Source organism: Salinicola halophyticus (genome assembly GCF_003206695.1).
In the GTDB taxonomy this organism is placed as follows: domain Bacteria; phylum Pseudomonadota; class Gammaproteobacteria; order Pseudomonadales; family Halomonadaceae; genus Salinicola; species Salinicola halophyticus.
Genome location: NZ_PZJN01000009.1, coordinates 113,075 through 343,760 on the forward strand (window position 1 = coordinate 113,075; position 230,686 = coordinate 343,760).

General features: G+C 62.5%; 203 protein-coding genes (2 of these 203 cut by a window edge). 89 read left to right on the forward strand and 114 right to left on the reverse strand.

Annotated elements, in window-relative coordinates; translation table 11 throughout:
- Nucleotides 1-125: the 3' end of an inositol monophosphatase family protein gene (locus DOM58_RS14475; protein WP_110693438.1), read on the forward strand. 715 nt of this gene lie to the left of the window's left edge; the window shows 125 of its 840 coding nt (coding positions 716-840); its start codon lies beyond the left edge, outside the window; its stop codon occupies nt 123-125.
- A gap of 137 nt (nt 126-262) precedes the next feature.
- On the opposite strand, the gene DOM58_RS14480 is transcribed toward DOM58_RS14475, so the two are convergent.
- The gene (locus tag DOM58_RS14480) at nt 263-1,351 is read right to left on the reverse strand and encodes an SDR family oxidoreductase (protein WP_110693439.1); all 1,089 of its coding nucleotides are present in this window, start codon (nt 1,349-1,351) and stop codon (nt 263-265) included.
- Nucleotides 1,352-1,537: 186 nt separating this feature from the next.
- Here DOM58_RS14480 and DOM58_RS14485 point away from each other — a divergent pair, with 186 nt between their 5' ends.
- From DOM58_RS14485 to DOM58_RS14525, 9 genes are all read left to right on the forward strand, one after another.
- On the forward strand, nt 1,538-2,461 hold the full coding sequence (locus DOM58_RS14485; RefSeq protein ID WP_110693697.1) for a LysR family transcriptional regulator: 924 nt from the start codon (nt 1,538-1,540) through the stop codon (nt 2,459-2,461).
- A 121-nt stretch (nt 2,462-2,582) separates the two neighbouring features.
- A complete protein-coding gene (locus DOM58_RS14490; protein ID WP_110693440.1) occupies nt 2,583-3,929 on the forward strand; it encodes a type II toxin-antitoxin system HipA family toxin in 1,347 nt (448 codons plus the stop codon).
- Nucleotides 3,926-4,234: an XRE family transcriptional regulator gene (locus tag DOM58_RS14495; protein WP_031385032.1), complete on the forward strand. Its 309-nt coding sequence runs from the start codon at nt 3,926-3,928 to the stop codon at nt 4,232-4,234. The genes DOM58_RS14490 and DOM58_RS14495 overlap by 4 nt, the downstream gene beginning before the upstream one ends.
- A 61-nt stretch (nt 4,235-4,295) precedes the next feature.
- On the forward strand, nt 4,296-4,742 hold the full coding sequence (locus DOM58_RS14500) for a MarR family winged helix-turn-helix transcriptional regulator (RefSeq protein ID WP_110693698.1): 447 nt from the start codon (nt 4,296-4,298) through the stop codon (nt 4,740-4,742).
- A gap of 105 nt (nt 4,743-4,847) precedes the next feature.
- Nucleotides 4,848-5,276 (forward strand): organic hydroperoxide resistance protein, encoded by a 429-nt coding sequence (locus tag DOM58_RS14505; RefSeq protein WP_110693441.1) that lies wholly within the window; start codon nt 4,848-4,850, stop codon nt 5,274-5,276.
- Between the two features lie 236 nt (nt 5,277-5,512).
- Nucleotides 5,513-6,904 (forward strand): C4-dicarboxylate transporter DcuC, encoded by a 1,392-nt coding sequence (gene dcuC, locus DOM58_RS14510; RefSeq protein WP_075561584.1) that lies wholly within the window; start codon nt 5,513-5,515, stop codon nt 6,902-6,904.
- A 76-nt stretch (nt 6,905-6,980) separates the two neighbouring features.
- The gene (locus DOM58_RS14515; RefSeq protein ID WP_110693442.1) at nt 6,981-8,363 is read left to right on the forward strand and encodes a lyase family protein; all 1,383 of its coding nucleotides are present in this window, start codon (nt 6,981-6,983) and stop codon (nt 8,361-8,363) included.
- The gene (locus DOM58_RS14520) at nt 8,354-9,334 is read left to right on the forward strand and encodes an alpha/beta hydrolase family protein (RefSeq protein WP_223162191.1); all 981 of its coding nucleotides are present in this window, start codon (nt 8,354-8,356) and stop codon (nt 9,332-9,334) included. Before DOM58_RS14515 ends, DOM58_RS14520 begins: the two co-directional genes overlap by 10 nt.
- Before the next feature lie 319 nt (nt 9,335-9,653).
- A complete protein-coding gene (locus tag DOM58_RS14525; RefSeq protein WP_223162192.1) occupies nt 9,654-10,865 on the forward strand; it encodes an OprD family porin in 1,212 nt (403 codons plus the stop codon).
- A gap of 22 nt (nt 10,866-10,887) precedes the next feature.
- On the opposite strand, the gene DOM58_RS14530 is transcribed toward DOM58_RS14525, so the two are convergent.
- On the reverse strand, nt 10,888-11,835 hold the full coding sequence (locus DOM58_RS14530; protein ID WP_110693445.1) for a LysR family transcriptional regulator: 948 nt from the start codon (nt 11,833-11,835) through the stop codon (nt 10,888-10,890).
- A gap of 118 nt (nt 11,836-11,953) precedes the next feature.
- Nucleotides 11,954-12,376: an RcnB family protein gene (locus tag DOM58_RS14535; RefSeq protein ID WP_110693446.1), complete on the reverse strand. Its 423-nt coding sequence runs from the start codon at nt 12,374-12,376 to the stop codon at nt 11,954-11,956.
- A 229-nt stretch (nt 12,377-12,605) separates the two neighbouring features.
- On the opposite strand from DOM58_RS14535, the gene DOM58_RS14540 reads away from it, so the two are divergent.
- From DOM58_RS14540 to DOM58_RS14550, 3 genes are all read left to right on the forward strand, one after another.
- Nucleotides 12,606-13,835 carry an MFS transporter gene (locus DOM58_RS14540; RefSeq protein WP_110693447.1) on the forward strand — a complete coding sequence of 410 codons (1,230 nt, stop codon included), beginning with the start codon at nt 12,606-12,608 and terminating at the stop codon, nt 13,833-13,835.
- Nucleotides 13,836-13,840: 5 nt separating this feature from the next.
- Nucleotides 13,841-14,395, forward strand: a complete 555-nt coding sequence (locus tag DOM58_RS14545) for a DUF924 family protein (protein ID WP_110693448.1) — start codon at nt 13,841-13,843, stop codon at nt 14,393-14,395.
- A 722-nt stretch (nt 14,396-15,117) separates the two neighbouring features.
- Nucleotides 15,118-15,372, forward strand: a complete 255-nt coding sequence (locus tag DOM58_RS14550) for a hypothetical protein (protein WP_110693449.1) — start codon at nt 15,118-15,120, stop codon at nt 15,370-15,372.
- A 238-nt stretch (nt 15,373-15,610) separates the two neighbouring features.
- Here the strand turns inward: DOM58_RS14550 and DOM58_RS14555 are convergent, their stop codons facing one another.
- A complete protein-coding gene (locus tag DOM58_RS14555; protein ID WP_110693450.1) occupies nt 15,611-16,213 on the reverse strand; it encodes a LysE family translocator in 603 nt (200 codons plus the stop codon).
- Nucleotides 16,210-16,986 (reverse strand): alanyl-tRNA editing protein, encoded by a 777-nt coding sequence (locus tag DOM58_RS14560; RefSeq protein WP_110693451.1) that lies wholly within the window; start codon nt 16,984-16,986, stop codon nt 16,210-16,212. Before DOM58_RS14560 ends, DOM58_RS14555 begins: the two co-directional genes overlap by 4 nt.
- 145 nt (nt 16,987-17,131) lie before the next feature.
- Here DOM58_RS14560 and DOM58_RS14565 point away from each other — a divergent pair, with 145 nt between their 5' ends.
- Entirely contained in the window at nt 17,132-18,529 is a 1,398-nt protein-coding gene (locus DOM58_RS14565) for an aminotransferase-like domain-containing protein (protein ID WP_110693452.1), read from the forward strand.
- 1 nt (nt 18,530) lies between these two features.
- On the opposite strand, the gene DOM58_RS14570 is transcribed toward DOM58_RS14565, so the two are convergent.
- Nucleotides 18,531-19,520 (reverse strand): D-2-hydroxyacid dehydrogenase, encoded by a 990-nt coding sequence (locus DOM58_RS14570; RefSeq protein ID WP_157957558.1) that lies wholly within the window; start codon nt 19,518-19,520, stop codon nt 18,531-18,533.
- A gap of 172 nt (nt 19,521-19,692) precedes the next feature.
- Here DOM58_RS14570 and DOM58_RS14575 point away from each other — a divergent pair, with 172 nt between their 5' ends.
- From DOM58_RS14575 to DOM58_RS14585, 3 genes are all read left to right on the forward strand, one after another.
- Nucleotides 19,693-20,262: a histidine phosphatase family protein gene (locus DOM58_RS14575; protein ID WP_110693454.1), complete on the forward strand. Its 570-nt coding sequence runs from the start codon at nt 19,693-19,695 to the stop codon at nt 20,260-20,262.
- A 210-nt stretch (nt 20,263-20,472) separates the two neighbouring features.
- Nucleotides 20,473-21,549, forward strand: coding sequence for an ABC transporter substrate-binding protein (locus tag DOM58_RS14580; RefSeq protein ID WP_188113823.1), 1,077 nt, complete (start codon nt 20,473-20,475; stop codon nt 21,547-21,549).
- Nucleotides 21,550-21,623: 74 nt separating this feature from the next.
- Nucleotides 21,624-23,729 carry a TonB-dependent siderophore receptor gene (locus DOM58_RS14585; protein ID WP_110693456.1) on the forward strand — a complete coding sequence of 702 codons (2,106 nt, stop codon included), beginning with the start codon at nt 21,624-21,626 and terminating at the stop codon, nt 23,727-23,729.
- 28 nt (nt 23,730-23,757) lie between these two features.
- Here the strand turns inward: DOM58_RS14585 and pyrC are convergent, their stop codons facing one another.
- Nucleotides 23,758-24,807, reverse strand: coding sequence for a dihydroorotase (gene pyrC / locus DOM58_RS14590; RefSeq protein WP_110693457.1), 1,050 nt, complete (start codon nt 24,805-24,807; stop codon nt 23,758-23,760).
- An 82-nt stretch (nt 24,808-24,889) separates the two neighbouring features.
- Nucleotides 24,890-26,092 carry an MFS transporter gene (locus tag DOM58_RS14595; protein WP_110693458.1) on the reverse strand — a complete coding sequence of 401 codons (1,203 nt, stop codon included), beginning with the start codon at nt 26,090-26,092 and terminating at the stop codon, nt 24,890-24,892.
- A gap of 253 nt (nt 26,093-26,345) precedes the next feature.
- Here DOM58_RS14595 and gmk point away from each other — a divergent pair, with 253 nt between their 5' ends.
- From gmk to DOM58_RS14615, 4 genes are all read left to right on the forward strand, one after another.
- Nucleotides 26,346-27,020 carry a guanylate kinase gene (gene gmk / locus DOM58_RS14600; RefSeq protein WP_110693459.1) on the forward strand — a complete coding sequence of 225 codons (675 nt, stop codon included), beginning with the start codon at nt 26,346-26,348 and terminating at the stop codon, nt 27,018-27,020.
- Nucleotides 27,021-27,231: 211 nt separating this feature from the next.
- On the forward strand, nt 27,232-27,489 hold the full coding sequence (gene rpoZ, locus DOM58_RS14605; RefSeq protein WP_075561565.1) for a DNA-directed RNA polymerase subunit omega: 258 nt from the start codon (nt 27,232-27,234) through the stop codon (nt 27,487-27,489).
- 132 nt (nt 27,490-27,621) lie between these two features.
- A complete protein-coding gene (locus DOM58_RS14610; RefSeq protein WP_075561564.1) occupies nt 27,622-29,778 on the forward strand; it encodes a RelA/SpoT family protein in 2,157 nt (718 codons plus the stop codon).
- A gap of 117 nt (nt 29,779-29,895) precedes the next feature.
- The gene (locus DOM58_RS14615) at nt 29,896-30,285 is read left to right on the forward strand and encodes a RidA family protein (RefSeq protein WP_110693460.1); all 390 of its coding nucleotides are present in this window, start codon (nt 29,896-29,898) and stop codon (nt 30,283-30,285) included.
- Between the two features lie 87 nt (nt 30,286-30,372).
- Here DOM58_RS14615 and DOM58_RS14620 read toward each other — a convergent pair whose 3' ends face one another.
- Complete coding sequence (locus DOM58_RS14620) at nt 30,373-31,344, reverse strand: AraC family transcriptional regulator (RefSeq protein WP_110693461.1); 972 nt, start codon at nt 31,342-31,344, stop codon at nt 30,373-30,375.
- Nucleotides 31,345-31,737: 393 nt separating this feature from the next.
- Here DOM58_RS14620 and DOM58_RS14625 point away from each other — a divergent pair, with 393 nt between their 5' ends.
- The 3 genes from DOM58_RS14625 (at nt 31,738) to thpR (ending at nt 36,821) form a co-directional block, all read left to right on the forward strand.
- The gene (locus DOM58_RS14625; RefSeq protein WP_110693462.1) at nt 31,738-32,922 is read left to right on the forward strand and encodes an efflux RND transporter periplasmic adaptor subunit; all 1,185 of its coding nucleotides are present in this window, start codon (nt 31,738-31,740) and stop codon (nt 32,920-32,922) included.
- A gap of 103 nt (nt 32,923-33,025) precedes the next feature.
- Complete coding sequence (locus tag DOM58_RS14630; RefSeq protein WP_110693463.1) at nt 33,026-36,208, forward strand: efflux RND transporter permease subunit; 3,183 nt, start codon at nt 33,026-33,028, stop codon at nt 36,206-36,208.
- A gap of 88 nt (nt 36,209-36,296) precedes the next feature.
- Nucleotides 36,297-36,821, forward strand: a complete 525-nt coding sequence (gene thpR / locus DOM58_RS14635) for an RNA 2',3'-cyclic phosphodiesterase (RefSeq protein WP_157957559.1) — start codon at nt 36,297-36,299, stop codon at nt 36,819-36,821.
- Between the two features lie 269 nt (nt 36,822-37,090).
- Here the strand turns inward: thpR and DOM58_RS14640 are convergent, their stop codons facing one another.
- Genes DOM58_RS14640 through DOM58_RS14660 form a run of 5 tightly spaced genes read right to left on the reverse strand, consistent with a single transcriptional unit; the run spans nt 37,091 to nt 41,770 of the window.
- A complete protein-coding gene (locus DOM58_RS14640) occupies nt 37,091-38,599 on the reverse strand; it encodes a tripartite tricarboxylate transporter permease (RefSeq protein WP_223162193.1) in 1,509 nt (502 codons plus the stop codon).
- 21 nt (nt 38,600-38,620) lie between these two features.
- The gene (locus DOM58_RS14645) at nt 38,621-39,037 is read right to left on the reverse strand and encodes a tripartite tricarboxylate transporter TctB family protein (RefSeq protein WP_157957560.1); all 417 of its coding nucleotides are present in this window, start codon (nt 39,035-39,037) and stop codon (nt 38,621-38,623) included.
- 27 nt (nt 39,038-39,064) lie between these two features.
- Complete coding sequence (locus tag DOM58_RS14650; protein WP_110693466.1) at nt 39,065-40,033, reverse strand: Bug family tripartite tricarboxylate transporter substrate binding protein; 969 nt, start codon at nt 40,031-40,033, stop codon at nt 39,065-39,067.
- Between the two features lie 51 nt (nt 40,034-40,084).
- Nucleotides 40,085-40,762, reverse strand: a complete 678-nt coding sequence (locus tag DOM58_RS14655; RefSeq protein WP_110693467.1) for an RraA family protein — start codon at nt 40,760-40,762, stop codon at nt 40,085-40,087.
- A gap of 9 nt (nt 40,763-40,771) precedes the next feature.
- Nucleotides 40,772-41,770: an NAD(P)-dependent oxidoreductase gene (locus DOM58_RS14660; protein ID WP_110693468.1), complete on the reverse strand. Its 999-nt coding sequence runs from the start codon at nt 41,768-41,770 to the stop codon at nt 40,772-40,774.
- A 141-nt stretch (nt 41,771-41,911) separates the two neighbouring features.
- Between DOM58_RS14660 and DOM58_RS14665 the strand changes: the two genes are divergently transcribed.
- Complete coding sequence (locus DOM58_RS14665; RefSeq protein WP_110693469.1) at nt 41,912-42,577, forward strand: GntR family transcriptional regulator; 666 nt, start codon at nt 41,912-41,914, stop codon at nt 42,575-42,577.
- 94 nt (nt 42,578-42,671) lie between these two features.
- Here the strand turns inward: DOM58_RS14665 and DOM58_RS14670 are convergent, their stop codons facing one another.
- The 15 genes from DOM58_RS14670 to DOM58_RS14740 form a co-directional block, all read right to left on the reverse strand.
- Nucleotides 42,672-43,343, reverse strand: a complete 672-nt coding sequence (locus DOM58_RS14670) for a DapH/DapD/GlmU-related protein (protein ID WP_110693470.1) — start codon at nt 43,341-43,343, stop codon at nt 42,672-42,674.
- A gap of 10 nt (nt 43,344-43,353) precedes the next feature.
- Complete coding sequence (gene phnP, locus DOM58_RS14675; RefSeq protein WP_110693471.1) at nt 43,354-44,157, reverse strand: phosphonate metabolism protein PhnP; 804 nt, start codon at nt 44,155-44,157, stop codon at nt 43,354-43,356.
- Entirely contained in the window at nt 44,154-44,705 is a 552-nt protein-coding gene (phnN, locus tag DOM58_RS14680) for a ribose 1,5-bisphosphokinase (protein WP_110693472.1), read from the reverse strand. Before phnN ends, phnP begins: the two co-directional genes overlap by 4 nt.
- 25 nt (nt 44,706-44,730) lie before the next feature.
- Nucleotides 44,731-45,879 carry an alpha-D-ribose 1-methylphosphonate 5-triphosphate diphosphatase gene (locus tag DOM58_RS14685; RefSeq protein WP_110693473.1) on the reverse strand — a complete coding sequence of 383 codons (1,149 nt, stop codon included), beginning with the start codon at nt 45,877-45,879 and terminating at the stop codon, nt 44,731-44,733.
- Nucleotides 45,876-46,628, reverse strand: a complete 753-nt coding sequence (gene phnL, locus DOM58_RS14690) for a phosphonate C-P lyase system protein PhnL (RefSeq protein WP_245392286.1) — start codon at nt 46,626-46,628, stop codon at nt 45,876-45,878. Before phnL ends, DOM58_RS14685 begins: the two co-directional genes overlap by 4 nt.
- A 13-nt stretch (nt 46,629-46,641) precedes the next feature.
- Nucleotides 46,642-47,457, reverse strand: coding sequence for a phosphonate C-P lyase system protein PhnK (gene phnK, locus DOM58_RS14695; RefSeq protein WP_075561556.1), 816 nt, complete (start codon nt 47,455-47,457; stop codon nt 46,642-46,644).
- Nucleotides 47,454-48,287 carry an alpha-D-ribose 1-methylphosphonate 5-phosphate C-P-lyase PhnJ gene (locus tag DOM58_RS14700; protein WP_110693474.1) on the reverse strand — a complete coding sequence of 278 codons (834 nt, stop codon included), beginning with the start codon at nt 48,285-48,287 and terminating at the stop codon, nt 47,454-47,456. Before DOM58_RS14700 ends, phnK begins: the two co-directional genes overlap by 4 nt.
- Nucleotide 48,288: 1 nt before the next feature.
- On the reverse strand, nt 48,289-49,413 hold the full coding sequence (locus tag DOM58_RS14705; RefSeq protein ID WP_110693475.1) for a carbon-phosphorus lyase complex subunit: 1,125 nt from the start codon (nt 49,411-49,413) through the stop codon (nt 48,289-48,291).
- On the reverse strand, nt 49,413-50,126 hold the full coding sequence (phnH, locus tag DOM58_RS14710) for a phosphonate C-P lyase system protein PhnH (RefSeq protein WP_245392287.1): 714 nt from the start codon (nt 50,124-50,126) through the stop codon (nt 49,413-49,415). Before phnH ends, DOM58_RS14705 begins: the two co-directional genes overlap by 1 nt.
- A gap of 2 nt (nt 50,127-50,128) precedes the next feature.
- Nucleotides 50,129-50,581, reverse strand: coding sequence for a phosphonate C-P lyase system protein PhnG (phnG, locus tag DOM58_RS14715; protein WP_110693476.1), 453 nt, complete (start codon nt 50,579-50,581; stop codon nt 50,129-50,131).
- Nucleotides 50,578-51,333: a phosphonate metabolism transcriptional regulator PhnF gene (gene phnF, locus DOM58_RS14720; protein WP_075561552.1), complete on the reverse strand. Its 756-nt coding sequence runs from the start codon at nt 51,331-51,333 to the stop codon at nt 50,578-50,580. Before phnF ends, phnG begins: the two co-directional genes overlap by 4 nt.
- 34 nt (nt 51,334-51,367) lie before the next feature.
- On the reverse strand, nt 51,368-52,159 hold the full coding sequence (gene phnE, locus DOM58_RS14725) for a phosphonate ABC transporter, permease protein PhnE (protein WP_110693478.1): 792 nt from the start codon (nt 52,157-52,159) through the stop codon (nt 51,368-51,370).
- Between the two features lie 100 nt (nt 52,160-52,259).
- Nucleotides 52,260-53,306, reverse strand: a complete 1,047-nt coding sequence (phnD, locus tag DOM58_RS14730) for a phosphonate ABC transporter substrate-binding protein (RefSeq protein WP_110693479.1) — start codon at nt 53,304-53,306, stop codon at nt 52,260-52,262.
- Between the two features lie 61 nt (nt 53,307-53,367).
- A complete protein-coding gene (gene phnC, locus DOM58_RS14735) occupies nt 53,368-54,192 on the reverse strand; it encodes a phosphonate ABC transporter ATP-binding protein (protein ID WP_110693480.1) in 825 nt (274 codons plus the stop codon).
- Nucleotides 54,193-54,450: 258 nt separating this feature from the next.
- Complete coding sequence (locus DOM58_RS14740) at nt 54,451-55,374, reverse strand: SDR family oxidoreductase (protein ID WP_110693481.1); 924 nt, start codon at nt 55,372-55,374, stop codon at nt 54,451-54,453.
- Nucleotides 55,375-55,547: 173 nt separating this feature from the next.
- Here DOM58_RS14740 and DOM58_RS14745 point away from each other — a divergent pair, with 173 nt between their 5' ends.
- Complete coding sequence (locus DOM58_RS14745; protein WP_110693482.1) at nt 55,548-56,468, forward strand: hydrogen peroxide-inducible genes activator; 921 nt, start codon at nt 55,548-55,550, stop codon at nt 56,466-56,468.
- Entirely contained in the window at nt 56,465-58,543 is a 2,079-nt protein-coding gene (recG, locus tag DOM58_RS14750; protein ID WP_110693483.1) for an ATP-dependent DNA helicase RecG, read from the forward strand. The genes DOM58_RS14745 and recG overlap by 4 nt, the downstream gene beginning before the upstream one ends.
- Nucleotides 58,544-58,561: 18 nt before the next feature.
- Here the strand turns inward: recG and yccS are convergent, their stop codons facing one another.
- Complete coding sequence (gene yccS, locus DOM58_RS14755) at nt 58,562-60,766, reverse strand: YccS family putative transporter (RefSeq protein ID WP_245392288.1); 2,205 nt, start codon at nt 60,764-60,766, stop codon at nt 58,562-58,564.
- A gap of 307 nt (nt 60,767-61,073) precedes the next feature.
- Between yccS and DOM58_RS14760 the strand changes: the two genes are divergently transcribed.
- Together DOM58_RS14760 and DOM58_RS14765 are read left to right on the forward strand one after the other, a co-directional pair.
- On the forward strand, nt 61,074-62,126 hold the full coding sequence (locus tag DOM58_RS14760) for an Lnb N-terminal periplasmic domain-containing protein (protein ID WP_245392289.1): 1,053 nt from the start codon (nt 61,074-61,076) through the stop codon (nt 62,124-62,126).
- A gap of 43 nt (nt 62,127-62,169) precedes the next feature.
- The gene (locus DOM58_RS14765) at nt 62,170-63,054 is read left to right on the forward strand and encodes an oxygenase MpaB family protein (RefSeq protein WP_110693485.1); all 885 of its coding nucleotides are present in this window, start codon (nt 62,170-62,172) and stop codon (nt 63,052-63,054) included.
- Between the two features lie 81 nt (nt 63,055-63,135).
- Here DOM58_RS14765 and DOM58_RS14770 read toward each other — a convergent pair whose 3' ends face one another.
- Nucleotides 63,136-64,032 carry a LysR family transcriptional regulator gene (locus DOM58_RS14770; RefSeq protein ID WP_110693486.1) on the reverse strand — a complete coding sequence of 299 codons (897 nt, stop codon included), beginning with the start codon at nt 64,030-64,032 and terminating at the stop codon, nt 63,136-63,138.
- A 115-nt stretch (nt 64,033-64,147) separates the two neighbouring features.
- On the opposite strand from DOM58_RS14770, the gene trpB reads away from it, so the two are divergent.
- The 4 genes from trpB (at nt 64,148) to DOM58_RS14790 (ending at nt 67,821) form a co-directional block, all read left to right on the forward strand.
- On the forward strand, nt 64,148-65,398 hold the full coding sequence (gene trpB / locus DOM58_RS14775) for a tryptophan synthase subunit beta (RefSeq protein ID WP_223162194.1): 1,251 nt from the start codon (nt 64,148-64,150) through the stop codon (nt 65,396-65,398).
- On the forward strand, nt 65,395-66,243 hold the full coding sequence (trpA, locus tag DOM58_RS14780; RefSeq protein ID WP_110693487.1) for a tryptophan synthase subunit alpha: 849 nt from the start codon (nt 65,395-65,397) through the stop codon (nt 66,241-66,243). The genes trpB and trpA overlap by 4 nt, the downstream gene beginning before the upstream one ends.
- A 154-nt stretch (nt 66,244-66,397) precedes the next feature.
- Nucleotides 66,398-67,105: a pirin family protein gene (locus DOM58_RS14785; RefSeq protein WP_110693488.1), complete on the forward strand. Its 708-nt coding sequence runs from the start codon at nt 66,398-66,400 to the stop codon at nt 67,103-67,105.
- A gap of 131 nt (nt 67,106-67,236) precedes the next feature.
- Nucleotides 67,237-67,821, forward strand: coding sequence for a YceI family protein (locus tag DOM58_RS14790; RefSeq protein ID WP_110693489.1), 585 nt, complete (start codon nt 67,237-67,239; stop codon nt 67,819-67,821).
- 268 nt (nt 67,822-68,089) lie between these two features.
- Here DOM58_RS14790 and DOM58_RS14795 read toward each other — a convergent pair whose 3' ends face one another.
- The 3 genes from DOM58_RS14795 to DOM58_RS14805 all read right to left on the reverse strand — a co-directional run bounded on the left by DOM58_RS14795 (nt 68,090) and on the right by DOM58_RS14805 (nt 70,218).
- A complete protein-coding gene (locus DOM58_RS14795; RefSeq protein ID WP_110693490.1) occupies nt 68,090-68,446 on the reverse strand; it encodes a hypothetical protein in 357 nt (118 codons plus the stop codon).
- Nucleotides 68,447-68,563: 117 nt separating this feature from the next.
- Nucleotides 68,564-68,839: an HU family DNA-binding protein gene (locus DOM58_RS14800; protein WP_071230476.1), complete on the reverse strand. Its 276-nt coding sequence runs from the start codon at nt 68,837-68,839 to the stop codon at nt 68,564-68,566.
- Between the two features lie 173 nt (nt 68,840-69,012).
- Entirely contained in the window at nt 69,013-70,218 is a 1,206-nt protein-coding gene (locus tag DOM58_RS14805) for an NAD(P)/FAD-dependent oxidoreductase (RefSeq protein WP_110693491.1), read from the reverse strand.
- A 129-nt stretch (nt 70,219-70,347) separates the two neighbouring features.
- Between DOM58_RS14805 and DOM58_RS14810 the strand changes: the two genes are divergently transcribed.
- Nucleotides 70,348-70,944, forward strand: coding sequence for a chorismate--pyruvate lyase family protein (locus DOM58_RS14810; RefSeq protein ID WP_245392290.1), 597 nt, complete (start codon nt 70,348-70,350; stop codon nt 70,942-70,944).
- Nucleotides 70,945-70,984: 40 nt separating this feature from the next.
- On the opposite strand, the gene DOM58_RS14815 is transcribed toward DOM58_RS14810, so the two are convergent.
- The 6 genes from DOM58_RS14815 to DOM58_RS14840 all read right to left on the reverse strand — a co-directional run bounded on the left by DOM58_RS14815 (nt 70,985) and on the right by DOM58_RS14840 (nt 78,722).
- Nucleotides 70,985-71,704: a glutamine amidotransferase-related protein gene (locus tag DOM58_RS14815; RefSeq protein WP_110693493.1), complete on the reverse strand. Its 720-nt coding sequence runs from the start codon at nt 71,702-71,704 to the stop codon at nt 70,985-70,987.
- Between the two features lie 47 nt (nt 71,705-71,751).
- Nucleotides 71,752-72,948: an iron-containing alcohol dehydrogenase gene (locus tag DOM58_RS14820; protein WP_110693494.1), complete on the reverse strand. Its 1,197-nt coding sequence runs from the start codon at nt 72,946-72,948 to the stop codon at nt 71,752-71,754.
- A 69-nt stretch (nt 72,949-73,017) separates the two neighbouring features.
- A complete protein-coding gene (locus tag DOM58_RS14825) occupies nt 73,018-74,403 on the reverse strand; it encodes an aldehyde dehydrogenase family protein (protein WP_110693495.1) in 1,386 nt (461 codons plus the stop codon).
- A gap of 191 nt (nt 74,404-74,594) precedes the next feature.
- On the reverse strand, nt 74,595-75,974 hold the full coding sequence (locus DOM58_RS14830) for a glutamine synthetase family protein (RefSeq protein WP_110693496.1): 1,380 nt from the start codon (nt 75,972-75,974) through the stop codon (nt 74,595-74,597).
- A 31-nt stretch (nt 75,975-76,005) separates the two neighbouring features.
- Nucleotides 76,006-77,529 carry an amino acid permease gene (locus DOM58_RS14835; RefSeq protein WP_110693497.1) on the reverse strand — a complete coding sequence of 508 codons (1,524 nt, stop codon included), beginning with the start codon at nt 77,527-77,529 and terminating at the stop codon, nt 76,006-76,008.
- A gap of 236 nt (nt 77,530-77,765) precedes the next feature.
- The gene (locus DOM58_RS14840) at nt 77,766-78,722 is read right to left on the reverse strand and encodes a LysR family transcriptional regulator (RefSeq protein WP_110693498.1); all 957 of its coding nucleotides are present in this window, start codon (nt 78,720-78,722) and stop codon (nt 77,766-77,768) included.
- Between the two features lie 121 nt (nt 78,723-78,843).
- On the opposite strand from DOM58_RS14840, the gene ubiA reads away from it, so the two are divergent.
- From ubiA to DOM58_RS14865, 5 genes are all read left to right on the forward strand, one after another.
- A complete protein-coding gene (gene ubiA, locus DOM58_RS14845) occupies nt 78,844-79,878 on the forward strand; it encodes a 4-hydroxybenzoate octaprenyltransferase (RefSeq protein ID WP_110693499.1) in 1,035 nt (344 codons plus the stop codon).
- A gap of 155 nt (nt 79,879-80,033) precedes the next feature.
- Nucleotides 80,034-80,723, forward strand: a complete 690-nt coding sequence (gene phoB, locus DOM58_RS14850; protein ID WP_110693500.1) for a phosphate regulon transcriptional regulator PhoB — start codon at nt 80,034-80,036, stop codon at nt 80,721-80,723.
- A gap of 8 nt (nt 80,724-80,731) precedes the next feature.
- The gene (phoR, locus tag DOM58_RS14855) at nt 80,732-82,084 is read left to right on the forward strand and encodes a phosphate regulon sensor histidine kinase PhoR (RefSeq protein ID WP_110693501.1); all 1,353 of its coding nucleotides are present in this window, start codon (nt 80,732-80,734) and stop codon (nt 82,082-82,084) included.
- A 178-nt stretch (nt 82,085-82,262) separates the two neighbouring features.
- Complete coding sequence (locus DOM58_RS14860) at nt 82,263-83,975, forward strand: methyl-accepting chemotaxis protein (RefSeq protein ID WP_245392291.1); 1,713 nt, start codon at nt 82,263-82,265, stop codon at nt 83,973-83,975.
- A 14-nt stretch (nt 83,976-83,989) separates the two neighbouring features.
- Entirely contained in the window at nt 83,990-84,976 is a 987-nt protein-coding gene (locus DOM58_RS14865) for a M23 family metallopeptidase (protein ID WP_245392292.1), read from the forward strand.
- A 63-nt stretch (nt 84,977-85,039) separates the two neighbouring features.
- On the opposite strand, the gene DOM58_RS14870 is transcribed toward DOM58_RS14865, so the two are convergent.
- The 10 genes from DOM58_RS14870 to hexR form a co-directional block, all read right to left on the reverse strand.
- Complete coding sequence (locus tag DOM58_RS14870; RefSeq protein WP_188113824.1) at nt 85,040-86,008, reverse strand: siderophore-interacting protein; 969 nt, start codon at nt 86,006-86,008, stop codon at nt 85,040-85,042.
- 305 nt (nt 86,009-86,313) lie between these two features.
- On the reverse strand, nt 86,314-86,925 hold the full coding sequence (locus DOM58_RS14875) for a superoxide dismutase (protein WP_110693503.1): 612 nt from the start codon (nt 86,923-86,925) through the stop codon (nt 86,314-86,316).
- Nucleotides 86,926-87,214: 289 nt separating this feature from the next.
- Nucleotides 87,215-87,943: a sulfate transporter CysZ gene (gene cysZ, locus DOM58_RS14880; protein WP_110693504.1), complete on the reverse strand. Its 729-nt coding sequence runs from the start codon at nt 87,941-87,943 to the stop codon at nt 87,215-87,217.
- A 110-nt stretch (nt 87,944-88,053) separates the two neighbouring features.
- Nucleotides 88,054-88,779 (reverse strand): phosphate signaling complex protein PhoU, encoded by a 726-nt coding sequence (phoU, locus tag DOM58_RS14885; protein WP_075561525.1) that lies wholly within the window; start codon nt 88,777-88,779, stop codon nt 88,054-88,056.
- A gap of 143 nt (nt 88,780-88,922) precedes the next feature.
- Nucleotides 88,923-91,160, reverse strand: coding sequence for a DNA helicase II (gene uvrD / locus DOM58_RS14890; protein WP_110693505.1), 2,238 nt, complete (start codon nt 91,158-91,160; stop codon nt 88,923-88,925).
- Nucleotides 91,161-91,240: 80 nt separating this feature from the next.
- Nucleotides 91,241-91,966: a ZapG family protein gene (locus tag DOM58_RS14895; RefSeq protein WP_110693506.1), complete on the reverse strand. Its 726-nt coding sequence runs from the start codon at nt 91,964-91,966 to the stop codon at nt 91,241-91,243.
- Nucleotides 91,967-92,280: 314 nt separating this feature from the next.
- A complete protein-coding gene (locus tag DOM58_RS14900; RefSeq protein ID WP_110693507.1) occupies nt 92,281-95,610 on the reverse strand; it encodes an error-prone DNA polymerase in 3,330 nt (1,109 codons plus the stop codon).
- Complete coding sequence (locus DOM58_RS14905) at nt 95,607-97,241, reverse strand: Y-family DNA polymerase (RefSeq protein WP_157957561.1); 1,635 nt, start codon at nt 97,239-97,241, stop codon at nt 95,607-95,609. Before DOM58_RS14905 ends, DOM58_RS14900 begins: the two co-directional genes overlap by 4 nt.
- On the reverse strand, nt 97,195-97,806 hold the full coding sequence (imuA, locus tag DOM58_RS14910; RefSeq protein WP_110693509.1) for a translesion DNA synthesis-associated protein ImuA: 612 nt from the start codon (nt 97,804-97,806) through the stop codon (nt 97,195-97,197). The genes DOM58_RS14905 and imuA overlap by 47 nt, the downstream gene beginning before the upstream one ends.
- A gap of 191 nt (nt 97,807-97,997) precedes the next feature.
- Nucleotides 97,998-98,855 (reverse strand): transcriptional regulator HexR, encoded by an 858-nt coding sequence (gene hexR, locus DOM58_RS14915; RefSeq protein WP_075561520.1) that lies wholly within the window; start codon nt 98,853-98,855, stop codon nt 97,998-98,000.
- Between the two features lie 216 nt (nt 98,856-99,071).
- Here hexR and DOM58_RS14920 point away from each other — a divergent pair, with 216 nt between their 5' ends.
- Nucleotides 99,072-99,260, forward strand: a complete 189-nt coding sequence (locus DOM58_RS14920; RefSeq protein WP_075561519.1) for a PA3496 family putative envelope integrity protein — start codon at nt 99,072-99,074, stop codon at nt 99,258-99,260.
- Nucleotides 99,261-99,477: 217 nt separating this feature from the next.
- Here the strand turns inward: DOM58_RS14920 and DOM58_RS14925 are convergent, their stop codons facing one another.
- From DOM58_RS14925 to DOM58_RS14945, 5 genes are all read right to left on the reverse strand, one after another.
- On the reverse strand, nt 99,478-100,824 hold the full coding sequence (locus DOM58_RS14925) for a sodium-dependent transporter (protein WP_110693510.1): 1,347 nt from the start codon (nt 100,822-100,824) through the stop codon (nt 99,478-99,480).
- Between the two features lie 420 nt (nt 100,825-101,244).
- Nucleotides 101,245-103,053, reverse strand: coding sequence for a protein kinase domain-containing protein (locus DOM58_RS14930; protein ID WP_110693511.1), 1,809 nt, complete (start codon nt 103,051-103,053; stop codon nt 101,245-101,247).
- Between the two features lie 17 nt (nt 103,054-103,070).
- Nucleotides 103,071-104,432, reverse strand: coding sequence for a 2-oxo acid dehydrogenase subunit E2 (locus DOM58_RS14935; RefSeq protein ID WP_110693512.1), 1,362 nt, complete (start codon nt 104,430-104,432; stop codon nt 103,071-103,073).
- Between the two features lie 9 nt (nt 104,433-104,441).
- Entirely contained in the window at nt 104,442-105,419 is a 978-nt protein-coding gene (locus DOM58_RS14940; protein WP_110693513.1) for an alpha-ketoacid dehydrogenase subunit beta, read from the reverse strand.
- Nucleotides 105,416-106,624, reverse strand: coding sequence for a thiamine pyrophosphate-dependent dehydrogenase E1 component subunit alpha (locus tag DOM58_RS14945; RefSeq protein ID WP_110693514.1), 1,209 nt, complete (start codon nt 106,622-106,624; stop codon nt 105,416-105,418). The genes DOM58_RS14940 and DOM58_RS14945 overlap by 4 nt, the downstream gene beginning before the upstream one ends.
- A gap of 439 nt (nt 106,625-107,063) precedes the next feature.
- Here DOM58_RS14945 and DOM58_RS14950 point away from each other — a divergent pair, with 439 nt between their 5' ends.
- The 6 genes from DOM58_RS14950 to DOM58_RS14975 are packed head-to-tail and all read left to right on the forward strand — an operon-like array spanning nt 107,064 to nt 114,085.
- Nucleotides 107,064-108,242 carry an acyl-CoA dehydrogenase family protein gene (locus DOM58_RS14950; protein ID WP_110693515.1) on the forward strand — a complete coding sequence of 393 codons (1,179 nt, stop codon included), beginning with the start codon at nt 107,064-107,066 and terminating at the stop codon, nt 108,240-108,242.
- Nucleotides 108,239-109,102: an enoyl-CoA hydratase gene (locus tag DOM58_RS14955; protein ID WP_110693516.1), complete on the forward strand. Its 864-nt coding sequence runs from the start codon at nt 108,239-108,241 to the stop codon at nt 109,100-109,102. Before DOM58_RS14950 ends, DOM58_RS14955 begins: the two co-directional genes overlap by 4 nt.
- Nucleotides 109,099-110,277, forward strand: a complete 1,179-nt coding sequence (locus tag DOM58_RS14960; protein ID WP_110693517.1) for an enoyl-CoA hydratase/isomerase family protein — start codon at nt 109,099-109,101, stop codon at nt 110,275-110,277. The genes DOM58_RS14955 and DOM58_RS14960 overlap by 4 nt, the downstream gene beginning before the upstream one ends.
- Complete coding sequence (locus DOM58_RS14965) at nt 110,264-111,052, forward strand: SDR family NAD(P)-dependent oxidoreductase (protein ID WP_110693518.1); 789 nt, start codon at nt 110,264-110,266, stop codon at nt 111,050-111,052. The genes DOM58_RS14960 and DOM58_RS14965 overlap by 14 nt, the downstream gene beginning before the upstream one ends.
- A 27-nt stretch (nt 111,053-111,079) precedes the next feature.
- Nucleotides 111,080-112,285, forward strand: coding sequence for an acetyl-CoA C-acyltransferase (locus DOM58_RS14970; protein WP_110693519.1), 1,206 nt, complete (start codon nt 111,080-111,082; stop codon nt 112,283-112,285).
- A 51-nt stretch (nt 112,286-112,336) separates the two neighbouring features.
- Nucleotides 112,337-114,085 (forward strand): AMP-binding protein, encoded by a 1,749-nt coding sequence (locus DOM58_RS14975; protein ID WP_110693520.1) that lies wholly within the window; start codon nt 112,337-112,339, stop codon nt 114,083-114,085.
- Here the strand turns inward: DOM58_RS14975 and DOM58_RS14980 are convergent, their stop codons facing one another.
- From DOM58_RS14980 to DOM58_RS14990, 3 genes are all read right to left on the reverse strand, one after another.
- Nucleotides 114,086-114,511 carry a hotdog fold thioesterase gene (locus tag DOM58_RS14980; protein WP_110693521.1) on the reverse strand — a complete coding sequence of 142 codons (426 nt, stop codon included), beginning with the start codon at nt 114,509-114,511 and terminating at the stop codon, nt 114,086-114,088. It lies immediately after the preceding gene.
- Nucleotides 114,512-114,589: 78 nt separating this feature from the next.
- Entirely contained in the window at nt 114,590-114,877 is a 288-nt protein-coding gene (locus tag DOM58_RS14985) for a type II toxin-antitoxin system RelE/ParE family toxin (protein ID WP_110693522.1), read from the reverse strand.
- The gene (locus DOM58_RS14990) at nt 114,874-115,332 is read right to left on the reverse strand and encodes a hypothetical protein (RefSeq protein ID WP_110693523.1); all 459 of its coding nucleotides are present in this window, start codon (nt 115,330-115,332) and stop codon (nt 114,874-114,876) included. Before DOM58_RS14990 ends, DOM58_RS14985 begins: the two co-directional genes overlap by 4 nt.
- A gap of 221 nt (nt 115,333-115,553) precedes the next feature.
- On the opposite strand from DOM58_RS14990, the gene DOM58_RS14995 reads away from it, so the two are divergent.
- The 5 genes from DOM58_RS14995 to DOM58_RS15015 all read left to right on the forward strand — a co-directional run bounded on the left by DOM58_RS14995 (nt 115,554) and on the right by DOM58_RS15015 (nt 122,382).
- On the forward strand, nt 115,554-116,723 hold the full coding sequence (locus tag DOM58_RS14995) for an isovaleryl-CoA dehydrogenase (RefSeq protein ID WP_110693524.1): 1,170 nt from the start codon (nt 115,554-115,556) through the stop codon (nt 116,721-116,723).
- A gap of 95 nt (nt 116,724-116,818) precedes the next feature.
- Complete coding sequence (locus tag DOM58_RS15000; RefSeq protein ID WP_110693525.1) at nt 116,819-118,426, forward strand: carboxyl transferase domain-containing protein; 1,608 nt, start codon at nt 116,819-116,821, stop codon at nt 118,424-118,426.
- Between the two features lie 77 nt (nt 118,427-118,503).
- On the forward strand, nt 118,504-119,367 hold the full coding sequence (locus DOM58_RS15005; protein ID WP_110693526.1) for an enoyl-CoA hydratase/isomerase family protein: 864 nt from the start codon (nt 118,504-118,506) through the stop codon (nt 119,365-119,367).
- The gene (locus DOM58_RS15010) at nt 119,364-121,466 is read left to right on the forward strand and encodes an acetyl/propionyl/methylcrotonyl-CoA carboxylase subunit alpha (protein WP_110693527.1); all 2,103 of its coding nucleotides are present in this window, start codon (nt 119,364-119,366) and stop codon (nt 121,464-121,466) included. The genes DOM58_RS15005 and DOM58_RS15010 overlap by 4 nt, the downstream gene beginning before the upstream one ends.
- A gap of 1 nt (nt 121,467) precedes the next feature.
- Nucleotides 121,468-122,382 carry a hydroxymethylglutaryl-CoA lyase gene (locus DOM58_RS15015; RefSeq protein WP_110693528.1) on the forward strand — a complete coding sequence of 305 codons (915 nt, stop codon included), beginning with the start codon at nt 121,468-121,470 and terminating at the stop codon, nt 122,380-122,382.
- A 46-nt stretch (nt 122,383-122,428) separates the two neighbouring features.
- Here the strand turns inward: DOM58_RS15015 and DOM58_RS15020 are convergent, their stop codons facing one another.
- The 9 genes from DOM58_RS15020 to DOM58_RS17530 all read right to left on the reverse strand — a co-directional run bounded on the left by DOM58_RS15020 (nt 122,429) and on the right by DOM58_RS17530 (nt 129,639).
- Nucleotides 122,429-122,743, reverse strand: coding sequence for a HigA family addiction module antitoxin (locus tag DOM58_RS15020; RefSeq protein WP_110693706.1), 315 nt, complete (start codon nt 122,741-122,743; stop codon nt 122,429-122,431).
- A 14-nt stretch (nt 122,744-122,757) separates the two neighbouring features.
- On the reverse strand, nt 122,758-123,039 hold the full coding sequence (locus tag DOM58_RS15025; protein WP_110693529.1) for a type II toxin-antitoxin system RelE/ParE family toxin: 282 nt from the start codon (nt 123,037-123,039) through the stop codon (nt 122,758-122,760).
- Between the two features lie 122 nt (nt 123,040-123,161).
- Nucleotides 123,162-123,449, reverse strand: a complete 288-nt coding sequence (locus DOM58_RS15030; RefSeq protein ID WP_110693530.1) for a helix-turn-helix domain-containing protein — start codon at nt 123,447-123,449, stop codon at nt 123,162-123,164.
- Nucleotides 123,450-123,530: 81 nt separating this feature from the next.
- Nucleotides 123,531-123,968: an NUDIX domain-containing protein gene (locus DOM58_RS15035; protein WP_280951148.1), complete on the reverse strand. Its 438-nt coding sequence runs from the start codon at nt 123,966-123,968 to the stop codon at nt 123,531-123,533.
- 580 nt (nt 123,969-124,548) lie between these two features.
- The gene (locus DOM58_RS17525; protein WP_157957562.1) at nt 124,549-125,271 is read right to left on the reverse strand and encodes a hypothetical protein; all 723 of its coding nucleotides are present in this window, start codon (nt 125,269-125,271) and stop codon (nt 124,549-124,551) included.
- Nucleotides 125,272-125,357: 86 nt separating this feature from the next.
- The gene (locus DOM58_RS15045) at nt 125,358-126,818 is read right to left on the reverse strand and encodes a hypothetical protein (protein ID WP_110693532.1); all 1,461 of its coding nucleotides are present in this window, start codon (nt 126,816-126,818) and stop codon (nt 125,358-125,360) included.
- A 126-nt stretch (nt 126,819-126,944) separates the two neighbouring features.
- Nucleotides 126,945-127,895: a hypothetical protein gene (locus tag DOM58_RS15050; RefSeq protein WP_223162195.1), complete on the reverse strand. Its 951-nt coding sequence runs from the start codon at nt 127,893-127,895 to the stop codon at nt 126,945-126,947.
- 123 nt (nt 127,896-128,018) lie between these two features.
- The gene (locus DOM58_RS15055) at nt 128,019-128,978 is read right to left on the reverse strand and encodes a hypothetical protein (protein WP_110693534.1); all 960 of its coding nucleotides are present in this window, start codon (nt 128,976-128,978) and stop codon (nt 128,019-128,021) included.
- Between the two features lie 37 nt (nt 128,979-129,015).
- Nucleotides 129,016-129,639, reverse strand: a complete 624-nt coding sequence (locus tag DOM58_RS17530; protein WP_157957563.1) for a hypothetical protein — start codon at nt 129,637-129,639, stop codon at nt 129,016-129,018.
- A 462-nt stretch (nt 129,640-130,101) separates the two neighbouring features.
- Between DOM58_RS17530 and DOM58_RS17765 the strand changes: the two genes are divergently transcribed.
- Nucleotides 130,102-130,743, forward strand: a complete 642-nt coding sequence (locus DOM58_RS17765) for a BrnA antitoxin family protein (protein WP_245392293.1) — start codon at nt 130,102-130,104, stop codon at nt 130,741-130,743.
- 27 nt (nt 130,744-130,770) lie between these two features.
- Here DOM58_RS17765 and DOM58_RS15070 read toward each other — a convergent pair whose 3' ends face one another.
- From DOM58_RS15070 to pdxY, 3 genes are all read right to left on the reverse strand, one after another.
- Entirely contained in the window at nt 130,771-131,172 is a 402-nt protein-coding gene (locus tag DOM58_RS15070) for a MerR family transcriptional regulator (RefSeq protein WP_110693535.1), read from the reverse strand.
- 182 nt (nt 131,173-131,354) lie between these two features.
- Nucleotides 131,355-132,260 (reverse strand): DUF72 domain-containing protein, encoded by a 906-nt coding sequence (locus tag DOM58_RS15075; RefSeq protein ID WP_110693536.1) that lies wholly within the window; start codon nt 132,258-132,260, stop codon nt 131,355-131,357.
- Nucleotides 132,241-133,113 carry a pyridoxal kinase PdxY gene (pdxY, locus tag DOM58_RS15080; protein ID WP_110693537.1) on the reverse strand — a complete coding sequence of 291 codons (873 nt, stop codon included), beginning with the start codon at nt 133,111-133,113 and terminating at the stop codon, nt 132,241-132,243. Before pdxY ends, DOM58_RS15075 begins: the two co-directional genes overlap by 20 nt.
- A 210-nt stretch (nt 133,114-133,323) precedes the next feature.
- On the opposite strand from pdxY, the gene mltA reads away from it, so the two are divergent.
- The 3 genes from mltA to DOM58_RS15095 all read left to right on the forward strand — a co-directional run bounded on the left by mltA (nt 133,324) and on the right by DOM58_RS15095 (nt 137,985).
- Nucleotides 133,324-134,451, forward strand: a complete 1,128-nt coding sequence (gene mltA, locus DOM58_RS15085; RefSeq protein WP_110693538.1) for a murein transglycosylase A — start codon at nt 133,324-133,326, stop codon at nt 134,449-134,451.
- A gap of 253 nt (nt 134,452-134,704) precedes the next feature.
- On the forward strand, nt 134,705-135,928 hold the full coding sequence (locus DOM58_RS15090; RefSeq protein WP_110693539.1) for an ATP-grasp domain-containing protein: 1,224 nt from the start codon (nt 134,705-134,707) through the stop codon (nt 135,926-135,928).
- Nucleotides 135,929-135,990: 62 nt separating this feature from the next.
- A complete protein-coding gene (locus DOM58_RS15095) occupies nt 135,991-137,985 on the forward strand; it encodes a hypothetical protein (RefSeq protein ID WP_110693540.1) in 1,995 nt (664 codons plus the stop codon).
- Nucleotides 137,986-138,142: 157 nt separating this feature from the next.
- On the opposite strand, the gene DOM58_RS15100 is transcribed toward DOM58_RS15095, so the two are convergent.
- Nucleotides 138,143-138,685 carry an HdeD family acid-resistance protein gene (locus DOM58_RS15100; protein ID WP_110693541.1) on the reverse strand — a complete coding sequence of 181 codons (543 nt, stop codon included), beginning with the start codon at nt 138,683-138,685 and terminating at the stop codon, nt 138,143-138,145.
- A 143-nt stretch (nt 138,686-138,828) separates the two neighbouring features.
- On the opposite strand from DOM58_RS15100, the gene DOM58_RS15105 reads away from it, so the two are divergent.
- From DOM58_RS15105 to DOM58_RS15120, 4 genes are all read left to right on the forward strand, one after another.
- On the forward strand, nt 138,829-139,773 hold the full coding sequence (locus tag DOM58_RS15105) for an oxidoreductase (RefSeq protein ID WP_110693542.1): 945 nt from the start codon (nt 138,829-138,831) through the stop codon (nt 139,771-139,773).
- 49 nt (nt 139,774-139,822) lie between these two features.
- Nucleotides 139,823-140,902: a CobW family GTP-binding protein gene (locus DOM58_RS15110; RefSeq protein WP_245392294.1), complete on the forward strand. Its 1,080-nt coding sequence runs from the start codon at nt 139,823-139,825 to the stop codon at nt 140,900-140,902.
- Nucleotides 140,903-141,092: 190 nt separating this feature from the next.
- Nucleotides 141,093-141,677 carry a TetR/AcrR family transcriptional regulator gene (locus DOM58_RS15115; protein WP_110693543.1) on the forward strand — a complete coding sequence of 195 codons (585 nt, stop codon included), beginning with the start codon at nt 141,093-141,095 and terminating at the stop codon, nt 141,675-141,677.
- Between the two features lie 202 nt (nt 141,678-141,879).
- The gene (locus DOM58_RS15120) at nt 141,880-142,410 is read left to right on the forward strand and encodes a nuclear transport factor 2 family protein (RefSeq protein WP_110693544.1); all 531 of its coding nucleotides are present in this window, start codon (nt 141,880-141,882) and stop codon (nt 142,408-142,410) included.
- A gap of 121 nt (nt 142,411-142,531) precedes the next feature.
- Here the strand turns inward: DOM58_RS15120 and glmS are convergent, their stop codons facing one another.
- From glmS to kdpA, 7 genes are all read right to left on the reverse strand, one after another.
- Nucleotides 142,532-144,433, reverse strand: a complete 1,902-nt coding sequence (gene glmS, locus DOM58_RS15125) for a glutamine--fructose-6-phosphate transaminase (isomerizing) (RefSeq protein ID WP_110693545.1) — start codon at nt 144,431-144,433, stop codon at nt 142,532-142,534.
- Between the two features lie 44 nt (nt 144,434-144,477).
- Entirely contained in the window at nt 144,478-145,254 is a 777-nt protein-coding gene (locus tag DOM58_RS15130; RefSeq protein WP_110693546.1) for a DeoR/GlpR family DNA-binding transcription regulator, read from the reverse strand.
- Nucleotides 145,255-145,404: 150 nt separating this feature from the next.
- On the reverse strand, nt 145,405-146,109 hold the full coding sequence (locus DOM58_RS15135; protein WP_110693547.1) for a response regulator: 705 nt from the start codon (nt 146,107-146,109) through the stop codon (nt 145,405-145,407).
- A complete protein-coding gene (locus DOM58_RS15140; protein ID WP_110693709.1) occupies nt 146,102-148,945 on the reverse strand; it encodes a sensor histidine kinase in 2,844 nt (947 codons plus the stop codon). The genes DOM58_RS15135 and DOM58_RS15140 overlap by 8 nt, the downstream gene beginning before the upstream one ends.
- Nucleotides 148,946-148,994: 49 nt before the next feature.
- Nucleotides 148,995-149,651, reverse strand: coding sequence for a potassium-transporting ATPase subunit KdpC (gene kdpC / locus DOM58_RS15145; RefSeq protein WP_110693548.1), 657 nt, complete (start codon nt 149,649-149,651; stop codon nt 148,995-148,997).
- Between the two features lie 18 nt (nt 149,652-149,669).
- Nucleotides 149,670-151,700 (reverse strand): potassium-transporting ATPase subunit KdpB, encoded by a 2,031-nt coding sequence (gene kdpB, locus DOM58_RS15150; RefSeq protein ID WP_223162196.1) that lies wholly within the window; start codon nt 151,698-151,700, stop codon nt 149,670-149,672.
- Nucleotides 151,701-151,767: 67 nt separating this feature from the next.
- Nucleotides 151,768-153,534 carry a potassium-transporting ATPase subunit KdpA gene (kdpA, locus tag DOM58_RS15155; protein WP_110693549.1) on the reverse strand — a complete coding sequence of 589 codons (1,767 nt, stop codon included), beginning with the start codon at nt 153,532-153,534 and terminating at the stop codon, nt 151,768-151,770.
- Between the two features lie 434 nt (nt 153,535-153,968).
- On the opposite strand from kdpA, the gene argE reads away from it, so the two are divergent.
- Nucleotides 153,969-155,117 carry an acetylornithine deacetylase gene (argE, locus tag DOM58_RS15165; protein ID WP_110693550.1) on the forward strand — a complete coding sequence of 383 codons (1,149 nt, stop codon included), beginning with the start codon at nt 153,969-153,971 and terminating at the stop codon, nt 155,115-155,117.
- An 11-nt stretch (nt 155,118-155,128) separates the two neighbouring features.
- On the forward strand, nt 155,129-156,214 hold the full coding sequence (locus DOM58_RS15170; protein WP_157957564.1) for a DUF1615 domain-containing protein: 1,086 nt from the start codon (nt 155,129-155,131) through the stop codon (nt 156,212-156,214).
- 315 nt (nt 156,215-156,529) lie between these two features.
- Here the strand turns inward: DOM58_RS15170 and glmU are convergent, their stop codons facing one another.
- The 18 genes from glmU to erpA all read right to left on the reverse strand — a co-directional run bounded on the left by glmU (nt 156,530) and on the right by erpA (nt 173,827).
- Nucleotides 156,530-157,918 carry a bifunctional UDP-N-acetylglucosamine diphosphorylase/glucosamine-1-phosphate N-acetyltransferase GlmU gene (gene glmU / locus DOM58_RS15175; RefSeq protein ID WP_110693552.1) on the reverse strand — a complete coding sequence of 463 codons (1,389 nt, stop codon included), beginning with the start codon at nt 157,916-157,918 and terminating at the stop codon, nt 156,530-156,532.
- 147 nt (nt 157,919-158,065) lie between these two features.
- On the reverse strand, nt 158,066-158,491 hold the full coding sequence (locus DOM58_RS15180) for a F0F1 ATP synthase subunit epsilon (protein ID WP_110693553.1): 426 nt from the start codon (nt 158,489-158,491) through the stop codon (nt 158,066-158,068).
- A 27-nt stretch (nt 158,492-158,518) separates the two neighbouring features.
- Nucleotides 158,519-159,898, reverse strand: coding sequence for a F0F1 ATP synthase subunit beta (gene atpD, locus DOM58_RS15185; RefSeq protein WP_075561474.1), 1,380 nt, complete (start codon nt 159,896-159,898; stop codon nt 158,519-158,521).
- Between the two features lie 117 nt (nt 159,899-160,015).
- Nucleotides 160,016-160,906, reverse strand: a complete 891-nt coding sequence (gene atpG, locus DOM58_RS15190) for a F0F1 ATP synthase subunit gamma (protein WP_075561473.1) — start codon at nt 160,904-160,906, stop codon at nt 160,016-160,018.
- Between the two features lie 81 nt (nt 160,907-160,987).
- Nucleotides 160,988-162,532: a F0F1 ATP synthase subunit alpha gene (atpA, locus tag DOM58_RS15195; RefSeq protein ID WP_075561472.1), complete on the reverse strand. Its 1,545-nt coding sequence runs from the start codon at nt 162,530-162,532 to the stop codon at nt 160,988-160,990.
- A gap of 16 nt (nt 162,533-162,548) precedes the next feature.
- Complete coding sequence (locus tag DOM58_RS15200; protein WP_075561471.1) at nt 162,549-163,091, reverse strand: F0F1 ATP synthase subunit delta; 543 nt, start codon at nt 163,089-163,091, stop codon at nt 162,549-162,551.
- An 11-nt stretch (nt 163,092-163,102) separates the two neighbouring features.
- Complete coding sequence (locus DOM58_RS15205; protein WP_075561470.1) at nt 163,103-163,573, reverse strand: F0F1 ATP synthase subunit B; 471 nt, start codon at nt 163,571-163,573, stop codon at nt 163,103-163,105.
- Nucleotides 163,574-163,644: 71 nt separating this feature from the next.
- Nucleotides 163,645-163,893: a F0F1 ATP synthase subunit C gene (gene atpE, locus DOM58_RS15210; RefSeq protein WP_011508579.1), complete on the reverse strand. Its 249-nt coding sequence runs from the start codon at nt 163,891-163,893 to the stop codon at nt 163,645-163,647.
- Nucleotides 163,894-163,979: 86 nt separating this feature from the next.
- A complete protein-coding gene (atpB, locus tag DOM58_RS15215; protein WP_075561469.1) occupies nt 163,980-164,846 on the reverse strand; it encodes a F0F1 ATP synthase subunit A in 867 nt (288 codons plus the stop codon).
- A 3-nt stretch (nt 164,847-164,849) separates the two neighbouring features.
- Entirely contained in the window at nt 164,850-165,260 is a 411-nt protein-coding gene (locus DOM58_RS15220; RefSeq protein WP_075561468.1) for a F0F1 ATP synthase subunit I, read from the reverse strand.
- A 244-nt stretch (nt 165,261-165,504) separates the two neighbouring features.
- Nucleotides 165,505-166,419, reverse strand: coding sequence for a ParB/RepB/Spo0J family partition protein (locus DOM58_RS15225; RefSeq protein WP_110693554.1), 915 nt, complete (start codon nt 166,417-166,419; stop codon nt 165,505-165,507).
- A 28-nt stretch (nt 166,420-166,447) separates the two neighbouring features.
- Nucleotides 166,448-167,215: a ParA family protein gene (locus tag DOM58_RS15230; protein WP_110693555.1), complete on the reverse strand. Its 768-nt coding sequence runs from the start codon at nt 167,213-167,215 to the stop codon at nt 166,448-166,450.
- Between the two features lie 114 nt (nt 167,216-167,329).
- Nucleotides 167,330-167,977 carry a 16S rRNA (guanine(527)-N(7))-methyltransferase RsmG gene (gene rsmG / locus DOM58_RS15235; RefSeq protein WP_110693556.1) on the reverse strand — a complete coding sequence of 216 codons (648 nt, stop codon included), beginning with the start codon at nt 167,975-167,977 and terminating at the stop codon, nt 167,330-167,332.
- A complete protein-coding gene (mnmG, locus tag DOM58_RS15240; RefSeq protein ID WP_110693557.1) occupies nt 167,974-169,869 on the reverse strand; it encodes a tRNA uridine-5-carboxymethylaminomethyl(34) synthesis enzyme MnmG in 1,896 nt (631 codons plus the stop codon). Before mnmG ends, rsmG begins: the two co-directional genes overlap by 4 nt.
- Before the next feature lie 975 nt (nt 169,870-170,844).
- Complete coding sequence (locus DOM58_RS15245; protein ID WP_110693558.1) at nt 170,845-171,636, reverse strand: amino acid ABC transporter ATP-binding protein; 792 nt, start codon at nt 171,634-171,636, stop codon at nt 170,845-170,847.
- Nucleotides 171,633-172,301 (reverse strand): amino acid ABC transporter permease, encoded by a 669-nt coding sequence (locus tag DOM58_RS15250; protein WP_075561462.1) that lies wholly within the window; start codon nt 172,299-172,301, stop codon nt 171,633-171,635. Before DOM58_RS15250 ends, DOM58_RS15245 begins: the two co-directional genes overlap by 4 nt.
- 148 nt (nt 172,302-172,449) lie before the next feature.
- Nucleotides 172,450-173,223 carry a transporter substrate-binding domain-containing protein gene (locus DOM58_RS15255; protein ID WP_075561461.1) on the reverse strand — a complete coding sequence of 258 codons (774 nt, stop codon included), beginning with the start codon at nt 173,221-173,223 and terminating at the stop codon, nt 172,450-172,452.
- A 250-nt stretch (nt 173,224-173,473) separates the two neighbouring features.
- Entirely contained in the window at nt 173,474-173,827 is a 354-nt protein-coding gene (gene erpA / locus DOM58_RS15260) for an iron-sulfur cluster insertion protein ErpA (protein WP_075561460.1), read from the reverse strand.
- Between the two features lie 238 nt (nt 173,828-174,065).
- Between erpA and DOM58_RS15265 the strand changes: the two genes are divergently transcribed.
- The 5 genes from DOM58_RS15265 (at nt 174,066) to DOM58_RS15285 (ending at nt 180,671) form a co-directional block, all read left to right on the forward strand.
- Nucleotides 174,066-175,880, forward strand: a complete 1,815-nt coding sequence (locus DOM58_RS15265) for a chloride channel protein (RefSeq protein WP_110693559.1) — start codon at nt 174,066-174,068, stop codon at nt 175,878-175,880.
- Nucleotides 175,881-176,156: 276 nt separating this feature from the next.
- Nucleotides 176,157-176,981, forward strand: a complete 825-nt coding sequence (thiD, locus tag DOM58_RS15270; protein ID WP_425353399.1) for a bifunctional hydroxymethylpyrimidine kinase/phosphomethylpyrimidine kinase — start codon at nt 176,157-176,159, stop codon at nt 176,979-176,981.
- A gap of 98 nt (nt 176,982-177,079) precedes the next feature.
- The gene (gene thiE / locus DOM58_RS15275; RefSeq protein ID WP_223162197.1) at nt 177,080-177,766 is read left to right on the forward strand and encodes a thiamine phosphate synthase; all 687 of its coding nucleotides are present in this window, start codon (nt 177,080-177,082) and stop codon (nt 177,764-177,766) included.
- Nucleotides 177,767-177,787: 21 nt separating this feature from the next.
- Complete coding sequence (hemL, locus tag DOM58_RS15280; RefSeq protein WP_110693561.1) at nt 177,788-179,077, forward strand: glutamate-1-semialdehyde 2,1-aminomutase; 1,290 nt, start codon at nt 177,788-177,790, stop codon at nt 179,075-179,077.
- 31 nt (nt 179,078-179,108) lie between these two features.
- A complete protein-coding gene (locus DOM58_RS15285; RefSeq protein ID WP_110693562.1) occupies nt 179,109-180,671 on the forward strand; it encodes a bifunctional aminoglycoside phosphotransferase/ATP-binding protein in 1,563 nt (520 codons plus the stop codon).
- 83 nt (nt 180,672-180,754) lie between these two features.
- On the opposite strand, the gene DOM58_RS15290 is transcribed toward DOM58_RS15285, so the two are convergent.
- Entirely contained in the window at nt 180,755-181,432 is a 678-nt protein-coding gene (locus tag DOM58_RS15290; protein WP_110693563.1) for a LuxR C-terminal-related transcriptional regulator, read from the reverse strand.
- Nucleotides 181,433-181,858: 426 nt separating this feature from the next.
- Between DOM58_RS15290 and rdgB the strand changes: the two genes are divergently transcribed.
- The 4 genes from rdgB (at nt 181,859) to DOM58_RS15310 (ending at nt 185,443) form a co-directional block, all read left to right on the forward strand.
- The gene (gene rdgB, locus DOM58_RS15295; RefSeq protein ID WP_110693564.1) at nt 181,859-182,473 is read left to right on the forward strand and encodes an RdgB/HAM1 family non-canonical purine NTP pyrophosphatase; all 615 of its coding nucleotides are present in this window, start codon (nt 181,859-181,861) and stop codon (nt 182,471-182,473) included.
- Complete coding sequence (gene hemW / locus DOM58_RS15300) at nt 182,470-183,645, forward strand: radical SAM family heme chaperone HemW (protein ID WP_110693565.1); 1,176 nt, start codon at nt 182,470-182,472, stop codon at nt 183,643-183,645. The genes rdgB and hemW overlap by 4 nt, the downstream gene beginning before the upstream one ends.
- A gap of 154 nt (nt 183,646-183,799) precedes the next feature.
- The gene (locus DOM58_RS17830; RefSeq protein ID WP_075561615.1) at nt 183,800-184,480 is read left to right on the forward strand and encodes a YiaD family glycine zipper/OmpA-like lipoprotein; all 681 of its coding nucleotides are present in this window, start codon (nt 183,800-183,802) and stop codon (nt 184,478-184,480) included.
- Between the two features lie 111 nt (nt 184,481-184,591).
- Nucleotides 184,592-185,443, forward strand: a complete 852-nt coding sequence (locus DOM58_RS15310) for a 23S rRNA (adenine(2030)-N(6))-methyltransferase RlmJ (protein ID WP_110693566.1) — start codon at nt 184,592-184,594, stop codon at nt 185,441-185,443.
- A 145-nt stretch (nt 185,444-185,588) separates the two neighbouring features.
- Here DOM58_RS15310 and ggpS read toward each other — a convergent pair whose 3' ends face one another.
- The 4 genes from ggpS to DOM58_RS15330 all read right to left on the reverse strand — a co-directional run bounded on the left by ggpS (nt 185,589) and on the right by DOM58_RS15330 (nt 190,867).
- Complete coding sequence (ggpS, locus tag DOM58_RS15315) at nt 185,589-187,868, reverse strand: glucosylglycerol-phosphate synthase (protein WP_110693567.1); 2,280 nt, start codon at nt 187,866-187,868, stop codon at nt 185,589-185,591.
- 88 nt (nt 187,869-187,956) lie between these two features.
- Nucleotides 187,957-189,252: an MFS transporter gene (locus DOM58_RS15320; protein WP_075561451.1), complete on the reverse strand. Its 1,296-nt coding sequence runs from the start codon at nt 189,250-189,252 to the stop codon at nt 187,957-187,959.
- 208 nt (nt 189,253-189,460) lie between these two features.
- Nucleotides 189,461-190,540, reverse strand: coding sequence for a lipoate-protein ligase LplAB (gene lplAB / locus DOM58_RS15325; RefSeq protein ID WP_110693568.1), 1,080 nt, complete (start codon nt 190,538-190,540; stop codon nt 189,461-189,463).
- A 111-nt stretch (nt 190,541-190,651) separates the two neighbouring features.
- Nucleotides 190,652-190,867, reverse strand: a complete 216-nt coding sequence (locus tag DOM58_RS15330) for a DUF1127 domain-containing protein (protein WP_110693569.1) — start codon at nt 190,865-190,867, stop codon at nt 190,652-190,654.
- Nucleotides 190,868-191,062: 195 nt separating this feature from the next.
- Here DOM58_RS15330 and DOM58_RS15335 point away from each other — a divergent pair, with 195 nt between their 5' ends.
- Entirely contained in the window at nt 191,063-192,481 is a 1,419-nt protein-coding gene (locus DOM58_RS15335) for an aminotransferase-like domain-containing protein (RefSeq protein WP_110693570.1), read from the forward strand.
- A gap of 102 nt (nt 192,482-192,583) precedes the next feature.
- On the opposite strand, the gene DOM58_RS15340 is transcribed toward DOM58_RS15335, so the two are convergent.
- Nucleotides 192,584-194,191: a hypothetical protein gene (locus DOM58_RS15340; protein WP_110693571.1), complete on the reverse strand. Its 1,608-nt coding sequence runs from the start codon at nt 194,189-194,191 to the stop codon at nt 192,584-192,586.
- Between the two features lie 249 nt (nt 194,192-194,440).
- Here DOM58_RS15340 and DOM58_RS15345 point away from each other — a divergent pair, with 249 nt between their 5' ends.
- Nucleotides 194,441-195,343 carry a glycosyltransferase family A protein gene (locus DOM58_RS15345; RefSeq protein WP_110693572.1) on the forward strand — a complete coding sequence of 301 codons (903 nt, stop codon included), beginning with the start codon at nt 194,441-194,443 and terminating at the stop codon, nt 195,341-195,343.
- A 63-nt stretch (nt 195,344-195,406) separates the two neighbouring features.
- Here DOM58_RS15345 and DOM58_RS15350 read toward each other — a convergent pair whose 3' ends face one another.
- Complete coding sequence (locus DOM58_RS15350) at nt 195,407-195,874, reverse strand: Lrp/AsnC family transcriptional regulator (RefSeq protein ID WP_110693573.1); 468 nt, start codon at nt 195,872-195,874, stop codon at nt 195,407-195,409.
- A gap of 113 nt (nt 195,875-195,987) precedes the next feature.
- Between DOM58_RS15350 and DOM58_RS15355 the strand changes: the two genes are divergently transcribed.
- On the forward strand, nt 195,988-196,200 hold the full coding sequence (locus DOM58_RS15355) for a DUF6356 family protein (protein WP_110693574.1): 213 nt from the start codon (nt 195,988-195,990) through the stop codon (nt 196,198-196,200).
- Nucleotides 196,201-196,206: 6 nt separating this feature from the next.
- Here DOM58_RS15355 and mnmE read toward each other — a convergent pair whose 3' ends face one another.
- The 4 genes from mnmE to rpmH all read right to left on the reverse strand — a co-directional run bounded on the left by mnmE (nt 196,207) and on the right by rpmH (nt 200,111).
- Nucleotides 196,207-197,598 (reverse strand): tRNA uridine-5-carboxymethylaminomethyl(34) synthesis GTPase MnmE, encoded by a 1,392-nt coding sequence (mnmE, locus tag DOM58_RS15360; RefSeq protein WP_110693575.1) that lies wholly within the window; start codon nt 197,596-197,598, stop codon nt 196,207-196,209.
- A gap of 180 nt (nt 197,599-197,778) precedes the next feature.
- Nucleotides 197,779-199,476 carry a membrane protein insertase YidC gene (gene yidC / locus DOM58_RS15365; protein WP_110693576.1) on the reverse strand — a complete coding sequence of 566 codons (1,698 nt, stop codon included), beginning with the start codon at nt 199,474-199,476 and terminating at the stop codon, nt 197,779-197,781.
- Between the two features lie 105 nt (nt 199,477-199,581).
- The gene (gene rnpA, locus DOM58_RS15370) at nt 199,582-199,965 is read right to left on the reverse strand and encodes a ribonuclease P protein component (RefSeq protein ID WP_075561442.1); all 384 of its coding nucleotides are present in this window, start codon (nt 199,963-199,965) and stop codon (nt 199,582-199,584) included.
- An 11-nt stretch (nt 199,966-199,976) separates the two neighbouring features.
- Nucleotides 199,977-200,111, reverse strand: a complete 135-nt coding sequence (gene rpmH, locus DOM58_RS15375; protein ID WP_011508608.1) for a 50S ribosomal protein L34 — start codon at nt 200,109-200,111, stop codon at nt 199,977-199,979.
- A gap of 617 nt (nt 200,112-200,728) precedes the next feature.
- On the opposite strand from rpmH, the gene dnaA reads away from it, so the two are divergent.
- The 8 genes from dnaA (at nt 200,729) to DOM58_RS15415 (ending at nt 212,003) form a co-directional block, all read left to right on the forward strand.
- On the forward strand, nt 200,729-202,204 hold the full coding sequence (gene dnaA / locus DOM58_RS15380) for a chromosomal replication initiator protein DnaA (RefSeq protein WP_075561441.1): 1,476 nt from the start codon (nt 200,729-200,731) through the stop codon (nt 202,202-202,204).
- 184 nt (nt 202,205-202,388) lie between these two features.
- Nucleotides 202,389-203,492, forward strand: a complete 1,104-nt coding sequence (gene dnaN, locus DOM58_RS15385) for a DNA polymerase III subunit beta (protein WP_075561440.1) — start codon at nt 202,389-202,391, stop codon at nt 203,490-203,492.
- 199 nt (nt 203,493-203,691) lie between these two features.
- On the forward strand, nt 203,692-204,777 hold the full coding sequence (gene recF / locus DOM58_RS15390; RefSeq protein WP_110693577.1) for a DNA replication/repair protein RecF: 1,086 nt from the start codon (nt 203,692-203,694) through the stop codon (nt 204,775-204,777).
- Between the two features lie 19 nt (nt 204,778-204,796).
- Nucleotides 204,797-207,211, forward strand: a complete 2,415-nt coding sequence (gene gyrB / locus DOM58_RS15395) for a DNA topoisomerase (ATP-hydrolyzing) subunit B (RefSeq protein ID WP_075561438.1) — start codon at nt 204,797-204,799, stop codon at nt 207,209-207,211.
- Between the two features lie 589 nt (nt 207,212-207,800).
- Complete coding sequence (locus tag DOM58_RS15400; protein ID WP_075561613.1) at nt 207,801-209,009, forward strand: ABC transporter substrate-binding protein; 1,209 nt, start codon at nt 207,801-207,803, stop codon at nt 209,007-209,009.
- A gap of 54 nt (nt 209,010-209,063) precedes the next feature.
- The gene (locus tag DOM58_RS15405) at nt 209,064-209,969 is read left to right on the forward strand and encodes a carbohydrate ABC transporter permease (protein WP_075561437.1); all 906 of its coding nucleotides are present in this window, start codon (nt 209,064-209,066) and stop codon (nt 209,967-209,969) included.
- Nucleotides 209,966-210,841 carry a carbohydrate ABC transporter permease gene (locus DOM58_RS15410; RefSeq protein WP_110693578.1) on the forward strand — a complete coding sequence of 292 codons (876 nt, stop codon included), beginning with the start codon at nt 209,966-209,968 and terminating at the stop codon, nt 210,839-210,841. The genes DOM58_RS15405 and DOM58_RS15410 overlap by 4 nt, the downstream gene beginning before the upstream one ends.
- A 7-nt stretch (nt 210,842-210,848) precedes the next feature.
- Nucleotides 210,849-212,003 carry an ABC transporter ATP-binding protein gene (locus DOM58_RS15415; protein WP_110693579.1) on the forward strand — a complete coding sequence of 385 codons (1,155 nt, stop codon included), beginning with the start codon at nt 210,849-210,851 and terminating at the stop codon, nt 212,001-212,003.
- An 18-nt stretch (nt 212,004-212,021) separates the two neighbouring features.
- Here DOM58_RS15415 and DOM58_RS15420 read toward each other — a convergent pair whose 3' ends face one another.
- On the reverse strand, nt 212,022-213,458 hold the full coding sequence (locus DOM58_RS15420; RefSeq protein WP_110693580.1) for an aminotransferase-like domain-containing protein: 1,437 nt from the start codon (nt 213,456-213,458) through the stop codon (nt 212,022-212,024).
- Between the two features lie 200 nt (nt 213,459-213,658).
- Between DOM58_RS15420 and DOM58_RS15425 the strand changes: the two genes are divergently transcribed.
- Nucleotides 213,659-215,080 carry an APC family permease gene (locus DOM58_RS15425; protein ID WP_110693581.1) on the forward strand — a complete coding sequence of 474 codons (1,422 nt, stop codon included), beginning with the start codon at nt 213,659-213,661 and terminating at the stop codon, nt 215,078-215,080.
- An 89-nt stretch (nt 215,081-215,169) separates the two neighbouring features.
- A complete protein-coding gene (gabT, locus tag DOM58_RS15430) occupies nt 215,170-216,447 on the forward strand; it encodes a 4-aminobutyrate--2-oxoglutarate transaminase (protein ID WP_110654271.1) in 1,278 nt (425 codons plus the stop codon).
- 112 nt (nt 216,448-216,559) lie between these two features.
- On the opposite strand, the gene DOM58_RS15435 is transcribed toward gabT, so the two are convergent.
- Entirely contained in the window at nt 216,560-217,033 is a 474-nt protein-coding gene (locus tag DOM58_RS15435) for a GNAT family N-acetyltransferase (RefSeq protein WP_110693582.1), read from the reverse strand.
- A 145-nt stretch (nt 217,034-217,178) separates the two neighbouring features.
- On the opposite strand from DOM58_RS15435, the gene DOM58_RS15440 reads away from it, so the two are divergent.
- On the forward strand, nt 217,179-218,150 hold the full coding sequence (locus tag DOM58_RS15440) for a threo-3-hydroxy-L-aspartate ammonia-lyase (RefSeq protein ID WP_110693583.1): 972 nt from the start codon (nt 217,179-217,181) through the stop codon (nt 218,148-218,150).
- A gap of 131 nt (nt 218,151-218,281) precedes the next feature.
- Here the strand turns inward: DOM58_RS15440 and exaC are convergent, their stop codons facing one another.
- Entirely contained in the window at nt 218,282-219,802 is a 1,521-nt protein-coding gene (exaC, locus tag DOM58_RS15445; RefSeq protein ID WP_110693584.1) for an acetaldehyde dehydrogenase ExaC, read from the reverse strand.
- Nucleotides 219,803-220,020: 218 nt separating this feature from the next.
- On the opposite strand from exaC, the gene DOM58_RS15450 reads away from it, so the two are divergent.
- A complete protein-coding gene (locus DOM58_RS15450) occupies nt 220,021-220,422 on the forward strand; it encodes a hypothetical protein (RefSeq protein WP_075561425.1) in 402 nt (133 codons plus the stop codon).
- Between the two features lie 278 nt (nt 220,423-220,700).
- Here the strand turns inward: DOM58_RS15450 and DOM58_RS15455 are convergent, their stop codons facing one another.
- The 4 genes from DOM58_RS15455 to glyQ all read right to left on the reverse strand — a co-directional run bounded on the left by DOM58_RS15455 (nt 220,701) and on the right by glyQ (nt 227,198).
- The gene (locus DOM58_RS15455; protein WP_110693585.1) at nt 220,701-222,767 is read right to left on the reverse strand and encodes an AsmA family protein; all 2,067 of its coding nucleotides are present in this window, start codon (nt 222,765-222,767) and stop codon (nt 220,701-220,703) included.
- Between the two features lie 228 nt (nt 222,768-222,995).
- Nucleotides 222,996-223,535 carry a D-glycero-beta-D-manno-heptose 1,7-bisphosphate 7-phosphatase gene (gmhB, locus tag DOM58_RS15460; protein WP_110693586.1) on the reverse strand — a complete coding sequence of 180 codons (540 nt, stop codon included), beginning with the start codon at nt 223,533-223,535 and terminating at the stop codon, nt 222,996-222,998.
- 631 nt (nt 223,536-224,166) lie between these two features.
- Nucleotides 224,167-226,233, reverse strand: coding sequence for a glycine--tRNA ligase subunit beta (gene glyS, locus DOM58_RS15465; RefSeq protein WP_110693587.1), 2,067 nt, complete (start codon nt 226,231-226,233; stop codon nt 224,167-224,169).
- A gap of 2 nt (nt 226,234-226,235) precedes the next feature.
- Nucleotides 226,236-227,198, reverse strand: coding sequence for a glycine--tRNA ligase subunit alpha (gene glyQ / locus DOM58_RS15470; protein ID WP_110654891.1), 963 nt, complete (start codon nt 227,196-227,198; stop codon nt 226,236-226,238).
- A gap of 181 nt (nt 227,199-227,379) precedes the next feature.
- Between glyQ and rfaD the strand changes: the two genes are divergently transcribed.
- The 4 genes in view from rfaD to DOM58_RS15490 are tightly spaced (at most 53 nt apart) and all read left to right on the forward strand, a layout consistent with a single transcriptional unit that may run on beyond the window.
- Nucleotides 227,380-228,363, forward strand: coding sequence for an ADP-glyceromanno-heptose 6-epimerase (rfaD, locus tag DOM58_RS15475; RefSeq protein ID WP_110693588.1), 984 nt, complete (start codon nt 227,380-227,382; stop codon nt 228,361-228,363).
- Nucleotides 228,356-229,381: a lipopolysaccharide heptosyltransferase II gene (gene waaF, locus DOM58_RS15480; RefSeq protein WP_110693589.1), complete on the forward strand. Its 1,026-nt coding sequence runs from the start codon at nt 228,356-228,358 to the stop codon at nt 229,379-229,381. Before rfaD ends, waaF begins: the two co-directional genes overlap by 8 nt.
- A 53-nt stretch (nt 229,382-229,434) precedes the next feature.
- Complete coding sequence (locus DOM58_RS15485; protein WP_157957565.1) at nt 229,435-230,328, forward strand: hypothetical protein; 894 nt, start codon at nt 229,435-229,437, stop codon at nt 230,326-230,328.
- Nucleotides 230,315-230,686, forward strand: partial view of a glycosyltransferase gene (locus DOM58_RS15490; protein WP_188113825.1) — the beginning only. 807 nt of this gene lie beyond the right edge of the window; 372 of the gene's 1,179 nt are visible here — the first part of the coding sequence; its start codon is at nt 230,315-230,317; its stop codon lies beyond the right edge, outside the window. Before DOM58_RS15485 ends, DOM58_RS15490 begins: the two co-directional genes overlap by 14 nt.

Sequence of the window (230,686 nt, forward strand, 5' to 3'; positions counted from 1 at the left end):
GCGGCTATTCGGCGCTGCTCGACGGCACGCCCTATCAGCCGACGATTCACCAGGGCACGGTGCTGGCCGCCAGCTCAAGAGCGCATTGGGAGCAGCTGCGCGAGAAGTTCAGCTTTCTGGTCTGAACGCGACCCGGGCGTTTTCAACACCCATGACGACGAAAACCGGCGCCGAGAAGGCGCCGGTTTGCTTGCTGTCATCGACACGAACCTGTCGTCGATAACGTCTAGCTGTCGATCAAAAAACGATCACCGAGACCGGATCAGGGGATGATCTTCTCGGCGCGCAGGCGATCAAACAGGTCGAAGAACGCCGCTCGCGTCTCGCGGAAGTGATCGAAGCCGAAGTCGCGGGACTTGGTGGTGTCGTTGACGCACTCCTGATCGCGACCGAGATCCGCATCGGTGTGCCACCAGGAGGCCAGCTTGCTGACATCCGGCTCGACCAGATCGTGCTTTTCGGCAATCTCGCGCCAGGTCGATTCGGCACCGGCCATCTGCGTTTCCAACGGCTGCATCGACTCCGGGTCGTCCGAGGCTTCGGGCCCCTGAACTTCGAGACCCTGAGCCTCTAAACCAAAGTACTCACCGATCTCGCGCCACATCCGGCGCCAGCGGAAGACATCTCCATTGACGGTGTTGAACGCCTGGTTGGCCGCCCCCGGTGATGTCGCCGCCCATTCCATCTGCCGCGCCAGCACCAGCGCATCGGTCATGTCGGTGAGCGCATTCCACTGCGTCTGCGAACCCGGGAACACGAACGGCTGGCCGGTCGCCTGGCAGATCGAGGCGTAGACGGCGATCGTCGTGCCCATGTTCATGGCGTTGCCGCGGGCGTAGCCGATCACGGTGTGCGGGCGGTGCACGTTCCAGGCGAAACCGTGACGCTCGGCGGCTTCGAACAGCACGTCTTCCAGCGCGTAGTAGAAGTTGTCGCCCGGCACGCGCGGCTCGGATTCGCGGAACGGCGTCTCGATGCGCCCGCTGCCATAAGCCTCGAACGAGCCCAGATATTGCTTGGTGCCGGTGACCAGTGAAGCGTGATCGAGCTTGTCGCTGTCGAGCGCGTCGAACAGATTGCGCATCATCTGGCTGTTGGCCTCGACGTTGGCCTTCTCGTTGTCGCGGCGAATCCAGGTGCAGTAGAAGACGTGAGTGATCGGCAGGCCGGCCAGCGCCTGTTCGGTGGCGGGCTGGTCCAGCAGATCGGCGGCGACGGGAATCACGCCGCTCTGCTCGGTGGCGCGACGAGAAAGGCCGTAGACGGTCCAGCCGCTGGCCACCAGGTAAGACGCCAGATTGCCGCCGGTGATGCCGGTGGCGCCGACGACGAGTGCAGTCCCTTTACGCATGATCGATGACCTCCTTTCGAGTCAGGGAGTCGAGTCAGGAAGATCCGGTATCTCGCCGGATCGATGAATGCAGTCTGGTAGCGGCTGATCGTTGCTACAATCGAAAGCGTCGCAAATCTTTATTGCGCCAGACGCAACCTCAGACATTTCAAAGCCATGGGTTTCAACGTCGTGAATCTCAATTCGCTGGATCTCAACGCCCTGCGCGTGTTCGAACGGGTCGCGGCGACCGGCAGTTTCACCGCGGCCGCGCATCACTTCCACCGTGCGGTGTCGTCGGTATCCCGCCAAATTCGCGGGCTGGAAGAGGCGGTCGGGCAACCGCTGCTGTATCGACATACCCGTGCGGTCACCCTGACCGAGGCGGGAGAGCGCTACTACGAGGAAGTGCGCGAGATTCTGGAGCGGCTCGATCTTGCCACCGAAGCGCTCACCTATCCCGACCCCGAGCCCAGCGGCGTGCTACGGATCAATGCGCCGGTCGCCTTCGGCCAGCGCCAGATCGTGCCGCTGCTGCATGCTTTCCAGCGTCGGCATGCCGGTATCACCGCCGAACTGCAGCTGAGCGATCATGTCGTCGACCCGGTACGCGAGGGTCACGACATCACCTTTCGCGTCGGCGATCTGGCCGACTCCTCGCTGGTGGCACGCCGTCTGGCGCCGATGAATTACGTGGTGGCCGCGGCACCGAGCTATCTGGCCGCGAACGGCGAGCCGCGGACGCCCGAGGCGCTGAGCGATCACAACTGCCTGCTCTATCAGGGTGAGATGGGCCGCCAGCGCTGGTATTTCCAGGCGCCGGACCAGAGCGGTTCGACCCCGTTCGAGGTCGCCGGCAACCTCTACAGCAACGATGCCGAGAGCCTGCTGCGCGCCGCGCTGCTGGGCCAGGGTCTGGTGCTGTTTCCGACCTGGCTGATCGGCGATGCGCTTTCGCGGGGCGATTTGGTCCCGCTGCTCGAAGCGTGGCGCGGAGAGGTCATGCCCGGGCGCCGCGATATTCACGTGCTGACCACCGAGCGCCGCCTACGAACGCGCAAGGTGCGGGCGTTTCTAGACTATTTGCGGGAATCGCTGGCGCCACAGCCGGCCTGGGATCGGTGGCGATGACATTGCCATTTTGAGCAATTTATTTCTCACTAATGACGAGAAAAGCATTTTATGAGCAAAAAATAGCTCACTCCAGTCGGACATGATAAATTTGAGCAATAATTTACCCAGTACACTCGATATGTCACTGACGATACAGTTGTTTCATCACGGCCAATGGCACGATGCCGCAGAACTTCAGATCGACGATCCGAAGGCGGGTCGACGCGGCACGATTGCGCTGGGCTACTCGACCGATTACGCCATCGACTGGATGGGCCGGGACGACGAGCACGCCTGCAGTCTGAACTTGCCGGTCGAGCTGATGCTGCTGTATCGCCGGAAGAACTGGTTCGCCATGCTCGACGACATCATGCCGTCGGGGGCCAGCCGGCGTTACTGGGTCAATCGACTGGGACTTCAGTCACTGCCCCCGCACGAACAGGACCACGCCTTGCTGGCCCAAGGCACGATAGCGCCCGTCGGCAATCTGCGAATCAAGCAGGCGCTGCCCCAACTGCCGACGGGTAGCCAGCTGAAACACCATCGATTCACGCTGGACGATGTCGTGGAACGCCATACCGACTTTCTGGAATATGCCCAGCAGGTGGGCGCCGCCGGCGGCGGTGCGACCGGCGCGGGCGGCGAAGCCCCCAAACTGCTGCTGCGTCGCAGCCCGCAGGATGAGATCTGGATCGATACCTGGCAGGACGATCCCCGCAATACCGATGCGCATTACCTGGTGAAATTCCCCCGTGGGCCACGCTCGGAGATGGATTGCGACATTCTGCGCGCGGAGTACCACTACTATCACGAGCTGCAGGCGCTGGGCGTCGATACCATCGCCATCCGCGGTATGGAACTCATCGAAGGGGGACGCTACCCCAGCCTCTGGCTGCCTCGATTCGATGTGGATTTCATCAAAGGAGAGCGCACGCTTTACGGTCTGGAGTCGCTCTATTCGCTGCTGGAGAAGCCTCCGGGCACTTTCCTCAATCATTTCGAAGCGATCGACACGCTGATTGCCAAGTGTCAGCAGCAATATCGCGTCAGGGAAATGGGCGAGTCCTTCGACGTTTCCCGTTTCGTCGTGGAGTGGGTCAAGCGGGATCTTCTCAACGTCACTTTCGGCAACTCGGACAATCATGGCCGCAATACCGCGATGATCAAGCGGCCCGATGGCCTGGGGCTGGCGCCGGTCTATGATTTCGCGCCCATGAAGGCGGACCCCGAAGGCATCATGCGCACCACGCAATGGGGCGCACCCTACGAAGAAGGCGGCCGTTTCGACTGGCAAGGGATCGCTCAACGGCTCGATCCGCTGGTTCCCGCCGACGACCTGCTCGCCGAGCTTCGCCAGCTGGGAAGACGATTGAAAGGCCTGAAGGCTCGCCTGCGGCAGCGAGGCGTTCCGAATTCGATTCTCGATCTGCCCGCGCTAGGGTTCGATTATCTCGACGAAAAACTCGATGCCTGGGGGCTGACATGAGCCGTCTTTCTCCTCAGGAACGCGAAGCGCTGCTGTTCGATCTGCTCGACCAGCTGTTCGAGGAAAAAATCACCACGGGAGCGCTGCTGAAACGACTGCGCCGGGAGGTTCTGGAGATGAACCAGACCCGCTATGCCGCACTGGCGTCGGTGAGCCGCCGGACGCTCTCGGCCATCGAGAACGACAGCGGGACCCAATCACTGGGTTCTCTCAATCGCGCCTTTCGCCCTTTCGGGCTCAGCGTGGGGTTGCTCCCGCGTGATCGGTCGACCCGCCAGCGTCTGTTGACGCGATCCTCCTCGTGATCACCTTCATAGCAAAACCTAATTGGCGATTGAATCGTGCGCGATATAAATTGCTCGCATGATGACACCCGATGACACCGACGACGCCTTGGCTCTCGAATCGCAGCTCTGTTTCGCGCTCTATTCGACACAGCTGGCGATGAACAAGCTCTACCGCGGCCTGCTGCGCGAGCTCGATCTGACCTATCCCCAGTACCTGACCATGCTGGTGCTGTGGCAGCGGGACCGGCAGACGGTATCGGAGATCGGCGAGCAGCTCTATCTGGATTCGGCCACGCTGACGCCGCTGTTGAAACGGCTGGAAGCGGCGGCGCTCATCACCCGGCAGCGCTCACGCCAGGATGAACGCCAGGTCGAGATCGCCTTGACCGAGAAGGGCCGTTCGCTGCGCGAGCAGGCCAAGGCGATCCCCCATGCCGCCGGCTGTGCGGGCCAGTGCACGCCCGAGGAAGCCGCCGAGCTGCGCGACGCGTTGCATGGGCTGCGTCAGCGACTCGACACTCAGTGAAGCGTTGGCGCGTTTAATAGAAGACTATTTTCAGCCAGCTTTTTACCCCAATAGATCGTACGCGATTTAATCGACCGCGATCTTTAACTCGCAAGGAGATTCACCATGTCACTCGATAAAGTCCTCTACCGCGCCGAAGCAACTGTCACTGGCGGCCGCGACGGCCGGGCCACCGCCGCCGACGGTGTCATCGATCTCAAACTGTCGACGCCCAAGGAGCTGGGGGGCGCCGGCGGCGACGGCACCAACCCCGAGCAGCTGTTCGCGGCCGGTTATTCCGCCTGCTTCATCGGCGCGCTGAAACTGGTCGCCTCGAAAGAGAAGGCCAAGCTACCCGACGATACCCGGATCCAGGGTGAAGTCGGCATCGGCCCCAAGGGCGAGGGTTTCGGCATCGAAGCGACGCTGACGGTGAAGCTGCCGGGCATGGATCGGGAACAAGCCGAAGCCCTGGTCGAGAAGGCCCATCAGGTCTGCCCCTACTCCAACGCCACTCGCGGCAACATCGATGTGACCCTGAACGTCGAAGTGTAGGCATCGCCCATCTTTGGCTGAAAATTGACGGCCCGGGTCATCGAAAGATGGCTCGGGCCGTTACATCTTTGGTCGCAACACGGGTCGAAATAAGACTTTCACCGGATATTTATCGATTTAATTTCAAAAAGTTATCGTGACATGCAAAAACGCGATGCGGGCATAGCGATAACGCAATAGCCTCGCGCCGCCGGCGCTGACTACCGTGTCGACTCCAACAATCAAGGGATTCGATCATGGTCGCGTTTCTCATAGCCATGGCGGTGACGGCGTTCGCCGGCACGCTGGTCATCAAGAAATACCAACCGCAGACCGTGCTGCTGCTCGCCGGGCTTGCGCTGTTCGTCGCCACCGCGCTGTTCTTCCCCGCGCAATCGGTGCTGTTCAAGGAGACCGAAACCAGCGGCTGGGCCGGTTTCGATATCTTCGAGTTCATCCATCAGATCATGTCCTACCGCCTGGCCGGGCTGGGGCTGATCATCATGGCCGCCGGTGGCTTCGCCAAGTACATGGACCATATCGGCGCCACCCAGGCGATGGTCAATATCGGCACCCGCCCGCTGGCGCGGATGCGCGCGCCCTATCTGGTCCTGGCGCTCGGCTATGCCGTGGGGCAGGTGTTGAACATCTTCATCCCCAGCGCAGCGGGGCTCGCCATGCTGCTGCTGGTTACGCTCTATCCCACACTGGTACGCCTGGGCGTCAGCAAGGCGTCCGCCGCGGCGATGATCGGCATGACCTCGGTGCTCGATCTGGGGCCGGCCTCCGGCACCGCCAACCTGGCCGCGCATACCGCCAACATGGACGTGGCGATCTACTTCGCCCAGTACCAGATCCCGGCGTCGCTGTTCATCGTGCCGGTCATCTGCGTGCTGACCTACTTCAGCGCCAAGTATTTCGATCGTCGCAGCGGCCACGTGGTCGATCCCGACCCGACCGCCCACGCCATTGCCGATGGCGAGACGGAGGCCCCGCGTGTCCCCGGCTTCTACGCGCTGCTGCCGATCCTGCCGCTGACGCTGATTCTGATCTTCAGCAAGCTGCTGATCCATCAGATCGAGATCGGCGTGGTGACGGCGATGATCATCGGCGCCGTGCTGGGCCTGTTCTGCGAGATGGTGCGCAAGCGCCGTGAGCTGCAGGCGGTATTCAAGGGCTTCATGACCTTCTTCCAGGGCATGGGCCAGATGTTCTCCTCGATCATCTCGCTGATCATCTGCGCCGAGTTCTTCGCCGCTGGCCTCACTGCGATCGGGGCCATCGACTTCATGATCGGCGCGGCTCAGGGCGCGGGATTCGGCCTGTTCGGGATGACCCTGGTCACCTGTCTGCTGGTCGCGGTGACCGCCATCCTCACCGGTTCCGGCAACGCGGCGTTCTTCTCTTTCGCCGGCCTGGCGCCCAATGTCGCGGCCGCCACGGCCGCCGGCCCGGTGGCCCTGCTGCTGCCGCTGCAGTTCACGGCCGGGATCGCGCGCTCGCTGTCGCCGGTTTCCGGGGTGATCATCGCGGTCAGTGAAGCCGCCGGCTGCTCACCCATCGATATCGTCAAGCGCACCGCGATCCCGCTGATCGGCGGCTTGATCGTGCTGTTCGTCTATACCGCGCTGTTCGTGGGCGTGAAATGAGCCGCGATCTTCCGCGAACCGATGGTCTGAACCTGCAACGTCGAACGACTCTGCACACCTTTGGCGAGAACCGACCATGAATATTGATCAGCTTCCCGATTCGACCGACCACCTCTTTTCTCGCGATGCCACCTGGCAGGCGTGGCTCGAGGTCGAAAGCGCGCTGGCGCTGACCCAGGCCGAACGGGGCATGATTCCCACTGCCGCCGCGGCGGAAATCGAGCGCTGCGCGACCCTCGATCAGCTCGATCGCGAGGCGCTGGCCACGGACATCGAACGCACTATGTCGCCGGTGATGTCGCTGGTGCGGGCGCTGGCCGAACGCTGCGATGGCGACGCCGGCGGCTACGTCCACCTCGGCGCCACGACGCAGAACATCATTCTCACCGGCAAGATGCTGCAGCTGAAGCGTTCGCATCGCTGGCTCAAGGCGCAGCTCGCCGCGCAGCTACAGTGTCTGGCGGATCTCGCCGAACGCGGCGCCGAATGGCCGTGCGTCTCGCGCACCAATCGTCGCCACGCCCTGCCGATCACCTTCGGCTACAAGGTCGCCGGCTGGATCGAGGAGCTGGAGCGTAACGTCGAGCGGCTGGAAGCGGTCGAAGCGCGCACCTTCGTGCTGACTTTCGGCGGCGCCAGCGGCGCCATGCACAGCTACGCCGACGAAGGCCAGCCGCTGGCGGAAGCGCTGGCTGTCCGGCTCGGTCTCGGCGTCTCCCGGGTTCACTCCCGCGCCGCCGTCGACGGTCTGGTCGAGTACATCACCACGCTGGGGCTCTACGCCGCCGGCTGCGAACGCCTGGGCCAAGAGCTCTACACGCTGATGGCCAACGAGTTCGAGGAGGTCAGCGAAAACCAGGGGGATGAAGTGGTCGGCAGCAGCACCATGCCGCACAAGTTCAACCCTAAGTTTGCCGTCAATCTACTTGCCGAGGCCGGCGAGCTCCGCAGCCTGGTGGCGCCGGCGCTGGAGACCGCGCGCCCCTCCCACGAGGGCGACGCGTCGTGCAATTTCCGCCTCTACAAGCTGCTGGATCAGGCCGGCACGCTCGCCTATCGGGTCGCTGCCACCCAACACACGCTGCTGAACCGGCTGGTTCCGCGCCCCGAGCGGATGCGCGAGATCCTGATGGCCAACGCCGCACCGCTGATGTCCGAACACATCATGCTCGAACTGAGCGAAGAGATCGGCCGCCAGCGTGCCCACGATCTCGTCCACGAGGCCATCGTCGCCAGTCGTGACGGCGATCTCTCCTTTGCCGAGGCGCTGTTCGAAAACGATACCGTGCGCCGCCACTACGGCGACCGGGCCGCGCTCGACCAGGCCCTCGCCCCCGAGCACTACACCGGACAGAGCCGCCAGATCGCCCTGGCGATGGCGGCCTCGGCCCGGCATCTCGCCACGCGTCTTGCACGCGCTTTCGAAGAAGAAAAAGAAGAGGAAGGATCATGCCAATAACATCAAGACGCTCTCTTCGCCTCATGCTGGCGCTAGGCGGCCTCGCTCTGTCGCCGCTGGCGCACTCGCAGACGTCTCAGGTATCAAATACTTCTCAGACCCTGGCCACGGGCAGTCATGAATCGACCTTCACGCTGCCGGACAGCCAGCGCCAGATCGAAGTCGCAAGCTACGTGCCCGAGGATGCCGATGCCCAGACACCGATCGTGTTCGTGCTGACCGGCCTCAAGCGCAACGCCGAGGATTATCGCGACGCCTGGATCGACGCCGCCGACGAGTACGGCTTTACCATCGTCGTGCCACGCTTTTCCAAGCAGGACTATCCCGGCGTCGCGGGCTACAACCTAGGCAATCTGGTCAGTGCCGACGGCCAATCCAACCCGCCCGAGGCATGGTCGTACAGCGTCATCGACGGCCTCTTCACCGATTTCGAGCAGGCCGGTCAGACCGAACGCCAGCGCTACTACCTGTTCGGTCACAGCGCGGGCTGCCAGTTCGTCCACCGCATGCTGACCTTCGTGCCGCAGTCGCGGGTCCAGGCGGCAATCTGCTCGGCGGCGGGCTGGTGGACGCTGCCCGATACCGACAACGAGTGGCCCTACGGGCTCAAGAACGCGCCGGTCGAGGTCGACCGCGATGCCCAGCGCCAGCTCGCCGGCCTGAATCTGCTAGTGACGGTCGGCGCCGAAGATACCGACCCCTGGCACAAGTATCTGCGCCGCAGCTACCAGGCGATGGCCCAGGGCAACAACCGGGTCGAACGTGCCTGGGTCTACTACAAGACCGCCGAGCAGAAGGCCAACCGCTACGGCTTCGACTTCCACTGGGCATTCCAGACCGTGCCCGACGTCGGCCACGACAACGCCGGCATCGCCCCCTTCGCCGCCAAGCAGTTCGCCGCCTTCGAACGCGATGGCACCTTCGACGTCGTCACGCCGGAGACACCGCCGGACAGCCAACCCCACCGCTAGCTCTCGACTTCGCAACGCCTTTTCGATCACCGCACCTCGTTCGCTCAGCGGGCGAGGCAGGGAACCTGCGCCCGCTCGATGGTCAAGTCGAGCCGCGGGCGGGCGCTCCACGCCAGCAGTTCCCGACAGCTCCCGGCAATACCCAGAAGCTCCCCACAACATGAAAAACGAACAGGAGTTCATCATGACCACGCCATGCCACCGCACCACGATCCGGCGATCCCGACTCGCACGCGCGCTCCCGGCCCTTTTGACGACAACGCTTCTATCGGCAACAACCCTTCTCTCGATAGCAACGCCTCTCGCGGGCACCTGCACTTTGGCATTGACTCTGGCGCTCTCCGCGCCAGCCCAGGCCGATTTCCTGGCGGACAGCACCGCGTCGCTGGAACTCAAGAACTACTTCATCACCCGCGACTATCTCGAGGGAGACACGGACGACAACAAGCGCGAGGAGTGGGCGCAGGGCTTCCTGTTCCGGGCCGACTCCGGCTTTACCGAAGGCCCGGTCGGGCTCGGCGTCGATACCATCAGCATGCTGGGGGTGAAACTCGATTCGAGCCCGTCCCGTTCCGGCACCGGTTTGCTCGAGATCGATGACGATGGCCGCGCCGAGGACAACTACACCAAGTTCGGCGCCACCGCCAAGATCCGTGCCGGCGACAGCGTGCTGCGCTACGGCTACCTCGAGCCTCGACTACCATCGCTGCGGCCCAATGCCAGCCGACTGTTCACGCAATCGTTTCGGGGAACGCAGATCACCTCGACCGACATCGACGGGCTGGAGCTGACCGCGGGCCAGCTCAACCGCACCCGCCAGCGCGACGAGACCGACTACGAGCCGATGGCGCTGACTCGCAAGAGCAGCGCCTATGGCAAGGCCACCAGTACCCGATTCCAGTTCGTCGGCGGGGAGTATCATCTCGGCAAGCGCGCCCGGCTCGGCTACCACTACGCGCAGTTGGAAGACATCTACCGCCAGCACTACGTGGGGCTGAGCGACGGCATCAATCTCGGTTCGGGTCGGCTGGGCGCCGATCTGCGCTACTTCGACGCCAGCGAACAGGGCGCCGCCGAGGCCGGTGAGGTGGACAACCGCGCCGTCAGCACGCGACTGCGCTATCGACTGGACGGGCATAGCTGGAGCGGCGGCTATCAGTCCCAGTTCGGTACCACCCCCTTCACTTATCTCAGCGGCACCAACGTCTATCTGTTTTCCCAGTACCAGATCAGCAATTTCACCGAGACCGACGAGCGGGTCTGGCACGTCCGTTACGACTACGAGTTTTCCCGGTTCGGGCTGCCGGGGCTGACCTTCATGATGCGCTATGCCATGGGCGATCAGGCCAGCGTCAACGGGTTCGATGGCGAGGCGCGGGAGTGGGAACGGGACGTCGACATCGAATACATCGTCCAGGGCGGCATGCTCGAAGGGTTATCGCTGCGCTGGCGCAATGCCGCCCGGCGCGCCAATTTCACCCGTGACGTCAACGAGAATCGCGTCCTGCTCGGCTACACCTTGAAACTGTAGACGAGAAACGCCTCGATCCGCCTCACGGCAGCAGGGTGACGCCGTCACGGAACGCGCGGTCTCCCTGGCCGCGCGCCTCCAGCGTCTCGCGTAATGCCTCGATGAAGCGCCGCGCAATGGGACGCTGACCCGCCGGCGGCAGAATGCAGGCGTAGGTCAGGTCGGTGGCGGGCGTGATCGGCCGCATCACCGTGCCGCCGCCCTCACCGCCAGAACCCATCGTGGCACCGCAGCAGGCCAGATCGAGCAGCCCCAGCCCGAATCCCGCTTCCACGAAGCGCGGCACCAGTTGCGTCGAGCCGACCTCCAGCGCGATGCGGGGCTTGCGCCCGATCCCCTCGAACAGCCGCTCCAGCCGCTGGCGCCAGATCTGTTGCGGCTTGAGGGTGACGAAAGGCGAGTCAGCCAGCGCCTCGACCGGTATCCGTTCGAGCGCCGCCAGCGGGTGCTTCGCCGGCATCAGCACCTGAGTCGTCGCCTGCAGCAAAGGCTCCACTGCCAGCTCGACGATGGCGTTCTCCACCGGCAGCGAGAGCAGGCCGATGTTGTAGCGTCGCGACCCGACCTGACGCTCGACGTCGAAGCGACTGCCGATATCGATCTTGCAACTGAGCTCGCGACAGCCCTCGCGCAGGCGGGCGATCGCCGCCGGCAGTAGCGTGGCGCCGATGGGCGCGGAGGTGATGATGCGCAGGCTCTCAACCGTCTGCTGGCGGATCTCGCCGGCGATGGTGGGAATCTCCTCGACGCCGTTGAGAATGTGCTCGGCCTCGCGGTAAAAGCGTTCGCCTTCCAAGGTCAGCAGCAATTTCTGGTGGGTACGCTCGAACAGCGTCAGCTTGAGTTCCGCTTCCAGCGTCGCGATCAGCCGGCTGGCGGCGGGCTGGCTCAGATTGGCCGCCTGCGCGGCCGCCGATAGCGAGCCGTGCAATACGGTCAGCCGGAAGAGTCTGAGAGCCTTGAGATTCATGTGGGTCACGTCGCCAGTGGAGCGAAGCGACGAGCCTACCAGAAGCCGGAGAAGAGACACTGCCGCTTTGGTGTAAGGCGCCGAAAGCGCGCTGACCCGCAAGACGGCAGCGCCGAAATCAGCGCCCCAGCACGATCGCCGCGATCACGCCGGTGGCGACGGCTGCCAGCACATAGTCGCCGTCGATCCGCATCCAGCGGTGGCCGTGGGGCGGTTGCGGCAGGTGACGCGAATGCCAGTCACGCACCCAGTAGCGATCGTCGCGGTAATAGCGGCTGGCAATATGACCTCCTTCACGCCAATCATGATGGTGATCGCGGTAGCGGCCGTGATCGTGCCGGCCGTGATCGTGATGATCGTCTCGACCATGGGGGCCGCCGTGATCATGGCCATGGGGCCCGTGGTCGCGGCCGCGATCATGGCCCGGGCCGGGCCCATTACCAGGACCGTGTCCGTTACCCTGTCCGGGATTGGCCTGGGCGAGGCCGCCGGTGCTCAGTGCGGCAATCATGACGCCAATCGTCAATGCACGATGTTTCATGGAAACCTCCTTACGTCGCCGTCTTCACGAAACGAACAGCGAGTGAGTCCGGGGAATGCACCCAGCTTGACTCGGCAATAAGAAAACAGCGTTCACGAATTGTGCAACTCGCGCCTGTCCCATGCCGATGGGCGGTGCCCGCCGGAAAAGTCGGCGCATGGACCGCAGCGGTTCCCACTTAGCGTGCTAAGATCGCAAGCACCTCTTCCTTCGCCCGGACTCGCCGCCCGTGTCAGCCATCCCCGCTCAAACCGCAGCACCCACGCCCTGGCCCACCATCGTGCTGCTGGCGATGACCGCGTTCTGCGCCGCCGCCACCCAGCGAATTCTCGACCCGATGCTGCCGCGCCTAGCCGAGGTCTATACCACCACGCTGAGCGCCGCGTCCTGGGCGATCACCGCCTTCGCCATCGTCTACGGTTGTCTGCAGCTGGTGCTGGGACCGAGCGGGGACCGCTACGGCAAGCTGCGAGTGATCTCGCTGTTTTCCCTGCTCGCCGCCGTGGCCAGCCTGCTGTGCGCGCTATCGGGCAGCCTGGCGACCTTGATCGCGGCGCGCATGCTGACCGGCGTGGGTTGTGCCGCGGTGATCCCGCTGGCGATGGCCTGGATCGGCGATAACGTCCCCTACGAGCAACGTCAGGCGGTGCTGGCGCGGTTTCTGATCGGGCAGATCGGCGGGCTGGCCTGCGGTCAAACCTTCGGCGGGCTGGCCGCGGAGCAGGATTGGTGGCAGTGGCCGTTTCTGGTCTATACCCTGCTGTTCGCCGCCGCCAGCGGCTTGCTGTGGTACCGCGCCGGCCGTCACGAACGGCCCCAGAAGCGGGAACGGGAATCGCTCGGCGTGAGCCTGCGTCACGTAATGCAGAAGCCGTGGCCGCAGGTGGTTTTGATTACCGTGTTCTTCGAGGGTGCGGCGGTCTTCTGCGGGTTCGCGTTCGTGGCGAGCCATCTGCACATCGCCGGCGGGCTGCCGTTGACAGAAGCCGGGCTGATCCTGGCGGTGTTCGCGCTGGGAGGGTTGAGCTTCGCGCTGCTGGCCCGACGGCTGGTGCCAAAGCTGGGCGAGAGCGGGCTGTGCCAATCGGGCTGTGTGCTGATCGCGATCGCGCTGGCCGCCATCTGCCTGAGGCCAACCCCCGGCGTCGCTATCGTCGGCTGCTATCTGTTCGGGCTGGGGTTCTACATGCTGCACAACACGCTGCAGACCACCGCCACCCAGATGGCGCCGGAGCGGCGTGGCGCGGCGGTGTCACTGTTCGCCACCGCCTTTTTCACCGGGCAGTCGCTGGGCACCGCCATCGGCGGCGGGATCATTGCGCTGTCCGGCACCGCACCGACGCTGGCGCTCGCCGCCGTCGGGGTGCTGCCGGTCGGCTTCGGCTTCGCCTGGCAGATCCGCCGTCGCGACCGCGCGCTGACCGACTATGCTGCCCCTGCCGACCCGACGATCAGGTGACTCCCGTGACCACTACCCTTGTTCACCCTCAACAGGTTCTCGATTTCTGGTTCGAGGAATTGACCCCCAAGGACTGGTTCCGCAAGGACACCGACCTCGACCGCACCATCGCCGAGCGCTTCGGCGACACCCTGGCCGCCGCCGCGCGTTGCGAATGCTGGCATTGGCGCGAGACGCCTTCCGGCCGACTGGCAGAGATCCTGGTGCTCGACCAGTTCTCGCGCAACGTTCATCGCGATACCCCGGAAGCTTTCGCCCAGGACCCGCTGGCGCTCGCTCTGGCGCAGGAAGCGATCGCCGCCGGCGATGACGCCATATTGCCCACGCAGCAGCGTATCTTCGTTTACATGCCGTTCATGCATAGCGAATCGCTCGTCATTCACGACCAGGCGGCGATGCTGTTCGACCAGCCTGGCATGGAAGAGCAGGTCCGTTTCGAGCGACGCCATCGCGAGATCATCGAGCGCTTCGGGCGCTATCCGCATCGCAACGCGATTCTGGGCCGAGCGTCGACATCAGACGAGACCGAGTTTCTGAGCCAGCCGCGGGCGTCGTTCTAGAGCGCGTAAAAGTTTTTAACTTTTCATTCAAGCTTTCCATCCCCCTCCCGCCAACCTCTGCTCAGGATAGATTCCTAACAGAGAGGCGCCCGAGGCAGTCAGCTGTGTCACGCTGTGATAAACGATATCTTCAACCCGCGCCATCTAGCTCTTGTGCGCGCCGCGTGGTGACGTTACTCACCAAGGTTAGCCTTCATCGGCTCGATTCAGACATTGTACATCTGATCGTTCAGTGGAGATGCAAGCTTTAGCTGACCTCTTAAGGCTTCAATGGAGTCCAATTTCGCCGCAGGGCGTTATGCTAGTCACTAGCGTATAGGCTACGCAACTACTCCCGATATCTGTAGCGCTTTATCTCTATGGGGCACTTCTGGTAAGGTGCGAACGTAATAAAACGTATACGTCAATTTACACTTAGATCAGATGACAACATCCCACTGCTTTCAGGCATTATCCTAAGATGAAAAAAATTCTACTTATGTTTACAGTCTCGCTTCTATTATCAGGAAATTCATATGGTTACGATATTGACCTCTACAGAAGCGCGAAAACATTAATTACGGCAGCTGGATATACTTGTGACAACGTCGACAAGGTTAATAAGTTTTTAATGGGAAGGGGGTACACTGTATATTGCAATAACTATACTTATAGCTACGAGATGGAAGACAAAGGTGGCAGATGGGTAATAACTCCGGATTAAACTCTCTTGGAGGAAGAAAATGAATCATAAAATTATCGTAGCTTGCTTCATGATTATACCCAACTTCTCTTATGGAGCTTCGCCAGAACAGGATGTCAGCAAAATTTTATCGGCTAATAGCAAAGACGAAAAATGTGAGCTCTTCTTTAAAAGCTACATAAACCATGCAAGCAAAGAAGATTATGATGGTGCAGACAAAATCATTGAATTAATAGATAAAAAGGATGGTGATTTAGTCGACTATTGCGATAAAAATCGTAGCAAATTCATCTAAACTACATAAGAAGAAGCATTGCTAAATAGTCACTGCTATAAGGCAGTGACTATTCAGTTGGATACATAAAGCAAGAAACCTTATCAACACCTACTTATCGTAGATATACAAGTCAATCAACCTAGCGTAGAAAAGCAGCTGGACCACGAGCAGCATCATCACGATTCCGGGGCAAAATTAACACCAAAGGAGACCGAGTTTCTGCGGTCGTTCTAGCTACGAAACCTCGCTGCGTGCCTCAACTCAGAATGAAGCCCACGCAGGCGGCGGTCGCCAGGCCCATTACGCCGTTGAAGATCCGCCAGGCCCGCGGTGTCTTCAACAGCCTGCCGATCGCCATGCCGAAGCCGGCCCAGCAGGAAATGCAGAAAAACCCGACGAACTCCATGAACAGCGACAGCACGGTCGCGTTCAGCAGCAGCGATCCTTCGTGCGGCATGAAGCCGGCGATCAGCGCAATGCCCATCACCCACGCCTTGGGATTGACGAACTGGAACACCGCCGCCTGCCAGGCGTTCAGCGGGCGCGCCCCTTCTTTAGCGGTCAGGTCCGGGGGCGGCGCGGTGGCGATCTTCCACGCCAGATAGAGCAGATAGACGGCGCCGACGATCCTGAGCGTCTGCTGCAGCACCGGGAAACGCTCGAACAGCACGCCCAGACCCAGCGCCACGGCCATGAACAGCGTGAAGCAGCCCGCCATGATGCCGAAGATATGCGGCAGGGTACGGCGATAGCCGTAGAGCGCACCGGAGGCGGTCAGCATCACATTGTTGGGGCCAGGCGTACCGCACATCGAGACCGAAAACAGCGCTACCGAGAACCACCAACCAAGCGACATCATTGGCCACCCCCGGCATTTCCGCCCGGATTGGGCATATCCGACGCCGCCCAGGTGAGCGTGAAGCGACGATTGCGCGCGCCACGATTCTTGATGCTGGCGACCTGCACGGCGCCGATCTCCGCGGTCGAGGCGACATGGGTGCCGCCGCAGGGCTGATAGTCGATGTCGCCGATACGCACCATGCGAATCTCGCCGGCGCCGCGCGGCGGTGCCACCGACATCGTCTTCACCAGCTCGGGATGCGCGTCGAGCTCCGCTTCGCTGATCCATTCGCTGGTCACCGGATAGTCGTCGGCAATCAGCCGGTTGAGGCGTTCGCTGAGCTCGTCCTTGTCGAAGCTGGCCTCGCCCAGATCAAAATCCAGCCGGCCGCGATCAGCACCGATACTGCCACCGGTAACGCCATGGGGCACGATCACGGAAAGCAGGTGCAACGCGGTGTGCATGCGCATGTGGGCGTGGCGTCGTTGCCAGTCGATCTGCTGGGTGACGCTCTGACCCGGCTCCAGTCCATGAGTCGGATCGAGCAGGTGATGCACCTCGCCATTGTCGCCCTTGCGCGTATCGAGAACCTTCAACGTACGGCCGTCGGCGGTGATGAAGACGCCCTGATCGCCCGGCTGTCCGCCGCCATGGGGATAGAACAGCGTGGCGTCGGTTACCACGACACCGTCATCCCCAATTGCCCCTGTCGTTGACCCTGTCGTTGACAACACGGTCGCCAGGCTTTCCCTAGCGTAGGGCAGTTCGCGGAACGTCAGGACGGTAGACATCGGACACCTCTTCAGAGAATCAATCTGTACCCGGGAATCGTTTCTCGGTAATCGTATGGGTACAATTTATTGACAAAACGACCAAATAGCCGAACAATTCGAGCATAACCGCCTTATTTCTTCGGTCAACTCGATTATTGTCACCATGACAATCTGGATCCCTCTACTCCCCGGACATGGCCCCCGCTATCGCGAGCTGGCCGACGCCATTGCCGCCGCCGCTGCCAGTGGCGAGCTGGCAACAGGTGCCAAGCTGCCTCCTCAGCGGCGGCTGGCGGATGCGCTTGGTGTCACCGTCGGCACGGTCACTCGCGCCTACGCGCTCGCCGAACAGCGCGGCGTGGTCAGTGCGCGCGTCGGCAGCGGAACGTATGTGCGCGACGCCGGTGCGCCCCACCAGGCCTTCGACCACGTCCGTCGCGTCGCGCCGGACAGCGGCATCGTCGATCTCAGCCTGTCGCTGCCGCCTCCCCACCCACGGCGCGAGGCATCGCTGGCCCGCGCGATGCACTCCATCCAGCAGGATCCGGCGTTATTGCGCGCGGCGATCGATTATCAACCGGAGGCCGGGCAGAGCTGGCAACGAACAGTCATTTCGGATTGGCTGGCGACACTGGGCCGCGCGGTGCCCGCCGAGGAGTTGTTGATCAACCAGGGCGGCATGCATGGCATCTTTCTGAGCCTGAGCGCCCTGCTGTCGCCCGGCGAACGCCTCGCCGCCGAACGCCTGACCTATCCCGGGCTGATCAGCGGTCTACAGCAGCTCTCGCTCAAGAGCGTGGCGGTCGCGCACGACGAGGAAGGCATCGATATCGATGCGCTGGCTCGTGCCTTCGAACAGCAGCCGTTCCGCGCGCTCTACGTCATGCCTGACTGCCACAACCCCACCACCGCGCGCCTCAGCGAGGATCGGCGGCGAGCGCTGGTCAGGCTGGCAAGGGAAAGACGGTTCTGGCTGATTGAGGACGACATCCATCCACAGCTCGATGAGGCACCGCTGACGCCGCTCTATCGGCTGGCGCCGGAGTGCACGGTCACGCTCTTTTCGGTCGCCAAGGTGCTGGGCGGGGGGCTGCGGGTTGGCGCCATGCGCGCGCCGCAAGCGTTGCACGGGCGGCTGATCGCCGCGCTGCGGGCTCAGAGCTGGATGCCACCGCCACTGATGGCCTCGCTCGTCTGTCGCTGGATCGAGAGCGGTGACGCCGCGACGCTGTTGCACTGGCAGCGCGAAGAGCTCGACTGGCGCTTCGATCGCGCCATGCAGATACTGGGAGAGTTTTCCCCCCGCGGCCGCCGCGGCGGGTTCTATCTGTGGCTGGCGCTGCCGGGGGAGCTACGCACCAGCCATGTGGTGGCTCAACTCCAGGCGCAGCAGGTCAACGTCAGCACGGCTGAAAGCTTCTGCCTGGGTAGTGTCAGCGCCCCCCAGGCGATTCGTGTCTGTATCAGTGCCGCCGACAGTCGCGAAGCGCTGGAGCGCGCGCTGCGGGTCATCGCCACGACGCTGGGCGACCCGGATCCGATGCTGTGGCAGACCGTGTAGATCAATAGCCCAAGCTCGTATCGACTCGATTCTCGAGCGGCCGGTCGTCAAGATAACGCTCGACGTTGGCGAAGAAGAAGCGCAGGCAGCGCGGCACGTAATCGGCGTCGTAGAGTCCGCTGTGCGGCGTGACGATCAGGTTGCGCGTGGTCCAGTAGGGCGAATCCGCCGGCAGCGGCTCCTCCGGGAACACGTCGAGCACCGCGCCGCGCAGTTGACCCGCTTCCAGCCGTTTCGCCAGCGCGGCCACATCCAGCACCGGGCCGCGACCGATATTGATCACCCCCGCGCGCGCCGGCATGGCCGCCAGTTCCGCCTCGCCGACCGCATGGCGCGTCTCCGGCGTCAACGGCAGCGTGATCAGCAGAAAATCGGCGCCCGCCAGCGCTTCCTCCAGCCGGCTTTGCGGCAGACTGACATCGGCGAGGGCGTGATCCCGGCCCGAACGGCTGACGCCGATCACTTTCAGATTCAGCCGCTTGGCCGCCTCGGCCGCGGCGCTGCCCAGCGCCCCCATGCCCAGGATCACTACCGTCTTGCCGTCGATGGGTTCGAGCGCGCTCTGCGCCCAGTGTTTCTCGCGCTGCTGGGTCACGAAATCCGGCAGTCGGTTGTTGAGCATCAACAGTGCCGTCATCGAGAACTCACGGGCCCGCACCTCGTGATTGCCCTTGGCGTTGGTCACCAGTACCTCGGCGGGCAGGCGGTCCAGGGGAATTCGATCGACCCCGGCACTGGTAATATGGATCCAGCGCAGTTTCGGTGCCCGTGCCGCCACGTCGGCGATATCCAGCTTGCCCACCAGAATCAGCACCTCGGCATCGGCCAGCGCCGCATTCAGCGCAGTCTCGTCGTGGCTGAAACTCAGCGCGATACGCGATCCCAGACCCTCGAACTCCGCCAGAATGCCGAGGACGCGCTCGTCGGCGAAGTCCTTCGATTGCCGAAAATCAGGGTCGGTGTAGATATGGATATCGAGAGCGGTGGACATGGGCATTCCTTATGCGGTTCACGTCTGTTCGGGCATTGTATGACAATCGGGCGGATCGCCGGATCATCACCAAGGGTTACCGCAAAATCCCGTAGCCGGCAAATCGTCACTCGCCGAATCGATTAGAATCGCATCACTGCGTTCACACCCGACTTGTTGCCAAGGACCCGCCATGCCTGCCCTGATCCGCCGCCCCTTTGTCTTCCTTCGCCACGGCCAGAGCACCCGCAATCTCGAGCGTCGCATCGGCGGTCAGCATGACGTGGCATTGACGCCGCAGGGCGAAGACGAAGCGAAGCGCGCAGGCGAGCTGCTGGGGGACATCGACTGGTCGCTGGCGGTGTCGAGCCCGCTGCAACGCGCCTACCGCACCGCCGAACTGGCGCTGGGCCGCGCGCCGGACCGGATCGTCGATGGGCTGATGGAACGCCACTGGGGAGACCTCGAAGGCCAGCCGATTCCCGCGACGATCCCTTACATGAGCACGCCGCCAGGTGGCGAATCCTGGGACGCGTTCGTCGAGCGCATCGCCGCCACGCTCAACGCGCTGCTCGAGGAAGCCGAAACGCCGCTGATCGTCGGCCATTCGGGGCTGGTCCGTGCCGTGCGTGGCCTGACCCACGGCAGTCCGGCCGGACCGCGCTCGGCCAATGCGATCCCGCTGTGGATTGCACCGGAAGGCACAGAAAGCTGGATCATTCGCCCCTTCGAGCCGGCTGACGGGTTATCGGCTTGGCGCTGACTGACCATTAGCATTGACCCCTGCCCCGATACAAATGATAATGATTCGCTTTAATCAACTAGAAGAAAAGCAATCATGGGGTTATTACTGGGCCGCCGAAACGCGTGGGACACACTCGGGCTCTGGCTCAGGGCTTGGCTCCGGCTCTGGCTAGGAATCTGGCTCGGTACCGGCTGGCTGACGAGCACGGCGCAGGCGACAGAGTATCCGGTGACAGTGACCGATCTCGCCGGGCGCGAGGTGACCCTTGCCGCCGCACCCGAGCGCCTCTTTCTCGATAATCCGCGCCACCTCTTTGCCCTGGCGGCACTGTTGCCCGATCCCGTATCACGCATGAGCGGCTGGCGCGGTTCGCTGGAGAGCTTCGACCCCGTGGCGCAGGCGCGCTTCGCAGCAGCCTTTCCCGAGCTGTCCGATCTGCCGACGCTGGGCAACAACGGCAATGCCATGCCCAGCGCCGAAGCACTGATCACCCTCGATCCGGATCTGATCGTCGCCGATGTCTCGCGCCATGCCGAGCTGCGCCAGACACCGCTGCTGGATCAGCTGGCGGCGCTGCAGATTCCGATCCTGTTCATCGACTTCCGCGAGCATCCTCTCGACGACACGCTGCCCTCGCTCGAGCTGCTGGGTCAGGCGCTGGATGCAGAACCGCGCGCCTCCGCCCTGATCACGCGACTGCAGTCGGCGACCGCCGCTGTCGACGACTGTCTCGATGCCGTCACCCGGCGGCCCAGCGTGCTGATCGATATCGCCCCGGGGCTCAAGGTCGACTGCTGCCGTAGCAACTTCGATTCGGGTCTCGCCGACCTGGTCGACCATGCCCGGGGCGACAACATCGCCGCTGGCATGAGCCCGGGCACCGAAAACGTGCTCAACCCCGAGACCATCCTCGCGCGCGATCCCGACGTGATCATCGCCACCGCCGCCCAGTGGGCCAAAAGCGGCTCGATTCGGGCCGGCTTCGGTGTCGCGGAAAGCGATACCCAGGGCGACATGGCCGATGTCGTGGCCCGCCGACCGGGTTGGTCGGCGCTATCGGCGGTCAACGACGGCGGCTTCCACGCGATCTGGCATGGCTACCACCAGGGGCCGTTCTCGGTGGTCGCCCTGCAGGCCATCGCCGGCTGGCTGCATCCGCAGCAGTGCGGCGCCCTCGATCCGGCAGCGACACGACGCGAACTCTATCGAGACTTCATGCCGATCACCGTCGACGGCACGTTCGAGACGACCTATCGCGCGGTTCCTTCATCACCACACTCATCGCCAAATTCATCGCCACATTGAACGCTCGCCTTCGTCGCGGGCCACGGCCAAAACGTCAGTCAGAAAACGACAATTCAAACCAGGGAACCCACGCCATGCCCCCACGCCGCCTCTCCAGCGCCGCCACCTTGGCGGTACTGCTGATAGCCGCCCGAGCCAGTTCCGCGGATGACGCTCTCATGCCGCTGGTGGTGACTGCCGCCGCCGTCCCATCCCAAGCGGAAGGCTATCAAGCGACGCGCTCAAACCTGGTCAATGGCCGCCCAACCGACTTCCTGAGCCAGGCGCGCACGGTCGACCAGATCAGCTCGCAGATGCTCAAGGATATCGGCGCCGATTCGCTGACCGATGCCATGGCCTACGTCAACGGCGTGACACAGGGCAACACCATGGGCGGCACCGAAGCCGGTTTCATCAAGCGCGGATTCGGCAGCAACAGCGACGGCTCGATCCTGCGCGACGGCATCCGCCAGCCGCGCAATACCTTCTCGACCTTCACCACCGAACGCATCGAAGTGCTCAAGGGCCCCAGCTCCTTCCGTTACGGCGTGCAGGAGCCCGGCGGGGTCATCAATCTCGTCAGCAAGAAGCCGCAATACGAGTGGCAGCGCACCATCAGCGGCAAGGGCACCTCTTTCGGCGGCGGCAATGCCAGCGTCGACGTCACCGGGCCGCTGGGCGACAGCGGTGCGGCGTTTCGCTTCATCGTCGGGCAGCAGGACGAGGACTACTGGCGCGACTTCGGCAGCAATCGCCAGACCGTGGTGGCGCCGTCGCTCAGTTGGGAAGACGACGACACCCGCCTGTGGTTCGCCTACGAGTACCGCGACTACGACCTGACCCTGGATCGGGGCACCGCCTTCGTCGATGGCAAGGCAGTCGACGTGCCACGCAAGCGGCGATTCGACGAAGACTGGTCCCGCGTAACGGGCCACGATCAGTCGTTCACGGCGCGCTGGGAGCAGGATCTTCACCCGGACTGGACCAGTCGGCTGACCTACGGCTGGAACCGGCGCCAGTACGACGATGGCCAGCCGCGAGTATTGAGCGTTGCCGAGGAAGGCACCGCCACCCGGCGCGCCGATGCCAATCACGGCTTCGACCGGCGCGTGATCTATACCGCCGCCGAGCTGCTCGGCGACGTAAACCTGGCCGGCATTCGCCACGAAATGACCGTCGGCATCGATCATGAGCGACGCCGCGACTATCTGGCCGACCGCTATCGCGGCGCTACCGACACGATCTCGATCTACGACCCCGACGACGGCGATCTAAACCTGGATGGCGCCACCTATCTCGACAGCACCAGCCATCGGCTCGACGAGATCGACACCACCGGCGCCTACGTCGACGACAATCTGCACTTAGGCGAACGCTGGATTCTCGGTCTGGGTGGGCGTTATCAGCATAGCGAACAGTATGGCGGCCAGGGCCGGCCGTTCGTGGTCGAAACCGACACCCAGGATGACGTCTTCCTGCCCCACGCCAGCCTGCTCTACAAGCTGACGCCGCTGACTTCGCTCTACGCCAGTTACAGCGAATCGTTCGTTCCCAATCAACCCGATGCCGACACCGGACAGCGCTTCGATCCGGAAGAGGGTCATGGCTGGGAAGCCGGGATCAAGCGTCGTTTCCTCGGCGATCGGCTGCAGGCTTCACTGGCCTATTTCGAGATCACCAAGGAGAACGTCGTCGTCAGCGACAACGGCGTGTCGCGGGCGGTGGGCAAGAGCGGTTCGAAAGGGATCGAGCTCTCCGCTCAAGGGGAATTGACCGAGCGGCTATCGGTCCTCGCCAACTATGCCTACACCGATGCCGAAGTGCTCGACGATGGCTCGGAGAATACAGGCGGCGGCACCGAAGGCAACGCGCTGCCCAACGTCGCGCGTCACACCGCGTCGCTGCTGCTATCGCAGGCGCTCGCGGTATACCCCGATTACGGTCGTTGGCGGGTTGGCGGCGGCGTTCGCTACGTCGGCAGCCGCGAGGGCGACAGCGACAACAGCTTCAGCCTCGACGACTACACCGTAGCGGATGCGTTCATCGCCTGGGACAACCGCTGGCTGGGCGACAACACCCATCTCCAGCTCAACGTCCACAACCTGTTCGACACCACCTACTACCCCTCCAGCGGCGGCGATACCCGAGTGGTGGTCGGCGAACCATTGGAGGTCACGCTGCAGGCCGGCGTGTCGTTTTAAATAACAAGATCGGGCACGGGAAGTCCGCTCAGTCGACCACCACCGACCAGGTCAGAGATTCGCCAGCCTGGTAGGGGACGAAGGTGTTGTCGCCTTCGCCCACCGATTCGGCGACCGGGGTCGGCTGGCGCGTCAGGGTGACGAAGCTTTCGTTGAGCGGCAGGCCGTAGAAGCGCGGGCCGTTCTCGGAACAGAAGGCTTCGAAGTGCTGGAGCGCGCCCTCCTGCTCGAACACGTCGGCATAGACCGAAAGCGCCGCTTCGGCGTTGAACACGCCGGCGCAGCCACAGGATGTCTCCTTGGCGGCGGTGACGTGGGGGGCAGAATCGGTACCCAGGAAAAAGCGCGGGTGACCGCTGGCGACGGCCTGGCGCAGCGCCTGCTGGTGCTCGCCGCGCTTGAGAATCGGCAGGCAGTAGAGATGCGGGCGAATGCCGCCGACCAGCATGTCGTTACGGTTCTGGGCCAGATGCTGCGGCGTCAGCGTGGCGCCAAGGGTCTCGTCACCGTCGAGCACGAACTGGGCGGCATCCCTGGTGGTGATATGCTCGAACACGACCTTGAGTTCGGGGAACTGGCGGCGAATATCGAGCATGACCTCGTCGATGAAATACTTCTCGCGATCGAAGATATCGATCTCGCCGCGTGTCACTTCGCCGTGGATCAGCAGCGGCATGCCGATGCGCTGCATCACTTCGAGCAGCGGATAGACGTCCTGAATCCGTTTGACGCCGTGCTGGGAGTTGGTCGTCGCATTGGCCGGATAGAGCTTGGCGGCGGTGAACAGTCCATCGGCGTGGCCGCGCTCCAGTGTCTCCCGGGAGACGCTCTCGTTGAGGTAGCAGGTCATCAGCGGCGTGAAGTCATGATCGGCGGGGATCGCCGCCACGATGCGCTCGCGATACGCACTGGCCGCCTCGATCGTGGTCAGCGGGGGCACCAGATTGGGCATGACGATGGCGCGGGCAAACGTCCGGCTGGTGTAGGGAAGCACCGTCTTCAGCACCTCGCCGTCACGCAGATGCAGGTGCCAGTCGTCGGGGCGGCGGAGGCGAAGCGTGTCGGGCGAAGCAGTCATCGGGAACTCCTGGCAGTCGGTAGAACGAATCGGCGCTCATGATACCAGAGACCGTCTGACTGCAACGCGCCTCGCGACATGCCTAGGCGGCCTCCTGTCGCTTGTCCCGGCGTAGCAGCAAGACCAGCGCGAGGCAGCAGAGCAGTGCCACCAGCAGAGCGAACAGCAGCCCCGTCAGCTGCAGGCTGATCACCGAGGCGACCAGACCAATCCCGATGACGGGCAGGGAGATCGCGACATAGGCCACCACGAAGAAGGTGGAGACCACCGCCGCCTTATTCTCGCTGGCACTCGCGGCCGCCACCGCGCCCAGCCCGGCACGGAAAGCGATGCCCTGGCCGATGCCGGCGACGATCGCACCGATGATGAAACCGGCCAGCTGCGCCGCGCCGATACCCCAGGCGACGAACAGCACGCCAGCGAACAGCACCGCGCAGCCGATCGGCAGGCGGTGCGCCTCGGGCAGGCGCCCCTGGAGCATCTGGCCGGCCGTGGAGGCGATGAACAGAAGCCCCGCCACGAATCCGATCAACGCGTGATTGGTATGACCCAGCACCTGACCCATGAACGCCGGCGTCACGGCGGTGAAGAAGCCGCACACCATGAAACCGGCGAATGCCGCGATGGCCGCGGGTACGAACACGCCGCGCACCTCGGCGGGCACCTTGAGTTTCTGCACACGCAGACGAATCCGCTCGGGCCGGCTCACGGTCTCCGGCGCACGCCAGATGCAGATCACCGCCACCAGCGCGAGCACCAGATGCACGATATAGGGCAGCGCCAACGGCATGGGGAAGAGCACCGCCAGCACCCCAGCGAGCATCGGCCCCAGGCCCAGACCGCCCATATTGGCGGCGGTGGCCACCAGCGTACCGGCGCGCTTCCACTCGGCAGGCACCAGCTCCATCACCGCTACGGTCGCCGTGCCGGTGAAGATGCCGGCAGAAATACCCGACAACACCCGCCCGGCGAGAATCATGCCGAGGCCGTCCGCGTGCCAGAACACCAGATCGCTGACGATCGATGCCAACAGGCCGGCGAACAGCAACGGCCGTCGCCCGAGCTGATCGGACCAGCGCCCGGTAATCAGCAGCGCCGCGATGACTCCGGCCGCGTAGACCGCGAAAATGACCGTGATCATCAACTGCGAGAAGCCCAGCTGCTGCTGGTAGATCGGATAGAGCGGCGTCGGCAGCGTGGTGCCGATCATCGTTGCCGCGAACGCCAGGGCGATGCCTAGAAATGGGCCGGCACGGCGGGTCTCGGTTGCGGTCGAGGAAGTCATGAATACCTTTGCTAATCGGGATGGCCCTTGCGGGAAGCCTTTGGCGAACGGAAAGTCCGAAGCGGAAAGTCCCTTGGCGAAAAGAGCCGAACGTGACGAATGAGAAAAATCATTGTAGCCGATAGCGGCAGCGTCGAAGCCTCACTGCTCTGCCGGCCGACGGCCCGAACCCGCGCGAGGCTCCCCTGCCCATGACATGGCGTTTACGTGGCATACTATGGGGCTTCACGCACTTCCGGACGGCCGTTCTGTCATGTCGCACGCTCTCTCGACGCCCCGTACCCCCGCCGATACGCTCGGCGCCAGCGCACTGGGCACGCTGTATATCGTTTCCGCCCCTTCCGGTGCCGGCAAGACCAGTCTGGTTCGCGCCCTGCTCGAACGTAACGCGGATATCGGCGTGTCCGTGTCTCATACCACGCGCGCCAAGCGCCCAGGCGAGCAGGATGGCGTCAACTACCACTTCGTCACCCAGCCCGAGTTCGAGGCGATGGTCGAACGAGGCGAATTCTTCGAGCACGCCTGGGTGTTCGATCGTCATTACGGCACCTCCAGGGTCGAGGTCGAAAAGCGCCTTGCCGTGGGCGAGGACGTGATTCTGGAGATCGACTGGCAGGGCGCCCAGCAGGTTCTCGAGCAGTCGCCGGATGCCGAATCGATCTTCATCCTGCCGCCGTCGCGGGAGGCGCTTCGAGAGCGGCTTGCCGGACGCGGCACCGACGATGAAGCGGTCATCGAACGGCGCATGCGCGATGCGGTCAGCGAAATGTCGCATTACACCGAGTATGAGCACGTCATCATCAACGACACTTTCGAACACGCGCTGACCGAACTCGAATGCATCGTCCATGCGCGCCGTTCGCGCCGCGACAAGATGCAGGCACGCCACGCGGGCCTGCTCGCCGATTTGCTGAACGACGCCGGCTGAATTTTCGGTGGCCACGTCACCTTCTCCAGCGCATCTCCTAGGGCATCCTCGAGCGCCGGATCTTCCGTCGAAGCGCGAGCGGTCGACGCGCGTCGTCGTGTCCGGCTGGCCTCTCTTGTCAGGCGTTGCGCAACTCCAGTAGACTGCTCGGTCCCGCAGACCCCGCAGCATGGGGCGCGTTCCCTCATTTTCTGGTAACAGGGCTACCCTCATGGCACGAGTGACCGTCGAAGATTGTCTGGACCATATCGAGAACCGTTTCAAGCTGGTAATGATCTCGTCCCAGCGCGCCCGTCAGCTCGCGCGCGGCTCCCGAGATGCGCTGCTGCCGTGGGAAAACGACAAGCCGACCGTGATGGCGCTGCGTGAAATCGCTACCGGCCAGATCGGCGACAGCATTCTCGACGAGCCGGTCGAAGCCGCGCCGCCGCGCCCGCGTCCCGAGCCGACCCAGGAATACGACATCTGAGTCGTGCTTCCGGCATGATCTCCGGTCGTCTGTGGCGTCGCCATGACGCCCACGGACCGGTTGCGGAACGGGATGTTGATCAATCGGTGTCCATAACAGGTAGTTAAACGAGCAGTCAAAATAGGCGCGCGCATGTTCACCATCGATGACCTGGCCGATCGTCTCGGCGGCTATCTCCCCGACGACGAGATTCAGCAGGTCAAGCGCGCCTTTTACTACGCCGAGCAGGCCCACGACGGCCAGCAGCGCCGCTCCGGCGAGCCCTACGTCACCCATCCGCTCGCCGTCGCCAATATCCTCGCCAACATGCACATGGACCATCAGAGCCTGATGGCCGCCATGCTGCACGATGTCATCGAGGATACCAGCGTCTCCCGGGAAGCCCTTGAGGCGCAGTTCGGCGAGGCGGTGGCGGAACTGGTCGACGGCGTCTCGAAGCTGACCCAGATCACCTTCGAGGACAAGGCGGTCGCCCAGGCCGAGAACTTCCAGAAGATGGTGATGGCGATGTCCCGGGATATCCGGGTCATCATCGTCAAGCTCGCCGATCGCCTGCACAACATGCGCACGCTGGGTGCGCTGCGCCCCGACAAGAAGCGCCGGATCGCCCGCGAGACGCTGGAAATCTACGCCCGCATCGCCGGACGCCTGGGGATCAACACCATTCGGGTCGAGCTCGAGGATCTGTCGTTCCAGGCGATCCATCCGATGCGTTCCGAGCGCATCAAGCGCGCGGTGGCCAGCGCTCGCGGCAACCGCCGCTCGACCATGCGCCAGATCCAGACCAGCCTGCAGCGTCGCCTCGACGAGGACGACCTCACCGGCAGCGTGGTCGGACGCCAGAAGCACCTGCTGTCGATCTATCGCAAGATGCACGACCAGCGAAAGCCGTTCGCCGAGATCATGGACGTGTTCGGCTTTCGCATCATCACCGACAGCGTCGACAACTGCTATCGCGTGCTGGGCGCGGTGCACAATCTCTACAAGCCGGTACCGGGGCGCTTCAAGGACTACATCGCGATCCCCAAGGCCAACGGCTACCAGAGCCTGCACACCACGCTGTTCGGCCCCAGCGGGATGCCGATCGAGGTGCAGATCCGCACCCGCGAAATGGAAGCGATGGCCAACAACGGCATCGCGGCGCACTGGCTCTACAAGGCGGGCCAGACCGAGCGGCCGATCGCCGCCGGCAGCCACGCCCGGGCCCGCGAATGGGTTCGCGGTCTGCTCGAGATGCAACGCCACGCCGGCGACTCGCTGGAGTTCATCGAGCACGTCAAAAACGACCTTTTTCCCGATGATGTCTACATTTTTACGCCGAAAGGCGACATCATGGAGCTGCCACAGGGGGCGACGGCGGTCGATTTCGCCTATACCGTGCACACCGACATCGGCAACAGCTGCATCGCCTGTCGCATCGATCGCCATCTGGCGCCACTGTCGACGCCGCTGGAGAGCGGGCAGACCCTGGAGATCATCACCGCCCCCGGCGCGCGGCCCAATCTGGCCTGGCTCAATTTCGTGATCACCGCCAAGGCGCGCTCGGCGATTCGTCACGCCTTGAAGAGTCAGCAGCGCAGCGAGGCGGTCCAGCTCGGCCGCCGGCTGCTCAATCGCGCGCTCACCGGGTTCGAGACCAGCCTCGAGAAACTACCGCCGGGACGGCTGTCTTCCCTGCTGGAAGAGCTGGACCTCAAGACCGAGGACGACCTGCTCGAGACCATCGGTCTCGGCACTCGCCTGGCTCACGCCACGGCACGGCGCCTGGTCGCGGATGATTCGGCCACCGACACCAGCAGCGGCGAACGCAGCCTGGAACGGCTATTGGAAGAGGCGCCGCACAATGGCCCGATCGTCATCAATGGCTCCGAAAGCATGGCGATCAGCTTCGCGCGCTGCTGCCACCCGCTCCCCGGGGACCCTGTGATCGGCCATCTGTCGATCGGCAAGGGGATCGTCGTCCACCGCCACGAGTGTGGTAACCTCGATGAGCTGCGCGACGATCCCGACAAGCTGGTGACGTTGACCTGGTCGAAGCAGATCGATCAGGACTTCCCGGTACCGCTGCGGATCGAAGTCGAGACCCGGCGCGGCCTGATCGCCGAGCTCGCCAGCCTGATCACCGATGCCGACGCCAACATCGAGCGCATCGGCATCGAGGAGCGCGACGCCAGGCTTTCGATCGTCAATCTGACCATTCTGGTCAAGGGCCGCATTCATCTGGCGCGGATCATCAAGCGCCTGCGCAACCTGAATCATATCGGCCGCATCGTTCGCGCCCGAAACTAATCGGTAATGGCTGCCCCGCCGCGTCATGCGCGGCGGGGCAGTGTTTTTTCACGATGGCAATGCCATTGAAAACGTATTTATGAGAAGACGCTAGATAAAGAAACTGGAGGGTACGCCATGAGCAACAAAGCCGTCATCAACACCGACAACGCCCCGGCCGCCATCGGCCCTTATTCCCAGGCGATCAAGTCGGGCAATACCGTCTATCTCTCGGGCCAGATTCCGCTAGACCCGAAGACCATGGAGCTGGTCTCCCAAGAGTTCGAGGCTCAGGCACGCCAGGTGTTCACCAACATGGCCGCCGTGTGCCAGGAAGCCGCCGGCTCGCTGCAGGACATCGTCAAGCTCAACCTCTACCTGACCGATCTCGACAACTTCACCGTGGTCAACAAGGTGATGGAAGAGTTCTTCCAGCCGCCCTTCCCGGCCCGCGCTGCCGTCGGCGTCAAGCAGCTGCCCAAGGGTAGCCAGGTCGAAGCCGAAGCGGTCATGGTCATCGGTGACTGAGATTGACCCGCTGCACGGCCCGGCCTTTCAACATCCTGGCCGGGCACTTCTCGAGCCGTTCGAGACAGGCTCATGTCGCGCGGGCATTCAGGCCCGCGCGGCCTCGGGTAACTCGCCGCGCAGCTTGGTCACGTCCGCTCGCGGTGGCACCCCGAACAGGCGGCTGTACTCGCGGCTGAAATGCGAAGGACTGCCGTAACCCACGTGGAAACTGGCCGTCGCCGCCTCCATCCCCTCGGATAGCATCAATCTGCGCGCCTCGTGCAGCCGCAGCTTCTTCTGGAACTGCACCGGCGACATCCGGGTGACCTGCTTGAAGCTGTGGAACAGCGACGATTCGCTCATGTTGACCATGTCCGCCAGATCGCGAACGCGCAGCGGCTCGGTGAAGCGATCCTTGAGTACCGCGATCACCTTGGAAATGCGATGCGTCTGGGTGTCGGCCACCGCGAACTTGCGCATGTGCAGGCCGATCTCCCCGATCAGCGCGCGATAGAAGATCTCTCGTCGCACCAGCGGCGCAAGCATTCGAATGTCCTGCTGCGGCGAATCGAGCAGATTCACCAGCCGCAGCACCGCCTCCACCAGCCCCTTCTCCGCCTGTACCCGGCTCAGGCCGCAGGCGTTCTCCGGGCACTCCTGCTGCTCCATGCCGTTGAGCCCCTCGCCCAGCGCCAGCACCAGATCGGTGATCTCCTGGGGTTCGACAGTGATTTTCAGACCCAGATAGGGTCTTTCCGGCGACGCCTCGGTGACCTTGCCCAGCACCGGCAGATGCACCGCCGACACCATGCAGCTCAGCGGGCCGTAATCGATCTGCCGATCTCCCAGCCATACCGTCTTGCTCCCCTGCGCGATCAGGCAGAACGAAGGGTCGTACACCGTGGAACCGATGCAGTTGTTGACGGAAGAGTCGGCTCGCACCAGCTCCAGCCCCGGCACCGCGGTGGTGGTCAGACCTTCCTGATGCGTCCATTTCCGGATCTGTAACGCCAGAGTATCCGCCAATCGCCCGAGTTCATCGTCAAGCGTATCGAAGACAGGTTGAATGACACTCACGACTTCACCTCTCGCTTGTTGGTCTGATGGTCATCATGAGACAAATCGCGATTATATGCCTGCTTTCTGGCTTTCTGATGACAGAAACCCGATATCTGCAGGATTGGGCAAGACCTTTGAAGGAACGGGCAATCATGCCCCGATGCCACTCACGGAATGCCAAAAGCTGGCGCGCGCCCCCATCCACGGATTCGCGATGTCGACAGAATTAGGCAATCAATAACGAGGAATCCGATAACGCCCACGCTTGTCCGAGCCCTACAGTGCTCGTCCTATCCGGTGCCCATGCTCGCCAACCCCAGAGGTTGGCTGGTGCGTTTTCGGGCATGACTCGCGCGATCTTGACTGACGGGATCGATTGCGACCGGACACAGTCAACGCGGGGTCAAGGAAATGCAGATACATAACGAAAAGCGCGTATCGACGACGAGTCTGTCTCGCGGATTGGGCGTATTGCTCATCATCGCCTTGCTGGCCGGTTGCGATGCCCGGGGCGAAGCGCAAACCGCCAGCGCGCCGCCGCCGCCGCCGGCAGTAGATGTCGCAACGGTGCTGGTGGAACCCGTCACGCTGCGGGAAACCTTCACCGGTCGCGTGGCGTCACCGCAGACCGTACAGTTGCGGCCGCGCGTCACTGGCTATATCGACGAAGTCGCCTTCGAAGAAGGGGAACTGGTCGAGGCCGGCGACCTGCTGTTTCGTATCGATCCCCGTCCCTACGAAGCCCGGGTACAGGCCGCCAAGGCCTCATTGGCTCAGGCGCAGAGTCAACGCCGGCTCACCGAAGTCGAGGCCGGCCGATCTCGCCAGCTGATCCAGAAACACATGATCTCCCAGGAGCAGCACGATCAGCGTCAGGCGGCCGCGCTCAATGCTCGAGCGCAGCAGGCGGAAGCCGAAGCCGCGCTGAGCAGTGCCGAACTGGATCTCCAGTACACTCGCGTCACCGCGCCGGTAACGGGACGCACCGGGCGCGCCATGGTCACCCAGGGCAACCTCGCCAGTGCCGATCAGTCGGTGCTGACCACGCTGGTGTCGGTCGATCCGCTTTACGTCTATTTCGACAGCAACGAAGCCGAAGCCCCCAGCGCTCAAGCACTGCTGAATCAAGGCAAGACCGCCACGCTGCGCATCGGGCTGACCGGCGAGACAGGGTTCCCTCACCAGGGACAGCTGGATTTCGTCGACAACCAGATCAACGCGGATACCGGCACCCTGCGCTATCGAGCGGTTCTGCCCAATCCGGATGGCGCCTTCCGGCCCGGGCAGTTCGCGCGAGTGGAGATGCCCGTCGACCATCTGACAGCGGCGATGCTGGTAAACCGCAAGGCAGTGCTCGCCAATCAGGACCGGCGCTTCGTCTACGTGGTCGGCGACGACAATACCGTGACACCGCGCCAGATCGAGACCGGTCGCGAGGTGGGGGATCTGATCGTGGTCCGCGAAGGCCTCAAGGCCGGCGATCGTGTGATCGTCAACGGCACCCAGAAGGTGCTCGCACCGGGGATGCCGGTCACGCCCAATCCGATCGCCATGCGTGAGCCGGCCGCCAGCAACGATGTCGCCACCCGATCCTGAGAAAGCCGCGCGCCGATCGACTCAACGCGTCCTGAAGCACGTCTCTCCTTCCGAATGACAAGACGCGGCTGGGCATCGTCCCCGCCGCTCAGGAGCCTCTGTCATGAACTTCTCCCGCTTTTTCGTGGACCGGCCGATCTTCGCCGCGGTGCTGTCCATCGTCATCTTCGCGGTGGGCGCGATTTCCATCCCCAATCTGCCGATCGGGGAGTATCCGGAGGTAGTGCCGCCCTCGGTGCTGGTCCGCACCGTCTACCCGGGCGCCAACCCCAAGGAGATCGCCGAGACCGTGGCCACGCCGCTGGAGGAGGCGATCACCGGCGTCGAGAACATGATGTACTTCAAGTCCGTGGCCGGTTCCGATGGCGTGCTACAGATGACCATCACTTTCCAGCCCGGCACCGATCCCGAGCAGGCCACCGTACGCGTCCAGAACCGAGTCAGCCAGGCGCTGGCAAGACTGCCGGAAGCGGTGCGGCGACAGGGCGTGACCACCCAGAAACAGTCGCCCACCTTCCTGATGGTGGTCCACCTGGTGTCGCCGGATGACAGCTACGACACGCTCTATTTGCGCAACTACGCGCGACTGCACGTGCGCGATCAGCTGGCGAAGATCCCCGGCGTCGGCGAAGCGCAGATGTTCGGCGGCGGCGACTACGCCATGCGCGCCTGGCTGGACCCCGACCGCATCGCTTCCCACGGTCTGACCGCCGGCGACGTGGTCGCGGCCATGCGCGAGCAGAACGTCCAGGTCTCCGCCGGGCAGATCGGTGCCGAGCCCACCCCGCACAGTGATTTCCTGACCCTGATCAATGCCAAGGGCCGCCTGTCCACCGAGCAGGAGTTTGGCAACATCGTGCTCAAGGTCGGTGCGGACGGCGAAGTCCTGCGGCTGCGGGACGTCGCTCGTCTGGAATTGGGCGCAGGCGACTACACGCTGCGCGCCAGCCTCGACGGCAAGGATGCTGTGGCGATCGGTATCTTCCAGTCGCCCGGCGCCAATGCCCTGCAGATCCGCGACCAGGTGATCCGGACCATGGACGAGCTGGCCATCCAGTTCCCGCCTGGAGTGGAATATCGCACCGTCTATGACACCACGCTGTTCGTGACCGACTCGATCCGTTCGGTGATCCAGACGCTGCTGGAAGCGATCCTGCTGGTGGTGCTGGTGGTAACGCTGTTCCTGCAGACCTGGCGCGCCTCGCTGATTCCGCTGCTGGCGGTGCCGGTCTCGGTGGTAGGCACGTTCTCGGTGCTGTTGCTGCTTGGGTATTCGATCAACACGCTGACGCTGTTCGGGCTGGTGCTGGCGATCGGCATCGTCGTCGACGACGCCATCGTGGTGGTGGAGAACGTGGAGCGCAACATCGGCCAGGGGCTGGCACCGCGGGCCGCCGCCCATCAGGCGATGCGCGAGGTGTCCGGGCCGATCGTCGCCATCGGCCTGGTGCTGTGCGCGGTGTTCGTGCCGATGGCGTTCCTGTCCGGCGTCACCGGCCAGTTCTACCGCCAGTTCGCGGTGACCATCGCCATCTCCACCGTGATCTCCACCGTCAACTCGCTGACGCTCTCGCCGGCGCTGGCCGCGATGCTGCTCAGGCCTCACGACGCCCCGAAAGATCGCCTGACCCGAGTGATCGACTTTCTGTTCGGCTGGCTATTCCGGCCGTTCAATCGCTTTTTCAATGCCGGCTCGAATCGCTATCAGGGCGTGGTCTCGGGCAGCCTGCGCCGTCGCGGCGCGGTGTTCGTGGTCTATCTGATTCTGCTGGGCACCACCGGCTATCTGTTCAAGCTGGTGCCGCCGGGGTTCATCCCGGTCCAGGACAAGATGTACCTGATCGCCGGCGTGAAACTGCCGGAGGGCGCCTCGCTGGAGCGCACCGATGATCTGCTGCGCCAGGTGGTGGATATCGCCATGGAGACCGACGGCGTCGAGCACGCGATCTCGTTCCCGGGACTCAACGCGCTGCAGTTCACCAACACCGCCAACACCGGGCTGGCGTTTCTGACCCTGAAGCCGTTCGATCAGCGCACCCGCACCGCGGCGGAAATCAACGCCGAGATCGCCGGCAAGATCAGTGGCCTCAAGGACGGCATCGCGTTCTCGTTCATGCCGCCGCCGATCCTCGGGCTGGGCAACGGTTCGGGCTATCAGCTGTTCATCGAGGATCGCGGCGGGCTCGGTTACGGCCCGCTGCAGGAAGCGGTGACCGCCTTCCAGGGCGCGGTGGTGCAGACGCCAGGGATGAGCTATCCGATCACCAGCTACCAGGCCAACGTGCCCCAGCTCGATGCCGAGGTAGACCGACTCAAGGCCAAGACCCAGGGCGTCGCGGTGAGCGATCTGTTCGATACCCTGCAGACCTACCTGGGATCCACCTACGTCAACGATTTCAATACGTTCGGCCGCACCTGGCAGGTCATCGCCCAGGCCGACGCCCCCTACCGCGACAGCGTCGAGGATATCGCCCGGCTGCGCACCCGCAACGCCCAGGGCGAGATGGTGCCGATCGGCTCGATGATCGATATCCATCAGAGCTTCGGCCCCGATCCGGTGCTGCGTTTCAACGGCTACCCGGCCGCGGATCTGGCCGGCGAAGCCGACCCCCGGGTGCTCTCGTCGCCTCAGGCGATGAGCGCTTTGACCGATATCGGCGAGCGCGTGCTGCCGGATGGCATCGACTTCGAATGGACCGACCTGAGCTATCAGCAGTCCACCCAGGGCAACGCCGCGCTGGTGGTATTCCCGCTGGCGGTCATGCTGGTGTTCCTGGTGCTGGCCGCGCTCTACGAGAGCTGGACATTGCCGCTGGCGGTGATCCTGATCGTGCCGATGTGTCTGCTGTCGGCACTCGTCGGCGTCAAGATTTCCGGCGGCGACACCAACGTCTTCGTCCAGGTGGGTCTGGTGGTGCTGATCGGGCTGGCCTGCAAGAACGCCATCCTGATCGTCGAATTCGCCCGCGAGCTCGAGTTCCAGGGTCGCAGCGTGGTGGAAGCGGCGCTGGAAGCCTGCCGGCTGCGGCTGCGCCCGATCATCATGACCTCGATCACCTTCACCGCCGCGGTGATACCGCTGGCGCTGGGCCACGGCGCCGGCGCCGAAGTGCGCCAGGCGCTGGGCATCGCAGTGTTCGCCGGGATGCTCGGCGTGACCCTGTTCGGGCTGCTGCTGACGCCGGTCTTCTACGTGGCGCTGCGCAAGCTGGCCGGCCCGCTGCGCCAGGATCACGGCTCGACGCTGGAAGGCGAAGATCACCGGCCGAACAGCGACCCTGCCTGAGCGCGGTGGCAGGCAACGCCGCGAAAACCGGTAGCGAGGAAGGGGACAATGCGCCACGCTGCTTGCAACGCCACCGGGAGCCGACATCGTGACTGCCACTCGCCGACTCTTCTTCGCCCTATGGCCCGACGACACCGTTCGTCGGGCCCTCGCGGCGGAGGCCGAACGCCTGGCGCCACGCTGCGGCGGCTATCCGCTACCGTCGGAGAACATGCATGTCACGCTGGCGTTCCTGGGCAGTGTCGACGCCTCGCGGCTGGAAGCACTCGTCGACCTGACTCGGGCATGGCCGACGCTGAACGGCGAGTGGACGCTGGATCGACTCGGCCATTTTCCCAAGCCCCGCATCGTCTGGGCCGGCAGCCGGACGCCTAACGAGGCACTCCTGACGCTCGACGCCGAGCTCTGGCAGGCGCTGTCCGGTCACGGCTTCACCGCGCCGCAGCGTGACTTCACCCCGCACGTGAGCCTGATTCGCCAGGCCGATCGCGCGGCGCCACACTCACGGCTAGCCGCCCCGCTTCTCTGGCGCTTCGATCATCTGGCGCTGGTGGAATCGCAGCTCGGCGACGGCGGCTCACGCTATCGGAGTTTGACCTGCAGTTCGGGTTGAATCAGGCCGTTTCACGAGCCTCATCCTCGGCGACTTTGAGGAGTTGGGCTCGTGTCGCCATTAAAATATTGCGGTCCACAAGTGAGCCTCATTTAACAAAAATCTACATACCAAAAGCTATTTTTCAGAATTGCTAACATAATCGACTTCCCTTTCTTAAATTTGATGATAAGTATTATCGAAAAACGCTTTACTCAACGCAGCCCAAAACAGACGCCGAAGAAAATCTCAACTTCAGAAGAATTTGTTTTAAATAATAAAAGTAAAGTTTAGGCACTTCTACGAGCTCTGAAGAATTTCATCATAGGTGTTTTCAAAAGACCTATTGCAATAACCAAAAGAACTAGTGATGTAAATAAACCTGTCAGTGGCCTCGAGAAGAAGATTGCCCAGGAACCTTGGCCAATCATAATGGATTGCCGAAGATAATTTTCCGCTAAAGGTGTCAAAACAAGCGCCAGAATGAAGGGGCCTGCAGGGTAATCAGCCTTTTTCATCAAATAACCAACGAGGCCAAATATTGCAGCGATCCATATGTCGAAAGTGCCGTAGTTGATCGCAAAAGCACCCACTAGACAGAAGGCTACCACGATTGAACTGAGGTGTCGTTGAATCAAACGGAGTGCATTCACGAATAGCGGAATAAGAAGCACGTTAGATCCGAGCAAAAATAGGTTCGCAATGACCAGTCCCGCAATGGCGCCCCAAACGATATCCGCTGACTGTATCATGAGCATTGGCCCAGGATTCAAGCCGAACATAATCAGCGCACCGAGCATAATAGCCGTCCCACCCGATCCCGGAATGCCCAGCGTAAGAAGCGGGATGAGTGAACCAGGTACTGCAGCGTTATTGGCCGCCTCTGGAGAGGCAAGTCCCTCCTCCGCGCCATGGCCAAATCTTTCAGGCGTCTTCGATAACTTTCGTTCAGTAATATAGGATACGAATGTAGCGATTGTTGCGCCCGCGCCGGGGAGAACACCTATCATTGTGCCAATGAGCGATCCACGGAGCGTTGGCATTGAGATCTTTCGCAAATTCTCCACCCCCGGAATGAACTCACTAATACGAAACCTTGGCTTTCCCATATTGAGAAGAACGCGCTTTTCGACGTTAGAGAGAACTTCGCCAATACCAAATAGACCAATAATGACTGCAACAAAATCTACACCCTCGATGAGTTCCGGAACCACAACGAAGCGAGTATTACCCGAAACATAGTCGCTTCCGATAGTGCTCAGCAGAACGCCGAAGAGAGTAGTGATGGTTGCCTTTAGAGGATCCGCTCCAGCCAGCACGATGATCATGCTTAGGCCGAGCAACATCAGCATGAAATATTCCGGGGGCCCAAGATAAATTGCGTATTCTGCGATCACTGGCGCGAAGAATATCAGCATGACAAGACCGAACATGCCGCCGATAAAAGATGCTACGGCCGAGATCCCCAGCGCTAATCCGCCCTTTCCCTGCTGCATCATGGGATAACCATCGAGCGCGGTAACAATAGCAGGGGCATCCCCCGGAGTATTGATCAGAATAGCGGTAAGACGACCACCATACATCGTTCCCATATAAACGCCTGTCAACAGGCTAAGTCCAGAAATGGGATCCATTCCGAACGTTAGAGGCATCATCAGAGCGATACCAGCAGAAGGACCCAAACCTGGAAGCGCGCCGACAATCGTACCGATCAGTCCCGCCACAAATATCATCAACAAATTGGAGGGCGTGGCAAATTGTGAGAGTGCATTTACCAGTTCTATAATTGAGGACTGCATGACAGAATTCCCGACCAATGATCAATGGACCGGTAGGCCCAACCAAATGGAAAATACTACGTAGATAATTACTGTTGTGGCGATGCTGACAATGGTGGACATCGCCAATGTATGACCAGACACCAACCTGGAGATGAGAAACACGATGGCCAAGAGCGGGATTAGCACCGACCCCATGGCCATGGCGGAAATCCCCGCTGCAATGATTGCAATCGTAACAAGGAGACCTCGAAAATCCGGCTTTTCTTCATGATCCTTTACTTTGATATCAGACTTTCGCTTCCAGGCCCTAACTATTTGGATGGCACAACAAAGCAGAAGCAATAAGCCAACATTCAATGGCACGAACCCTGGACCAAAAGAATACTGATCGGAATATTTCAGTCCAATGGCGCCGATAGAGAGGCTGGCAGCGAAAACTGCCAGCACAATCAACATGATAATTTCGGCCTGTCTCATGATAGATTACCCGCCTATTAGGCCCAGTCTGGTCAGGGTCTTCTCATACAGTTCGTTGGTTTTTTCGAGGTAACTCCTAAAATCTTCAGGCCCAAGATAACCAGGCACTATACCGTTTGGCTCAAGATAGTCTTTTTTCCATGCTGAAGTTTCCTGAACTTTTTCCACCATATCCACTAAATAGTTTTTTGCCTCACTAGGGATATCTTTTGCAGCAACCACACCACGAAATACCGATGCGATCACGTCATATCCCTGTTCCTTGAAGGTTGGGAGTTCGGGGAAAGCTTGCGCGCGCTCTTCCGTTGAGATGGCGATGGCTCGTAGACGTCCAGATTTCAGAAACTCGGAGACCGCGCCGGGGTTAATCATCGCGAAATCTACCTGGCCACTGAGGACGGCAGTAGCTACCTCCCCATCACCCTGGAATGGGATAAAATTCAATTCCTTGTCGAGGGCGTCGCTTACCATTATCGTGGCAATATGCTCGATCTGACCACGCCCCCCACCGGCTACATTGAGAACGCGTTCTGATGACTTGATATCATCGAGACTCTGAATGGGGGAACGAGCAGGCACCACCAGAATGGTAGGATCGATACCTAATCGAGCAATCGGAGTAAAATCCTTGTAATTCAGTCCAATATTCGTTGCGAGTGGTGTGGTAATGAATGATGAAGTCGCAGCCATCAAATAGTGACCGTCACCCACATGTGAATTTAGATAACCCAATGAGCTTGCGCCTGCACCACCTGGCTTGTTCACCACATTAATACTGCTATCAACTATTTTTTCTTCCTGAATGATTTTGGCCATCATGCGCAGCATGGTGTCATGACCACCGCCAGGGCCGTACCCGGCGATAAACTCTATGCTGCGCTCTGGAAACTCCTCAGCTTGGGCGGTGGATACCGCCCCCAACAGTACCGCTGAGATGACAACGGCGACTTGTCCGATACGTCGTAGCAGTTTCATTGAAGATATCCCCAATTCGATAAAACTTAGAAAGTTTGGTGATGATGACCACTAGGATGTGAATTCACATCCTAGTCTGATGAGCGCATCATCAACCCACGTCGCGTCGTACTCACCTTGTAGAGTGGTCTGGAGTTGTTGATCTTCGGCGGTATGTTTTTTCTCGGCGCGCGCGAGAATCTCGCTGGCTTGCTCATGTGGTATCGCCAAAATGCCATCTTCGTCTCCCACAATTAGATCGCCGGGGTTCACGAGCATGTTTCCCAGCGCAATGGGAAAGCCAATTTCACCAGGCCCGTCCTTATAAGGCCCCCGATGGGAAACGCCTGAGGCAAAGACCGGAACGTCTTGCTGGGCGATGCTGCCTGCATCCCGAATAGCACCCCAAATAACGATCCCTGCGATCCCAGCCTGAACGCCTCGAGCGAGCATCAACTCCCCCATGATGGCGTTATCCAGCGCCCCGCCTGCATCAACGACGATTACGTCGCCGGGCTGTGCCATGACAAGGGCCTTGTGCAACATGAGGTTGTCACCGGGGCGGACGCTTACGGTTAGTGCCGGGCCAGACAGCTGCCCGCCACGATGCCTGGCGCGGAGACCCGCGGGCGCCCCGAAGCGCCGGAACATTACATCGCTGATGTTTGATACAGGTAGTAGTTGGGCCCGGCGTACATCGCTGCCACATACGCGAGGCCAAGCCTTTTTGATCCTAAAACCCTCGGTCATCTCTTTCTCCTATTCTTCAAGCCCGCCGAGAGCGGCTGCCTCGGCGCGGAATTCAGAAGGCACTTCTCTTCCCTCGATCGTATCCATAATGAATTGAGCCGCCATTATGGCCATTGCGCGCTCGGCCCCTGGCGTCAGGCCGGCCACGTGAGGCGTAACAATCAGGTTCGGGGCTGTGAGAAGTGCGTGGCCCGTCTCAATCGGCTCGACCTCGAAGCTATCCACTCCGGCGCCCGCGATGGAGCCGGCTCGTAAAGCGACTTCCAGAGCATGCTCGTCCACGATGCCACCGCGTGCCGTATTCACGAGGACCGCGTGACGTTGCATCTTCGATAAAAACACTTCATCGACCAGATGGTGAGTGGCTTGTACGAGGGGGCAGTGCAGAGAGATGATGTCGGAGTCAGCGATCAACTCATCGAGATCCACGCACAGTTGGAAGCTGTCGCCCTCATCGCCACTCCCAGACAGCGCTGGATCGAAAGCTTTCACCCGCATACCGAGAGCATTCGCCAGCTTCGCCGTTTCCCGACCGATCCCCCCCAGCCCGATCAAGCCGACCTGCGCGCCGAGGACATCATGGCCGACAAACGAGCCTTTCAGCCAATTGCCATGCTTCGTCGCGGTATCGAGCCGAGGTAGCGACTTACGCAGCACCAGCATCAAGGTAATCGCGTGCTCGGCGACTGCACGCGCGTTGGCACCGAGAGCCCGAAGTACCGGAATTCCACGGTTCTCTGCAGCCCTCAAGTTGATGTTGTTTACGCCACTACCATGCTTGACGATCACCTTGAGTGCATCGGAAGCGGCAATCACTTCATCCGTTATCTTGCCCTGCGACACCATGATAGCCACCACCTGTGCTTCACTCGCCGTACGCGCCACGTCCACGGGTGAAGCGTAGGGAGGCGAGAAAACGCACTCGTAGCCATTCAGGCTGAGCAACTTCACCGCCTCTGGATCGATACGGTCCCTAGTGACCAGAATTTTTTTGCTGCTGTAAGCCATGGTTCAAAGTATCCATAACGAGCTTTTTAATAAATAATCACATACACAATCATCGTAAAATTCGACAAAGGTATACAGTTTGATCGAAACATCCATCGCCGAGTATTCTTATTAGATAAAATACGTGAGGAGCCATACATCATGGGTAAATACGCTCTCAAAGCGGATACTTCGCTCAGCGACGGCGTATATGCGCGGGTCCGCGACCTACTGCGAGAGGGGGAACTCATGCCTGGACAGCGTGTTAGCGAGTCCGAAATTTGTGGCCGGTTCCAGGTAAGCCGGACGCCCGCGCGCGAAGCCATCCATCGTTTATTAAATGAGGGGTTTCTGACACTGGGCAGCGGCGGGCGCCCGGTCGTGGCGGAGATTGATATCGATCGTGCAGAAGAAATCTATGATATGCGCGAAGCCATCGAATGCCTGGCTGCACGTCTGGCCGCCAAAAAGGCGCGCACCAATGATCTCCTCGAACTACGCCGAATTCTCGAAGAACAACGCGCCGGCTCCACGAGCGAAGCAGATTTTCTGGAAATCAATGACCGCTTTCACGGGTGCGTCTATCGAATCTCAGGAAATCGGTATGTCCAAAAAACCGCCAGTATCTTGCTCGTTTCTGCCGGAATGATTCGCGGCTCTACACAGGGTAAATACGACTATGATTCACGGTCTCTGCTCGAGCATGAAGAGATCTATCAAGCGATTGAGAATGGCGATAGCGCCGCAGCAGAAGAAGCGATGCGGCGTCACACACGCAATGGACGCTTTCAAAGAATTGCGCTAATAGCGAGGCAAAAAGAGAGTTGATCCAAGGCAGGATGGGAGTGCTTTTAAACCAGAGGTGACGCCCGTGCCAGGGGCGAAAAGTGATTCAAGGTAACGAGGACTAGCTTCAGTCAACTCAAGACTGACGAGTTACCGCGCGCGCACTCTCAGTTTCAGCGATCTCAAGAAATGCCGCAACATCGCCCTGGAACAGCGGCAGCATGCGCGCCAGCCGCTCGTGGGGCCATTCCCACCAGGCCAGCGCCTCCAGGCGTCCCGCGGTTTCGGGATCCTCGAAGCGGGGCCGCAACGCCCGAGCGGGATTGCCGACCACGATGGTGTAAGCCACGACATTCTTGGTCACCACGCTGCCGGCGCCGACGATGGCGCCGTTGCCGATGGTGACGCCGGGCAGCACGATGGCTCCGTGGCCGATCCAGACATCGTGACCGATGACGACACGATCCTCGGAACGCCAGTCGAAGATCCGCTCGTCGACGCCCTGGTCGCCGTCGGCGAAGCCGAACTTGCCGGGGCGGTAGCTGAAGTGGTGTAGCGTCGGCCGCCACCAGGGGTGATTGCTGGGGTTGATGCGCACGCTGGAGGCGATCGATGTGAAACTGCCGATCTCGGTGAACATCAGGTCGCAGTCGCGCTCGACGTAGCTGTAGTCGCCGAGCGTGACGTGGTTGAAGACGCAGCGATCGCCCACCTCGGTCCAGGTGCCCAGCCGACTCTCGTGAAGTTTCGCCGTGGGCGCGCAGGTCGGGGCGTCGCTCAGGCGGCGGGAAGCGGGTTGCGAAGACATGAATTTCCTCTCAGAAAAGAATATCGCTGCCATCGGCGGCCAGCTCCACGCCTGCCGGCAGGATTCGGGACGTCGCCATGAAGTCGGCATCCAGTTCGTGACTGATGTGGGTCAGCCAGGCCCGCGATGGCGACAGTCGCTCGATGATCTCCAGCGCCATGGCGACGTTGTTGTGGTTGCGGGGCGTGGTATGCGACTCCGGGTGCGGGGAGTCATCAGACTCCGGATTCGGGGAGTGGTAAGCGTCGGGATGAGTGGCATCGATCACCACGCCGTGGGGCCGCCACTCGCTCAGAAAGCGCTCGGTGGCACCGGGCAGACCCACGGTGTCGCACAGCCAGGCGACCCGATTGACGCCGTCGTCCAGGGCGTAGCCCAGCGTCGGCTTGCTGTGATTGAGCGGTAACGGCGTCACCGTGAGACCGCCCAGCACCAGAGGCCGAAACGGCTTGAGACCGGGCTGGAAGTCGAGAATGCCGGGGTTCTTGTGCAGGTCGGCGCAGCCTTGAGGGTCTTTGGGACCGTGGACCGGAATCGATTTGCCCCGCCCCCAGCGCAGATGCAGAAGCCCCTGCACGTGGTCGGCGTGATAGTGGGTCAGCAGGATGGCGGCCGGGCGCTGACGCTCGCAGCGCGCGGCCAGATCCATGCGGCCGGCGTCGATCAGGATCAGCTCGTCATCGATTTCGATCTCGCCGCAACAGGGCTCGCGTCGGTGGTAGCTCAGCAGCCGTGCCCGCTGGCAGGCCAGGCAGTCGCAGCCGAAACAGGGAACCTGGGCGCTGTCACCGGTGCCTGCGAAGCGCAGCTTCACGCCGAATCGCCCGCTACGGTCTCGGCGTCGAGCCAGGACTCGAGCGCCCTCACGCCATGTGCCAGCTCGCCGCCGTTGTCGATCCGCGGAATATCGCCCAGCACATCCTCTTCGTCGCCGCGCGCCAGTCGCGCCTCGATCTCGGCCGGCGTCTCACGCCCGCGAGCGTTCAGACGTCGGCGCAGCACCTCGGCGTCAGCCACCACCAGCAGCGGCACCAATGCTGCCCCGAATCGCTCGCGTGCCGTTTCCAGCGCGCGGCGGCTGCCGTTGAGCACCACCGTATGCCCCGCCGCCAGCCACGCTTCGATCTCGATGCCGACGCCGTAGTCGAGCCCGTGCGCGCGCCACGAGAGGCAGAACAGCCCCTGCTCGCGCCGCCAGTGGAATGCCTCGCGGGAGAGTTCGATACAGTTCTCCGCCCCGCCGCTGGCCCGGGTGATATAGCGATGCACCACCAGCGCGTCCGGGCGACGCCGTGCCAGCTCGCGCAGCAGGCTGTCCTTGCCGACGCCGCTGGCGCCCATGACGTAGATCAGACGCGACATCTCGGACCTCTCGAAAAATACGCCATCAATGAACCTGCCTACCCGCAGACCAAACTCTCTGCACCACCGGATGATCGTCGATCAGCCGCACCCGCAATAGATCGGCGCGCAGCCCCGGCACCAGGCGTCCACGATCGTCGAGCCCTACCGCTTCGGCCGGTATCCGTGTCGCGGTGGCGACCGCCCGAGGCAGTGCGTAGCCGTTCTCCATCGCCGCCACCCGGAAGACGGCATCGAGCAGCGCCGCCGGATAGTAGTCCGACGACAGGATATCCAGCACGCCCAGCTCGACCAGATCGGCAGCGGCGATATTGCCGGAGTGGGAGCCGCCGCGAACCACGTTGGGCGCACCCATCATCACCCCCATGCCGGCCCGGTGGGAGGCCTCGGCCGCTTCGCGGGTGGTGGGGAACTCCGCAACGCGAGTGCCGTACTCGTGGCTCTCGGCGACGTGCTCGACGGTGGCGTCGTCGTGGCTGGCGATCGCCAGGCCGCGTTCGCGACAGCTGGCCGCGATGGCGCGACGATGCTCGGCGCTGTAGCGCTGGCTGTTGTCGATCTGGGTTGCCATGAAGGCGTTCATTGCCGCGTCATCGAGCTGGTACTTGCCCTGATAGTAGACGCGATACGCTTCGAGGCTGGCGAACTGGCGCTGGCCGGGGGCGTGATCCATTAGCGATACCAGGCCCAGCAGCGGCGATGACGACAGCTCGTTGAACCGTGCCAGCGTGTTGGGATGGCTCACTTCGCAGCGCAGGTGCAGGCGATGATCGACCCGCGCCAGACCGTCGTGGACGATCTGCGATAGCGCCTGGCACATCTCGTCCAGCGCCCGGTGGCGCATGCTCTGCTCGTCGACGTCACCGATCGAGACCGCATCGAACACGGTGGTGATGCCGCTGGCCGCCATCTGGGCATCGTGAGCCAGGGCCGCCTGACGCCCTGGCCATTCGACCTTGGGCCGCGGCTGGAAATACTTCTCCATGTTGTCGGTGTGCAGTTCGACCAGGCCCGGCAGCAGCGTGTCGCCTTCGCAGTCGATGGCACCGGCGGCCTGGCTGGCGCCGCGGTCGATGGCCGCGATCCGGCCGTCGCGGATCACCAGCGTGCCGTCGATCACCTCGTCGTCGAGCACCAGCCTGGCGTGGGTCAGAATCTGTTCCTGCGCGTTCATGACAGCGTCTCCTGAACGTTCGGGGTGAAAGCAGTGCGAGCGCCGAGGCTGTCGTCCAGCGGCAGCAGACGATCGGCGACGCGGTCGCGCACGTCCTCGTCGTGAAAAATGCCGAGCATCGCCGCGCCGCGGGCCTTGGCCTCGCCGATCAGGGCGATCACCACGTCGCGATTGGTGGCGTCCAGCGACGCGGTGGGTTCGTCGAGCAGCAGCAGCGGATGCTCGCCGATGAACCCGCGGGCGATGTTGACGCGCTGCTGCTCGCCGCCGGAGAAGGTACCGGGGGGCAGCTGCCACATCCGTTCGGGCAGGTTGAGACGGGCCAGCAGCGTCTCGGCCCGCTGGCGCGATTCGGCCTCGTCGGCGCCACGCGCCAGCAGCGGCTCCATCACCACGTCGACGGCGGCGACCCGCGGAACCACCCGCAGAAACTGGCTGACGTAGCCGATCACGTCGCGGCGCAGACCGTGCCAGGCGTAGGCCGGCAGCGTCTCGAGGTCGAGCGTGCCATCGTCGAAATGAAGACGAATACGGCCCTGATCGATGCAGTAGTCGCCATGGAGCATCTTCAGCAGCGTGCTCTTGCCGATACCGCTGCGTCCGGCCAGCACCAGGCACTCGCCGGCGTGTAGCGTCAGCGACAGATCGCGCATCACGTCGATTTCGAGCCCGCCCTGGCCGTGGAGCAGAAACTGCTTGTGCAACCCGCTCACCGTGAGGCGAGGTCGAGCGTTCGTCATGGAATGCATTGAAATTCCTCCCTCAGGGCGTCAGGACAGAAGAAACCAGCAGCTGCGTATATTCGTGCTGCGGGTCGTCGAGAATCTGATCGGTGAGGCCGGTCTCCACCACCTGACCGCGGCGCATCACCATCAGCCGGTGGGCGAGCAGGCGCGCCACGGCGAGATCGTGGGTCACCAGCACCACCGAGAGACCGAGCTGACGCACCAGCGTGCGCAGCATGTCCAGCAGCCGCGCCTGGACCGAGACGTCGAGTCCGCCGGTGGGCTCGTCCATGAACACCAGCCGCGGCCGAGTGACCAGGGTGCGGGCGATCTGCAGGCGCTGCTGCATGCCGCCGGAAAAGGTGCGCGGCGCATCGTCGATACGTCCGGGGTCGAGCTCGACCTGGCGCATCCACTCCTGGCCGGTGGCGCGCAACTGACCGTAATGGCGCTGACCTTGTGCCATCAGCCGCTCGCCGATGTTGGCCCCGGCGGAAACGCCCATGCGCAGGCCATCGCGGGGGTTTTGATGCACCAGACCCCATTCGAGGCGCAGCAGCGCCCGGCGACGCGCCTCACCAATGGCGTAGAGATCGAGCTCGGCCTCATCCCGGTCTAGAACGTCTTCTCCGGCATGCCTTCGATAGACCACGCGCCCGGCATCCGGCGCTTCGAGCCCGGCAAGCACGCGCAACAGCGTCGACTTGCCGGAGCCGGATTCGCCGACGATGCCCAGCACCTCTCCGGCATGCAGTTGAAAGTCGATCGCCTCGCAGCCCTTGGCCGGGCCGTAGAGTCGGGTGATGTCCTGAACGTCGAGCAGAACCGGACGTTCCAGTGCCGGCTTCTTCATGCCACTTCTCCCCGCCGGGTCTGGCAGTAGTCGGTATCGGAGCAGACGAACATCCGCCCGCCCTTGTCGTCGGTGATCACTTCGTCGAGATAGCTGTGATCGCTGCCGCACAGCGCGCAGGTGTGCTCCCAGCTCTGGATCTCGAACGGATGGTCCTCGAAGTCGAGACTCTCGACCCGGGTATAGGGCGGGATCGCATAGAGCCGCTTCTCGCGACCGGCGCCGAACAGCATCAGCGCCGGATTGCCGTCGAGCTTGGGGTTGTCGAACTTGGGGATCGGCGACGGGTCCATCACGTAGCGTCCGTCCACCTTGACCGGATAGGCGTAGGTGGTGGCAATGTGGCCGTAGCGGGCGATGTCCTCGTAGAGCTTGACGTGCATCACGCCGTACTCCTCCAGCGCGTGCATCAGCCGCGTCTCCTGCTCGCTGGGCTCGATGAAGCGCAGCGGCTCGGGGATCGGCACCTGGAACACCAGAATCTGGCCGCTTCGCAGCGGCGTCTCGGGGATCCGGTGGCGGGTCTGGATCACGTCCGCCGCGGTGGTCGCGGTGGTGGTCTCGACGCCGGCCACACGCTGGAAGAAGTGGCGGATGCTGACCGCGTTGGTGGTGTCGTCGGCGCCCTGATCGATCACCTTGAGAATGTCGTCGGCCCCGAGAATACTGGCGGTGAGCTGCACGCCGCCGGTGCCCCAGCCGTAGGGCATCGGCATCTCGCGGCCGCCGAACGGCACCTGATAGCCGGGGATCGCCACCGCCTTGAGCAGCGCGCGGCGGATCATGCGTTTGGTCTGTTCGTCGAGGTAGGCGAAATTGTACCCGTCCATATCAACGCTCCTTCGGTTGGGGGCTGGCCGTGTCACGAGCGCTGTCGAGTTCCGCCTGTTGCGCGGCATGTTCGCGGCGCAGGCGCCGGAGCAGATCGAGCTCGGACTGGAAGTCGACGTAGTGCGGCAGCTTGAGATGCGAGACGAAGCCGGCGGCGTCGACGCTGTCGGCATGCGCCAGCACGAACTCCGCCTGCTGCGCCGGGCCGATGATCGGCTCGCCCAGCTCCTCGGCGCGCAGGGCACGATCGACCAGCGCCATGGACATGGTCTTGCGCTCGTTGTGGCCGAAGGCGAGGCCGTAACCCCGCGTGAACTGCGGTGCGGCTTCCCGGCTACCGCCGAACTGGTTGATCATCTGGCACTCGCTCAGCGCGATCTCGCCGACGCAGATCGTCTCGTCCCATTCGTCGACATGGATCTCGACCTCCACTTGGCCCAGGCGAATCTCGCCGGCAAACGGGTGATTGCGGCCGTAGCCGCGTTGGGTGGAGTACCCCAGCGCCAGCAGGTAACCCTCGTCGCCGCGGGCCAGCATCTGCAGTCGGGCGGCGCGGTCCATCGGGTAATCCGGCGGATCGCGGGTAATGTCCGAAGGCTCGGCGCCGTCGTCCACCTCCTGCTCCACCAGCCCTTCGTCGTTGAGCAGCGCCAGAATCTGCGGGCACGCCTCGGCGTCGGTCACGTCATCCCGGGTCTCGGCAGGCGGCACCTCGGCACCGGCCAGCTGCAGAAAGTCGAGCAGGCGGTGGGTGTAGTCGTAGGTCGGCCCCAGAATCTGGCCGCCAGGAATGTCCTTGTAGGTGGCGCTGATGCGGCGTTCGATGCGCATGTTGGCGGTGTCGAGCGGCTCGCTGACGGCAAGGCGCGGCAGCGTGGTGCGATAGGCGCGCAGCAGGAATACGGCCTCGGTGAGATCGCCGCTGGCCTGCTTGAACGCCAGCGCGGCGAGCTCGGGGTCATAGAGCGAGGCTTCGCTCATCACCCGGTCGACGGCCAGGCGCAGCTGATCGCCGATCTGGGCGACCTCGAGTTCCGGACGCTCGCGATCGCCCCGGCGGCGGTCGGCCAGCCAGCGGTGGGCATTGGCGATCGCCTGCTCGCCTCCCTTGACGGCTACGTACATCAGTTCACCTCCTTGGCATCGGCACGCGTGACACGGGTGCTGCGGGGAACCGCCGCCAGCTGCGCGCCGCAGCCGAAGATGACGTCCAATCCCTGCGGGAAGCTGGCCCGGTTGGCGGCAAGCCGATCCATCAGGAGGTGGCAGCCGGCGGCATCGCCGATATCGAGTGCGCGGGTGGTCTCGATGCCAGGCCCGGAGAGAATCCAGGGCTCGGCGTTGGCCAGTCGCTCCACGGCGACCAGCAGCGTGGTGCCGCGGTCGGGATAGGTATCGCTGCCCAACGCAAACGGTGTCTGCGGATCGAAGGACGCGTGGGTCAGCAGCGCGAAATCGGCGTTCGCCGGGTCGTCGGTGATTCGCGCCCCGGTGTGGAAAGTCAGGGCCTCGCGCAGGGCCGGCGAGTCGAGGTCGGCGGCGATCCAGACGCGCGTCTCGAGATCGCAGAGCGTCAGCATCACGCCCCACAGCGCAGCACCCAGTGCGTCACTCGGCGTCACCTGGGGCGGTGCCGGCAACGCCAGTGTCGCAAGCGTGCCCGGTTCGGACATGGCGCCGAGAATCTGGCGAAACAGGCGCTGACTGTCGTGGGCTGGGTCGGCCAGACCAGGCCAGGCTTCATTCATCATTTCTCTCTCCTTCACCACGCCGCTTTCCTTAACCACGCCGCTTTCCTGAACCACGCCTTTCTCCTTCGTGACTGCTCTGTTCTCCATCGTCATTCCCCCCTTACCAGCGTGAAGAAGTCGACGCGGGTGGCGGCGGCGGTGGCAGCGTCACCGCGCTGGCGCTCGGCGAGTTCCTCGACCAGCGGCGCGAGCACCTGCGTCTCGAGTGCTTCCTGCCATTCGGCGTGCTGGGCGACGGCATCGGCCAGCGCGATCAGTTCGGCGTGGCGATGATCGCGACCACGCACCCAGCCGTGGCCGAGGGTGCCGTCGTCGAGAGCGACGCTGGCCCGGGTCAGGGTCATCTCGCCCAGATGGAAGGCGTTGCCGGTGCCGCCGGTGCGCCCCTTGAGCATCGCCATGCCGGTTTCGGGGCCGCGTACGCAGCGATGCGTGGGGAAATCGTCGAGCAGCTCGCCCAGAGCGCCCCAACGGGCCTCGATGTGCTGCCGGGAAGAGAGCGCCAGCAAGCGCTGACGCGCGTTTCGTGATGTGTGACTCATGACGCAACCTCGTCGGTATCGGAATCCATGGGGTCGGTGTCGAAATCAACGTGATAGGAGAGCCGGTCGGCGCGCGCCCGGCCCACGGACACCTCCACCAGCCCGCCGGCGGCATCGGTGTTGTCGCTGGTCATTACCAGCAGCGGCGCATTGAGCGGACACTGCAGCCAGCGGGTGTCGTCGCGATCCGCGGGGACAGCATCGATGCGCACTCGCCGCCGATGCAGGCGCAGGCCGTAGTGCTGGCCCAGCAGCGCCCGGGTGGAGCCGCCGCGATAGCGCTCGAGCCAGCCCGGCACGCGCTCGGGATCGAACCAGTGACGCAGCCGCATCAGCGGGGCATCGTCGACGTAGCGCACGGTATCGACCCGTAGCAGCGGCTCGGCGACAGAACGGCCGAAACGCAGAGCGATCGCCTCGGGAGGCGTCACGAACCCCTGTTCGAGACAGCAGGTGTTCGAAGGCAGACCCAGGCCGGCCAGATTCTGGGTCACCTTGCTGCCGGCGCTGACGGCGTAATCGAGACGCCGATCGACGACCTGGGTGCCGCGACCCTGATGGCGCGTCACCATGCCGGCGGCGACCAGTTCGTCCAGCGCCCGGCGTACCGTGTGGCGATTGACCGCGAAGCGCTTGGCCAGCTGCGCCTCGGTCGGCAGCAGATCGCCCGGCGCGTAGTCGGCGCGCACCTCGCGCACCAGCTCTTCGGCCAGTTCGCGGTAGCGGGGTATCGTCAGAATTTGTCTAGACATCATGTGGCCCAAAAAACCGGGGGAAGCCCCGGCATCAGATGAAGCGCTTGCGAACACGTTGCGACACCATGTCCAGCAGCGTCACGGCAACGATGATCACCAGCATGATCGTGGCGGTCTCGGTGTACTGAAATCCGCGCATGGTTTCCCACAGCGAGACGCCGATCCCGCCGCCGCCGACCATGCCGAGTACCGTCGCCGAGCGGATGTTGGACTCGAAGCGATAGAGGCTGACCGAGATCCACAGCGGCAGCACCTGGGGGATCAGGCCGAAGATGATCTCTTCCAGGCGCCCGGCACCGGTGACGCGCACGCCTTCCATCGGTCCGGCATCGGTGGCTTCCACCGCCTCCGAGAACAGCTTGGCGAGGACCCCGGTGGTGTGGACGAACAGCGCCATGGTCCCGGCGAACGGCCCCAGGCCAACGGCGACCACGAACACCATCGCGAACACCAGCTCGTTGATCGCGCGGCACGCATCCATCAGCCGTCGTACCGGCTGGTTGACCCACCACGGCGCCAGGTTGTCGGACGAGAGCAGGCCGAACGGAATGGCGAACAGCACCGCCAGCAGCGTGCCCCAGATGGCGATCTGGATGGTGATCAACATCTGATCGATGTAGTGATCGAGACTGCCGAAGGTCGGCGGCACGAAGTCGGCGGCGAGCGTGGCCATGTTGCCGGCGTTGGTGACCAGCAGGCTCGGCGCCATCTCGGCGCCCTGCCAAGCCCAGCCGAGGACGACGACGGCGATGACCCAGCCGAGCAGTGTGGTCCAGCTGCGTTTACCCGATCGGGCTCGCGCATCAAGTGTGGAAGTGGTCATGCATGGACTCCGCTGCATCGATCATGAAGATGGCCAGGGCGGTGGGAACGTCGAGATCCGCCCTGGCCTGTCAGAGACTCGTGTTCAGAACACGTCTTCTTTACTGGGTCGCCATCGCGGTGCTGTTGTCGGCCTTCTTGGCCTGCGCGGCTTCGCGAGCGTCCATGCGCTCGTTCAGCGACTCGAGACGGGCATCGAGATCCGATAGCTGCTTCTGCTTGTCGTCGGCATCGAGCGAATCGTCGGCGGCGATCTGGGCGCGCTGCTTGAACAGTTCGAGCTGACGGATCGGCAGCAGCTGGTCGTTGTCGGAAGCGGAAAAACCGGACCACTGCAGCGGCTCGAGAATCTTTTTCTGCTTGGCGGTATCGCCGTAGCTCAGGAAGAAATCACGCAGCTCATCCTTGGTCTGCTGGGGCAGATTGGTGCGCCAGACCAGCGGATCGGAGGGGATCAACGGCGACTTCCAGATCACCTTGAGCTGATCGGCCTTCTCGGGATGGGTGATTTCGAGGCGCTCCATGCTCTCGGTGTTGAACGTGGCGACATCGACCTGGCCGTTGGCCACGGTCAGCGCGTTGGTCTCGTGGTTGGCGTTGAGCGTGCGCTTGAATGCGGTTTTGGGATCGACGTGGTTCTTGGCGAAGACGTAGTAACCCGGTACCAGATAGCCGGAGGTGGAGTTGGGATCGCCGTTGCCGAAGGTCAGCTCGCTGGCGTGCTCGAGGATATCGTCGACGTCGTTGTAGGGGCTGTCCTTGTTGACGATCATCAGGCTCCAGTAACCCGGTGCGCCGTTGGCGGCGACGGTCTGGGCGAAGATCTCGCCACCGGCGCGATCGACCGCTTCCATGGCCGACTTGTTGCCGTACCAGGCCAGGTCGACCTTGTCGAAACGCATCGCCTGGATCACCGCGGCGTAGTCGGTGGCGAAGAACGGCTTGACCTCGACGCCCAGCGCGTCGGCCATGTCGTCCAGAAACGGCTGCCACTGGGTCGACTGGTTGGTGCTCGACTCGGTGGAGATGATGCCGAAGCGCAGCGGCTGGTCGGCGGCCTGTGCCGAGCTGACGGCAAGCGTGCTGCCAAGCAGGCCGAGCCCGGCGATCAGCGGCAGAGCCGCGCGGCGTAAGCAAGATGAGATCATGTCGTTTCCTTGAAGGGTCGGTGGTGGTGGATCGGTTGTTATGGGCTCGTGTTCGCCCGGATCAGCCCACCGCATGCAGCGGCGGTGCGATCCGGGGATCGGGTTGGCGGGACTCGAGTTCGTCGAGGCCGGCGTTCTCGTAGAGCGTCTGCAGGCGGTTATCGGTGAGGCCTTCGATCGGCCCGTCGTAATAGAGCCGGCCGAGCTTGAGCGCGATGGCACGACGGCAGTAACGGCGGGCGACCTCGACCTGATGCAGCGTGACGACGACGGTGCGGCCATCCTCGCGGTTGATCCGCTGCAGGATTTCCATCACCTCGCGGGCACTGCGCGGATCGAGCGAGGCGATCGGCTCGTCGGCGAAGATCACTTCCGCCTCCTGGACCAGCGCCCGGGCGATGGCGACCCGCTGCATCTGGCCACCGGAAAGGGTATTGGCGCGCTGATGGGCCAGGCCGACGATGCCGACGCGCTCCAGCGCGCGCAGCGCCAGATCGCGTTCCTGCTGGGTGAAGCGGCCGATCAGCGCCCGCCAGCGCGGCATCGCACCGAGATGGCCGATCAATACGTTGGTCAACACGCTGAGACGGCCGGCGAGATTGAACTGCTGGAAGATATAGCCGCAGCGACGGCGCTGTTCGCGGCTGGCGCCGAGCAGACGCCCGCCGCGCTGTACGTCGCGATCCAGCACCCGCACATGGCTGTGCGAATGGCGGTCGGCACGGCTCAATCCAACGAGATGACGCAGCAGGGTCGACTTGCCCGAGCCCGACGGCCCGATCAAGGTGACCATTTCGCCGTTGGCGATCTCGAACCCGACCTCGCGCAGCGCGGCGTGGGTGCCGAAGGATTTGTCGAGCCGTTCGACGCTAATGATGGCGGTCATACGATTCGTCCCGGAAAGTGTCGGGCCGTGGGTCGGATCATCAACCCCTGGCCCCGAAATGTTGAACACAGTCTGGCGGTGTCGTGTGACGGTTATTTATCTAGACAATTAAGAAACGGTGACAAAGCGGAGGGCGGGAGGGGTAACGAAAAAAGCGCCCGCAGGCGCTTTTCCATGTCTATCAGCGGTTTGACGATTCGTGTCATGTCGTTGACACGAATTCGTCGTCGAATCGTCATGCGGGATCGAGGTCGAGCTTCAGGCTTTCGCCTTGCTCGGCTTGGCGCCGGACTTCTTCCGGGCACCGGCTTTTTCTTCGGCCGGCAGGAAACCGCCCTGCTGCAGCACGTCCTCGTAACCTTCGCGGAAGGTGGGATAGCGAAACGTGTAGCCGGAATCCAGCAGCCGCTGGTTGTTGCAGCGCTTGCTCGAACGACGACGCAGCGGAGACTGGATGACGTCCGGCGTCTCGACCTTGAGCCGCTGGGCGATCCAGGCCATGACTTCATGCAGCGGCGCCGAATCGCAGTCGCTGGCGAGATAGATCGGCTCCAGCGGCTTGCCATCCAGCGTCAGCTGGATCAGGTGGGCGATCACGCCCGCGCAGTCGTCGCGATGGATGCGGTTGGAATACATCGGCGGATTGGAAGCGGCAATACGGCCTTCACTCACCTGGCGGATCAGGCGATCGCGTCCCGGACCGTAGATGCCCGAGAAACGCAGCGCCGTGCCCGGCAGATCGTGCGCGAGCAGGGCCTGCTCGGCTTCGCGCATCAGCGTGCCGGAGAAGCCGTGGGGCTCGGTTTCGGTGGTTTCATCCACCGCTTCGCCCGCCTGCTGGGCGTAGACACTGGTCGAAGAGACGAAAAATATCCGTTCGGGCTTCTTTTTACGGGAGCCGAAGGCCTGCAGCACAGTCTTCAGCCCCGTCGGATAAGCCGCTTCGTAGGCGGACTCCTCGAACCGGTCCGCGGTCACCGAATAGACGATGATGTCGGCGTCCGGCAGCGCCGCCAGCGCGGCCTCGTCGGTGACGTCCAGCGCCACCGCCTCGATACCGGTTCCATCGAGCGCAGCGACATTGCGCCGCGCGCCGATTACCCGCTGGCCGGCGTCGATCAACTGCTTCCCGAGCTGGGTGCCGATATCGCCGCAACCGAGAATTAGCGTAGTTTTCTTCACCTTTCCCTAGCCTCTTGGTAAAACGTCCTTGATGATTCGTCCTTGAGGACGCGCACAACCACGAGAACTGCGTACCTGTCGACTCATTCGCGCCACTGAGTCGACTTGTTCATCCGCCGTCGCTTTATTCATTCGCCGTATCGCGCAGACAGGGAGCCTTTCGGTCCCAGCTAATGACTCTAACAGAACTCCGCTACATCGTAACCTTGGCCCAGGAGCGCCACTTCGGTCGCGCCGCCGAACGCTGCTTCGTTTCTCAGCCGACGCTTTCGGTGGCCGTCAAGAAACTCGAGGACGAACTCGGCATTGCTCTGTTCGAACGCTCCAAATCCACCGTCCAGGTCACCCCGCTGGGAGAGCGGATCGTCGAGCAGGCCCAGCGCGTGCTGGAGCAGGCCACGCTGATCCGGGAGCTGGCCACCGAAGGCAAGGATCAGTTGATCAGCCCGCTGCGAATTGGCGCCATCTACACCATCGGCCCCTATCTGTTTCCGCACCTGATTCCGGCTTTGACGCGCATTGCCCCGCAGATGCCGCTCTATATCGAGGAGAGTTTCACCGGCGTGCTGCGCCGCAAGCTGCGCAGCGGCGAACTCGATGCGATCTTCGTGGCGCTGCCGTTCAACGAGCCCGATGTCGTCACCAAGACACTCTACGAGGAGCCGTTCGAGGTTCTGCTGCCAGCCGGCCATCCGTGGACGGAGAAGGCGGCGATCGACAAGGAGGACCTGCTCACCGAACGTCTGCTGCTGCTCGGCGAAGGCCACTGCTTCCGTGACCAGATTCTGGAGGCCTGCCCGGCGATCAACGCCCAGCTCAACAATCCCTCGAACACCCTGATTGCCGAGGGCGGCTCGCTGGAGACCATTCGTCACATGGTCGCCTCGGGGCTCGGCATCACGGTGCTGCCCAAGCTGGCGATCGGCACCAGTCACTACGAAAACGGCCTGCTGGAGAGCCGCCCGTTCAAGGGCAGCGCCCCCAAGCGCAGCGTGGCGCTGGCGTGGCGCGCGAGTTTCCCGCGACCCAAGGCGATCGATGCGCTGATCCAGGCGATCGATAAAATCCAGGGCAGCGACGTCGAGGCCGCATGAGCCTCGACCAACCGATTACCGAACTCTCCGGCGTCGGCGAAGCGCTGGCCTTGAAGCTGGCCAGACTCGGCGTAGAACGGATCGCCGACCTGCTGTTCCATCTGCCGCTGCGCTATCAGGACCGCACCCGGATCACGCCGATCGGTACGCTGCGTGCCGGTACCGAAGCGGTGGTCGAAGGCGAAGTCAGCGCCGCCGAAGTCGTTCGCGGCCGTCGCCGCAGCCTGCTGGTCCGGCTCAAGGATGGCTCCGGCATTCTCAGCCTGCGCTTCTTTCACTTCTCGCCGGCTCAGCAACAGCAGTTCACTAAGGGCGTTCAGGTGCGCTGTTTCGGCGAAGCCCGCGCCGGCAGCACCGGGCTCGAGATCTACCATCCGGAATATCGCCTGATCCAGACCGAAGCGGCGCCGGTGGACGAACATCTCACACCAATCTATCCAACCACCGAAGGGCTGGCACAGCCGCGCTTGCGGGCCCTGATCCAGCAGGCGCTGAAGCGGCTGGCCCAGGCGCCGGAGAGCCTGCCGGAGTGGATTCCCGAGCCGCTGCGCGGGCGTTTTCGTCTGCCGGGGCTGATCGAATCGCTGCGCTATCTCCACGAACCGCCGCCGGACGCGCCCCAGGAGCGTCTGGCCGACGGTCGTCACCCCGCCCAGCGACGATTGGCGCTGGAAGAGCTGCTGGCGCATCAGTTGAGCCTGCGCCAGGTCCGCCTGCGGATTCAGGCCGACGGTGCCCCCAAACTCGCGGCGAGCAGCAATCTGCAAGCGCGCTTTCTGACTCAGCTACCGTTCTCGCTGACCCAGGCCCAGCGCCGCGTGCTCGAAGAGATCGGGCGCGATCTGGAGCGCGAAGTGCCGATGCTACGGCTGGTCCAGGGCGACGTCGGCTCGGGCAAGACCGTGGTCGCCGCCATGGCGGTGCTGAACGCCATCGCCGGCGGCTGTCAGGCGGCGGTGATGGCACCCACCGAGATCCTCGCCGAGCAGCACTTTCGCCAGTTCCGGGCTTGGCTCGAACCGCTGGGGATCGAGGTCGGTTGGCTGGCCGGCAAACTCAAGGGCAAGGCGCGCCTCGACACCAAGGCCGCCATCGCCGACGGCCGCGTGCAGGTCGCCGTGGGGACCCACGCGCTGTTCCAGGAGGACGTGATCTTCCACCGGCTGGGGCTGGCGGTGATCGACGAACAGCATCGATTCGGCGTTCACCAGCGTCTCGCGCTGCGCCAGAAAGGCGAGTCCGGCGGCCTGACCCCGCATCAGCTGATCATGACCGCCACACCGATCCCGCGCACCCTGGCGATGAGCGCCTACGCCGATCTCGATCTGTCGGTGATCGACGAGCTGCCGCCGGGCCGCACGCCGGTGCACACGGTGGCGGTACCCGACGAACGCCGCCCGGAGGTGATTCAACGCATCCGCAACGCCTGCGCCGAAGGGCGCCAGGCCTACTGGGTCTGCACTCTGATCGAGGAGTCGGAGACGTTGACCTGTCAGGCCGCGGAAGTCACCCGCGATACGCTGGTGGAAGCGCTGTCGGAGCTCAACGTGGGCCTGGTCCACGGGCGCATGAAGGCGCAGGAGAAGGTCGAGGTGATGGACGCCTTCAAGCGCGGCGAGCTGGACCTGCTGGTGGCGACCACGGTGATCGAGGTCGGGGTCGACGTGCCCAACGCCAGCCTGATGATCATCGAGAATCCGGAGCGACTGGGGCTTTCCCAGCTGCATCAGCTACGGGGTCGGGTCGGCCGCGGGCGCGTCGACAGCTACTGCGTGCTGCTCTATCACCCACCGCTGTCGAACCACTCGCGCCAGCGCCTCGGCATCCTGCGTGACACCACCGACGGCTTCAAGGTGGCAGAGAAGGATCTAGAACTGCGCGGTCCCGGCGAAGTGCTCGGCACCCGCCAGACCGGCCTGGCGCAGATGAAGATCGCCGATCTGGAGCGCGACCGCGACCTGCTCGATACCGTCACCGCGCTGGCCCAGGCGCTACTCGAAGAAGCCCCCGACGCCGCGACCCCGCTGATCCGCCGCTGGCTGGGTGACGAAGCCGGACGCTACGGGCAGGTCTAGACTCAGACACGGGCTGCTTCAGGTTCGCTCTGAGACGTTCCCGGCGGCCTTCTCGACACCGTTCATCGCGTTCGACGTTTCATCCGGCCGCGCCACCAGCCGCCCTGCCGCCTCGCTCATCGGCACCAGCTGGCGGCTGATGTGCAGCAGCTGGGTCTGGATCACGCGGCGCTCGTCGTCGGCGTCATCCTGGGCGGCGGCGGGCTCCTGCTCGAAGATCGCCATCAGCGCGCTCTGCTCGTTCTTGAGCTCGGGAATCGTCTGGCGTGAGGCAAGACTGGCGGCGATCGAATCGAAGCCATCGGCGATACGGCGGGCGGCGGCATGGATCTCGGCGTCGGCCTCGCTCGGCGTCAGCGTGCCTCGATGCGCGCCCAGCGCGGAGAGATAGCCCAGCAGCGTGTGAGACACGACCAGAAACCGGAAGCCCTCGTCGGCGTCCTTCTTCCGATAATGACCCGGCTCCTGCAGCATGTTGGCGAGCACCGTGGAGAGCGCGGCGTCGGCGTTGTGGGCGTTGCGCCGGGCCAGCCGGTAGGCCAGATCGTCCTGCTTGCCGGCTTCGTACTGATGGATGATCTCGCGCAGGTAGAGGGTGCTGTTGGTCAGCGCCGTCGCGGCCACCTTGTGCAGCCGCCGCCCCTGCCAGTCCGGCAGGATGAAGAACACCGCCAGGCCCGAGATCAACGCGCCGATCAGGGTATCGATCAGTCGCGGCAGGATCAGATCGAAGCCGTCGCCGACCTGGTTGAAGCTGCTCAATACCAGCGTGGTGATGGCGGCGGTGGCAATCACGTAGTGCTTCTCGCGATTGGCAAAGAAGGTGACGCCGGCGACGACCGCGATCAGCGACTGGATCAGCGGATTCGGGAACAGGCTGATCAGCGCCCAGCCCACCACCAGACCGAGTACCGTGCCGACGATGCGCTGGCGCAGGAAGCGCCGCGTCGCGCCGAAATTGGGCCGACACACGAACAGCGTGGTCAGCAGGATCCAGTACCCTTGCGTCGGATGGACCAGATGCAGCACGCCGTAACCTACCAGCAGTGCCGTCGACAGCCGCAGCGCGTGGCGAAAGGTCGGCGAACCCGGGGTCAGGTTGAGCCGGATGCGCTCCCAGGCGTCCTTGAAGCTGCGCGGTGAGCGATTGAACAGCGTTGCGTCCTTCTGATCGGCCACGGCGTCCGGATTGTGGGCGCTGGAGAGCTGATCCTCCAGCGTCGCCAGATTGCGGCCCAGCGCCTGCAGCGATCGCAGCAGCGGGGTCCATGCCGGATTGCGCTGGGCGCGCAGATACACGATCGAGGCGCGCAGATCCTCCAGCGCCTGCTCGCTCTGGCCGTGCTCGAACGGCTGACGCAGCAGCAGCGCCTTGGCCAGACGCTTGCAGGCCCGGCCCTGCTGGTCGAGCAGGCGCTGGCAGCGGAACAGCACGTCGTGGTGGAAGAACGCCTCCGACAGCGCGGAATAGGGGTAGTGCGAGGCGCTGACCCGCTCGTGGATGTCCTGGGCAATGAAGTAGAGCCGCAGGTAACGGTTGAGCTTGCGGCTGCCTCGCTGGCCCTCCAGCCGCCGAAAGATCATCTCCTTGGCCTGGTTGAGCGCGGTCACCACGCGGCCGTTCTGGCGTGCCAGCGCCACCCGTCGGCTTTCGACATCGACCCCGCGCAGCGGCTCGAACAGCGTCGCCTTGATGATCAGGTATTCCCCCAGCTCCCGATACAGCTGGGCCATGCTCTGCTTGACCGGCTGGCGCGAGAACAGCGCACACCAGATCACCGAGATCAGCCCGTACCAGGCGGCGCCCGCGACCAGCAGCAGCGGCTGATGCCAGAAATTGCCGTCGGTGGTGCCGCCGTGCTGCTCGATGTTGATCATCGAATAGACCGACAGGATCAGCGTTGCCGAGGCGATGGTGGCGTAGCGCTGCTCGACGGCGCCGAGCATGATGAAGGTGAACGCCGACAGCGCCAGGCCGGGGGCGAACAGCCAGGGCCAGGGAAACAGCAGCTCCACCGAGCTCGAGGCGACCAGAAAGCAGACCAGCGTGACCAGCAGGGCGCGGACGCGACCTTCCCAGTTGTCGTCGGTCTCGGACAGCGCGCTGGCGATGATACCCAGAAACAGCGGGATGGCGAGCGCGATCTGGTCCTGGGACCAGCTCAGCGCGATGGCGCCGCTGAACGCCAGAAATACCCGGAAGCTGTAGGCAAACTTGTCCAACGTCCACAGCTGGCGCAGGGAGTGGGAAAACGAATCGGAAATTTCGGTCTCTCCAGGATTGTGGTTATGCCGTCACGATAGCGCGCTCGCCTCAGCGGGAACAGATACCACCGACGGTGAACGGATAGAGAACCTGACCAACGCTTAGACTTTAGTATAACGTCGTTGATCCTGTCGGCCGCAACGTCTTTTGCCTTTATCCCGACCCTGGACTTCGGCATGATCGGGATTTAGCGGACGGCAGAGGAAAAGCGTGGGACCGACCAGGAATTTGCATCGAACCGGCATAAGACGCGTACTGGGGTTCGTGGCTCAGCTACTGCGTGCCGTGGTGATGCTGAGCGTGATCGGCTGGGGTGCGCTGGCGCTGCATTTCGAGCTGCCGGGGCCGCGCCCGCTCGTCCTCTCTGCCATTGCCGCGTGGGTGCTGATCGGCGGCACGGCGCTGATCGCGCCATGGCGGGTCCGCCGGGGTTCACCTCACCAATCGCGCAGAGAACGCGTGGCCCTGGCGATTCGGCTGACGTTCACGCTGGCCCTGGTCGTCCTGGTTAGCTGGTGGCAAAGTCTCGAGCCCAGCAACGATCGCGAGTGGGCGCCGGACGTGGCGCGGCAACTGGCGGTCGAACGCGACGGCGACCGGATCACGCTTCACAACGTGCGCGACTTCGAGTGGCAGACGCCGGATACGGCGATACCGCGCTGGGAAACCCGCGAGTACGACCTCTCTCGGCTCGACGCGGTGGATATGGTGGTCTCCTACTGGATGGGGCCGGCGATCGCCCACACGCTGGTCACCTTCGGTTTCGACGACGGCCGCCATCTGACCTTCTCGGTGGAGATCCGGCGCGAGAAGAACGAGGCATTTTCCATCAGCGGTGGCTTCTTCAAGCAGTTCGAGCTCAACCTGATCGCCGCCGACGAGAACGATATCCTGCGCCTGCGCAGCAACGTGCGCGAGGAAGACGTCTATCTCTACCGGGTCGGACTAACGCCCCAGGCTCGTCGCGAACTGTTCCTCGCCTATCTCGACGAAGCCGACCGGCTGCGCCAGACACCTGAGTTCTACAACACCCTGACCAGCAACTGCACCACCATCGTGTTCGACATGGTCGACAAGATCGTGCCCGGACTGCCCCGGGATATTCGGCTGATTCTCTCCGGCTATCTGCCGGAATACGTCTACGATATCGGCGGGCTGGACACGAGCCACCCGCTCGAGTTCCTGCGCAGTCGGGGGTATATCGATCCGCGCGCCCGGGAGATTCCGTACAATGCGGGGAGCGAGGCCTTCTCCCGCGCCATCCGCGACGGTGTTCCCGCTGCCGATGGCGAGATCATCCAGGCCTCGTCGCCCTGAACTGAGCTTAATAACATGACCCCAATAACATGATCTCAATGCCATGACTTCCCTGCGTGACGCCATCGAAAATCGCATCAGTCACCTCACCGGGCGCACGCTGGGCGGCGTGGACTACACCCAGCCCAAGGGCGATCCGGGTCTATTCGGACCGGAAACCGTGGCGTGGAAAGTCCACGGCGAGTTCACGCCGATGATGTGCGGCGGCGTCAGCGCGCTGCTGCTGCAGATGCTGCACCCGCTGGCGCTGGCCGGCATCTGGGACCACTCCAACTTTCGTCAGGACATGATCGGCCGACTGCGCCGCACCAGCCAGTTCATCGCCGTCACCACTTTCGGCTCCCGCGACGACGCCGAACGCATCCTCGATCGAGTCCGGCGGGTCCACGATGGGGTCAGCGGTCAGGCCGCCGATGGCACGCCCTACGCCGCCAATGACCCCGAGCTGCTGGTGTGGGTGCACGTCGCCGAGATGAGTCGATTCCTGGCCGCCCACCGGCGCTACCGCAATCCGGATCTGAGCCTTGCCGATCAGGATCGCTATTTCGCCGAGACCGCACGCGTGGCGGAAGCACTCGGCGCACGCGACGTTCCCAGGAGCCGAGCGGCCATCGAAGCCTATCTGGACCATCAGCGCCGCTACCTGGTCTGCGATTCGCGGACGCGCGACGTGATCGACGTGCTGCTGCACGCGCTGCCGCCGAGCCCGATCATTCGCCCCGCCGGGGCGCTGTTCATGCGTGCCGGCATCGATCTATTGCCACCCTGGGCAGCGACACTGCTGAGTCTCGAGATGTCGACGCTCGAGCGTCACGCCGTACGTTCCAGCATCCGCACCATCGCCCCGGTGGTGCGCTGGGCGGTGCGCAACGGCTCCTATCGTCGCGCCATGGAACGCATGCAGGCCCGCGAGCAGGCTCGGCACTGAGGCTCGGCTCCGGCACTAACCAAGCCCCTGCCTAAGCCCCTGCCTAAGCCCCTGCCTAAGCCCCGACACTAAGTCCCCTTACTATGCCTCGGCCAGCTCGCGGCGCAACCACTCGGCCAGGCGTTGGCCGCGCCGGGTATCGGCGCCGGGGGCCAGCCACAGCCCCAGCGACGCGGATGTTTCGATGGCGGGCCAGGGCGATATCAGGCGGCCCTGGCGCAGCTCGGCTGCCACCAATAGCTGCGGGGCGATGGCGACACCCAGCCCGGCCAGCGCGGCTTCCAGCAGATAGTAGAGATGCTCGAAGCTGCGTCCCTTCGCCCGCGCCGCCGCAAGCGTCTCTTGCTCGACGCCCATGGCCGCTGTCCATTCGGGCCAGGCTTGCGGGCGTGAGGCGGTATCCAGCAGCGTGAGGCGCTCGAGCATTGCCCTGGCCGAGCCCTTCGCCGCCGTCGTCCATATCTCCGGTGTCGCCACCGCGACGATGCGCTCCGGCATCAGCGGGATCACCGTGATGTCGTCAGGCCACGGCGGCGCGGCGAAGCGCAGCGTGGCATCGACATCCTCGCGCCTCGGATCGAGCTCGTGCTCGCTGGAAACCACCCGCAGGCGTAATTCCGGCAGATCGGCATTGAGCCGGTCGAGTCGCGGGATCAGCCAGCGGGCGAGCAGACTTCCCGGACAGGCGAGCGTGAAAGGCGCCTCGTCGAGACGCCGTCTGAGCGCCACGCAGCCCTCGTTCAAGCGTGAGAAAGCCTCACCGACCGACTGATGCAGTTCCCGACCGTGAACGGTCAGCACGATTCCCCGCCCCGCCTTGTCGAATAGCGCCGCGCCGAAATGCTGCTCCAGCGTGCGTAGCTGACGGCTGACGGCGCCGTGGGTGACGTGCAGTTCGCGCGCGGCGGCCGTCACGCTGCCCAGCCGGGCGGTTGATTCGAACGCGCGCAGCGCATTGAGCGGGGGTAGCGTGACCATTTCACTCCCATTAATAAGTGATTTTTACTCACATAATGGGGAGAGTTTATCGATTTTCCGTATTGCGCTACCAGCCTAATCTGACGTCATCGAATCGACCGACAGGAAATGACCGATGAGCTCGATGACGAGGGATATTCCCGACGAGAATGGTTTTTTCGGCGCCAGCCCGAATAACGGCGACGGCAATCAACAACAGCACGGCTACGGCGGACGCTACGTCGCCGAAACCCTGATGCCGCTGATCGCCGAGATCGAAGCCGCCTATGACGAGGCGCGCGCCGACCCGGCCTTTCAGAGCCGATTGCAGGAGCTTCAGCGCGACTACGTCGGTCGCGCCACGCCGCTCTATTTTGCCGAACGCCTGACGGAGCACTTCGGCGGCGCGCGGATCTATCTCAAGCGCGAGGATCTGAACCACACCGGCGCGCACAAGATCAACAACGCCCTCGGCCAGGGCCTGCTGGCCCAACGTATGGGTCGCAAGCGGCTGATCGCCGAGACCGGCGCTGGCATGCACGGGGTCGCCGTCGCCACGGTGGCGGCGCGACTCGGCCTGCCCTGCGTGATCTACATGGGCGCGACAGACATCGAGCGCCAGCAGCCCAATGTCCAGCGCATGCATCTGCTCGGTGCCGAGATCGTGCCCGTCCACAGCGGCACGGCGACGCTCAAGGACGCCATGAACGAGGCGCTGCGCGACTGGGTCGCCCATGTCGACGACACTTTCTACATCATCGGCACCGTAGCGGGTCCGGCGCCCTATCCGCGCATGGTGCGGGACTTCCAGTCGGTGATCGGCGTCGAGACCCGCGAGCAACTGCTGGCGACACAGGGCCGTCTGCCGGACACGCTGGTCGCCTGCGTCGGCGGCGGCTCCAACGCCATGGGGCTGTTCCACGCCTTCCTCGACGACGACGTCGCCATGGTCGGCGTCGAAGCGGCCGGGGAAGGGCTGGAGAGCGGCCGCCACGCCGCCAGCATCAATGGTGGCGCGCCCGGCATCCTGCACGGCAATCGCACCTATCTGCTGCAGGACGATCACGGCCAGATTCTCGACGCCCACTCGATTTCCGCCGGGCTCGACTATCCCGGTGTCGGCCCCGAACACGCCTATCTGCACGACAGCGGCCGGGCGAGCTACGTCGCGGTCACCGACGACGAGGCGCTGGAAGCCGTCGGTCTCTGCTGCCGGCTGGAGGGTATTCTTCCGGCCCTGGAATCCGCCCACGCGCTCCATCACGCCGGCCGATTGGCGGCGGCGCAGGGACCAGATCAGGTCATCGTGGTCTGCCTGAGCGGCCGCGGCGACAAGGACATGGACACCATCACCCGTCATCTGATGCCCGAGGAGGCCGAATCATGAGTGCGACGCCTTTGAATACTGAGACATTGAATACCGAGACGTTGAATACCGATTCCCGCCTGGCGCGACGTTTTGCGGCGCTGCGTGAAGAAAATCGCGCCGCCCTGGTTACCTACGTCATGGCCGGCGATCCCGATCTCGAACAGAGCCGCCAGCTACTCGAGCGCCTACCCCAGGCGGGGGCAGACATCATCGAGCTGGGCATGCCGTTCAGCGACCCGATGGCCGACGGCGTGGCGATTCAGCGCGCCGGTGATCGAGCGCTGGCGAACGGCCAGACACTGGCTCTGACGCTGGACATGGTTCGGGATTTCCGGGAACGAGACGCCGACACCCCGATCGTGCTGATGGGCTATCTCAATCCGATCCAGCGCTTCGGCGAGGATCGCTTTCTGCAGGCGGCAGCCGACGCTGGCGTCGACGGCCTGATTCTGGTCGATCTGCCGCCGGAACATGGCGTCGCGCTGACAGCGAAAGCGCGTGACCTGGGGCTGGCGCGGATTCCGCTGGTCGCCCCGACCACGCCCCCCGAGCGACTACCCGCGCTGCTGGCTCAGGGCGACGGTTTCGTCTATCGGATCGCCTTCAACGGCGTCACCGGCAGCCAGCGACTCGATATCGCAGCCTCACTGGGCGATTCGATCGGTGAGCTCAGACAGCAGATATCCCTGCCCGTCGCCGTCGGCTTCGGGGTGCGCGATGGCGACACGGCCGCCGCCGTTGCCCGAATTGCCGATGCCGTGGTCGTCGGCAGCGCTCTCGTCGAGCGGCTTGCGGAAGACGGGGTGGAATCGGCTTTGGCACTGGTCGAAGCATTGGCCGAGGCGATTCAGGCAGCACGCTGAAACCGGGCTCAATGGAAGCCCGACCGCCCCACGACCTTTCGTTTTTATACGCTGAAATATGCGTATTAACGCACTTTTGTTCGATTATTTAGTCGGTAAACTCGTCTCATCGCACCCGGGCAAGATCGGCGGTGCTCTCTGAGAGGAGACGGACATGTTGACGATTCGACCCAGCAACGAACGCGGTTATGCCGATCACGGCTGGCTCAAGAGCTATCACTCGTTCTCGTTCGCCGGCTATCACGATCCCGGCCACATTCACTTCAGCGCGCTGCGAGTGATCAACGAGGATCGCGTGGCGCCGGGGCAGGGCTTCGGCCAGCACGGCCATCAGGACATGGAGATTTTCTCGTACGTGTTGAGCGGCGAGCTGGGCCACAAGGACACGCTGGGCAACGGTTCCTCGATCGGCCCGGGGCGAGTCCAGATCATGACCACCGGCACCGGCGTCGAGCATAGCGAGTACAATCACTCCGCCAGCGAACCGGTGCACTTCCTGCAGATCTGGCTGTTTCCGAGGGAGCGCGGCCTGACCCCGAACTACGCCGAGAAGGATTTCACTGACGCCGACAAGCGCGGCAGACTGTGTCTGATTCTGTCGCCGGACGGCCGCGACGGTTCGCTCACGCTGCAGCAGGACGCCTTCATCTACGCCTCGCTACTCGATGGCGACGAGCGTGCAGAACTGGCATTGTCGGACGGTCGCCAGAGCTACGTGCATGTGGTCAGGGGAAGTGTGACGGTCAATGGCCAGGCGCTTGAAGGCGGCGATGCCTTGATGCTCGTGGACGAGCCCGGCGTGACGATAGACAACGGGAAGGACGCCGAAGTGCTGGTGTTCGATCTCCCGGTCATGTCCTGATAGCCAGCCCTGAAAGCCAGACCTGAACATCAAGGCCTGACAGCGAGGCCTGAACATCGAGGGTGGCGGCCGTTCACGGCCGCCAGTTCGAGCAAACCGATAGCCAAGACTTTGATCAACGGAGCTAATTAATGATTCTGAAACAGGCAACTCTGGCCCTGGCCCTCCTCGCGGGGACCGCAAGCGCCAGCGCGATGGCGGACACCACGACTTACCAGATGGATCCCACGCATACCAGCGTGGTGGTTTCCTGGGCCCACTTCGGATTCTCCCATCCGACGGCAACGTTCTCGGACGTGAAGGGTACCATCCAGTTCGACGAAGACGACGTATCGAACTCCAGCGTCGACGTGACCATTCCGGTCAAGAGCGTGGATACCAAGGTGCCGGCGCTGAACGAGGAGTTCCTGGGCGCCGAATACTTCGATGTCGCGCAATATCCCGACGCCACTTTCAAGAGCACCGCGATCGAGTCGACCGGCGACGATCAATACGACGTTCATGGCGATCTGACCATCAAGGGCGTCACCAAGCCGGTCGTGCTGCACGCCACGCTCAACAAGGCGGGTAATCATCCCATGGCCAATGTGCCGGCGCTGGGCTTCGACGCCACGACCGTCATCAAGCGCAGCGATTTCGGTATGGATCAGTACGTGCCCGACGTCAGCGACGAGATCAACATCGAGATCTCCAGCGAGGCCGAAGCCGCTCAGTAAGCGCGCTTACTCGGAGCCCGTCGCTCGATTCGACGTAGTTTGCGACGCTCTGACAAGAAAACGCTCCAGGGTTAATCGAGACTGCCCATCGCTGCCAACAGGCCAGGGGTGGGCAGTTTTTCTCGCGGCCGGCATCGGCGTTATCGAATCGACCGGTGGAAGCTGCGGGAAAGGAAGACTCTGAAAGAAGACCCTGAAGGAAGACGTCTAGAGAAAGACGCTGGAGACGGCGCTGACGCAGGCACTAAAGAACGATGCTGGAGTTCGCTTACAGATGCTTCAGCAGACTCTGCAATCGCTCGAGATCGCGGGAATCCCCCACCAGCCGCAATCGCCCGTCGAACAGGCCTTCGCGAAAGGCACGCTGGGAAGGTTTGCGCAAAAAGCGCGTGGCACTGTCGGCATCGCGGAAACGCAGTTCCAGCGCCAGATCCACCGGCAACCCGGCACTGCTCTGAACCGCCTGTGGCGTCATCCGATAGTGACGAGCGATCGACAGATCTTCGGTCGCAACGCCCCAGTCGAATCGCTGAAGTCTTTCCAACGTGTCGCGAAACGCGGCCTTGCGCGAACGTGCGCGCTTGAGCATCACGCCAAGCCACCAGAGCATCAACTTGAGCTTCATGCCACCTCGCACGAACCGAACAGGATTGGGAATATGGCGGGAAAATGCCGACCCGCCCTTGTGGCGGACCGGCTATCGTTTCGCTCATCGTGTCGACGAACGACTCAAAACCCGGAATTACTTGCTAACGGCGTCCTTGAGAGCTTTACCGGGCTTGAAGGCCACGGTCTTGCTGGCCGGAATGTCCAACGGCTTGCCAGTCTGCGGGTTTTTGCCCGTCCGTGCGGCGCGCTCGCGAACCGTGAATGAACCGAAGCCGATCAACGTGACATCGCTACCTTTGGAAACCGTACCGGTGATTTCGTCGAGAATGACGTTCAGCACCTGACTGGCCTTGTCCTTCGAAAGATCCGCACGCTCGGCAATCGCCGCAGCGAGTTCTGGCTTACGCATAGAGCCCTCCTAATTTGGCAATGGCGTTACCTGACACACGCCTCGCATATCAAACGAGTTGTTGTTCTCGATGAGGGACAAGATGCCCTCCGAGCGCATAATAGGCAGCTCGGGGCGCGGTTTGTCCAGCATCAGGTAACGATTCATGGCTGACATACCCGCAGCCATCGAAGCTAGCCTAGCAACGGGGGGGCCGCTCGCGCCAGTTCGACTTTACGACGAACGCAGCGTCCGGTGAGCGCAAACCCCAGCAGCCGGCCATTCTCGTCCTCGGCCAGGGCGCTGAAATCGCCGGCTTCTCCCTCGATCCGCCAGTGATCCGGCGGCTCTCGCGGCGGCAGCGCGGCAATCGGCAGCAGCGGTGTCTTGACCATCACCGGCCAGGCGCCGTACGCGACCGGAGTCGGCGTACCGGTGAGCGTCGCGGCCAGCGCCCTGGCGCTGGCCTGCAGTGGCTGCACGTACATCGCGTTCAAGCCGTCGTCGGAGCGAGTCCCGAGGCCACCGACACAGGCGCTGTCGCCCAGGGCGAAGATAGCCGGATCGCTGGTAGCCAGCCGTCGGTCGGTCAGGACGCCCGCCGGCGATACCGCCAGTCCCGCGGCCTCGGCCAGTGCCGTACGGGGCGTCAGCCCGGTCGCGACCAGGACCAGGTCCGCCTCCAGCGTCTCGCCGTCGTCCAGCGTCAGGGTCACGCCTTCGCCATCGTCGTGAAGCGCCGTCAGTTGACGCTCGAAGGCGAGATCAATTCCCGCTGCCGCGAAGGCCTCGCCCAACGCCCGTCCCAGCGCGGCCGGCAGCAGTCGCGGCAGCGGCGTCGCCTCGGGAGCGACCAGCGCCACCCGATGGCCCCCGGCATGGAGATCGTTGGCAAACTCGCAGCCCACCAGCCCGGCGCCGATGATAGCGATGCGAGCCTGGCGCTCGGGGTGACGATCCAGCACGCCGCGCAAACGCCGGTAGTCGTCGAGATCGTTGATCTGGAAGACCCGCCCCCGCAGTGCCGGGTCCAGCTCGAACGGCTGCCGGGGCGCGGCGCCGGTCGCCAGCACCAGCTGGCCGTAGGGGAGCGTTTCTGCGCCGATATGCAGGCGCTGGCGGGTCGTATCGATCGCCTCGACGAGGGTATGGGTGCGGATCTGCGCGTTCAGCGATTCGGCAATGCCCACCGCATCGCGAACCACCAGCGCCTCGGCCGTCTGGCGCTTGGTGAAGGCGCTGGAGAGCAGCGGCTTGGCGTATTCGTCGCCGCTATCGGCGCTGATCAGGGTGATCCGCCGTGCAGTATCACGGCTGCGAACCGCCTGGGCCAGGCTTAGACCCGCCATCCCGGTACCGATGATGGTGAGTGGCGTTGACGCTTGCTCGAATTGGCGCATGGCAGGAGCTCGTTCGGTCGGTCGTTACGAAGCGCCATGGTACACTACGCGCCCTCTCGACCGTGCCGCCACGCGCCGGCCGGCGTGCTTCGAGAGAGTTCTTTCATGGTACTCATGGAGTCGTTTCGCGTGCCCCCAGCCCGTCACTGTCACGCTCTCTGCCACGCCCTCTCTCCTGCCGAACGCTCCTGGCGCTGGGTTCGCTGGTCCCCCGCCGCTGTTCATCGCCCTCGCATGAGCGCCGACTGGTGGCAGTGGGTAGCATCCACCGACTCGTTGACCGCGCGGCTGATCGCGGCTTCCGAGCGTCCGTTTCGGGTCAAGCTGATGCATCAGGGCGTCGAGCGGCCGCGGCGCGACGAAGCCCGGGCGCTGGGACTGGCGCTCACCGAGGTGGCCTGGGTGCGAGAGGTGATGCTGATGAGCGGCGATCGGCCCTGGGTCTCGGCACGCTCGATCGCCCCGCTGGACCGCATCGGTTGCCGTCGCCTGCGCGCGCTGGGGGAACGCTCGCTGGGCAGCTGGCTGTTCGCGCAGCCGGATCTCGCCCGCGACCCGATCGAGGTGGCACGGGTCTCACCCGGCGGCGAAGGGCTATGCGAGGGGCTATGCGATGGACTATGGCTGCGGCGCTCGCGTTTTCGCCACGGCGGCATCCAGCTGCTGGTTCAGGAGTGTTTTCGGTATGAAATGGCCGAGGATCTGGGCCTGTCCGTCACTCGCTAGCCTCGATGGCGGTTCGCCAACACAGATCGAGAGATAGCCTTCACGATCGCCGGGCAATCGCATGCCGCAGGAACGCCAGAATCCAGCGCACCACTTGCCGATCGTCGACCTCAGCCTGCAGCGACGCCAAACCCTCCCGGAGCCGATTGTCGGGGATCTTGCCGCGCCGCAGCGCCATCAGGTCGGCCGAGTACGCTCTGGAAAATTCCGGATGCCCCTGCACGCCGAGGAAGCATTCGCCCACCTGCATCAGGTAGTAAGGGCAGAAATTGCTCCCCGCCAGCACTTCAGCGCCCGGCGGCAGCGTCACGACCTGATCCTGATGACTGACCACCAGATCGAGCCCGGCCTGTTGCGGCACCATCCACTCGGCCTGCCGCGTCACCTGATTGAAGGAGACGCCGACGCCCCAGCCGCGCTGATGCTGGGCGACTTCGCCGCCCAGCGCCCTGGCGATCAGCTGATGGCCGAAGCAGATGCCCACCAGCGGCTTGCGTGCCGCCCACAGCTCGCGCACCCAGCCACAGAGCGCTTCGATCCAGGGTTCGCCATCGTTGACCCCGAACTTGGAGCCCGTGGTCAGCCAGGCGTCCACCGCTTCGATATCCGCCGGCAGTTCGCCATCCAGACAGCGCCAGACCTGGAACTCCAGCGTCGGGTCGATGCTTCGAAACAGCTGCTCGAACATCGCCGGATAGTTGCCATGGCGCGCGCGCAGCGCCGGGTCGACGTCATCGCACTGCAACAGACCGATACGCATCGGCGGGCTCCCGGGTCATGAAAGGAATCGGCTGAAAAGCCTCCGCGCTACAGACGCCCCTCGAGCGCCGCCATGAAGAGGCTTTGATACGCGTCGGCATCGAACGGGATCGGGTTGCCGCCGGCGGAAGGATCTTCGATCGCCATGCGCCCGACGAGCTCGGCACGGGAATCGTCGATGCCCAGTTCCGCCAGGGTATGGGGGATTCCCAGATCCTCGCGCAGCGCCAGCACCCAGTCGATGACACCAGCGGTGCCTGACCCCGGAAGGTCGAGATACCGGCTCAGGCGCACCATCGGCTCGCCGATCGCCGAGGTGTTGGCACGCAGCACGTAGGGCATGAGCACGGCGTTGAGCAGGCCATGATGGGCGTCGAACAGCGCCCCCAGCGGGTGCGCCAGCGCGTGCATCGCGCCCAGTCCGCGCTGGAACGCCGCGGCGCCCATCATCGAGGCCGTCAGCATGTCGAGCCGCGACTCGAGATCGTTGCCATCCCGATAGGCCCGCGGCAGCGCCTCGCGAATCCGGCGCATGCCCTCCACCGCAATGCCCTCGGCCTGAGGGTGATAGCCGGGCGCGCACCACGCCTCGAGACAGTGGGACAGCGCATCCATGCCGGTAGCGGCGGTAATCGGTGCCGGTAGCCCCTGGGTCAGGACGGGATCGAGAATCACCGCTCCCGGCATCATTCGAGGGTGAAAGATGATGCGCTTGACGTGGGCCTTTTGATCGGTGATCACCGAGGCGCGTCCGACCTCCGAACCGGTACCCGCCGTGGTGGGCACGGCCACCACCGGCAGCACGGCGTCGGCCTCGGCATGGCGCCAGTTGTCGCCGCGATCTTCCAGCGACCACAGCGACAGGTCGTCCCGTTGGCGCGCCATCAGCGCCACGGCCTTGGCGGCGTCGAGCCCCGAGCCGCCGCCGAAGGCAATCACGCCGTCGTGGTTACCTTCGCGAAAGGCGCGGATGCCGGCGGTGACGTTGTCGCCGGTCGGATTGCCCTGGATCTGGCTGAAACAGCCGACCTCCAGCCCGGCATCCCGGCACTGCTCCAGCGCCTGATCCACCATCGGCAGCGCCGCCAGCCCCGGGTCGGTCACCAGCAGCGGCGCGCTCATGCCCAGCGAACGACAGGCTTCGGCCAGTTCGGCGATGCGACCCGCGCCGACGAGAATGCGGGTGGGGTAGTTCCAGTCGGCGACCGTGTCGAATGCCGGCCGGTCGCTATCCAATCGACTCATGACTCTCTCCTGTATTGTCATCCGAGCTGTCGTTCGAGCGAGCCCCTGACCGGGCTCTCGGCGCATCGCTCAGGCATGTTTGAGATGGAAGGATTTGGGCCGCGTCAGGGTGTCGTAGCCCAGCCGTGACAGCGAGCAGCCGCGCCCCGACTGCTTGACCCCGGTCCACGCCAGTTCGGGGTCCAGGTAGTCGCAGCGATTGGTGAACACGGTACCCGCCTCGAGCCGCGCCGCCAGTGCCTCACCGACGGCGATATCGCGGGTGAAGACGGCCGCGGTGAGGCCGAAGTCGCTGTCGTTCATCAGGCGCACCGCCTCGTCGTCGTCGGCCACCGTCATGATGCCTACCACCGGTCCGAAGCTCTCCTCGCGCATGACCCGCATCGAGTGGTCCACGTTGGTCAGCACCTGGGGCGCCAGATAGGCGCTTCCCGGCGTGGACAGGGGATACTCGCCGGGGTCGATCCACGCCCTGGCCCCGGCGGCCACCGCTTCCTCGATCTGCCCGCGCACGAAGTCGGCGGCGGCGGGCCGAACCATTGGCCCCAGCGTGGTCCGGGGATCGGTGGGATTGCCCAGCTCGAGCTGGCGCACCCAGGCTACCGCCCGCTCGATGAACGCCTCGCTGATGTCGCGATGGACGTAGATGCGCTCGATCCCGCAGCAGCTCTGACCCGAGTTGAAGAAGGCGCCATCCATGACCCCGTCCACGGCGGCGTCCAGATCGACATCAGCACGGATATAGGCCGGATCCTTGCCCCCGAGCTCGAGGCCGGTGGCGATGAACCGCCCGGCGGCGTTGCGCTCGACCATCGCGCCACCGCCGACCGAGCCGGTGAACGAGACGTGATCGATCCGGGGATCGCGAATCAGCGCTTCGGTGTCGGCATGGGCCAGGTGCAGGAACTGGAACACCCCCTCGGGCAGGCCGGCGGCCTGGAACGCCTCAGCGATTCGCTCGGCGCAAAGCGGCGTCTGCGCGGAGTGCTTGAGGATCACCGCGTTGCCGGCCATGATCGCCGGCACGATCGCATTGACGGCGGTCATGAAGGGGAAATTCCACGGCGCCACGATCAACGACACGCCCAGCGGCTCGCGGGTGATGTAACGGGTGAAGCCCGGCTTCTCGGCCAGCCGGATCGGCGCCAGCGCCGACTCGGCCAGCGCGATCATGCCCCGGGCGCGCTCCTCGAACCCGCCGATCTCCCCGCCCGCCGCGGCGATCGGCCGGCCCATCTGCCAGGTCAGCTCCTCGGCGAGCCGATCGCGCCGCGCGACGAAGGCATCGACCATCGCCGAGCAGTGACGCGCCCGAGTCTCGAGCGACGTCTGGCGCCATTCGCGCTGTGCCGCCACGGCACCCGCCACGCAGGCCTCGATGCGCGCCGCATCGGCCAGCTCGCGTTCGGCGTAGACCGTTCCATCCACGGGGGAAATCGTACGTTGTAGGGTCATGATCCGGCGTGCTCCCTTTCGATAAAGTCGCTTTCGATAAAGTCGCTTTCATGAAATCCAGTTCACGCGGGGCCATGCGAACGGCGTCAAGGCAAGGCGGAGCAACGAGGAATCGCGCAGTTGACTGGTGGTGTCAATGAGCAGATTCCGAGGCGCTCCAACGCCGCATTGGCGTCGTGCAGCTGGCCCCCTCAGATGATCTCGAAGTAACGATCCAGCTCCCAGTCAGTTATATGCTGCCGGAACTGACGCTCCTCCCACTCCCGCGTGGCGGCGAAATGCTCGACGAAGGCGTCGCCGAACAGTGTCCGGGCGGCGTCGCTCTGCCGCAGCCGTCCGGCGGCCTCCCAAAGTGTCCGGGGAAGCATCTGATGGGGCGGATGGGTCAGGGTGTAGGCGTTGCCCTCGACGGCCGCGTCGGGTTCGAGGCGCTGCTCGATACCGTAGAGACCGGCGCCGATCGCCGCCGCCAGTGCCAGATACGGGTTGGCATCGGCACTGCCGAGGCGATATTCGACCCGCTGGGACTTGTCCGACCCGGGGATGACGCGCAGCGCGCAGGTGCGATTCTCGACCCCCCAGGTGGCCTCGGTGGGCGCCCAGAAACCGGGAATCAGCCGTGAGTAGCTGTTGATGGTGGGCGCGAACATGGCCAGAAACTCCGGCATCAGCTTCTGCTGCCCGGCGACGAAGTGGCGCTGGGTATCGCTCATGCCGTGGGGCTTGTCGGCATCGAAAAAGGCGGAGTGACCGCTGTCGCGCTCGTTCAGCGACAGGTGGATATGCCCGCTCTGGCCGGGATAGTCCAGCGACCACTTGGCCATGAACGTGGCCATCAGGTTGCGGCGCTGGGCCCATACCTTGGTGAAGGTCTTGAACAGCGCGCCCTTGTCGCCCGCCAGCAGGGCGTCGTCGACGCCGATCGCCGCTTCCAGCACGCCGGGGCCGGTTTCGGTGTGCAGGCCCTCGATCGGGAAATCCATGGTCTCCGCCAGCGCCAGCAGCTCATGGTAGATCTCGCTGTGCACGGAGCTGCGCAGCATCGAGTAGCCCATCATGTCCGGGGTCAGCGGCTTGAGATTGCGATAGCCCTTTTCGCGCACCGACTCCGGCGTCTCCTGAAACAGGAAGAATTCGTACTCCAGCGATCCCTGCACCTCGAACCCCAGCGACTCCGCCCGGGTCAGCACGCGCTTGAGCAGGCCCCGCGGGCAGATCTCGCTGGCCGCGCCGTCGAACTCCGCCAGGAAGAGCAGCATGTCGCCCTCGAACGGCAGATCGCGACAGCTCTCCGGCACGATCTTCAGCGCCGCGTCCGGGTAGCCGGTGTGCCAGCCGGTGTACTGCACGTTGTCGTAGAGTTCGTCCTTGCTGTCCCAGCCCAGCACCACGTCGCAGAACGAGAACCCCTTGTCGAGCGCGTCGAGAAACTTGTCGCGCTGCATGTACTTGCCGCGCATGACGCCATCCATATCGAACATGCCGACCTTGACGTGGCTGAGACCGCGCGCCTCGACGATCTTGCGCGCCTGCTCGACGGTGCTCACTGCTCTGGCTTGCAGATGACTCATGACCGTTCCTCGCTGACTGTGGGGATGACGCTCAGGGTTTGGCCGCGCGATCGGTACCACCGGCGCTGCGCTGCTGGTCGCGCTGCTCCATGGCGAACTCCTCTTCCGGCGACAGGATCAGGCGGTGGCGACCGACCAGCGCAAAATAGAGGATGCCCACCGCCAGCCAGGCGGCGACGCCGATCACGCCGATGCGATAGGTCCCGTCGCTGAGCTGGAAGTAGATCGTCACCAGCGCGATGACGATGGTCGCCCAGGCGCCCGGATTGCCGAACGGGCTGCGATAGGGACGCTCGATGTGGGCATGGTGCTTGCGCAGCAGGATGAAGGAGGCGGCCTGGGCGATGTAGGAGCACATCGCCCCGAACACCGCCATGTTGAGCAGGGTGCCGCCGATCACCGCCGAACCCTCCTGCATGCCGAAGGCGAAGAAGCAGATCAGCATGATCACCATGCCCATGATCGCGCCGCTGATCATCGCCACGTGCGGCGTCTTGCGGGTGCCGTGGGTCACCGACAGGAAGGTCGGGAAGTAGCCGGCACGGGAGAGCGAATAGATCTGCCGGCCCTGGGCGAAGATGATGGTATGGAAGCTCGCGATCAGCCCGATGATCGCGAGCAGCGACAGGAACTTCGCCGTGCCGCTGCCGTAGATCGCCTTGAAGCCATCGAGCAGCGGCTCACCGGACTGCCCCAGGGCATAGGCGCCGACTCCGACCACCGAGGGATTGAGGAACAGGATCATCGCCGCCGAGACGATCAGCGTGGTGATGCCGAGCAGGATGCCGCGCGGCATGTCGCGCCGCGGATCGACCGACTCCTCGGCGGCCAGCGGCAGCTGCTCGATGGCCAGAAACAGCCATACGGCGAAGGGCATCGCCGCCAGCGCGCCGCCGATCCCCATCGGCAGGAACGGGCCATGGCCGCCTTCGAGCTCGCCGCCGCCCGGCGCGATGTTGAGCGCCCAGGTCGAGAAGTCGAGATGGGTAAAGGCGCTGAACCAGAACACCAGCAGCACCGCCAATGCCAGCAAGGTGACGGAGAGCGTCACCTTGAACGAGAGTTCGACCCCGACGATGTTGAGCCCCACGAAGACGATGTAGCCCAGCAGCCACCACACTGGCTGGAACGCCGGCCCGGTCTCGAAGATGCCGCCCAGATAGGCGCCGATGAAGAAGACGATCACCGCCGGCGTGAGCACGTACTCGACGTTCTCGCAGAGCCCGGTGACGAAACCGCCCCAGGGCCCCATCGAGGAGCGCGCGAAGGAGTAGGCGGCGCCGGTATGCGGCAGCGCCGGCGACATCTCGGCGATACAGAAGGTCAGGCCCAGGTACATGATGGCGATGATCACGGTGGCGATCACCATGCCGCCCCAGCCCCCGGAGGCGAGCCCCAGATTCCAGCCCGAATAGTGGCCGGAGATCACCGCGCCCACCCCCAGCGCCCACAGTGACCAGGGCCCGGCGTGACGGCGCAGGCCGCGTTTCTCGAAGTACTGCGTATCCTGCTGCTTGTAGGCGATGCCACTGGCGGATTTATCGTGGTTTGTCATTGTTGTCTCCACTGGATCGAGTCATCCAACGTCGCGATCCGCTGCCGTAACCGCCCCGAATCTTCCCCGAGTCCCCTCGAGTGGCGACGGAGCGACGCCGGCATCGTCTGACCGCGTCCGCTTCGAGTCTGATCACGATGCGCGCGGAAAGGCAATCTCGATCAATGCCACCCAACGCGACGCTATCGGAAAAATCGATAGCGACCGAAAAGCGACCCGGGACTGTCGCGATCGAATCAGTATATCCGCACTTGCTCGGCGACCTGAGGCAGGTGATGGCGAAGTTCGGCGAGAAAATGACGCTGTAGCAGCCGCCGCGCTTCCGTTGCCAGCTGCACCGGCAGATCACGCAGCTCCTCGCGGCGTGCCACCAGCGTCAACTGGCGAATCAGCGGCGCCAGCGGCAGCGGCTCGATGCGAAGATGCAGCCGGTCGAGGCCGGCCTGATAGAGACATAGCGGCGTGGTGATGGTCCAGCCGGCCCCGCCGTCGACCAGCCGCAGCAGGGCAAAGGTGTTGTCGAGATGCAGCTTCGCCGGCAGCTCCACGCGGTTGAGACGCAGATGCCGCTCGATGCTCTGGCCGATCAGCGACTGCGTGGTATAGCGGGCGAAGTCGAGCCGTCGCGACAGCGCCGGCAGGCTGGCCACCGGCCCTGTCCAGTCGCCGGGCAGCACCAGCACGAAGGGCTCGGCCAGCAGTGCATGGCGCTCGAGGCCGTTGTAGTCCTCGAGCTGGTCGTCGGAGATGATGATGTCCACGTGGCGCGTGAGCAGCGCATGGCCGTGCATGTGGGACAGCCCGGTGGTCACGGTGTAATCGCTGGTGTGGCGACGTATCGCGGCGATCAGCGGCTGCCCCACCGCGGTGGCCAGGGAGTCCACCAGCGCCATGCGCACCTGATGCAACTGGCGAAAGGCGCCGGAGTCGAGTTCGCGCCGGGTCGCCCGCGCGGTGTCGAGCATGCGGCGGGCGCGATCGTAGAAGATGCGCCCGGCGGCGGTGGGTTCCAGCGGCCGCGCATGGCGTTCGATCAACGCGATGCCCAGAACCTCTTCCAGCGTCGCCAGACTCTGGGAGACGGAGGACTGCTTCAGCCCCAGGGCCGCCGCCGCCGCGCTCTGACTGCCACGGTCCAGCGTCTCGACGAAGATTTCCATGCTCCGGAGATCGAAACCAAAGCCGCTGCGCATACGCGTCATGCTCCCTGCAGGAGGCCAATCGTGCCTCGAGGATACAACGACTCGAAGCCGGGAAAAGGGTGGTGTAAGGTTCGGCCCACGCTATCGACAGCCTGTCGTCTCGGAGAACTCCATGTCCCACGCCGGTTCCGACCCCGCCCGCTCTCGCGGCGCTGATTCAGCCGCCCGCCCCCGCGGCGCTGGTCCAGCCGCCCAGACACGCGGCGAAGAAGAGTCCGCCCGCCCCCGCGACGCTGGTTCAGCCGCCCAACCACGCGGCACTGGTCCAGCCGCCCAACCCCGCGGGCTGGCGCGCCTGCCCGACTTCCTGCGCCTGACGCGGCTGGACAAGCCGATCGGCACTTGGCTTTTGATGTGGCCGACGCTGTGGGCGCTGTGGCTGGCCGCCGACGGCCTGCCAGATCGGTCCACGCTGATCATCTTCGTGCTCGGGGTCTATCTGATGCGCGCCGCCGGCTGCGTGGTCAACGACTACGCCGACCGCCACCTCGACGGCCACGTCAAGCGCACCAAGTCGCGGCCGCTGGCGACCGGACGCATCAGCGAGAAGGAAGCCAAGATCCTGTTCGCGGGCCTCGTGGTGCTGGCGTTCGTGCTGGTCTGCCTGACCAATCTCGCCACCGTGCTGCTCTCCTTCGTCGGCGTCGCGCTCGCCGCAATCTACCCGTTCATGAAGCGCTACACCCATCTGCCCCAGGTGGTACTGGGCATGGCGTTCTCGTGGAGCATCCCCATGGCGTTCATGGCGGTCAGTCGCGACGTGCCACTGGAAGCCTGGCTGTTGCTGGTCGCCAATGTCGCCTGGACCGTGGCCTACGATACCCAGTATGCAATGGTCGATCGCGACGACGATATCAAGATCGGGATCAAGTCCACCGCGCGGCTTTTCGGCCGCTGGGACAAGCGGATCATCGGCCTGCTACAGCTGGCGACGCTGATACTGCTGGCCTGGATCGGCGTCGAGCAGCCGGTGTTGGGTGGATTTTTCTGGCTGGGGCTGGCGGCGATGGCGGCGACCTTCGTCTATCAGCAGTGGCTGATCCGCGAACGCGAGCGCGACGCCTGTTTCCGCGCCTTCCTCAACAATTTCTGGTCGGGGCTTTTGCTGTTCGCGGGGCTGGTGCTGACGCTGTGGCCGCCGGTCTGATGGAAACGAAACCGACCGAACTAGCGCCCCTGTCATATCGCTGTCATATTTTCACGATGTAATCGTCACCGTTCTGTCACGGCCGGAAGCCATCCCCAACGTGTCAATCGCATCACGCGGCATTGGTCATCCGGCGGCTCACCCGAGGCATGCGCATGAGCTCCAAGACCGTACTCATCGTTGACGACGAAGCATCGATCCGCGAGATGATCGCCATCGCCCTGGAAATGGCCGACTATCGCGTGCTCGAGGCGGACAACGCCCAGACCGGCCACGCCATGGCGCTGGACCAGAAGCCCGACCTGATTCTGCTCGACTGGATGATGCCCGGTACCAGCGGCATCGAACTGGCACGCCGGTTGAAACGCGAGGAAGCCACCGCCGAGATGCCGATCATCCTGCTCACCGCCAAGGGCGAGGAGGACAACAAGGTGCAGGGGCTGGAAGCCGGGGCCGACGACTACATCACCAAGCCGTTTTCGCCACGCGAGCTCGTCGCCCGGCTCAAGGCCGTGCTGCGCCGGGCGACGCCGCCAGGCATCGAGGAAGCGGTCGAAGTCGAGGGGTTGCGCCTCGATCCTTCCAGCCATCGCGTCACTTCCCACGGCGGCGCGCTGGAGATCGGCCCGACCGAGTACCGCCTGCTGCAGTTCTTCATGACCCATCAGGAGCGCGCCTACACTCGCAGCCAGTTGCTGGATCAGGTCTGGGGCGGCAATGTGTACGTGGAGGAGCGCACCGTCGACGTACATATTCGCCGGCTGCGCAAGGCGCTGGGTGAAACGCATCAGCATCTGGTCCAGACCGTGCGCGGCACCGGCTACCGTTTTTCGACCCGGGAGTAAGTCAGCAAGTGCGCTACTGGATCAACGAACTGTGGCGTCTCGGTTACATGCTGTTCGGACTGGGCGCGATCGGCCTGCTGCTCGGCGAACTGGGCCACAATTTGCTCGCCGGACTCGGCTGGGGGCTGGCCGCCGGGCTCGGGCTCTACGTCTTCCTGCATCTGCGTCACGTGCGCAAGCTCTATATCTGGCTGCTGAAGAACCCGCGCGAGGCGCCACCGCCCGGTACCGGCGTGTGGGGCGACCTGTTCGACCGCCTGTACAGCTACCAGAAGGCCCAGACCCAGTTGCAGGGACGTCTGCGCGATATCCTGCGGCGAATCCAGGACTCCTGCGAAGCGATGCGCGACAGCGTGGTGATGCTCGACTCCCGAGGCGACCTCGACTGGTGGAACAGCGCTGCCGGCGACATGCTGGGCCTGCAGGCCGACCATGACCGCGGCCAGCCGATCACCAACTTCCTGCGCGATCCGCGCTTCATCGCCTATTTCGAGTCGGGTGACTACCGCGAGCCGCTGCTGATTCCCTCGCCGGTTCAGGCCAATCACAGCCTGCAGTTCCATCTCACCCTGTTCGGCGACAACGAACGCCTGCTGATGGCCCGCGATGTGACCCGGCTGCATCAGCTGGAGATGATGCGTCGTGACTTCGTGGCCAACGTCTCGCATGAATTGCGCACGCCGCTGACGGTACTCGCCGGCTATCTCGAGACCTACTCGGACCATGCCGACCAGCTCCCCGAACGCTGGCAGCGAGGGTTCGGCCAGATGCAGGCGCAGACCACACGCATGCAGAATCTGGTCGAGGATCTGCTGCTGCTGTCGCGCCTCGAGATCGACAGCCCCAACAATGATCGCGAAACGCTGGACGTGGCGACACTGCTCACGGGCATCGCCGCCGATGCTCGGGAGTTGAGCACCGAACGTCACCAGTTGACGATAGAAGCCGAGGAGCCTCGGCAGCTGCTGGCGAATACCAAGGAGATCCGCAGCGCCATCTCCAATCTGGTGTTCAACGCCGTTCGCTACACGCCGGAGGGCAGCACCATCACGCTACGCTGGAAGCCGTGGCACGACGGCGCCGCCATCGAGGTCGAAGACGATGGCGACGGTTTCGACCCCATTCATATCCCGCGCCTCACCGAGCGTTTCTATCGCGTCGACAAGGGCCGCAGCGCTGCCACCGGCGGCACCGGCCTGGGCCTGGCCATTGTCAAGCACGTGCTGCTGCGCCACGAGGCGACGCTGGAGATCGTCAGCCGCCCGGGGCTCGGCGCGCGCTTTCGCTGCGTGTTTCCTGCGTCGCGTCTGGCAGCAGCTCCCGCTCGCCCGACTTCGGTATCGCCCGATACGCCGGCCTGACGCTCCCGCTTTTCGGGTTTTCCGCGCTTCCCTCTCCCTTTCCTCTCGATCGTCTTTCGCTCGTCTCTCGCTCGTCTCTCGCTCTCCTCTCAATCTGGATCGTCATCGGCCGATAGTGGATTCCTCTAAATCATCTAAATGAATCGCACTTCTCACGATCAACAAGGATCCCCTCCCAATGACGATGCGGCAGAAACTCTGGATTACGGTCGGCCTGATGTGGCTGGGCATGTTGATTCTGGTGGGCTGGATGGCCCTGGAGAAGCGAGAGACGCTGATGGCCGAACGCGTGAACAGCCTCAAAAGCTTCGTGGGTAGCGCCCAGACGCTGGTCGAGCGCTACGTCGAACGCGCCGCCAACGGCGAGTTCTCCACCGAAGCTGCCCAGAACTTCGCACGCAGGAATCTATCGGCGCTGGATCTCGACGGCAGCTATGTCTATGCCTTCGACAGCAATATCCATCTGGTCTATCACCCCAAGCGTGAGATCGGCAGCGACATGAGCGACTTCCGCGACGACAACGGGGTCTATTTCTATCGCGAACTCAAGGCGCTGGCGGACTCGCCCGACGACGGTACCCTGGAGTACACCTCGACCAATGCCGACGGCGAAGACGTGTCCCGCCTCAACTACGTCCGTTACGTGCCCGAGTGGGACTGGTACCTCGCCGCCAACGTCTACATCAGCGACATCCAGCAGGCGTTCTGGGCCGGCGTACTCAAGATGAGCCTCATCGCCGGGGTCATCGGGGCGATCATCACGCTGATCATGGGCTGGGTCATCCGCAACGTGCTGGGCGATCTCGGTGGCGACCCGCGCCAGGCCCGCGATGCGGTCAAGGATATCGCCCAGGGCGATCTCACCACACCGCTGAACGTGCGGTCGGGCGACGATCGCAGCCTGCTCGCGGCCATCGAGGGGATGCGCGCTCATCTGGCCGCATCGATGACCGATATTCGCCACGCCTCGACCACCATTACCGTCGGCGTGGGCCAGATTCACAACGGCAACCAGGATCTGGCGGCGCGGACCGAGCAGCAGGCCGCGTCCATCGGCGAGACCGCCTCCAGCATGGAAGAACTGACCCAGACCGTGCGCCAGAACGCCGACAATGCCCGCCAGGCCAGCGGCCTCGCCGGCGAGGCGCGCACCACCGCGACGGAGGGCGGCGAGATGATGGATCAGGTCGTCTCGACCATGCAGGGCATCACCGACAGCTCGCGCCAGGTCACCGAGATCGTCGGCGTGATCGACTCGATCGCCTTCCAGACCAATATCCTGGCGCTCAATGCCTCGGTCGAGGCCGCACGGGCCGGCGAACAGGGCCGAGGCTTCGCCGTGGTCGCCAACGAGGTGCGCACGCTGGCCAGCCGCAGCGCCGACGCCTCCCGCGAGATTCGCCAGCTGATCGACGCCTCCAATCGCAAGATCGATGCCGGCTCCGAGATCGTGGCGACGGCAGGCGACACCATTCGCCGCGTCGTCCAGTCCGTGACACGCATGACCGATCTGATCGAGGAGATCTCGGTCGCCTCCGGCGAGCAGTCCAACGGAATCGATCAGGTCAACGAAGCCGTGGTGCAGATGGATCAGGTGACCCAGCAGAACGCCTCGCTGGTACAGCAGGCTTCCGCCGCCGCCTCCACGCTCAACGCGCAGGTGGCGACGCTGGAGCAGGCCCTGGCCGGATTCAAGGTCGCCAATGTCGAGTATGGCGACCTGATGACACGCTATCGTTCGTCGCCGACAACGGCCATGACATCGGCCACGGGCACGACATCAGCCACGGCAGCGTCATCGACGCCCAAGCTGGCACCGATCCCAGCGCCGAGTACGGCATCGCCTTCCCGACCGGCTCAAGACGATAACGACAACTGGGAATCTTTCTAGGTCTGGGACAGAACTTGGCTCGGATCCAGGCGCTCGTTGCCGCCACCGCTCCCCCCGCCACCGTTTCTCCCGCCACCGGATCGGGTTATGGTGGCGGCATCCCGCGATACGGAGCTTCACCGGTGCCGACGATCCTGCCGACAACCCCCGCTTTCCTCTCTTGGCGCCGCCTGGTCGGCGCCACTGCCTTTGTGCTGCTGTGGTCGTGTGCCATCGCCGGCGTTCGCGCCGACACCGCTCGTATCGATACCATCCCGATCACCTTTCCCGATAGCGTGCAGCAAGGCTCGATGGTGATCGGCCGCGTTCCGCCGGGCAGTCAGGTGACAACGGACGGACATGATCTTCGCGTCACCGGCTATGGCACCGTGGTGTTCGGGGTGGGCCGCGATGCCAGCGGCGCCGAGACCGTCGATATCATGACGCCCGACGGGCGCAGTCGCCAGATATCGGTGGCGATCACGCCGCGGGACTGGCCGATCGAGCGCATCGACGGCGTGCCGCCCAAGACGGTCTCGCCGCCACCGGAGATCGCCCAGCGTATCCAGCGCGAGCAGGCCGCCGTGAGTGCCGAGAGGGCGCGTAATGACGATCGTGTGGGCTTCGCCCAGCCTTTCATCTGGCCGGTCAAAGGCCGCATCAGCGGGCGCTTCGGCAATCAGCGGGTCTACAACGGCACGCCGGGGTCAGCGCACTCGGGGATGGACATCGCCGCCGCCGAGGGCACGCCGGTCAAGGCGCCGGCCAGCGGCGTGATCACCTTTGCCGACGACCTCTATCTGACCGGCGGTACCGTGCTGCTCGACCACGGCTACGGTATCAGCTCCAATTTCCTGCATCTGTCGCGGATCGATGTGCAGGTTGGCGACAGCGTCGAACAGGGCGAGGTGATCGGCGCGGTGGGTTCCACCGGCCGCGCTACCGGCCCTCATCTGCACTGGGGCATGAACTGGTTCGATACCCGGATCGACCCGCTCCTCGTACTCGAACGAACCCAGTAGGCGCTGGTACTCGAACGAACTCAGTAGGCGCTGGCACTCGAACGGACTCAGGGGTCGCTGGGCTCAGCCGGTCTCTCTCTTCCAGTAGCCCGTCACCAGATGCTGCCCCTTCTGCAGCCCAAACTCCTGTTTGAGTTGCTTGCGCAGGCGCTGGCTGACATCCGCTTCGCCGGCAAACCAGACGAACAGATCGTCACGGGCCGCGGGCATCGCCTCGACCACCGCCGAGGCGAGCTGCTCGCTGGGTGCGTGGCCACGGCAGCGATGACGCCAGCTGACGCGGCAGTGATCGGAAACGGGCAGGTCCAGCTCATCCACCGGCGATTCGACCTCAAGCCAGGCCTCGACCTGCGCGCTGGCCGGTAGCGTTTCCAGCAGCCGCGCAATGGCAGGAATGGCGGTTTCGTCACCGGCCAGCAGATAGTGCGACGCCGCGGCGACGCCCCGCCCATAGGGGCCGGCCATGCCGCAGACGTCGCCGGGTTTGGCGCGACGGGCGAAGTCACCGCCGGGCCCCGGCGCCTCGTGCAGCAGAAAGTCGATCTCGACCTCGCCGCTGGCGACGTCCAGGCGACGAATGGTGTAGTAGCGAATCTCGGCGCGCTGATCCTCCGGCGGCCACTGGGTGCCACCTTGCGCGGTGGGCCGCGGCCACTGCGGGTGTTCGATGCCGGCGGGTGGGAAGTGCAGGCGTACGTGCCACTCTTCGGAATGATCGAAACGCGCCAGATCCTCACCGGTCAGCGTCAGCCGGCGAATGCTGGGGCTCAGGTCTTCGATTCGCGTTACCCGCATTTCGCGGAAATTGGCGAAAGTGGGCGCGGCGACGACATCGCCATGCCAGTGCAGCGGCAGCGCATTCTCGCCGGCAAACAGCGACACGTAGTGTTCGATGATGCTGCGCAGCGTTTCCAGCCCATCCCGCGTCGTCGCCTCGGCTTCGAGATGCAGGCCGACCCGATTGATCGAGAAGCGCGCCTCGCCCCCCGGCAGATCGATCGCCACCTGGCGCTCGTCGCTACGATAGGCCACGTCGTACTCATCCAGAAACGATCTCAGGCGCAATTGAAAATTATTTACATCAGTGAGCGTTAAATTGGCATCGCAGCGCTTTGTCGTCATGTCGGGTCGTCTGGCGAGAGTGGGAACGAGAGTCGGGCAATGAGCCGGCAGGAAGCCGACAGCCTCAGCCTATCAGAAAAGGCGCGGTGGTGGGAATCAACGCAAGATGCCCCCGCCCCGGGGATAGAACCGGGGCGAGGGCATCTCGAGACTATCTCATGACAAGATTATCTCGTGACAAGACTATCTTATACCGAGACAGTCAGCGCCGAAGTTCAGGCGGTGGCTTCGGCATAGCGGCGGTTGACTTCATCCCAGTTGATGACGTCAAAGAACGCAGCGATGTAGTCCGGACGCTTGTTCTGATACTTCAGATAGTAAGCGTGTTCCCAGACGTCCAGGCCCAGAATCGGCGTCACGCCGTCCATCAGCGGGCTGTCCTGGTTCAAGGTGTTGATGACCTTGAGCGTCTTCTCCGGCGTGACGACCAGCCATGCCCAGCCGCTGCCGAATCGGCCGACGGCCGCTTTCTTGAACTCTTCCTTGAAAGCCTCAAAACCGCCCAGCTCGCTCTCGATGGCTTCGCCGACCTTGCCGGTCGGGTTGCCGCCGCCGTCCTTGGACATCACGGTCCAGAACAGGGAGTGGTTGGCGTGACCACCGCCGTTGTTGATGACGGCCTGGCGCTTGTCCTGCGGCACCTTGTCGATATCGGCCATCAGCTTGTCGACCGGTACGTCCTCGAGGCCAGTACCTTCCAGCGCGGCGTTGAGGTTGTTGACGTAAGTCTGATGGTGACGAGAGTGGTGAATCTCCATCGTCATTGCGTCGATCTTGGGTTCCAGCGCGTCATACGCATAGGGTAGCGACGGTAAGCTATGAGCCATGATCTAAACTCCCTTTCGTGAGGAGGCATTGCCCAACGCGGGCGCCTCTCGGGTGAATCAAAATAGTGAGCAACGGGCCACAGTGTCAAGCGAGCTCGAGCAATGTTCGGCTATGCCCAGATTATCAATCACCTTGATTTTGAAAGATTTTCCGAAGCATCGACAACGTTGGCATCAAGGCTTCGGCAAATCTCCATGTCGTCCATTGTAGATGGCGTTGTCCACGGCGACTTTCAACCCCAGCCCGGCATTTTGTTGCCACGCGCTCGCTCTCGCGGACGGCGTGTCCTCAGCGGGCGACCGGGACCATGGAGCGGTAGTAGCGATCCCACAGCATGACGCCACCGGCAACGCCGCCGGGCAGCAGAATCAGGTTGAGCACCGGCACCCAGGTCGCCACCGACATGCAGGCGCCATAGGTCAGCGTCGGCCACCAGCGCGCGCGCAGTCGGCGACGCATGTCGGTGAAACCGACCTGGTTGTTGTCCATCGGATAATCGAGATACTGAACCGCCATCATCCAGGCCGAGAACGCCGCCCACAGAAACGGCGTGATCAGGTTCAGGCCCGGCACGAAGCCCAGCAGGAACAGCAATGCCATGCGCGGCAGAATATAGCCCAGCTTGACCAGTTCACGCCCCAGCGCATCGACACCGGATTTGACCAGACCGCGCTCGTCGCTCGGCGGCCGCCCGGTGACCCGGGTTTCCACTTTCTCGGCCAGAAAACCGTAGAACGGCGCCGCGATCAGATTGGAGACCAGCGTAAAGGTGAAGAAGACGATCAGTGCCAGCGCGACCACCAGCAGCGGCCAGATGAGCCACTCCAGCCAGGTAAGCCAGCTGGGGATCTGACCCATGCCGTAATCCAGCCAGCCGCCGAAATTCTCGAACAGATAGAAAAGGGTGCCGCCGTAAAGCAGCAGATTGACCACGATGGGGCCAATTACGTAGCGGCGCAGGCCGGGTTCGAAAACCAGACGCGTGCCTTCGATAATCGCTTTCAGGGGATAGATCATGCCGAATCCGTCGACCAGACAGTATGTTGCGTGATCGACACGCTAACACAGTCCCACCGATGTGGCGTCAATGCGGCGACAGCCAGTACTGCCCCTGCTGCCGATCGGCGCTAGCGACCGCGCAGGGCTTCCGCGTCGAGCTCTTTCTTCGAGGTATGGCGAATATCGTGGCCCTTGACCAGATAGATGACATGCTCGGCGAGGTTGTCGGCGTGATCGCCGATCCGTTCCAGCGCTCGCAGTACCGTCATCACGCTCAGCACGCCGCCGATGGAGCGCGAATCTTCCATCATGAAGGTCGCCAGCGAGCGCATGGCAGTGGTGTATTCGCTGTCCACCGAGGCATCTTCCTGAACCACTTTCAGCGCCAGTTCGGTATCGAAACGGGCGAAAGCGGTGAGCGCATCGCGCAGCATATGGCCGACGTGCTCGCTGATATGACGAATCTCGACGCTGCCCTGGGGAATCCGCCCGGCCTCGATCAGGTCAAGCGCATTGCGCGCGATCTTGTTGGCTTCGTCACCCATGCGTTCGAGATCGTTGGTGGCCCGGATGACCGCAATGACCAGGCGCAGGTCGGAGGCAGCCGGCTGGCGCCGCGCCAGAATCCGCACGCACTCCTCGTCGATCTTGAGCTGCATGTCGTTGACGCTGCTGTCGTTGTCGCGCACCCGGATGGCCAGCTGGCTGTCACCGTCAAGCAGGGCCGCCAGCGCTTCCTGAAGCTGTTTCTCGACCAGCCCGCCCATCGCCATCAGCTGGGTCTTGATGGCTTCCAGGTCCTGATTGAACTGCTGCGAGATGTGCTGACTGTGGGTATCGCTGGTGATATCCATGCGAGGCTCCAAATGAGAGGCGCGAAGAAAAGCAGGGGCGCGACGAACGTTTTACGACCTATCTCGCCATTCTGGCACAACTGTATTGCAAACAGATGACGACACCCGCATTAGGCCGACCCGGCGGCGACGTGAACCGCACGTCACAGCGGCGTGAGCTTGGCGAAGCCCAGCACCAGCCACTTGTCACCCTCGCCTTCGAAGCTGACGTGAACCCGGGCCCGCGCGCCTTCGCCCTCGGCATCGAGAATCACGCCCTCGCCGAACAGCGGATGGCTGACCCGCTGGCCGAGCGACAGCGACGGCAGGTCGTCGACGCCTTCGATGCCCTGCTGGCGTGCCGGCCCCACGTTCGGCCGCGACGTCACCGGTCGCGATATCTGACCGCGAAGACGCACTTCCTCGAGCAGCTCCTCGGGCACTTCGCGTAAAAACCGCGAGGGTCGCGCCATCGTCTCGCGGCCGTGCAGGCGGCGAATCTCGGCGTAAGTGAGATAGAGCTTGCGCATGGCGCGGGTCATGCCGACATAACAGAGCCGGCGCTCCTCCTCGAGGCGTCCCGGCTCCTCCAGCGACATCTTGTGCGGGAACAGCCCCTCTTCGATGCCGGCCACGAACACCACCGGGAATTCCAGCCCCTTGGCCGAGTGCAACGTCATCATCTGCACGCAGTCCTCGAACTCGTCGGCCTCGTGATCGCCGGCATTGAGCGCCGCCTCGGCCAGGAACGGCTCCAGCGCCGCGGCGCCTTCGCCGACCTCCTGCAGATCGATCGGATTGGCCTGGGCATTCTGCGAGAACGCCCGCGCCGCATTGACCAGTTCCTCGAGGTTCTCGACCCGCGCCTGGCCTTTCTCGCCCTTCTCGCTGCGGTGATGCTCGATCAGGCCGGAGATCTGAATGGCGTGATCGATGATCTCGTACAGCGCCATGCCGGCGGTGTCGTTGTCGAGGCGTTCGATCAGCTCGGCAAAGGCGTTGAGCGCATTGCCCGCACGCCCATTGAGCGTGCCGTCGCTGAGGCTGTCATGCAGCGCCTGCCACAGCGACACATTGGTATCCCTGGCGCGATGACGCAGGATCTCCACCGTGCGCGTACCGATACCGCGTGGCGGTACGTTGATCACCCGCTCCAGCGAGGCGTCGTCCTCGCGATTGAGCAGCAACCGCAGATAGGCCAGCGCGTTCTTGATCTCGAGGCGCTCGTAGAAGCGCTGACCGCCATAGATGCGATACGGCACGCCGCTGCGGATCAGGGCTTCCTCGATCACCCGCGACTGCGCGTTGGAGCGATAGAGAATTGCCATCTCGCGTCGAGAGAAACCGTTGCGCGACTGCTCGCCGATGGTATCGACGATGAAGCGCGCCTCGTCGAGATCGTTGAAACCGGCGTAGACCGAAATCTTGTCGCCGGTGTCGCCGTCGGTCCACAGCTCCTTGCCCATGCGTCCGCTGTTCTGGCTGATCAGCGCGTTGGCGGCATCCAGAATCACGCTGGTGGAGCGATAGTTCTGCTCCAGGCGCACGGTCCGGGTGTTGGCGAACTCGCTCTCGAAGCGGCGAATGTTCTCGACCTTGGCCCCGCGCCAGCCGTAGATCGACTGATCGTCGTCGCCGACCACGATCATCGCCGCGCGGTCGTCACTCCCGCCACTGCCATCAGCGCCGGCCAGCAATTTCAACCAGGCGTACTGCAGGGTGTTGGTGTCCTGGAACTCGTCGACCAGGATATGCCCGAAACGCTCACGATAGTGCTTGAGCAGGGCCGGCGTATCGCGCAGCAGTTCCAGGCTGCGCAGCAGCAGCTCGCCGAAATCGACCAGCCCGCCGCGCTCGCAGGTCAGCTGATAGAGCTCGTAGAGCTCGACCATCTTGGCCATGTACGGGTCGCCATGGGTCGATACCTGCTGCGGGCGCAGCCCCTCTTCCTTGCAGCCGCCGATGAAATACTGCACCTGCTTGGGCGGATAGCGTTCGTCGTCGACGTTGTGGTCGCGCAGCAGCCGTTTGACCAGGCGCAGCTGATCGTCGCTGTCGATGATCTGGAAATGCTGGGGCAGCCGCGCGTCGTGCCAATGCGTGCGCAGCAGGCGATGGGCGATGGAGTGGAAGGTGCCGACCCACATGTTGCGCAGCGTCGCGCCCTGCAGCGCCTCGAGACGCGTACGCATCTCGCGGGCGGCCTTGTTGGTGAAAGTCACCGCCAGAATGGCGTAGGGGGAGACGCCCTCGGCCTGCATCAGCCAGGCGATGCGGTGCACCAGTACCCGGGTCTTGCCCGAGCCGGCGCCGGCCAGCACCAGCATATTGCCGGGCGGCGCGGCGACGGCCTCGCGCTGATTGGCGTTGAGGGAATCGATTAGTGCCGAGACATCATCCATTGGGTACCGTGCGGGGCCTGCTGATGGGAATGGAAAAGAGCGCGCCAGCTTAACATAGCCGGCAAGCCCCGCCGGGGCGCTTAGCGCTTGTCCGAAGACGGCCCACGCTGGGTAGCGGCATCTTCGGCGGCGGCGCGAATCGCCGCATCCTGCGGGCGCTCCGAGGAGGTTCTGGAGGCAGCCGACGACGCCGTGTTCGGTTCGCTGGCGTTTCCGGCGTTCGGACCGGCGCTGGAGACGCCCGGCGTCGCGGAAGCGCTTGGCGAAGTCGAGATACCTGACGACGCGGCAGCACTAGGCGATGTCGAGATGCCCGGCGATGTCGAAGCGCTTGGCGAAGTCGAAATGCCCGGCGACGCGCGATGCTCGGAGCCGGCAGACGGCTTCTCGGTGCTGGAAAGTTTTTCAGCCGGCTGGTCAGACGGCTTGTCGGATGGCTTGTCAGATGGCTTATCGGACACCCCAGAAGAGGCCTCCGGCTCGTGCAGATCCTGAGTGATCGCCTCGGGCTTGGGCGGCGGCTCGATCACCGTCTCGTGATGCATGTCGGCAAGCTTCTCGGCGCCCTTGGCAACGTGGTGATACATCTCGCGATAGTCCTCGACCATACGGGTCATGGTCGCGGAGACCTGCTCGAAGTGCTCGCGAACGTCTTCCTTGTAGACCTTGTGCTCGCGGTTGAGCTCACGCATCGGTTCGGTGTTGTGGCCGCCCATCTTGGTGCCCAGCCAGTAGCCGACCAGCACCCCGATGGCGCCTACGGCCACCGCGATGGCAATCCAGGGCCCTACGCCAATGCTCTCCATAAATCAGCCGCCTCTTGTGATTGAAAGACAATTCAAGTGGTTGAAAGACAAACGTCATCATCGATCTTTGCCGCACCATAATTGAAGACAGGTCGCGCGGCGGGTTGGTTCAATACCCAACCCCAGTTCAGCACCTAACCATAGTTCAGCCCTGCTCGGCCAGTCGCTCGCGACTCGTTGGCCACCGTTTCGGCTTACTCTCACTGTCGCTCCAGGGCGTCCTGAAGCCGGTTGTGGCGTTTTGCGCTTTCGCCCTTAGCCCTTAGCCCTTAGCCCTTAGCTCGTAGCTCGTAGCTCGTAGCTCGTAGCTCGGATCAGTGAAAATCACGGCTACGCGTGCTCAGCCCCTCGAGCAGGCCGGTGAGATCGACCAGGCGCTTGGCGATGACATGTCTGACGCCCGCCTGGCTTTCCAGCTTGCCGTTGACCCGCAGCAATCGGGATTCCAGCAGGATACGACGGTAGCGCTTGGCCAGATGCGGCCAGACCACCACATTGACCATGCCGAATTCGTCCTCGAGGGTCAGAAAGGTCACCCCCTTGGCGGAACCGGGGCGCTGACGCCCGACCACCAGCCCGGCGATCGCCACGCCGATATCGCTCGGCAGATTGGCGAGGCGTTTCGAATCCACCGCGCCGCCCAGCCCCCGAAATTCGTTCGTGTGGCAGCGCTGGCGCAGCAGCGACATCGGATGCGGTCCCAGCGTGGTGCCGAGCGTGGCGTAATCCGCCTTGATCGCCTCGCCGACCTCGATGGCCGGCAACAACAGCGCCTCCTCCTCGGCGTCGGCGGCAATCTCGACGTCGGCCTGGGCGAACAGTGGCAGCGACGTCTCGATGCCGGCCGTGGCCCAGCGTGCGCGATGACGGTCCCCGACCAACCCTTCCAGCGCCCCGGCATCGGCGAGCCGCGAGAGTACCGCCCGCTTGACCCCGGATCGCGCTGCCAGGCGTTCGACGCTGTCGCAGCCGGGCGTATCGCGCGCCGCCAGCAGCCGCTCGCCGTCGCTCTCGGCAAGCCCCTTGATCATGTGCAGGCCGAGCCGGATCGCCAGCCGGCCCGTACTTTTTCCATCAGAGCCGGGGGAAGCGTCCTCCAGCGTGCTTTCCCACTGGCTGGTGCGGATGTCGACCGGGCGCACCTCGACGCCGTGGCGGCGGGCATCCTGCAGCACCTGATCCGGCGAATAGAAGCCCATTGGCCAGCTGTTGATCAGGGCACAGGCGAAGATCGCCTGTTCGTGACATTTGAGCCAGCAGCTGGCGTAGGTGAGCAGGGCAAAACTGGCGGCGTGGGATTCGGGAAAACCGTAGCTGCCGAAGCCTTTGATCTGCTCGAAGATGCGTTCGGCGAAGCTCAGTTCGTAGCCGCGTTCCAGCATGCCCTCGACGATGCGCTGGCGATGCGGCTCGAGTCCGCCATGGCGCTTCCAGGCGGCCATCGAACGCCGCAGCTGGTCGGCCTCGCCGGGGCTGTAACCGGCCGCCTCGATCGCCAGCGCCATCACCTGCTCCTGAAACAGCGGAACGCCCAGCGTGCGTTCGAACACCGCCTTGACCGCCTCGGAAGGATAGGTCACCGGTTCCTCGCCGTTACGCCGTTTGAGGTAAGGGTGAACCATGTCGCCCTGAATCGGCCCCGGGCGCACGATCGCCACCTCGATCACCAGATCGTAGAACGTGGCCGGCTTGAGCCGCGGCAGCATCGCCATCTGGGCGCGGGATTCGATCTGGAACACGCCGATGGTGTCGGCACGCTGGATCATGGCGTAGGTCTCGGGATCCTCGGCCGGCAGATCCGCCAGCCCGTAGTCGAGTCCGCGATGCTGTCTGAGCAGGTCGAAGCTGCGCCGCAGTACCGTCAGCATGCCCAGCGAGAGTACGTCGACCTTGAGCAGGCCGACCAGGTCGAGATCGTCCTTGTCCCACTGGATCACGGTACGCTCGGGCATGGCGGCGTTTTCCACCGGCACCAGCGTCTGCAGCGACGCATCCGAGATCACGAATCCGCCCGGATGCTGGGAGAGATGGCGCGGAAAGCCGACCAGCGAGCCAGCCAGCACCAGCAGACGCCTGAGCATGGGTTCTTCGGGTTCGAATCCCTGTTCGCGCAGACGCGCTTCATCCGGAATGACATCCGTCCAGCGCCCGGCGCAGCGGGCCAACTGATCGATGCGCTCCGGCGCGAAGCCCAGCGCCCGGCCGATATCGCGAATCGCCCCGGCGGCGTGGTAATGGCTGACCACGGCGGTCAATGCCGCGCGATGACGGCCGTAGCGGCGAAAGACGTACTGGATCACCTCTTCGCGGCGTTCGTGTTCGAAATCGACATCGATATCCGGCGGCTCGTCGCGCTCGCGGGAGATGAAGCGCTCGAACAGCAGCGATGTCTGCGAGGGATCGATGGACGTGATCCCCAACGCGTAACAGACCGCCGAGTTGGCTGCCGAGCCGCGCCCCTGGCACAGAATCTGCTGGCGCCGCGCGAAGTCGACGATGTCGTGAACGGTGAGGAAGTAGTGCTCGTAGCCGAGCTCCTCGATCAGCGTGAGTTCGTAGTCGATCTGCCGGGCGACCTTTTCCGGCACACCCGCCGGCCAGCGTCGCGCGCAGCCCCGGGCCGTCAGCTCGCGCAACCATTCGGCCGGCGTCTTGCCGTCCGGCACCACTTCGTGAGGATAGGTGTAGCGAAGCTCGCCGAGATCGAAATGACAGCGTGCCGCCAGCGCAGCGCTCTCGGCCATCAGCTCGGCGGGATAGATCGCGGATAGCGCATCGCGGCTGCGCAAATGGCGCTCGCCGTTGGCAAACAGGGTATCGCCGGCCTCGAAAACGCTCTGATGGTGGCGGATCGCGGTGAGGCAATCCTGCAGCGCCCGCCGGCCGCGGGCGTGCATGTGAACGTCTCCCGCCGCCAGCGCCGGTATGCCCAGCGCGTGGGCCAGGGCCTGCAGCCGGGCCAGGCGCGCGGCGTTGTCGCAGCCATTGTCGAAACCATAGTGGAGCTCCACCGCCAGCCACAGCCGCCCGGGGAAAGCTCTTGCCAGCCGCTCGCCCATCTCACGATCGCCCACCTCTCGTTCCGGCACGGCGCCGGGGATCCACAGCGCGAACAGACCCTCGCCGCCGTCGAGCTCATCGAGATCCCCGGCGAGCAGCCGATACTCGCCCTTGGGCGCGCGACCGCGGACGCGAGTGATCAACCCGCAGAGCGCTTCGTAGCCGCTCCGGTTTTCTACCAGCAACACGATCTTGATACCGCACTGGGTACGAAATTCGGCGCCGACGATCAGCGCGACACCGTGCTCCCGCGACGCCTGCCAGCCGCGCACGATCCCCGCCAGCGTGGCCTCGTCGGTGATCGCCAGCGCGCGATAGCCGAGCCGCGCGGCGCGCTCGAATAGCTCATCCGCGGTCGAGGCCCCGCGCTGGAAGCTGAACGCGGAAAGGCAGTGCAGCTCGGCGTAGGGGTCTTTAAAGGCGCCCGCACCCGCGCCGATTCTACAGGCGTCCGGTGCCGCGCCCGGTGCCGCGCCCAGGCTTTGTCGGGCGTCCGAAGCGGCAGCATCGGGCCGCGATAAGGCGGCAATGTCAGGCCGCGATGAGGCGGCAGTGTCGGGCCGCAGTGAAAAGCCATCGTTCATCCGAACCAGCCGTGCAGGTACCAGCCCTGCCGCTCCGGCTCGCACCAGACCCAGGCCTGACGGCCGTCGGCCCACTGGGCCAGGTAGTAGTCGCGGCGGATGTCGTCGCCGTCCCACCAGCCGCTTTCGATCCGCTCCGGCCCCGCCAGCAACTGCACCACGTCGCCATCGCAGCGCTGCGGCACGCTGGCCAGCCAGCCGGGGCGCGGCGGGCCGGCACTGGCGTCACGCGCCCGTGGCCCGGCGCCGTTCAGCACCGCCTTTTCCGGGCGATGCTCGCGATGCTCAACCAGCGGCTTGAGTGCCGGTTGCCCCAGTCGCGCGACCAAACGCTGATGCAGCGCCGCCCAGGCCTGGGCCTGGCGCGCAGGGCCCTCCAGCAGTTCGCGCCGAATCGGCGCATAGGCCGCCAGCTGAGGCGCGAAAAGCGTCAAGGTCGTTACCGGGCCGGCGAGACGCACGCGCTCCAGATGGGCGCGGGTCAGCTCGAGCAACGTGTCGGGGTCGCGCTGTACCGCCAACAGACCGATCTCGACGGTCTGCGGCGGGCCATCTTCCAGCTCGAACGTCAGCCGGAACCGCTCGACCCCCGCATCCTGACCCATCAGAAACACGCCCAGCTCCTGCAACAGCCGCTTGAGCGGAAAGGCCAGACCGGCGATGGCATGTACCGGCTGGTCGAATTCGAAGGCGCGGGAAAACCGCGGCGTCGGGCGATGATAATCGAGCGCCAGTGGCCACTCCCCGCGCAGTTCGGCCAGGTGGCGCATCAGACCGCCACCGAAACGTCGGGCCAGGGCGTTGCGCGGCAGGGCGAACAGCTCGCCCAGCCGCTGGAACCCGCTGCGATTCAGGGTCTGCAGGATGTCACGATCGGCATCGATGCTCGCCAGCCCGGCGCGGTCGAGACGCAGCGTTGCCAGCGCCGACTCCAGCCCGGTGTCGTCCACCGCCAGCCCGTCGTGGACATTGACCAGAACTCGCGCCGCCGCCGGGTTGGGGGCGATCACCAGCCGATGCGAAAAACCAAGTGCGGTGAGTTCCGCCCGCAGTCGCGCCTCCAGACGCGGCCACGGGCCCAGCAGATCGAGACTGCTGGCGACTTCGAACACCAGCGCATGCGGGTAGTGAAGGCTGACCTGGGCGCTGAAACCGTAGGCCCAGGTCGCCAGCCGTCGGCGCCAGCGCTCCACCGAGTCGACATCGAAGAGTGCCGTCTCGAGCCGCTGACTCGAATCGGATCGAGAACCGGATCGAGAACCGGATCGAGAACCCCTATCTGGCGAGGCATCGGGCGCGTTGAAGTGCGCGTGTCCGGGCGCATTAATCTGCACGTGTCCGGGCGCCTTGGAAAGCGGCGCATTAACCTGCACATGTTCGGGTGCATTGAAGAGCGCTTCGGCGAAGCCCAGCGCCTGGCCGGGCTTGACGCCCTGCTCACGCGCGGCGCGATTGGCAGCGCGAATGCATTGACGCTGTACCGGCCCGTCGATCAGCGCGAACGGCGCCTCGGGATCGGGACGGCGGCGCAGCGCACCCTCCAGGGCCAGGCGGGGAAACAGCAGGCAGACCCAGCGCATGGCGTCACGCTCCGGCGCCGAAGGCGATTCGCCGCGCAGGGGCAAAGCCACCGCGACACTTGAGAATCTCCAGCTCGGCATGCCGGTGCAGTCGTATTCGCAGCGGCGCCGGGGAGGCTTCGGTCACTTTCGCCAGCGGCCGGTGAACGAACGCCAGCGTATTCCCGCTCGTCGCCGCCACCTGCAACCGGCGCATGAGACGGCTATCGGCCTGCGGCAGCCAGGCGACGACGACTGCGCAACAGCCGGCACGAAGACACTGCTCCGTCGCCCACAGCGCCTCGCGCCCCTGCACATCCAGCCAGTGACACTGTTCGAGCGCCACGCCCGCCTGCCGCCACGCCGCCGGATACGGCACGCCCGGTGGCGATACCAGCACCACCGGCCGGCCCTCGCGGGTCATCCGCGAGAGCAGCGGCCACAGCAGGGCGAGCTCACCGTTGCCGGCCCCCGACGACAGCAGCTCGCTGATCGCGGCCGACGGCCAGCCGCCACCCGGCAATAGCGCGTCGAGCTCGGCGTGCCCGCTGGCAATCGCTTCGCCACCGTCGCTGACGCCGCCCGCCTGGGCACGCCAGACCTGACGGCTGTCGAGCAGGGATTCCAGGCTGCTCATCGGCCGGCCCCCGTAACGGGCAGCGGCAGCAATATCCATCGGAAACGGCGGGAAGCGAGTGACGACATGAGGGTGGCCGAGACGGTTGAAACGTTGCCGACAGTGTCACTCAGAACACGATTACTGTCTATATATACAGTAATCGAGACACAAAAAACGCCCGTAGGCGACGTTTTCCGGTCATGAAGCCGTCACGACACGTTGTTGGAGACCCTCAGCGACCCCAGGCTGCGTTTGATCGCCTTGAGCTGATCGCTGATCTGCGGGCCACGATTCTTGGCCACGCCGACGGCGAGCACGTCGATGGTCAGCAGATGGGCAATACGCGAGGTCATGGGAATGTAGACTTCGGTGTCTTCCTGCACGTCGACCGGCAATGTCAACGTCACCTCGCGGGCCAGCGGCGAATCGCTGGGGCACAGGCCGATCACGGTCGCCCCGGCCTTGACCGCCGTCCTGGCGCTGGCGATCAGCGCCCGGGTGCGGCCAGTCTGGGAGATCGCCACCACCACGTCGCCTGCTTTCAGGGTCGCGGCGGACATCGCCTGCAAATGCGGATCGGAGTAGGCCGAGGTCTGGATCTGCAGCCGGAAGAACTTGTGCTGGGCATCGGCGGCGACGATGCCCGAGGCGCCGTAACCGTAGAACTCGACCCGATTGGCAACCGCCAGCGCTGCGATCGCGCGGCCCAGCGCCTCGTTGTCCAGGTGGTCACGGACCTGTTCGAGCGTCTCGATGGTGCTGTCGAAGATACCGTGGGAGAACTCGGCCACGCTGTCGCCGTCGTTCATGGTGAACTGGGCGTACTGGCTGCCCTTGGCCATCATCTGCGCCAGCTTGAGCTTGAACTCCTGGAACCCGGCCATGCCCATGGCACGACAGAAACGCACCACCGTCGGCTCGCTGACCTGCGCCTCGCTGGCCAGATCAGTGATCCGCATCAGGATCACCTCTTCGGGGTTGCGCAGCACGAAGCGCGCTACCTTCTGCTCGGAGCGGCGCAGGCGATCCATGTGCACGCGCAATTCATCGAACAGCGAACGGCTCATGGCTGGCTCTCGGGTGGCGACATCAGGCGGACTTGCCTCTTCGGGTTTCGATGTAAGTTTCCATGTTCAGTATGCCCGACTCGTTGCAACGGCGACACATGGGACAAACGGCGTTGAAAGCATGACAAAAGCTAACCGTCATGATCTTGTAATGTTAGGTATAGTATGCATGTCGGGTGCTAACCGACCGATCCGAGGATGCCAGGAGATTCGATCATGACGACCGTCGAACATCTTCACACCCTGAAAAGCGAAATCATCGACATTTTCATGACGTTGGAAGTCAGCGAGCACGAACAGCGCAAGCGCAGGGCTGCCGTTCGCTATCTCAAGGCCCGGCGCGGTATCGAGCAGCGTCAGGAAAAGCGCCAGCTGGCGGAAGAGATCGCCGAGCTGCCAGAGTAGCGGAAACCCGAGGCAAAGCCGGAAGCATCGCTGACAAGCAGCCATCCGTTCTTTCGCCACTCTTTCGTTACTCTATTCGACACCCATTCGCTTCGCCGCCCTCAACGACCAGCGGCCGCGTCCTCGAAGAGAACCGCGGCCGCTGCCTGAACCGTCGGAACCCTCTCCGACGGCAGAGCCCTGTCACGCGTCGAAGCGTGCCAAGGCGATCGACGATCTACAGGCTATTGAAGAACACCACGACCACCCCGATCGGCGCCACGTAACGCGACACGTAGTGCCACAGCACCCGACCCTTCGGCCCCAAACCCAGCTCCTGCTTCACACCCTCGCTATCCAGGAACCAGGCGGTAAAGACGATCGCGGCCAGCCCCGTCAGCGGCAGCATCAGCTTGCTGGTGAGCGCGTCGAGCAGGTCGAAGACGTTGAAGCCGAACGGCTGGAAGCCTGACCAGACGTTGAACGCCAGCAGCGCGGCGATCCCCAGCGCCCAGGTCGCCAGCGCGGCGACGAACGCCGAACCCAGCCGAGACAGCGACGTACGCTCTTCCAGAAACTCCGTCACCGGCTCCAGCAGCGAGATCGCCGAGGTGATCGCGGCCACGGTCAGCAACGCGAAGAAGATCGTGCCGAACGCCAACCCCCACGGCATGTTGATGAACGCCAGCGGCAGAGTGACGAACAGCAGGCCCGGCCCGGCGCTCGGATCCAGGTTGTTGGCGAACACCACCGGGAAGATCGCCATGCCGGCGCCCAGAGCAATGACCGTATCCAGAATCACCACGGTGCGCGCCGTCTTGATCAGATTGACCTCCTGCCCCAGGTAGGAGCCATAGGCCATCATGATCCCCATCCCCAGCGACAGCGTGAAGAAGGCATGGCCCAGCGCGGCCAGAATGACGCCGCCGTTGAGCTTGCTCCAGTCGGGCGAGAACATGAACGCCGCCGCCTCGCCGAAGCCGGCGGTGGTCGCACCGAAGCCGATCAGCAGAATCAGCGCCACGATCAGCAGCGGCATCAGCCACTTGGCCGCCCGCTCCAGGCCGCCTTTGACGCCGCCGGCGACGATGCCGAAGGTGATCAGCATGAACAGCGTATGCCAGAACAGCAGCGTGCCCGGCTGACTCAGCAGGGTGGTGAAGTAATCACCGACATCGACTCCGCTGGACTTGCCCAGATCGCCGGTCAACGTGCTCCAGGTGTAGTTGAGCGACCAGCCGCCGACGACACTGTAGAAAGAGAGAATCAGAAACGAACCCAGCACGCCGGCGATGCCCACCAGCACCCAATCGGGTGATTTCTTCGAATCGCGGCTGAGTGTCTGCATGGTATTGATCGGGTTGGACTGCCCGCGCCGGCCCAGCAGCCATTCGGAAACCAGAATCGGCAGGCCGATCAGGGCGATGCAGACCAGGTAGACGAGCACGAACACCGCGCCGCCGCTGTCGCCCACCATGTAGGGGAACTTCCAGATATTGCCGAGACCGACGGCCGAGCCGGTCGCCGCGAGTACGAACGCCGTGCGCGAGGACCACTGCGCATGAACGTGGGATTGCTTGGCCATGAATTCACCATCGAGTATTGCTGTTGTCGGAATACCGCCCCTTCGAGAGGCCGGACCCGGTGTCGTTTTTAAAGCCCGGGAGCGTCTCCGGCTGTTCCACTTTGGCGGCAGCGTCGGGCCGCTTGGCTTGGCGACAGCTTCGGGCCGCTTGGCTTTGGCGGCAGCCTCGGGCCGCTTGAAAGCTTTGGCGGCAGCTTCGGGCCGTTTGGCTTTGGCGGCAGCGTCGGGCCGCTTGAAAGCTTTGGCGGCAGCGTCGGGCCGCTTGAACAGAAACGCGCGGATTATACCGACTCGAATCCGATTCATCCCCGGTTCCGCCATAAAAACGGCCAAATGGGGTGAAAAGCGTGCCGAAAACGCAATGATCGAGCGTAAAGCGCTGCGGCTCGCTGCCGCCGAAGCGATGCGCACGGATCGAGCTCAGGAATCGATCTGCCGTGTTCGATGCGCAAAATGCCGGGTGTTCTTGTACGGCATCTTCATGTACCCGGAAACGCCGAGCCCGTCGATCTGCGGCACCGCCGCCAGCAGCGTCTCCAGACAGGCACGGAACTCGGCCTCCTGGGCCGGATCGAGCAGGCGGTAGTAGCTGTGGATCTTCAGGTGGGTCGGCAGCGCCTCGAAGATGATCATCCCGGTGTGATGGATGGCATTGAGCCGCGACAGCGCCTCGATCATCACCGTCGGCAGGCGCAGGAACTCCTCGGGGTCCGGGCCGTCCTCGAAGTAGGAGTGTTCGCGGCTGGCGTCCTCCAGCTCCGGCGTCGGGCTGACCTCGTAGGGAATCGCGCAGGCCGCGTCGGGCACGAACGGCTGCGAGGCGTCGTCACGGTCGACGTGCAGGGTGCGCCGGGCGTTGAACAGGCACGCCTTGAACACGCCGTCGCGGCGGCGAATCGCCCGGGCCAAGGTGATCATGTTATTCACCGCCGCCACAAAAGCCGTTCGCAGCGAGGGTTCGTTGAGGCTCAAGGTGGTGTCGAACTCGACGCCGGCGTCGCTCCAGCGCACCGCCAGGCCACCCACCACCGGATACTTGCCCAGCCGCCCCACCGCCACCAGGAACGCCTTCTCGAGATCACCCATGCCCTGCATGAACTGCTTGTAGTAGCGGTCGAGCTGGACATCATTGATCGCGCTCAGGGTGTCATCGCGCGCTTCGTCCAGATGATGATCGTCACGCAGAAACGCCTTGCGCGAACTGTAGATCACCGTCTCGATTTCCTGCTCCAGCGAGCGCACCCACACCGGCACCAGCGGACTTTCCGGCGCGGCCACCGGTTCGCTGATAAGGGTGCGGGCGATGCGCGGCATGTGCTGGAGAAAATAGTCCCCGGCCCGTCGGCGTAGTGCGGGGTGGTTGCTGAGCATGGCATCCAGTACCCGGGCGAACTCGATCGGTAAACCCAGCGAGGTTGCCGGGATCGTCTCATGACCGAAGCGGCTGGACTGTGCCGTCGCGAGCGCGTAGAGGGTCGCGGCGGCGCCCTGTTCGTCGAAACGCGGCGAGGACAGCGCGCCGTTCAGCTGCTCCTCGCCGATGTAGTAGACGTCGCCCATGCGGGCGTTGGTGTGCTGAAGATCGGCGGACATCAGCGCCATCACGTTACGCGACAGGAACTGCCCCTCGGCATCGAGCTGGGCGAAGACCGACGAGCCCCAGTCGATCAGCGCGACCTGCTCGGTCAGGGGGTCGAACATCAGATTGGAGGGTTTGATATCGCCGTGAACCACGAGCCGGCCCTCGGCGGATTCGCGGCGCAGCGCGCGCAGGATGTCGGCCAGTTGGGCGGCGATCCCGATCACCAGCCGCGCCGTCAGTCGGCCCTGGCGTAGCGAAAACTCTTCCAGATTGATGCCCGGCGCACGCGCCATCACCAGCATCGCCTGATGTCGCAGGGTACGGTAGGCGATCAGTTTGGGAACGCGCGGATGATCGACCTGTTCGAGCATGAACGCCTCCTCCTCGAGGCGTTCGTGGAACGACTGCGGCAGATTCTGGCGCGTGAACTTGAAGACGTGGCTGTCGCCGGCGCTATCGATACCCGCGAAGACGAAGCCATAGGCGCCCTTGCCGACCAGCTCGACCTCGCGATAGCCGACCTGGGCAAGCTGGTGACGGCAGCGCTCGATCCATTCGCGCAGCTGGCGTGCCTGGCTCTGGCTGAGCAGATAGACCGACTGCTCCTCGGGAATGTAGAACTGCTGCAGCTCCGTCGGCTCGGTCATGGGAGTCCGCTCCGCGCTCAGCGCAGCTCGGCCAGCATCGTCTCCGGCCCTTCCAGATAGCCCTTCCAGCGATTGCAGAAGCGCGCCATGGTACCGCCATCCAGCACCCGATGATCGCCGGACCAGGTCACGGTCATGATCGCCCGAGAGACCACTGAACCATCTTCCGCGAAACGCGGCAGCCGCTGGACTCGGCCGAGGGCGACGATCGCCACCTCCGGCGCGTTGATGATCGGCATGGCGTAGGTGCCGCCCAGCACGCCGATGTTGGAGATGCTGATGGTGCCGCCCTTGAGATCGGCCGGTTCGACTCGCCCGTCACGGGCAGCGCGGGTCAGCCGCTCCACCTCGACGGCCACCTCGCGCAGGCTCAATGTCTCGACGTGCTTGACGTTGGGCACCAGCAGTCCGCTGGCGCTGTCCACCGCCATGCCGATATGGCAGGCGGCCTGGTAATGAATGGCGTCGGCTGCCGGATTGAGCCGGCAGTTGAGTAGCGGAAATTCCGCCACGGCCAGCGCCAGCGACTTCATCAGCAACGGCATCAGCGTCAGCCGCTCGCCGCGGGCCTCGAAATCGCCCTTGAGCCGTTCCCGCAGCGCCAGCAGTTCGGTGACATCGAACTCCTCGCCGTAGGCGAAGTGCGGAATCGTCGACGCCGCCTCGCTCATCCGCCGGGCCATCACCGCGCGCACGCCACGCAGCGGCTCGACGCGCTCGCCGTTGGAGGCAGAATCGGCAGCCGTCGTGGTCTGATGATCCGACGTTGCGGCCGGCTCGCGGCGCTGTTCCTGCTGCTTTTCCTGTTGCTGCCGAAACGCCAGCACGTCTTCCTTGAGCACCCGGCCATCCTTGCCGCTGCCGGGAATCTCCTCGAGGCGCACGCCGAGCTCGCGCACGCGACGGCGTACGGCCGGGCTGGCCGGAATGCGTCGGCGGCCAGACGATGGAGCGTCGACCGCCGACAGCGATCCCCCGGAAGTCTCGTCTTCTTGGGTCGCGGTGGTTTCACGTGGAACAGCGTCGACTGCAGCTGGGACCGATGCTGGAGCTGACGCCGCGGCAGCCTCGGCTGAATCGCGACTCTCGTCGCTGGCCTGCGGCACGTAGGCGAACAGCGGCGAATGCACCCGGGCGATCTCGTCGAGCTGGCAGTAGTAGCGCACCATCCGCCCCGCTTCCGGCGCAGTGATCTCCATTACCGCCTTGTCGGTGCTGACTTCGACCACCGGCTGATCCTCGGCGATCTCCTCGCCCTCTTCCACGCGCCACGCCACCACCTCGCATTCGACGATGCCCTCGCCCAGATCGGGCAGAATGAAATCCTTCGTCGCCGGTACGTTCCCGGCCTCGGTGTCGGGCAATCGAAAATCGCTCATCTCACCCTCCTAGAAATCCATCGTGCGGTGGATGGCATCGAGCACCTTCAATGGCCCCGGCATGTACTCCTTCTCGAGCGTCAGCGGGAACGGCGTGTCGAGCCCGGTCACCCGTTCGATCGGCGACTCCAGATAGAGGAAGCAGCGGCTCTGGATCGTCGCCGCGATTTCGCTGGCGAAGCCCCCGGTCAGCGGCGCCTCGTGACTGACGATCAAGCGCCCGGTCTTGAGCACGGACTGCACCACGGTCTCGATATCCCACGGCACGATCGTGCGCAGATCGATCAGCTCGCAGGAGACGCCCTCCTTCTCGGCCATCTCGGCGGCCTGTTCGATCACTTCCATCTGCGCACCCCAGGCCAGCAGCGTGATGTCGTTGCCTTCCTTGATCACCTCCGCCTGACGCAGCGGCAGCTCGTAGTCCTCGTCCGGCACCTCACCCACCGAAGCGCGATAGAGCCGCTTGGGCTCGAAGAAGATCACCGGATCCGGCGAGCGGATCGAGGCCAGCAACAGCCCCTTGGCCTGGTGTGGATTGCGCGGCACTACCACCGTCAGTCCCGGCGTATGCGCGAAATAGGCCTCCGGCGACTGGGAGTGATAGTGGCCGCCGGCGATGCCGCCGCCGTAGGGCGCCCGAACGGTGAGGCCGCCCACATCGAACAGGTTGCCGGAGCGGTAGCGGAACTTGGCGGTCTCGTTCACCAGCTGATCGAACGCCGGATAGATGTAGTCGGCGAACTGGATCTCGGCGACCGGCACCGAGCCCTGCGCGGCCAGGCCGTTGGCGAAGCCGATGATGCCCTGCTCCACCAGCGGCGTGTTGAAGCAGCGAGCGCGGCCGTATTTCTCCTGCAGATGGCTGGTGGCGCGGAACACGCCGCCGAAAATACCCACGTCCTCGCCGAAGCAGAGCACGCGCTCATCGGCCGCCATGGCGGTATCCAGCGCGTTGTTGACCGCCTGGAGCAGATTCATTCGGCTCATGCTCGGCCCTCCGTCGCGCTGTCGTCGTCCAGCCACGGCGCACTCTTGGGATAGGTCTCGGGATGACGGCGAATATGCGCTTCCAGCGCCTCGAACTGCTCGCGCAATAGCGGTGGTGTCTCGGCATAGACGTCGCTGACCAGCGTCTCGAGTGCCGGCGGGCGACGTTTCTCGGCCTGCTTCATGCCGTCCAGCACCTCGCGGCGCAGCGACTCGGTCAGTTCGCGTTCCTCGTCCTCGTTCCACCAGCCATGCTCGATCAGCCAGCGCTGCATACGGCGCAGCGGGTCCTTCTTGTGCCACGCTTCCTCTTCCTTCTTGCTGCGATAGCCGGAAGGATCGTCGGAGGAGGAGTGAGCCGCCAGGCGGTAGGTCATTGCCTCGATCAATACCGGTTCGTTTTGCTCCACCGCCAGCCGGCGCGCTTCGCGAGTGGCCTCGTACATCGCCAGGATGTCGTTGCCGTCGACCCGGATCGACTGCATGCGATAGCCGAAGGCACGGGCCGCGATACCGTCGCCGGCGAACTGCTCGGCGACCGGCGTGGAGATGGCATAGCCGTTGTTGCGACACAGGAAGATCACCGGGACCTTGTGAACCGATGCCATGTTGAGCGCGGCATGAAAATCCCCTTCCGAGGCCGCGCCTTCGCCGAAGATGGTCAACGTGCAGTTGCCCTTGCCGGCCAGTTTCTGGCCATAGGCGTAGCCTGTGGCCTGGGGAATCTGGGTCGCCAGCGGGGAGGAAATCGTCAGGTAGTAGAGATCTCGCGAACCGTAGTGAATCGGCATCTGACGACCATGGGCGGGGTCGCGCTCGTTGCCGAACAGCTGATCCATGAACTCGTCGGTGGTGAAGCCGCGGTAGGCCAGCGCCCCCTGCTCACGGTACTGCGCCATGATCATGTCGGCATCGTCCAGCGCCGCGGTGCTGCCGATCACCGCCGCTTCCTCGCCGGTGCACTGCATGTAGAAGCTGAGCCGCCCCTGCCGCTGGGCCGCTAGCATGCGTTCATCGAGCACGCGGGTGTAGAGCATCGCGCGATAGATGCGCCGTGCCGTCGGCTCGTCGAGGGAGCTCGGCCCGGCATCGGCGTAGACGGTGCCATCGGGTTTGAGCTGGGTAAAAACGGGGATCTGGATGTCGTCGCCGTTGGCGAAAATCGGTTTGTGCACCGGCTTCACCGTGGTTTGGTTCTTCTTCATCTGATGCTTCCTGAGAGAATGTTTACAACAGGGCTGCACGCGGCAATACGGCGTTAACGTTAAAATTGGCCTCAAATACCCATTTACCCGTCTGTAAACTTCGTTTTTCGTCCAATTTTGCCTTGTCTTGCCTTTGCTCGCCTGTGTTGTAACCCTCCTCTGAGATCGATGACCGATATAAGAGCCGCCTCGTGAGCCGCTCTTTCCACATGAGTCCGACAAGTCGGAGAGCAACCGATTTCGGCGGTTGCTTCAACATGTGACCTTGACGTTAATGTCAACTTGTCGCCATCAGACCTTGGTCTTTGAGCATTAGGTCCAATTGTGGCAGCGCGGAAGGCATCGCTAGAACTGGACGATGGTACGTGCCGCATGCCCACAAGGCGTGGCACGTCAAAAGCCTTTATCGAAACCCCTCAGCGATGGAAATCCCTTCGTCATGAATTTCGAACTCGACGACGATCAGTTGGCCTACCGGGAAGCGGCTCGCCGGTTTTCCCGACGCGAACTGGCGCCCAACGCCGCCGAATGGGACGCCAACGGCGTCTTCCCCGTGGACACGTTTCGCCGCGCCGGTGAGATGGGCTTCTGCGGGCTCTATATTCCCGAGGCGCACGGTGGCCTGGGGCTGAGCCGACTCGATGCCACGCTGATCATCGAGGAGCTGGCCAAAGGCTGCACCACCACCACCGCCTTCCTGACCATCCACAATATGGTCAACGGGATTCTCTCCCGCTACGCCACGGATGCGGTGCGCGAGGCCTGGCTGCCGGCGATGATCACGGGTGAAAAGCTGGGCTCCTACTGCCTGACCGAACCGGGCGCCGGCTCCGACGCGGCGGCGCTGCGAACCCGCGCCCGTCGTGATGGCGACAGCGATCAAGACGGCTACGTCATCGATGGCAGCAAGATGTTCATCTCCGGCGCCGGCAGTACCCATCTGCTGGTGGTCATGGCGCGTACCGGCGAGCCGGACAGCGGCGCCGACGGGATTTCCGCTTTCGCGGTACCGGCGGACAGCCCCGGCATCGAGTACGGCAAGCACGAGGAGAAGATGGGCTGGCGCAGCCAACCGACCCGGGCGATCAGCTTCGACGGCGTGCGCGTGCCGGCAGACCATCGCCTGGGGGAAGAAGGCGAAGGCTTCCGGATCGCCATGCAGGCGCTGGACGGTGGGCGCATCAATATCGCTACCTGCTCCGTAGCCACGGCTCAGGCCGCGCTGGAAACCGCGCACCGCTATCTGGAAACGCGCGAACAGTTCGGCAAGCCGCTGGCCAGTTTCCAGGCGCTGCAGTTCAAGCTCGCCGACATGGCCACGCAGCTGGTCGCGGCGCGCCAGATGGTGCGGCTGGCAGCCAGCAAGCTGGATCGCAACGACCCCGATGCCGCGCTCTACTGCGCCATGGCCAAGCGCTTCGCCACCGACGAAGGCTTCACGATCTGCAACGACGCGCTGCAGCTTCACGGCGGCTACGGCTATTTGCGCGACTACCCGCTGGAACGCCACGTTCGCGACTGCCGGGTCCATCAGATACTCGAGGGCACCAACGAGATCATGAGGCTGGTGGTGGCCCGCCGGCTGCTCGCCAAGGACGACCTGGAGAACCTGTCATGACGACCGATCATGAGCCCTCATCTCACAACGACGCCAAACAAACCGGTCTGCGTCTGGAACGTCGCGGCGCGGTGGCGCTGATCATCATCGACAATCCGCCCGCCAATACCTGGCACGAGGTCTCGCTGACGGCGCTGGAACAGCACATCGACGCGCTCAACGCCGACCCCGAGATCCAAGCACTGGTGATCGTCGGCGCGGGAGAGAAGTTCTTTTCCGCCGGGGCCGATCTCAAGCGCTTCAGCGAGGGCGGCAAGCCCGCCGCGCTGAAGATGGCGACCCGCTTCGGCCGGGCATTCGAGGCGCTGGGCGCCTATCGGGGCGTCAGCATCGCCGCGATCAACGGCTACGCCATGGGCGGCGGACTCGAATGCGCGCTGGCCTGCGATATTCGGGTCATTGAACGCCAGGCACAGCTGGCGCTGCCCGAGGCCAGGGTGGGGCTTTTGCCCTGCGCCGGCGGCACCCAGCATCTGCCGTGGCTGGTGGGCGAAGGCTGGGCCAAGCGCATGATCCTGTGCGGCGAGCGCATCGATGCCGAACGCGCGCTCGCCATCGGTCTGGTGGAAGAAGTCGTCGATACCGGCGCCGCGCTGGAAGCCGCGCTCGCCTTGGCCGCCACCAGCACGCAGCAGAGCCCGGAGGCGCTGGCACGCTGCAAGCGGCTGATCATGAATGCCCGCCACCAGGATCTGCCCAGCGGCTACCGGATGGAGCGTGAACTGTTCCTGGAGCTGTTCGACACCGACGCGCCCACCGAGGGCATCGGCGCCTTCCTCGACAAGCGCGAGCCCCGCTGGAGACTCGAATCCGGGGCGAGCGAGCACGAAACATCGAGATCGGGCGGAAATGAGTCATGAGCGACCCGATCCGATTCGATGCTCTCCATTTGGAGACCTTGGATACCGCCGACGGCCACCGCATCGGCCGGGTGACGCTCGACGCGCCCAGAAGCCTCAATGCGCTGACGCTGGAGATGATCGATGCCCTGCAGTCACAGCTCGATGCCTGGGCGACGGATGACGCTATCGCAGCCGTGTGGCTGGAGGGCGCCGGCGACAAGGCCTTCTGCGCCGGCGGCGATGTGGTCGCGCTGCATCGTGCCATTGTCGCGGGCGAGACCGATCATGACCCGGCGGCGGCCCAAGGCTTCATCGCACGCTATTTCAGCCACGAATATCGACTCGATCATACCCTTCACGGCTACCCCAAACCCGTCATCGCCTGGGGCGACGGCATCGTCATGGGCGGCGGTATCGGGCTGTTCGTCGGCGCTTCTCACCGAGTCGTCACACCGCGCTCGATGCTGGCGATGCCGGAGATCACCATCGGACTCTATCCGGACGTCGGCGCCAGCTGGTTTCTGAATCACTGCCCCGGGCGCAGCGGCCTGTTCCTGGGCCTGACCGGCGCCCGACTCAACGCCAGCGATACGCTGTTCGTCGGCCTGGCCGACCGCCTGATCGACGACACGCGCCGAGAGGCCGTAATCGAGGATCTGCGCCAGGCCGACTGGCACGAGCCCGTTCGCGCCGTGGGCCGCGTTCTGCGGCAACACGCCGATGCCAGTCGCGAACGAGCGCCGCAGCCCGAGGTACAGCCGCGGCTCGACATACTCGACGCGCTCACCGATGCCGATGACGATGAAACGCTGATTCGCCAGGTCATCGATGCCGCCAGCGACGACGACCCGTGGATCGCTCGGGCGGCGAAGAATCTGGCCGCCGGGTCGCCGCTCTCGGCCCGACTGATCCTGCGTCAGCTGGCCCGCTGCCGACAGCTATCGCTGGCCGAGGTGCTCCGCGAGGAGCTGAATCTCTCGCTCGCCTGCGCCGCCCGGGGGGATCTCGCCGAAGGCGTCAGAGCGCTATTGATCGACAAGGACAGGAATCCCCGATGGCAGCACGTGCACGGCGAAGTACCCGACGCCGATATCCGGGCCTGCTTCGTTTCCCCGTGGGATCGCGATAGCCATCCACTGCGCGATCTCGTCGATCGGCCAGCCGAGAAGGAACCGACTCATGCAACTGGCTGAACGCACTTTCCTTGTCACCGGCGGCGGCTCCGGGCTGGGCGCCGCCACGGCAAGGATGTTGATCGAGGCTGGCGCCTACGTGGCGCTGGTCGATCAGGACATCGAAGCGGCCCGCAGCCAGGTGGAAACGCTCGGCAAGACGGCACTGGCGCTGCAGGCCGACGTGACCCGCGAAGCCGACGGCGAACGAGCGATCGCCGACACGCTCGAGCGCTTCGGCGCTCTCCACGGCCTGATCAACTGCGCCGGCATCGCGCCGGCGGAGAAGATCCACGGCAAGCGCGGCGTCCACGGCCTCGACAGCTTCCGCCGCGCCATCGATATCAACCTGATCGGCACCTTCAACATGCTGCGTCTGGCGGTAGCCGCGATGCAGGAAAATCCCGCCGAAGACGATGCCTCATCGGGTGAGGAAGACGGCGAACGCGGCGTAGTGATCAATACGGCCTCGGTAGCCGCGTTCGAAGGCCAGATCGGCCAGGCGGCCTACGCCGCCTCCAAGGCTGGCGTGGTCGGGCTGACTTTGCCCGCCGCCCGCGAACTGGCGGGGTCCGGTATTCGCGTCATGGCGATCGCCCCCGGCATCTTCGATACCGCGATGATGCAGGGCATGCCTGCCGAGGTCCGCGACGGCCTCAACGCCAAGGTGCCGTTTCCCAGGCGGATGGGCCACGCCGAGGAGTACGCCTCGCTGGTGCGCCAGATCCTCGAGAACCGGTATCTCAACGGGGAGGTGATTCGGCTCGACGGCGGCATTCGAATGAATGCCAATTGATGCCACGAACTTACAGAGAGAAACGCGATGAAATCCGAAGACCCGATCGTGATTGTCGGTGCCAAACGCACGCCGATGGGCGCTTTCCAGGGCGCGCTCGGCGGCTTGAGCTGCCCGCAGTTGGGCGCGGCGGCGATTCGGGGTGCGCTCGAGCACGCCGGGCTGGCGCCTGACGCCGTCGACGAAGCGGCCATCGATGAAGTGCTCATGGGTTGCGTGCTGCCGGCAGGCCTCGGTCAGGCGCCGGCACGTCAGGCGGCGCTGGCCGCCGGTCTTGCCGAATCGACGCCCTGCACCACGGTCAACAAGATGTGTGGTTCCGGCATGAAGGCGGTGATGCAGGCGTTCGATGCGCTGCGCCTGGAGAGCGTCACGCATGCCATCGCCGGCGGCATGGAAAGCATGAGCAACGCGCCCTATCTGCTGCCCAAGGCCCGTGCCGGGCTACGCATGGGGCACGCTCAGGTGCTCGATCACATGTTTCTCGATGGGCTCGAGGACGCCTACGAGCCGGGCCGGCTGATGGGCACCTACGCCGAGGACTGCGCCCAGGCATTCGGCTTCACCCGCGAACGCCAGGATGCCTACGCCATCGATTCGTTGACCCGGGCCAGGCGGGCGATAGATTCCGGCGTGTTCGCCAGCGAGATCGTGGTACTGGAGGCGCCGGCCGGGCGTGGTACGGATCGCGTCGAGCACGACGAACCGCCCTACAAGGCCAACATCGACCGCGTCGGGCAGTTGAAACCGGCCTTCCGCGACGGCGGCACCGTCACCGCCGCCAATTCGAGCTCGATCGCCGACGGCGCCGCGGCGCTGGTATTGATGCGCCAAAGCGAGGCCGAGCGGCTGGGCCTGACGCCGCTGGCGCGGGTGCATGGCCATGTCAGCCACGCCATGCGTCCCGGTGATTTCCCGGTGGCGCCGATCCACGCTATCCGCAAGCTGCACGAACGGCTCGGCTGGTCGCGGGAAAGCGTCGATCTCTATGAGATCAACGAGGCCTTTGCGGTGGTGGCGATGGCAGCCATGCACGAACTCGGGCTCGATCACCAACGAGTCAACGTCCATGGCGGCGCCTGCGCGCTGGGTCACCCCATCGGTGCCTCCGGGGCGCGGATTCTGGTCACGCTGTTGAATGCGCTGACCCATCACGGAATGACGCGGGGCGTGGCAGCCATCTGCATCGGCGGCGGCGAAGCCACGGCCATCGGCATCGAACGGTTCGCCTGAGCCGCACTAATACGAGCCCCGACATTCAGACGCTCTCTCGGAGATATCGGCATGTCAGCAAGCGACACCCGCAAGGGCCTTGGGTCCAGGAGCTACGTCAGCGGTACCAGCGATCTGCCCCTGATCGGCATGACCATCGGCGACTGCCTCGATGCCGCCGCCAGCGAATGCCCCGAGCGTGAAGCGCTGGTCAGCTGCCACCAGAACCTGCGCTATACCTACGCCGAACTGCGCGTGGAAGCGGATCGTATTGCCCGAGGACTGATGGCGCTGGGCGTCGAACGTGGCGACCGCGTCGGCATCTGGTCGCTCAACGGCGCCGAGTGGACGCTAACCCAGCTGGCGACCGCCAAGATCGGCGCGATTCTGGTCAACCTCAATCCCAGCTATCGCGCCCACGAACTCGAGCACGCGCTGACGCAGTCCGGCCTTTCCGCCCTGGTGCTGCAGGGCGCGTACAGGGTCGGCGGCATCATCAAGTCGCATTACGTCGATATCCTCTGCGAGCTGGCACCGGTACTACGCGATCCGCCGATGAGCGACCAAAGGCCGCTGGCCGGCGCACGCACCCTGATCTGTGACACGCTTCCCCAGCTCAAGCACGTCATCTGTCTCGACGACGCGTTGGCGACGCCGGGGATGTGGCACTGGTCCGCTCTGCACAGCCTGGCTGAAAACGTGCCTGCCGAACGCCTCGCCGCGCTGCAGGCCGAGCTGCAGTTCGACGACCCGATCAATATCCAGTACACCTCTGGTACCACCGGCGCCCCCAAAGGCGTGACGCTGACCCACCACAACATTCTCAACAACGGCTACTTCGTCGGCGGCGGGATGAACCTGCAGCCCGGCGAACGGGTGGTGATCCCGGTGCCGCTGTATCACTGTTTCGGCATGGTGATGGGCAATCTGGCCTGCCTTTCCCATCGCGCCACGGCGATCTATCCCAACGACGGCTTCGATCCCGAGGCGACGCTGCGCGCGGTGGAAACCGAGCGCGCCCAGGCACTCTACGGCGTGCCGACGATGTTCATCGCCGAGCTCGAGCACCCGCGCTTCGGCGAGTTCGATCTCTCCAGCCTGCGCACCGGGATCATGGCCGGCTCCAACTGCCCCATCGAAGTGATGAAGCGGGTGATCGAGCGCATGCACATGGAAGACGTCACCATCGCCTACGGCATGACCGAAACCAGCCCGGTCAGCCTGCAGACTCGCCCGGACGCTCCGCTGGCCAAGCGCGTTGCCACCGTCGGCACCATTCACCCGCATCTGGAAGTGAAGATCATCGACCCCGCCAGTGGCCGGATCGTGCCGCGCGGCGTCAGCGGCGAGCTCTGCACCCGTGGCTACAGCGTGATGCTCGGCTACTGGAACAACGACGCCGCGACCCGCCAGTCGATCGACCCTCAGGGCTGGATGCACACCGGGGATCTGGCGATGATGGACGACGACGGCTTCGTCGCGATCACCGGACGCATCAAGGACATGATCATTCGCGGCGGCGAGAACCTATACCCCCGCGAGATCGAGGAGTTTCTCTACACGCATCCAGGTATTTCCGACGCTCAGGTCTTCGGCGTGCCGGACCCGAAGTATGGCGAGGCGGTGGCGGTGTGGGTCCGGCTGGTGGAGGGGGTCGAGCTCGATGAACAAGCCATCCGTGATTACTGCCGCGATCGCATCGATCACCACAAGATCCCGCGCTATGTCCGCTTCGTCGACGAGTTCCCGATGACCGTCAGCGGCAAGGTCCAGAAATTCCGCATGCGCCAGGCGACGAGTGAGGAGCTGAAGCTGGAGTGATCAACCGCGATTGACCACCGCCATGGTCAGCCGCGACATGCACACCAGCCGGCCACGCTCGTCTTCGATCCGGATCTCCCACAGGTGCGTCGTGGCGCCAAGGTGCAGCGGCCGGGCGCAGCCCTCGACCCAACCTTCGCGCATCGCGCGTACGTGGTTGGCATTGATATCGAGCCCCACCGCCATCTTGTTCGGGTCGGCGAGGCAGAGATTGGCGGCGATGCTGCCGAGCGTCTCCGCCAGCACCACCGAGCCGCCGCCGTGGAGCAGGCCGTAGGGTTGGCGGGTTCTTTCATCCACCGGCATGCGCCCGCGCAGGCAATCTTCGCCCAGCTCGGTGAATTCGATGCCGACATGGCTGACCAGGGTGTTCCGGCACTCGGCAGTGAGCGCGTCCAGTGATGACTCACGTTTCCAGATGGGCATGGTGAAACCTCGAGAGTAGTAACAAATCGCGAGCTCGACGCGTCGATCAAAGCCTCGGCTTGGAGGAGCCAACAGGATTCAAGGAACGGAATCTGGCCATTGCCTGGCACCGTGAAGCAGCCGCAGGACGAGCACGGCATCCCGCTGGACACGGTAGGCGGCGATATAGCGGGTGCCGTCAATCACCACCTCCCGAGTGCCTGCCTGGCGCCCTTTACGGCCACTATCAGGGTGATCGATCAGACGGTTCAATGCCGCCTCGATCCTCTCGTCGGTGTCGACGGCTGCCTGCGGGTTACGAACTAACAGATAATCGAAGATAGCTTCGCGGTCCTCGAGCGCCAGCAGGTGCCAAGCCAACTTCACGTATCATTCTCGACCAAACGTCGGGCTTCGGCGCGGCGCTGAGCGAAACGTGCCTGCACGGTTCGATCGTCGACTGGCTGGCGGTCGTCGTCCAGCGCCGCCTGAACCTGTCTCCTAAACCACGCATCGTGAGACCGTGCTTGCTGCGCCTGATGTTGGCGCTCGGCAGCATCCGGTCGACGCACTCTGGTGTCGTCCGTTCGCTCCGGTTCCCAATGGGAGGTATCCACTTCGAAATGACGCGCGCCGATCTTGTGCATGACAGCCACCGCCTTGCCCGCATCGCGAAACGCTCGCCGCTTTTTGTCGCGGGTGGTTCCCAGTATCAAAGACTCCCCTTCCCGCGATCGAGCCGTGATGAAAAAAGCCCCACCGCTGGCACTGACAGCCACGGAAACCAGGCCGCCAGCATGAAAGGCGGTTCGGAACTGGTCCAAGCTCAATGTCTGAGACATCAGTGGTGCGCTCCGCATCAACGTTAATGGTTAATCGTCACGCAAATAACGAATAAACTCAAATCTTGATATTGATCCTGCGCTAAAACCCTATAACCGTGTCTGGGTCCTAGACCATGGTCGAGGGGCTCTAGCCGCCTTCGCCTATTGACGTTAACGTCAACGTACTAAGACGCATATACCAAGACGTAGAAGCTGTATCCGACAGCGAGGATTTCACCATGCACGCCCCCTACACCGAGCTCGATTTCGGGCTCGCCGACGAGCTCAACATGCTGCGCGAGCAGGTCAACGCCTTCGCCCGGGACGAGATTGCCCCCCGTGCGACCCAGATCGACCACGACAACGCCTTTCCCAATGAGCTGTGGCAGAAGTTCGGCGACATGGGCCTGCTCGGCATCACCGTCAGCGAGGAAGACGGCGGCAGCGGCATGGGCTATCTCGCCCACTGCATCGCCATGGAAGAGATCTCCCGGGCCAGCGCGTCGGTGGGGCTCTCCTACGGTGCCCACGCCAATCTCTGCGTCAATCAGATCAAGCTCAACGGCAGCGCGGAGCAGAAAGCCAAATACCTGCCCAAGCTGATCAGCGGCGAGCACGTCGGCGCCCTGGCGATGTCCGAGCCCGGCGCGGGATCGGACGTGGTCTCGATGAGCCTGCGCGCCGACAAGCAAGGCGATCACTACGTGCTCAACGGCAACAAGATGTGGATCACCAACGGCCCCGACGCCGATGTGCTGGTGGTCTACGCCAAGACCGACCCGGAGGCCGGCGCCAAGGGCATCAGCGCCTTCATCGTCGAGAAGGGGTACGCCGGTTTCTCCACCGCCCAAAAGCTCGACAAGCTGGGCATGCGCGGCTCCAACACCTGCGAGCTGGTGTTCGAGGATTGCCAGGTGCCGGCGGAAAACGTGCTGGGCGAAGAGAACCGCGGCGTCAAAGTACTGATGAGCGGGCTGGACTACGAGCGCACCGTGCTCGCCGCCGGGCCTGTCGGCATCATGCAGGCCTGCCTGGACGTGGTGGTGCCCTACGTCCATGAGCGCAAGCAGTTCGGCCAGCCCATCGGCGAGTTCCAGTTGGTGCAGGGCAAGCTGGCCGACATGCACACCACGCTCAACGCCTGCCGCGCCTATCTCTACGCGGTGGCCGGCGCCTGCGACCGTGGCCGCGCCACCCGCAAGGACGCCGCCGGGGTGATTCTCTACTGCGCCGAGAAGGCGACCCAGATGGCGCTGGATGCGATCCAACTGCTCGGTGGCAACGGCTATATCAACGAATACCCCACCGGGCGACTGCTGCGCGATGCCAAGCTCTACGAGATCGGCGCGGGAACGAGCGAGATCAGGCGGATGTTGATCGGGCGCGAATTATTCTCCGAATCGGCATAAATCAGTATCGAGTCTCGAGTCTCGAACTGCTCGTAGCTCGTAGCTCGTAGCTCGTAGCTCGTAGCTCGTAGCTCGTAGCTCGTAAGAGGATTTCCATGGCCATACTGACCACCCAGATCAACCCCCGCACCGAGGCCTTCCAGGCCAACGAGGCGGCGCTGCGGGGCGAAGTCGATAAGCTCCACACGCTGACCGCCAACATCGCCCAGGGCGGCGGCGACAAGGCCCGCGCGCGGCATGAATCTCGCGGCAAGCTGTTCGTCCGCGACCGGATCGACCATCTGCTCGACGAGGGCTCAGCGTTTCTGGAGATCGGCGCGCTGGCGGCGCACGAGGTCTACGACTCCCCCGTCCCGGCGGCCGGCGTGGTGGCGGGGATCGGCCGGATCAGCGGCGTGGAGTGCGTGATCGTCGCCAACGACGCCACGGTCAAGGGCGGCACCTACTTCCCGCTGACGGTGAAGAAGCATCTTCGCGCCCAGGAGATCGCCCGCAAGCATCGCCTGCCGTGTGTCTACCTGGTCGACTCCGGCGGTGCCTACCTGCCCGAGCAGGACGAGGTCTTCCCCGACGTCGACGACTTCGGACGCATCTTCTATAACCAGGCCACGCTCTCCGCCGCCGGCATTCCGCAGATCGCGGTGGTGATGGGCTCCTGCACCGCCGGCGGCGCCTACGTGCCGGCAATGGCCGACGAATCGATCATCGTGCGCGGCCAGGGCACCATCTTTCTCGGCGGGCCGCCGCTGGTGAAGGCCGCCACCGGCGAGACCATCAGCGCCGAGGACCTGGGCGGCGCCGACGTCCATGCCAAGATCAGCGGCGTGGTCGACCACTACGCCGAGAACGACGCCCACGCGCTGCAGCTCGCCCGTCGCGCGGTATCGCGGCTCAACTGGCACAAGCGCGGCCAGTTAGCGATAAAACAATCCGCGCCGCCGCGTCTCGACCCGTCGGAGCTCTACGGCATCGTCGGCACCGATCTGCGCAAGCCCTACGACGTCCGCGAGGTGATCGCGCGGCTGGTGGACGACTCCGACTTCGACGAATTCAAGCGCTACTACGGCGATACCCTGGTCACCGGCTTCGCCCACTGGTGCGGCCATCCGGTGGGGATCGTCGCCAATAACGGGGTGCTGTTCTCGGAATCCGCCCAGAAGGGCGCGCACTTCATCGAGCTCTGCGCCCAGCGCCAGATCCCGCTGATCTTTCTGCAGAACATCACCGGCTTTATGGTCGGCTCCCAGTACGAGAAGGAAGGCATCGCCAAGCACGGCGCCAAACTGGTCACCGCCGTGGCCTGCGCCAAGGTGCCCAAGTTCACCGTGCTGATCGGCGGCAGCTTCGGCGCCGGCAACTACGGCATGTGCGGTCGTGCCTATGATCCGAACCTGTTGTTCATGTGGCCCAATGCGCGCATCTCGGTAATGGGCGGCGAGCAGGCCGCCAACGTGCTGGCCCAGGTGAAGCGCGAGCAGCTCGAACGCGACGGCAGCGCCTGGCCGGAAGACGAGGAAGCGGCGTTCAAGGCGCCAATTCGCGAACAGTACGAACGCCAGGGCCACCCCTACTACGCCAGCGCCCGGCTGTGGGACGACGGCGTGATCGACCCGCTGCAGACCCGCGACGTGATTGGCCTGGCGCTATCAGCCGCAATGAATGCGGAGATCGAGGAGACGCGCTTCGGCGTGTTCCGGATGTAGGCGCTTCGCGCTCAGCCACGAGCGACGGGCACCGAGCCACGAGCAGCCCGAAGCCAACATGATCATGAGAGGCCGCCATGGCAGCCATATCCGATAGCTTCACCCATTTGACCATCGATGCCCGCGGCGTCGCGCGGCTGACGTTGGACCGCCCCGAGGTGCACAACGCCTTCGACGATGCCTTGATCACAGAGCTCAACGCCCATCTCGAACGCCTGCACGCGCTGGCCGAACGTAGCGAGGTGCGGGTGGTGGTGCTGGGCTCCGACGGCAAGCACTTCTCCGCCGGGGCGGATCTCAACGGTATGAAGCGCATGGTCGACTTCAGCTTCGACGACAACCTCAAAGACGCCCGTGAGCTGGCGCTCCTGATGCAGCAGCTGGACGCGCTGCCCTGCCCGACCCTGTGCCGCGTGCAGGGCGCGGCCTACGGTGGCGCGGTGGGGCTCGCCGCCTGCTGCGATCTGGTGATCGCCTCCGACAGGGCGAAATTCTGCCTGTCGGAAGTGCGTATCGGCCTGTCACCGGCAGTGATCAGCCCCTATGTCCAGCGCGCCATCGGCCCGCGCCAGATGCGCCGCTACGCGCTCACCGCCGAGGTGATCGACGCCATTACCGCGCAGGTGTTGGGGCTGGTGCACGAAGTCACCGATGGGGAGGCCCTGGACGCCCGGATCGATCAGATGATCGAGCGGCTGCTCGCTGCCTCACCCCAGGCCCAGCGCGCCACCAAGGCGCTGCTGGCCCGAGTCGCCCGCGATCCCGACAGCGACGCCACGGTGGATGCCACCTGCCGCACGATCAGCGAATTGCGGGTCAGCCGCGAAGGTCAGGAGGGACTCGCCGCCTTCTTCGACAAGCGACCACCCGCCTGGCAACCCACCGGAGATACCCACAGGCATAAAGACGGCCATTCGGACAACAAGGAACCGCGCTCATGAGCCTGACAAATGCGCCTCGCCCGCTACGCTCGGTGCTGATCGCCAATCGCGGCGAGATCGCCTGCCGCGTGATGCGCACCGCCCGCCGCCTGGGGCTTCGCACCATCGCCGTCTATTCCGATGCCGACGCCAACGCACTCCACGTTCGCGAGGCCGACGAGGCCGTGCGTCTCGGCCCAGCGCCCGCGCGGGAGAGCTATCTCGACATCGACAAGGTCATTGCCGCCGCCAAGCGCAGCGGCGCCGACGCCATTCATCCGGGTTACGGGTTTCTCTCCGAGAACGCCGACTTCGTCGCCGCGTGCGAGGCCGCCGGTATCGTCTTCGTCGGCCCGCCGGCCAGCGCCATCGCCGCCATGGGCGACAAGGCCTCGGCCAAGGCGCGCATGTTTAAGGCCGGCGTGCCGCTGGTGCCCGGCTATCACGGCGAGGCGCAGGAAGACGAACTGCTCCGGGAAGAAGCCGGAAAAATCGGCTACCCGGTGCTGCTGAAGGCCAGCGCCGGCGGCGGCGGCAAGGGCATGCGCGTGGTGGAGTCCGACCGCGAGTTCCAGGCCGCCCTCGATGGCTGCCGTCGGGAATCCCGCGCCGCGTTCGGTGACGAACGCATGCTGATCGAGAAATACCTGACCCAGCCGCGCCACGTCGAAGTGCAGGTGTTCTGCGATAGCCAAGGCAACGGCGTCTACCTGTTCGAGCGCGACTGCAGCGTGCAGCGCCGCCATCAGAAGGTGCTGGAAGAAGCCCCGGCGCCCAACCTGCCCCCCGCGCTGCGCCAGCAAATGGGCGAGGCCGCCGTCCGCGCCGCCCAGGAGATCGGCTATGTCGGCGCCGGCACAGTGGAATTCCTGCTGGATGCCGCCTCTGAACCTGTCTCAAACACCGAGACAAGAGAAGCGGCGCATTTCTACTTCATGGAGATGAACACCCGGCTGCAGGTCGAGCACCCGGTGACCGAGATGATCACCGGCGAGGATCTGGTCGAATGGCAGCTGCGCGTGGCCGCCGGGCTGGCGCTGCCCAAGGCCCAGGATGAGCTGACGCTGACCGGCCACGCCATCGAAGCGCGGCTCTACGCCGAAGACCCGGACAACGACTTCTTGCCCGCTACCGGCACGCTGGAACGGTTCGGGCTCGATTCGAACGCCGGCGGCCTAGCGCCGGATCGCGTACGCCTGGATAGCGGCGTCGAAGCCGGCGACGAAGTCTCGATGCACTACGACCCGATGTTGGCCAAGCTGATCGTTCACGGCGAGGATCGCGGCCAGGCCCTGGCGGAGATGGACCGCGCGCTGGCGGCGCTGGATATCTCCGGCGTGACCACCAACCGACGCTTTCTGCAGCGGCTCGTGACGCATCCGGATTTCATCGCCGCCCGACTCGACACCCGCTTTATCGAACACCACCACGACGACCTGTTCGCGAGTGAACCGGTCGCCGATGCGGACATCGCCTGCGCCGCGCTGGTGGCGCTCGACCAGCTCGAACAGACAGGCGACGAACATTCACCATGGGAGCGCCGCGACGGCTGGCGGCTCAACGCCCCGCAGCACGTTCGACTGGCATTTGCCGAGACCGAAGGCGCGCCACTGATTTCCGTGACCGCGACACGCTCCGCATCGCAATCGACTTGGCAACTGAGCGTGAATCGGGATGGAAAAGAGTCAAATGACTACGAGGGGACGTTGCAGCGGCTCGACGGCGACGCCGTGGCGATCACCCTGGATGGTCATCGCCGTCGCCTGCTGGCGCGCACCGATCCCGCTCTGGATGGCGAAACGATCATCCTCACCGCCGCCGGCTTCGAATCCCGCCTGATCTGGCGGCGCTCGGACCGAGTCGATCATCTACCGCATGAGGTCGAAGCCAAACTGAGCGCGCCCATGCACGGTACCGTGGTGGCGCTGCTGGTCGAACCCGGCCAGACGGTGGAGAAAGGCACGCCGTTGGTGGTGGTGGAAGCGATGAAGATGGAACACACCCTGAGCGCCCCCACCACCGGCGCGGTGGAAGCGTTTCACTTCAAGGTGGGCGATGCGGTGGCGCAGGGGGATGAGCTATTGGCGTTCGCCAGCGCAGAAACGAACGAGGGCTCGTGAGATGGGAATGCCGAAGCGAGTGAGTATCGTCGAGGTCGGCCCGCGAGACGGGCTGCAGAACGAAGCCGAACCCATCGCCACGGCCGCCAAGCTGGAACTGATCGACCGGCTCGGCGCGGCGGGGCTCAAGCGGATCGAAGCAGCGAGTTTCGTTTCGCCCAAATGGGTGCCGCAGATGGCGGATCACCGCGAGGTGATGGCCGGCATTCGCCGCCGGCCGGGTGTGATCTACTCCGCGCTTACGCCCAATCTCAAAGGGCTGGAAGCCGCGCTGGAGTGCGGCGTCGAAGAGGTCGCCGTTTTCGCAGCGGCAAGCGAAGCCTTCTCGCAGAAGAACATCAACTGCTCCATCGCCGAGTCACTGGAGCGCTTCGCCCCGGTGATCGAACGCGCCCGTGAGTCGAACGTGCGCGTGCGCGGCTATGTCTCCTGCGTGCTCGGCTGCCCCTACGAAGGGAACATCGCCCCAGCTCAGGTCGCAGAAGTCTCCAAGGCGCTCTACGAGATGGGCTGCTATGAAGTCTCGCTGGGCGACACCATCGGCGTCGGTACCCCGCTCAAGGCCAAGCGCCTGCTCGACGCCGTGGGCCGAGATATCCCCAGGGACAAGCTCGCCGCCCACTTCCACGACACCTACGGCCAGGCACTGGCCAATCTCTACGCCGTGCTCGAAGAGGGCATCGGCGTGATCGATAGCGCCGTCGCCGGACTCGGCGGCTGCCCCTACGCCAAGGGCGCCACCGGCAACGTCGCCACCGAAGATGTGATCTACCTGCTCAACGGCCTCGGCATCGACAGCGGCGTGGACTTGAAGACGTTGGCAGAGGCAGGGGTGTGGATAACACAGACCCTCGGCCGACCGAATCGGTCGAAGGTGGGTGTGGCGTTGTCGGCGAAGTCATCATCAGGCCAATAACCACTTTCCCAAAACGCAAAAACCCCGAGCTGGACGGGGTGGTTTGTCATGCAGCGCTTAACGGCTTGATCTGATCGACCTCTTCTTTGACAGATTGAGCTGCTGTCCACAGATCGACGGCGCGCTGTGCATTAAGCCAAAACTCAGGAGAATTACCGAACAACCGCGCGAGCCGAAGCGCCATTTCAGGACTGAGGGCGCGGCGTTCACGCAACAATTCGTTAATTGACTGACGAGAGACGCCTAAAGACTTGGCCAGCCCCGCCACCGTCAGGCCATAGTCCGGCAAGAAATCTTCCCGCAGCATTTCACCAGGATGAGTCGGCTTGCGCTGCATGTCGGCATTATTGGGAATCGTCATAATCATTGCCTCCCTCAGTGGTAGTCACACACTTCGACTTCGTACGCATCGCCATCTTCAAAACGAAAACAGATACGCCACTGATCATTGATTGAAATCGCGTGCTGCCCTTGTCTGTTTCCGTGAAGTGCGTGAAGACGATTGCCGGGCGGCACTTTCAAATCCTCCAGTTGCTCAGCCAAATGCACATATTCAAGCTTTCTGGCAGCTCTCGAAGTGACATCCGAGGGAAATCTCTTTGCCTTGCCCTTGGCGTATAGTTCTTGGGTGAGTTTGTCAGCGAAGGATTTAATCATGCGCCGGCATCGTAACTCGTCACGTGACAGGCGTCAATTGGCGGAGAGCGACTGCAGAAACCCAGCCATCACCGATGACAAAGCCGCAGTGCAGAAGAAGGTTTGATGACACATCACTTCCTTCAATGCAGTTGATCAAAAACTTCCGGATGTTGCTCAGCAATGCGTAAAAGTGCCACTGCCGGGCCTTGCGGTTCTCGCCGCCCTTGCTCCCAGTCCTGAAGCGTTCGCACGCTGACCCCCATCAAGCCGGCAAACGCAGATTGCGACAGGTTCAGTTTCAGCCGAATCATTTTGGGCGGCGAGGGCTCTGAGAGCTCCTGCGTTCGTAAGGCCAGCTTGCCTTTCTTGAACTGTTTGATTTCCTGGATGCCATCGAGGATCTCGGCCCCAATATTTCTATCACCCATTTTTGATCGCCTCCGCTATCTGCTTGAGCATATGCCCAGAAATACTGGCGCGCTCCTCTCTGCAAAACCGAAATACCGTGCCTATGCCGAAACCAACTCGTCAGCGATTTTTTCCAGCGTGAACGTCTCGCGTTGAATCGACTGCCCCATGGTTTCCTCCTGACGGGCCATGACCTGGCGATTATGGTTCACCGCTTCCGACACCGGCATCCAGACCGGCTTCATTCCGTTGGCCACTTCATGGCTTTCCATCCGGGCATCGGCCAGCTCAGGGGCAACATCACACAGAAAGAAATGGGATGTCATATGCATCAGGTCGAATTGGGGTTTCCAATACGGGCGGTATTCTTCAATAAAGCCGTAATGCTCGTTGACCTGAACATCCTGCGCACCGGTTTCCTCCTCCAGTTCACGCTTGAGAGCCACGATAATATCTTTGTCCTCATCAATGCCGCCGCCGGGCAGGCTGAAATCGTTGTAGCGCTCAGTGAACAGCAGCAGGATCTGATCCCCTCGCAGGACGAGCCCCGAGCGGCATGGCGCCGAAGAACTCGCCCATCGCGGGAAGAAAGTTCAAGGTGGATCAGTTCCTTCAGGAGCTTCATGGCAGACGTCCGGCAGTCGGGTGATAAAAGGACCGCGATTCTACCGACACATCGGATCATGCACGAGCCCGGTATTCGAGCAATGGGGGCAATAGTGATCTTGCCCAGCACAGGTGGAAACCGGCTTTCTCAATCTGGGTGGGCCTACGTCGCAGCCCTTACACCAAGGGCGCTACCGGCAACGGCGCGACAGTCTAGTGTCAGCGCGTAGGTTAGGCAGCACGTAGTTTAAGGCAACATTCCTAGCCGTTTCATTGATTGCTCAATCCACGGTCTAAATTCTTCAGGGCAAGGGACCTTGCGTTGGCTTGGCGATATACGGTTCGGGGAATGCCGAGGTGATAAGCCATTGAGTTCCTTAACGTGAGCAATCCAGCAAGTTTTTACGACTCGTCCGTGACAGCTACGAATGTCAGCTTGAATCTGCTTATAGGTTGCCATTTGTTGTCCTTTTTGTGAAAGGAAGGTATTACGCCGTGCGGCTAACGCTGCGTTCAGTTACGCCTGCGTAGCGCTAGCGGAGCAGACGTCAACTGTAACGCCTTGTTAGTGCTCGATGATTCAAAGCCTCGAGGTGGCTCAACCATCAACTCACTGGTTTTATAAGGGAGGACTATTCCGCTCATTAAATCTTCTTCTTTCCTTATCGCTGAACGGTATCTTAGTTTTAGCCTTTCCGGCGATGGCTTAAACCGATCGTCAAGACACGATAGGAACTGATCAAGATCTTCTTGAAAGTCTAATTCATCGCTAATTCTTACAGCGGCTCTTGCGATAAGCTCGGCCTCTCGAACTTTCTCAACGGTCGGCATGTCAGCAATATGTTTCTCAAATCGATCGACTCGTAGGAATAGCCGTCGAATTCTATCTGGCACACAATGATTACGCTTCACTTCAATAATCCTGCTTTCGTCCACCCCATCCTTCACTAAAGCATTGACTATGTATTCTTTTACAGATTTAGCGTCTATTATTACTTGATCAACGCCTGAACGAAATGAGCCATACTGACCTATCGCTACATAGATAGACCCTGCGACCAGTATCCAGGCCTTTACGCTACCATCTCGTAGCTCGACCCTAACATTCGAGTCTTGCCTGTAAATTATCGATGCAAAACGATCCACAACATTTGTCAGGTATTCTCGAGTAGCCTCGAAGTCATCATAAGACAAGTCAAAATCTAGATGCAGATAAACTACGGCAAGATTACTCATGCTTCTCCATGATCGCTAACTCCTGCGTAATGGGCCGGTTTGGAGCGACAGCGGAAAACCGGTCCCGTTGACGCATTGGTTAGATTTTACCTTGCATTTGACCCAGACGGCTTATTGGTCACTTGCGCATCTATCAAAACCAATTCTTTACCTTCTTTTAGCTCTAACTCTTTCATCATTTTCTGAACTCGAAATAGCTCTCTGTCGCTAAAATATAGAATCACCTTAATAGACTTCTTCGTTTGATTTGCTGCCTTATACACTTCGAGCTGCTTTGCCAGATTTTGCTTAAGCTTGGAATTGCTAGCCAATTTGAACTCTACAAGAGTGCTATCTTTTGACCCTCTAGATATTTTATAGTCGACTGGACCGCGGCCATTATTGACCTCAGCATTAACGTCGTCTTGCGAAGCGTACCAAGTCAGTCTAAACATAAGCTGCAGGTCCGACTCGCGCTTGATTGGTTGGCCATTAGAATAAAAAATCCGGTAGCCATCATTATTTTCAATAACTTGCTTTAAAAACAGGACACGACTGTAAGCCTCATCATGTGTGTCGTCGGAAGTTTCGTAAAAGCCGCTTTCATCCTTCAAACTCTCAATTAAGCTAGCTACTTGACGTATGAAAACCGTCTCTATTTCTTGGACTTTTTGCTCACTCAATGCAACAGCCTGGTCACCTGTATCTTCTTTGAACCGAATGTAGCGGTCGATTAGCTCAGGGAAATTCCTAAATGTCTTCGCTATGGCCTCGTTGATTTCACGCTGCTTAGCGTCTTCTGGAATCCGGCGAAGGAAATATTCATTTACTTGGCTCCTTAACTCTACGTTGGGAATAGCAGCAACAATGTCGTCAAAATCACCAATTATGTCGTACTTGTTAATCCATGCTTCATCCTTAGTAAGAATGTCTTTTGGTGTCAGCAATACATAATCACCATCAATAAAAGGTAACGTATATTTTCTTGACGCCCAGCGACGAGTTTTATAGTTAAACTCTGCGTGCGGGACCATAACAGACTTGGTTCGCGACGAATCGATACATTTTTTAGCGAAGACCTGCGTGTATTCGCACAAGTACGACTTTATTAGATTCGTCGTGAAATCGCTTATGCTGTCTTTTCCAACTCCTTCCTTAATAAGACACAGCTTTTCCAAGTGGCTACTTTTGGTTATTTTTTCCGCACCAAAATCATTGAATATATTACTAAGGTTTTCGTTTAGCGCGTTTGCAAAGTCCGGCCCTAGGCCAGATCCACCATTCCCAACTTTGCTGAAACCTAACCAATTCTGTTTTACTTCAGGGAATAGGAACCAGTGCCGCACCAATCCTCTAGAGATCTTCCCAGTCTCTGACATATCACGGAGAAATCCAATATATTTTATGATCTCATAATGCAAATGTTGATATTCCGGTTTGTCGCTATTAAAGAGCAAAAACGGATCTATAAACGCAGGCAAGTCATTAATCAAGGAGACATTGAAAGCACCATATTCTTCGAGGTCATCCTTTGAAACAGAAAAATAGTCCGAAAAATAGACGTTCATTCAAATCTCCTACCAAATCTGACGCCAAGCACACAGGCGCCGGAAGTGGTGCGCGGAGCGCGCCGCTTTTGGCTTCCTGTGATGCGCCTGGTTAGCCATAGTTCGACACGCTTTTTCGTAGCGGCTTCATGAAGCATTGGTCTTCGATAGATTATCATTTATGAGATGTAACGTCAGAAGAAGACGTTCTTGGAACTCCAAAATCAGCCTTGGGAGACGAATATTGATTTTATCCTCGTTGCCATAGAATAAGTTTCTATTCTTATATGACTCGAATCGGCCCGAAGCATTCATATCCGGAAATAAGATAAATTTTTCTATACAAATTCCACTTGAGATAACGCGGTACACCTTTGGCGTATCGTCGAGTAGACCGTCATGTATCAAATGGTTACGGACTGATTCGATTTCTGTTGACATCACGCACGCCTCCAATAGCGTGCCCTTAGCTTCGTTAAAAGATATACGCTTCCTATCACTGAATAATGATTTTTTTGACGCCAGGCGTGAATATACTTCAAAATCTGACCTTAAATTTTCAGACTCAATAGCCAGCTTGGCAACATAGTCAAGCAGACTGTGCAGACGAACAAAAATGAATCCTAAAAATGCAAAGATCTTAGTAACTGCGGGTGACGTTACATACCTAATACCATCGTCTTCTTCAATCTCCGGAAAAAACAACTTATCCATGTTTAGAGCTCTATAAAACTCATCCTGCAGTTGAATCACTTCCTTGCTGCACTCCTGAATGCTGGAAACCAGCTTTCTACAGTCAAACAAGTAAAGGGCTTTGTTTACGGGAATCTCCTCAGGCATTTTCGAAATGAATTGTTCAAACAGCGCCTTGCCTATAGGGGCTTCAGAATTCATGCCAGCGGTATAGATGAACTCAGGACAGACCTTCAAAAAATCATAAAACGCGCCGAATGTTCCGAACAGACTTGCAGCGAAAGCATCATGTATTCTGACGCAAACGTTGTCTAGTTCATAAAGTAGATGTCCCTTAGTTGGATACCAAGCGCCTTGTGGATCATAATAAAAATAAGTGGTGAATTGATCAGAAGGGCTATCCACAGGGATTCCGTTAAGTGATAGATACTTGATTTCGTGTTCCTTATGCTTTTGACGGCTAACGGACGCTCACTCGACGATTTGGAGTCGCTAAGTGGCGGAAATAAATCGCCATACAGCCGATTGTCAGCTATTATCCTTTCTGTCGATCATAAGAGAGCTTGGAGCAAATGTCTCGCAAAAGACTTCTGCACCAAACTTGATGGCCAATGCGGCCGCGCTGGCAGCCACCATTGCTACAGTAATGCTGGCAGAGTTAAATGCTGCCACTATGGCTCCGGCGATATACTTTTTATCATAAACTATCGATAACCCTTGGCTCCAGGCTTTATAAATATCGCTATCAGGGCTGCACACGGCTCTCCAGGCAACTCGCTTTAATACCGAACTTGCACGCTTCCCAAGAGCTTCTTTGTTTTCCTCGGTTATCGGAGGTGGAAGCATTTTCCTATCAGGACGTGGAAGTCGCAAGGTGTAGGCATTTCTGACATCCTTAAGTAAATCAACTGATCGTTGCGGAACGGCCCGTCCCATTTCGAGATATATTTGGTTCTCAGATTTCGTCATCACAAGCTGAACTGCCTGGTCATCAACTTCGTCCAGATCAAGCTTCTCTGATGATTCATCCTTCAAGCCCACTAAGATGCTTTCCTCTTCTAGCCTCTCAATTAGGCGCTTGTGGAACTGCCGCCTTCTATCTGGCGACTTAATATTATTGATGTTCTTTACGGCTCTGACAATCATGTCCCTTGCCTTTGCCAAATTTCCCTCTCGTAGATAGCAAATTGCCAGGAGGGAGGTCGCTTCAAGATTTAGCCGTGTTCTCGAACCACTTTTCTGTATCGTTCCCTCAAATCCCATCTTGGCGAACGTCAAGCTGCCGGCTTCCATCGCAGTCTCATAAAGCCAGTTTTTAGCTTGTAGAATGCGGGTTTCATGACCAGTGAGCCGCAATAATTCTTGAATTTGGGCAGTTACCCTCTTGGCTCGATTCAGATCAGCGGCTCTGACACACGACCTGAGCTGGGGCTCGAGTTTCGCCAGCCTTTCTTTCTGCGCTTTTGATAGCGGTTGATTTTCAGTCATAAATCAAAGATGTCCACAGGAAAAGTTAATGCCGCCATCAGCCGCGCGAGGACCGAGCGCCGGACTGAATGGCATTGTTAGCCTCTCTCGCTAGCTCACTTTTACCACCAATAATGAATAGCCCTAAAAGCTCATGCTTCCCGATACCTTTATTGCTCTCACCAAGATCTGCTCGCATTTCACGAAATAGAGAGTCTATTAAGAGAAAGCCTGACTTTGACTCCGCTGGACTGTTATCTCCTGAGTAGGAAGACCGCCATGCTCCATAAGCTTTCACAACTCCAGGGCCACCATATACGGTCACTCTCGATGTGAAGCGAAAGAAAAACTCTTGGACATCTTCCGGGAGAACGTCATCACCATCTTTTCCGGATTTTGTGTTCCTCATTATTTCAACTACAACATCCATAAATTCATTGTAGATTTCTGCCTTTTTCTCTCGGTGCGCCTCGAATGCGACCCTTTCCCTAGCTTTACGCGCATTATAGGAGGCTATTGATACCGAAGATATTATAGTGGCTGCACTAGCTATTATTGCTGCACCAACTGTGGAATCGACATCCTGTAAAGTGGCAGACAGCCAAACTAATACCAAGTAGCCGGCATACCCAAATATACAGAGTATGAGGAACCCGAAAATAATTGATAACACTTTCCTCAATGCAACTCCTCAATGGCTAACAGGGATTAGATAGCGCACTCGTTTTAGCACTTGAACGAGCGTGCGCGTTCAAAAATCTCATCTAGCACGCTCTTTTACGCCTAACCCATTGTTTTTAAATGATACTAAGAACAATCCTTCGTATTATGAAGGATTCGCGTTATTGCATGTTTTGCTGGATCTAATACAGCAGTCCGTGGAGGAGCGCATGGACACGACTACAGACCGCCAAAACTGACGAAGCGCGTAAACGCCATCATGCGGGTGAAACGCTATAGCTGACCGCCTGTCTGGGAGGTGGTAGCCCTATAAATAGATAGAGGCCTGACGGCCAAACAGGCACGCTACCGCCCGCCATGCAGCATGATGCGGGTTCGCATCATCTCCGCGGGCAGTTCCTGAGCCTTTTTGACTACGTAAGCCATCCTTTGCATGTCCTCGTTCACAGTAACCAAGCGTTACATGGCAGGCAATGCCAACGAAAGCATTAGCCAAGCTGCCGTGGCTTCAGGTGCAGATTCGCTGTTTTGTCGAGGAATCGATAAGGGAGGCCCAGCATCATGCCGTGGCACGCCATACTCAGGAACGCTTTTCAGCCGCCTTCAGCTCCCCCAGCGCCCCTTTGCACCGCTCTTCGACCAGATCCAGCTCGCGCTGCATGATGCGGATATCTTCCAGCTGGCGTTCGAGGTTGGCGCATTTGTTGGCAAGGATCTCAAGCAGGGAGAACCCAGACGTTTGCCGTGTCGTTCCGGGGAAGCAAGCCTTCCTGCTCGGAGAAGCGGATGGAGAGGGTTTGGCGTAGTCTATTCACTCAAGGAGCGGAAGATTTATGAGCAGAACCAAGACGACGCTGAATTCAAGAGTGATGCGGAGGAGCGTGCGTTCTGGGAAAGCCATGACTCCACGGACTATGTGGACTGGAACCAGGCTAAGCGTGCCGCGCTCCCCAACCTGAAGCCATCGACCAAGACGATCTCTTTGCGATTGCCGGAATCGTTACTGGATCGCATCAAGATCGAGGCCAACAAGCGAGATATGCCGTATCAGTCGCTGATCAAGGTCTGGCTGGCGGATGACGTCGAGGAAAATCGGCGGTCTTGAGGGTGAGCTTCCAAGTGTAATCTGTACTCAAGAACGCTCTTCCGCCGCCCTCAACTCCCCCAACGCGCCCTTGCACCGCTCTTCGACCTGATCCAGTTCGCGCTGCATGATGCGGATGTCTTCTAGCTGGCGTTCGAGGTTGGCGCGTTTGTCGGCGAGGATCTCGAGCAGCCGCTCGAGTTGGCGGACGCTGCCATCGTGGCGGGTGTCGTAGAGATCCAGCACTTCGCGGATCTCGATCAGCGAGAAACCCAGGCGCTTGCCGCGCAGGGCGAGCTTGAGGCGGACACGGTCCTTCTCGCGGTAGACGCGGGTCTTGCCGCGCCGCTCGGGGGAGAGAAGGCCTTCCTGCTCGTAGAAGCGGATGGTACGGGTGGTGACGTCGAAGTGCTGCGCGAGTTCGCCAATGGCGTAAGTCTGGCCGGACACGGGTTTGTCGCCTCTCCTGATTTCCCCCACCCTAGCGTTGTTTGACCTTTACGTGAAGATCAACTTTAAACGTTGTTTTCTACACTCATCGGTGCCCGGGGCAGGCGCTCGGCAATCAATGGACGGGTGAAATCGCGGCGAAGAATATCGTTCGAGTTATCAACAGCCTGTTTCAGATTTGGCTAAAACAGAGAATTCTGTCGTTCTCCCGGGAACTCGGCCAACGGCGGCAATTCGATCCGTTCGGCGATGCGATTGTAGAACTTTCGTGCCAGTTCCGGCGCCTGTCGGTTATCCGGTGTATGCACAAAGAGAAAAGGGGTTTTCCCCTGTTTTATCCACAGGATGAGGCGTTCGATCCACGGCTCGAAACGGGCCAGGTTAATGGCTTCGTCGAAGTGTCCGATAAAGCGAATAATGGGATTGACCGCCGTGCAGAGCACGTGTAATGGGACTTTCGGCTTTTCGCCCTGCGCCTTGGCGAGCCGGTTGTCAAGCCCTGCGGGTGTCGCAAAGAGCGCTCGCACGTCGAGCATTACCCTATTGGCGTCTTGACTTATCAACAAGCGGTTGAATGCCTGTTCCGCAGGCCCTTTGTGGAAAAAATCACTGTGGCGGACCTCGACCGCACGGGGTATCTCCCGTGGCCAGTGAGTGAGCAATCGCTCCAGCGCGGGCAGTTCGCCCTGGCCGAAATCTCTGGGTAGCTGGACCATGATCGGGCCGAGCCGATCCTTGAGCGGTGAAAGTCGTTCGATGAAGCGCTCGAATTCGTCGTCGATATCGCGCAGGCGTTTGCCGTGGGTCAGCTGGCTGGGCAGCTTGAAGCAGAAGCGGAACGTCGCTGGCGCCTGTTCGGCCCAGGCGGCGACCGTTTCGGCCTTGGGGATGCCGCTGTAGAAAGTGGTATTGCCTTCCACGGCGTTGAACACGCTGGCGTAGTCGCGCAGGTCCACGTCGCCGTGAGCGGGTAGCAGGGAGCCTTGCCAGTCGGCGTTGGCCCACATCGCCATGCCCAGATAGAGCGGCGGTGCGGGATCGGCGTTCAAGTTCACAGTTTGGCTTGACTCAACGAAGCTTTTCGGCATGCAGGGTCACCGTCGGCGAAACGATATCCTGCTGGGCGGCGATCATCGCCAGCTCGCGGGTGCCGGCACGGCGGGTGTGTTCGAACAGCATCTGCACCGCGGCGGCGGTCTGTTCCAGCGCGCGGGCCGGGCCTTCGTCGCTCAGGCCGGCGCGCAGGCTGTGGGCGAGGAACATCGCGGCGGTGAAATCGCCAGCGCCGTTGGGGGGAATCGTGAAATCGACCTTGGGCGTGGCGATCCGCCAACTGCCGCTTTCGGCATCGACCAGCATGCCGATATGACCCTCGTCGTCGCCAGCGACTTCCAGCGAGGTGATCAGAACTACCTTGGGACCCTTGGCGCGCAGCGCAGCGGCGGCATCGAGCGCGTCTTCCAGCGTGTCGATCTCGCGCCCGGCGAGAAAGGCGAGCTCGAACTGGTTAGGGGTGACGATATCGGCGCGGGCAATGGCGTGGTCGCGCATCCATTCGGGAATGCCTTCGCGCACAAAAAAGCCGCGGCCGATATCACCCATCACCGGGTCGCAGCAGTAGAGCGCCCGCGGATTGGCCTGCTTGACGCGGTCGACGCTATCCAGCACGGCGCGGCCGATGCCTTCGTCACCCATATAGCCGGAAAGCAGCGCGTCGACGTCCTCGAGCCCGACCAGCGATTCGACGCCATCGAGCACGTTTCTGAGGTGGTCGGGGCTGAACACGTCGCCGGTAAAGGCCCCGTAGCCGGTGTGGTTGGAGAACTGGACGGTATGGATGGCGGTGACTTCCAGCCCCAGCCGCTGCAGCGGAAATACGGCGGCACGATTGCCGACGTAGCCGTAGGCGACGTGGCTCTGAATGGAGATGACATGGGTCATGAGACGGTCCTGCCGCGAAAGCGCAAAGGGCACAGTGTAATGCGCTGTGGGATGAACTTGCAGGGATTTGAGCGGTTTAACCTTGGGGCTGTATAAGCACGGACGATGACTCGACGCCACCGAGCGGCGGCGATATGCTCGCTCCAGCTTTCATCCGCCACCTTTTATATTCCCTTTTATCAACGCATCGTGTTCAAGGATCGACTCAGCATGCTACCCAGCGCCTCGTGCCCGCGCACGTCACTCCCTCGTCTTCCCTGGCTGCTGGCCTGTCTGTTTTTCGCCCTGTTGGTGGCGGGCTGTTCCAGCGGTCCGGTCATGACTACGACACCGAGCGGCAGCCCGGAGAACCGCGTCGAACAGCCGGCACGCAAGACCAACTGGGGCCATCTGCCGGGCTGGAGCCGGGATCAGCCAATGGCGGCGTGGAGCGCTTTCCAGGAGAGCTGCACTCGGCTCAAGCGAAAAGCAGCGTGGAAGGGCGTCTGTCACGATGCCCGATCGGTCGATCCGCTCAACGCCCTGGCGATCCAGAACTTCTTCGAGTCCCGTTTCACACCCTACCGGGTGACCAACAGCGACGGCAGCGCCACCGGCCTGATCACCGGCTACTACGAGCCGATCCTGCGCGGCTCCCGCTTGCGTGGCGGGCCGTACCAGACACCGCTTTACCAATATCCGAAGTACTGGAAGCGCCACACCCACGTCGGGCCGACCCGGGCGGAACTGATGCGCAGCGGCGATCTCAACGGCACCGAGCTGGTGTGGGTCGACGACCCGGTGGAAGCGGCCTATCTGCAGATTCAAGGCTCCGGCCGCGTCGAGATGACCGATGGCAGCACCATGCGGGTGGCCTATGCCGGCACCAACAATCAGCCGTTCCAATCGTTTGCCCGCCGGCTGATCGACCGTGGCGAGATCACGCCCGCCGAAGCCACGCTGCCCGGCGTGCGTGACTGGGCGCGCCGGCATCCCGGTCAGGTCGAAGACATGCTCAACGTCAATCCGCGCATGGTGTTCTTCCGCGAACTCAAGGGCAGCGAAGCGTTAGCCGATACCAGCGGCCCGGTGGGCGCACTCGGCGTGCCGTTGACCTCGGAGCGCAGCATCGCGGTCGACCCGAACGAGATTCCCCTCGGCGCGCCGGTGTTTCTGTCCACCACGCAGCCGCTCTCCAACCAGCCGCTGCAACGGCTGATGGTGGCGCAGGATACCGGCAGCGCGGTGAAAGGCGCAGTGCGCGCCGACTTCTATTGGGGCCATGGCGATGCCGCCGGAGAAGCCGCAAGCCGGATGAAACAGCGCGGCGAAATGTGGGTACTGATGCCGAATAATTAGCCGAATTTTGCAATATTGGGATCCAGGAATTGAAAGCCCGATCTAACACATGAGTCTTGACAAATACTGTTGTGTTTCCTGCGTATTTTAAATCCGACATTCAGAAATAAATATTGATGGTTTAGGCGTTGCATAACAAGCGCCTGGACCGTCAGACCCGCCCAGGAATCTTGGCTCGGCTGACGCCGACCCTCCTTTCATCTACACTGAGACTCACATTAACAACAGTCCCAATCTGGAGGGAGGTAAACCTATGGATAAGAATCCCGATAAAGGTTACATAGCATTGCTGGGTTGGAGCCTTGGCGCCGTGGAAGCGGCAGAGAAATTCGATCGACGTTATGTGGTCGTAGCACCGGATTGGGCGGAGGAGTACTGCAACCAGCATGACATTCCCTACGTCTCATGGAATTTCGAACGTCTGAACGATCGCTCACTCGAAATTGCGGAAACGCTGAGAGATATGGGCGTGGATGCCGCCGTTCCGCTATTCGAAGAGACGGTGGAGTGGGCAGGCGCCATCAATTCCGTGTTGATGAAAAATCCGCGCCTGCACGGTCAGGCCGTTTTATTTCGCGACAAGGCGTTGATGAAACGACGCGCCCAGCTGGGTGGCATTCGCGTCGGCATTTTCGAAGAGGCGCATGAAAAAAGCGATGTCGTTCGCTTCTTCAAACGTGTCAACCAGACCTTGCTCAAGCTGGATGGCGATCCCGATGACCCCATCCATCTAAAAGCCTTCGATAAAGCCGGTTGTCTCGGACATCGGATCATTCGCTCACCGGACGAAATAGAACAGATTTCGGAAAGCGAGTATCCGTTATTGATGGAAAGCCACCTGGATGGGTGGGAATTTGCCGTCGAAGCCTGGGTCTGGAATGGCAAGATTCAGTTTCTCAATATTTCCGAGTACGTCACGCTGGGTTATTCCGTTTTCGTACCAGCGACTCCGGAACTCGAACGCTATCGCGAGAAAATCACTCGTCAGATCGAGCTGCTGATAGAAGCCTTCGATATCCGTTTCGGACAAATTCATCCGGAATATTTCGTGACCAACGACGGCACCATGTATTTCGGCGAGGTCGCCTATCGTCCGCCGGGGTTCAAGGCGTTCGAGCTCATCGAACGCGCTTATGGCTTCAGTGCCTATCAGGCATCGATGCTGGTGTTCGATCCCAAGACAACCGAAGAGGAAGTTGAGGCATTCTTCCCCACGCCTCTGGAAGATGCCAAGGGATGCGCAGGCTGCTTCGGGGTCTATCCGCGCAAGCGTGTGGTTAGCCGGCTCGAGCTGCCGGAGGAAACCGAACAACACCCGTACTTCGACTATCACGAGCTGACCGCGCCCCTCGAGGCGACGGTGACCAAACGTACCGCATTCGGTACCCACTGGGGCCTGATATTCTTCTTCGGCGACGACCCCGAGCGCATGCGTGATCTGCTCAAGCATCAGGAAGAACTTGATTTTTACGTCTGATCCGCGACAGTGCCTGACAATTCGTCGATCACCGCCATCGCCAGGTGAGGAGTCATATCGTAATGCCGTCGGATACCGATTCCCCAGCCGTTGAAGCGCGTCTAGCGCCTCGACTGGAGCAACTGGACGAAGCGCTGGCCATGCTGGCACAGGCGCCGAGCTTCTCTCGGCCCGCGCGTGCCACGCGTGTTTTCGACATTGCCCGTCGGGTCCTGCTGGAACCCGGCGGTTGCGAGGCGCTGGAGCTTCGCGCCGCGGCGATAGATAGCTCGGGACTCTTCGCCGACTCCGACTGGGCAACGCCGCAACATCTGTTGCCGGCGTTGACGCCGTTATCGCTGGGTAGCCCGGACGCCGATACGGTGACGATCGAATCGCTGAGCGAGCTGCGCCTGTTGGCGGTGGCAAAGGGCGATTATCCGCATGCCTTGATCTCCGCCGAACACGCCCACCACTATCTCACCCAGGTGCTGGCGCTCAATCTGCCGCGGCTATTCGATATGGCCAGCGAAGCGGAACGCGAGACTCAGGGCCGACTGGCCGACGTCCCGCGTACGCTCTTTCGCTATCTGGCCGAGCGTATCGGCTTCGAGTTCATCATCGACGTGATGATCGATGAAATCTGGCGGTTGCTGGAACAGCGCCCGCTGCTGACCGATTCGATCCGCCAGATGATTACCCAGATCGCGCTCTGCCAGGCTAATCCGGAGATCGATCTCGGCACCAGCGGGCAGGGCGCCGCACGCCTGGTCAGCAGCCTGTTCGGTCCGACCCAGGGATGTCGCGAAGACCCCGGTGTCGGCGTCTACGCGGAGAGACTGTCGGCGATGGACATTCCTGCACTACAGCAGGAAGCCTCCGGCATGGCACGCGCCATGCGCGATATCGGCCTCGTATCGCCTTACCACCCGGTGCTCCTGCGCTATCTGCTCGACAACAACGATCACCTGATCAGCGAAGCCCTGGGGCTATCGACGACCGGGCGCGACTGTCTGCTGTGCTATCACGAGTTGGTGAGAGCGCTGGTCGATGGCATTGCCTACCCGGAGACGGCGCAGGCCATCTACGGTCTGGCGATGTTGCTCGAGCGCGGCATTCTCTACCAACCGCCATTGGCTCCCGCCCTCTGGCGCCAGTTGGCACTGCCGCTGAGCGGAGGGTCGCGCCAGCGTCTGGCGTTGGCCTACGGGCAGAGCGTATCTCCCGAGGCGAGACTGCTCGAGGGCGTGCTGTGCATGCTGGGTCTGCCGTTGGGCGTGGGACAGGGCAACAACCCGACCTGTCAGTCGGCAAGAGCGTTGTCGATGTGGGCGTACAACGACCCGGATTACCTGCTGCAGATGGTGGCCTGGGCGGCACGCGACGATGAAATCGTGATGCAGTTCGAAGGCCAGCCGATCTCTTCGATGAGCAGCGGCGCCGGGCTCTCGACGGGACTATCGCTGGATCTCGATCCCGTATCGTTGCTGGTCGTACCCCATCTGGATCGCATCTACGCCGAGATGGGGCGGCTGTGCCTCGATCGCGAGGGCGACCCGCATCGTTGGGTCAATCCGGAGTTTCACGGTTGGTGGGCGGGACGGGGCTTCCATATCATCGTGGATGTCACGACCGGCAAGATCGAGGCGCCGGAAACCTTCTATCGCCATTTCTATGCCACCTATCATCCGTTCTACAACGGCAACCAGCCGCTGGTCCATCCTCAGCCGGCCGGCATCGCCGTGACCGATAGCGCATCACGTTTCATCGGTTGGCACGCGATCACGATTCTGCGCGCCGCGCTCGGCCCCGATGACACCATGCGGCTCTACTTCTTCAATCCCAACAACGACAGCGGCCAGGATTGGGGCGATGGTGTCGTGGTCAGCACCGCCGGCAATGGTGAACGCTTCGGCGAGGCGTCGCTCCCCTTCGCGCAATTCGCGTCTCGGCTCTACATCTTCCATCTCGATCCCCAGGAGCAGGGCGCGCCTGCCGACGTGCGCGGCGAGGAGTTGGCCGACGTGATGGGCTATCTGCGGCGTAGCTGGGGCGCGGAACGTCTGACGGAGACGTGAGACCGACCCGTTCCTGATTCAGTCGCAAAACGATTCAGTCACAAAAACGGCACCGCCGGAATCTCATGGATTCCGGCGGCGTTCGTTGAATCGACTGACCCAGGTCTCGCACAGGCGGACTCGCTCGCGTACGTGCACAGACGGCGTCGCTCGAACGTTATCGCGCTTTTCTCAACCGCAATGCTGCCACTGTCTGCGCGATGCCGAAGAGCAGCGCGAGAATGCCGATCCACAGCGCGGTGACGATCAAGCCGCTCAGCGGGCTGACGACCAGCGCAATCCCCAGCAGCAGGGCAATCACGCCGCTCAGCACCGTCCAGCCTTCACCCGGCACGCCGCGGCGCACCCGCAGCCCGAGGATCAGACGATTGACGCCGGCGACGACCAGCCATAGCCCGACGAGCACCAGCAGTGCACTGGCCATGGAAAGCGGATTGAAAATGGCAAACAGCCCGAACAGCACCGAGATGACACCGTAGAACACCAGCCAGCGCTTGTGGGCACCTGCCGGCACTGTGGCCAGCGTCACCAGGCTGGTGACGCCCTCCGCCAGCGCCATGATGCCCATGATCCAGGTCATCGCGGCTATCGCCGCAAGCGGCCGGAGAATGGCGAACAGTCCGAAAATGATGGCAATGACGCCAAAGGCCATCAAGATCCCCCAGCTGCGCCCCATGAATCCTCGTGCTCCGCTTGCCATCGTTCGACTCCTGATTGATTGCCCCCCTAGAATAGCAAAGTGCTCGAATCTGACCGGGTCGCTATGCTCGACTCCCACGTCGCTCGACGCCCATTTGTTCGAGACCACTTTGCTCGGCGCCCCTTTTCGTAGGAGAACGCTTGATGCGCGATACGACCTCACCCTCCGCCCCTCTGGCCATCGTCACCGGCGCTACCGCCGGCCTAGGGCTGGAAACCGCCAAGGGTCTGGCGAGCGCCGGCTATCGCGTCATCGTTGCCGGTCGCAACCCCGAGAAGGGCAAACTTGCCTGCCATGCGGTCCGCAATCATCAACCCGGCGCCGACGTTCGCTTCGAACTGCTCGATCTCGATAGTCTCGAGTCGGTGCGCCAGTTTGCCACCCGACTGCGGGAGAGTGAGTCCTCACTGCAACGGCTGATCAACAACGCGGGAATCATGGAACTACCCAGACTCGAGCGTACCCAGGACGGCTTCGAGCGCCAATTTGGCGTCAACTATCTCGGCCACTTCCTGCTGACGAGCCTGCTGTTGCCACTGCTGGTTGCCGCCGCGTCCTCGAAACCAGAATCCCGGCCACGCGTCGTTCAGCTTTCGAGTCTGGCGCATCGTAGCGGCAAGATTGATTTCGGCGATCTCGACAGCGGCAAGCAGTACGATCCCTGGCGCGCGTACCGGCAATCCAAGCTCGCCATGCTGCTGTTCGCCCAGGCACTCCAGAAACAGAGCGATCAGCACGGCTGGGGCCTCCTCAGCGTCGCCGCACATCCGGGGCTTTCCCGCACCGCGCTGTTCGATGCCGGGGTGAAAAGCCGCGCGCTGATCGGCAGCGCCTTCAAACTGGTGATGCCATTGATCAGCCAATCCGCCGTCGAAGGCGCCAGACCCACGCTCCACGCCGCGCTCGGAGACGATGTCCGCCCCGGCGACTACTTCGGCCCCGACGGCTTCAGCGAAACCAAGGGCGCGCCCAGACGCGCGCATCGCAGCAACGCAGCCAAGGACCGAGCGGTAGAGGATCGACTGTGGGAGGTGTCGTGTGAATTGACCGGAGCAGACTGGTCGAGCCAAACTCCTCAATCGAGATAAATTGTTATAATATAACAAATACGATTCGATATAGTGACCTGTAAATATCGTGCCTATAGCTGCCAAAACCACCATCCCCATCACGCTGCTGACCGGCTTTCTGGGTAGTGGCAAGACGACGCTGCTCAACCAACTGGTCAATCAGCCGGACATGGCTCGCACGCTGGTGGTGATCAACGAGTTCGGCGAGATCGGGCTCGACCATCAGTTATTCAGTGCCACCGACGAAACCGAGGTGGTGGCACTGGATAGCGGCTGTCTCTGCTGCACGATCCGTGGCGATCTGGCGCGCACGCTGCGCGATGCACCTTGGCGTTACTCGCGGGAAGGGAAGCGGCAGTTCGATCGTCTGGTGATCGAAACCACCGGCCTGGCCGATCCCGCACCGCTCCTGCATACCCTGATGACCGACCCCAGGATCGTCCGCCAGTACCGGCTGGATGGCATCGTCACGACGGTCGATGCCATCCATGGCCAGACAACGCTCGATCATCATCCGGAAGCGGTAAAACAGGTGGCAATGGCCGATCTGCTCCTGATCACCAAGCCCGATCTGACAGGTATGACAACACTTGATTCGCTACGATCGAGGCTGAAAGCCATCAATCCCGGCGCGCGTCAGCAAGCGGTCATTCAAGGCGGGATCGGCGCACAATCGCTGATCGGGTTGGGATTGATGGAGTCCGACGGTACCCGGCCCAATCTCGAACGCTGGCTGGAGGCGTATTCGAAACCACTGCCGATGGATGGGCTCGCCTTCAGCGCCGGCCCGGCCGACCGTGGTTCGCTGCTGGCGCCGAAGCTGGCCCACGCGACCGACCCCAACCGCCACGACGATCGCATTCGCGCTCACTGTTTCACGCTCGACGAACCGATCGTTCTTGCCCGCTTTGAAGCCTGGCTGGAGCTGATGCTCGCGCTGATGGGCGAAAACATGCTGCGCATCAAGGGCATCCTCAACATCGAAGACGGGAAGAAACCAACCGTCATCCACGGTGTGCAGCACATCTTTCATCCGCCGCTGGAACTCGACGCCTGGCCGGATGAAGACCGCCGTTCCCGGCTGGTCTTCATCACTCGCGATATTCCGCGGGAGTCGCTGGAGAGTTTGATGGTCGCGGTGAGCTGAGGCTCACTCCACCGTCACGCTCTTGGCCAGGTTGCGCGGCTGATCGACGTCGGTCCCCTTGAGCACGGCGACGTGGAATAAAATCTAAACATCACCTCACACGCGTTTACTCTGCCTATTCAATTTAGAAACTTTAGGCATACTCCACTTCACTGGGGAGCATATTTCTAGCTATAAGGCGTTACCCGATATGGCAAAAGAATCTCAATTTACACCTGTGCGGCGTCGGCGCGCCGATAGCGAGAGAAACCGTGCACGTTTGATCGAGGCAGCCAAACAGCTGTTCGCGGAGCAAGGTTCAACCGCCAGCCTAGAGCAGGTCGCACGCGAAGCGGGAGTTGGCATCGGAACGCTGTATCGCCACTTCCCCAAGCGCGATGTGCTGCTTGAGGCAGTGTACCGGCAGGAGATTGATGCGCTGGTCGATGCGGCAACGCAGTTGATGGTGGAGCGAGAACCAGTGACGGCGCTCCGTGAGTGGCTACTGCTGTTCGTGGATTTTCTCGATACCAAACGGGACATGGCTGAAGCGCTGAGTACCTTGATCCGCGACCCGGATGCGCTCTACGGAGAAACCCCGGCCCATCTTGCCTCGTCAATCGAGGCCCTAATCGGGGGTGTGGTCGAGGACGGCAAATTTCGGAGCGACATCGAACCTCTCGATCTGCTCCGCGCCATCGCCGGCGTGGCAAACATCAGGTCCAACAATAACTGGAAGGAGTCAACCATTCTAATGGTCGATGTCCTGATCAAAGGTATGCAGGTCGATCGTTGAGTTCAGAGCGTGATAGACCTGGCTTTTTACGAAAGGCCATTCGCCCGATGACGGATTCTTGACCCCTGAAACTTAGTCAATCGCATCTCGGACATGCTCGCCATTGAAAAACGGAATATTCCTCCGTATATTAAATCGGAGGATGCCTCCGTTTTTGAGATAGGAGCTCCTTGGGAAGTGAAATCCTTTCAGGAGTAAGGTGATGGCGACGTTCGAAACAACAGCAGAGCAAATGACATACCTGCGAAGCGCAGGAGTTGAGGAAAAAGTTAACTATCTTCTGGATCACGTCCAGATCACTGACGTATTGCAGCGCTACGGACAAAGCGTGGACACGCACGATTTCAAATTGCTCAGGACTTGCTATGTCGATGAGATAGAAGTCGATCACAGTCCAACGATTGGTATGGGCCGTATGCGGCTATCGTCCGATCGATGGTGCGACCTCGCCGACAGGTTTCATAGCCAATTGGATGGTGATGAGCACATCCTGATACCGCAGAGCATCGTGATCAACGACGACAAGGCGTTTTGTCACGTACTGGTGCACGCAGGTCATTTCTACAGAAATGCAAACGGAAGCCCCTTTCAGACACTTGTAGGCAGCTACGATCTGGACTTCACGAAAACGAAAGATGGCTGGAAAATCTGCCAATCAACTCAAGGCTTGAGCTGGACTGAAGGCAACTGGCAGTTTCACAGCGATATCAAGGATTCTCTGAGTGACGCTTGAGGTATCCAGGCCGCCTAGTCGCGCCTCCTAACGTCTGCTGGGCGCCATCCATATGACGTGTCTTGCTCGTTTAGAGATTGGCGAGACACGTCCTCCTGCCTAAAAGTCAATACCCGCAACCTCACTCCACCGTCACGCTCTTGGCCAGGTTGCGCGGCTGATCGACGTCAGTGCCCTTGAGCACGGCGACGTGGTAGGAGAGCAGCTGCAGCGGAATGGTGTAGACGATGGGGGCGAGCAATTCATCCACAGGCGGTACGTGGAGCACGCGCAGGTTGTCGGCGGCGGTCAGCGCCACGCCTTCGTCGGCAAACACGAACAGCTCGCCGCCCCGGGCACGCACTTCCTGCAGGTTGGACTTGAGCTTCTCCAGCAGTTCGTCGTTGGGGGCGACGGCGACCACCGGCATGTCGGCATCGACCAGCGCCAGCGGGCCGTGCTTGAGCTCGCCGGCCGGGTACGCCTCGGCGTGGATATAGGAGATTTCCTTCAACTTGAGCGCGCCTTCCAGGGCGATCGGGAACTGGGTGCCACGGCCCAGGAACAGCGCATGGTGCTTCTCGGCGAAGGCTTCCGACAATTCGGCGATCGGCCCGTCCATGGCCAGCGCGCTGTCGAGCACCGTCGGCAGGCCGCGTAGCGCCTGGACCAGCGTCGTTTCGCGCTCGTCACCGCGCTGTTTGCGCAGCGAGAGCGTCAGCAGCATCAGGGCGACGAGCTGGGTGGTGAACGCCTTGGTGGAGGCGACGCCGATCTCCGGGCCGGCCTGGGTCATCAGCGACAGATCGGACTCCCGCGTCAGCGAGCTGCCGGGGACGTTGCAGATCGCCAGTGAACCGAGATAACCCTGCCCTCCGTTCTCATTGCGGCTCTCCGCACGGCTCTTGGCACGGCTCTTGGCATAGCGCAGCGCCGCCAGGGTATCGGCGGTCTCGCCGGACTGGGATAGCGTCACGAACAGGGTGTTTCCCGGCACGACGACTTCGCGGTAGCGGTACTCGGAGGCGACTTCGACCGTGGTCGGCAGGCCGGCCAACTTCTCGAGCCAGTAGCGCGCCACCATGCCGGCGTGATAGCTGGTACCGCAGGCGACGATATGCACCTGCTTGACCCGCTCGAACAGCGCCCTGGCGCCGACACCGAAGCTGCTTTCGAGCACGTGGGAACCGCTCAACCGGCCCTCCAGCGTGGCGGCGATCACGGCGGGCTGCTCGTGAATTTCCTTGAGCATGAAGTGACGATACTCGCCACGGCTGGCAGCGGCATCGCCGTGCTCATAGGTGTGTACCGGACGTTCGACCGGCTTGCCGTCGGACTCGAAGATTTCGATGCCTTGGGCATCGGACAGGCGGACCACGTCGCCTTCCTGCAGGTAAATGAAGCGGTCGGTGACCTGCAGAAGCGCCAGCGCATCGGAAGCGAGGAAGTTCTCGTCGATGCCCACACCGACCACCAGCGGGCTGCCCTTGCGGGCGCCGACTATCTCCCGCGGCGCATCGGCGTGCATCACCGCCAGCGCGTAGGCGCCGTCGATCCTGTCGAGGGTAGCCTGCACGGCCGCCAGCAGATCGCGGGTTTCGGCACCGTCCTGATTGGCCCTGTCCTGCCGGCGAAAGGCGCGGTCGATCAGGTGGGCCACGACTTCGGTGTCGGTCTCCGATTCGAACGTCACGCCATCGGCTTCCAATTCAGCCTTGAGCGGCTCGAAGTTCTCGATGATGCCGTTGTGGACGATCGCCAACCGCTCGCGCGCCAGATGTGGGTGAGCGTTCACTTCGGAGGGCTTGCCGTGGGTCGCCCAGCGGGTATGCGCGATGCCGATGTTGCCGGTCAGGGTACGCTCGGCGAGTTTCTCCTCGAGCGCGGCGACCTTACCCTTGGCGCGTTGCCGCATGAGCTCGCCGGCTGTATTCAGCACTGCCATCCCGGCGCTGTCGTAGCCGCGGTACTCGAGTCGCTTCAACCCTTCCAGCAGGATGCCCTGCACGTTACGCGCAGCCAGCGCGGCGACGATTCCACACATAGTCGATACCTTTCAGAATTCGTTGACGGTCTTACTGATTCGCTTTACTGATCCGCGGGCCGTTCGGCGATCACCAGCGCCACGTCCTGGCGTTCGATGGCGGCCGCCGAGACGTCGTCGAGTCGCCAGTCGGTGACCAGCGTGTCGATGCGCGACCAGGGCAGTTCCAGATTGGGGATACGGCGGCCGATCTTGTCGGCCTCCACCATCACCACCACCTCGCGGGCAACTTCAGCCATCACCCGGGTGAGGCCGAACAACTCGTTGTAGGTGGTGGTCCCGCGTTCGAGGTCGATACCGTCGGCACCGACGAAGAGCTGGTCGAAGTCGTAGGCGCGCAGCACCTGCTCGGCGACCTGGCCCTGGAAGGATTCCGAGTGCGGATCCCAGGTGCCGCCGGTCATCAGTAGCGCGGGTTCGGACTCCAGCTCGCGCAGCGCGCCGGCCACGGCGAGCGAGTTGGTCATCACCACCAGACCGCGCAGCCCGCCCAGCTCGCCGATCAGCGCGGCGGTGGTAGTGCCGCTGTCGACGATGATGCGGTTGTGCTCGCGGATACGCGCTCGCGCCGCCCGGGCGATGGCCTGCTTGAACGGCGACAATGCCTGTGCCGGCTCGGCGAGCATCTCCTGAGGCAACGGTGCCGCCCCGCCGTAGCGCCGCAGCAGCAGGCCGCTGCGCTCCAGCGTGTTGAGATCCTTGCGGACGGTGACTTCGGAGATCGCGAAGCGGCTCGCCAACGTCTCGACCGGGGTTTCCCCGTGTTCGTTGACGTAGGCGAGAATGGCGTGGCGGCGCTGAGCAGTGTCGCGTTTGGGCATGAGTTTCGATTAAGTTAGAGTAAGTTTCGAAATCCGGCAATTAAGTTTCGATTCGAAAGATAATAGAGGCGAATCAAAACCGATTTCTCTCATGCCGTCAAGTGAGAGCTAGCCCCGTCAAGTGAGAGCGAACGTCGGCAAGCGTTTCGCTCACTGGCTGAGCAAGCGATAGCCGATGCCGGCCTCGGTCTGGATCCGATGCGGATCGTCGGGATCGTCGCCCAGCTTCTGGCGCAGACGACTGATGACGATACGCAGGTAGTGGGTGTCGTGGACGTGAACCGGACCCCATATCTCCGCCAGCAGCTGATGCTGAGTGACGACACGATCGGGTTGGCGTGCCAGCATCGCCAGCACGCTGAATTCACGTGGCGTGAGATGGACGGTCTCGCCGCCCCGAACGATCCGGTGTCGAGCCAGATCGATGGTCAGCTCGCCGAGCTTCAGCCCTTCGCCGAGGGTACCGGGCGTGGTCGTGCGTAGCGCGGCCCTTACCCGCGCCAGCAGTTCCTGAATGCCGAACGGTTTGGTGATGTAGTCATTGGCGCCGGCATCCAGCGCCGCCACTTTCTCCGTTTCGCTGGCGCGCGCCGATACCACCAGCACCGGCACCTCGCTCTGGGCGCGCAGGGCATCGAGCACTTCCATGCCGTCCATGTCGGGCAGCCCCAGGTCGAGGAGCACCAGATCGGGGCGCTGATGGTTGAACGCCGCCATGCCTGTATTACCGTCTTCCGTCTCGATCACCTCGAACCCTTGAGAGGTCAGGCTGATTCGCATGAAACGACGGATCTGGCGCTCATCCTCGATCAGCAGAATGCGCGGCCCGCGTTCTCCCTTCGCCAAATCACTCATTCCTGCTCCTCTCGACCGCGTTGCCGCCATTTTCGACCGCGTTCCCGCCATTCTCTATCGCCGTCCCGTCATTCTCCACTGCGTTGACCAATGGCGGATACTCCCCCTGTATGGGCACCTCGCTGGCGGGAGGTTCCCAGATCGGCAACCGGATCTGGATGTCGGTGCCCTGCCCCCAATCCGCCGGGCCGGCGCTGATCTCGCCACCGTGGGCACCGACCATGCCTCGGCAGATGGCGAGTCCGAGACCGCTACCCTGTGGCCCGCGGTCGCCCTCGCCACCGCTAAAGAACATGTCGAAGATGCGTTCTCGCAGCGCCTCGTCGATACCCGGCCCCTGGTCGGTGACATGGATCACCACCTGATCGGCCTCCCTGGCACCGGAGATGCGCAATCGCCCGCCCTGGGGTGAAAATCGCGCGGCGTTCTCGATCACGTTGATCAATGCCTGTTCGATCAGCGCCGGATGGACGTAAAGCAGTGGCAGGTCGGCGGCAAGATGACGCTCGACCGTCAGCGGTTCGACCACCGATTTGAGACGCTTGAGGGCCGAGGCGATGATATCCGACAGCGCGACCCAGTCTCGCTCGAGCTTCAGTCCGCCATGACCCAGCCGGGTCATGTCCAGCAGGTTCTGAATGTAGCGATTGAGTCGTTCGCTTTCACTGAGAATACCGTCGAGCAGTTCCTGGCGGTCGGTTTCGGCCAGCTGCGACCAGAGCTCCCGCAGCGAACTGGCGGAGCCGATGATCGAGGCCAGCGGCGTGCGCAGATCGTGGGAGACGGACGACAGCAGCGCCGAGCGCAGACGTTCGTTCTCCTCGGCCAGCCGCGCGGTGCCGAGATCGGCGACCAGCCGCGTGCGTGCCAGGGCGCTGCCCAACTGGTTGACCAGATTGTCGATCAGCGCCTCTTCGGCGGCATCGAGCGGACGCTCGCGATCTCCCAGCGCCAGCCCCAGCACGCCGCGAAGCGTGTCGTTTTCGACGACGGGCTCGAACCGCCAGCGCTGCGCGCTCAGGGTCTGGGTGCCGTGACCGCTCGGCCGCGCATGCTGATGCGTCCATCGCGACGCCTGGAGCGCAGGGGGTTCGAGCGCGATCTGTCCCGGGTGGGAGGCCGTGACCCGGGGCGGTCCGGCAGCATCGTCGCTCTCGACGAACACGCAGGGCAGCCCGAGCGTGTCGGCCAGCGCCTTGACCGCAATGTCGCGAACGCGGGCGTGATCGGCAGCGCTCGCCAACGAGCGCGAGATCGACAGCATCTCCTGGATCCGATGGCGACTCTCACGAAGTTCGCTCAACTGCCGCCGCACCTTGCCCGCCAGCTGGCCGGCGACCACTGCCACCAGGCAGAAGATCAGCACCGTCAGGACCTGATCCTGATGGATCATTGCCAGCGTGAAGCGCGGCTCGGTGAACAGAAAGTTGTAGACCAGAGCGCTGAACACCACCGCCAGCATCGCCGAGCGCGTGCCCGCGCGCAGCGCACTAGCAAGGACGGCAGCCAGAAAGATCAGCGACAGATTGGCCAGCTCGACCTGGGTCGAAAGCAGCTGGGCCGCCAGCGCCGCCAGCGCGGTGCCCGCCAGCGGCCACAGCCACTCCCGCGCCAACGGCGGTTGCCAGCGGGGACGAGAGGGCCGCGTCATCGCCTCTTCGTCGGCCAGCACGATCAGATCGAACGGCGGGCGCCGCGCCAGCAGCCGGTCGACCAGCGGTCGTCGCCATCCCGATCGCCACCCCGATCGCCACCCCGATCGCCACCACACGGGTTGCCACCACGCCTGTCGCCGTGAAGTCGCCCGTCCGATCATCAAGGCGGTGATATTGTGGCGTGCCGCGTGGTCCAGTAGCTCCGCCAGCGGGTCGTCACCGCTGAGAGTTTCCCAACGCCCGCCCAACTGCTCGGCCTGCTGGCGCAGATTGCTCGACTCGCTGGCCGTGGCGGGATCGACATCGCGAAGCGGCGTGACCTGCACGGCCTGCCAGGGTGCCTGGTGACGCTGAGCCCAGCGGCTGGCCGCCCGCAGCAGGCCGTGATCGCCACGCTTGCCTTTCACCGCCACCAACAGTTTTGCCCGCACCGGCCAGGGGCCCGTCACGCCGCTGGCGTCCATGACCTGGCGCACGTCGCTGTCGAGGCGATCCGACATCACGCGTAGCGCCAGTTCACGCAGCGCGGTGAGATTGCCAGGCGAAAAATAGTGCTCCAGCGCCGTCCGCGCCTGTTCCGGCACGTAGACCTTGCCCTGCTGCAGGCGCTCGATCAGCTCGGCGGGCGTGAGATCGATCAACGAAATGTCCCGGGCTCGAGCGATCAGCCGATCGGGGACCGTTTCGCGCATCCGAATACCGGTGATCCGCGCCACATCGTCGTTAAGACTGTCGACATGCTGGACGTTGAGCGTGGTCCAGACATCGATACCTGCATCGAGCAGCTCTTCGATATCCTGCCAGCGCCGGGCGTGACGACCACCGGGAATATTGCGATGGGCCAGTTCGTCGACCAGCAGGATCTGCGGTCGCCGCGTCAGCGCGGCGTCGAGGTCGAATTCATGGAAGGTGCGCCCATGACGTTCCCTGGGCGTCAGCGCCAGACTCGGCAGCTCGTCGCACAGGCGTTCGGTCTCCTCGCGGCCGTGTGCTTCGATGACGCCCAGCAGCACGTCGCCCCCGGCGTCGAAACGTTCCCGCGCGGTACGCAGCATGGCGCTCGTCTTGCCCACGCCGGGGGCGGCGCCGAGAAAGATTCGCAGCGATCCGTCATGACCGGCCCGCGTCGTTGCCAACAGGGCGTCCGGATCGGGGCGCTGCACCTCGCGGGAATGATTCACGGTTTCGATCTCCGACAATCCGCTTCAGGATAGCGGGCGCGTCTCGATCTCATTCGATAGCGTCCAGGGCCAGATTGAGTGCCAGCACGTTGACGGTCGGCTGACCGAGCCAGCCGCCGCTGTCACTATAGCGCTCGACCAGCGCGGTGACAGCCGAAGGTGTCAGGCCGCGCACGCGCGCGACACGATCGACCTGAATGGCTGCCGCTTCGGGGCTGATGGCCGGGTCGATCCCTGATCCAGAGGCGGTCAGCAGGTCCACCGGTATCCGGCCCGGCTCGACGCCGTCGCGGGCGGTGATCTGCCCGGTGTCGGCCTCGGCGCGTTCCCGCAATGCAGGGTTGCTCGGCGCCAGGTTGGAACCGCCAACCGCGTCGGCGGCGTAATCCACCGCCGATGGCCGGCCCTGAAAATAGCGTTCGCTGGTGAATCGCTGACCCACCAGCGACGAGCCGATGACCCGACCCTCCGCATCGGCCAGCAGACTGCCGTTGGCCTGATGAGAAAACCCCAACTGGCCCAATCCGACCACCACCAGCGGATAGAGCAGACCGAGCACCACCGCCATGAGCAGACTGAAGCGGATTGCCGTCAGCCAGCTGCCGGAGCCGGCAAAGCGATGGGCAGCTTGAGAGGTCTCATGGGGATCACCATGAGCGGAAAGGTCGTGACTAAGCGCGTCGTGACGGGAATCAGTGACTGACATGGCAAGTCTCCAGAAATCTCAGAACAGCGGACCGATGAGCAGATCGATCAGCTTGATGGCAGGGAACGGCAGCAGCAGGCCACCGAGACCGTAGATCAGCAGGTTGCGTCGTAGCATGGCGCTGGCGGAGGCGGCGCGAACCCGCACGCCGCGCAGGGCGAACGGGATCAGCGCGGGTATCACCAGGGCGTTGAAGATCACCGCCGACAACACCGCGGACTCGGGCGAGTGCAGATCGAGCACGTCGAGACCGCCCAGCGCCGGCACGCTGGCGGCGAAGATCGCCGGCAAAATCGCGAAATACTTGGCGACGTCGTTGGCCAGCGAGAAGGTGGTGAGCGCCCCGCGGGTGATCAGCAGCTGCTTGCCAATCTCCACCGCGCTGAGCAGTTTGCCGGGGTCGGAGTCGAGATCGACCATGTTGGCCGCTTCCCGCGCCGCCTGGGTGCCGGAGTTCATCGCCAGTCCCAGATCGGCCTGGGCCAGCGCCGGGGCATCATTGGTGCCGTCGCCCATCATCGCCACCAGCCGACCGGCGGCTTGCTCCTCACGGATCAGTTCGAGCTTGCGCTCCGGGGTCGCTTCGGCAATGTAGTCGTCGACGCCGGCTTCGGCGGCGATCGCGGCGGCAGTAATCGGGTTGTCGCCGGTGATCATCACCGTCTTCACGCCCATCTCGCGCAGTTGCTGGAACCGCTCGGCGATCCCCGTCTTGATCACGTCCGACAGCGCGATCACGCCCAGCAACACGTTGCCCTCCAACACCGCCAGCGGCGTGGCACCGTGGCGCGAGATGCGTTCGACCAGCGCCTCGAAATCCCCCGGCACGCGGCCTCCGGCTTCCTGTACCAGCCGGGCGATGGCGTTGGGCGCGCCCTTGCGCCAGCATCGACCATCGGCGAAATCGAGACCGGACACCCGACTCATCGCGGAAAACGGCACGACCTCGGCGTTCTGCGGCGAATCCAGCGTCGCGCCCTGATCGCGCGCTAGGACGACAATGGAGCGCCCTTCCGGAGTCGGATCCTGCAGCGAGCAGACACCGGCGATCTCCCGCAGTCGTGTCAGATCGACCCCCTGACACGGCGCAAATTCGGTGGCGCGACGGTCGCCGAGCGTGATCGTGCCGGTCTTGTCGAGCAGCAGGGTGTCGATGCTGCCGGCGATCTCCACCGCCTTGCCGGACTTGGCGATGAGGTTGGCGCGTAGCGCACGTTCCATGCCGGCAATGCCGATCGCCGGCAGCAGCCCGCCGATGGTGGTGGGAATCAGGCACACCAGCAGCGCCACCAGCATCACCGTCGAGGTCTCGATCCCCACGAACAGCGCCATCGGCACCAGCGTGACCACGACGATCAGGAACACCAGCGTCAGCGTGGAGAGCAGCACGGAGAGTGCCAGTTCGCTGGGCGTCTTCTGGCGGCTGGCGCCTTCCACCAGCGCGATCATGCGGTCGAGCAGCGACTCGCCGGGATCGACGCTGACCTCGACGATCAGCTCGTCGGAGAGCAGCTTGGTGCCGGCGCTGACGCCGCTGTTATCGGTGCCCGCCTCGCGCAGCACCGGCGCGGACTCTCCGGTCATGGCCGATTCGTTGATCGAACCGGCACCCTGGATGATTTCACCGTCGGCAGGAATCAGCTCCCCGGCGATCACCCGGACGCGATCGCCCCGGCGCAGCTGATCGGCGGCGACCGTCTCCTCGCCGCTCTGGGTCACGCGCCGCGCCGTCAACTCGCCACGGGTGGCGCGCAGGCTACCGGCGTGGGCCTTGCCGCGTGCTTCGGCCATCGCTTCGGCCGCGTTGGCGAACAGCACCGTCGCCAGCAGGACCAAGGTCACGATCAGTGCAAACGCCCCCTGTCCGCCATCCTCGGTAAACGCCATGCCGGTATAGAGCGCGCAAACCAGGGTGCCGATGGCGACCACCGCCATCACCGGATTGCGCGCCAGACTGCGCGGATTCAATCGTCGCAGGGATTCCCCCAGCAGGGGCAGCGGTCGAACGCGCAGACCTTGGGAGGCTTCGTGTGTTTGCATCATTGCCATGTCTCTTTCCTCGATCCCGTTTCCACCAGTCCCGCTCCGTCAATTCCGTTTCCGTCGACGCGATTCATCAGGGCAGGGTCAACTGCTCGGCGATCGGACCCAGCACCAGCGCGGGCAGGAAACCGAGCAGGTTGACGATGACGATGACACCCGCGGTCAGGCCGACGAACGCACCACCCTCCAGCGACAGGGTGCCGCGCCCTTGTGGCGCCGTGCGTTTTTCCATCAACCATCCAGCCACCGCCAGCGGCACCAGCATCGGCAGGAAACGGCCGACCGCCAGCGCCAGCACGCAGGCCAGGTTCCACCATGGCGCACCGTCGCCGAGTCCCTCGAAGCCGGAGCCGTTGTTGGCGAATGCCGAGGTGTATTCGTAGAGCACCTGCGAGAGCCCATGAAAGCCAGGATTGGAATTGCCGGTCAGGGAGGGAAACGCCACGGTGATGGCGGTCAAGCCGAGGATGATCAGGGGTTGCGCCAGAATCGCCAGCGAGATCCAGCGCATCTCGCGGGTCTCCAGCGGCTTGCCGAACAGCTCCGGCGCGCGGCCGATCATCAGCGACCCGATGAACGCCGCCAGCATCAGATAGAGCAGATAGCCGATCAGACCCACGCCGATGCCGCCGAAGGTGACGTTGACGAACATGTCCATCAGCAGGCCCAGCCCGCCCAGCGGATTGAAGCTGTCGTGCATGGCGTTGACGGAGCCGTTGGAGGTCTGCGTCGTCCAGCTTCCCCACAGCGCGGAGAGATCGCTGCCGAAACGCACCTCCTTGCCTTCGAGGTTGGGACTGCCCTCGACGGCGAGCCCGGCCAGCGCGGCGTTGGGCAGGCGCTCCGAAACCACGATCAGGGTGGTGGTGATCAACGAGAACGCGATCATCACCGCGCCGATACCCATCATCAGCCGGCGACGGCCGCTGATGACACCGACGGCGATCAGCGTTGCCACCGGAATCAGCAGCAGTGCGATCGTTTCGACAAGATTCGCCAATCCGGTCGGATTCTCCAGCGGCACGGTCGAATTGGGGCCATACCAGCCGCCACCGTTGGTGCCCAACTGCTTGATCGCCACCATCGGCGCCACCGGGCCGCGCGGAATGACCTGTGCCGCGCCGCCATCGAGCATCGTCACGCTCTGCGCTCCCTGATAGGTGGCCGGCACGCCCTGCCACACCAGGACCAGCGCCACCAACAGCGACAGCGGCAGCAGCACCCGCACCACGATCCGCGTGAGGTCGACGTAGTAATGACCGACACAGTAGTTACCGACCGAGCAGTTACCGACCGAATCGTGGCCCACCCCGTGCCCGGCGGGCGTTGTGGACGCATTGGTGCTGACGGTCGTGCTGGAGGTCTGGCGCTTGAGCAGCGTGCGCGTGATGGCGAGCAACACTGCCAGGCCGGTCGCCGGGGTCAGAAACTGCAGCGTGACGATGGCAAGCGTCTGGCTCAGGTAGGAGAGCTGCGCCTGGCCCGAATAGTGCTGCTGATTGGTATTGGTGGCGAACGAGACCGCGGTGTGCAGCGCCGTATCCCAGTTCATGCCGGGGATGCCATCGGGGTTGAGCGGCAGCAGGCCCTGGCTCATGAAGACGATCCAGGCAAGCCCGATCAGCAGCAGGTGAAGTGTCAACACGGCCAGCAGATAGGCCGACCACGTCATCGACGCCCGTCGGTCGACGCCGGCCAGGCGCATCAGGACCGATTCCACCGGCCCGAAGAGACGATCCATCACGGTGGATCGATCCGTATCCAGCGCTCGGCCCATGTAAAGACCCAGTGGCAGCGCCAATCCGATCAGCAGGGCATAGCAGAGCATCATCGCGTTCATGGCTAGAATCGCTCCGGCCAGCACAGTGTCGCCAGCAGGTAGACGGCGGTCACCAGAGCGATCGCCAGCATCAGGTAGGACATGAGTCACCTCCTCGTTCGAGAGGCACTCAGTGTCGAGTCGAGGGGCGTAAAAATGCGATGCGGAAATTCGCGCGAAGGCGTAAAGAAAGCGTAAAAGCGGAAATCAAAGACGGCGGTGGTGGCATTGCGCGGTGGGGGTCGGCATCATCACGATGAGCACGTATTCAGAGGGTGTTTACAAATTCGGCGAGCGAAGGCAAGACAAGGCGAAATAGGCTGAAAAAGCGGAGTTTACCAGGGGTAAATGAGCATTTTGAGGTCGATTTCAACGCCGTATTGTCGAGCGCAGACATTTTGTAAACACCCTCTCAGCGACAACGACAATCCGGTGACAGGTGGGCCGACCGCATCATGACCAGTCAGGAACTTCTCGGGAAACTCGTCAGCTTCGATACCGTCAGCCGCGAATCCAATCTCGCGCTGATCGAGTTCGTCCGCGATTACTTGAGCCAGCACGGCGTCGACAGCGAACTGATTCATAACGACGAGGGCAGCAAGGCCAATCTGTGGGCGACGATCGGACCCGCCAATCGGGGTGGCGTGGTGCTCTCCGGCCACACCGACGTGGTCCCGGTCGACGGCCAGCCGTGGACAGTGCCTGCATTCGAGATGACCGAGCGCGACGGCAAGCTCTACGGTCGCGGCACCACCGACATGAAAGGCTATCTTGCCTGCGTGCTGGCGGCGGTGCCGAGCCTCAAAGCGGCCGAGCTGGAGACGCCTGTACACCTGGCATTCTCCTATGACGAAGAGGTGGGCTGTCTCGGCGTACGCTCGATCATCTCGATGCTGGAGGGCAGACCGCACAAGCCGCTGGCCTGCATCATCGGCGAGCCGACCGAACTCAAGCCGGTACTGGGTCACAAGGGCAAGCTCGGCGTGCGCTGCCGCGTGCATGGTGCACCCTGTCATTCCGCCTACGCGCCGGAAGGCGTCAACGCTATCGAAACTGCCGCCAGGATGATCGTTCGCCTCAACGAAATCGGCGAGCGCCTGGCCGATCCCGCCCATCATGACGAGCGCTTCTATCCGCCGTTCTCGACCGTCCAGACCGGGGTGATCGAGGGCGGTCGGGCGCTCAACATCGTGCCGTCGGAGTGCCGCTTCGACTGGGAAGTACGCTCGCTGCCGGGCTTCGATGCCAACGAGGTCGAACGCGAGATGCGCGACTACGCCGACCAGGAGCTCATCCCCAAAATGCGCGCCGTCGAGGCGAACACCGATATCGTGTTCGAGCCGTTGCAGGCCTATCCGGGGCTGACCACCGAGGCCGGAAGCGAGGTGGCGCGCTTGATCGCCACGCTTTCGGATCGCGATGACTTCGGCACCGTCCCCTATGGCACCGAGGGCGGGCTGTTTCACGAAGCCGGCATTCCCACCGTGGTCTGCGGGCCGGGCTGCATGGATCAGGGTCACAAGCCCGACGAGTTCATCGCCGTCGAACAGCTCGAGCGTTGCGACGCGATGATGCAGCGGCTGGTGGAGCATCTGAGCGCATGAGGACATTCACGATGATTGCCAGACTTCGCTGGGCACCGCTATTCGGCCTGGCGCTACTGGTCGGCTGTAGCACCCAGGCACCGCAGCCCGGCTTCGAGCAGCGCCCGGCGAGCGTGAAAAGCGAGCTGGTGACACTCATTCCGGCCAGCGCCGATGACCGCGACGGCTGGGCGACGGACATTACCGCCGCGTTTTCGGCCCAGAACCTGCCCGCGACCAGGGACAATCTCTGCGCCACGCTGGCAGTGATCGAGCAGGAGTCGACTTATCGGGCCGACCCCAGCGTGCCCAATCTCTCGACCATCGCCCGGGAAGAGATCGACCGCCGCGCCAGTGCGCTGCATATTCCGGGCTTTCTGGTGGATGCCGGCCTGAACCTCGAATCACCCAACGGCAAGACTTACAACCAGCGCTTGAATGCGGTGACGACCGAGCGCGAGATGAGCGAGATCTTCGAGGATTTCATCGATATGGCGCCGCTGGGCCGCCAGCTATTCGGCAGCCTCAACCCGGTGCACACCGGCGGCCCGATGCAGGTCAGCGTCGATTTCGCCGAGGATCATGCTGAAAACTACCCCTATCCGATCGACGGCTCGATCCGCCACGAGGTGTTCACCCGGCGCGGCGGGCTCTATTTCGGCATCGCCCACCTGTTCGGCTATCCCGCCAATTACGACGAGCCCCTCTACCGCTTCGCCGACTTCAACGCCGGCTGGTATGCCAGCCGCAACGCCGCGTTCCAGGCCGCAGTGACCCAGCTTTCCGGCATTCCGCTGGCGCTCGACGGCGACCTGATCATTCCCGGCTCGCGTCAGGCCGGCCAGACCGAACTGGCGGTACGCACGCTGAAAGGTCGGCTGGGCATGGACGACGGCGAGATTCGCGACGCGCTGGAAGAAGAGGATTCCCTCGAATTCGAGCAGACCGCGCTCTACGAGAAAGTCCGCTCACTGGCGGAACAGCAGGAAAATCAGCCCATCCCCTACGCTCGCCTGCCGGGGATCAAGCTCGAAAGCCCCAAGATCACCCGCAACCTGACCACGGCGTGGTTCGCCAAGCGGGTCGACGACCGCTGGCAGCAGTGTATGAGGCGTTGAGGCGATTCTTTTGATTTGGATATAAAGCCAAATTCAATGCCGAGCGCTTACCACTGCGGGCTCATTGACCATCCTTCTGCTCGTGAATGCGAGGGGCAAGCCCCTCGCGCTCCCCTTTTTCGCGCCACGAGCGCACAAAACCCTGCGTCTCACTCGCCTGCGCTTTGGGTCGGCGCGTAAGGACATCCCTGTCCCAACGCGCCTCTTACGACATCCCTATCGCAAGACCCAGCTTGACGAGTGATTCGCAGCGTGCGCTCGATAGGCGCTAGAGGGTGACGAATTCCCGCTCAGAAAAGTTGGCGAGGCAGTCGATCAGCTCTTCGGCATCTTTACCGGCCGCTGCCAGCCCTGCTTGACGACCTGACGACTGCGCCCGATCGCCAACTCATCGTCTTTCACTTCACGAGTAATCGTGGAGCCCGCGGCGATGGTCGCGCCGTTGCCAATGGTGATCGGCGCGACCAGCGAGCTGTTGGAACCGATAAAGACGGCCTCTCCAATCTGAGTGCGATGCTTGTTGGCACCGTCGTAGTTGCAGGTAATGGTACCGGCACCGATGTTGGTGTCGCGACCGATCTCGGTATCACCCAGATAGCTAAGATGCCCCGCCTTGACGCCGTCACCGAGGGTGGCGTTCTTGGTCTCGACGAAGTTGCCTACATGGGCTCTGGCACCGAGTCGCGTACCGGGGCGCAGTCGGGCGAACGGACCGCAGTCGCTGCCCACTCCCATCTCGGCGCCTTCCAGATGACTGTTGGCCTTCACCACCGCGCCGCGGCGCAGGATGGTGTCCTTGATCACGCAGTTGGGCCCGATGACGACGTCGTCTTCCAGCGTGACCTGGCCTTCGAGAATCACGTTGATGTCGATCTGGATGTCCCGGCCGACGGTGACGTCGCCGCGCAGATCGAAACGTGCCGGATCCGCCAGACTGACGCCCGCGGTCATCAAACGCTCGGCCTGGCGCCGTTGATAGGCGCGCTCGAGTGCCGCCAGTTGGCGCCGATCGTTGATCCCTTCGACCTCGACCGGCGAGCTCGGCTGAGTCGCCTTGACCTCGACACCGTCGGCCGCGGCCATGGCGATCACGTCGGTCAGGTAATACTCGCCCTGGGCGTTCTCGGCGGAGAGCTGCGGCAGCCAGCGGCGCAGCTGTTCGGCCGTCATCGCCATGATGCCGGTGTTGCATTCATCGATGGCGCGCTGCTGGTCGTCGGCATCCTTGTGCTCGACGATGGCGACGACCGCGCCCTTGGCATTACGCACGATCCGACCGTAGCCGGCGGGATCGTCGAGCGTCACCGTCAACAGCGCCATGTGCTGCTCGTCGACGCCCTCCAGCAGGGTCTCGAGGGTCCTGGCCTGGATCAACGGCACGTCGCCGTAGAGTACCAGCGCCTTGCCGTCGCCTAGGCCATCCAGCGCCTGAGCCACCGCGTGCCCGGTGCCCTTCTGTTCGGTCTGTTCACAGAAGGCGAGTTCGCGATCGGCAGGCGTCGAACCGGAGCCAGCGAGCGCCTCGCGCACCGCCTCGCCGCCATGACCGACCACCACGTGCAGCCGGGCGTTCTCCAGACCCGCCGCCGTGTCGACGACATGCTGAACCAGCGGGCGGCCCGCCAGCTTGTGCAGCACCTTCGGCGTCTTCGAGCGCATGCGGGTGCCTTGGCCGGCGGCCAGTATCACGACGTCGAGGGTCATGGCGTTGTTCCTTTTGATCAATGAAAACTGGACGTCATTCTAGCGCTCGAGGACGTCACTGACAGATCTCTCGAACACCCCTTTCCTGACGGCCATAAAAAAGGCGACTCCGGAGAGTCGCCTTTCGGGTCTTGCACGGCGATGCCGTTAGCCGCGGCCGGCTCGATTGCGCAGCTGTTGCAGCGTACGCAACTGAGCGGTGGCCTCGGCCAGATCGGCGGAGGCGCGCGCGTAGTCGAGCTCGGTCTGCTTCTCGTTGAGCGAGGCCAGCGCATGCTGACGCGCCTGCTCGGCTTCCGCTTCGTCCAGATCGCTGGCTCGGGTGGCGGTATCCGCCAGCACCGAGACCACGTTCGGCTGCACTTCAAGGAAACCGCCGGTGACGTAATACAGCTCTTCGTCACCATTTTCCTGAATCACGCGCACCGGACCGGGCTTGAGCTCGGTCAGCAGTGGCGCGTGACCGCGCAGGATACCCAGATCGCCGGCCACGCCGGCAGCAATGAGCTGCTCGACGCTGCCCGAGAAGATCTCCTTCTCGGCACTGACGATGTCACACTGAAATGTGGCCATAGCGATATCTCCCGGGAGTCTGCAGGCTTACTTCATGCTCTTGGCTTTCTCGACGGCTTCGTCGATGGTGCCGACCATGTAGAAGGCCTGCTCCGGCATGTCGTCGTAATCGCCGTTGAGAATGCCCTGGAAGCCACGGATGGTTTCCTGCAGCGATACATACTTGCCGGGCGCACCGGTGAAGATCTCGGCGACGAAGAACGGCTGCGACAGGAAGCGCTGAATCTTACGCGCTCGTGCCACGGCCAGCTTATCCTCGTCGGACAGCTCGTCCATCCCCAGGATGGCGATGATGTCCTTGAGCTCCTTGTAGCGCTGCAGCACGTTCTGCACGCCGCGAGCGATATTGTAGTGCTCTTCGCCGACGACCAGCGGATCGAGCTGACGCGAGGTGGAGTCGAGCGGATCGACGGCCGGATAGATACCCAGCTCGGCGATCGAACGCGACAGCGTCACGGTCGAATCGAGGTGAGCGAAGGTGGTCGCCGGAGACGGGTCGGTCAAGTCATCCGCGGGCACGTAGACGGCCTGGACGGAAGTGATCGAGCCGGTCTTGGTCGAGGTGATGCGCTCCTGCAGGGCGCCCATCTCTTCCGCCAGCGTCGGCTGATAGCCTACTGCCGACGGCATACGACCGAGCAGCGCCGACACTTCGGTACCGGCCAGCGTGTAGCGGTAGATGTTGTCGACGAACAGCAGCACGTCGCGACCTTCGTCACGGAAGTTCTCGGCGATGGTCAGGCCGGTCAACGCGACGCGCAGACGGTTGCCCGGGGGCTCGTTCATCTGGCCGTAGACCAGCGCGACCTTGTCGAGAACGTTGGATTCCTTCATCTCGTGATAGAAGTCGTTACCTTCACGAGTACGCTCGCCGACACCGGCGAACACGGAATAGCCGCTGTGCTCGGTGGCGATGTTACGGATCAGTTCCATCATGTTGACGGTCTTGCCGACACCGGCACCGCCGAACAGACCGACCTTGCCGCCCTTGGCGAACGGGCAGACCAGATCGATGACCTTGATGCCGGTCTCCAGCAGATCGCTGGAAGCGGCCTGATCCGCGTAGCCGGGCGCCTGACGGTGGATCGGCATGCGCACGGCATCGTCACCAATGTCGCCGGCATCGTCGATTGGCTGACCCAGCACGTTCATGATCCGGCCCAGCGTCTGCGTGCCCACCGGCACGGAGATCGCGGCACCGGTATTCACGACCTCGATGCCACGCTGAAGTCCTTCACTGGAGCCCATGACGATGGCGCGAACCACGCCGTCACCCAGCTGCTGCTGTACTTCGAGAACGGCCTCTCTGCCCGAGACCGTCAGCGCGTCGTAGACCTTGGGCACGTCGTCCCGCGGGAATTCTACGTCAACCACCGCGCCTATGATTTGTACGATACGTCCGCTCATAGTGGTTCCTCGTAAACCTGCAAATGAAACCTGTAGGGCGCCGCGTGAAGTGACTTCATTCATGCGACGCCTAGCCAAGCCGTATTCGAGACCGCCGCCACGCGGGCGGCGCTGTCGTCATACCGCCGCGGCACCACCGACGATTTCCGAAATTTCCTGGGTAATGGCCGCCTGACGCGCCTTGTTGTACACCAGTTGAAGATCGTCAATCAGATCGCCGGCATTGTCGGTCGCGTTCTTCATCGCGATCATGCGCGCGGCCTGCTCACAAGCCGCGTTCTCCACCACGGCCTGATACACCTGGGATTCGACATAGCGAACCAGCAGATGATCGAGCAGGGTCTTGGCATCCGGCTCATACAGGTAGTCCCAGCTTTTCTGTGTATCACCGGGACCGGGTTGTTCATCCCCTTCGCTTTCGTCCTCGACTGCCTCGAGGGGCAGCAGCTGACGCACGACGGGTTTCTGGCTCATGGTGTTGACGAATTCGTTGTACACCACGTAGAGCCGATCCAGACTGCCTTCATCGAAGGCATCGAGCATCACCTTGACGCTACCGACCAGATCCTGGGCTTCCGGCGCATCGCCGAGGCCTTTCTTCGCCGCCAGCAGATTGCCGCCGCGCTTACGAAAGAAGCCGCCGGCCTTGCTGCCGATGGCCGCGAAGTCGGCACCGACGCCCTTCTGGTCCCAGTCGCGCGCGTGCTTGACCACCGCCTTGAACATGTTGACGTTCAAGCCGCCGGCGAGACCGCGGTCACTGGAAACGACGATATAGCCGACGCGCTTGACCTCACGCTCGACCATATAGTCGTGACGGTATTCCGGGTTGGCCTTGGCAACGTGGCCGACCACCCGGCGGATCAGTTTCGCATAGGGCTGGCTGGCCGCCATGCGCTCCTGAGCCCGACGCATTTTCGACGCAGCGACCATTTCCATGGCGCTGGTGATTTTCTGCGTGTTCTTGATGCTCCCAATCTGGGATTTGATCTCTTTTCCAGCTGCCATCTCGGATCACCCTGATTCATGCCGCTCAGTCGGGCGAGACGACCCGCTGCCATCGCATCACGATGGAGCGGGTCGCGCCACCTACCAGGTCTGAGTGGACTTGAACGACTCGAGACCCGACTTGAGACCTTTCTGGATCTCGTCGTCGTAGCCGCCGCTCTGGTTGATCTTGTCGAGCAGGTCGGCATGCTCGGACTTCATGTAATCGTGCAGCGCACGTTCGAAATCCAGCACTTTGTCGACCGCGACGTCGTCCAGGAAGCCTTCGTTGGCGGCGTACAGCGTCACCCCCATCTCGGCCACCGACAGTGGCGAGTACTGCTTCTGCTTCATCAGTTCGGTGACACGCTGACCGTGCTCGAGCTGCTTGCGGGTCGCTTCGTCGAGATCGGAAGCGAACTGCGAGAACGCCGCCAGCTCGCGATACTGCGCGAGGGCCAGACGGACACCGCCACCCAGCTTCTTGATGATCTTGGTCTGGGCCGAGCCGCCAACGCGCGATACCGACAGACCGGCGTTGATCGCCGGACGGATACCAGAGTTGAACAGCCCCGTCTCGAGAAAGATCTGACCGTCGGTGATCGAGATCACGTTGGTCGGAACGAACGCGGAGACGTCGCCGCCCTGGGTCTCGATGATCGGCAGTGCGGTCAGCGAACCGGTCTTGCCTTTCACTTCACCGTTGGTGAACTTCTCGACGTAATCGGTGTTGACGCGCGCGGCACGCTCGAGCAGACGCGAGTGGAGATAGAACACGTCACCCGGGTAGGCTTCACGACCCGGCGGACGACGCAGCAGCAGCGAGATCTGACGGTAGGCGACAGCCTGCTTGGAGAGATCGTCATAGACGATCAGCGCGTCTTCGCCACGGTCACGGAAGTATTCGCCCATGGTGCAGCCGGCGTACGGTGCCAGATACTGCATGGAAGCCGGATCGGCGGCGCCGGCGGCGACCACGATGGTGTGCTCCATGGCACCGTGCTGTTCGAGCTTGCGCACCACGTTGGCGATGGTCGACTGCTTCTGGCCGATCGCCACGTAGATACAGGTGATGCCCGTACCTTTCTGGTTGATGATCGCATCGATCGCCACCGCGGATTTACCGATCTGGCGGTCGCCGATGATCAGCTCACGCTGGCCACGACCGATCGGCACCATCGCATCGATCGACTTGAGACCGGTCTGGACCGGCTGGTCGACGGACTGACGAGTGATGACGCCCGGCGCGACCTTCTCGATCGCATCGGTCATCTTGGTGTCGATGTCACCCTTGCCATCGACCGGGTTACCCAGCGCATCGACCACGCGGCCGATCAGCTCCGGGCCGACCGGAACCTCGAGGATACGACCGGTACACTGCGCGGTCATGCCCTCTTCGAGCTCCAGGTAGTCGCCCAGCACCACGGCGCCGACGCTGTCGCGCTCGAGGTTGAGCGCCATGCCGAAGACGCCACCGGGGAATTCGATCATTTCGCCCAGCATCGCGTCGGCCAGGCCGTGGATGCGAACGATGCCGTCAGCGACGCTGACGACGGTGCCCTGATTACGGGCCTCGGAGGCGACATCCAGCTTATCGATACGCTGTTTGATGATGTCGCTGATCTCGGAAGGATTCAGTTGCTGCATGCCATGTCCCTCGAACTCAAGCGGTGAGCGCTTCGCGCAGACGTTGCAATCGACCGCGCACGGAACCGTCGATGACGGTGTCTCCGGTACGCAGGATCACGCCGCCTAGCAGCTCGCGGTCCACCTGAGTGGTAATGGAGATTTCACGATTCAGGCGCTTCTTCAGAGCCTCGACGAGTACGTTCTGCTGCGCGTCATCCAGCTCGAAGGCGGAGACGATGGTGACATCGACCCGCTTTTCTTGCCGGGCGCGCAGCGCCTCGAACTCTTCGAAAATGTCGGGCAACGCAGCCAGACGCCCCTTTTCGCCGACGAGGTGCAGGAAATTACCCACCCCCTCGTCGAAGGGTTCGTCACCGCAGACTTCCAGCAGCAGACGCGTCTTGTCGTCGGCCGTCAGCCGCGGGTTGGCGAGAATGCGTGCACGGACATCGGAGTCAGCGGCCACCTGGGCGACCAGTGACAGACTCTGGGACCACGCTTGGAGCGCCTTTTGATCGCGCGCGAACTCGAACGCCGCCTTGGCGTAGGGTCGAGCGACGGTAGACGATTCAGCCATGGTGCGCCTCCTTAGAGCTCGGCAGCGAGCTTGTCGACGAGCTCACGATGCTTGGCTTCGTCGATGGAGGACTCCAGGATGCGCTCGGCGCCGGCCACAGCCAGCAGCGATACCTGGGCACGCAGCTCTTCCTTCGCGCGATTGATCTCCTGATCGATTTCGCTGCGAGCGCCTGCAATGATGCGCTCGCCTTCGGCCCGCGCAGTCTCGCGAGCTTCTTCGACGATCTGATTGGATCGCTTGTTGGCCTGTTCGAGGATCTGTTGCGCCTGCTCCTTGCTCTCCCGCAGTGTCTCTTCGGCTTTTTCCTGAGCCAGTTCGAGATCACGGGTCGCACGGCTGGCTGCATCCAGACCATCGGCAATCTTCTTCTGTCGTTCCTGCAGGGCCTGCATGACCGGCGGCCATACATACTTCATGCAGAACCAGACGAAGACGGCAAAGGCTATGGCCTGACCAATCAGTGTAAGGTTCAGATTCACGCCAGCACCTCTCGCGTCACGGGTTTGGGATTAAGGGTCACCGGAGGCCTCGTGGGCCACGAACGGCGCCGTTAACCGACAAACGGATTGGCGAAGGTGAAGAACAGGGCGATACCGACGCCGATCATGGTCACGGCGTCGAGCAGGCCCGCAACGATGAACATCTTGACCTGCAGCTGCGGGATCATTTCCGGCTGGCGCGCGGCGCCTTCCAGAAACTTGCCGCCGAGGATACCGAAGCCGATCGCGGTGCCGAGGGCACCCAGGCCGATCAACAGAGAAACGGCAATCGCGGTCATGCCCAGAACTTGTGCTTCCATGGTTGTCTCCAGTTTTCAGTCGAGTCTTGCTCAGTCGAGTCTTGCTCAGTTGAGTTTCAGGGGTCAGGGGTTAACGGGAACGCTACTCAATGCTGCTCTTCCGTCGCCATGCTCAGATAGACGATGGTGAGCATCATGAAGATGAAGGCCTGCAGCGTGATGATCAGGATGTGGAACACGGCCCACGGGAAGTGCAGCGGCAGCTGCCACAGTCCGACCATCGCTATCAGGATAAAGATCAGTTCGCCGGCGTAGAGGTTACCGAACAGTCGTAACGCCAGCGAAACCGGTTTGGCCAACAAGGTCACGAGTTCAAGCAGTAAATTGACCGGAATCAACAGGATCTGGGCAAAAATATTGGACGTATTGAAGGGGTGCAACGTCAACTCGGCGATAAAACCCGACAGTCCCTTGGAGCGAATGGAATAGAAGATGATGAGTGCGAAGACCGACAGCGACATGCCGAGCGTGGCATTGATGTCGGTGGTCGGGACGACCTTGAAATAGACATGCGACGGATCGGCACCGAACCAGCTGCCGATTTTCTGCGCCAGCATCGGCAGAAAATCCACCGGCACCAGGTCCATGATGTTCATCAGGAAAATCCAGCAGAAAATCGTCAGCGACAGCGGAGCGATCAATCGGCTCTTGCCATGGAACGTCTCGCGTACCGAGCCATCGACGAATTCGACCATCATCTCGACGAAGTTCTGCAGACCGGTGGGAACACCGGTGGAGACGCGCTTGGCCACCGAGCGGAACAGCCACAGAAACAGCACCCCGAGGCCGATCGACCACAACATGGTATCGACGTGGATGGCCCAGAATCCCATCGCCTTGGCATCGGCGGCGGAGTGAGCCATCGACCAGCCATTCTCCGGATGCAGACCATAGGTCATGTTCTGCAAGTGGTGCTGGATGTACTCCGTACTCGTCATGTTGTTGCCAGCCATGGTTCAGCCTCGAGATTGAATGTGTGACGGTCGGCGCAGCAGCCATGGGCCCAGCCAATGCACCAGCAGTGTCACTACATAAGCGCCAAAGAAGAAAGCGGGGTTTGAGGGGGGCACGGCCACGAATGCCAGCGTGAACAGTACCGCCGTCAAACCGAACTTGCCGGCCTCGGCTTGATAGAAGCTTTTGACGATGTTTCTTGCCTGTGCCGGGCCCTGATAACGAAAGGCACACCAGGCAAAGAAGGCGTTGGGAATGGCAGCGACGAGACCACCGGTCAAAGCGGAAAATGCCGTTCCGCGACCCCAGACACCCCAGCCGATGAGGGCCAACCCCATCACCACGCCGCACTGTAACAGGATCAACCCCGCGATTCGCGGTCTTGCAAGCTTGGCCGGTGCCGCTGGCTGCATGGCTTCGGTCTCGCCGTTGATTCCTGGGATGAATTCGCTGCTGCGACGTTCGATGCCTACCTGCGGCGTCAGTCTGACGAATCCCGGCGGATTATAGAGAAGCGATCATGCCGCTTCAACCGAACCTGCACCGATCTGAGGCATCTTGCTGAGCAAAAGATCGCGAAAAGTGCGCAAATCCCGTTAACGCGCTAAATACTTTCGTCGATGCGTCCGTCCTTCGGCTGCCAACCCGCCAGACCGATCAGCGGATATGCTCGAGTATGCCATCCAGTTCGTCGAGGCTGGTGTAACGAATCGTGACACGCCCTTTGCCGGACGAATTATGATGAATCTTGACCGGCGCGCCCAGCAGGTCGCCGAGACGATTCTCGAGCCGTCCGACATCGGCCGGGGGGCGCTTGTCTTCGGCCTTCTTCTGGCCGCTGGCGATCTGCTTGACCAGTGCTTCGGTCTGGCGCACGGTGAGCTCGCGCGCCACCACCTCATGCGCCGCGTGGCGCTGCTTGGCGGCCGGCAGGCTGAGCAGGGCACGGGCGTGCCCCATGTCCAGATCGCCGCGTTCCAGCAGCGTCAGCACCTGCGGATCGAGGGCCAGTAGACGCAGCAGATTGGCAACCTGAGCCCGCGAGCGCCCTACCGCATCGGCAACCTGCTGCTGGGTCAGTTCGAACTCGTCGAGCAGGCGTTTCAGCGCCATCGACTCCTCGACCGGATTGAGGTTCTCGCGCTGGATATTCTCGATCAGCGCCAGGGCGAGTGCGACCTCGTCGCTGACCTCGCGAATGACCGCGGGGATGGTTTCGACCTCGGCCAGCTGCGATGCCCGCCAGCGCCTTTCGCCGGCAATGATCTCGTATCGCTCTGCGCCAATTTGTCGCACCACGATCGGCTGCATCACGCCCTGGGCCCGGATCGAATCGGCCAGTTCCTCCAGCGCTTCGGGCTGGATATCGCGTCGCGGCTGATATTTGCCGCGGGTCAGCTGGCGCAACGGCAGGCGCTCCAGACGCTCGCCGATCCCTTGTGATTCGGGCGAGACCTGCGCCGGCGCCGGCGTATTCGCGTCGGCTTCCTGCGACAGGCTATCGCGGCGACGGGCACTGGAGCCGATCAGGGCATCGAGGCCGCGGCCCAGCGGGCGTTTGCGCGTCGTCATGGGGTGTTCCTCGCAGCAGTCATCGTCATTACAGCGCCAACCGCCGAATCAGTTCCTTGGCCAGAACACGATGGGCCTGGCTGCCACGCGATAGGCGCGCGTACTTGGTGACCGGCACGCCATGACTGGGCGCTTCGGCCACGCGGACGTTACGCGGGATGGTGGTCTTGAGCAGGGAGTCGCCGAAATACTGGCCGAGCTGCTTGCTGACGTCTCGGGTCAAGCTGTTGCGCGGGTCATACATGGTCCGCACGATGCCGAATATCTCGAGGGTGGGGTTCACGCTTTCCTGGATCTGCTCGACGGTATCGAGCAGCGCCGAGAGACCTTCGAGCGCATAGAATTCGCACTGAACCGGAATCAGCACGCCATGGGCAGCGGTCAAGGCGTTGACCGTCAGCATGTTGAGCGAGGGCGGGCAGTCGATCATCACCACGTCGTAATCCGCAGCGACGCTCTCGATGGCGCTCTGCAGCACCCGTTCGCGACCGTCGCGATCGAGCAGATCGACCTCGGCGGCGGTCAGATCGCCGTTGCCCGGCAACAATGCGTAGCCGGCCACGGCGCAATCGACGATCACCTCGGCGGCGCTCTTGTCGCCGAGCAGCACGTCGAGCACGCTGCCGTCGAGATCATGCTTGTCGACGCCGCTGCCCATGGTGGCATGGCCCTGCGGATCGAGATCGATCAGCAACACGCGGCGATCGAGTGCCGCCAGGCAAGCCGCCAGATTGACCGCGGTGGTGGTCTTGCCCACCCCGCCTTTCTGATTGGTCAAGGCAATGATTCTGGTCACTGGCGACTCCCTTCGTCGAGGCTGATCCTGTGGATCGCGAGCGATCCGCTAGCGTGTATCCGGCACGGCATGAACGACACCGCCGTTTCATAACAAAACGGCCCGTTGACGCCGTTACGAGCGTCGCCCCGCCTCATCGACTCGACCGAGACGGAGCAGCTGGCGTTCGGCATCATCGACACCGGGCACCGTCAGCGCCAGCCGTTCGTGGATGGCGACATGGGCCGGCAGCGATTCGAGTTCACGCGATTCGAGCCCCCCTTTCATTGCCAGCCATTCACCGCCTTCGGCCAGCAGCGGCTCGGTCAGCGTGATGAAATCGCCTAACGCCGCGAAAGCACGCGAGATGATCTGGTCGAAGGTCGCGTCGAAAGATTCGACCCGAACCTGCTCGCAGCTGACGTTGTCGAGCCCGAGCTCCATTACTGCCTGGCGCTGAAAGCGGACTTTTTTGCCGTTGCTGTCCACCAGCGTGACCTGAAGTTCGGGATTCAGGATCGCCAGCACCAGCCCCGGGAACCCCGGTCCCGACCCTACGTCCAGCAGGGTGGGTCCGCGCACGGCAAAGGCCACGCTGACGCTGTCCAGCAGATGGCGGCTGACCATCGCCTCGGGCGAGCGCACTGCGGTGAGGTTATAGGCGCGATTCCACTTGTGCAACAGCGCGAGCAGCGACAGCAATCGTTGCCGCTGCGGCCTCTCGATTTCGACGTTCAGCGCCGCCAGACCGTCATCCAGCAGACGTTCATAAACTGGCGTCATGCGCTCAATGCCCGGCTGTCGTCGATCAGACGACGCTTTTTGAGGTGGATCAGCAGAATCGACACGGCGGCCGGCGTGACACCGGAGATGCGGCCGGCCTGGCCCAGCGTCTGCGGTCGGGTCTGTTCGAATTTCTGGCGGATCTCGGTGGAAAGACCTTCGACTCTGGCGTAATCCAGCGATTCCGGTAGCGGGGTGGCTTCATGGCGCCGCAGACGATCGATCTCGTCCTGCTGACGCGCGATGTAACCCTCGTACTTGGCCTCGATCTGGACCTGCTCGGCGACCGGCTCCTCGCTGACGGCCTCGCCCTTGAGCGACGCCACGTCGGCGTAGGTGAGCTCCGGACGCTTGAGCAGCTCCATCAGGCTGTACTCATGCGACAGCGGCTGACCGAGCTTTTCGGCCACGCGCTCGCCGGCCTCGGTCTTCGGCTGGATCCAGGTCGAACGCAGTCGAGCGCTCTCCTGCTCGATCTTCTCGCGCTTAGTCTCGAACGCCGACCAGCGATAATCGTCTACCAGCCCCAGATCGCGGCCGATGGCGGTGAGTCGCAGGTCAGCGTTGTCCTCGCGCAGCAGCAGGCGATATTCGGCACGCGAGGTGAACATGCGGTAGGGCTCCTGCGTGCCCATGGTGATCAGGTCGTCGACCAGCACGCCCAGATAGGCCTCGTCGCGGCGTGGCCACCAGGCCGATTCGCCCCGGACACGTCTGGCGGCATTGATGCCGGCCAGCAGTCCCTGAGCGCCGGCTTCCTCGTAACCCGTGGTGCCGTTGATCTGACCGGCGAAGAACAGATTGTGGATAAATTTGGTTTCCAGCGAGTGCTTGAGATCGCGCGGATCGAAGAAGTCGTATTCGATGGCGTAGCCGGGCCGCGTGATATGGGCATTTTCCATTCCGACGATCGAACGCACGACCTGCAGCTGGACATCGAACGGCAGCGACGTGGAAATGCCGTTGGGATAGAGCTCGTGGGTATCCAGCCCTTCGGGTTCGACGAAGACCTGATGGCTGGTCTTGTCGGCGAAGCGATGAACCTTGTCCTCGATCGACGGGCAGTAACGCGGCCCGACGCCCTCGATCACGCCGGAATACATCGGCGAGCGGTCGAGATTGGCGAAGATGATCTCGTGGGTGCGTTCGTTGGTGTGTCCGATATGGCAATCGACCTGCCGCGGATGCTGATCGCGGCTGCCCAGATACGACATCACCGGCAACGGCGTGTCACCTGGCTGACGCTCGAGTTTGGAAAAATCGACGCTCTTGGCATCGATCCGCGGCGGGGTACCGGTCTTCAGCCGATCGACCCGGAATGGCAGGGCTCGCAGCCGCTGAGCCAGCGCATTGGCCGGCGGATCTCCGGCTCTGCCGCCGGCATGATGATCCAGACCGATGTGGATTACGCCACCCAGGAACGTTCCGGTACACAAAACCACGGTATCCGCCATGAAGCGAATGCCGGTCTGGGTCGTGACACCGACGACGCTGTCGTTGTCGACGATCAGATCGTCGACGCCCTGCTGGAACAGGGTCAGATTGGGCTGGTTTTCCAGCATTCCACGGATGGCGGCCTTGTAACGGACTCGATCGGCCTGAGCCCGTGTCGCTCGCACTGCCGGTCCCTTGCGCGAATTGAGCACGCGAAACTGGATGCCCGCCAAGTCGGTGGCCTGCGCCATGGCGCCGCCCAGGGCGTCGATCTCCTTGACCAGATGGCTCTTGCCGATCCCGCCAATGGCGGGGTTGCAGGACATCTGGCCCAGCGTCTCGATGTTGTGCGTCAGCAGCAGGGTGCGGACACCACTGCGAGCCGCAGCGAGTGCGGCTTCGGTGCCGGCGTGGCCACCGCCGATCACGATGACCTGAAAACGGTCGGGATACTCCACGGTTTACCTCACGAGGTGCTGATGCGAACGCATCGAATCGGCACCGACAGCAAATGGATCTCGAGACCTCGCCAAGACGAGGTTCAGCGCCGTCGCAGCGACGCTTTTCATGGTGGCCGAGAACGGTTGGCCACGAAAGCCGCCCAGTATAAACCTCCTGTGGGTAACCGTCAGGGGTTTTCCACACCCGATTCGACGGTGAGTCGCTAACTCACAGAGTCATTATTAATTAATGAGAAATATATAAAGAAGTTCTGTTGTGGTAGTAACTAATGGTGTGGACATTTTCAGTGGATAAGTGGAAATACTTTATATATTACGAGAACTTGCATTGTTATTCGATTGCTTGACAAGCATGGGGCATGCTGCTGACAGAGGCGTTGATTCCTGTGGACAGAAGCCTTGTTTGTGCACAGCCCGGACTGCACACCTGTTATCCACCGCTGCATACGTCATCTGTTACCGCGGTGGTCAACACCCCCTCGATCGTTCGCTAGCGTCGCGTGAGTCGGGGCTGCAGCAAGATCGGCAAAAAAACTATCCACAGGCGAAAAAAGCCTATCTGGATAACCTGAAACGGCAAATTTCGACCTTTTCGGGCGGATTTTTTGATGCCGACAAGCGGGAATGAACGTCGCGGGTTCGGCCGGACGGGTCAGAATCGGCAAAATCGATGGAGAACGACGAGCCAGACAGTCGCAGGAAAGACGGCGATTCGAACGCCAATGGTTCGAGTCCGAAACAGCCGACAATGAAACGGAAGGGCGATCAACATGGGAAACAGCGCTGAAGAAAAGCGGCGGAAACAAGGGAGCGAGAAGTGAGGCAAGGAGCGCAGCGGCGCAGACAGCGAGCGTGATTCGGTCTGGAAATAGGTCTCCGCGGCACTCTACAGAAGAGCCTATCCACCGGGCAGCAGATAGCGTGCAGGCGGCTTGAAGGAAGCCCTCAAGCCGCGCACAACCCGGTTATCGACTAGTGCTTGAGCACCCGCGCCAGAAACGCCTGAGTGCGCTCATGCTGCGGCTGGTCGAAGAGTTGATTGGGCGGTCCCTGTTCGACGATCCGGCCTTCGTGCACGAACACCACGCGATCGGCGACTTCCCGGGCAAAGCCCATCTCGTGGGTGACGATCATCATGGTCATGCCGTCGTTCACCAGCTCGCGCATGGCGTCGAGAACCTCGCCGATCATCTCCGGGTCCAGCGCCGAGGTCGGCTCGTCGAACAGCATCAGCCGAGGTTCCATTGCCAGCGCCCGGGCGAGCGCTACGCGTTGCTGCTGACCGCCCGAAAGCTGAGTCGGATACTTGTCGGCCTGATCGGAAATGCCGACCCGCTCGAGCAGCTTGTCGGCGGTGGCATCGGCCTGCTGGCGCGTCCAGCCACGGACCTTGCGTGGTGCCAACGTGACGTTGTCGCGGATCGACAGGTGCGGAAACAGATTGAACTGCTGGAACACCATCCCGACCTCGGTGCGCACGGCCTGCAGCGATTTGCCGCTGGCCCCGTTGGGAATCAGGGTCTTGCCATCGACTTCGATGCGCCCGGACTGGAAGGGTTCGAGTCCGTTGACGCAGCGAATCAGCGTGGATTTCCCCGAGCCGCTGGCACCGATGATGACCACGACTTCGCCATGGGCCACGCTGAGGTCGATCTCCTGCATCACGTGCAGGCTACCGAAGTGCTTGTTGACCTTGTCGAGACGCACGATCGGCGATGCCTCGGCCGTCTGAGCGGTGTCCTGGTTGCTTACGCGATCGTTCATCCCACCAACCCCTTGCGTTCGAGCAGACTCAGAGCCAACGACAGGCTCAGGGTAATCGCCAGGTAGAGCAGGGCGATCATGAAGTAGACCTCCAGCGCGGTGAAGGTATTGGCGATGTAGACCTGGCCCTGGCGGACCAGCTCGCCGACCCCGATCACCGAGAACAGCGAGGTGTCCTTGATGCTGACGATGCCCTGATTGCCGAGCGCCGGAATCATCCGGCGCAGGGCCTGAGGCCAGATCACGTAGCGAAAGGTCTGGGGCGGCGACAGCCCCAGCGACAGCCCGGCTTCGCGTTGGCCGCGTTCGATCGATTGCACGCCGCCACGGACGATCTCCGAGATATAGGCGCCAGCGTTGAGGGCGATAGCGGCGATACCCGCCGTCAGCGCGTTGATCGGGCCACCCAGCAGCGTGGGCAGGCCGTAGAAGATGAATAGCACCTGGACCAGCACCGGCGTGCCGCGGAAAACCTCGATATAGACCACGGCGGGAATTCGGAGCCAGCGAGTGGGCCCGATCCGCATCAGGCCGAAAACGATGCCGACCACGAAGCCGATGGCCAGGCCGACGAAAGAGATGAGCAGGGTGTAGGGCAGACCCTTGAGCAGGAAAGGCAGCGAATCGATCGCCGCCTGCCAGTCGAACTGGAAGTTGAACTCCACGGGGTGTCTCCGTTGGCAACGCGAGCAAAAGACCTCACCGCCATGCGATGAGGTCTTCCTGAACTGCCGTCTTCAAGAACGGACAGTCACGGTATCCGCAAGCATCGAGGCCGGCGCGAGAGCGCCGGGCTCGATCAGACGTGGTCGGTCATTTGGCGTCAGCCGCTTCGCCGAACCATTTCTTGTGGATCTCGTCGTAGGTGCCGTCGTCATGCATGGCCTTCAACGCCTTGTTGGCAGGCTCCACCCACTGGCTGTCCTTGGCAAAGGCGATGCCGTACTGCTGGCCTTCATACAGCGGGCCGACGGTCTTGACCTTGTCCTTGCCTTTGGTCTGGGCGAAGTAGCCGACGTTGGGCGCGTCGTAGAAGACCGCGTCCGCGCTGCCGCCCATCAGTGCCATGTACATGTCGGAGCTGCCCGGATAGGGCGTGATCTCGGCATCGTCGCCCAGCTTCTCCTGCAGGTAGTCGTAGCTGGTGGAGCCGATCTTGGTCGCGATGCGCTTGCCTTCCAGATCGTCGAGGGATCCCACGTCGCTGTCGTCGGAGACCAGAATGCGCAGGCCGGAGTCGTAGTAGGGATCGCTGAAATCGACGATCTGCTGGCGTTCGTCGGTGATGGTGATGCCGGCGATCGCCAGATCGACGTTGCCGGTCTGCACCGCGGGGATGATGCCGTTGAAATCCATGGTGTTGAGATCGACCTTGAAGCCGGCGCGGTCGGCGATCTCGTGCAGGATGTCCATATCGAAGCCGACCATCTCGCCACTGTCCTGATCCATCATCTCGAACGGGACGAAGCTGGGGTCGGTGACGGCCTTGAGCGTGGTGTCCTGCGCATTGGCCAGGCTGGAGGCACCCAGCGACAGGGCGAGGGCGGGGATGGCGAGCCAGTAGCTCAGGGATGTGTTGTTTTTCATGGTTTCCTCACGTCTTTATCGATTAGGGCAATCGACGACTACCTTGAGGAATCTTGTTACTGAACGTCAAGTCGACCTAGGTTTTGCTCGAAAATGCCTGCGCTCGACCATACTGCGTTAAAAACTGACTGGAGCTCCTGCCCGGTCAAAATACTCACCGCGTAAACTCCGCTATTTCCTCAGTTTTTTGTATCGTCTGTTCGTCATTCGGCTAATTTTCGATTCAAAACCTAGTTTACCGCCCCAGTTCCTAGACCGAAAACGAGGCGCCGCAGCCACAGGTGGATTGGGCATTGGGGTTCTTGATGATGAAACGGGCCCCGGCCAAGCCTTCCTCGAAATCCACCGTCGAGCCGACCAGATACTGGTAGGAGAGCGAATCCACCACCAGGCTGACGCCGTCGTTGTCGATCACGGTGTCATCCTCGGCGGTCTGGTCGCCGAGATCGAAGCCGTACTGGAATCCCGAACAGCCGCCGCCGGTGACATAGACCCGCAGCTTGAGGCTTGAGTTGTTCTCTTCGGCAATCAACGCCTTGACCCGCGTAGCGGCGGCATTGGTGAAGAACATCGGGGTCGGAGCGAAAGACTCCACTGTGCTCATTGTCACGCTCCCGTGCGTGCCGGCCGTCGATCGAAGTGGCCGGTCTAGCGAAAATGGCATGGGCGGTGAAAACCGCCTCGTTGACGTCCATTATCGGTAATACCGAGTAAAAGGGTCAACTTTAGCCTTGCCGAGGCCGGCGCGAGTCTGCCAGCGGCCGTCACGGATCGGTGTATGATGTCTGTCTCGTCAACCGCTTGGACGGTGTCGCCGGTGGCTCGCACAGGTATCGGGCTGCATGGCTATCGCCCGGCTGGACGAGCGCTTTGGATCGGGCAAGGAGGACGCTTTGCCACGCGTGCCGCGGTTTATCCCCAGACGTCTCAGCCTCGAACGATTTCGACGCCAGCTGGCGAGCGTCGATGCCATGCCGCAGCTCTGCCTGCTGGGCATTCTTGCAGGCATTCTGACCGGAACCGTGATGGTCGTTTTCCGGTTGCTGCTGGAATTCGGCGCGCTGTTTTTCATCCCCGGTGACGATCCGGAAGCGTTCGAGACCCTGTCGCCGCTGTTCCGTGCCGGTCTGCCGCTGGTCGCCGTCGCCCTGATCGGGGCGTGGCTATGGCCGCAACCCGGTCGCGCGCTGAAGATGGGGATCGGTCACGTCATCGAGCGTCTCGCCTATCATCAGGGCAAGATGCCGCTGCGCAACTGGATCAATCAGTGGTGGGTCGGGGTGATTTCGGTGATCGGTGGACTCTCGGCCGGTCGTGAAGGGCCGGCGATCCATCTCGGCTCGGCGGCGTCGAGCTGGATCGGCTCGCGTCTGCGTCTGCCCCACAACAGCCTGCGGGTACTGGTGGCTTGCGGCACCGCGGCAGGGATTTCCGCCTCGTTCAATACCCCGATCGCCGGGGTCATCTTTGCCATGGAAGTGGTGATGATGGAGTACACCATCGCCGGCTTCATGCCGGTGATCCTCGCCGCCACCATGGGGGCGCTGGTCTCCTGGGCGGTCTACGGGGCCGAGCCGGCCTTCAGCGTACCGCCACTTCAGCTCAATTCGCTGCTGGATCTGCCCTGGATCGTGCTGACCGCGCTGGTGGTGGGTCTGCTCGCCGGCGGTTTCGTGCGCTTGGCCCAGGGGCATCCTTCGATCAGCCGCCTGCCTTTTGCCCTGCGTCTGGCGATCATCGGGCTGCTTACAGGCGCCGTCGCCTGGTGGTATCCCCAGGTCCAGGGGATCGGCTACGACAGCTTGGAGAAGATGCTCAACGGGCCGATGGCGCTGGATGTGCTGCTGGTGCTGGCGGTGGTCAAGCTGGCGCTGACCGGACTCTGCATGGCGGGTGGTGTGCCGGTGGGCGTGATCGGGCCGATGCTGGTTTCCGGCGCCGCCGTGGGCGCGGTGATGGGCATGCTCGGCGGGACGCTGCTGCCGAGCGTGGTCACGACGCCGGATCTGTACGCGGTACTCGGCATGGCGGCGATGATGGGTGCGGCGCTGCAGGCGCCGTTGGCCGCCCTGCTGGCGCTGCTGGAGCTGACCCGCAATTCGGCGATCATGCTGCCGGGCATGCTGGCGGTGGTGGTCGCGGTGCTCACCGCTCGCCAGCTCTGCCGCTGCCAGGGATTCTTCCTCTCCAGCCTGACTCAGCAGGGGCTTCACCCGTTGCAGCAGCCGCTGATGCAGGCATTGTCACGGGTCGCGGTGCCGGCAGTGATGGAGCGCAATCTGGTGCGCACGCCGCGGGTCATCGACCATGATCGGGCCAAGGCGCTGCTCGATTCCAAACCGACCTGGCTGGTGATCATCCAGGAGGGTAAGGACAAGCCGCCACTGGCGATGAAGGCCGCTCACCTGGCGCGGGTACTGCATGACGAGGCATGGCTCGCGGAGCATGCCCAGATCGATCTCGAGGAAGTTCCCGGACAGCGTCTCGATCTGGCGCCGGTGCATCTGGAAGCGACGCTGTCCGAGGCCTACGACACGCTCAACGAATCCGGTCTCGACGCGCTCTACGTGGAGCACACCACGGCGCCGATGATTCGCAAGATTTCCGGTATCATCACTCGCGAGGCGATCGAGAACTATTATCGACGTAAGCGCTGACGTCTCCTGTTCATGAGCACCGACGCCTGTGTACCGGCGCCTATGTACCGACGCTTATGTAACGACGCCTGTGTACAAGCACCGGCAACGAGCGTCTCCCACGGAGGTCGAGCCGTGTCGTTGCTGACCGGGCTGCCGACCACACTTGCCTACCACACTGGATAGCGCAAGGAACACACCGCAGCGATCGACGAGGAGAGCAACCATGCGAATAGTGACTGGCTACCTCGCCACCCGATCCCGAATGGCGACGAAACTTCCGGGGTGGGCGCCATGATCCGTCATGCCGACAAGCCCGTGGTGATGGTTCTGGCGGGCCACGATCCCAGTGGCGGTGCTGGACTGGTAGCGGACGCCGAAGCCGTGAGAGGTTGCGGCGGCTGGCCGGTGACCGTACCCACCGCGTTGACCGTGCAATCGACCCGCGAGGTCATCAGCGTCGAACCCTGTCGAGGAGATTACATTCGTCGTGCGGCGCGCGCGCTGTTCGACGATTTTCGTATCGCGGCCATCAAGGTCGGCGTGATCCCCAATCTCGAGGTGCTGGAGGCGGTGATCGACGTCGCCCGTATGAGTCCCGGTACGCCGCTGATCGTCGACCCGGTCATTCGTGGCGGTGACGGCTCCGAGTTATCCACAGTCGATTTGATCGACCCGATTCGTCGCCGACTGTTACCCCTTGTGGATATCTTGACCCCCAATCGACACGAGCTGGCACGTCTGACTTTTGCTATCGGCGGAGACGACGTGGCCCGGGTGGTGGAGATAATGTCGCTGGGCTGCGCGGCCGTCCTGGTGACCGGCACGGATCCGCTGGATGGCGAGTCGGCCGCAGGCAATGTGGTGCATACTCTGCACACGCCGGAACTCAATCGGCAGTGGCAATGGCCACGGCTGCCCGCTCATTATCATGGCTCTGGCTGTACCCTGGCCTCGGCGTTGGCGACCCGTCTGGCCGCCGGGGAAGGATTGGCCGCAGCCTGCGCTCAGGCTCAACGCTTCACCTGGGATACGCTGGATAACGGCTTGGCGCTGGGGCAGGGCCAGTATCTGCCTGACCGGGTCTGGCGTGCGCCCGACTTCGATGCCACGCTGGAATGATGATCTCGATGCCGCCGGTCTCGACCGTCCCGAACGCGCTGTTGGGAGGGTCGAACCAGGCTTCATGCAAGGTTTATTCAAGAGTTATGCACGGGTTTATGAACAAGGGGCTTTACGCGATCACCGATAGCCGATTGCTGCCGGATGACAGAACCCTGCTGGATGCCTGCGAATCGGCACTGGAAGCGGGGCTCGTACTGTTGCAATATCGCGACAAGTCCGCGGATGGCGCTCGTCGCCGACGCCAGGGCGACGCCCTGGCCGCACTCTGCGAACGCCATGGCGTACCCTTGATCGTCAACGACGATCTCGAACTGGCGCTACGCCTGCAACAACGTTGGGGCACTATCATTGGGCTGCACCTGGGTCAGGAGGACGTATCGGTCGCTGCTGCCAGAGAGCGCCTGGGACGTGACGCGATCATCGGCGCCACCTGCCACGACTCGGTGGCACTGGCGCGTGTGGCCGCCGAGGCCGGCGCCAGCTATCTGGCGTTCGGGCGCTTTTTCGCCTCGCGCACCAAGCCTGCGGCCGCATCGGCACCGCTGTCGATTCTTGCCGAGGTCGAATCCCTCGGATTGCCCCGGGTGGCGATCGGCGGGATCGATGTCGACACCGCCGGCCACGCCCGAGCGGCGGGCGCCGAGATGCTGGCGGTCGTCCATGCGATCTTCGGCCAGCCGGACGTCGGCCGAGCGGTGCGCGAACTCAACGCCCGTCTCGCCGAGATGGCTTTGTCGAATTCCGCCATCGATGGAAAACCTGTCATCGATCGATGGCAGTAGAACTTTGCTGGAGAGAACACCATGACGACATCCGCCGAACTGTTCGAACGCGCCTGCCGGCACATTCCCGGCGGCGTCAATTCTCCGGTACGTGCCTTCAAGGGCATGTCGCAGCCGCCGGTCTTCGTCGAACGCGCCCAGGGCGCCTATCTGTTCGACGTCGAAGGCAAGCGCTATATCGATTATGTGGGCTCATGGGGCCCGATGATCACCGGTCATGCCGATCCGGAGGTGTTGAACGCGGTCCGCCAAAGGCTGGATAGCGGGCTTTCCTTCGGCACGCCGACGGCGATCGAGACCACCATGGCCGATCTGATCTGCGAGATCATTCCCTCCATCGATATGGTGCGGATGGTCAATTCCGGCACCGAGGCGACGATGTCGGCGATCCGTTTGGCCCGGGGCTATACCGGCCGCGACAAGATCGTCAAATTCGAGGGCAACTATCACGGGCATTCGGATTCGTTGCTGGTCAAGGCGGGTTCCGGCGCACTGACCCATGGCGAGCCCAGTTCGCCCGGCGTGCCGGCATCGCTCGCCGAACATACCATCACGCTGGCCTATAACGACATCGAAGCGGTGCACGAGTGTTTCGAAGCCATGGGCGAGCAGATCGCCTGCATCATCGTCGAGCCCGTGGCCGGCAACATGAACTGCATTCCGCCGCAGCCCGGTTTTCTGGAGGCGCTGCGCGAGGTCTGCAACAGTCACGGCAGCGTGCTGATCTTCGACGAAGTCATGACCGGATTTCGCGTGGCACTGGGCGGCGCTCAGGCGCACTACGGCGTCACCCCGGACCTGACCTGCCTGGGCAAGATCGTCGGCGGCGGCATGCCGGTGGGCGCCTTTGGCGGCAGACGCGACATCATGGAACAGATTTCACCGCTGGGGCCGGTCTATCAGGCCGGTACGCTGTCCGGCAATCCGCTGGCCATGGCCGCCGGCATCACGCTGCTCGAGAAAGTGCGCCAGCCGGGTTTCCACGAGGCCCTTTCCACGCGCGTCGAGACGCTGTGCGAAGGACTCGAGGCGCGGGCCCGCGATGCCGGTATCGAATTGATTACCCAGCGCGCCGGGGGCATGTTCGGGCTCTTCTTCACCGCCCAGCAGCGGGTCGACAACTTCGGCCAGACCATGGCCTGTGATGCCCAGGCGTTTCGCGATTTCTTCACCCGGATGCTGGAATCCGGTGTCTACCTGGCACCGTCCGCGTTCGAAGCCGGTTTCATGTCGAGCGCGCACACCCACGACGACATTCAGACGACCTTGATGGCCAGCGAACGTGCCTTCGCCGCCATGCGTCAGCTATAAGACACGAACGCGACTGACAGGGAGACGACGCATGAGCCGAACGCTGATACAGGCGCTCAAGGAGGGTGACGGTTTCGATCACCCGATTGGCGCTGTCGAGGTGTTCGAAACCCCCATCTCCTGGGTGGTATCGACGGGCGAGTACGCCTACAAGATCAAGAAGCCGCTGGACTACGGCAGCTTCCTCGATTTTTCGACGCTGGAGAAGCGGCGTCGCCTTTGCGAGCAGGAAGTCACACTGAATCGTCGCGTGGCCCCGACGCTCTATATCGGCAGCGTGGCGATCTCGGGGTCCGAGACGGCGCCGCGGGTCAACGACGACAGCGCGCCGATCGAATACGCGGTCAAGATGCGCCAGTTCAGCAGCCGCCATCTGCTCAGTTCGCTACAGGCCAGCGGCGAACTGTCGGCGGAGCTGATCGACGATCTGATCGATCAGCTCGTCGCGCTGCATGAGTCGGCCGATCGCGTCGATGACGACAGCCCCTACGGCTCTCCCGAGCATATTCGCCAGATGCTGGTCGAGGAGTTCGAACTGATCGAGTCGTTGCTGGAATCGCCTGCGGATCTGGCCGAACTCGAGCGGGTCAAAACCTTGAGCCTGGAGAGTTTCGCTCGGCTCGAGCCGGTTCTCGAGACCCGTCGGCGCAACGGTTTCATTCGCGCGAGCCACGGCGATATCCATCTCGGCAACGCGGTGCGCTTCGAAGGGCGTGCGATCCTGTTCAATGGAATCGAGTTCAACGAGCGCCTGCGCTGGTGCGACGTTGCCTGCGAACTCGCTTTCCTGATCATGGATCTGGAAGCCCGTGGCGAAACCGAGTTCGCGCACTATGCGCTCAATCGTTATCTCGAGCTCTCCGGGGATTATCAGGTCGTCCGCCTGCTCAACTTCTACAAGCGCCACCGAGCGCTATTGCGGGCACGGATCGAACTGGTGCGCGATCACGATGCCGGTATCATCGACGACCTGCCGGCGGGCGAGCCGATCGACGTGTTCCGTCGCTATTTGACCATGGCGCAGGCGTACAGCGAGTTTCGCTTCCCGTATCTGATTCTAGCGGTCGGTGTCTCTGGCAGCGGAAAAAGCCGTTTCACCGAGGAGATCGTGCGGCGTCTGGGTGGCGTACGGATTCGTTCCGATGTCGAGCGTAAGCGGCTTTTCGATTTCACATCGGCACCTGCCGATGCCGCCGAGGTCTACAGCGAGGAAGCCACCGACCAGACCTACCGTCGTCTTGCCGAACTCACGGGCACGGTACTCGAAGCAGGGCTGCCGGCGTGTATCGATGCTACCTGCCTGCTGCTGGAGCAGCGCAAACGGCTTCGGTTCGAGGCGGAAAAGCGCGGGCTGCCGGTTCTGATCGTCAGTTTCGAAGCCGATCAGGCCACGCTCAGAGCGCGTATCGTCAAGCGTGCCAGGCGTAGCGGGGAATCGTCGGAGAAGAGTCTTTCGATCCTGGAGCAGCAGTTGCAGCGCTTCGAGTCATTTGCCAGCAACGAGACGACCCATCTGGTCCACCTCGATACGACGGCGCCCGACGCCAACCTGACGCTGGCCTCGTTGATTCAGGAACGCATGCGGCTGAACTGAAAAATCCCCGGGAAAGCCGCTGGACTATGGCTTTCCGGGGGAATCAGGTACGACTGAGGGCGACGTACGAGGGTCAGGGGCTTTCAGCGACGCCCGCTGGCATAGCGCGAGGCCATCACCGGAATCGTGCCCAGGTTCTGGCGCGCCCAGTTGGTGGCCTGGATGCGGTTGTGAACGTTGATCTTGCGGAACAGGTTGTAGAGATGCGACTTGACCGTATGCTCGCTCACGAACAGCTTTTCCGCGATTTCGGTATTGCTGGCGCCCGATACCAGCAGCGTGACGATCTCCAGCTCACGTCGGGTCAGGCCGCATACCGGCCGATAGGTATTGACCTGCTGGCGACGATAGAAGTCGATCAACATGGCGGAAAGCGGACGGGATATCCACAGCTCGCCCCCCAGCAACTGGACGATACCTTTGCAGATCAGCTCCAGGTTGTCCTGGCGGTAGAAGACCCCGCGAAGATGGATGCCGATCAACAGCTCCATGACCTGCTTGTTATCGCGAACGTTGAACGCGGAGAGAATGATCGCGTCACTCTCTTCTGCTCGCGTGTTCCAGGCCAGCAGGTCCTTTTCCAGAACATGGTCTCCATCCAGAAGTACGAGAGCTCGGCGTCCCTCTGCCAGGGGAAACCGTTCCTGAGGACTGAGCGCAGAGACTCGACACCCGGTTTTCTGATGGATGTAGTCCAGAAAGAGGACGGATTGTGAGTTACAATCTGTAACAAGTACGATATCGGTATTTTCGGTGTTCATGGTCTGATCCCTTCGAAGGATTTTAATTAGTGTTTTAATTTTTTCGTTGCAACCCCTAGCTGAAAAGCCTACCGCATCCCGTGTTTTTGGGAGCTCAATAATGTGAATAAAACCCATCCGTTGTAAATATACTGCATCTAGTTTTCTACGAAGTGACAAACTGGAAACAATTAAGATAACGATAATGTTCTAAAAAAGTCATTACCTATCAGATCGTTGCGTGAAACGTTACAATGTAATTTTGAAGAACATCGTTTTCTTTGCGAGAAAAAGCACGCTTCCTTGCATCTTTGGCAGGGATCTTGGTTAGTCAAAGCAATGACTTTTCTCATCCCAGTCGATAGTGGCAACTTCATGAGCCACGAAGCGGGTCGCTTGCCCCAACCGCCGTGGCCCGTAGAATGGGCTTTTTGTCAGGAAACCGTCATGAGTGTGGATAGCGAAAATCTGGTCATTGCCAGTGGCAATCCTGGAAAACTGGCTGAATTTCAGCAGCTTCTGAGCCCGCTGGGTCTGAACGTGCAACCTCAGTCGGAGTTCGGCGTGAGTGGCGTCGAAGAGACAGGGCTGACCTTTGTCGAGAACGCCATCCTCAAGGCCCGCGCCGCTTCACGCGCCAGCGGGTTACCGGCGCTGGCCGATGACTCGGGGCTGGCAGTCGATGCGCTGTCGGGCGCACCGGGTATCTACTCGGCGCGTTATGCCGGGGTGGCCGAAGGTGGCGAATCCCAAGACAAGGCCAACAATGCCAAGCTGCTGGCCGCACTCAAGGATGTCGCTGAAGGCGAGCGCACGGCGCGTTACTGGTGTGTGCTGGTTTACCTGCGTCATGCCGATGATCCGGTGCCACTGATCGTCCAGTGCGACTGGAAAGGCGACATCCTGGCCTATCCTCGCGGCAGCGGGGGTTTCGGTTACGATCCGCTGTTCTGGATTCCCGAATGCGGCATGAGCGTGGCCGAGCTCAGCGGTGACGAGAAAAATCGCTTGAGCCACCGTGGGCGGGCGCTGCAGATGCTGATGGAGCAGTTCAATCAATGAGGGTTTTACCGCCGCTGGCACTGTACATCCACGTGCCCTGGTGCGTGCGCAAATGCCCCTACTGCGATTTCAACTCGCACGGTGTGGGACGTGGTGCCGAACTGCCGGAAACCCGCTATGTCGAGGCGTTGCTGGCCGATCTCGACCATGATCTGGAGGCGGTTCAGGGGCGGGAGATCGTCTCCATTTTCATCGGCGGCGGCACGCCGAGCCTGTTTTCCGCCGCAGCGTATCAACGTCTGTTCGACGGGCTGCGTCGGCGGCTGACATTCGCCGCCGATATCGAGATCACCCTGGAAGCCAATCCGGGGACCGTGGAGCAGGCCCGCTTCGAGGGCTATCGCCGAGCCGGCATCAACCGGCTATCCATCGGCGTGCAGAGCTTCGCGGCGGATCAGCTAGCGGCGCTGGGACGGATCCACAGCGGCGAAGAAGCGGTGCGCGCCATGCGCAGCGCCCGGGACGCCGGTTTCGACAACGTCAATCTGGACCTGATGCACGGTTTGCCTGGGCAGACGCTCGAGACGGCGCTGGGGGACATCGAACAGGCCCTGGCCCTGGAGCCCACGCATCTGTCGTGGTATCAGCTGACGCTGGAACCGAACACCGAGTTCTTCTCCCATCCGCCCGCGCTGCCCGATGAAGAACGGCTATGGGATATCCAGGACGCCGGCCATGCGCTGATCGAATCCGCGGGGCTGACGCGCTACGAAATTTCCGCCTACGCCCGGCCCGACCGTCAGGCACGACATAACCTCAACTACTGGCGCTTCGGCGACTATCTCGGTATCGGCGCCGGCGCCCATGGCAAGCTCTCGTTCATCGACTCGACAGGGCAGTGGCGTATCGAGCGGCGCTGGAAGACACGCCAGCCCGAAGCCTACCTGCGTCGTCTGAATGATCCCCGCGGCTTCGTGGCCGGTGGTCAGCCGGTGGACGCCTGCGCATTGCCGCTGGAATTCCTGATGAACGCGCTGCGTCTGGTCGAAGGCGTGAATGCCGACGATTGGCAAAACCATACCGGCCGAGCGTTGTCTGAACTGACGCCGCGGTTGGAGGCGGCACGCCGCAAGGGTCTGTTGGGGGAGTCGCCATCGCGACTGCAAGCGACCCCGCAAGGCCTGTTATTCTTGAATGACTTGCTCGCGCTGTTCGACGAAAAAGTTCGATGACGAAAGTTCGATGAAGAAAGTTCGATGACGAGCGTTCGACGAAGCCTTTCGACTCTCGAATGACAGCCGGGTAGTAACGGATCCATCGTCGCGTTGCCGCTGATAGTGGCGGGCGTGACGAGTCGCCAGCAAGGAGCCTTTAGGCATGAAGATGATGAAGAAGACGTTCTGGTTGTCCATTCCGGTTGCCATGGCGGTCGGCGTGACCGGCTGTGCTTCCAGCGGTGCGGATAATCAGCAGCAGCAAGGTGGTGGCAACACCAAGACCTGGAGCGGGGCGGGAATCGGTGCCGTTGCTGGCGCTGTTGTCGGCGCGTTGACCGGTGATGGCGGCAGTAGTACCCGGGATCGCGCGTTGATCGGTGCCGCCGCCGGCGCGGCCGCTGGTGGCGGGATCGGCGCCTACATGGATTCGCAGGAGAAAGAGCTGCGCAACCGCCTCGATGGCACGGACATCGGCGTCGAGCGTGACGGCAACAATCTGATCCTCAACATGCCGAGCAGCGTGACCTTCGACGTCGATGCCAGTGATCTGAAGACGCCGGCACGCCAGGCGCTCAACGACGTCAATGCGGTGCTGCGCGCCTATCCGGAGACCCGTATCAATGTCGGCGGTTATACCGACAGCACCGGCTCCGACAGCTACAACCAGAAGCTCTCCGAGCGCCGTGCGCAATCGGTGGCGACCTACCTCGAGCAGGGCGGCGTCGAGTCCGGGCGCATCAACGCGGTCGGCTACGGCGAGACGAACCCGGTCGCCAGTAACGATACCGACGCCGGTCGCTCGCAGAATCGTCGCGTCGAAATTACCCTGACGCCGACGCAGCAGTCCTGAGACGATCGAAGGCGTGATCGCGACGCCCGCCAATGGGCTCGCCGATCGCCGCTTTGATCTCGATTCCGGGCGCAACCTTCGGGTTGCGCCCGTTTGATTGGATGGATTCCCATGCTCGCCTATCAGCACGCCTACCACGCCGGCAACTTCGCCGATGTGCACAAACACCTGGGTTTGCGCCAGCTCGTGGCAGCGCTGACGTACAAGGCGTCGGCGATCAGTTTCGTCGATACCCATGCCGGGCGAGGGCTCTATCCGTTGGCGGCGCCGGAAACCCAGAAGCTCGGTGAATACCGTCAAGGCGTCGAGCGGCTTTGGCAACGTCGCCGCGGTTTCCCGGTGGATTCCCCGATCGGCGAGTGGCTGGCGGCGCTCGAGACGTTGCAGACCGGCACCGAGTTGAGCCGCTACCCCGGTTCGCCGTGGTGGCTGGGATCGACGCTGCGATCCCAGGATCGGCTGACCCTGTTCGAGCTGCATCCGGGCGAGCATCGTCATCTGACGGATCAGCTATTGCCGGCGGACGCCGCGGTACAACGCCGTCACGCCGACGGTCTCAAGGGGTTGGTGAAGCTGGTGCCGGTTTCCACGCCACGACTTTGCGTGCTGATCGATCCCAGCTACGAGAGAAAAGAGGAATATGACGAGGTTGCCGCCACGCTGATTCAGCTGGTGCGCAAGGTCCGTCACGCGGTCGTGCTGGTTTGGTATCCGCTACTGCCGGCCGGACGCCACCAGACGATGCTGGCCACGCTGCGCGACGCAGGAATTCCCAAGCTCTGGCGTAGTGAACTGCAGCTACGCGAGCCCGCTGCCGAGCGCGGCATGTACGGCAGCGGGTTGTTGATGCTCAATCCGCCCTGGCAGCTCGATCAGACCCTCGACACGGCCTTCTCCGAGTTGGCCCCGGTGCTGGCGGACGGCGCCAGTCACCATAGCGAATGGTGGACGGGCGAGGCGTGACGGCGGCGTCGAGCGCCGCCGTGCTTGCATAGCGCCCCGAAGCCGGCGCGATTTCTGAGGCGCCCCGAAACCGGCGCTGCTTCCACGGCGTCCCAGAGCTGTCGGGCTTTTCACAGCCCTCCGAAGCCAGTACTCGTCGCGACGCCTAGACCAGGTTCGTTGACGGGTTGGCGGGGCTTTCGGTGCCTTCGGGTTCCTCGCCCTTGATCGCGGCGATGAATTCGTCGCCCCAACGCCGGATATCGTTGTAGCTGACGATATCGTTGAGCTGGCGCAGACGCGCCTCGGCATCGGCTCGCGGTAGATTGAGAGCCAGATAGCAGGTTCTGGCAAGATCGCGGCGATCGTGCGGGTTGGTCAGAATCGCGCCTTTCAATTCGGCGGCGGCCCCCGCGAATTCCGACAGCACCAGTACGCCGCAGCCCTGCGTCATGCCCTGGGTGGCGGCGAACTCCTTGGCGACCAGATTGAGACCGTCGCGCAGCGGAGTGATCCACATCACGTCGGCCATGGCGTACCAGGCCACGACTTCCTCGAACGGAAAGCCGCGGAAGTAGAACTGCACCGGGGTCCAGCCCACATCGGCGAAGCGACCGTTGATATGGCCGATGGTCTGCTCGATCTGCGTCTGCAGCTCGTTGTAGATCGTCATTTCCCGGGCCGCGGGCACGCAGATGCTGACCAGCGTCACCTTGCCGCGCAGCTCCGGATTCTCGTCGAGCAGCAGCTCGTAGGCCTGCAGTTTCTCGAGAACCCCCTTGGTGTAATCGAGGCGTTCCACCGACAGGATCAGCTTGACCCCGCTGAACTCTTCTCTCAGCTCCGCCATGCGCGAGCTGGCACCCTCCATTTCCAACGCATTCTGGATCCGGCCGATATCCAATCCGACCGGGTGCGCACCCAGACGGACGACGCGAGAGCCGGTATCGACTGCGGTGGTCATCGTCTCCAGGCCCACGGCGCAGCCGTAGGTCAGAAAGCGCGGCGCGCAGCTCTGCTGCGAAAGCGTGGTCAGCGGCACGACGCCGCGGGCGACGTCGACGAAGTTCTCGACCTGACGGGGAATATGGAAGGCGACGTAGTCGCACTGGAGCAGACTGCCGATGATCTCGCGACGCCACGGCAGCACGTTGAACACGTCCGCCGACGGGAAATAAGTGTGGTGGAAGAAGGCGATCCGCAGATCCGGTCGCATCTCGCGCAGGTATGCCGGCACCATCCACAGGTTGTAGTCGTGAATCCAGATCAGCGCGCCCTCGGCGGCTTCCTCGGCGGTGCGTTCGGCGAAGGCGCGATTGACCTCGCAGTAGACTTCCCAGTCGTCTTCACGAAAGTGCGCCCGCTCCCAGAAGGTGTGCAGCGTCGGCCAGAAGGCCTCCTTGGAGAAGCGCTTGTAGAAGGTGTCGACCTGGACCTTGGTCAGCGGCACCCGGGCCGCGGTCAGCAGCGGATACTGCTTGGCGTCAACACTGGTGTGAGTCACGAAATCCTCTTCGTCATCCTCCTCGTAGATCGACCACGCAATCCACGAACCGCGCTGGTTGGCGAAGAAACTCAGCAACGTCGGGATGATGCCGTTGGGCGATGTCGGACGGCGGCGCTGGATCTTGCCGTCGACCCGGTACTCCTCGTAAGGCAGCCGGTGATACACCATCACCAGTTCGGCCTTGCCGGTCTGCGTCTCGTCGCGACGGTTTTCCGCCGCGACGCCATGGGCGCCGAGAAAGCCGAAATGGGCGAACGCTTCAATGATACCGCCACAGCCGGTTTCTTCGGCATGCATCACGCGAGTCTGATTCTGGGTCTGTTCAAGCAGCGCGGGTTCCGAACCGCCGACGCACACGGACTTGAATCCGGCGGTCAGCATGGCGAGATCGTTCATGGTGTCGCCGGCGACTAGCACTTCTTCGGCGTCGATCTCGATCCATTCGACCAGCTTCTTCAGGCTGCTGCCCTTGTTGACCCCCTTGGGCAGGAAGTCCAGATAGCGGCCGGCCGAGTAGAGCATCTCGCAGTCCAGCTCCTGGGCCAGTTTCGTCAGCGCCTGGTCCTTGGCGAGCTCGGGCGGGCAGTAGTAGGAGCAGCGACGTAGCTGCGGTTCGTCCTGGCGCACGATATCGGGAAAGCGCTGCATGGCGCTGGCGATACGAGATTCTCCGGGCCAGCTCGCATCGATCTCGTTCTGCAGCGGCTGGATGGACTGCAGGTTGTCGCCGTAATAGAGGCTGGCGCCCACGTCGGCGACGATGTAGTCCGGCTGGGGCAGCGTGGGGTCCGACAGCAGCGGCAGAATCGCCTCCAGGCTGCGCCCACTGATATAGGCGAGCTTGATATCCGGGTGCGCGGCGATGGTCTGATAGAGGCTGAGGCGGGCTTCGGGATCGCCGCCGAGAAAAGTGCCGTCGAGATCGGTTGCAAGTAACATGTTTTTCCTCCTGCCCGGCCTCTGTGGACCGGGACGATTTTCCCTGCGCGAGCGGTTCGTGCCTTCGTCGAGTGACGTTGGCCCAGATTCAGGTCCTGCCGGCCATCTCGACGATTCGCTGGCGTTCGTGTTCTTCGTAGAAACTGGGGTCGGCGAACAGATCCTTCTGCACGTCGTCGTACATCATCTCCAGCGCTTGGCTACTGGTCGGTGTCATGGGTTCGAAATGGGCCGTATCCCCGCTGACCAGCACCGATACGTGACGACGACGATAGATGGCATAGGCCGCCAGCAGCGCCATGACTGTCGCAATGTAGAGTGGCAGCCCCTGATCGCCAACGCTATGCATGATGACCCCGGCCAGAATCGGCGCGACGGCGCTCCCGGCTCCCTGAACCACCAGCATATCAGCTGAGCCGGCCACGATTTCGTCGGGATGCAACTGATCGATCAGCTGGGCCACGGCAATCGGATAGATGGAGAACGACAAACCGCCCCACAGAAAATATAGCCCGAGCAGGGTCAACTGGTTGGGCGCGAACGGCATGGCGACGGCAGCGATCGCGGCCAGAATCACCACGTAGGTCATGACCCGCGGGCGATCGTGAGTATCGGAGAATCGACCGATGGGTATCTGCAGCAGCGCGCCGCCAACGATGGCGCAGCTCATCACCACGCCGACGCCGGCGACATCGAATCCGACACTGCGCGCGTAGACCGGCGTCAGGGTCCAGAACGCGCCCATGGCAAGACCGGACATCGCCGAGGCGGCGACGGCCAGCGGCGCGAACCCGAGCAATGCCTTGAGACTGCTCTTGGGTCGTGCCGGAATGACCGGCTGGCTGCGTTTGGTGATCGTGATCGGCAGCAGGGCCCAACTGATCAGGATCGATGCCAGCGCGAACAGCAGGAAGCCGTCGGGGCTATCCAGGCGCAGGATCTGCTGGGCGATGGCCAGCGCGCCCAAGTTGACCACCATGTAGATCGCGAAGACCCGGCCTCGCTGATGGCTGGCGGCCTGGCTGTTGAGCCAGCTTTCGATCACCGTCATCAGCGTGATGAACGAAAGACCGTAGATCACCCGCAGACCCAGCCACACCCAGGGGTTGATGAAAATCAGGTGAAGCAGGGCCGCCGAGGCGCAGAGCCCGGCACAGAACGCAAAGGTGCGGATATGCCCCATGCGCTTGATCAGCCGGCCGCTGATCCAGGTACCGCCAATGAAGCCGATGAAGTACCCGGACATGATGAGGCCGATCAGACTGGTCGAAAAACCTTCGTCGGCGCCGCGTAGTGTCAGCAGGGTGTTGATCAGGCCATTGCCGAGCAACAGTAGCGCCACGCTGCCCAGCAACGCACGAATGGGTCGTAACAACGACCACATAGCTTTCTCCTTGCCATGGCTTGAATGCATTCATGCAGTAAGCGTGCCGAAGTCCCTGAAATTCGGTAAAACCGTTGTTGTTATAAGATGATATTATCGTTTTATGATCGTAGCCATAATCGAGGTTATTCGATCATGTGCACTCGAATGGTGCTGATTGGCTGATTCGATTCAGCTTAGCAGCCAAACGCCATGCCGCTGCAAGGAATCACGGCACGCGGCGAAGCCACGCCTCGCTGGCGAATTTGTCGTTCGCCAGAATGTTCGCTGCATCCCGCTCGTTCTCGGTCAGCGCATCCGGTTCCAGCGTGAAACGTGCGGCAAACGATTCGATCATGCGCTGGATGATCTCCTCACGCGCGAGACCCGTCTGGCGCTTGAGCGGATCGACGCGCTTGCCGGCGCTGGTGGTGCCCTTGTCGGAGAGCTTTTCGCGGCCGATCCGCAGCACGCGGGTCAGTTTCTCGGCGTCGATGTCGTAGGCCATGGTGACGTGATGCAGCACCGCGCCGTTGATCCGCTTCTGGGCGGCGCCGGCGATCTTGCCGCCGGGAGAGGTGATGTCGTTGATCGGCACGTACCAGGCGGTGATGCCCATGTCGCCCAGCGCTTGGATTACCCAGTCATCGAGAAAGGCGTAGCTGTCGACGAAGGTGAGCCCCTGAACCAGAGTTTCCGGCACGATCAGCGACCAGGTGATGGTGTTGCCCGGCTCGACGAACATGGCGCCGCCGCCGCTGATACGACGCACGACCTCGATACCGGCGTGGCCGGCGGCCTCGGCATCGACTTCGTTGGCCAGCGACTGGAACACGCCGATGATGATCGCTGCACGGTCCCATTCCCACACGCGCAGCGTCGGCCCGCGCCGCCCCGCCGCCACTTCGCGGGTCAGCACTTCGTCCAGCGCCATGTGCAGCAGCGGTGATTCCGGCGCGCGGTGGATCAGGCCGAAGCGATGATCTCGCCAGTCCGAAGTCCGGGAGAGTGCGCGCCGAATGACGGTGGCGATGGCGGACACCGAAAGCCCGACCATTTCGGTCTGTGGCGGCAGCGCGGATTGAATTCTGGCGATCAACGTATTGGCATCGGCATCGGTCGACGCGCCGACCAGGGCGCGGTCGATCGCCTCTAGCGCCTCGTCGGGCTCGAGGAAGAAATCCCCGGACAGCTGCACCGAAGCCAAGCGCCCTTCACGTACCGTGACGTCCGCCACCAGCAGTTTCCCGCCCGGCACCTTGTACTCGCCGTGATGTACGGTTTCACGACCCTCATTCGACTCCGTCATTCCGGCTCCTCGAGCAGCACTGTTCGAGGAGCCAGTATAGCCCCCACGCTCGAAGTCACGTGACGAATCAGAGCTTGGAAGCTCTATACCGACACCTTACCGGTACGGAAGCTAGCGCCAGAAGGGCCGATGACTCTCGCGTCGAGCCTGGGCTGGTGTCAGGCCGATATCCTTCAACTGCCGTTCATCCAATCGTGCCAGCTGCTGGCGTGTGCGCCAGCGCTGCCATGCACTCGGGCAATAGGGGCGACGCTCAGGTAAACGATCTGAACCGGCAATGGCGGTCGATCTGGACGCTGCCCCTTTACGGTGGGCGACAAGGCGCATGACGGGACTCCCGCTCGCTGAACGATGGGTTCAAGCTACGGCGGGACGTCCCAGCCATACAGATCCAGGAATTCGAAAGTTTTGCGATACAGATGTTCCGGGAACGCGGCTGTATGCCGCATTTCGCTCCAATCTGTATCGTGTTCTCTCGAAAGCTGCCATACACAATGAGGCAGAGCTTCAAGGGGACGCCTCATGCACCGCTACGAACGACTGGCCGACCATCTACGCGAGCGTATCGAGGCAGGCTACTATCAGCCCGCCGATCGCCTGCCGTCGGTACGCTCGCTGGCGGCATCCCACGGCGTCAGTCTCTCCACCGTTCAGCAGGCCTATCACCAGCTCGAGGATGCGCAGCTGATCGAGGCGCGTCCCAAATCAGGCTACTTCGTCTCGCCCCAGCGGGAGCGGCCGATGCCACCGCCGGCCGGGCGAACGGCGCAGCGACCGGTCGAGGTATCGCAGTGGGAGCAGGTGCGCGAGGGGACCTGCATCTTGCCCGATACCCACGTCGTTCATTTGGGGCGGGGTATGCCGGATATTGATGCGTCGACGCTGAAGCCGTTGCTGCGCTCGCTTGCGCGGGTCAGCCGTCGTCAGGATCTGGTCGGGCTCAACTACGACACCCTGCACGGTCGCCTGGAGTTGCGCGAACAGATCGCCAGACTCGCGATCGGCCACGGCTGTCGGCTGCACCCGGAAGAGCTGGTCGTGACCACCGGCTGCCACGAGGCGATCTCGATCGCCATGCGGGCGGTGTGCGAGCCCGGTGGCATCATCGCCGTGGATTCCCCCAGCTTCTACGGCGCGCTGCAGGCGATACGGGCCTACGGCATGAAGGCAATGGAAATACCCACCGACCCCGAACACGGGATCAGTCTGGAAGCGCTGGAACTGGCGCTGGAGCAGTGGCCGATTCGCGCGATCCAGATCACCCCAACCTGCAACAATCCGCTGGGCTATACGCTGTCGATCGAACGCAAGCGGGCGCTCTACGCGTTGGCGCAACGCTTCGACGTGGCGATCATCGAAGACGATGTCTACGGCGACCTGGCCTATGGCTTCCCGCGTCCGCCGACGATCAAGTCCTTCGATGACGATGGGCGCGTGCTGCTCTGCAGCTCGTTCTCCAAGACGTTGGCACCGGGTCTGCGTCTCGGCTGGATGGCGCCGGGGCGTTATCTCGAACGTGCCTTGCACATGAAATACGTCGGTACCGGATCCACCGCCACGCAAGGGCAGATGGCGGTTGCCGAGTTCATCCGGGAGGGGCACTTCGAGCCGCACCTGAGAAAGATGCGGGCGCAGTACCAGCGCAATCGCAATGCGGCGCTGGATCTTATCGTCGACGTGTTTCCCGCTTCCACCCGAGTCAGCTATCCCGAGGGCGGGTTCATGCTTTGGATCGAGCTGGATTCCGGGGTCGACTCGGTGGCGCTCAATCAACGCCTGATGGTGGAAGGTATCCGCATCGCGCCCGGAGTGATGTTCTCGGCCACCGGCAAGTATCGGCATTGCCTGAGAATCAACTACTCGCTATTCGACGACGCGACCCGACAGGCGATCAGAGGCATAGGGCGAATACTCTCCGACCCGGAAAGCGCGGGGGGCTGAGGGTGACGCTGGATCTCCGTCAGTCTGCGGGCGGCCCCGATCCAGGTTCGGCGCTGACGACACGCATCTTGCGAACGATTCGGTGCATCCGATCTTGTCGCGTTATCGATAACGGCCGATCTGGTGGTGCAGCTCACCGGCCAACAATAGCCAGGCGGCGCGGCGCCCTTCGCTCGAGTGATTGAAGCCGCCCTTGTCGACCGCGGCATCCAACTGGGCCAGGGTCTCCTCGACCTCGGCCAGCTCGATGCCGGCCGCCAGGATATCTGCGCGTCGTTCCGCCAGATCGGCGCGTAGCTGTGCGATGCACTGTTTGATCGTGCTCTCGCCGGTGTACTGCGTCGCCTCCGCTTCCCCACCAAACACTCGGCCCACTGGCAGGTCGTCGTCGAGCGAGACGCGGGTAACGCGGGCCAGATTGTCGGGGGAGGGGCTTTTGTAATCTTCGTCATAGGGGTGCTCGGCAAGGCCGGGAGCCAAGTTTGCCATGATGTCGTAAAGGATCTGGTTGCTCTCCAGATGCTCTCGGGTACAGACGTCGGAACAGGCCATCAGCCAGCGGCTGCCCAGCGGCGCGCACATGATGTAGTACTGCAGCGTGCGCCCCACGTGAAAGCGGTCGCGAAACTCCCGGTAGTGAAGAATCAGCGGATGGATATCAGCCGGGTTGCGCCGCTGCAGCGTGTCGAGTGCCCCGAGCACGTCCTGCTGCCAGCGGGCAACGAGCGCTTTGTCGGCAAAGCCTTTCTGCTTGCTGCGAAGATACTGCTCCGGCGCGATAAGCGGATAGAAGGGACGATGAGACTCGCCACCCCCGCCGCCGAAATAGATGTGGCGTGAAGAGTTGAGCGTGTAAGGGAAATAGACCGGGGTATAAATGCCCAGGCACAGCGCTTTCCAATCCTCGTAGGCGTGATGAGCCGCCAGCGGCAACGGCTTGGGCGTTTTCTGATTGAGTCGCAGATCATAATGCCTGGCCAGTGCCTGCGCGATGGCCAGATCCTTGGCCAGCCGCGGCTTTTTATCGGCTCGCAGATAAAGGTTCGTCGTCGCCTGCGCGATGCCCAGTCGTTCACGCGCGGCCAGGAAAAAGCTCAGCAGCGCGCGCGAATCGCGCCCGCCGGTGAGATCGGCAATCAGTGACAACCTGCCCTCATGCATCAGGCCGCTGATGCGCGACAGCCAGATTTCCAGATACTGCTTCAACGCGCCGGCATAGGCACCCGGCTCAGGAAGCTCGCGTGCGACGGGGCTCAACTGGTCTTCTGCAAGGTCGAGAGAGTAAAAGGATGGCAGAATCCGGATCTCGCTGACCGCCGTGGAAAACGATGCCGGCTGCGCGGTGAAAGGCTTGGGGTGGCTCCAGGCCCGGAGCTGGGCACGATCCACCGTGAGCGATACGCCTTGCTCACGGAGGTGGCTCACCAGCGCCATCAGGGAGTTGGAAAAAGCCCAGACACGATCCTGGGTGTAGTAATACAGATGTTTGTAGCCCTTGAAGTCGGCGCCGATCATCCGACCATTCCCGTGCGGAACGATGGCGACGTAGCAGCCGTCTTCTCCGAAAGGTACCTCGAGACCGGTTGCCTCCCGGTACTGGCGGGCTCCCTCGGCGTCCGCAATGAAATCCCGGCCGGCAAAGCAGTAGCCGCTGAACCAGCGATCCGGTATCCCGGTGGCGCTTGAGAAAAGAAATACCGAATCCGTCACTGTCGTATCGTCCCTGTCATGTTCTGCGATGCCCACCTTAAGTTATCTGACGGCGCAGGCAAACGCTCACCGGTTTCCGTTTTGCTTGGCACCGAAGTCGGCCACGAGTGGCCATCACGAGCGCTTCAGGTACGCGCACTCCGTCGCGACCACAATCTCTTACCCCGGTCTGCGTGACTGTTACCGTGAATTATTCGATCATCGCGCTCTGGAATACGCCAAGGCGGCCCACTTACACCGGGATGAAACATGTCAGCACCTGAACACGGCGGGTCCGATCACTCGGATCAGCCGATCCGTTTTTACTTCGGTATACCGCTGCGCGCACGTGCCAGCGCGCTGAATTGGACACAGGTTTGCGACAACCTGGCACGCACGCTGGATAGTCTGGCGCGTCAGACCCGGAACGATTTCCGAGTGCTGATCTCCTGTCATGATATTCCGGATATCGATACCCGGGGGCTGAACGTTCGCTTCCTCCAGGCAGGGTTTGCGCCTCCCGTGGATGAGCAGGGAAAGCCGCGCAGTGACAAGCACAAGAAAAAGCGCCGACTGGGGCATGAACTTGCCAAGGAGGTGACCGATGGCGTCTATTTCATGCCGCTGGATGCCGACGATCTGATCCATCCGGAGCTGGTCGAGAAAGTGCTGAGTGATGACAATCGCCGCGGCTATTTGATCGAACGCGGGTGGATGTTCAATACCGCGACGGGCCATTATCGCGAGTGTACCGAAAAGCAAAATCCCTTCTGGCGCTACTGTGGCTCGTGCGCGGTCATCTACTTCGAGCCGGATGAGCTGCCACTGGAGAAAGGCGACAAATCGCGCTACTACAGCCGCTTCTTGAATCACATCCATTATGCCGAGGTCGCCGAGGAGGCAGGACGTCCACTGGCACCTTTCAGCGACGCGATGGCGGTCTATGTGATCAATCACGGTGAAAACGACTGGACGGTGTATCGCCAGCGTCCCGATGGCAAGACACACTACGTCGAGCAGCGTCCGGTCCGTGACCGCCGCCAGCTCCAGGCGCTGAAAGTCCTTTATCCTCAGCTCGATGCCGCTACCCCGCCGCCGCGGGCATGGAGCTGGGTCTGTCAGCAGTCCCGGCGGCTACGGCGTCGTCTTTCCCGGCGCTCGGGGCATGCCTGAAGACACTTCCGAGGCTCAAACTGATGAAGCGACAGCGGCCATCCCGAAGCCATCGCGGATCGATCAGGGGGGAAGCGGCACGCGCGTCGTACTCTTGATCTCTTCCATCACGAATGAGGCCGAGACGTCGGCCAGCGACACCCGAGCGATCAGACGCTGATAGAGCCGATCATAGGCTTTGACGTCGGCGATACGAGCGCGCAGCACGTAGTCCAGTTCACCACTGGTCCGCCATACGTCAACGATTTCCGGCAGGGTCTCGACCGCATTTCGGAAGGCTTCCAGCCACGCCGGATCATGGCGATCGGTACGAATCTGGATCAGTACCGTGAGGCCACAGCCGACCCGCTCGGGATCGAGCAGCGCGACCCGCCCGCGTATCACGCCGCGTGCCTCGAGCGCCTTGACGCGACGCCAGCAGGCATTGCGGGAGAGATTCACGCGTTCCGACAACGCCTCGACCGAGAGCGTGCTGTCTTGCTGCAGCGCATCGAGAAGGCGGCGGTCGAAATTATCCAGTTCAGGTGTCATGTTGGGATATATATCCCAAAATTTCGGTTTCAGGAAGGAAGTTCGGGATAAAATCGGCGCCGCGCTTGGATAAGCTGGTGAGAACCGACCATCGATCCTGCCGGAGCCGAGACATGTCCCTTCGCCTGACCCGTCTGTTCACCGCTCATCCCGCCTCGGTGGAGGAAAGCTACTTCGAACACCTGCGCTTCGCCGGCGCTTTTGCCGGGCAACTGCTGCTGGCGGGTCTGGCGGCGTCGATTCACGCCGTGCTGCCGTTCCTGTTCGAATCCACCGCCAGCCGAATCATCACCCAGCTTCATGCGCGGCTTCAGCGGCGCCACTGAGTCGGTTCACTTGCCGATGCAGAAGCTACCGAAGATTTCGCCGAGCAGGTCGTCGGCGGTGAACTCGCCGGTGATCTCGTTGAGAGAGTGCTGGGCGTCACGCAGATCCTCGGCAAGCAGTTCGCCGGCAGCGGCGCCTTCGAGCTGCGCGGTGCCGTTGGCCAACGCCAGCGCGGCGCGTTCCAGCGCGTCGAGGTGGCGACGGCGAGCGGAGAAGCGGCCCTCGGTGGTGGCGTCGAAGCCCATCACCGCCTTGAGGTGGGCTTTCAGGTTATCCACACCCACTCCGGTTTCCGCCGAGATTCGAATCACCGGAGGGGTTGTGGATAGATCGAAGTCGCTGCCTTCGCCGCTCTGATCGATCTTGTTTCGCACCAGTGTCAGACGCCCGGGATCGGGTAGCCGTTCGACGAATTCCGGCCAGATCTCGACAGGATCGAGCGAGTCCGTTTCGCGCGCGTCGACCAGCAGCAGTACGCGATCCGCCTTCTCTATCTCCGCCCACGCGCGCTGGACGCCGATCTTCTCCACCGCATCCGGGGTGTCGCGCAGGCCGGCGGTATCGATCACGTGCAGCGGCATGCCGTCGAGATGGATGTGCTCGCGCAAGACATCGCGAGTGGTGCCTTCGATCTCGGTGACGATGGCGCTATCGCGCTCGGTCAGGCGATTGAGCAGGCTGGACTTGCCGGCGTTGGGCCGCCCCGCGATTACCACGTTCATCCCCTCGCGCATCAGCGAGCCCTGATTGGCAGCGGCACGGACGGCTTCCAGTGTCTGCCGCAGCGTAGCCAGCTTGGCGGCGACCACGCCGTCGGCGAGAAAATCGATCTCTTCCTCGGGAAAATCGATCGCGGCCTCCACGTAGAGGCGCAGCTGTATCAACTCGCCGACCAACTGCGAAACACGCTGGGAGAATTCGCCCTGCAACGAGCGCAGGGCGTTTTCCGCTGCGGCGCGGGAGCTGGCGTCGATCAGATCGGCGATGGCCTCGGCCTGGGCCAGGTCGAGCTTGTCGTTGAGAAACGCGCGCTCGGAGAATTCACCCGGGCGGGCCAGCCGCGCACCGAGTTGCACACAGCGCTCCAGCAGCATGTCCATCAGCACCGGCCCGCCGTGCCCCTGAAGCTCCAGCACGTCTTCACCGGTGAACGAGTGGGGGCCGGGGAAGTAGAGCGCGATGCCCTCGTCGATGACGCTGCCTTCACCCTGGAAAGGCCCGTAGTGGGCGTAGCGAGGCGTCGGCTGGTGGCCGAGGATGGTTTCCGCCAAGGCGCTCGCCGAGGGCCCGGAGACACGCACGATGCCGACGCCGCCGCGCCCCGGAGGGGTCGCCAGGGCGGCGATGGTGTCTTGGCGGTACAGCGGCGCGTCGGTAGAGGGGAGCGGGGCGTTCATTAGCATCTCCAAAAATCGATATCGTGGCCGGCTTGGCGGGCATTGTCCGGGGCCTCTCGGTGGAATGCCAGTGCGGAAAAGCCAGAGCCTGAAACGCCAAGGCCTGAAACGCCAAGGCCTGAAACGCCAGACCCCCGCCGAAGCGAGGGTCTGGACGTTGCGGCAGGCTCCGATCGAGCGTCAGCCTTTGGCTTTCACCGCCTTGCCGCCACCTGCGTCGTCCTTCATCACCTTGTTGGTAATGAACCACTGCTGCAGGATCGAGATGCTGTTGTTCACGACCCAGTAGATCACCAGGCCGGCCGGGAACCACAGGAAGAAGAAGGTGAAGACGATCGGCAGCATCTTCATGATCTTCGCCTGCATCGGGTCCGGCGGTGTCGGGTTCAGGAACTGCTGGAGCAGCATGGTGCCGCCCATGATGATCGGCAGGATGAAGTACGGATCCTTGGCCGACAGATCCTGAATCCAGAGCATGAACGGCGCGTGGCGCAGCTCGACCGACTCCATCAACATCCAGTAGAGCGCGATGAACACCGGCATCTGGATGACCATCGGCAGACAGCCGCCAAGAGGATTGATCTTCTCCTTCTTGTAGAACTTCATCATCTCCTGCGACATGCGCTGGCGGTCGTCGCCGTACTGCTCCTTGAGCCGCTTCATCTCCGGGCCCATCTTGCGCATCCGCGCCATCGACTTGTAGGCCTTGGCGGCGAGCGGGAACAGCACGATCTTGACGCAGACGGTCAGCAAAACGATGGACCAGCCCCAGTTGCCGATCAGAGCGTGGATCTTCGTCAGCAGCCAGAACAGCGGGTTGGCCAGGAACCACAGCCAGCCGAAATCGACGGTCAGCTCTAGATGCGGAGCTACCGCTTCGAGGCGCTCCTGCACCTTCGGTCCCACGAACAGCGTGGCGTCGAGCGATGTCTGCTGCCCGGGCTCGATGGTCTGATTGGGACCGGCGAAGGCGGCGACGGTACGGTCGCGGTTGTCGACATTGCCGTAGTAGAGATTCTGCTGATCCGGGTTCGGCACCCACGCCGAGGTGAAGTAGTGCTGAATCACCGCGACCCAGCCACCTTTCACATCGCGATTCTGGAAGTCGCCGTCACGGATATCGTCGAACTTGACCTTGCTGTAGTGCTCGTCCGGCGAGGAGAACGCGGCACCCAGGAACGAGTGCATGCCAACGCCGGAACCGCTGGCCGGATCCGGGCTCTGGTCGCGTGCCAACTGGCCGATAAAGCGTGCCGTTACCGGCTGCTGGCTCTCGTTGTCGATCCGGTACTCGACCTTGACGGCGTAGTCGTCGCGATTGATGACGAAGCGCTTGACGATATCGACGCCGTTGACGCTGCCGTGCAGGTCGACGTTGATCGAATCCTGGCCTTCGCTGAGCTGGTAGCTGTTGCGATCGGCAGTGAACGCGATGCGCCCCGAATGGCCTTCGATCTGCAGACCGGACTTGGCCACGTAACTGCGCACCTTGTTGTCGCTGAGCAGTACGAAAGGGGTGTCGGAGTCGAGGGCCTGATCATGTCCGAACAGCGCGGCATAGACGATGTCGCCGCCATTGGGATTGATGCGCAGATCGAGCACATCGCTCTGGACCTGAATCAGGTTGCTGCCTTGCGCGGTATCGGCGTCGGCGGGCATGTCGTCCTGAATCGGCTTGGCCTTGCCGTCGCTGCCGGTAGGTGCAGAGAGCGCACCGACATCGCCGTCTTCACCGCTATTGTTGCCACCCGATGAAGCCGCCATCTCCGGCGCCGGGTTGTTCACGACGTTCTGACCGTAGTCCTGATTCCACTGCATGATCAGCAGATAGGCCAGCACGGCCAGAGGAATCACGAAAAGGAGGCGTTTCAAATCCATATAGGGGTCTGCCCGGTAGGGGAATGGGTCAGTGGGCGCCGGGCATCGGCGGACGACCGGCAGCATTTGCCGGTGCTCCCCGGCCTTTGACGCGGGGATGTCCGATCAAGAAGACGAAACGTCCTGTTGCGTCTGACGAGCGGATTTTTCCAGACGCCGCCACATGCCATTGAGCTGACGAGAGACGCTGGCGTTATCCTGCTCGTGCAATCCTCGTCGCGCGAGTATGACGATATCCACTGCCGGTAAACGATGCTGCTGATGGCGAACGGACTCGCGCACAAGACGCTTGAGGCGATTGCGGTCGACGGCACGGCGCACGTTCTTCTTGCTGAAGATCAACCCGATCCGCGGATGGCCCAGTGCGTTGGGACGGGCCAACGCCAGTATTCCTTTACCGTGGACCTTATAGGGAGCGTGGTCGAAAACGTGCTTGTAGTCCCCGGCTGTCAGCAAACGCAGCTGCCGGGGAAAACGCTGATCGGGCACCCGGTGTCCGATCAGGCGCTGAGACGCTTACGGCCTTTGGCGCGACGACGAGCAAGGACTTGGCGGCCGTTCTTGGTGGCCATGCGGGCGCGAAAACCGTGGACGCGCTTACGCTTCAGAACGCTGGGCTGGAAGGTGCGTTTCATAGCTGCTGATTCCCAATTAGTTGATTTCTAAAGAAAACGGGTTGAAGCGGGGTGCCCGGCACGCGCAACGGGAGCGGGCTCACTCGACTCAAGAGCGGGAATTCTAGTGAATCCGTAGTTCGGGTGCAATTTTTCCGTGAATTATCCACACCCGGGCCAGGCTCGAATGGCGGCCCGCCCTGCTCGATTTCTTCGGCTGGCAGCCCTTGGCGTTGTCGCGATGAGCGATCGATTTCGATTCCTCGGCCGAGCGGCGAGATCGCGATTTCTCGACTCTGTCAATCACACCATGTGGTTAACAATGGGGATAACAGTTGTTAATAACTCATTTATAAACAAGTAAAACAATAAGTTATGCTTTATTTTAGGTTGTGGGGAAAGTGCGTGAAGGCGGTGTATAGCGCGGGGATGAGTGTGCTCAGGGAAACTTGGCCGAACGACGCTGCGTCGATGTTTCCCCATCCTATTACCGTAGAATCCACAGGATTGTCACCTTGCTATCCTTCAGTTATCCACAGTCGGTCGAGATTTCGACATCGTGTGGATAACCTGACGGGTCGACGCTACAATGTGCGGCCGTTTTTTCGATTCCATTTCCCAACGTTCGGTGAGGTCGTGTGTCTGTCGCTCTCTGGCAACAATGTCTGAACTCGCTGCAGGACGAATTGAGCTCTCAGCAATTCAATACCTGGATTCGTCCTCTGCAGGCAGAGGACGGCGAAATGGACGAGCTCTGTCTTCTCGCCCCCAATCGCTTCGTACGTGACTGGGTCAGTGACAAGTATCTGAAGCGAATCAATGAACTGTTGCGTGAATCCACGTCCAGCAGCAAGCCTCCCAAGGTGCAACTGACGGTTGGCAGTCGCCGGGCCGCAGCGGTATCGCCGCGAGATCTGGGGGCACCGGTTTCCGCGCCCAGCCGTCCGTCCCAGCGACAGGCGGCCGCGCCCAGCGTGCAGACCGAATCGCGTTCGAGCGAGGCGGCGGAGGAGCGTCAGCTCGATCGATCCCGCGAAGAGAGCGGCCGGCGAGGCAGAGAGCGCCAGGTTCAGGTCGAAGGTGGGCTCAAGCACGGCAATGGTCTCAACTCGAACTTCACCTTCGAAACGTTCGTCGAGGGCAAGTCGAACCAGCTGGCGCGTGCCGCCTCGCGGCAGGTCTCGGAAAACCCCGGCGGTGCCTACAACCCGCTGTTTCTCTACGGGGGCGTGGGGTTGGGCAAGACCCACCTGATGCACGCGGTGGGCAATCATCTGGCTGGGCTTCGCGACAATGCCAAGGTCGTCTATCTTCACTCCGAGCGTTTCGTCGCCGACATGGTCAAGGCGCTGCAGCTCAACGCGATCAACGACTTCAAGCGTTTCTACCGCAGCGTCGATGCTCTGCTGATCGACGATATCCAGTTTTTTGCCGGCAAGGAGCGTTCCCAGGAGGAGTTCTTCCATACGTTCAACGCCCTGCTGGAAGGCGGGCAGCAGATGATCCTGACCTCGGACCGTTACCCTAAGGAGATTAGCGGCGTCGAAGAGCGGCTGAAATCCCGCTTCGGCTGGGGCCTGACGGTGGCGATCGAGCCGCCGGAGCTCGAGACGCGCGTGGCGATCCTGATGAAAAAGGCCGATCAGGCCAAGGTCGATCTTCCCCACGATGCCGCGTTCTTCATCGCCCAGAAGATCCGTTCCAACGTGCGCGAACTGGAAGGCGCGCTCAAGAAGGTGATCGCCGATTCCCACTTCATGGGCAAGACGATCACACAGGACTTCATCCGCGAATCGCTCAAGGATCTGCTGGCGCTGCAGGACAAGCAGGTCGGGATCGAGAATATCCAGCGTACGGTGGCGGAATACTACAAGATCAAGCTCGCGGACCTGCTCTCCAAGCGCCGCTCGCGTTCGGTGGCGCGGCCGCGTCAGGTGGCGATGGCGCTGGCCAAGGAGCTGACCAATCACAGTCTGCCGGAGATCGGCGACGCCTTCGGCGGGCGCGATCACACGACCGTGCTGCATGCCTGCCGCAAGGTCGTGGCGCTGAAAGAAGAGAGTGCGGACATTCGCGAGGACTACAAGAATCTGATGCGATTGTTGACCAGTTGAGCCACTGCGCCGTGAATTCGAGCCCGTAAGGGATTGCGGGCGGCGTCCGGCGAGGCAAGAATGGGACGGCGCGGTCCGAGAGCTTACATCGGCGATCCCCATGCGGGATCGTTCGCGTTCAGGTCCATCGAGCCGGCCGGGAACTATTGCTTCAGCTTAGATTCATTCCAACTACGGAGCCCCAATGAAATTTTCCATCTCTCGCGAAGCCCTGCTGCGCCCGCTGACACTGGTGGCCGGGGTGGTAGAGCGCCGTCAGACGCTGCCGGTTCTCTCCAATGTGCTGATCGAAGTCCAGGACAACCAGTTGGCGCTGACCGGCACCGATCTCGAGGTGGAATTGATCGGCCGCGCGACGCCGGCGCTGGTCGACGAGCCCGGTTCCGTGACCGTGCCGGCGCGCAAGCTGATGGACATCTGCAAGTCGCTGCCGGATCAGTCGGACATCAGCTTTTCGCTGGAAGACGGGCGGGTCGTGCTGCGCGCTGGGCGTTCGCGCTTCACGCTGTCCACGCTGCCGGTGGCCGAGTTCCCCAATATCGAAGACGGTCAGAACGACACCACGCTGTCGCTGCCGCGGGGCACGTTGAAGTATCTGATCGATGCGACGTCGTTTGCCATGGCGCAGCAGGACGTGCGCTATTACCTCAACGGCATGCTGCTGGAGCTGGCCGATCATCTGGTGCGTACGGTGGCCACCGACGGTCACCGTCTGGCGGTGTGTGAACGCAGCGCCGACATCGAGATGGAAACCTCGCGCAAGCTGATCGTGCCGCGCAAGGGCGTGCTGGAACTGACCCGACTGCTCGACGGCAGTGACGAACCGGTCGAACTGATGCTGGGCTCCAACCATATCCGCGCTAATACCGGCGAATTCACCTTCACCTCCAAGCTGGTCGACGGCAAGTTCCCGGATTACGACCGGGTCATCCCCAAGGGTGGCGACAAGGTCTTCATCGCCGAACGCGGCGAGCTGCGCCAGAACCTCGCCCGTACCGCGATTCTCTCCAACGAGAAATACCGCGGCGTGCGCCTGCACCTCGAGGAGAACAATCTCAAGGTGATGGCCAACAACCCCGAGCAGGAAGAAGCCGAAGAGAACGTCAGCATCGAATATTCCGGCGATGCGCTGGAGATCGGTTTCAACGTCGGCTATCTGATCGATGTGCTCAACGTGCTGGATGCCGATCGCATGCAGATGACGTTGTCGGACTCCAACAGCTCCGCGCTGATGGAAGAGCCGGGTGGGGGTGATGCCCGGTACGTCGTCATGCCGATGCGCCTCTGAGTGCAGGGACGTGGCTGCGCTCGACCATGCGGCGTTAAACATCGGCGAACATTGCTCACTTATAACCACATAAGCTCCGCCTGTTCGCCGATGTTTGCCTTGCCTGGCCATCGCTCGCCAGTTTCTTCGAGGTCGGAAGACGAATGCCCGCCATGTCGGCTTCGACCTAATTTCCTTTCGCTCTGTGATGCGAATCACCATGCCGCTTGATCGTCTCCATTTTCAGGGCCTGCGTAATCTGGATGTCCTCGAGATGGCGCCGGGGCCGCATATCAATCTGATCAGCGGTGCCAACGGTAGCGGCAAGACGTCGCTGCTGGAAGGCATTCATGTACTCGGCATGGCGCGCTCCTTTCGGACACAGAAACTCAAGTCGCTGATCGATCACGACGCTGAAGAGACCACGCTGTTCGGCCGGTTGGCGGGTGATCCGCCTCTGCCGATCGGGGTGCGTCGTCGTCGGGATAGCGCCGAGCTCGACATCCGGGTCAATGGAGAGCGCGCGGCGCGGATAACGCAGTTGGCCGAAGCGCTGCCGCTGCAGTTGATCAACCCCGATGCCTTTCGTCTGCTCGAGGGCTCCCCGGCCTCACGGCGCGAATTTCTCGACTGGGGCGTATTCCACGCCGAACGCGACTTTCTGGATGCCTGGAAACGCGTCAGAAGGGCCTTGAAACATCGGAATGCGCTGCTCAGGCATGATAGAATCGACGTTCAGTCGATACGTATCTGGGAGCGCGAACTGGCGCACTGGAGCGAGCGTCTGGACAGTCTGCGCGAGGACTACATGGCTCGCTTCGCGCCGGTCTTCGAGGAGACCCTGGCGGCCCTGTTACCGCTGCCGGATCTGACCTTGCGCTACTCGCGGGGTTGGGATCGCCAGCGTGCCTTGCTGGAGGTCTTCGAAGCTGGACGCGATACCGATCGCCAGATGGGTTTTACCCAACAGGGGCCGCAGCGCGCCGACCTGCGAATTCGCGTCGGACGTCATGCGGCGGTCGAAGTGCTGTCGCGCGGTCAGCAGAAGCTGGTCGTGAGCGCGTTGAAACTGGCCCAGGGGCAGCTGCTCGAGCAGTTGAGTGGCCGAACCTGCCTCTATTTGATCGATGACCTGCCGGCGGAGCTCGACGGCGACCATCGGCGGATTTTCTGCCAATGGCTCGAGCGGCTCAATTGCCAGGTCTTCATCACCAGCGTCGATCGCGAGGCGCTGGCCGACGTCTGGCAGCCAGACACGGATGTGGTGGCGTCGCAACTCGCCGGCGGACGGCTGCATTCGGAATGATTTCACCACGGAGTGAGCAATGAGCGAACAGGCCTACGATTCATCGAGCATCAAGGTCCTCAAGGGACTGGACGCGGTGCGCAAGCGTCCCGGCATGTACATCGGCGACACCGATGACGGCACCGGGCTGCACCACATGGTGTTCGAAGTCGTCGACAACTCCATCGACGAAGCGCTGGCCGGTCATTGCAGCGAGATCCGGATCGTCATCCATCCGGACGAGTCGATCACCGTTTCCGACGATGGCCGCGGCATTCCCACGGACATTCACGACGAAGGCGTTTCTGCCGCCGAAGTGATCATGACCGTGCTGCACGCCGGGGGTAAGTTCGACGATAACTCCTACAAGGTCTCCGGTGGCCTGCACGGGGTCGGTATTTCGGTGGTCAACGCGCTCTCCGAGCAGCTCAAGCTGGTGATCTGGCGCAACAACCAGGTTCACGAGCAGATCTACAAGCACGGCGTACCGCAGGCACCACTGGCGATCGTCGGTGATACCGAGAAATCCGGTACCCAGATCAGCTTCAAGCCGTCGAGCGACACCTTCGCCAACATCGAATTTCACTACGATATCCTCGCCAAGCGTCTGCGCGAGCTATCGTTTCTGAACTCCGGCGTGGCCATCCGGCTGGTCGACGAGCGCGACGGCCGCGAAGAGCTGTTCCACTACGAAGGTGGCCTCAAGGCGTTCGTCGATCACCTCAATACCAACCGCACCGCCATCAATCCGGTCTTCCACTTCGAGATGCAGCGCGAAGACGGCATCGCCGTGGAAGTGGCGATGCAGTGGAACGACACCTTCACCGAGAATGTCTTCTGCTACACCAACAACATTCCGCAGCGCGATGGCGGCACCCACATGGCGGGTTTCCGCGCGGCGCTGACACGTACGCTCAACAGCTACATCGAAGCGGAAGACATCCAGAAGAAGGCCAAGGTCGCCACCGCGGGCGATGACGCACGCGAAGGACTCACCGCGATCATCTCGGTCAAGGTCCCGGATCCCAAGTTCTCCTCGCAGACCAAGGACAAACTGGTCTCCTCCGAGGTCAAGACGGCCGTCGACCAGGAGTTGAGCCGTCAGTTCTCCGATTATCTGATCGAGCATCCCAACGAAGCCAAGGCGATCGTCAGCAAAATGATCGATGCGGCGCGGGCGCGTGAAGCCGCGCGCAAGGCCCGCGACATGACGCGGCGCAAGGGCGCGCTGGATATTGCCGGGCTGCCGGGCAAGCTGGCCGACTGCCAGGAGAAAGATCCGAGCCTTTCCGAACTCTACCTGGTCGAGGGTGATTCGGCCGGCGGCAGTGCCAAGCAGGGTCGCGATCGTCGTACCCAGGCGATCCTGCCGCTGAAAGGCAAGATCCTCAACGTCGAGAAGGCGCGCTTCGACAAGATGCTCTCTTCCGCCGAGGTTGGCACGCTGATCACCGCCCTGGGCTGCGGGATCGGCCGCGAAGAGTTCAACCCGGACAAGCTGCGCTACCACTCGATCATCATCATGACCGATGCCGACGTCGATGGGTCGCACATCCGCACGTTGCTGCTGACTTTCTTCTTCCGCCAGATGCCGGAGCTGATCGAGCGGGGCCATGTGTTCATCGCCCAGCCGCCGCTCTACAAGATCAAGCGCGGCAAGCAGGAGATGTATCTGAAGGACGAGCAGGCGATGACCGACTATCTGACCGCCACGGCGCTGGATGGCGGTCGGCTCTACGTCAATGCCGATGCCCCGGGGATTGGCGGTGAGCATCTGGAGTCGCTGGTCAATCAGTACCGTGATGTGATGAAGCGCATCGATCGTCTGTCGCGGGTCTACCCGAACGCCGTGCTGCGCAAGATGGTCCATGCCGTCAAGCTCGACGAGAGCAACCTCGACGACCGTGGCACCATGCAGACCTGGATCGACGCGCTGCAGGTGGAAATGGACTCGCTGATCGCCCATGAGGGCGGCCCGCGCTATACCTTCCAGCTGGAAGAAGATACCGAACGCGGCCTGTGGCTGCCGAGCGTGGCGTTGACCGCCCACGGCGTGACCACCGACTACATCTGGGGTATCGACTTCTTCCGAAGCGTGGATTATCGCGCGCTGGCCGATCTGGGCGAAACCCTGGACGGCCTGATCGAGGAGGGCGCCTATATTGCCCGCGGCGAGCGCCAGAAGCCGATCGACAACTTCTACGATGCCCTCGAGTGGTTGATGCTCGAAGCGCAGCGCGGACTCAGTATCCAGCGCTACAAGGGGCTGGGCGAGATGAACCCGGATCAGTTGTGGGAAACCACCATGGATCCGCAATTCCGGCGCATGTTGCGCGTTTCCATCGAGGATGCGGTTGCCGCCGATCAGATGTTCAATACGCTGATGGGTGACGAGGTCGAACCGCGGCGCGACTTCATCGAACGTTTTGCCCTGGTGGCCAATCTGGACGTGTAAAGGAAGTCTGGATGTACAGGGCGAGAGCCGGATAGCGACGGTCATTGCGTCGAGCCCACTTCGACCTGATATGACAATTTCGGCGAACAGAGCGGCCCATCCTTTTCGGATGGGCCGCTTTTTTATGTGTCGACGTTTTTATGCGTCGCCTTTTTTTATATGTTGCCGATTTTTATGAGTCGCCAAGGACGAGTGACTCATTATCTATTGTCAGTTATTCAGACATTGGCGCACGGATAGAACAAGTAGAGGCGTCCTTGCGACATTACCTATTGGTCGATGCGACTTATGGAGTAGAACCCGGCGTTATCTACCGCCAGACCGCGTTTTCAGCGCCACCAAGTCGTTTCACTGAGCGTGGGGCGAATGGGTGTGCGTCCATGGTTGTATTGTTAGGTAAATGCAGTTAGGTAATAGTCTCAATTATCCCACTTGGTGCGTCAGATGATGTGGGTCGTTTCGTAAAAGAACTAGATGTTGCCCCAACAAGAAGAGGAATTAAGGGATGCACAGCAATCACAACAGAACCCTCGTCAATCGGCTGGGATTTGCGTTACTTCCATTCGCTTTGGCGTTATCCACGAATACGATGGCGGCTGATACTTCGACGGATAATCAGGTCGAAGTTCTCAACTGGTGGACGTCGGGGGGCGAGGCCAAGGCGCTTGGCGCATTGAAGGACAGTCTGGCGGACCAGGATATCGGCTGGAAGAACATGCCGGTCGCGGGAGGCGCCGGGACTAACGCCATGGCGGTTCTCCGTTCGCGTATCACCTCGGGCAATCCACCGACGGCGGCCCAGGTGCTGGGTTACGACGCGCAGGACTGGGCCGAGCGTGACGCCTTGAGTTCGCTCGATGACGTTGCCAAGGCGGGGAAATGGGATGAAGTCTTTCCGCAACCGCTGCAGGAGTTCGCCAAGTACGAAGGTCACTGGATCGGCGCACCGTTCGAGATCCATTCGACCAACTGGGTCTGGGCCAATAAATCGCTGATGGACAAATTGGGCATCGAACAGCCCAAGACCTGGGACGATTTCATTGCCTCGTTGAAAAAGGCCAAGGACGCCGGCTATACCGGTCTGGCCTACGGTGGTCAGCCGTGGCAGGACACCACGGTGTTCGAAAACGTGGTGCTGGCGACCGGCGGCGCCGATTTCTATCGCCAGGCACTGATCAATCTCGACCCCAAGGCGCTCGATTCCGACACCATGACGCAGTCGTTCGATCATCTGCGCGAGCTGCTGAAGTACAAGGACGACAACTCGCCCGGCCGCGACTGGAACCTGGCCACGGCGATGGTGATCAACGGCAAGGCGCTTTACCAGATCATGGGCGACTGGGCGAAGGGTGAGTTCCTCAACGCCAACCTCGAGCCAGGCAAGGATTTCATGTGCTTCCGCACCCCGGGCACGCAGGATGCCGTGACCTTCAACAGCGATCTGATGATCATGTTCGATACCGATGACAGCGAACAGCAGAAGATGCAGCAGACCATGGCCAAGATCATCGGCTCACCCGAGTTCCAGATCACCTTCAGCCAGTTCAAGGGCTCGGTGCCGGCACGTATGGATCTCTCCGCCGACAAGCTCGATGTCTGCGCTCAGCGCGGTTATGAGCAGGTCAAGTCGGCCGCGAAGAACCACACCTTGATGGGTAGCCTGGCGCACGGTTACGCGGCGCCGGCGTCGGTCAAGAACGCCGTCTTCGACATCATCTCCTCCTTCGTCAACAGTGACATGCCAAGCGATGTCGCCGCCGAGCAGCTGGCGATGGCGGTGAAGAGCGCAACGTCCTGATGATCGGCCCCGCCCGTTGGCGGGGCTTCTCATTCACGAATCGAGAGTGATCCGATGTCCAATGCTTCCCCGGATCGGGACGGTGGAGCGCGGGAACGGCTTCAGCGCTGGCTGCCCAAGCTGGTGCTGTCGCCGTCCTGTGTCCTGATCCTGTTCTTCGTCTACGGCTTTATCGCCTGGACCAGCTACATCTCGTTCAGCGATTCCGGCATGATGCCGGATTACACCTGGGTCGGGCTCCATCAGTGGTCGCGGTTGTGGACCTCCTGGACCTGGGGTATCGCCCTGCACAATATCTGGGTCTTCGGGCTTCTCTACATCGTCAGCTGTATCGTGCTGGGCCTGGTGCTGGCGATACTGCTCGATCAGCGCATCCGTGCCGAGGGCGTGCTGCGCACCATCTATCTCTATCCGATGGCGCTCTCCTTCATCGTCACCGGTACCGCCTGGCAGTGGTTTCTCAATCCCGGACTGGGGTTGGAAAAGACCATGCACGACCTGGGCTGGCAGAGTTTCAGCTTCAACTGGCTGATCGATTCCAACATGGCGATCTATACGGTAGTGATCGCCGCGGTGTGGCAGGCGACGGGCTTCGTCATGGCGATGTTTCTGGCGGGCCTTCGCGGTATCGACGGCGAGATGATCAAGGCCGCCCAGATCGACGGCGCGCCGGCCTGGAAGATCTATGCACGCATCATCATTCCCCAGCTGCGGCCGGTCTTCATGAGCGCAATCGTGGTACTGGCACATCTGGCAATCAAGAGTTTCGACCTGATCGTGGCGATGACCGGCGGCGGGCCGGGCAATGCCACGGCGGTGCCGGCGACCTTCATGTACTCCTACGCCTTCTCGCGCAACGAGATGGGCATCGCCGCGGCCAGCGCGGTATTCATGCTGGCGGTGATCGCGGCGCTGATCATCCCCTATCTCTATTCCGAGCTTCGGGAGCCCCGATCATGAGTGCCGCACTTCCCACCACCCGCCAGGGCGCTGCCACGCGTGCCATTCTCTACGCCATTCTACTGGTGTTTGCGGTCATCTATCTGCTGCCGCTCTACGTCATGCTGACCACGTCGTTCAAGACACTGGACGAGATCCATCAGGGCAACATGCTGGCGCTACCCGTCGAATGGACGTTCGCTCCTTGGCGAGAAGCGTGGGGCAGCGCCTGTATCGGTCTCGAGTGCAATGGGGTGCACGGCTACTTCTTCAACAGCATCAAGATCGTGATACCGGCGGTATTGATCTCTGGCCTGCTGGGCGCCTTCAACGGATACGTGCTGACCAAGTGGAAGTTTCGCGGCCACAAGATCGTTTTCGGATTGATACTGTTTAGCTGCTTCATTCCGTTTCAGATCATTCTGCTGCCGATGGCCCGCATGCTCGGGGTTCTGCATCTGGCCAACAGTACATGGGGCCTGGTGCTGGTCCACATCATCTACGGAATCGGATTTACCACGCTGTTCTTTCGCAACTTCTACGCCAGCTTTCCGGATGAACTGGTGCGGGCGGCACAGCTCGATGGCGCCGGCTTCTTCGTCATTTTCTTTCGGATTCTGCTGCCGGCGTCGGTGCCGATCATCGTGGTCACGATCATCTGGCAGTTCACCAACGTCTGGAACGACTTCCTGTTCGGCGTCTCGTTCGCCTCCGGCGACAGCGCACCGATCACGGTGGCACTCAATAATCTGGTCAATAGCTCCACGGGAGTGAAGGCCTATAACGTCAACATGGCGGCGGCGATGGTGGCGGCGGTGCCGACGCTCATCGTCTATATCCTCGCGGGCAAGTATTTCCTGCGCGGGTTGATGTCGGGATCGGTCAAGGGCTGAGGATCACATGAGCTTTCTGCATATCAATAACGTTCACAAGCGCTTCGGCGAGACCCATGTCCTCAAGGGCATCGATATCTCGATCGAGCAGGGTGACTTTCTGGTCCTGGTAGGGCCGTCGGGCTGTGGCAAGTCGACGCTCCTGAACATGATCGCCGGGCTCGATTCGATCAGCGAGGGCGAGCTGCTGCTCGACGGCCGGTGTATCAATGACGTGCATCCGTCACGGCGGGACATCGCCATGGTGTTCCAGTCCTACGCGCTCTACCCGAGCATGACGGTGGCGGGCAACATCGGCTTCGGGCTGGAGATGCGCAAGGTCCCGCGCAAGGAGCGTCGCGAAGCGGTTGACCGAGTCGCCAAACTGCTGCAGATCGAGAACCTGCTCGATCGCAAGCCGGGGCAGCTTTCCGGCGGGCAGCGCCAGCGCGTGGCGATGGGGCGGGCGTTGGTACGCGATCCGCAACTCTTCCTGTTCGACGAACCGTTGTCGAACCTGGATGCCAAGCTGCGCGTCGACATGCGCACTGAAATCAAGCAGCTCCATCAGCGTCTGGGGACCACGATCGTCTACGTTACCCACGACCAGATCGAGGCGATGACGCTGGCGTCGAGAATCGCCGTCATGCGCGGTGGCGAGCTCCAGCAGCTGGGCACGCCGCAGGCGGTCTACGACGATCCCAACAATCTGTTCGTCGCCGGTTTCATGGGGTCGCCGTCGATGAACCTGATCGAAGCGCGGATCGTCGAGCGCGATGGCGTGCCGGTAGCGCAGGCGATAGCGGGCGACACCACCCTGACGCTGCCTATCGTGCGCGATCGCCAGGCCCTGCGTGACTGGTGCGATCGCGATGTCATCATAGGTTTGCGGCCCGAGGCGATCACCGATCCGGCCAGCGCCAATCACCGTGAGGGCAACATTCACGAGGCCGAACTGCCGGTCGAGCTGGTCGAGCCGACCGGCGCCGATCTCTACGTGGTGACGTCGCTCGGGGGCGCCCATATCAACGCCCGCATGCGCCCGGGTACGCCGCTACGTCCGGGCGAGCGGGCGAGATTCGCCTTCGATGTTTCGCGCATGGTGGTGTTCGATCCCGAGACCGAAGGCCGGGTTCGCGACGAGCGTACTGCCGACGTCGGTGACGTTCTGGAGACGGCCTGAGGCTGGCACGTTGCCATCTCAGCGTTGCGACTCGACGAACTCGCGAATGCCGGCAGCGAGGCGCAGGCCCTGACGGTCAAGCGCCTCGCCCTCGACCATGCCGACGCCCAGGATCAGGCCGCGCCGGTGGTCGCCCGCGCCGCACACTCGGCTCAACGGCCGGGCGACCAGCTGGTACCGGTTCAGCAGATGCTGTGATAAACGCTCGTCGTCCAGATTCGCGGCGAGCGCCAGACTCAGACTGATATTGCCGGCCGGCGGCGAAATGTCGATGATGCCGGGTGTCCCGGCGAGCAGCCCCTGCAGCTGCTGTTGGCGCTGCAGATACTCGCGGGCCATGCGCTGACACCAGCTATCCAGATCGCCATCATCGATGAAGGTGGCGAGCACCGCCTGATCGAGTAGCCTTCCTTCGCGAAAGACGCCGGTACGCACCCGGTTGATCGCGGCACTCAGCCCTCTCGGAACCACCAGATAACCCAGCCGCAGACCCGGGAACATCAGCTTGGAGAACGAGCCGATCAGAATCTGGTTGCCGGCGACGGTATCGAACGCCAGTTCCCGATGACAGCCGTCGCCGAATTCGTAGTCGTCTTCCAGGATCCAGTCCGGTTCGAGATGTCGAACCAGCGAATGTTTGTGAGCACTCACTGACTTCATGCCTAACGGATAATGGTGAGATCCGGTGAAGTAGAGCAGTCTGGGGCGAGCGCTTGGCAACGTGCCCACGTAACCTTCCCGCGGTTCCCAGATGGCGTGCTCGATCTCGAGTCCGCTAGCGTGAAAGACGTTCCGAGCGCCCCAGTAGAACGGGGAATCCATGACCACGCGATCGCCGTGGTCAGCCAGCGTCAGGGCGCACAGCTGAAGGCCGTGGTGGGCGCCTTCGGTAATCACGATCTGATCGAGTTCGCAGTCGATGCCCCGCCACCGTGACAGATAGCCCGCGATGGCGCGCTTCAATGGCCCGTAGCCGCCCGCGGCGTAGGAGAGCAGCAGCGTATTGTGGGGCACGGTGATGCGCGAATAGAGCTGGCGCCAGCGGGCGATCGGAAAATGGACGATATCGGGCACCCCCGGCACGAAGGCGCCGCTCTGCAGCGGACTGGCACCGACATCCCCAAGCAGCTTATGTGCGCGGCGAGAAATCGGCCCACTGGGGACAGCCTCCCGTTCCCGCCGAGGTAAGCGCTTGCAAACCCAGGTGCCCCGGCCATGGTCGGTGATCAGGTGCCCTTGTCGGGTCAGGCTCTCGATAACGCCGGCCAACGTGTTGCGGGCAACGTCGAGTGAGGCACACAGCGCTCGGTGCCCCGGCAGTCGTTGACCATCCTGCCATCGCTGCTCGATCAGGGTCAGCAGGGTCTGCTCGAGTCGGCAGTGCTTGGTCAGGTGAACCGGCTGGGCGTGGTAACCCTGCTTGATGTGATACAGCGCCTGCTGGCGGTCGTCCATGCGACACCTCGTGAGGGACGCGGAAGGGTGGCGAAAGGAATCCGTCGATTATGCGCTGGCCCTTGCAGGTGGTCTACCCGAAGCGGAAAGTGGTCTAGTCCCGGGTAGGGCTCGGAGTGGTAGCGTGACAGGTGGATCGCTGTTCCCGGTCTATCGACGACGCTCTCGCCTTCTCAATAACAACCTAAAGAGAAATCCTCATGTCGAATGCTCCTCATCCTCCGGAATTCGTGCGGGTTCTCGCCCGTACCGATGTTCTCGCGTTGGCTTTCGGCGCCATGATCGGCTGGGGCTGGATCGTCCTCACCGGTAGCGCCATTCTCGATGGGGGTAGCGTGGGCGCGATACTCGCTTTCGTCATTGGCGGCATTGCCGTGCTGCTGGTGGGTTTGACCTATGCCGAGTTGGCGTCGGCGATGCCTCAAGTGGGTGGCGAACACGTCTACAGCTATCGAGCGCTCGGCCACTTTGCCTCTTTCGTCTGCACCTGGAGCATCGTGCTGGGCTATGTCAGCGTTGCGTCGTTCGAAGCCGTGGCGCTGCCGACGGTGGTCGAGCATCTGTTTCCCGGTTACGCCGTCGGTGATCTATGGACCGTCGCCGGCTGGGACGTCAAGGCGACCTGGGTCGCGGTGGGCGTGCTCGGCTCCCTGGTGATGATGGCCGTCAATTACGTGGGGATCTCCACCGCTGCGCTACTGCAGAAAGTCGTTACCGGGCTGATCCTGGTGGCGGGGGTAATGTTCGTGACCGGAGCGCTGTTCACCGGCGACGGCGGCAACATGCAGCCGCTGTTCGCCAGCGGCGAGCACGGCGCCTTCGGCGGCATCGTGGCGGTACTGGTGCTGGTCCCGTTCCTGTTCGTCGGTTTCGACGTGATTCCCCAGGCGGCGGAAGAGATCGATCTGCCGTTCCGTGATATCGGCAAGGTGCTGGTCCTCTCGGTGATCATGGCGGTGTGCTGGTATACCCTGATCATTCTCGGCACCAGCCTGATGCTCGACAACGAGGCGCTGCAGGGCAGCTCTCTCAGTGTGCCGGACGCGATGACGGCGGTCTTCGATGCATCCTGGGCCGGCAATCTGATGGTGCTGGCAGGCATCGCCGGGATCATCACCAGCTGGAATGCGTTCTATATCGGCGGGTCGCGGGCCATTTATGCGCTGGCCCACGCCGGGATGTTGCCGGCTTTCCTTGGCAAGCTGCACCCGCGCTACAAGACCCCGACCCATGCCATCATCCTGATTGGCGTGCTCTCTACCGCGGCGCCATTCTTCGGACGTCCGGCGCTGGTATGGCTCGTCGATGCCGGCGGCCTGGGCATCGTGCTTGCCTACCTGTTCGTGGCGCTGTCGTTCGTTATCCTGCGCTATCGCGAGCCGGACATGCCGCGCCCGTACCATGTCGGTGCCGGCAAACTGGTCGGCGTGCTGGCGGTGCTGCTGTCGCTGGGCATGACGTGTCTCTACCTGCCAGGCAGCCCGTCGGCGCTGACGCCCATCGAGTGGTCCATCTTCGGTGGCTGGATGATCGCCGGATTGGCACTGTACGGATGGGCGCGACAGCACTACGGTCGAGAGATGGGCGATCGCCTCATTCGGGCTGCCTACGATAAATCCTGATTTCGATTGTATAGCGCGCCGCCTGCGAACCCGACGACGCGCGACCCACGTTAGCGGCACCCGATGCCGCGTCAGAGGAGTGTTCATTCATGACCAATGCAGAACTCAACGAACTCAAGCAGCGCTACGTCGCCAATGGCGCGGCCAGCCCGGCCGGTCAGTTCGCCGCTCGCGCCGAGAATGCCGAGCTGTGGGACGAGGACGGCAAGCGCTTCATCGACTTCGCCGGAGGTATCGGTGTGCTCAACATTGGCCATCGTCATCCCAAGGTGGTCGAAGCGGTCAAGGCCCAGCTCGACAAGGTGATGCATACCTGCCAGACCGTCATGCCGTACGAAGGATACGTGCGGGTGGCGCAGAAGCTCAGCGAAGTGACGCCGGTGCGCGGCCACGCCAAGGTGATGTTGGCGAACTCCGGCGCCGAGGCGCTGGAAAACGCGGTCAAGGTGGCGCGTGCCGCCACCGGACGCTCCGGCGTGATCTGCTTTACCGGCGGCTATCACGGCCGGACGTTCATGACCATGGCGATGAACGGCAAGGTGGCGCCGTATCGTAACGATTTCGGCCCGATGCCGGGTCAGGTCTATCGCGCGCCCTATCCGGTGCCGTCCATCGGCGTCAGCGAAGAAGAGGCGCTGCGCCACCTGAAGATGACGCTGAAGACGGATGCCAACGTTAACGACACTGCGGCGATCGTGATCGAGCCAGTGCTGGGCGAGGGCGGCTTCCACGCCGCGCCGGCGAGCTTCCTGAAAGCGCTGCGAGAGATCTGCGACGAACACGGCATCCTGCTCATTGCCGACGAGGTACAGTCCGGCTTCGGGCGGACCGGCAAGCTGTTCGCCATCGAACACAGCGGCGTAGAACCGGACATCATCACCATGGCCAAGAGCATGGCCGACGGCATGCCGATCTCCGCCGTGGTGGGCACCGACAAGGTGATGGACGCTTCCGGCGGCAACTCGCTGGGCGGCACCTACACCGGCAGCCCGGTCTCCTGTGCCGCGGTGCTGGCCGTGCTGGAAGTGTTCGAGGAGGAGCGCATTCTGGAGAAGAGCCAGGCGTTGGGCGAGAAGCTCCGAGTGCGCTTCGACAAGTGGCAGCAGGACTACGCCGGAGTCGCCAACGCGCGCAACCTGGGCGCGATGGCGGCCTTCGATCTGGTCACCGACAAGAAGAGCGGTGTGCCCAATGCCGAGCTGGCAGGCAAGCTTTGTCGCGAGGCGCGCGAACGCGGTTTGATCCTGCTCTCCTGTGGCCTTTACGCCAACACGATCCGCTTCCTGATGCCGGTCACCATCAGTGACGAGGTGCTTGAAGAGGGGCTCGATCTGATCGAGAAGATGCTTAGCGAATTCGGCGCCTGAGCTGAATGATCTCTGCCCCGCGTGGCGGGGCGGATACGCTGGAAAGAAGCCGACGCTGCTGTTGCAGCGTCGGCTTTTTCGTCTTCGTCTTCGTCTTTGTGAAAGTGAGTGCTTACTGACCCTGCGCGTTGCATTCTCGCTGCATGTCGATATGGGGGATGCCGTCTTCTACATAGATCTCGCCGACCGGCTCGAAGCCATGGCGGCCGTAATAACCCTGTAGATGCGCCTGGGCGGACAGCCGGGCGTCGCGGCCGGGCCATAGAGATTCGATTCGCGTCAGCGCGGCGCGCAACAGCTCGTGGCCCAAGCCGCCGCCGCGGTGATCAGGATGAATGACCACGCGGCCGATGGAGGCGGGCCGGTCGATCTCTTCCGGGACTTTGAGACGCAGGGTCGCCGCGAGATGGTCTGCTGCCAGTACGCTCAGATGGTGCGTCGAACCGTGCAGATCGTGACCATCCAGTTCCTGATAGGGGCACTGCTGTTCTACCACGAACACGGCCTCACGCAGCGAGAGCAGCGCGTAAAGTTCGGCAGGATCGAGTTCGGGGCCCGTCTGCCATATCCAGTCGTATGATGCCATCTGTCTCTTTCCTCGCGGCCATTCAGCCATCATGATCGAAGCCCTATCCAAGTGTTTCATTTAAGCATTTTGAAGGGCTTTCAATGTAGCGCTGGACGCGATAACCGCGACAACGACGCCATGACAACGGGAGAACGATGACGGCATGAGCACCCTGGCAATCGACTACGATGACGTGGTAGCGGCACACCGACGGCTCGAAGGAATCGCCCACTGGACGCCGGCGTTGCGGTCGGCGACGGCGGACGCGCGCACTGGCGCAACGCTTCACTTCAAGGCCGAGCATCTTCAGCGCATCGGCGCGTTCAAGTTCCGCGGTGGCTACAACGCCATCACTCAGTTCAATGCCAAGCAGAAAGCAGCCGGGGTCATCGCCTTTTCCTCGGGCAACCATGCTCAGGCAATCGCACTCTCGGCCAGACTGCATGGCATTCGCGCCGTGATCGTGATGCCCGAGGATGCGCCAGCGATCAAGATCGCGGCCACTCGTGGCTATGGCGCCGAAGTCGTGCTCTATGACCGTTATACCCAGGATCGCGAGGCGCTGGGCCGGGAACTGGCCGATGCCGAAGGGCTGACCTTGATCCCGCCGTTCAACCATCCGCACGTGATGGCGGGGCAGGGTACCGTTGCCGAGGAGCTGTTCGATGATGTCGGTGAGCTGGATACATTGATCGTGCCGCTGGGTGGCGGCGGGCTACTGTCCGGCTGTGCCACGGTCGCCAGGGCACGTTATCCGAACTGTCGAATCATCGGCGTCGAGCCGGAAGCCGGTAATGACGCTCAGCGGAGCCTGGCCAGCGGCATAATCGTTTCCATCGACACGCCGCGCACCATCGCCGATGGCGCCCAGACCCAGGCGCTGGGTACGCTGACTTTCCCGGTACTCCAGGCGCATGTCGACGAGATCGTCACTGTCTCCGACGCGGAACTCGTTGATGCCATGGGCTTCATGGCTGGGCGGATGAAGCAGTTCGTCGAACCGACCGGGTGCCTGGCAGCGGCTGCCGCATTCAGTGGACAGGTGCCGATCGAAGGGCAGCGCGTGGGGATCGTTCTTTCCGGCGGTAACGTCGACCTGAATCGATTTGCCGACTTGATTCAAGACTCTCGGTAATGACCGAGAGCTCTCGGCTGAAACGCGATGAGAATGACCCGTTGTCGACGACATCAGGGCACTCTCACCGCGTTGGTTGGCTCAGTCGCTATCGATGATTTTTCGAGGCGATGGGTAGCCTGACCGAGTGATTAGAAGAATCCCATGGGATTGACGTCATAGCTGATCAGCAGGTTCTTGGTCTGCTGATAGTGCTCCAGCGCCATTTTGTGGGTCTCTCGACCGACGCCGGATTTCTTGTAGCCGCCGAAGGCCGCATGAGCCGGATACTGGTGGTAGCAGTTGGTCCACACGCGCCCAGCCTGAATGCCGCGACCCATGCGGTAGGCGCGATTGATGTCGCGAGTCCAGACGCCAGCGCCAAGGCCGAACTCGGTATCGTTGGCGATGGCCAGGGCTTCCGCTTCGTCCTTGAACGTCGTCACCGAGACGACTGGGCCGAAGATTTCCTCCTGGAACACCCGCATCTTGTTGTTGCCTTTCAATAGCGTCGGCTGGATGTAATAGCCCCGCGAAAGATCGTCGCCGAGCGACTCCCGCTCGCCGCCGGACAGAAACTCCGCGCCCTCGTCGCGCGCGACGTCCATGTAGGACATGATCTTGTCGAACTGCTCCTGCGATGCCTGAGCGCCCACCTGGGTTTCGGTATCTAGTGGATGGCCACGCTTGATCTTCTTGACCCGCTCGATGACCTTGGCCATGAAGTCGTCGTAGATGCTCTCCTGGATCAGCGCGCGGGAAGGACAGGTACACACTTCGCCCTGGTTGAGAAAGCCCAGCACCAGGCCTTCAGCGCATTTATCGATGAACTCGGGTTCCGCTGACATGATGTCTTCGAAGTAGATGTTCGGCGACTTGCCGCCCAGCTCCACGGTGGAAGGAATGATGTTCTCGGCCGCGCATTTCATGATGTGCGAGCCGACGGGGGTGGAGCCGGTGAAGGCGATTTTGGCAATACGTTTGCTGGAGGCCAGTGCCTGGCCGGCTTCTTCGCCGTAGCCGTTGACGATATTGATGACGCCCTTGGGCAGCAGGTCGTGGATGATCTCGATCACCTTGAAGATCGAGACCGGTGTCTGCTCGGCAGGCTTGAGTACGACACAGTTACCTGCAGCAAGCGCCGGCGCCAGCTTCCAGGTCGCCATCAGGATCGGAAAGTTCCAGGGAATGATTTGGCCCACCACGCCCAGCGGTTCGTGAAAATGATAGGAAGCCGTGTTCTCGTCGATTTCGGCGGTGGTGCCCTCCTGGGCCCGAATACAGCCGGCGAAGTAGCGGAAATGGTCGATCGCCAGCGGAATGTCGGCGGCCAGGGTCTCGCGCACGGCCTTGCCGTTATCCCAGGTTTCAGCAACGGCCAGCATTTCCAGGTTCTGTTCCATCCGGTCCGCGATTCTGAGCAGCAGGGTCGAGCGTTCCTGAACAGAGGTCTTGCCCCAACCGGGCGCGGCCTTGTGGGCGGCGTCCAGTGCCGTATCGATATCCTTCTGGCTCGATCGGGCAACTTCGCAGAACACCTCGCCGGTAACCGGCGTGATGTTATCGAAATAACGCCCCTCGGCCGGGGGTATCCACTCGCCGCCGATATAGTTGTCATAGCGCTTCTCGAACCGAGTGATGGCGTCCGAGGTGTTCGGATTGGCGTAATGCATGATGGCTTCTCCTGATGGATCGATGACCGATCGCTGGATTTCCCCTCCCAATCTGCGCTTCCCGGCGGACGCCTGCCATTACGCTTTAGGCGACCCTATCCGGCCTTGCGACCTTCTATAGACAGGGACCCGTTACTTCGACCAATGGCGAACGGTGACAATAAATCGCAGTGTTACTATGAGTGACAGGGTTCAGCGACCTAGAGGAGGGTCTGACCATGTTACAGACTCAGGAAAAAGCAGTTCAGGATCGCCCGCTGACCGACGACACCGGCTGCTGCCAGATGAGTTCGATCAATCTGCTGGATGACAGCGTCTCCACGCAGAAAGAAGTTCAGGAGCGCAACGTCATGCAGCTATATCTGCTGACGGTTCAGGTGAGAGCACTGATGGACGTGGCTTGTCACCAGGGGCAGGCGGCGTTCCTTACCGAGCGTTTGCGCTTTCACACCGATCAGCTGGAGGCGCAGTTTTCTCACCTGGTGGATAAGCACAAGGGCGCATCGTATACGCGTCATTTCTACGCCCAGCAGCAAAATCGATTCGATGCGGAAATCGAGAAGATCATCGGTGCGCTCGAATCACTGGGTGAGCAGTACGCCGACAACGCATCACGGTAGTCGCGACGCCCCTCGTGAACTGAAAGAAACACGTGAACTGACGGAAAGACGTGACCTGGCTCACCGCAAGAGTGTCCAACATCTTCATCTCCAGCCCGACGCGATCCAGGTATCGCGTCGGGCTTTTTGATTCGTGGCTTTCTATTTCAAGAACGAGATGAGATGCCAACCGCCAGCATCATGAACTATTGGATGATGTTTCACGTGGAACAATCCAGGTCATTCGCTTCCCGTCTTGAGCCGATAGCTCCCCTGAGTTCCGGGATCCTGGCATGTGCTTAGCCGTCAGTCTTGACCTGACTCAGGAAATCGTTACAGGGAGTCTTCTCGTCAGCGCTGGGAGATATCAGCGCCAGCAGGGCCGCGGCCGGAGTCGCAACGGTGCCCAGAAATGCACCGATCGCTCCCCGAGCCAGCAGCGATCCCGTGTCCACCCCGGGGGCGGGGTTCTTGAAGGTCCCTTTGACATAGAGGGGTGAGCGTAGTGTGAAGACGCGGGCTCCCTTGCTCTCCGGCTCAATGGTCAAATCCAGTGCCTCATTATCGAAGTTGACGTTGCCATCGATCTTGACCAGGGCATTTTCCGTATCGATCAGGAAGAAGCGCGTCTTGGCCAACCCATCGGTGACATTGAGGTTGGCTGCCGCGCAGTTGATTTTAACCTGCTCGTCACCGAATAGTTTACCGACCAGGTAGTTGCCCACATTGAGGCCGGCCAATTCCATCAGGTTCTGGCTGATCAGGCCATCATTGATCAGCATCTGCAGGTCGCCGTTGCTGCTGCCAAGAATGCTCGCAACGGAATTCCCCGTGCCGCTTAGCGTGGCGTCCCCGTTGAGCTCTCCGCGGCTGTTTTTCATCAGCTCCACGTCGGGAAACAGTCGGCTCAGCATCAGGTGACGAATATGCATATCGACCCGGCTTTGCATCGGGCTTTGACTGCCGTCGAGGCGTAACGTGGTATTGAGGTTCCCTCCTGCCATGCCGAACCGCAGCGGATCCAGCAGAATCTCCCCGTCCTCCAACGTGACATGGGTATAAATGTCCTCGAGGGGTAGAGAGTCACCGTGCTCGACACGTTTGGCGGTGAACTTGACGTCGGCGTCCATGGTTTTCCATTTGGCCGTATCGAACTCCTCCACCGGCAACAACTTGTCGTCGGGCTGACGGCTGGTTTCGCCGCGGTCGGCTTTTTCGGCATTCGAATCAGCGCCAATCAGAGGCGCAAGATCGGCGAAGCGCAACTGTCGCGAGACGACTTCGCCCTTGAGTGAGGGGCGCGGTTCAGCCATGCGATAGGTAAGATCACCGTGGATGTCGCTACCACCGATCTGGCCGTCGAAGTCGCGATAACGAAAGGACAGCGCATCCTGGGTATTCAGGTTGGCGGTCAAATGGCCTCGAGTGGAATAGGGCGGTGTGTCGGGCAGGGTCACGCCGATGATGCCATAGAGATCGCCCAGGTTCTGACCCGAGAAGCTGAGATCCATATCGACCGTTTTCGGCGATAACGGGTCGGTTATCGTGCCGTTGACGGCCACCTGGGTATTGCCGGCGTCCAGCTTGGCCTGAACGGGATACGGAATATTCCGCTGCTTCAGCGCTTCGGGTCCACCCAGCTTTCCCGAACCCGAGAAGGGCTGTTCGCGATAGGTGCCCTCGGCTTTCCAGCCGAAACGGTAGTCGCCGATCTGCCGATCTTTTGTCTGGCTGACGGCGCTATCATCGTCAGTCAGCTCATTGAATGCGATGGGCTGGCCCAGTAACTGGAAGGTTGCGTCTATGTCGGCAGCCAATATTGCATCTTGGTAATGAACATCGATGGGATCGAAGTCGATTTGCCCGACATCGACCGTCCAGCCGTTCTCTTTCGAGCCGTCTTCCTTTGCCTGTTCCTTCTGATCATTACCGCCCAGGTCGAAAGTCCAGTTGTTGCGGCCATCCTCGAGACGAGTGAGGTTCGCCGCGCCACCGCTCAAGCCGATAGCTGGCAAGGAGAGAGTTTTTTCGAGCAACGGCAGGGGAGATAGCGTGATATTGAGTGTCTTGAGGCGGACGAGGTCGGCATCGGTAATAGCGTCAGGGCTACCAATGTGAATATCTTCGGCATGAACCTCGGGCCAGGGAAACCAATGCCGCCAGCCGCCGTCTCCGGAAGGCCACTGCCAATCGACGCTCAGATCGCCTTCGATGGAAACCTGCCGGTTCAGCGCATCGCTGGCGCGTTGGTTGATCGTCGGCTTGAGTCGATTCCAATCAAAGGTCGCGACCACGATGACCGGTGCGGCCATCGTCAGTATGACAATAGCCAGGATCCAGACGCCCACTCTCTTGCCTCGAGTCATCACGCTATCCCAAGTTCCGTGGTGAAGAATTCAAGGATAGTCGAGGGCTGGAAGAACGTCGCCTTGCCTCATAGGGCAGAGCGCCATAACCCACGATGGCGGTAGGCGCGTGTTTCACGTGAAACAATTCGGAGGCCTCGGCTGCCGGCTTACTTGAGCAGCTCGAAATTTTTGAAGCGACGAAAGCGCTTGTTCTCTGCCTCTGCTCGTTTTCGCCATGGCCGTCCCCTAGACTAGGCGGTCGGCGAATTCGGCAAGGTCCGCGCAGAACCAGTCGGGTCGAATGGACCGAGGGAGTTTGGCCAGAGTATCGGCTCCCTTTCCCGTTTCGACCAACGCGGTGAGACAGCCTGCGGCCTGACCGGCCTGGATATCTCGGAGGCTGTCACCGACCATCCAGCTCTGTTCGAGCGACGCGATACCCAGAGACTGTTGAATTTCGAAGATCATGCCGGGCTTGGGCTTGCGACAATCGCAGCCGTCATCGGGTAGATGAGGACAATAGGTGATCAGGGCGATGCTTCCGCCCGCGCGTTCAACACGCTCCGTGAGATGGCGGTGAATGTCGTGCAGCGTAGTCAGATCGTAATAACCGCGGCCGATGCCGGACTGATTGGTGGCGATCGCCACCTGCCAGCCGGCGCGGGATAGGCGGGCTATCGCTTCGATCGAACGGGGCAGGGGGCGCCATTCGTCGAGCGATTTGATATAGGCGTCGGAGTCTTCGTTGATGACGCCATCACGGTCGAGTATGACGAGTCCGGTCATCGGAGGGATCCTGAAATAAAGAGTAAAGAAAAGGGCCAGAAGACGAACCGATTTTACTTGGTTTGAGGCTTGATTGCGCAGAGGCGGATATTCCACGTGAAAAATCGCTTGCCGAAATAGCGAGCGGTAATCCAGCAATTAGGTTGCACATGTCGATCGGTGGGCCTGTCTGCACCGGCTGTGCTTGTCATGCGGGCCGAACTCTTGCCCGTTAGCGGAATGGGATAGCGGCGATTGCCCCTCAAGTCCGTGGGTATATCGGCCTTCGTGAAGAGAATAGGGCGAGATCGCCGCGTGACCAGAAGATCCCATGGCTCAGTTATCTAGATCGGGCAGAGAGCCGTCAAACATGCCGTCGCGTTCAACGAGATAACCGCATCGATTATCGTCTGCCGAGATCAAGTTCATCAGGTCTGGACGCCGAAATCTTGATGTGCTCGGGTAGGTGGCCCGGTTGGGTTAATTCGATCAGGACGATGTTTCACGTGGAACATCGCTCTGACGGTACCCCCTTGTCGTCATTGCCGCTGGGTAAGAGAGGTGGCGTTGACTAGCCGCTCCAGATAAAAGACTACAACCAAAAAGCCCGGCCTGAAGGCCGGGCTAATGTTTCACGTGAAACGATCAAGAGTTACGACTGCAGTTCGGCGATGTCGGCCACTTCGAGAAACAGCGCCTGCAGACTGGCGAGCAGCGCGAGACGGTTGGCTCGGACGGCGGAGTCGTCAGTGGCAACCATCACTTCGTCGAAGAAGCGATCGACCGGCGCGCGCAGCGTGGCAAGAATATCCAGCGCTTGGGCGTAGTCTGCTTCCTGGAACAGCGGTTCGACCTGATCGCGGCAATCAGCTACCGCGTTAGCCAGGGCGATCTCCGCGTCCTCAACGAGGAGGTCGCCTTTCACCTGAGTGCTGCCGTCGTGTTGCTGCTTGGCCAGGATATTGGAAACGCGCTTGTTGGCCGCTGCCAGGGCCGCGGCTTCCTCGCGCTGGCTGAAACGGTGCACGGCGCGCAGACGGCGGGCGAAATCCAGCGGCCGCGTCACAGGGCGAGCACGTACCGCCAGATAAACGTCGACCGGCAAGCCTTCGTCCTGCGACCAGGCGCGAAAGCGATCGAGCATGTAGGTCAACACGTCATCGACCAGGCCTTCGGCCTTGGGCAGGTCGCGGTGCTGGGACGCGGCCAGTTCCAGCAACTCGCGCAGGTCGAGATCCCGCTCGCCCTTGATCAGGATGTTGAGCACACCGATGGTGGCGCGGCGCAGGGCAAACGGGTCCTTGGCGCCGGTGGGGCGCTGACCGATACCGAAGATACCCGTCAACGTATCCAGACGATCGGCCAGCGCGAGTGCCTGACCGGTCGATGTCTGGGGAATGACATCGCTGGCGAAGCGCGGCAGATACTGCTCGTGAATGGCTTCCGCCACGGCTTCCGGCTCGCCATCGTGACGTGCGTAATAGGTCCCCATGATGCCCTGCAGCTCGGGGAACTCGAGCACCATCTCCGTGACCAGATCGCATTTCGCCAATTGGGCCGCGCGGGCTGCCGCCTGGGAGTTGCCGTCGATCTTGCCGGCGATGAACCGGGCGACGACTTCGCTGCGGGCGGACTTGTCGGCGAGCGAGCCCAGTTCGCGCTGGAATACGACGTTAGCCAGCGACTCGCGCCGGGCCTCCAGCGTCTGCTTGCGATCGACCTCGAAGAAGAACGCCGCGTCGGCCAGGCGGGGGCGAATGACCTTTTCGTTGCCGTAGATGACCTGTTGCGGATCTTCGCTATCGATGTTGGCGACGGTGATGAACTGCGGCCTGAGCTTGCCGTCGACATCCAGCAGGTGGAAATACTTCTGGTTGGCCTTCATCGAGGAGATCAAGCACTCGGCGGGCACCTCTAGGAAGCGCTCATCGAATGTACCCGTCAGCGCCACCGGCCATTCCACGAGACCGCTGACCTCTTCCAGCAGATCCTCGTCGATGACCGCCTGGGCATCTTGAACTTCGGCCTCGGCCAGTACCTGCTCCCGAATGCGCTCCCGGCGCCGCTCCAGATCCACCAGCACGTAGGCGTTTTCGAGTGCGGCTTCATAGTCGTCGGCGTGGGCGAGCTCGATCGGCGCCGGCGCGTGAAAGCGGTGACCCAGCGTCGTGCGACCGGACTCCAGACCCAGCACGCTGGCCGGCACGATCTGATCGCCGTAAAGCAGCACCAGCCAGTGAACCGGACGCGAGAATTCGATGCGCGAGGCGCCCCAGCGCATATTCTTGGGCACCGGCAGGGCGTTGACGGCAGCGTTGAGGATTGCCGGCAGCAGCGTCTCGACGTTGTCTCCCTGCTGCTGTTCACGGTAGCCGAGCCATGTGCCCTTGTCGGTCTCCAGGTGAATCAGTTCGTCCACCGTCACGCCGCAGGAGCGTGCAAAACCTTCCGCCGCCTTGGTGGGCTGGCCATCCTTGAAAGCGGCGGCCAGGGCCGGGCCGCGCTTTTCGACTTCGCGATCCGGCTGCTTGTCGGCGAGCGCCGCAACGCGCACGGCCAGACGCCGCGGGGAGGCGAGGGCGTATGCTTCGCCATGGGGAACCTCGGCGTCGTCGAGACCCTTGACGACGCCGTCACGCAGGGCGGACGCCAGATTGGCGAGGGCGCCTGGCGGCAGCTCTTCGACGCCCAGTTCGATCAGTAGGGTGTTGACTGCCATGCTCATGCGTCTCCCTGAGTGGTTTCTGAGGTTTGCTGCAGGAGCTCGCGACGCAGCGCCTCGGGCGCCAGCGGGAATCCGGCGGCTTCACGTGAGGCGTAATAGGCGTGCGCGACCTCACGCGCCAGCGTACGCACTCTCAGGATGTAGCGCTGCCGCTCGGTGACCGAGATCGCATGTCGTGCATCCAGCAGATTGAACGTATGCGAGGCCTTGAGTACCTGTTCGTAGGCGGGCAACGGCAGATTGGCCGCGAGCAGCTTGTTGCACTCGGATTCGCAGTGGTCGAAGGCTTCGAACAGATAGGGCACGTCGGCGTGTTCGAAGTTGTAGGTCGACTGTTCCCGCTCGTTCTGCAGGTAGACATCGCCATAGGTGATGCGGGTGCCATCGGGAGCAATCGTCCACACCAGGTCGTAGACGCTGTCGACGTCCTGCAGGTACATGGCGATGCGCTCGAGACCGTAGGTCAGCTCGCCGGTTACCGGGAAGCATTCGATCCCGCCGGCCTGCTGGAAGTAGGTGAACTGGGTCACTTCCATGCCGTTGAGCCAGACTTCCCAACCCAGACCCCAGGCGCCGAGCGTCGGCGATTCCCAGTTGTCCTCGACGAAACGGATATCGTGAACCCGCGGGTTGATTCCCAGCCGCTCGAGCGATCCGAGATAGAGATCCTGCAGATCCTTGGGCGAGGGCTTCATCACCACCTGGAACTGATAGTAGTGCTGCAGGCGGTTGGGGTTCTCCCCGTAGCGGCCATCGGTGGGCCGGCGCGACGGCTGGACATAGGCTGCGTTCCAGCTCTCCGGGCCGATCGAGCGCAGGAAGGTGGCCGGATGAAAGGTGCCGGCGCCCACTTCCATGTCGAGTGGCTGCAGCACGACACAGCCCTTTTCCGCCCAGTATTGCTGAAGGGCGAGTATCAACCCCTGAAAGGTTTTTGCATCTGCCGTCGAGTCTGTCATTGACTGCGCACCGTTGCCCATGAATTCGTGAGCCGCCAAGTATACAATTAGCGCTCAATCGGTTATAGGCACTGTCGACGATCAGGCCGTGTCGTCGACGTATTGTCATCGAACGTCCGGCGACGCACGCGGTCGGAGTCTCCATTCACGGTAACCGAGTCGATCGAAGAGGAGTTACGACATGATCGTTGTCACGGGCGGGGCCGGCTTTATCGGGGCCAATCTGGTCAAGGCACTCAACGCACGCGGCCATCTGGACGTCATGGTGGTCGACGATCTCAGCGACGGCACCAAATTCGTCAACCTGGCGGACTGCACGCTGGGTGACTATCTCGACAAGGACGATTTCCTGGCCCGCGTGAAGGCGGAACTGGATGGTGAGATGCGCGGCGAAGCCGGCGGACTGCCACCGATCGAGGCGATCTTCCACGAGGGCGCCTGCTCGGATACTACCGAGTGGGACGGGCGCTTCATGCTGGAGAACAACTTCGAGTACTCCAAGGTGCTGCTCGAATACTGTCAGGCCAAGCGAATCCCGTTTCTCTATGCCTCGTCCGCCGCTACCTACGGCGGTAGCGAGGTGTTCGTCGAGGACCCCGCTCACGAGAAGCCGCTCAACGTCTACGGCTACTCCAAGCTGCTGTTCGATCAGTACGTGCGTACCCGCTGGGATGAGTTCGACAGCCAGGTCGTCGGCTTTCGCTACTTCAACGTCTATGGCCCGCGCGAACAGCACAAGGGCAAGATGGCCAGCGTCGCCTACCATCATCACAGCCAGGTCCAGCGTGGCGAGAACCCCAAGCTGTTCGGCGCCTGGGACGGCTATGAAGCCGGCATGCAGAGCCGCGATTTCGTCTACGTCGGCGACGTGGTCGACGTCAATCTGTGGTTTCTGGACAACCCCGAGGTCTCCGGCATCTTCAACCTGGGCACCGGCCGCGCGGAGCCGTTCAAGGCGATCGCCGAGACGGCGATCGATTTCTATTCCGACAAGGACGGGGCAAAGGTCGAGATCGAGTACATCGACTTCCCCGACGAACTCAAGGGGCGCTATCAGAGCTACACCCGCGCCGATATCGGTCGCCTGCGCGAGGCGGGCTATCGCGCCGAATTCAAGACCGTGCGCGAAGGCGTTTCCGCCTATCTGGAATGGCTGAATGGATGAAGCTGCTGTCGGTGCCGAGGCACCACGAATCCTGGTCGTTGGCCCTTCCTGGGTCGGCGACATGGTAATGGCGCAGAGCCTGTTCATCACTCTCAAGCGACGCCATCCGGGCGCGAGGATCGGCGTGCTGGCGCCGGGCTGGTCGCTGCCGATTCTCGAGCGCATGCCGGAAGTCGACGAGGCCATTGCGCTGGACGTGAAACACGGCGAGTTCGGCTGGAAGACCCGGCGCGACGTCGCACGCTCGTTGAAAGGCCGCTTTGATCGCGCCATCGTATTGCCGCGTTCGCTGAAGTCGGCGCTGGTGCCGTTTCTGGCCGGCATACCCCGACGCACCGGCTTCACCGGCGAACAGCGCTACGTGCTGCTCAACGATCGTCGCCGGCTCGACAAAGGTGTGCTGGATCAAACCGTCAAGCGTTTCGTGGCGCTAGGGCTCGATGTCGAACAGGCCGCGGGTGGGGATTTCGAGATTCCGTATCCACGACTGCGCGTCGATCGCGGGCGTCAAACGGAGTTGCGCGCCGAGCTGTCTCTCGGCGAGCGCCCGGCCATTGGCATGATGCCCGGGGCGGAATATGGCCCGGCCAAGCAGTGGCCGCTCGAGTATTTTCGCGAACTGGCCGAGACGCTGATCGGCAAGGGCTATGCAGTATGGGTTCTGGGTGGGCCCAAGGATACCGAGGCCGGCGACGTGATCGCCGACGGCCTGGAATCCGCCCATAACCTGTGCGGCAAGACCCGACTGTCGGACGCCGTCGACCTGCTCGCCGCCTGTGAACAGGTGGTTACCAACGACTCGGGACTGATGCACGTGGCCGCCGCGGTCGGCACGCGGATTCAGGCGCTTTACGGCTCCTCTTCGCCGACCTATACGCCGCCGCTGACCGGCAACGCCGATATCCACTATCTAGCACTATCCTGCTCGCCCTGTTTCGAGCGCACCTGCCCGTTGGGGCATCGCAACTGCCTCAAACAGATGTCGCCCAGCAGCATCGAACAGACGATTCTGCGCTAGGAAAAGCGGTAACCGATCTGGGTGCCCCACTGTCATGCTTATCGGGAACGACCATGCCGTTAATGACTGCCAAACGACAGCGAAAATTGCGCTCGGCGCTGCGTTTTTTCCACTATCGAATGAAAAATCCCCGAGCGTCCCGCCGCGTTCCGACCAGCGGTGATCGGCTCATCATTTCATTGACCACCCATCCGCGACGTATCCATCAGGTCTTTGCCACGCTGGAGTCGCTCTGCGAGCAGGATATCGATGCTTTCGACGTTCATCTCTATCTGTCCAGACGGGACAAGGAGGTGATCGGCGAGCTGCCGAAGCCGCTACGGCGACTGGAAGGCCGTGGGGTGAAAATCGTGGTGACCGAAGCGGATTACCGCTCCTATGACAAGCTGGTGCATGCGCTGGAAGCCTATCCGCAAGCGACGATCATCACCGCCGACGACGATATGCTCTATCCCGCGGATTGGGCACGACGTCTGATGGACGGTGCGGCTCGCTTTCCCGGTTGTATCGTCTGCCATCGTGGCCACATGCTCTGCGAGAGCTCGCCGGGCTCGGGTGAAATATCCTACCTGGTGGTCAAGAACCGCCAGGCCGCGGGCGCGACCCAGCCCAATTTCGCGCTAATGCCGACCGGTAGCGGAGGCGTGCTGTACCCGCCAGGCGTACTGGATGCGATGGTCTTCGACGCTGAAACCTTTCAGGCGCTGGCGCCCAATGCGGACGATATCTGGTTCAAGATGGCATCGCTCAAGGCCGGTACGCGCTGTGTCAGAATCAATCCACGCAACGTCGATTTTCTGCCGACGCCGGCGGCGGGTGAATCCGCGCTGCATGAAGAGAACATCAAGCAGGGTGGGAACGATGTGCAGTTCGCCAATTGTCTCGCTCGCTACCCCGAACTCAAGCCGCTGATGTTTGGTCGGCCAATCGATGATGAGAGAACGTGATGACGCGGGCGACGACAACATGAGCCAACGGGTATTGCTGGTTGTTCGCAAGCTGAGTATCGGCGGCATCGAGCGGGTCACCGTGAATCTTGCCAACGTGCTGGCGCGAGAGGGTCACGAGGTCCACGTGCTGGTGCTCAAGGGCGGCTACGAGCTGGCGCCGGATGCCGGCGTGACGGTCCATCGGGTAGATTTCGACAAGTCTTTCCGCAAGACGGGTATCGGGTTGCTATACGATCTGGCAACGCGAGCACTTCTGAAGCCCCTCATGCCGGGTTCCGGATTCCTGTGGCGTGGTTGGTATGGCGGTCACTACCTCAAGCGCTTCGTGGAAAAACTGGAGGCCGAGCGTGGCTCC

Coding starts and splice junctions, on each gene's coding strand:
- DOM58_RS15200 (WP_075561471.1), bottom strand. CDS start 163,091: ATGGCTGAATCGTCTACCGTCGCTCGACCCTACGCCAAGGCGGCGTTC.
- DOM58_RS15020 (WP_110693706.1), bottom strand. CDS start 122,743: ATGACGATTCCCAATAATGCCGACATGCAGCGCAAGCCGACTCATCCT.
- gmk (WP_110693459.1), top strand. CDS start 26,346: ATGTCGCACGCTCTCTCGACGCCCCGTACCCCCGCCGATACGCTCGGC.
- argE (WP_110693550.1), top strand. CDS start 153,969: ATGACCAGTCAGGAACTTCTCGGGAAACTCGTCAGCTTCGATACCGTC.
- glyQ (WP_110654891.1), bottom strand. CDS start 227,198: ATGACAGACTCGACGGCAGATGCAAAAACCTTTCAGGGGTTGATACTC.
- DOM58_RS14800 (WP_071230476.1), bottom strand. CDS start 68,839: ATGCGTAAGCCAGAACTCGCTGCGGCGATTGCCGAGCGTGCGGATCTT.
- atpE (WP_011508579.1), bottom strand. CDS start 163,893: ATGGAAGCACAAGTTCTGGGCATGACCGCGATTGCCGTTTCTCTGTTG.
- DOM58_RS14825 (WP_110693495.1), bottom strand. CDS start 74,403: ATGACCCTACAACGTACGATTTCCCCCGTGGATGGAACGGTCTACGCC.
- DOM58_RS14940 (WP_110693513.1), bottom strand. CDS start 105,419: ATGAGCCGAATGAATCTGCTCCAGGCGGTCAACAACGCGCTGGATACC.
- DOM58_RS14920 (WP_075561519.1), top strand. CDS start 99,072: ATGACGACCGTCGAACATCTTCACACCCTGAAAAGCGAAATCATCGAC.
- DOM58_RS15320 (WP_075561451.1), bottom strand. CDS start 189,252: ATGTGGTCGTTGTTACGACCCATTCGTGCGTTGCTGGGCAGCGTGGCG.
- DOM58_RS14640 (WP_223162193.1), bottom strand. CDS start 38,599: ATGCAGTCCTCAATTATAGAACTGGTAAATGCACTCTCACAATTTGCC.
- DOM58_RS14500 (WP_110693698.1), top strand. CDS start 4,296: ATGACACCCGATGACACCGACGACGCCTTGGCTCTCGAATCGCAGCTC.
- DOM58_RS14995 (WP_110693524.1), top strand. CDS start 115,554: ATGCACGCCCCCTACACCGAGCTCGATTTCGGGCTCGCCGACGAGCTC.
- DOM58_RS15115 (WP_110693543.1), top strand. CDS start 141,093: ATGGCAAAAGAATCTCAATTTACACCTGTGCGGCGTCGGCGCGCCGAT.
- lplAB (WP_110693568.1), bottom strand. CDS start 190,540: ATGACGGAGTCGAATGAGGGTCGTGAAACCGTACATCACGGCGAGTAC.
- DOM58_RS15425 (WP_110693581.1), top strand. CDS start 213,659: ATGTCGAATGCTCCTCATCCTCCGGAATTCGTGCGGGTTCTCGCCCGT.
- DOM58_RS14660 (WP_110693468.1), bottom strand. CDS start 41,770: ATGGCTTACAGCAGCAAAAAAATTCTGGTCACTAGGGACCGTATCGAT.
- DOM58_RS14685 (WP_110693473.1), bottom strand. CDS start 45,879: ATGAACGCGCAGGAACAGATTCTGACCCACGCCAGGCTGGTGCTCGAC.
- phnH (WP_245392287.1), bottom strand. CDS start 50,126: ATGGAGAACAGAGCAGTCACGAAGGAGAAAGGCGTGGTTCAGGAAAGC.
- DOM58_RS15010 (WP_110693527.1), top strand. CDS start 119,364: ATGAGCCTGACAAATGCGCCTCGCCCGCTACGCTCGGTGCTGATCGCC.
- dnaN (WP_075561440.1), top strand. CDS start 202,389: ATGAAATTTTCCATCTCTCGCGAAGCCCTGCTGCGCCCGCTGACACTG.
- DOM58_RS14705 (WP_110693475.1), bottom strand. CDS start 49,413: ATGTACGTAGCCGTCAAGGGAGGCGAGCAGGCGATCGCCAATGCCCAC.
- DOM58_RS14875 (WP_110693503.1), bottom strand. CDS start 86,925: ATGGCTCATAGCTTACCGTCGCTACCCTATGCGTATGACGCGCTGGAA.
- DOM58_RS15285 (WP_110693562.1), top strand. CDS start 179,109: ATGAGCCGAACGCTGATACAGGCGCTCAAGGAGGGTGACGGTTTCGAT.
- DOM58_RS15120 (WP_110693544.1), top strand. CDS start 141,880: ATGGCGACGTTCGAAACAACAGCAGAGCAAATGACATACCTGCGAAGC.
- DOM58_RS15225 (WP_110693554.1), bottom strand. CDS start 166,419: ATGACGACGCGCAAACGCCCGCTGGGCCGCGGCCTCGATGCCCTGATC.
- rsmG (WP_110693556.1), bottom strand. CDS start 167,977: ATGACGCCAGTTTATGAACGTCTGCTGGATGACGGTCTGGCGGCGCTG.
- DOM58_RS15455 (WP_110693585.1), bottom strand. CDS start 222,767: ATGACTCGAGGCAAGAGAGTGGGCGTCTGGATCCTGGCTATTGTCATA.
- DOM58_RS15485 (WP_157957565.1), top strand. CDS start 229,435: ATGCCGTTAATGACTGCCAAACGACAGCGAAAATTGCGCTCGGCGCTG.
- ggpS (WP_110693567.1), bottom strand. CDS start 187,868: ATGTTACTTGCAACCGATCTCGACGGCACTTTTCTCGGCGGCGATCCC.
- phoB (WP_110693500.1), top strand. CDS start 80,034: ATGAGCTCCAAGACCGTACTCATCGTTGACGACGAAGCATCGATCCGC.
- cysZ (WP_110693504.1), bottom strand. CDS start 87,943: ATGATCTATCCCCTGAAAGCGATTATCGAAGGCACGCGTCTGGTTTTC.
- DOM58_RS15400 (WP_075561613.1), top strand. CDS start 207,801: ATGGCGGCTGATACTTCGACGGATAATCAGGTCGAAGTTCTCAACTGG.
- DOM58_RS15245 (WP_110693558.1), bottom strand. CDS start 171,636: ATGAACGATCGCGTAAGCAACCAGGACACCGCTCAGACGGCCGAGGCA.
- gyrB (WP_075561438.1), top strand. CDS start 204,797: ATGAGCGAACAGGCCTACGATTCATCGAGCATCAAGGTCCTCAAGGGA.
- DOM58_RS14765 (WP_110693485.1), top strand. CDS start 62,170: ATGACTTCCCTGCGTGACGCCATCGAAAATCGCATCAGTCACCTCACC.
- DOM58_RS14745 (WP_110693482.1), top strand. CDS start 55,548: ATGACTCTAACAGAACTCCGCTACATCGTAACCTTGGCCCAGGAGCGC.
- DOM58_RS14930 (WP_110693511.1), bottom strand. CDS start 103,053: ATGACCGAGCCGACGGAGCTGCAGCAGTTCTACATTCCCGAGGAGCAG.
- DOM58_RS14570 (WP_157957558.1), bottom strand. CDS start 19,520: ATGTCCACCGCTCTCGATATCCATATCTACACCGACCCTGATTTTCGG.
- DOM58_RS14820 (WP_110693494.1), bottom strand. CDS start 72,948: ATGAGTCGATTGGATAGCGACCGGCCGGCATTCGACACGGTCGCCGAC.
- DOM58_RS14585 (WP_110693456.1), top strand. CDS start 21,624: ATGCCCCCACGCCGCCTCTCCAGCGCCGCCACCTTGGCGGTACTGCTG.
- DOM58_RS15330 (WP_110693569.1), bottom strand. CDS start 190,867: ATGCGCCTTGTCGCCCACCGTAAAGGGGCAGCGTCCAGATCGACCGCC.
- DOM58_RS14950 (WP_110693515.1), top strand. CDS start 107,064: ATGAATTTCGAACTCGACGACGATCAGTTGGCCTACCGGGAAGCGGCT.
- pyrC (WP_110693457.1), bottom strand. CDS start 24,807: ATGACTGCTTCGCCCGACACGCTTCGCCTCCGCCGCCCCGACGACTGG.
- DOM58_RS14665 (WP_110693469.1), top strand. CDS start 41,912: ATGGGTAAATACGCTCTCAAAGCGGATACTTCGCTCAGCGACGGCGTA.
- DOM58_RS14505 (WP_110693441.1), top strand. CDS start 4,848: ATGTCACTCGATAAAGTCCTCTACCGCGCCGAAGCAACTGTCACTGGC.
- DOM58_RS14515 (WP_110693442.1), top strand. CDS start 6,981: ATGAATATTGATCAGCTTCCCGATTCGACCGACCACCTCTTTTCTCGC.
- DOM58_RS14925 (WP_110693510.1), bottom strand. CDS start 100,824: ATGGCCAAGCAATCCCACGTTCATGCGCAGTGGTCCTCGCGCACGGCG.
- phnC (WP_110693480.1), bottom strand. CDS start 54,192: ATGACCGCCATCATTAGCGTCGAACGGCTCGACAAATCCTTCGGCACC.
- phnG (WP_110693476.1), bottom strand. CDS start 50,581: ATGAGTCACACATCACGAAACGCGCGTCAGCGCTTGCTGGCGCTCTCT.
- DOM58_RS15100 (WP_110693541.1), bottom strand. CDS start 138,685: ATGGCAAGCGGAGCACGAGGATTCATGGGGCGCAGCTGGGGGATCTTG.
- rpoZ (WP_075561565.1), top strand. CDS start 27,232: ATGGCACGAGTGACCGTCGAAGATTGTCTGGACCATATCGAGAACCGT.
- DOM58_RS14830 (WP_110693496.1), bottom strand. CDS start 75,974: ATGAGTCATCTGCAAGCCAGAGCAGTGAGCACCGTCGAGCAGGCGCGC.
- DOM58_RS15450 (WP_075561425.1), top strand. CDS start 220,021: ATGTTACAGACTCAGGAAAAAGCAGTTCAGGATCGCCCGCTGACCGAC.
- DOM58_RS15440 (WP_110693583.1), top strand. CDS start 217,179: ATGAGCACCCTGGCAATCGACTACGATGACGTGGTAGCGGCACACCGA.
- atpB (WP_075561469.1), bottom strand. CDS start 164,846: ATGGCTGGCAACAACATGACGAGTACGGAGTACATCCAGCACCACTTG.
- thiE (WP_223162197.1), top strand. CDS start 177,080: ATGAACAAGGGGCTTTACGCGATCACCGATAGCCGATTGCTGCCGGAT.
- DOM58_RS14535 (WP_110693446.1), bottom strand. CDS start 12,376: ATGAAACATCGTGCATTGACGATTGGCGTCATGATTGCCGCACTGAGC.
- DOM58_RS14575 (WP_110693454.1), top strand. CDS start 19,693: ATGCCTGCCCTGATCCGCCGCCCCTTTGTCTTCCTTCGCCACGGCCAG.
- glmS (WP_110693545.1), bottom strand. CDS start 144,433: ATGTGTGGAATCGTCGCCGCGCTGGCTGCGCGTAACGTGCAGGGCATC.
- DOM58_RS15135 (WP_110693547.1), bottom strand. CDS start 146,109: ATGAGTGATTTGGCGAAGGGAGAACGCGGGCCGCGCATTCTGCTGATC.
- DOM58_RS14975 (WP_110693520.1), top strand. CDS start 112,337: ATGTCAGCAAGCGACACCCGCAAGGGCCTTGGGTCCAGGAGCTACGTC.
- DOM58_RS14560 (WP_110693451.1), bottom strand. CDS start 16,986: ATGTCTACCGTCCTGACGTTCCGCGAACTGCCCTACGCTAGGGAAAGC.
- DOM58_RS15045 (WP_110693532.1), bottom strand. CDS start 126,818: ATGAACGTCTATTTTTCGGACTATTTTTCTGTTTCAAAGGATGACCTC.
- DOM58_RS15015 (WP_110693528.1), top strand. CDS start 121,468: ATGGGAATGCCGAAGCGAGTGAGTATCGTCGAGGTCGGCCCGCGAGAC.
- DOM58_RS15095 (WP_110693540.1), top strand. CDS start 135,991: ATGCCGTCGGATACCGATTCCCCAGCCGTTGAAGCGCGTCTAGCGCCT.
- gabT (WP_110654271.1), top strand. CDS start 215,170: ATGACCAATGCAGAACTCAACGAACTCAAGCAGCGCTACGTCGCCAAT.
- DOM58_RS15290 (WP_110693563.1), bottom strand. CDS start 181,432: ATGAACACCGAAAATACCGATATCGTACTTGTTACAGATTGTAACTCA.
- DOM58_RS14625 (WP_110693462.1), top strand. CDS start 31,738: ATGCAGATACATAACGAAAAGCGCGTATCGACGACGAGTCTGTCTCGC.
- rfaD (WP_110693588.1), top strand. CDS start 227,380: ATGATCGTTGTCACGGGCGGGGCCGGCTTTATCGGGGCCAATCTGGTC.
- DOM58_RS14770 (WP_110693486.1), bottom strand. CDS start 64,032: ATGGTCACGCTACCCCCGCTCAATGCGCTGCGCGCGTTCGAATCAACC.
- DOM58_RS14895 (WP_110693506.1), bottom strand. CDS start 91,966: ATGGAGAGCATTGGCGTAGGGCCCTGGATTGCCATCGCGGTGGCCGTA.
- DOM58_RS15335 (WP_110693570.1), top strand. CDS start 191,063: ATGCACCGCTACGAACGACTGGCCGACCATCTACGCGAGCGTATCGAG.
- DOM58_RS14970 (WP_110693519.1), top strand. CDS start 111,080: ATGAAATCCGAAGACCCGATCGTGATTGTCGGTGCCAAACGCACGCCG.
- DOM58_RS17830 (WP_075561615.1), top strand. CDS start 183,800: ATGAAGAAGACGTTCTGGTTGTCCATTCCGGTTGCCATGGCGGTCGGC.
- DOM58_RS15350 (WP_110693573.1), bottom strand. CDS start 195,874: ATGACACCTGAACTGGATAATTTCGACCGCCGCCTTCTCGATGCGCTG.
- phnN (WP_110693472.1), bottom strand. CDS start 44,705: ATGTCGCGTCTGATCTACGTCATGGGCGCCAGCGGCGTCGGCAAGGAC.
- hexR (WP_075561520.1), bottom strand. CDS start 98,855: ATGAGCCGTTCGCTGTTCGATGAATTGCGCGTGCACATGGATCGCCTG.
- DOM58_RS14815 (WP_110693493.1), bottom strand. CDS start 71,704: ATGCGTATCGGTCTGTTGCAGTGCGATGACGTCGACCCGGCGCTGCGC.
- gmhB (WP_110693586.1), bottom strand. CDS start 223,535: ATGACCGGACTCGTCATACTCGACCGTGATGGCGTCATCAACGAAGAC.
- atpD (WP_075561474.1), bottom strand. CDS start 159,898: ATGAGCGGACGTATCGTACAAATCATAGGCGCGGTGGTTGACGTAGAA.
- DOM58_RS15130 (WP_110693546.1), bottom strand. CDS start 145,254: ATGCCCAAACGCGACACTGCTCAGCGCCGCCACGCCATTCTCGCCTAC.
- DOM58_RS14835 (WP_110693497.1), bottom strand. CDS start 77,529: ATGACAAACCACGATAAATCCGCCAGTGGCATCGCCTACAAGCAGCAG.
- phnD (WP_110693479.1), bottom strand. CDS start 53,306: ATGATCTCATCTTGCTTACGCCGCGCGGCTCTGCCGCTGATCGCCGGG.
- kdpB (WP_223162196.1), bottom strand. CDS start 151,700: ATGGCAATGATGCAAACACACGAAGCCTCCCAAGGTCTGCGCGTTCGA.
- imuA (WP_110693509.1), bottom strand. CDS start 97,806: ATGAGCAGCCTGGAATCCCTGCTCGACAGCCGTCAGGTCTGGCGTGCC.
- DOM58_RS14595 (WP_110693458.1), bottom strand. CDS start 26,092: ATGACTTCCTCGACCGCAACCGAGACCCGCCGTGCCGGCCCATTTCTA.
- DOM58_RS17525 (WP_157957562.1), bottom strand. CDS start 125,271: ATGAGTAATCTTGCCGTAGTTTATCTGCATCTAGATTTTGACTTGTCT.
- erpA (WP_075561460.1), bottom strand. CDS start 173,827: ATGAGCACAGTGGAGTCTTTCGCTCCGACCCCGATGTTCTTCACCAAT.
- DOM58_RS14480 (WP_110693439.1), bottom strand. CDS start 1,351: ATGCGTAAAGGGACTGCACTCGTCGTCGGCGCCACCGGCATCACCGGC.
- recG (WP_110693483.1), top strand. CDS start 56,465: ATGAGCCTCGACCAACCGATTACCGAACTCTCCGGCGTCGGCGAAGCG.
- DOM58_RS15410 (WP_110693578.1), top strand. CDS start 209,966: ATGAGTGCCGCACTTCCCACCACCCGCCAGGGCGCTGCCACGCGTGCC.
- DOM58_RS14550 (WP_110693449.1), top strand. CDS start 15,118: ATGAATCATAAAATTATCGTAGCTTGCTTCATGATTATACCCAACTTC.
- phoU (WP_075561525.1), bottom strand. CDS start 88,779: ATGGATATCACCAGCGATACCCACAGTCAGCACATCTCGCAGCAGTTC.
- DOM58_RS15005 (WP_110693526.1), top strand. CDS start 118,504: ATGGCAGCCATATCCGATAGCTTCACCCATTTGACCATCGATGCCCGC.
- mnmE (WP_110693575.1), bottom strand. CDS start 197,598: ATGAACGCCCCGCTCCCCTCTACCGACGCGCCGCTGTACCGCCAAGAC.
- DOM58_RS15075 (WP_110693536.1), bottom strand. CDS start 132,260: ATGCCGAAAAGCTTCGTTGAGTCAAGCCAAACTGTGAACTTGAACGCC.
- trpA (WP_110693487.1), top strand. CDS start 65,395: ATGAGTGCGACGCCTTTGAATACTGAGACATTGAATACCGAGACGTTG.
- DOM58_RS15405 (WP_075561437.1), top strand. CDS start 209,064: ATGTCCAATGCTTCCCCGGATCGGGACGGTGGAGCGCGGGAACGGCTT.
- DOM58_RS14700 (WP_110693474.1), bottom strand. CDS start 48,287: ATGGACGGGTACAATTTCGCCTACCTCGACGAACAGACCAAACGCATG.
- DOM58_RS14965 (WP_110693518.1), top strand. CDS start 110,264: ATGCAACTGGCTGAACGCACTTTCCTTGTCACCGGCGGCGGCTCCGGG.
- DOM58_RS14945 (WP_110693514.1), bottom strand. CDS start 106,624: ATGAAGAAGAACCAAACCACGGTGAAGCCGGTGCACAAACCGATTTTC.
- DOM58_RS14645 (WP_157957560.1), bottom strand. CDS start 39,037: ATGTTGATTGTGCTGGCAGTTTTCGCTGCCAGCCTCTCTATCGGCGCC.
- DOM58_RS15265 (WP_110693559.1), top strand. CDS start 174,066: ATGGCTATCGCCCGGCTGGACGAGCGCTTTGGATCGGGCAAGGAGGAC.
- DOM58_RS14610 (WP_075561564.1), top strand. CDS start 27,622: ATGTTCACCATCGATGACCTGGCCGATCGTCTCGGCGGCTATCTCCCC.
- DOM58_RS14785 (WP_110693488.1), top strand. CDS start 66,398: ATGTTGACGATTCGACCCAGCAACGAACGCGGTTATGCCGATCACGGC.
- DOM58_RS15420 (WP_110693580.1), bottom strand. CDS start 213,458: ATGGACGACCGCCAGCAGGCGCTGTATCACATCAAGCAGGGTTACCAC.
- phnL (WP_245392286.1), bottom strand. CDS start 46,628: ATGCATTCCATGACGAACGCTCGACCTCGCCTCACGGTGAGCGGGTTG.
- DOM58_RS14530 (WP_110693445.1), bottom strand. CDS start 11,835: ATGAATCTCAAGGCTCTCAGACTCTTCCGGCTGACCGTATTGCACGGC.
- DOM58_RS15105 (WP_110693542.1), top strand. CDS start 138,829: ATGCGCGATACGACCTCACCCTCCGCCCCTCTGGCCATCGTCACCGGC.
- DOM58_RS15310 (WP_110693566.1), top strand. CDS start 184,592: ATGCTCGCCTATCAGCACGCCTACCACGCCGGCAACTTCGCCGATGTG.
- glmU (WP_110693552.1), bottom strand. CDS start 157,918: ATGACCCTCGACGTCGTGATACTGGCCGCCGGCCAAGGCACCCGCATG.
- DOM58_RS14565 (WP_110693452.1), top strand. CDS start 17,132: ATGACAATCTGGATCCCTCTACTCCCCGGACATGGCCCCCGCTATCGC.
- rpmH (WP_011508608.1), bottom strand. CDS start 200,111: ATGAAACGCACCTTCCAGCCCAGCGTTCTGAAGCGTAAGCGCGTCCAC.
- DOM58_RS14980 (WP_110693521.1), bottom strand. CDS start 114,511: ATGCCCATCTGGAAACGTGAGTCATCACTGGACGCGCTCACTGCCGAG.
- DOM58_RS15255 (WP_075561461.1), bottom strand. CDS start 173,223: ATGAAAAACAACACATCCCTGAGCTACTGGCTCGCCATCCCCGCCCTC.
- rdgB (WP_110693564.1), top strand. CDS start 181,859: ATGAGTGTGGATAGCGAAAATCTGGTCATTGCCAGTGGCAATCCTGGA.
- kdpC (WP_110693548.1), bottom strand. CDS start 149,651: ATGTCAGTCACTGATTCCCGTCACGACGCGCTTAGTCACGACCTTTCC.
- recF (WP_110693577.1), top strand. CDS start 203,692: ATGCCGCTTGATCGTCTCCATTTTCAGGGCCTGCGTAATCTGGATGTC.
- glyS (WP_110693587.1), bottom strand. CDS start 226,233: ATGGCAGTCAACACCCTACTGATCGAACTGGGCGTCGAAGAGCTGCCG.
- DOM58_RS14630 (WP_110693463.1), top strand. CDS start 33,026: ATGAACTTCTCCCGCTTTTTCGTGGACCGGCCGATCTTCGCCGCGGTG.
- dcuC (WP_075561584.1), top strand. CDS start 5,513: ATGGTCGCGTTTCTCATAGCCATGGCGGTGACGGCGTTCGCCGGCACG.
- hemL (WP_110693561.1), top strand. CDS start 177,788: ATGACGACATCCGCCGAACTGTTCGAACGCGCCTGCCGGCACATTCCC.
- DOM58_RS17765 (WP_245392293.1), top strand. CDS start 130,102: ATGGCAGGCAATGCCAACGAAAGCATTAGCCAAGCTGCCGTGGCTTCA.
- DOM58_RS15055 (WP_110693534.1), bottom strand. CDS start 128,978: ATGACTGAAAATCAACCGCTATCAAAAGCGCAGAAAGAAAGGCTGGCG.
- DOM58_RS15170 (WP_157957564.1), top strand. CDS start 155,129: ATGATTGCCAGACTTCGCTGGGCACCGCTATTCGGCCTGGCGCTACTG.
- phnK (WP_075561556.1), bottom strand. CDS start 47,457: ATGAAGAAGCCGGCACTGGAACGTCCGGTTCTGCTCGACGTTCAGGAC.
- atpA (WP_075561472.1), bottom strand. CDS start 162,532: ATGCAGCAACTGAATCCTTCCGAGATCAGCGACATCATCAAACAGCGT.
- kdpA (WP_110693549.1), bottom strand. CDS start 153,534: ATGAACGCGATGATGCTCTGCTATGCCCTGCTGATCGGATTGGCGCTG.
- DOM58_RS14615 (WP_110693460.1), top strand. CDS start 29,896: ATGAGCAACAAAGCCGTCATCAACACCGACAACGCCCCGGCCGCCATC.
- DOM58_RS15025 (WP_110693529.1), bottom strand. CDS start 123,039: ATGATTAAATCCTTCGCTGACAAACTCACCCAAGAACTATACGCCAAG.
- phnF (WP_075561552.1), bottom strand. CDS start 51,333: ATGTCTAGACAAATTCTGACGATACCCCGCTACCGCGAACTGGCCGAA.
- DOM58_RS15435 (WP_110693582.1), bottom strand. CDS start 217,033: ATGGCATCATACGACTGGATATGGCAGACGGGCCCCGAACTCGATCCT.
- DOM58_RS15415 (WP_110693579.1), top strand. CDS start 210,849: ATGAGCTTTCTGCATATCAATAACGTTCACAAGCGCTTCGGCGAGACC.
- DOM58_RS14795 (WP_110693490.1), bottom strand. CDS start 68,446: ATGAAGCTCAAGTTGATGCTCTGGTGGCTTGGCGTGATGCTCAAGCGC.
- DOM58_RS14960 (WP_110693517.1), top strand. CDS start 109,099: ATGAGCGACCCGATCCGATTCGATGCTCTCCATTTGGAGACCTTGGAT.
- DOM58_RS14955 (WP_110693516.1), top strand. CDS start 108,239: ATGACGACCGATCATGAGCCCTCATCTCACAACGACGCCAAACAAACC.
- DOM58_RS15000 (WP_110693525.1), top strand. CDS start 116,819: ATGGCCATACTGACCACCCAGATCAACCCCCGCACCGAGGCCTTCCAG.
- DOM58_RS15345 (WP_110693572.1), top strand. CDS start 194,441: ATGTCAGCACCTGAACACGGCGGGTCCGATCACTCGGATCAGCCGATC.
- DOM58_RS15180 (WP_110693553.1), bottom strand. CDS start 158,491: ATGGCCACATTTCAGTGTGACATCGTCAGTGCCGAGAAGGAGATCTTC.
- DOM58_RS14840 (WP_110693498.1), bottom strand. CDS start 78,722: ATGCGCAGCGGCTTTGGTTTCGATCTCCGGAGCATGGAAATCTTCGTC.
- DOM58_RS15220 (WP_075561468.1), bottom strand. CDS start 165,260: ATGCAGCCAGCGGCACCGGCCAAGCTTGCAAGACCGCGAATCGCGGGG.
- DOM58_RS14670 (WP_110693470.1), bottom strand. CDS start 43,343: ATGTCTTCGCAACCCGCTTCCCGCCGCCTGAGCGACGCCCCGACCTGC.
- DOM58_RS15030 (WP_110693530.1), bottom strand. CDS start 123,449: ATGGGTGATAGAAATATTGGGGCCGAGATCCTCGATGGCATCCAGGAA.
- yidC (WP_110693576.1), bottom strand. CDS start 199,476: ATGGATTTGAAACGCCTCCTTTTCGTGATTCCTCTGGCCGTGCTGGCC.
- hemW (WP_110693565.1), top strand. CDS start 182,470: ATGAGGGTTTTACCGCCGCTGGCACTGTACATCCACGTGCCCTGGTGC.
- phnE (WP_110693478.1), bottom strand. CDS start 52,159: ATGACCACTTCCACACTTGATGCGCGAGCCCGATCGGGTAAACGCAGC.
- exaC (WP_110693584.1), bottom strand. CDS start 219,802: ATGCATTACGCCAATCCGAACACCTCGGACGCCATCACTCGGTTCGAG.
- DOM58_RS15090 (WP_110693539.1), top strand. CDS start 134,705: ATGGATAAGAATCCCGATAAAGGTTACATAGCATTGCTGGGTTGGAGC.
- DOM58_RS14805 (WP_110693491.1), bottom strand. CDS start 70,218: ATGCGCCAATTCGAGCAAGCGTCAACGCCACTCACCATCATCGGTACC.
- trpB (WP_223162194.1), top strand. CDS start 64,148: ATGAGCTCGATGACGAGGGATATTCCCGACGAGAATGGTTTTTTCGGC.
- DOM58_RS14900 (WP_110693507.1), bottom strand. CDS start 95,610: ATGAACGATGGCTTTTCACTGCGGCCCGACACTGCCGCCTCATCGCGG.
- DOM58_RS14495 (WP_031385032.1), top strand. CDS start 3,926: ATGAGCCGTCTTTCTCCTCAGGAACGCGAAGCGCTGCTGTTCGATCTG.
- pdxY (WP_110693537.1), bottom strand. CDS start 133,113: ATGACCCATGTCATCTCCATTCAGAGCCACGTCGCCTACGGCTACGTC.
- DOM58_RS14860 (WP_245392291.1), top strand. CDS start 82,263: ATGACGATGCGGCAGAAACTCTGGATTACGGTCGGCCTGATGTGGCTG.
- waaF (WP_110693589.1), top strand. CDS start 228,356: ATGGATGAAGCTGCTGTCGGTGCCGAGGCACCACGAATCCTGGTCGTT.
- DOM58_RS14650 (WP_110693466.1), bottom strand. CDS start 40,033: ATGAAACTGCTACGACGTATCGGACAAGTCGCCGTTGTCATCTCAGCG.
- DOM58_RS15355 (WP_110693574.1), top strand. CDS start 195,988: ATGTCCCTTCGCCTGACCCGTCTGTTCACCGCTCATCCCGCCTCGGTG.
- mltA (WP_110693538.1), top strand. CDS start 133,324: ATGCTACCCAGCGCCTCGTGCCCGCGCACGTCACTCCCTCGTCTTCCC.
- DOM58_RS14520 (WP_223162191.1), top strand. CDS start 8,354: ATGCCAATAACATCAAGACGCTCTCTTCGCCTCATGCTGGCGCTAGGC.
- ubiA (WP_110693499.1), top strand. CDS start 78,844: ATGTCCCACGCCGGTTCCGACCCCGCCCGCTCTCGCGGCGCTGATTCA.
- DOM58_RS14935 (WP_110693512.1), bottom strand. CDS start 104,432: ATGAGCGATTTTCGATTGCCCGACACCGAGGCCGGGAACGTACCGGCG.
- DOM58_RS14555 (WP_110693450.1), bottom strand. CDS start 16,213: ATGATGTCGCTTGGTTGGTGGTTCTCGGTAGCGCTGTTTTCGGTCTCG.
- DOM58_RS14990 (WP_110693523.1), bottom strand. CDS start 115,332: ATGTCTCAGACATTGAGCTTGGACCAGTTCCGAACCGCCTTTCATGCT.
- atpG (WP_075561473.1), bottom strand. CDS start 160,906: ATGGCAGCTGGAAAAGAGATCAAATCCCAGATTGGGAGCATCAAGAAC.
- uvrD (WP_110693505.1), bottom strand. CDS start 91,160: ATGGATGATGTCTCGGCACTAATCGATTCCCTCAACGCCAATCAGCGC.
- DOM58_RS14490 (WP_110693440.1), top strand. CDS start 2,583: ATGTCACTGACGATACAGTTGTTTCATCACGGCCAATGGCACGATGCC.
- DOM58_RS14655 (WP_110693467.1), bottom strand. CDS start 40,762: ATGACCGAGGGTTTTAGGATCAAAAAGGCTTGGCCTCGCGTATGTGGC.
- DOM58_RS14790 (WP_110693489.1), top strand. CDS start 67,237: ATGATTCTGAAACAGGCAACTCTGGCCCTGGCCCTCCTCGCGGGGACC.